The sequence below is a fragment of the Cytobacillus massiliigabonensis genome (genome assembly GCF_900199725.1).
Taxonomy (GTDB): Bacteria; Bacillota; Bacilli; order Bacillales; family Cytobacillaceae; genus Cytobacillus; species Cytobacillus massiliigabonensis.
This window is the reverse complement of record NZ_LT904904.1, coordinates 220,412-451,097: the sequence shown is the minus strand read 5'-3', so window position 1 is coordinate 451,097 and position 230,686 is coordinate 220,412. Positions and strand designations below refer to the sequence as shown.

217 protein-coding genes and 4 riboswitches (1 of these 221 only partly in view) are annotated in these 230,686 nt (G+C 39.5%); of the genes, 66 read left to right on the top strand and 151 right to left on the bottom strand.

Annotated features, from left to right (window positions below):
• On the bottom strand, positions 1 to 291 hold the beginning of the coding sequence (locus C1726_RS13485) for a YwmB family TATA-box binding protein (protein ID WP_235822776.1). Its footprint begins 453 nt before the window's first position; only the first 291 of its 744 coding nucleotides appear in the window; the start codon lies at positions 289 to 291; the stop codon falls past the left edge of the window.
• Between the two features lie 328 nt (positions 292 to 619).
• A complete protein-coding gene (locus C1726_RS13480) occupies positions 620 to 865 on the bottom strand; it encodes a DUF1146 family protein (protein ID WP_102273635.1) in 246 nt (81 codons plus the stop codon).
• Positions 866 to 1,258: 393 nt separating this feature from the next.
• On the opposite strand from C1726_RS13480, the gene C1726_RS13475 reads away from it, so the two are divergent.
• Together C1726_RS13475 and C1726_RS13470 are read left to right on the top strand one after the other, a co-directional pair.
• Positions 1,259 to 1,897 (top strand): TetR/AcrR family transcriptional regulator, encoded by a 639-nt coding sequence (locus C1726_RS13475; protein ID WP_180968185.1) that lies wholly within the window; start codon positions 1,259 to 1,261, stop codon positions 1,895 to 1,897.
• A 90-nt stretch (positions 1,898 to 1,987) separates the two neighbouring features.
• Positions 1,988 to 3,247: an MFS transporter gene (locus C1726_RS13470; protein WP_102273633.1), complete on the top strand. Its 1,260-nt coding sequence runs from the start codon at positions 1,988 to 1,990 to the stop codon at positions 3,245 to 3,247.
• Positions 3,248 to 3,377: 130 nt separating this feature from the next.
• Here the strand turns inward: C1726_RS13470 and nuoN are convergent, their stop codons facing one another.
• The 23 genes from nuoN to upp form a co-directional block, all read right to left on the bottom strand.
• The gene (gene nuoN / locus C1726_RS13465) at positions 3,378 to 4,895 is read right to left on the bottom strand and encodes an NADH-quinone oxidoreductase subunit NuoN (RefSeq protein ID WP_102273632.1); all 1,518 of its coding nucleotides are present in this window, start codon (positions 4,893 to 4,895) and stop codon (positions 3,378 to 3,380) included.
• A gap of 6 nt (positions 4,896 to 4,901) precedes the next feature.
• Positions 4,902 to 6,410, bottom strand: a complete 1,509-nt coding sequence (locus C1726_RS13460) for an NADH-quinone oxidoreductase subunit M (protein ID WP_102273631.1) — start codon at positions 6,408 to 6,410, stop codon at positions 4,902 to 4,904.
• Positions 6,407 to 8,269, bottom strand: coding sequence for an NADH-quinone oxidoreductase subunit L (nuoL, locus tag C1726_RS13455; protein WP_102273630.1), 1,863 nt, complete (start codon positions 8,267 to 8,269; stop codon positions 6,407 to 6,409). The genes C1726_RS13460 and nuoL overlap by 4 nt, the downstream gene beginning before the upstream one ends.
• Before the next feature lie 165 nt (positions 8,270 to 8,434).
• Positions 8,435 to 8,749 (bottom strand): NADH-quinone oxidoreductase subunit NuoK, encoded by a 315-nt coding sequence (nuoK, locus tag C1726_RS13450; RefSeq protein ID WP_102273629.1) that lies wholly within the window; start codon positions 8,747 to 8,749, stop codon positions 8,435 to 8,437.
• Positions 8,746 to 9,267, bottom strand: a complete 522-nt coding sequence (locus tag C1726_RS13445) for an NADH-quinone oxidoreductase subunit J (protein ID WP_102273628.1) — start codon at positions 9,265 to 9,267, stop codon at positions 8,746 to 8,748. Before C1726_RS13445 ends, nuoK begins: the two co-directional genes overlap by 4 nt.
• Positions 9,264 to 9,689: an NADH-quinone oxidoreductase subunit NuoI gene (gene nuoI / locus C1726_RS13440; RefSeq protein ID WP_053478559.1), complete on the bottom strand. Its 426-nt coding sequence runs from the start codon at positions 9,687 to 9,689 to the stop codon at positions 9,264 to 9,266. The genes C1726_RS13445 and nuoI overlap by 4 nt, the downstream gene beginning before the upstream one ends.
• 376 nt (positions 9,690 to 10,065) lie before the next feature.
• Positions 10,066 to 11,076, bottom strand: coding sequence for an NADH-quinone oxidoreductase subunit NuoH (gene nuoH, locus C1726_RS13435; protein WP_102273627.1), 1,011 nt, complete (start codon positions 11,074 to 11,076; stop codon positions 10,066 to 10,068).
• Positions 11,076 to 12,176 (bottom strand): NADH-quinone oxidoreductase subunit D, encoded by a 1,101-nt coding sequence (locus tag C1726_RS13430; RefSeq protein WP_102273626.1) that lies wholly within the window; start codon positions 12,174 to 12,176, stop codon positions 11,076 to 11,078. Before C1726_RS13430 ends, nuoH begins: the two co-directional genes overlap by 1 nt.
• Before the next feature lie 3 nt (positions 12,177 to 12,179).
• A complete protein-coding gene (locus C1726_RS13425; RefSeq protein ID WP_102273625.1) occupies positions 12,180 to 13,445 on the bottom strand; it encodes an NADH-quinone oxidoreductase subunit C in 1,266 nt (421 codons plus the stop codon).
• A gap of 3 nt (positions 13,446 to 13,448) precedes the next feature.
• Positions 13,449 to 13,961 (bottom strand): NuoB/complex I 20 kDa subunit family protein, encoded by a 513-nt coding sequence (locus C1726_RS13420; protein WP_053478556.1) that lies wholly within the window; start codon positions 13,959 to 13,961, stop codon positions 13,449 to 13,451.
• Positions 13,952 to 14,326, bottom strand: coding sequence for an NADH-quinone oxidoreductase subunit A (locus C1726_RS13415; protein WP_053478555.1), 375 nt, complete (start codon positions 14,324 to 14,326; stop codon positions 13,952 to 13,954). The genes C1726_RS13420 and C1726_RS13415 overlap by 10 nt, the downstream gene beginning before the upstream one ends.
• Positions 14,327 to 15,763: 1,437 nt before the next feature.
• A complete protein-coding gene (locus C1726_RS13405) occupies positions 15,764 to 16,171 on the bottom strand; it encodes a F0F1 ATP synthase subunit epsilon (protein WP_102273623.1) in 408 nt (135 codons plus the stop codon).
• A gap of 22 nt (positions 16,172 to 16,193) precedes the next feature.
• On the bottom strand, positions 16,194 to 17,615 hold the full coding sequence (atpD, locus tag C1726_RS13400) for a F0F1 ATP synthase subunit beta (RefSeq protein WP_102273622.1): 1,422 nt from the start codon (positions 17,613 to 17,615) through the stop codon (positions 16,194 to 16,196).
• A 102-nt stretch (positions 17,616 to 17,717) separates the two neighbouring features.
• Positions 17,718 to 18,575, bottom strand: a complete 858-nt coding sequence (gene atpG, locus C1726_RS13395; protein WP_102273621.1) for an ATP synthase F1 subunit gamma — start codon at positions 18,573 to 18,575, stop codon at positions 17,718 to 17,720.
• A gap of 40 nt (positions 18,576 to 18,615) precedes the next feature.
• Entirely contained in the window at positions 18,616 to 20,124 is a 1,509-nt protein-coding gene (gene atpA / locus C1726_RS13390) for a F0F1 ATP synthase subunit alpha (RefSeq protein WP_102273620.1), read from the bottom strand.
• Positions 20,125 to 20,148: 24 nt separating this feature from the next.
• Positions 20,149 to 20,685, bottom strand: coding sequence for a F0F1 ATP synthase subunit delta (locus C1726_RS13385; protein WP_102273619.1), 537 nt, complete (start codon positions 20,683 to 20,685; stop codon positions 20,149 to 20,151).
• Complete coding sequence (locus C1726_RS13380; protein ID WP_102273618.1) at positions 20,682 to 21,200, bottom strand: F0F1 ATP synthase subunit B; 519 nt, start codon at positions 21,198 to 21,200, stop codon at positions 20,682 to 20,684. The genes C1726_RS13385 and C1726_RS13380 overlap by 4 nt, the downstream gene beginning before the upstream one ends.
• A 149-nt stretch (positions 21,201 to 21,349) precedes the next feature.
• Positions 21,350 to 21,562 carry a F0F1 ATP synthase subunit C gene (gene atpE / locus C1726_RS13375; protein WP_053478547.1) on the bottom strand — a complete coding sequence of 71 codons (213 nt, stop codon included), beginning with the start codon at positions 21,560 to 21,562 and terminating at the stop codon, positions 21,350 to 21,352.
• A gap of 74 nt (positions 21,563 to 21,636) precedes the next feature.
• Complete coding sequence (atpB, locus tag C1726_RS13370; protein WP_102273617.1) at positions 21,637 to 22,350, bottom strand: F0F1 ATP synthase subunit A; 714 nt, start codon at positions 22,348 to 22,350, stop codon at positions 21,637 to 21,639.
• Positions 22,351 to 22,372: 22 nt separating this feature from the next.
• Positions 22,373 to 22,747 (bottom strand): ATP synthase subunit I, encoded by a 375-nt coding sequence (locus C1726_RS13365; RefSeq protein ID WP_102273616.1) that lies wholly within the window; start codon positions 22,745 to 22,747, stop codon positions 22,373 to 22,375.
• Between the two features lie 421 nt (positions 22,748 to 23,168).
• On the bottom strand, positions 23,169 to 25,418 hold the full coding sequence (locus C1726_RS13360; RefSeq protein ID WP_102273615.1) for a S8 family serine peptidase: 2,250 nt from the start codon (positions 25,416 to 25,418) through the stop codon (positions 23,169 to 23,171).
• A gap of 95 nt (positions 25,419 to 25,513) precedes the next feature.
• Positions 25,514 to 26,662, bottom strand: a complete 1,149-nt coding sequence (gene wecB / locus C1726_RS13355) for a non-hydrolyzing UDP-N-acetylglucosamine 2-epimerase (protein WP_102273614.1) — start codon at positions 26,660 to 26,662, stop codon at positions 25,514 to 25,516.
• Between the two features lie 151 nt (positions 26,663 to 26,813).
• Complete coding sequence (gene upp / locus C1726_RS13350; RefSeq protein ID WP_102273613.1) at positions 26,814 to 27,443, bottom strand: uracil phosphoribosyltransferase; 630 nt, start codon at positions 27,441 to 27,443, stop codon at positions 26,814 to 26,816.
• Positions 27,444 to 27,607: 164 nt separating this feature from the next.
• Here upp and C1726_RS13345 point away from each other — a divergent pair, with 164 nt between their 5' ends.
• Positions 27,608 to 29,254, top strand: coding sequence for a hypothetical protein (locus C1726_RS13345; protein WP_102273612.1), 1,647 nt, complete (start codon positions 27,608 to 27,610; stop codon positions 29,252 to 29,254).
• A 16-nt stretch (positions 29,255 to 29,270) separates the two neighbouring features.
• Here C1726_RS13345 and C1726_RS13340 read toward each other — a convergent pair whose 3' ends face one another.
• The 22 genes from C1726_RS13340 to C1726_RS13230 all read right to left on the bottom strand — a co-directional run bounded on the left by C1726_RS13340 (position 29,271) and on the right by C1726_RS13230 (position 51,823).
• A complete protein-coding gene (locus C1726_RS13340) occupies positions 29,271 to 30,512 on the bottom strand; it encodes a serine hydroxymethyltransferase (RefSeq protein ID WP_102273611.1) in 1,242 nt (413 codons plus the stop codon).
• A gap of 139 nt (positions 30,513 to 30,651) precedes the next feature.
• On the bottom strand, positions 30,652 to 31,227 hold the full coding sequence (locus C1726_RS13335) for a TIGR01440 family protein (RefSeq protein WP_102273610.1): 576 nt from the start codon (positions 31,225 to 31,227) through the stop codon (positions 30,652 to 30,654).
• 29 nt (positions 31,228 to 31,256) lie between these two features.
• Positions 31,257 to 31,697, bottom strand: a complete 441-nt coding sequence (gene rpiB, locus C1726_RS13330) for a ribose 5-phosphate isomerase B (protein WP_102273609.1) — start codon at positions 31,695 to 31,697, stop codon at positions 31,257 to 31,259.
• A 432-nt stretch (positions 31,698 to 32,129) separates the two neighbouring features.
• Positions 32,130 to 33,425 carry a methyl-accepting chemotaxis protein gene (locus C1726_RS13325; protein ID WP_102273608.1) on the bottom strand — a complete coding sequence of 432 codons (1,296 nt, stop codon included), beginning with the start codon at positions 33,423 to 33,425 and terminating at the stop codon, positions 32,130 to 32,132.
• Positions 33,426 to 33,439: 14 nt separating this feature from the next.
• The gene (locus tag C1726_RS13320; RefSeq protein WP_102273607.1) at positions 33,440 to 33,892 is read right to left on the bottom strand and encodes a low molecular weight protein arginine phosphatase; all 453 of its coding nucleotides are present in this window, start codon (positions 33,890 to 33,892) and stop codon (positions 33,440 to 33,442) included.
• A 473-nt stretch (positions 33,893 to 34,365) separates the two neighbouring features.
• Entirely contained in the window at positions 34,366 to 34,917 is a 552-nt protein-coding gene (locus tag C1726_RS13310) for a manganese efflux pump MntP (RefSeq protein ID WP_102273605.1), read from the bottom strand.
• A 134-nt stretch (positions 34,918 to 35,051) separates the two neighbouring features.
• Positions 35,052 to 36,095: an L-threonylcarbamoyladenylate synthase gene (locus C1726_RS13305; RefSeq protein WP_102273604.1), complete on the bottom strand. Its 1,044-nt coding sequence runs from the start codon at positions 36,093 to 36,095 to the stop codon at positions 35,052 to 35,054.
• Between the two features lie 177 nt (positions 36,096 to 36,272).
• Entirely contained in the window at positions 36,273 to 36,716 is a 444-nt protein-coding gene (locus tag C1726_RS13300) for a GNAT family N-acetyltransferase (RefSeq protein ID WP_102273603.1), read from the bottom strand.
• 230 nt (positions 36,717 to 36,946) lie between these two features.
• On the bottom strand, positions 36,947 to 37,765 hold the full coding sequence (gene spoIIR, locus C1726_RS13295) for a stage II sporulation protein R (protein ID WP_102273602.1): 819 nt from the start codon (positions 37,763 to 37,765) through the stop codon (positions 36,947 to 36,949).
• Positions 37,766 to 37,943: 178 nt separating this feature from the next.
• On the bottom strand, positions 37,944 to 38,801 hold the full coding sequence (gene prmC, locus C1726_RS13290; RefSeq protein WP_102275803.1) for a peptide chain release factor N(5)-glutamine methyltransferase: 858 nt from the start codon (positions 38,799 to 38,801) through the stop codon (positions 37,944 to 37,946).
• 7 nt (positions 38,802 to 38,808) lie between these two features.
• Entirely contained in the window at positions 38,809 to 39,882 is a 1,074-nt protein-coding gene (gene prfA / locus C1726_RS13285) for a peptide chain release factor 1 (RefSeq protein WP_057760152.1), read from the bottom strand.
• A gap of 325 nt (positions 39,883 to 40,207) precedes the next feature.
• Positions 40,208 to 41,551, bottom strand: coding sequence for a serine hydroxymethyltransferase (locus C1726_RS13280; RefSeq protein ID WP_102273601.1), 1,344 nt, complete (start codon positions 41,549 to 41,551; stop codon positions 40,208 to 40,210).
• Positions 41,552 to 41,788: 237 nt separating this feature from the next.
• The gene (locus C1726_RS13275; protein ID WP_102273600.1) at positions 41,789 to 42,451 is read right to left on the bottom strand and encodes a GntR family transcriptional regulator; all 663 of its coding nucleotides are present in this window, start codon (positions 42,449 to 42,451) and stop codon (positions 41,789 to 41,791) included.
• Between the two features lie 42 nt (positions 42,452 to 42,493).
• Positions 42,494 to 43,471, bottom strand: a complete 978-nt coding sequence (locus C1726_RS13270; RefSeq protein WP_102273599.1) for a DMT family transporter — start codon at positions 43,469 to 43,471, stop codon at positions 42,494 to 42,496.
• A 187-nt stretch (positions 43,472 to 43,658) separates the two neighbouring features.
• A complete protein-coding gene (locus C1726_RS13265; RefSeq protein ID WP_102273598.1) occupies positions 43,659 to 44,279 on the bottom strand; it encodes a thymidine kinase in 621 nt (206 codons plus the stop codon).
• A 137-nt stretch (positions 44,280 to 44,416) separates the two neighbouring features.
• Entirely contained in the window at positions 44,417 to 44,623 is a 207-nt protein-coding gene (gene rpmE / locus C1726_RS13260; protein ID WP_053478529.1) for a 50S ribosomal protein L31, read from the bottom strand.
• A gap of 181 nt (positions 44,624 to 44,804) precedes the next feature.
• Positions 44,805 to 46,082, bottom strand: coding sequence for a transcription termination factor Rho (gene rho, locus C1726_RS13255; protein ID WP_102273597.1), 1,278 nt, complete (start codon positions 46,080 to 46,082; stop codon positions 44,805 to 44,807).
• A 352-nt stretch (positions 46,083 to 46,434) separates the two neighbouring features.
• A complete protein-coding gene (gene glpX, locus C1726_RS13250; RefSeq protein ID WP_102273596.1) occupies positions 46,435 to 47,397 on the bottom strand; it encodes a class II fructose-bisphosphatase in 963 nt (320 codons plus the stop codon).
• A 173-nt stretch (positions 47,398 to 47,570) separates the two neighbouring features.
• The gene (locus C1726_RS13245; protein WP_102273595.1) at positions 47,571 to 48,857 is read right to left on the bottom strand and encodes a UDP-N-acetylglucosamine 1-carboxyvinyltransferase; all 1,287 of its coding nucleotides are present in this window, start codon (positions 48,855 to 48,857) and stop codon (positions 47,571 to 47,573) included.
• Positions 48,858 to 49,463: 606 nt separating this feature from the next.
• Positions 49,464 to 50,108, bottom strand: coding sequence for a fructose-6-phosphate aldolase (gene fsa, locus C1726_RS13240; protein WP_102273594.1), 645 nt, complete (start codon positions 50,106 to 50,108; stop codon positions 49,464 to 49,466).
• A gap of 258 nt (positions 50,109 to 50,366) precedes the next feature.
• Positions 50,367 to 51,224, bottom strand: coding sequence for a class II fructose-bisphosphate aldolase (locus tag C1726_RS13235; protein WP_102273593.1), 858 nt, complete (start codon positions 51,222 to 51,224; stop codon positions 50,367 to 50,369).
• Between the two features lie 224 nt (positions 51,225 to 51,448).
• Positions 51,449 to 51,823: a response regulator gene (locus C1726_RS13230; protein ID WP_102273592.1), complete on the bottom strand. Its 375-nt coding sequence runs from the start codon at positions 51,821 to 51,823 to the stop codon at positions 51,449 to 51,451.
• 213 nt (positions 51,824 to 52,036) lie between these two features.
• Here C1726_RS13230 and C1726_RS13225 point away from each other — a divergent pair, with 213 nt between their 5' ends.
• Positions 52,037 to 52,567, top strand: a complete 531-nt coding sequence (locus C1726_RS13225) for a DUF2529 domain-containing protein (protein ID WP_102273591.1) — start codon at positions 52,037 to 52,039, stop codon at positions 52,565 to 52,567.
• A 211-nt stretch (positions 52,568 to 52,778) separates the two neighbouring features.
• On the opposite strand, the gene C1726_RS13220 is transcribed toward C1726_RS13225, so the two are convergent.
• From C1726_RS13220 to C1726_RS13175, 10 genes are all read right to left on the bottom strand, one after another.
• Positions 52,779 to 54,383, bottom strand: a complete 1,605-nt coding sequence (locus C1726_RS13220) for a CTP synthase (protein ID WP_102273590.1) — start codon at positions 54,381 to 54,383, stop codon at positions 52,779 to 52,781.
• 684 nt (positions 54,384 to 55,067) lie between these two features.
• Positions 55,068 to 55,631 (bottom strand): DNA-directed RNA polymerase subunit delta, encoded by a 564-nt coding sequence (gene rpoE / locus C1726_RS13215; RefSeq protein WP_102273589.1) that lies wholly within the window; start codon positions 55,629 to 55,631, stop codon positions 55,068 to 55,070.
• Between the two features lie 150 nt (positions 55,632 to 55,781).
• Positions 55,782 to 55,979, bottom strand: coding sequence for a hypothetical protein (locus C1726_RS13210; protein WP_102273588.1), 198 nt, complete (start codon positions 55,977 to 55,979; stop codon positions 55,782 to 55,784).
• A gap of 410 nt (positions 55,980 to 56,389) precedes the next feature.
• A complete protein-coding gene (gene icmF, locus C1726_RS13205; RefSeq protein ID WP_102273587.1) occupies positions 56,390 to 59,656 on the bottom strand; it encodes a fused isobutyryl-CoA mutase/GTPase IcmF in 3,267 nt (1,088 codons plus the stop codon).
• 122 nt (positions 59,657 to 59,778) lie between these two features.
• Positions 59,779 to 60,417, bottom strand: coding sequence for a TetR/AcrR family transcriptional regulator (locus C1726_RS13200; RefSeq protein WP_102273586.1), 639 nt, complete (start codon positions 60,415 to 60,417; stop codon positions 59,779 to 59,781).
• Between the two features lie 131 nt (positions 60,418 to 60,548).
• Positions 60,549 to 61,688 (bottom strand): acyl-CoA dehydrogenase, encoded by a 1,140-nt coding sequence (locus C1726_RS13195; RefSeq protein WP_102273585.1) that lies wholly within the window; start codon positions 61,686 to 61,688, stop codon positions 60,549 to 60,551.
• A 33-nt stretch (positions 61,689 to 61,721) separates the two neighbouring features.
• Positions 61,722 to 62,852 (bottom strand): acyl-CoA dehydrogenase, encoded by a 1,131-nt coding sequence (locus tag C1726_RS13190; protein WP_102273584.1) that lies wholly within the window; start codon positions 62,850 to 62,852, stop codon positions 61,722 to 61,724.
• Positions 62,853 to 63,030: 178 nt separating this feature from the next.
• Positions 63,031 to 63,882, bottom strand: coding sequence for a 3-hydroxybutyryl-CoA dehydrogenase (locus tag C1726_RS13185; protein WP_102273583.1), 852 nt, complete (start codon positions 63,880 to 63,882; stop codon positions 63,031 to 63,033).
• 110 nt (positions 63,883 to 63,992) lie between these two features.
• Positions 63,993 to 65,180 (bottom strand): acetyl-CoA C-acetyltransferase, encoded by a 1,188-nt coding sequence (locus C1726_RS13180; protein ID WP_102273582.1) that lies wholly within the window; start codon positions 65,178 to 65,180, stop codon positions 63,993 to 63,995.
• Positions 65,181 to 65,583: 403 nt separating this feature from the next.
• Positions 65,584 to 67,695 carry a heterodisulfide reductase-related iron-sulfur binding cluster gene (locus C1726_RS13175; RefSeq protein ID WP_102273581.1) on the bottom strand — a complete coding sequence of 704 codons (2,112 nt, stop codon included), beginning with the start codon at positions 67,693 to 67,695 and terminating at the stop codon, positions 65,584 to 65,586.
• A 209-nt stretch (positions 67,696 to 67,904) separates the two neighbouring features.
• Here C1726_RS13175 and cls point away from each other — a divergent pair, with 209 nt between their 5' ends.
• A complete protein-coding gene (cls, locus tag C1726_RS13170) occupies positions 67,905 to 69,098 on the top strand; it encodes a cardiolipin synthase (protein WP_102273580.1) in 1,194 nt (397 codons plus the stop codon).
• A 67-nt stretch (positions 69,099 to 69,165) separates the two neighbouring features.
• On the opposite strand, the gene argS is transcribed toward cls, so the two are convergent.
• The 4 genes from argS to speE all read right to left on the bottom strand — a co-directional run bounded on the left by argS (position 69,166) and on the right by speE (position 73,707).
• The gene (gene argS, locus C1726_RS13165; RefSeq protein WP_102273579.1) at positions 69,166 to 70,836 is read right to left on the bottom strand and encodes an arginine--tRNA ligase; all 1,671 of its coding nucleotides are present in this window, start codon (positions 70,834 to 70,836) and stop codon (positions 69,166 to 69,168) included.
• Positions 70,833 to 71,264: a DUF1934 domain-containing protein gene (locus tag C1726_RS13160; RefSeq protein ID WP_322090993.1), complete on the bottom strand. Its 432-nt coding sequence runs from the start codon at positions 71,262 to 71,264 to the stop codon at positions 70,833 to 70,835. Before C1726_RS13160 ends, argS begins: the two co-directional genes overlap by 4 nt.
• A gap of 337 nt (positions 71,265 to 71,601) precedes the next feature.
• Positions 71,602 to 72,471, bottom strand: a complete 870-nt coding sequence (speB, locus tag C1726_RS13155; protein ID WP_102275802.1) for an agmatinase — start codon at positions 72,469 to 72,471, stop codon at positions 71,602 to 71,604.
• Positions 72,472 to 72,879: 408 nt separating this feature from the next.
• Entirely contained in the window at positions 72,880 to 73,707 is an 828-nt protein-coding gene (speE, locus tag C1726_RS13150) for a spermidine synthase (RefSeq protein WP_053478507.1), read from the bottom strand.
• A gap of 330 nt (positions 73,708 to 74,037) precedes the next feature.
• Here speE and C1726_RS13145 point away from each other — a divergent pair, with 330 nt between their 5' ends.
• Positions 74,038 to 76,101, top strand: coding sequence for a transglycosylase domain-containing protein (locus C1726_RS13145; RefSeq protein WP_102273577.1), 2,064 nt, complete (start codon positions 74,038 to 74,040; stop codon positions 76,099 to 76,101).
• A 246-nt stretch (positions 76,102 to 76,347) separates the two neighbouring features.
• On the opposite strand, the gene C1726_RS13140 is transcribed toward C1726_RS13145, so the two are convergent.
• Complete coding sequence (locus C1726_RS13140; protein ID WP_102273576.1) at positions 76,348 to 76,860, bottom strand: YwhD family protein; 513 nt, start codon at positions 76,858 to 76,860, stop codon at positions 76,348 to 76,350.
• 178 nt (positions 76,861 to 77,038) lie between these two features.
• A complete protein-coding gene (locus C1726_RS13135) occupies positions 77,039 to 77,695 on the bottom strand; it encodes a site-2 protease family protein (RefSeq protein ID WP_102273575.1) in 657 nt (218 codons plus the stop codon).
• Between the two features lie 186 nt (positions 77,696 to 77,881).
• Between C1726_RS13135 and C1726_RS13130 the strand changes: the two genes are divergently transcribed.
• Positions 77,882 to 78,067 (top strand): 2-hydroxymuconate tautomerase, encoded by a 186-nt coding sequence (locus tag C1726_RS13130; RefSeq protein ID WP_053478503.1) that lies wholly within the window; start codon positions 77,882 to 77,884, stop codon positions 78,065 to 78,067.
• Positions 78,068 to 78,076: 9 nt separating this feature from the next.
• Here the strand turns inward: C1726_RS13130 and C1726_RS13125 are convergent, their stop codons facing one another.
• The 3 genes from C1726_RS13125 to C1726_RS13115 form a co-directional block, all read right to left on the bottom strand.
• Positions 78,077 to 78,583, bottom strand: a complete 507-nt coding sequence (locus C1726_RS13125) for a YwgA family protein (protein ID WP_102273574.1) — start codon at positions 78,581 to 78,583, stop codon at positions 78,077 to 78,079.
• A 178-nt stretch (positions 78,584 to 78,761) separates the two neighbouring features.
• On the bottom strand, positions 78,762 to 80,063 hold the full coding sequence (locus C1726_RS13120) for an HD domain-containing protein (protein WP_102273573.1): 1,302 nt from the start codon (positions 80,061 to 80,063) through the stop codon (positions 78,762 to 78,764).
• A gap of 281 nt (positions 80,064 to 80,344) precedes the next feature.
• Positions 80,345 to 80,569 (bottom strand): DUF1450 domain-containing protein, encoded by a 225-nt coding sequence (locus C1726_RS13115; protein WP_053478500.1) that lies wholly within the window; start codon positions 80,567 to 80,569, stop codon positions 80,345 to 80,347.
• Between the two features lie 324 nt (positions 80,570 to 80,893).
• On the opposite strand from C1726_RS13115, the gene C1726_RS13110 reads away from it, so the two are divergent.
• Positions 80,894 to 81,634 (top strand): RsfA family transcriptional regulator, encoded by a 741-nt coding sequence (locus C1726_RS13110; RefSeq protein WP_102273572.1) that lies wholly within the window; start codon positions 80,894 to 80,896, stop codon positions 81,632 to 81,634.
• Between the two features lie 130 nt (positions 81,635 to 81,764).
• Here C1726_RS13110 and C1726_RS13105 read toward each other — a convergent pair whose 3' ends face one another.
• Together C1726_RS13105 and pta are read right to left on the bottom strand one after the other, a co-directional pair.
• Positions 81,765 to 82,598: a lipoate--protein ligase family protein gene (locus tag C1726_RS13105; RefSeq protein ID WP_102273571.1), complete on the bottom strand. Its 834-nt coding sequence runs from the start codon at positions 82,596 to 82,598 to the stop codon at positions 81,765 to 81,767.
• Positions 82,599 to 82,838: 240 nt separating this feature from the next.
• The gene (pta, locus tag C1726_RS13100) at positions 82,839 to 83,816 is read right to left on the bottom strand and encodes a phosphate acetyltransferase (protein WP_102273570.1); all 978 of its coding nucleotides are present in this window, start codon (positions 83,814 to 83,816) and stop codon (positions 82,839 to 82,841) included.
• Between the two features lie 494 nt (positions 83,817 to 84,310).
• Between pta and hemQ the strand changes: the two genes are divergently transcribed.
• Positions 84,311 to 85,057: a hydrogen peroxide-dependent heme synthase gene (hemQ, locus tag C1726_RS13095; protein ID WP_102273569.1), complete on the top strand. Its 747-nt coding sequence runs from the start codon at positions 84,311 to 84,313 to the stop codon at positions 85,055 to 85,057.
• Positions 85,058 to 85,288: 231 nt separating this feature from the next.
• Positions 85,289 to 85,768 carry a spore coat protein GerQ gene (gene gerQ, locus C1726_RS13090; RefSeq protein ID WP_235822775.1) on the top strand — a complete coding sequence of 160 codons (480 nt, stop codon included), beginning with the start codon at positions 85,289 to 85,291 and terminating at the stop codon, positions 85,766 to 85,768.
• 110 nt (positions 85,769 to 85,878) lie between these two features.
• On the opposite strand, the gene C1726_RS13085 is transcribed toward gerQ, so the two are convergent.
• The 19 genes from C1726_RS13085 to C1726_RS12990 form a co-directional block, all read right to left on the bottom strand.
• Entirely contained in the window at positions 85,879 to 86,250 is a 372-nt protein-coding gene (locus C1726_RS13085; protein WP_102273568.1) for a DUF423 domain-containing protein, read from the bottom strand.
• Positions 86,251 to 86,400: 150 nt separating this feature from the next.
• On the bottom strand, positions 86,401 to 86,682 hold the full coding sequence (locus tag C1726_RS13080) for a YwdI family protein (protein WP_235822774.1): 282 nt from the start codon (positions 86,680 to 86,682) through the stop codon (positions 86,401 to 86,403).
• Between the two features lie 83 nt (positions 86,683 to 86,765).
• Entirely contained in the window at positions 86,766 to 86,942 is a 177-nt protein-coding gene (locus C1726_RS13075) for a uracil-DNA glycosylase (protein ID WP_322090992.1), read from the bottom strand.
• 306 nt (positions 86,943 to 87,248) lie between these two features.
• On the bottom strand, positions 87,249 to 88,268 hold the full coding sequence (locus C1726_RS13070) for a MoeB/ThiF family adenylyltransferase (protein WP_102273565.1): 1,020 nt from the start codon (positions 88,266 to 88,268) through the stop codon (positions 87,249 to 87,251).
• Positions 88,269 to 88,527: 259 nt separating this feature from the next.
• Entirely contained in the window at positions 88,528 to 88,761 is a 234-nt protein-coding gene (gene moaD, locus C1726_RS13065) for a molybdopterin converting factor subunit 1 (protein ID WP_102273564.1), read from the bottom strand.
• Entirely contained in the window at positions 88,754 to 89,218 is a 465-nt protein-coding gene (locus C1726_RS13060; RefSeq protein ID WP_102273563.1) for a molybdenum cofactor biosynthesis protein MoaE, read from the bottom strand. Before C1726_RS13060 ends, moaD begins: the two co-directional genes overlap by 8 nt.
• 212 nt (positions 89,219 to 89,430) lie before the next feature.
• Positions 89,431 to 91,365: a molybdopterin biosynthesis protein gene (locus C1726_RS13055; RefSeq protein WP_102273562.1), complete on the bottom strand. Its 1,935-nt coding sequence runs from the start codon at positions 91,363 to 91,365 to the stop codon at positions 89,431 to 89,433.
• Positions 91,366 to 91,378: 13 nt separating this feature from the next.
• Positions 91,379 to 92,608 carry a molybdopterin molybdotransferase MoeA gene (locus tag C1726_RS13050; RefSeq protein ID WP_102273561.1) on the bottom strand — a complete coding sequence of 410 codons (1,230 nt, stop codon included), beginning with the start codon at positions 92,606 to 92,608 and terminating at the stop codon, positions 91,379 to 91,381.
• Entirely contained in the window at positions 92,605 to 93,225 is a 621-nt protein-coding gene (gene mobA, locus C1726_RS13045; RefSeq protein ID WP_102273560.1) for a molybdenum cofactor guanylyltransferase, read from the bottom strand. The genes C1726_RS13050 and mobA overlap by 4 nt, the downstream gene beginning before the upstream one ends.
• A 23-nt stretch (positions 93,226 to 93,248) precedes the next feature.
• A complete protein-coding gene (locus C1726_RS13040) occupies positions 93,249 to 94,052 on the bottom strand; it encodes a formate dehydrogenase accessory protein FdhE (protein ID WP_180968184.1) in 804 nt (267 codons plus the stop codon).
• A gap of 102 nt (positions 94,053 to 94,154) precedes the next feature.
• Positions 94,155 to 94,829, bottom strand: a complete 675-nt coding sequence (locus C1726_RS13035; RefSeq protein ID WP_102273558.1) for a formate dehydrogenase subunit gamma — start codon at positions 94,827 to 94,829, stop codon at positions 94,155 to 94,157.
• Positions 94,822 to 95,640 (bottom strand): 4Fe-4S dicluster domain-containing protein, encoded by an 819-nt coding sequence (locus tag C1726_RS13030; RefSeq protein WP_102273557.1) that lies wholly within the window; start codon positions 95,638 to 95,640, stop codon positions 94,822 to 94,824. The genes C1726_RS13035 and C1726_RS13030 overlap by 8 nt, the downstream gene beginning before the upstream one ends.
• On the bottom strand, positions 95,640 to 98,618 hold the full coding sequence (gene fdnG, locus C1726_RS13025; protein ID WP_142385087.1) for a formate dehydrogenase-N subunit alpha: 2,979 nt from the start codon (positions 98,616 to 98,618) through the stop codon (positions 95,640 to 95,642). The genes C1726_RS13030 and fdnG overlap by 1 nt, the downstream gene beginning before the upstream one ends.
• Positions 98,619 to 98,663: 45 nt before the next feature.
• Complete coding sequence (fdhD, locus tag C1726_RS13015) at positions 98,664 to 99,428, bottom strand: formate dehydrogenase accessory sulfurtransferase FdhD (protein ID WP_102275800.1); 765 nt, start codon at positions 99,426 to 99,428, stop codon at positions 98,664 to 98,666.
• Between the two features lie 336 nt (positions 99,429 to 99,764).
• On the bottom strand, positions 99,765 to 100,490 hold the full coding sequence (locus C1726_RS13010) for an ABC transporter permease (protein WP_102273554.1): 726 nt from the start codon (positions 100,488 to 100,490) through the stop codon (positions 99,765 to 99,767).
• Positions 100,490 to 101,200: an ABC transporter permease gene (locus C1726_RS13005; protein WP_102273553.1), complete on the bottom strand. Its 711-nt coding sequence runs from the start codon at positions 101,198 to 101,200 to the stop codon at positions 100,490 to 100,492. The genes C1726_RS13010 and C1726_RS13005 overlap by 1 nt, the downstream gene beginning before the upstream one ends.
• Complete coding sequence (locus C1726_RS13000) at positions 101,200 to 102,114, bottom strand: ABC transporter ATP-binding protein (protein WP_102273552.1); 915 nt, start codon at positions 102,112 to 102,114, stop codon at positions 101,200 to 101,202. The genes C1726_RS13005 and C1726_RS13000 overlap by 1 nt, the downstream gene beginning before the upstream one ends.
• A 232-nt stretch (positions 102,115 to 102,346) precedes the next feature.
• Complete coding sequence (locus C1726_RS12995) at positions 102,347 to 103,696, bottom strand: sensor histidine kinase (protein ID WP_102273551.1); 1,350 nt, start codon at positions 103,694 to 103,696, stop codon at positions 102,347 to 102,349.
• On the bottom strand, positions 103,693 to 104,364 hold the full coding sequence (locus C1726_RS12990) for a response regulator transcription factor (RefSeq protein ID WP_102273550.1): 672 nt from the start codon (positions 104,362 to 104,364) through the stop codon (positions 103,693 to 103,695). The genes C1726_RS12995 and C1726_RS12990 overlap by 4 nt, the downstream gene beginning before the upstream one ends.
• A gap of 147 nt (positions 104,365 to 104,511) precedes the next feature.
• Here C1726_RS12990 and pdxK point away from each other — a divergent pair, with 147 nt between their 5' ends.
• The 3 genes from pdxK to bshB2 all read left to right on the top strand — a co-directional run bounded on the left by pdxK (position 104,512) and on the right by bshB2 (position 106,710).
• A complete protein-coding gene (gene pdxK / locus C1726_RS12985; RefSeq protein ID WP_102273549.1) occupies positions 104,512 to 105,351 on the top strand; it encodes a pyridoxine/pyridoxal/pyridoxamine kinase in 840 nt (279 codons plus the stop codon).
• Between the two features lie 309 nt (positions 105,352 to 105,660).
• Positions 105,661 to 106,005 (top strand): YojF family protein, encoded by a 345-nt coding sequence (locus C1726_RS12980; protein WP_102273548.1) that lies wholly within the window; start codon positions 105,661 to 105,663, stop codon positions 106,003 to 106,005.
• A 39-nt stretch (positions 106,006 to 106,044) separates the two neighbouring features.
• Positions 106,045 to 106,710, top strand: coding sequence for a bacillithiol biosynthesis deacetylase BshB2 (gene bshB2 / locus C1726_RS12975; protein WP_102273547.1), 666 nt, complete (start codon positions 106,045 to 106,047; stop codon positions 106,708 to 106,710).
• A 174-nt stretch (positions 106,711 to 106,884) separates the two neighbouring features.
• On the opposite strand, the gene C1726_RS12970 is transcribed toward bshB2, so the two are convergent.
• Positions 106,885 to 107,349 carry an SRPBCC family protein gene (locus tag C1726_RS12970; protein WP_102273546.1) on the bottom strand — a complete coding sequence of 155 codons (465 nt, stop codon included), beginning with the start codon at positions 107,347 to 107,349 and terminating at the stop codon, positions 106,885 to 106,887.
• A gap of 84 nt (positions 107,350 to 107,433) precedes the next feature.
• Positions 107,434 to 108,156, bottom strand: coding sequence for a Crp/Fnr family transcriptional regulator (locus C1726_RS12965; protein WP_102273545.1), 723 nt, complete (start codon positions 108,154 to 108,156; stop codon positions 107,434 to 107,436).
• A gap of 318 nt (positions 108,157 to 108,474) precedes the next feature.
• Between C1726_RS12965 and C1726_RS12960 the strand changes: the two genes are divergently transcribed.
• From C1726_RS12960 to C1726_RS12920, 9 genes are all read left to right on the top strand, one after another.
• Positions 108,475 to 108,918: a c-type cytochrome gene (locus tag C1726_RS12960; RefSeq protein WP_102273544.1), complete on the top strand. Its 444-nt coding sequence runs from the start codon at positions 108,475 to 108,477 to the stop codon at positions 108,916 to 108,918.
• 53 nt (positions 108,919 to 108,971) lie between these two features.
• Positions 108,972 to 110,843, top strand: coding sequence for a Sec-dependent nitrous-oxide reductase (gene nosZ, locus C1726_RS12955; RefSeq protein WP_102273543.1), 1,872 nt, complete (start codon positions 108,972 to 108,974; stop codon positions 110,841 to 110,843).
• Positions 110,844 to 110,973: 130 nt separating this feature from the next.
• A complete protein-coding gene (locus C1726_RS12950; RefSeq protein ID WP_102273542.1) occupies positions 110,974 to 111,537 on the top strand; it encodes a hypothetical protein in 564 nt (187 codons plus the stop codon).
• Entirely contained in the window at positions 111,534 to 112,853 is a 1,320-nt protein-coding gene (nosD, locus tag C1726_RS12945) for a nitrous oxide reductase family maturation protein NosD (protein ID WP_102273541.1), read from the top strand. The genes C1726_RS12950 and nosD overlap by 4 nt, the downstream gene beginning before the upstream one ends.
• Positions 112,854 to 112,855: 2 nt before the next feature.
• Positions 112,856 to 113,653 carry an ABC transporter permease subunit gene (locus C1726_RS12940; RefSeq protein ID WP_102273540.1) on the top strand — a complete coding sequence of 266 codons (798 nt, stop codon included), beginning with the start codon at positions 112,856 to 112,858 and terminating at the stop codon, positions 113,651 to 113,653.
• Complete coding sequence (locus C1726_RS12935) at positions 113,650 to 114,321, top strand: ABC transporter ATP-binding protein (protein ID WP_102273539.1); 672 nt, start codon at positions 113,650 to 113,652, stop codon at positions 114,319 to 114,321. The genes C1726_RS12940 and C1726_RS12935 overlap by 4 nt, the downstream gene beginning before the upstream one ends.
• Entirely contained in the window at positions 114,318 to 114,680 is a 363-nt protein-coding gene (locus C1726_RS12930; RefSeq protein ID WP_102273538.1) for a FixH family protein, read from the top strand. The genes C1726_RS12935 and C1726_RS12930 overlap by 4 nt, the downstream gene beginning before the upstream one ends.
• Positions 114,681 to 114,684: 4 nt before the next feature.
• Positions 114,685 to 115,383, top strand: coding sequence for a hypothetical protein (locus tag C1726_RS12925; RefSeq protein ID WP_142385086.1), 699 nt, complete (start codon positions 114,685 to 114,687; stop codon positions 115,381 to 115,383).
• Between the two features lie 184 nt (positions 115,384 to 115,567).
• Entirely contained in the window at positions 115,568 to 116,206 is a 639-nt protein-coding gene (locus C1726_RS12920) for a MarC family protein (RefSeq protein WP_102273536.1), read from the top strand.
• A 168-nt stretch (positions 116,207 to 116,374) separates the two neighbouring features.
• Here C1726_RS12920 and C1726_RS12915 read toward each other — a convergent pair whose 3' ends face one another.
• Entirely contained in the window at positions 116,375 to 117,682 is a 1,308-nt protein-coding gene (locus tag C1726_RS12915) for a DUF5667 domain-containing protein (RefSeq protein ID WP_102273535.1), read from the bottom strand.
• 547 nt (positions 117,683 to 118,229) lie between these two features.
• Here C1726_RS12915 and C1726_RS12910 point away from each other — a divergent pair.
• The gene (locus C1726_RS12910; protein ID WP_102273534.1) at positions 118,230 to 118,805 is read left to right on the top strand and encodes a sigma-70 family RNA polymerase sigma factor; all 576 of its coding nucleotides are present in this window, start codon (positions 118,230 to 118,232) and stop codon (positions 118,803 to 118,805) included.
• A complete protein-coding gene (locus tag C1726_RS12905) occupies positions 118,795 to 119,832 on the top strand; it encodes a hypothetical protein (protein ID WP_180968183.1) in 1,038 nt (345 codons plus the stop codon). Before C1726_RS12910 ends, C1726_RS12905 begins: the two co-directional genes overlap by 11 nt.
• 338 nt (positions 119,833 to 120,170) lie before the next feature.
• Here the strand turns inward: C1726_RS12905 and C1726_RS12900 are convergent, their stop codons facing one another.
• The 6 genes from C1726_RS12900 to C1726_RS12875 form a co-directional block, all read right to left on the bottom strand.
• Complete coding sequence (locus C1726_RS12900; RefSeq protein ID WP_102273533.1) at positions 120,171 to 120,419, bottom strand: DUF3923 family protein; 249 nt, start codon at positions 120,417 to 120,419, stop codon at positions 120,171 to 120,173.
• 278 nt (positions 120,420 to 120,697) lie between these two features.
• Positions 120,698 to 121,771: a serine hydrolase domain-containing protein gene (locus C1726_RS12895; protein WP_235822773.1), complete on the bottom strand. Its 1,074-nt coding sequence runs from the start codon at positions 121,769 to 121,771 to the stop codon at positions 120,698 to 120,700.
• Between the two features lie 231 nt (positions 121,772 to 122,002).
• On the bottom strand, positions 122,003 to 123,079 hold the full coding sequence (locus C1726_RS12890) for a PQQ-dependent sugar dehydrogenase (RefSeq protein ID WP_102273531.1): 1,077 nt from the start codon (positions 123,077 to 123,079) through the stop codon (positions 122,003 to 122,005).
• The gene (locus C1726_RS12885) at positions 123,076 to 123,945 is read right to left on the bottom strand and encodes a Cof-type HAD-IIB family hydrolase (RefSeq protein ID WP_102273530.1); all 870 of its coding nucleotides are present in this window, start codon (positions 123,943 to 123,945) and stop codon (positions 123,076 to 123,078) included. The genes C1726_RS12890 and C1726_RS12885 overlap by 4 nt, the downstream gene beginning before the upstream one ends.
• A gap of 198 nt (positions 123,946 to 124,143) precedes the next feature.
• A complete protein-coding gene (locus C1726_RS12880; protein WP_102273529.1) occupies positions 124,144 to 124,800 on the bottom strand; it encodes a DNA alkylation repair protein in 657 nt (218 codons plus the stop codon).
• Between the two features lie 112 nt (positions 124,801 to 124,912).
• Positions 124,913 to 125,113 (bottom strand): hypothetical protein, encoded by a 201-nt coding sequence (locus tag C1726_RS12875; RefSeq protein ID WP_235822772.1) that lies wholly within the window; start codon positions 125,111 to 125,113, stop codon positions 124,913 to 124,915.
• Positions 125,114 to 125,238: 125 nt separating this feature from the next.
• On the opposite strand from C1726_RS12875, the gene C1726_RS12870 reads away from it, so the two are divergent.
• Positions 125,239 to 126,012: a MerR family transcriptional regulator gene (locus C1726_RS12870; RefSeq protein WP_102273527.1), complete on the top strand. Its 774-nt coding sequence runs from the start codon at positions 125,239 to 125,241 to the stop codon at positions 126,010 to 126,012.
• Entirely contained in the window at positions 125,993 to 127,756 is a 1,764-nt protein-coding gene (locus tag C1726_RS12865; RefSeq protein WP_102273526.1) for an ABC transporter ATP-binding protein, read from the top strand. Before C1726_RS12870 ends, C1726_RS12865 begins: the two co-directional genes overlap by 20 nt.
• 67 nt (positions 127,757 to 127,823) lie before the next feature.
• On the opposite strand, the gene C1726_RS12860 is transcribed toward C1726_RS12865, so the two are convergent.
• The 3 genes from C1726_RS12860 to C1726_RS12850 are packed head-to-tail and all read right to left on the bottom strand — an operon-like array spanning position 127,824 to position 130,451.
• Positions 127,824 to 128,819, bottom strand: a complete 996-nt coding sequence (locus C1726_RS12860; protein ID WP_102273525.1) for an ABC transporter ATP-binding protein — start codon at positions 128,817 to 128,819, stop codon at positions 127,824 to 127,826.
• A gap of 18 nt (positions 128,820 to 128,837) precedes the next feature.
• On the bottom strand, positions 128,838 to 129,644 hold the full coding sequence (locus C1726_RS12855; RefSeq protein WP_102273524.1) for an ABC transporter permease: 807 nt from the start codon (positions 129,642 to 129,644) through the stop codon (positions 128,838 to 128,840).
• 3 nt (positions 129,645 to 129,647) lie between these two features.
• On the bottom strand, positions 129,648 to 130,451 hold the full coding sequence (locus C1726_RS12850; protein ID WP_102273523.1) for an ABC transporter permease: 804 nt from the start codon (positions 130,449 to 130,451) through the stop codon (positions 129,648 to 129,650).
• 187 nt (positions 130,452 to 130,638) lie between these two features.
• Between C1726_RS12850 and C1726_RS12845 the strand changes: the two genes are divergently transcribed.
• On the top strand, positions 130,639 to 131,994 hold the full coding sequence (locus C1726_RS12845) for a YjiH family protein (RefSeq protein WP_102275798.1): 1,356 nt from the start codon (positions 130,639 to 130,641) through the stop codon (positions 131,992 to 131,994).
• A 221-nt stretch (positions 131,995 to 132,215) separates the two neighbouring features.
• Here C1726_RS12845 and C1726_RS12840 read toward each other — a convergent pair whose 3' ends face one another.
• The 3 genes from C1726_RS12840 to ybaK form a co-directional block, all read right to left on the bottom strand.
• A complete protein-coding gene (locus C1726_RS12840) occupies positions 132,216 to 132,653 on the bottom strand; it encodes a hypothetical protein (RefSeq protein WP_102273522.1) in 438 nt (145 codons plus the stop codon).
• Positions 132,654 to 132,773: 120 nt separating this feature from the next.
• Positions 132,774 to 133,889 carry a PRK06851 family protein gene (locus C1726_RS12835; RefSeq protein ID WP_102273521.1) on the bottom strand — a complete coding sequence of 372 codons (1,116 nt, stop codon included), beginning with the start codon at positions 133,887 to 133,889 and terminating at the stop codon, positions 132,774 to 132,776.
• Positions 133,890 to 134,046: 157 nt separating this feature from the next.
• Complete coding sequence (gene ybaK, locus C1726_RS12830; RefSeq protein ID WP_102273520.1) at positions 134,047 to 134,529, bottom strand: Cys-tRNA(Pro) deacylase; 483 nt, start codon at positions 134,527 to 134,529, stop codon at positions 134,047 to 134,049.
• A gap of 201 nt (positions 134,530 to 134,730) precedes the next feature.
• Between ybaK and C1726_RS12825 the strand changes: the two genes are divergently transcribed.
• Positions 134,731 to 136,152: a PAS domain S-box protein gene (locus tag C1726_RS12825; RefSeq protein ID WP_102273519.1), complete on the top strand. Its 1,422-nt coding sequence runs from the start codon at positions 134,731 to 134,733 to the stop codon at positions 136,150 to 136,152.
• Between the two features lie 130 nt (positions 136,153 to 136,282).
• Here C1726_RS12825 and C1726_RS12820 read toward each other — a convergent pair whose 3' ends face one another.
• On the bottom strand, positions 136,283 to 137,935 hold the full coding sequence (locus C1726_RS12820; protein ID WP_102273518.1) for a M20/M25/M40 family metallo-hydrolase: 1,653 nt from the start codon (positions 137,933 to 137,935) through the stop codon (positions 136,283 to 136,285).
• 181 nt (positions 137,936 to 138,116) lie between these two features.
• A riboswitch (Lysine riboswitch) is annotated at positions 138,117 to 138,298 on the top strand.
• A 110-nt stretch (positions 138,299 to 138,408) separates the two neighbouring features.
• Between C1726_RS12820 and C1726_RS12815 the strand changes: the two genes are divergently transcribed.
• The 3 genes from C1726_RS12815 to C1726_RS12805 are packed head-to-tail and all read left to right on the top strand — an operon-like array spanning position 138,409 to position 140,655.
• Positions 138,409 to 139,203 (top strand): transporter substrate-binding domain-containing protein, encoded by a 795-nt coding sequence (locus C1726_RS12815; RefSeq protein WP_102273517.1) that lies wholly within the window; start codon positions 138,409 to 138,411, stop codon positions 139,201 to 139,203.
• A 49-nt stretch (positions 139,204 to 139,252) separates the two neighbouring features.
• The gene (locus tag C1726_RS12810; RefSeq protein WP_102273516.1) at positions 139,253 to 139,936 is read left to right on the top strand and encodes an amino acid ABC transporter permease; all 684 of its coding nucleotides are present in this window, start codon (positions 139,253 to 139,255) and stop codon (positions 139,934 to 139,936) included.
• Positions 139,933 to 140,655 (top strand): amino acid ABC transporter ATP-binding protein, encoded by a 723-nt coding sequence (locus tag C1726_RS12805; RefSeq protein ID WP_102273515.1) that lies wholly within the window; start codon positions 139,933 to 139,935, stop codon positions 140,653 to 140,655. The genes C1726_RS12810 and C1726_RS12805 overlap by 4 nt, the downstream gene beginning before the upstream one ends.
• Positions 140,656 to 140,712: 57 nt before the next feature.
• Here the strand turns inward: C1726_RS12805 and C1726_RS12800 are convergent, their stop codons facing one another.
• Both C1726_RS12800 and C1726_RS12795 read right to left on the bottom strand, forming a co-directional pair.
• Positions 140,713 to 141,198: a PaaI family thioesterase gene (locus C1726_RS12800; protein WP_102273514.1), complete on the bottom strand. Its 486-nt coding sequence runs from the start codon at positions 141,196 to 141,198 to the stop codon at positions 140,713 to 140,715.
• Positions 141,199 to 141,231: 33 nt separating this feature from the next.
• Positions 141,232 to 142,524, bottom strand: coding sequence for a Na+/H+ antiporter NhaC family protein (locus tag C1726_RS12795; protein ID WP_142385116.1), 1,293 nt, complete (start codon positions 142,522 to 142,524; stop codon positions 141,232 to 141,234).
• A 103-nt stretch (positions 142,525 to 142,627) separates the two neighbouring features.
• Positions 142,628 to 142,740: riboswitch (SAM riboswitch) on the bottom strand.
• Between the two features lie 233 nt (positions 142,741 to 142,973).
• Between C1726_RS12795 and C1726_RS12790 the strand changes: the two genes are divergently transcribed.
• Complete coding sequence (locus tag C1726_RS12790; protein ID WP_180968182.1) at positions 142,974 to 143,705, top strand: DUF4230 domain-containing protein; 732 nt, start codon at positions 142,974 to 142,976, stop codon at positions 143,703 to 143,705.
• A 68-nt stretch (positions 143,706 to 143,773) separates the two neighbouring features.
• Here the strand turns inward: C1726_RS12790 and C1726_RS12785 are convergent, their stop codons facing one another.
• The gene (locus C1726_RS12785; RefSeq protein ID WP_102273511.1) at positions 143,774 to 145,426 is read right to left on the bottom strand and encodes an FAD-binding dehydrogenase; all 1,653 of its coding nucleotides are present in this window, start codon (positions 145,424 to 145,426) and stop codon (positions 143,774 to 143,776) included.
• Positions 145,427 to 145,615: 189 nt separating this feature from the next.
• On the opposite strand from C1726_RS12785, the gene C1726_RS12780 reads away from it, so the two are divergent.
• The 4 genes from C1726_RS12780 to C1726_RS12765 all read left to right on the top strand — a co-directional run bounded on the left by C1726_RS12780 (position 145,616) and on the right by C1726_RS12765 (position 150,462).
• Positions 145,616 to 146,782, top strand: a complete 1,167-nt coding sequence (locus C1726_RS12780; protein WP_102273510.1) for an MFS transporter — start codon at positions 145,616 to 145,618, stop codon at positions 146,780 to 146,782.
• Between the two features lie 1,131 nt (positions 146,783 to 147,913).
• Positions 147,914 to 148,636: an ABC transporter ATP-binding protein gene (locus tag C1726_RS12775; RefSeq protein ID WP_102273509.1), complete on the top strand. Its 723-nt coding sequence runs from the start codon at positions 147,914 to 147,916 to the stop codon at positions 148,634 to 148,636.
• Complete coding sequence (locus tag C1726_RS12770; RefSeq protein ID WP_102273508.1) at positions 148,633 to 149,739, top strand: ABC transporter permease; 1,107 nt, start codon at positions 148,633 to 148,635, stop codon at positions 149,737 to 149,739. Before C1726_RS12775 ends, C1726_RS12770 begins: the two co-directional genes overlap by 4 nt.
• A 78-nt stretch (positions 149,740 to 149,817) precedes the next feature.
• The gene (locus C1726_RS12765) at positions 149,818 to 150,462 is read left to right on the top strand and encodes a TetR/AcrR family transcriptional regulator (protein WP_102273507.1); all 645 of its coding nucleotides are present in this window, start codon (positions 149,818 to 149,820) and stop codon (positions 150,460 to 150,462) included.
• Positions 150,463 to 150,493: 31 nt separating this feature from the next.
• On the opposite strand, the gene C1726_RS12760 is transcribed toward C1726_RS12765, so the two are convergent.
• From C1726_RS12760 to C1726_RS12750, 3 genes are all read right to left on the bottom strand, one after another.
• A complete protein-coding gene (locus C1726_RS12760) occupies positions 150,494 to 151,303 on the bottom strand; it encodes an aminoglycoside N(3)-acetyltransferase (RefSeq protein ID WP_102273506.1) in 810 nt (269 codons plus the stop codon).
• A gap of 265 nt (positions 151,304 to 151,568) precedes the next feature.
• The gene (locus C1726_RS12755) at positions 151,569 to 151,757 is read right to left on the bottom strand and encodes a hypothetical protein (protein WP_057759937.1); all 189 of its coding nucleotides are present in this window, start codon (positions 151,755 to 151,757) and stop codon (positions 151,569 to 151,571) included.
• Positions 151,758 to 151,861: 104 nt separating this feature from the next.
• Positions 151,862 to 152,914, bottom strand: coding sequence for an NAD(P)/FAD-dependent oxidoreductase (locus C1726_RS12750; RefSeq protein WP_102273505.1), 1,053 nt, complete (start codon positions 152,912 to 152,914; stop codon positions 151,862 to 151,864).
• Positions 152,915 to 153,109: 195 nt separating this feature from the next.
• Between C1726_RS12750 and C1726_RS12745 the strand changes: the two genes are divergently transcribed.
• The 4 genes from C1726_RS12745 (at position 153,110) to C1726_RS12730 (ending at position 156,921) form a co-directional block, all read left to right on the top strand.
• Positions 153,110 to 153,955: an ABC transporter ATP-binding protein gene (locus C1726_RS12745; protein ID WP_102273504.1), complete on the top strand. Its 846-nt coding sequence runs from the start codon at positions 153,110 to 153,112 to the stop codon at positions 153,953 to 153,955.
• Positions 153,906 to 154,835, top strand: a complete 930-nt coding sequence (locus C1726_RS12740; protein WP_102273503.1) for an iron-hydroxamate ABC transporter substrate-binding protein — start codon at positions 153,906 to 153,908, stop codon at positions 154,833 to 154,835. Before C1726_RS12745 ends, C1726_RS12740 begins: the two co-directional genes overlap by 50 nt.
• A gap of 71 nt (positions 154,836 to 154,906) precedes the next feature.
• Positions 154,907 to 155,917, top strand: coding sequence for a FecCD family ABC transporter permease (locus tag C1726_RS12735; protein ID WP_102273502.1), 1,011 nt, complete (start codon positions 154,907 to 154,909; stop codon positions 155,915 to 155,917).
• Entirely contained in the window at positions 155,914 to 156,921 is a 1,008-nt protein-coding gene (locus tag C1726_RS12730) for a FecCD family ABC transporter permease (RefSeq protein WP_102273501.1), read from the top strand. The genes C1726_RS12735 and C1726_RS12730 overlap by 4 nt, the downstream gene beginning before the upstream one ends.
• A gap of 48 nt (positions 156,922 to 156,969) precedes the next feature.
• On the opposite strand, the gene C1726_RS12725 is transcribed toward C1726_RS12730, so the two are convergent.
• From C1726_RS12725 to C1726_RS12695, 7 genes are all read right to left on the bottom strand, one after another.
• Entirely contained in the window at positions 156,970 to 157,341 is a 372-nt protein-coding gene (locus C1726_RS12725; RefSeq protein WP_102275797.1) for a hypothetical protein, read from the bottom strand.
• Positions 157,342 to 157,431: 90 nt separating this feature from the next.
• Positions 157,432 to 157,532, bottom strand: a riboswitch (cyclic di-GMP riboswitch).
• A 137-nt stretch (positions 157,533 to 157,669) separates the two neighbouring features.
• Positions 157,670 to 158,938, bottom strand: coding sequence for an MFS transporter (locus tag C1726_RS12720; protein ID WP_102273500.1), 1,269 nt, complete (start codon positions 158,936 to 158,938; stop codon positions 157,670 to 157,672).
• A gap of 224 nt (positions 158,939 to 159,162) precedes the next feature.
• A complete protein-coding gene (locus C1726_RS12715) occupies positions 159,163 to 160,860 on the bottom strand; it encodes a methyl-accepting chemotaxis protein (protein ID WP_322090991.1) in 1,698 nt (565 codons plus the stop codon).
• Positions 160,861 to 161,039: 179 nt separating this feature from the next.
• On the bottom strand, positions 161,040 to 161,780 hold the full coding sequence (locus C1726_RS12710) for an amino acid ABC transporter ATP-binding protein (protein WP_102273498.1): 741 nt from the start codon (positions 161,778 to 161,780) through the stop codon (positions 161,040 to 161,042).
• A 17-nt stretch (positions 161,781 to 161,797) separates the two neighbouring features.
• The gene (locus C1726_RS12705) at positions 161,798 to 162,556 is read right to left on the bottom strand and encodes an amino acid ABC transporter permease (protein ID WP_102275796.1); all 759 of its coding nucleotides are present in this window, start codon (positions 162,554 to 162,556) and stop codon (positions 161,798 to 161,800) included.
• Between the two features lie 69 nt (positions 162,557 to 162,625).
• Complete coding sequence (locus C1726_RS12700) at positions 162,626 to 163,480, bottom strand: transporter substrate-binding domain-containing protein (protein WP_102273497.1); 855 nt, start codon at positions 163,478 to 163,480, stop codon at positions 162,626 to 162,628.
• A gap of 147 nt (positions 163,481 to 163,627) precedes the next feature.
• Positions 163,628 to 163,811: riboswitch (Lysine riboswitch) on the bottom strand.
• Between the two features lie 108 nt (positions 163,812 to 163,919).
• Positions 163,920 to 164,936 carry a DUF2804 domain-containing protein gene (locus tag C1726_RS12695; protein WP_102273496.1) on the bottom strand — a complete coding sequence of 339 codons (1,017 nt, stop codon included), beginning with the start codon at positions 164,934 to 164,936 and terminating at the stop codon, positions 163,920 to 163,922.
• A 146-nt stretch (positions 164,937 to 165,082) separates the two neighbouring features.
• On the opposite strand from C1726_RS12695, the gene C1726_RS12690 reads away from it, so the two are divergent.
• From C1726_RS12690 to C1726_RS12680, 3 genes are all read left to right on the top strand, one after another.
• Positions 165,083 to 165,931 (top strand): hypothetical protein, encoded by an 849-nt coding sequence (locus C1726_RS12690; protein ID WP_102273495.1) that lies wholly within the window; start codon positions 165,083 to 165,085, stop codon positions 165,929 to 165,931.
• A 68-nt stretch (positions 165,932 to 165,999) separates the two neighbouring features.
• Positions 166,000 to 166,767 carry a hypothetical protein gene (locus tag C1726_RS12685; protein WP_102273494.1) on the top strand — a complete coding sequence of 256 codons (768 nt, stop codon included), beginning with the start codon at positions 166,000 to 166,002 and terminating at the stop codon, positions 166,765 to 166,767.
• Positions 166,768 to 166,772: 5 nt separating this feature from the next.
• The gene (locus C1726_RS12680) at positions 166,773 to 167,222 is read left to right on the top strand and encodes a hypothetical protein (RefSeq protein ID WP_102273493.1); all 450 of its coding nucleotides are present in this window, start codon (positions 166,773 to 166,775) and stop codon (positions 167,220 to 167,222) included.
• Between the two features lie 37 nt (positions 167,223 to 167,259).
• On the opposite strand, the gene C1726_RS12675 is transcribed toward C1726_RS12680, so the two are convergent.
• Positions 167,260 to 169,347: a sensor histidine kinase gene (locus tag C1726_RS12675; protein WP_180968181.1), complete on the bottom strand. Its 2,088-nt coding sequence runs from the start codon at positions 169,345 to 169,347 to the stop codon at positions 167,260 to 167,262.
• 203 nt (positions 169,348 to 169,550) lie between these two features.
• Here C1726_RS12675 and C1726_RS12670 point away from each other — a divergent pair, with 203 nt between their 5' ends.
• The gene (locus C1726_RS12670) at positions 169,551 to 170,261 is read left to right on the top strand and encodes a response regulator transcription factor (protein WP_102273491.1); all 711 of its coding nucleotides are present in this window, start codon (positions 169,551 to 169,553) and stop codon (positions 170,259 to 170,261) included.
• A gap of 194 nt (positions 170,262 to 170,455) precedes the next feature.
• Positions 170,456 to 170,563: an anti-repressor SinI family protein gene (locus tag C1726_RS12665; RefSeq protein WP_407642027.1), complete on the top strand. Its 108-nt coding sequence runs from the start codon at positions 170,456 to 170,458 to the stop codon at positions 170,561 to 170,563.
• Between the two features lie 127 nt (positions 170,564 to 170,690).
• On the opposite strand, the gene C1726_RS12660 is transcribed toward C1726_RS12665, so the two are convergent.
• The 3 genes from C1726_RS12660 to C1726_RS12650 all read right to left on the bottom strand — a co-directional run bounded on the left by C1726_RS12660 (position 170,691) and on the right by C1726_RS12650 (position 174,731).
• Positions 170,691 to 172,331 (bottom strand): peptide ABC transporter substrate-binding protein, encoded by a 1,641-nt coding sequence (locus tag C1726_RS12660; RefSeq protein WP_102273489.1) that lies wholly within the window; start codon positions 172,329 to 172,331, stop codon positions 170,691 to 170,693.
• A gap of 183 nt (positions 172,332 to 172,514) precedes the next feature.
• Positions 172,515 to 173,186 carry a YdeI/OmpD-associated family protein gene (locus C1726_RS12655; RefSeq protein ID WP_180968180.1) on the bottom strand — a complete coding sequence of 224 codons (672 nt, stop codon included), beginning with the start codon at positions 173,184 to 173,186 and terminating at the stop codon, positions 172,515 to 172,517.
• A gap of 39 nt (positions 173,187 to 173,225) precedes the next feature.
• Positions 173,226 to 174,731, bottom strand: coding sequence for a methyl-accepting chemotaxis protein (locus C1726_RS12650; RefSeq protein ID WP_102273487.1), 1,506 nt, complete (start codon positions 174,729 to 174,731; stop codon positions 173,226 to 173,228).
• A 179-nt stretch (positions 174,732 to 174,910) separates the two neighbouring features.
• Between C1726_RS12650 and C1726_RS12645 the strand changes: the two genes are divergently transcribed.
• Positions 174,911 to 175,948 carry a ketopantoate reductase family protein gene (locus C1726_RS12645; RefSeq protein WP_102273486.1) on the top strand — a complete coding sequence of 346 codons (1,038 nt, stop codon included), beginning with the start codon at positions 174,911 to 174,913 and terminating at the stop codon, positions 175,946 to 175,948.
• Between the two features lie 122 nt (positions 175,949 to 176,070).
• Here C1726_RS12645 and C1726_RS12640 read toward each other — a convergent pair whose 3' ends face one another.
• The 6 genes from C1726_RS12640 to C1726_RS12615 all read right to left on the bottom strand — a co-directional run bounded on the left by C1726_RS12640 (position 176,071) and on the right by C1726_RS12615 (position 182,226).
• Entirely contained in the window at positions 176,071 to 176,580 is a 510-nt protein-coding gene (locus tag C1726_RS12640) for a type 1 glutamine amidotransferase domain-containing protein (RefSeq protein ID WP_102273485.1), read from the bottom strand.
• Positions 176,581 to 176,692: 112 nt separating this feature from the next.
• Entirely contained in the window at positions 176,693 to 177,586 is an 894-nt protein-coding gene (gene lsrF / locus C1726_RS12635; protein ID WP_102273484.1) for a 3-hydroxy-5-phosphonooxypentane-2,4-dione thiolase, read from the bottom strand.
• A gap of 65 nt (positions 177,587 to 177,651) precedes the next feature.
• On the bottom strand, positions 177,652 to 178,719 hold the full coding sequence (gene lsrB / locus C1726_RS12630; RefSeq protein ID WP_102273483.1) for an autoinducer 2 ABC transporter substrate-binding protein LsrB: 1,068 nt from the start codon (positions 178,717 to 178,719) through the stop codon (positions 177,652 to 177,654).
• Positions 178,712 to 179,719: an ABC transporter permease gene (locus C1726_RS12625; RefSeq protein ID WP_102273482.1), complete on the bottom strand. Its 1,008-nt coding sequence runs from the start codon at positions 179,717 to 179,719 to the stop codon at positions 178,712 to 178,714. Before C1726_RS12625 ends, lsrB begins: the two co-directional genes overlap by 8 nt.
• A gap of 7 nt (positions 179,720 to 179,726) precedes the next feature.
• Complete coding sequence (locus C1726_RS12620; RefSeq protein WP_102273481.1) at positions 179,727 to 180,728, bottom strand: ABC transporter permease; 1,002 nt, start codon at positions 180,726 to 180,728, stop codon at positions 179,727 to 179,729.
• Entirely contained in the window at positions 180,721 to 182,226 is a 1,506-nt protein-coding gene (locus C1726_RS12615; RefSeq protein WP_102273480.1) for a sugar ABC transporter ATP-binding protein, read from the bottom strand. The genes C1726_RS12620 and C1726_RS12615 overlap by 8 nt, the downstream gene beginning before the upstream one ends.
• 363 nt (positions 182,227 to 182,589) lie before the next feature.
• Between C1726_RS12615 and C1726_RS12610 the strand changes: the two genes are divergently transcribed.
• The 3 genes from C1726_RS12610 to C1726_RS12600 all read left to right on the top strand — a co-directional run bounded on the left by C1726_RS12610 (position 182,590) and on the right by C1726_RS12600 (position 185,596).
• Complete coding sequence (locus tag C1726_RS12610) at positions 182,590 to 183,507, top strand: sugar-binding transcriptional regulator (RefSeq protein WP_180968179.1); 918 nt, start codon at positions 182,590 to 182,592, stop codon at positions 183,505 to 183,507.
• A 146-nt stretch (positions 183,508 to 183,653) separates the two neighbouring features.
• Positions 183,654 to 185,222: an autoinducer-2 kinase gene (gene lsrK / locus C1726_RS12605; RefSeq protein ID WP_102273478.1), complete on the top strand. Its 1,569-nt coding sequence runs from the start codon at positions 183,654 to 183,656 to the stop codon at positions 185,220 to 185,222.
• A gap of 20 nt (positions 185,223 to 185,242) precedes the next feature.
• Entirely contained in the window at positions 185,243 to 185,596 is a 354-nt protein-coding gene (locus C1726_RS12600) for a cupin domain-containing protein (RefSeq protein ID WP_102273477.1), read from the top strand.
• Between the two features lie 134 nt (positions 185,597 to 185,730).
• On the opposite strand, the gene C1726_RS12595 is transcribed toward C1726_RS12600, so the two are convergent.
• The 6 genes from C1726_RS12595 to C1726_RS12570 all read right to left on the bottom strand — a co-directional run bounded on the left by C1726_RS12595 (position 185,731) and on the right by C1726_RS12570 (position 192,850).
• Positions 185,731 to 186,465, bottom strand: a complete 735-nt coding sequence (locus tag C1726_RS12595; RefSeq protein ID WP_102273476.1) for a sulfite exporter TauE/SafE family protein — start codon at positions 186,463 to 186,465, stop codon at positions 185,731 to 185,733.
• Positions 186,466 to 186,603: 138 nt separating this feature from the next.
• The gene (locus tag C1726_RS12590) at positions 186,604 to 188,316 is read right to left on the bottom strand and encodes a methyl-accepting chemotaxis protein (RefSeq protein ID WP_102273475.1); all 1,713 of its coding nucleotides are present in this window, start codon (positions 188,314 to 188,316) and stop codon (positions 186,604 to 186,606) included.
• A gap of 184 nt (positions 188,317 to 188,500) precedes the next feature.
• Complete coding sequence (locus tag C1726_RS12585) at positions 188,501 to 188,872, bottom strand: hypothetical protein (RefSeq protein WP_102273474.1); 372 nt, start codon at positions 188,870 to 188,872, stop codon at positions 188,501 to 188,503.
• 20 nt (positions 188,873 to 188,892) lie between these two features.
• On the bottom strand, positions 188,893 to 189,408 hold the full coding sequence (locus tag C1726_RS12580) for an acyl-CoA thioesterase (protein ID WP_102273473.1): 516 nt from the start codon (positions 189,406 to 189,408) through the stop codon (positions 188,893 to 188,895).
• A 220-nt stretch (positions 189,409 to 189,628) separates the two neighbouring features.
• Positions 189,629 to 190,525, bottom strand: coding sequence for a LysR family transcriptional regulator (locus C1726_RS12575; RefSeq protein WP_102273472.1), 897 nt, complete (start codon positions 190,523 to 190,525; stop codon positions 189,629 to 189,631).
• Between the two features lie 138 nt (positions 190,526 to 190,663).
• Positions 190,664 to 192,850: a carbohydrate-binding domain-containing protein gene (locus C1726_RS12570; protein WP_102273471.1), complete on the bottom strand. Its 2,187-nt coding sequence runs from the start codon at positions 192,848 to 192,850 to the stop codon at positions 190,664 to 190,666.
• A gap of 443 nt (positions 192,851 to 193,293) precedes the next feature.
• Here C1726_RS12570 and C1726_RS12565 point away from each other — a divergent pair, with 443 nt between their 5' ends.
• From C1726_RS12565 to C1726_RS12545, 5 genes are all read left to right on the top strand, one after another.
• Positions 193,294 to 193,980 carry a response regulator transcription factor gene (locus tag C1726_RS12565; protein WP_102273470.1) on the top strand — a complete coding sequence of 229 codons (687 nt, stop codon included), beginning with the start codon at positions 193,294 to 193,296 and terminating at the stop codon, positions 193,978 to 193,980.
• Entirely contained in the window at positions 193,973 to 195,262 is a 1,290-nt protein-coding gene (locus C1726_RS12560; protein WP_102273469.1) for a sensor histidine kinase, read from the top strand. Before C1726_RS12565 ends, C1726_RS12560 begins: the two co-directional genes overlap by 8 nt.
• Positions 195,263 to 195,560: 298 nt before the next feature.
• Positions 195,561 to 196,259: a polyphosphate polymerase domain-containing protein gene (locus C1726_RS12555; protein ID WP_102273468.1), complete on the top strand. Its 699-nt coding sequence runs from the start codon at positions 195,561 to 195,563 to the stop codon at positions 196,257 to 196,259.
• A 68-nt stretch (positions 196,260 to 196,327) separates the two neighbouring features.
• Positions 196,328 to 197,011 carry a DUF4956 domain-containing protein gene (locus C1726_RS12550; protein ID WP_102273467.1) on the top strand — a complete coding sequence of 228 codons (684 nt, stop codon included), beginning with the start codon at positions 196,328 to 196,330 and terminating at the stop codon, positions 197,009 to 197,011.
• Positions 197,012 to 197,069: 58 nt separating this feature from the next.
• Positions 197,070 to 198,401 (top strand): methyl-accepting chemotaxis protein, encoded by a 1,332-nt coding sequence (locus tag C1726_RS12545; protein ID WP_102273466.1) that lies wholly within the window; start codon positions 197,070 to 197,072, stop codon positions 198,399 to 198,401.
• Positions 198,402 to 198,501: 100 nt separating this feature from the next.
• Here the strand turns inward: C1726_RS12545 and C1726_RS12540 are convergent, their stop codons facing one another.
• The 8 genes from C1726_RS12540 to C1726_RS12505 all read right to left on the bottom strand — a co-directional run bounded on the left by C1726_RS12540 (position 198,502) and on the right by C1726_RS12505 (position 207,239).
• Positions 198,502 to 199,017, bottom strand: a complete 516-nt coding sequence (locus tag C1726_RS12540; protein ID WP_102273465.1) for a methylated-DNA--[protein]-cysteine S-methyltransferase — start codon at positions 199,015 to 199,017, stop codon at positions 198,502 to 198,504.
• Positions 199,010 to 199,918: a DNA-3-methyladenine glycosylase family protein gene (locus C1726_RS12535; RefSeq protein WP_407642026.1), complete on the bottom strand. Its 909-nt coding sequence runs from the start codon at positions 199,916 to 199,918 to the stop codon at positions 199,010 to 199,012. Before C1726_RS12535 ends, C1726_RS12540 begins: the two co-directional genes overlap by 8 nt.
• 12 nt (positions 199,919 to 199,930) lie before the next feature.
• Complete coding sequence (locus C1726_RS12530; protein ID WP_102273464.1) at positions 199,931 to 200,491, bottom strand: bifunctional transcriptional activator/DNA repair enzyme AdaA; 561 nt, start codon at positions 200,489 to 200,491, stop codon at positions 199,931 to 199,933.
• A 271-nt stretch (positions 200,492 to 200,762) separates the two neighbouring features.
• Complete coding sequence (locus C1726_RS12525; RefSeq protein ID WP_102273463.1) at positions 200,763 to 202,031, bottom strand: cytosine deaminase; 1,269 nt, start codon at positions 202,029 to 202,031, stop codon at positions 200,763 to 200,765.
• A complete protein-coding gene (codB, locus tag C1726_RS12520; protein WP_102273462.1) occupies positions 202,021 to 203,298 on the bottom strand; it encodes a cytosine permease in 1,278 nt (425 codons plus the stop codon). The genes C1726_RS12525 and codB overlap by 11 nt, the downstream gene beginning before the upstream one ends.
• Before the next feature lie 331 nt (positions 203,299 to 203,629).
• Positions 203,630 to 204,925, bottom strand: a complete 1,296-nt coding sequence (gene gltP, locus C1726_RS12515; RefSeq protein WP_102273461.1) for a glutamate/aspartate:proton symporter GltP — start codon at positions 204,923 to 204,925, stop codon at positions 203,630 to 203,632.
• Positions 204,926 to 205,068: 143 nt separating this feature from the next.
• Positions 205,069 to 205,959, bottom strand: coding sequence for a response regulator (locus tag C1726_RS12510; RefSeq protein ID WP_102275794.1), 891 nt, complete (start codon positions 205,957 to 205,959; stop codon positions 205,069 to 205,071).
• An 11-nt stretch (positions 205,960 to 205,970) separates the two neighbouring features.
• On the bottom strand, positions 205,971 to 207,239 hold the full coding sequence (locus tag C1726_RS12505) for an ATP-binding protein (protein ID WP_102273460.1): 1,269 nt from the start codon (positions 207,237 to 207,239) through the stop codon (positions 205,971 to 205,973).
• A 339-nt stretch (positions 207,240 to 207,578) separates the two neighbouring features.
• Here C1726_RS12505 and C1726_RS12500 point away from each other — a divergent pair, with 339 nt between their 5' ends.
• The 5 genes from C1726_RS12500 (at position 207,579) to gnd (ending at position 213,448) form a co-directional block, all read left to right on the top strand.
• Positions 207,579 to 208,067 (top strand): GyrI-like domain-containing protein, encoded by a 489-nt coding sequence (locus C1726_RS12500; protein ID WP_235822771.1) that lies wholly within the window; start codon positions 207,579 to 207,581, stop codon positions 208,065 to 208,067.
• A 233-nt stretch (positions 208,068 to 208,300) separates the two neighbouring features.
• The gene (locus tag C1726_RS12495; RefSeq protein ID WP_102273459.1) at positions 208,301 to 209,032 is read left to right on the top strand and encodes a GntR family transcriptional regulator; all 732 of its coding nucleotides are present in this window, start codon (positions 208,301 to 208,303) and stop codon (positions 209,030 to 209,032) included.
• A complete protein-coding gene (gene gntK, locus C1726_RS12490; protein ID WP_102273458.1) occupies positions 209,025 to 210,569 on the top strand; it encodes a gluconokinase in 1,545 nt (514 codons plus the stop codon). Before C1726_RS12495 ends, gntK begins: the two co-directional genes overlap by 8 nt.
• 15 nt (positions 210,570 to 210,584) lie before the next feature.
• Positions 210,585 to 211,931, top strand: coding sequence for a GntP family permease (locus C1726_RS12485; protein WP_102273457.1), 1,347 nt, complete (start codon positions 210,585 to 210,587; stop codon positions 211,929 to 211,931).
• Positions 211,932 to 212,038: 107 nt separating this feature from the next.
• Positions 212,039 to 213,448 (top strand): decarboxylating NADP(+)-dependent phosphogluconate dehydrogenase, encoded by a 1,410-nt coding sequence (gnd, locus tag C1726_RS12480; protein WP_102273456.1) that lies wholly within the window; start codon positions 212,039 to 212,041, stop codon positions 213,446 to 213,448.
• A 242-nt stretch (positions 213,449 to 213,690) separates the two neighbouring features.
• On the opposite strand, the gene phnX is transcribed toward gnd, so the two are convergent.
• Genes phnX through C1726_RS12455 form a run of 5 tightly spaced genes read right to left on the bottom strand, consistent with a single transcriptional unit; the run spans position 213,691 to position 219,006 of the window.
• The gene (phnX, locus tag C1726_RS12475; RefSeq protein WP_102273455.1) at positions 213,691 to 214,527 is read right to left on the bottom strand and encodes a phosphonoacetaldehyde hydrolase; all 837 of its coding nucleotides are present in this window, start codon (positions 214,525 to 214,527) and stop codon (positions 213,691 to 213,693) included.
• On the bottom strand, positions 214,520 to 215,617 hold the full coding sequence (gene phnW / locus C1726_RS12470; RefSeq protein WP_102273454.1) for a 2-aminoethylphosphonate--pyruvate transaminase: 1,098 nt from the start codon (positions 215,615 to 215,617) through the stop codon (positions 214,520 to 214,522). Before phnW ends, phnX begins: the two co-directional genes overlap by 8 nt.
• 20 nt (positions 215,618 to 215,637) lie before the next feature.
• On the bottom strand, positions 215,638 to 216,612 hold the full coding sequence (locus C1726_RS12465; protein ID WP_102273453.1) for an extracellular solute-binding protein: 975 nt from the start codon (positions 216,610 to 216,612) through the stop codon (positions 215,638 to 215,640).
• Positions 216,612 to 218,261 carry an ABC transporter permease subunit gene (locus C1726_RS12460; RefSeq protein ID WP_102273452.1) on the bottom strand — a complete coding sequence of 550 codons (1,650 nt, stop codon included), beginning with the start codon at positions 218,259 to 218,261 and terminating at the stop codon, positions 216,612 to 216,614. Before C1726_RS12460 ends, C1726_RS12465 begins: the two co-directional genes overlap by 1 nt.
• On the bottom strand, positions 218,254 to 219,006 hold the full coding sequence (locus tag C1726_RS12455) for an ABC transporter ATP-binding protein (protein WP_102273451.1): 753 nt from the start codon (positions 219,004 to 219,006) through the stop codon (positions 218,254 to 218,256). Before C1726_RS12455 ends, C1726_RS12460 begins: the two co-directional genes overlap by 8 nt.
• A gap of 236 nt (positions 219,007 to 219,242) precedes the next feature.
• On the opposite strand from C1726_RS12455, the gene C1726_RS12450 reads away from it, so the two are divergent.
• Entirely contained in the window at positions 219,243 to 220,004 is a 762-nt protein-coding gene (locus C1726_RS12450) for a DeoR/GlpR family DNA-binding transcription regulator (RefSeq protein ID WP_102273450.1), read from the top strand.
• An 87-nt stretch (positions 220,005 to 220,091) separates the two neighbouring features.
• Here the strand turns inward: C1726_RS12450 and C1726_RS12445 are convergent, their stop codons facing one another.
• A complete protein-coding gene (locus tag C1726_RS12445; RefSeq protein WP_102273449.1) occupies positions 220,092 to 220,367 on the bottom strand; it encodes a hypothetical protein in 276 nt (91 codons plus the stop codon).
• 253 nt (positions 220,368 to 220,620) lie between these two features.
• On the opposite strand from C1726_RS12445, the gene C1726_RS12440 reads away from it, so the two are divergent.
• The 3 genes from C1726_RS12440 (at position 220,621) to C1726_RS12430 (ending at position 222,190) form a co-directional block, all read left to right on the top strand.
• The gene (locus C1726_RS12440; RefSeq protein ID WP_102273448.1) at positions 220,621 to 221,034 is read left to right on the top strand and encodes a MarR family winged helix-turn-helix transcriptional regulator; all 414 of its coding nucleotides are present in this window, start codon (positions 220,621 to 220,623) and stop codon (positions 221,032 to 221,034) included.
• Positions 221,035 to 221,219: 185 nt separating this feature from the next.
• Positions 221,220 to 221,885 carry a hypothetical protein gene (locus C1726_RS12435; protein WP_102273447.1) on the top strand — a complete coding sequence of 222 codons (666 nt, stop codon included), beginning with the start codon at positions 221,220 to 221,222 and terminating at the stop codon, positions 221,883 to 221,885.
• Complete coding sequence (locus tag C1726_RS12430; RefSeq protein WP_102273446.1) at positions 221,882 to 222,190, top strand: hypothetical protein; 309 nt, start codon at positions 221,882 to 221,884, stop codon at positions 222,188 to 222,190. The genes C1726_RS12435 and C1726_RS12430 overlap by 4 nt, the downstream gene beginning before the upstream one ends.
• 58 nt (positions 222,191 to 222,248) lie before the next feature.
• Here the strand turns inward: C1726_RS12430 and C1726_RS12425 are convergent, their stop codons facing one another.
• Positions 222,249 to 222,965, bottom strand: coding sequence for a sulfite exporter TauE/SafE family protein (locus tag C1726_RS12425; RefSeq protein WP_102273445.1), 717 nt, complete (start codon positions 222,963 to 222,965; stop codon positions 222,249 to 222,251).
• Positions 222,966 to 223,246: 281 nt separating this feature from the next.
• Between C1726_RS12425 and C1726_RS12420 the strand changes: the two genes are divergently transcribed.
• Complete coding sequence (locus C1726_RS12420) at positions 223,247 to 224,590, top strand: sodium-dependent transporter (protein ID WP_102273444.1); 1,344 nt, start codon at positions 223,247 to 223,249, stop codon at positions 224,588 to 224,590.
• A gap of 105 nt (positions 224,591 to 224,695) precedes the next feature.
• Here C1726_RS12420 and C1726_RS12415 read toward each other — a convergent pair whose 3' ends face one another.
• The 4 genes from C1726_RS12415 to C1726_RS12400 all read right to left on the bottom strand — a co-directional run bounded on the left by C1726_RS12415 (position 224,696) and on the right by C1726_RS12400 (position 228,064).
• A complete protein-coding gene (locus tag C1726_RS12415) occupies positions 224,696 to 225,811 on the bottom strand; it encodes a sensor histidine kinase (protein ID WP_235822770.1) in 1,116 nt (371 codons plus the stop codon).
• On the bottom strand, positions 225,783 to 226,484 hold the full coding sequence (locus tag C1726_RS12410) for a response regulator transcription factor (protein ID WP_102273442.1): 702 nt from the start codon (positions 226,482 to 226,484) through the stop codon (positions 225,783 to 225,785). The genes C1726_RS12415 and C1726_RS12410 overlap by 29 nt, the downstream gene beginning before the upstream one ends.
• Before the next feature lie 30 nt (positions 226,485 to 226,514).
• The gene (locus C1726_RS12405) at positions 226,515 to 227,081 is read right to left on the bottom strand and encodes a VanZ family protein (RefSeq protein WP_102273441.1); all 567 of its coding nucleotides are present in this window, start codon (positions 227,079 to 227,081) and stop codon (positions 226,515 to 226,517) included.
• A gap of 140 nt (positions 227,082 to 227,221) precedes the next feature.
• Entirely contained in the window at positions 227,222 to 228,064 is an 843-nt protein-coding gene (locus C1726_RS12400; protein WP_102273440.1) for a hypothetical protein, read from the bottom strand.
• A 335-nt stretch (positions 228,065 to 228,399) separates the two neighbouring features.
• On the opposite strand from C1726_RS12400, the gene C1726_RS12395 reads away from it, so the two are divergent.
• Positions 228,400 to 228,843: a GNAT family N-acetyltransferase gene (locus C1726_RS12395; RefSeq protein ID WP_102273439.1), complete on the top strand. Its 444-nt coding sequence runs from the start codon at positions 228,400 to 228,402 to the stop codon at positions 228,841 to 228,843.
• Positions 228,844 to 229,036: 193 nt separating this feature from the next.
• Entirely contained in the window at positions 229,037 to 229,945 is a 909-nt protein-coding gene (locus tag C1726_RS12390) for a nuclease-related domain-containing protein (RefSeq protein ID WP_102275792.1), read from the top strand.
• Positions 229,946 to 230,686 lie beyond the last annotated feature (741 nt).

Below are 230,686 nucleotides of genomic sequence, written 5' to 3'. Positions count from 1 at the left end.
GGCAACAGCTTCAAAATGACCTTCTTTTGATTGTTCCGACCAATCCCAGTCAGGAAATTGCTGTTTTAGCTCTTCCGTATAATCTTTAATTTCCTTCACCTTATCGAGCATTTCCATTTTTTCTCTTGCATGTAAAGACCATTCATTGATTAAAATATTCTCGTCCTGTAAAACGGACGCTATTTTCAATAAGTCAGGCTCCCCAACTGCTACTGTCGTTTTATTCCCAAGATTTACTAACATAAAACCAATTAGAACGACTATTACTAAAATTTTATTTGTTTTTTTCAATTGTAACTCCTCCCCTTACTACCATTGTTGCCAAGGAGAAGAGGAGCATACGCAGGAAAAGTCGTCACTTTTTGACAAAAGCGATTAAGGGCATCTCGGAAGTAAATTTGCCATTTCACACCAGTCAAACACTCGTTATAAAACTGGTTTCGTTATTATATTCATCATTGAATAAATTGGGATTACTTCTTGATTATTCATCATGAAAAATTAAGCATAACAAATAGAATTGTACTTAATAACGATCTAAAAGAAAACATGTACGAAGACCTATATTTATGGGGCATAAGAGGAAATCGGCAAGTGAGCCGATTTCTTAATTGCTCTCTTAAAATACGATTTGCATAATAAGCGGAAGCTGCTGGGACCAAAGGAGATAATCAAGGAAGAAATTACTAACAGATGATCCTATAACAATCGATAACAATATGTATAAAACTCTTGCCTGAAATACGTGATTTGGCTTTAATATTTGGTCAATGCGCAATGCCTGTAACGCCCACCATGCAAGGGCTATAAACGCCAAGTGGGATATAATGCTGATTAATGCCTGCTGTCCAAATCCAGAAATCATGAAAACACTCCTTTCAAAATGAATATACCCGGTGCATTCCCAACTTCCATATTAGCATATTTTCCACATTCAGCATTGTCCCAAGTATTAGGCGTATTTCATACTTGAATCGTTACATAAATCCGGGATATTTCATCCATCAACTATCGACATTCCTTTTATTAAGAGAGTACTTTATCTCAAACCGAGCTTTATTATTTGGCCTACCGTAATAAGAGACCAGAATATGTCCTCTTACATTTATTTTTGATGGTCCATCCCCTATTTCATTTCCGCCTCTGTTCCATTTTAAATGACTGCCTGCAGAAGTTTTTCATTATTGAGAGGAATTTGACATATGTTTTTAAAAGTGATAACTTTATACATACCACTGGTATGTATAAAGGAGGCAACATGGCTCGTAATAAATATCCTGAAAAAACCATTGAACAAATCCTATCCATTTCCTATCGATTATTCTTAGAAAAGGGATATGAACAAACAACCATTCAAGATATTATTAATGAATTAGGCATGAGTAAAGGCGCTATTTATCATCACTTCAAATCAAAGGAAGAAATCTTACACGCTATTGGCGATAAGGGTTTCTATTATCGAAGCCCAATTGAGAAGTTCAAGAATATTGACCATTTAAATGGACTTCAAAAGCTAAAAAAGATTATCTGCACTGAATTTGAGAATCTTGAAAAACAACAATTTGATAAAATGGCCATATCTTTAACAGAAAACCCCAAATTCGTAAGTATCTTATTGAATGGCACACTAAAACATGGTGTACCGATCTTCCAGCAGCTAATCGAAGAAGGGAAAAAAGATGGCTCTATTTCTATTGAGGATAGCAAAAGTGCGAGTGAAGTTATTTTGCTTTTAAATAATATTTGGCTAAGTCCAATGATTGGTCAAGTAAGTGAAGAAGATTTAGAACGTAAAATTTTGTATTTAAAAAATCTTACTGAACTTATGGGTATTCCATTTATGGATGAAGAAGTTCTAGCTGCAATGAATAGCTATTTGAAGAATATTTTTAAATAATGAGCTGCCTGTCAAAAGGCAGTATATTATTTAACATATACATACCGCTGGTTGGTTTGTAAAATATATAGATTAAGAGGAGGAATTTAAATGAAGGTACGTACGTTATTTCAAAAGGATTTCACACTATTGATAGTTGGCCAGATTATTTCTTTATTCGGAAATTCTATTCTGCGTTTTTCACTTTCCCTGTATATTTTGGATGAGACAGGTTCTGCTGCAGCTTTTGGGGGGATGCTTGCTGTATCAATGATTCCTACAATTTTATTATCGCCATTTGGCGGTGTTCTAGCAGATCGGGTGAACCGCAAAAAGATTATGATTTGTTTAGATCTTCTCACATCACTAGTGTGTTTCTTGTTTCTTACACAATTGGGGACCAGCCAGATTGTCTTCTTAGTGGGAAGTGTAATGATTGTTCTCTCCATTATTCAGTCAATGTATCAACCAGCTGTTCAATCTAGTATTCCGTTATTAGTAGATAATAGGCATTTGCTGCAAGCAAATGGAATAGTTGTCCAAGTGAATGCACTTGCTAATTTCTCAGGACCGATATTAGGTGGAATATTGTATGGATTTATGGATTTAAAGGTAATTATTATAGTAAGCGCAATAGCATTCTTTATTTCAGCACTTTTAGAAGTATTTATGCGTATACCTTTTATTAAACTCGAATCGAATGGAAGAGTAATGAATACTGTAATTATGGATTTAAAGCAGGCTTTAACATTTATATGTAAAAGGAATCCAGTATTATTTAAGGTTTTAATAGCAGTTGCTTCAATTAATTTATTTTTCTCATCTATGATTATAGTTGGCTTGCCCTATATGATTAAAATTCAGCTTGGTCTGAGTTCGCAGCTATACGGCATTGCTGAAAGCTTCTTGGCGATCGGTTCCATTGGAGCAGGTCTATCAATTGGCTTTATAGGCAAAAAATACAGCATCCATCATTCATATGTTTTCATCCTGTTAGGAGGAGTAATGTTACTACCCATAGCGTTTGTATCAGGTTTACAAATAGAGCCGATCATTGCTTATTGTGTCATTTGTATAAGTACTTTTTTATGTGTGGCTTCAGTAGGCATATTCACCATTTTTGCTCAAACATTTATCCAAACAGAGACACCCCATGAAATGCTAGGAAAAGTAAGTGCGGTTGTTGCAACAATTGTGATGTGTTCTTATCCCATCGGCCAGTCCTTATATGGTATGTTATTTGATCGATTTTCAGATCAAGTATTTGCCATTGTATTAATTGCAATCTTTATCGAGATCCTCCTAGGTATTATGACAAAACGCTATCTAACTAAGCTAGAGGTGAAGCCTTTAACTGCAGTAAACGAATAAGAATTCTTTTGCTGGAGCTGAATAAAAGTGAGAAGAGGGTGAAATCTATTCGATTTCACCCTCCTCCTCTATTTCAAACCCCTTATATAACCCTTTGTTCAGATTCAGGAAATTACTTTGCTAGCTTATTCTACTGAAAAAAATCGCTGAACTGATTGAAATTCCCTTGTAAGAAATCAAGTGCGATGTTTGGCGCTACACCAAATAGAATGGTTGCGAACACACAGACACCAATGACAACACCCAGTCCTGCTGGAAGCTTGAATTTCACTTCCACGTTGGCTGCTGGTCTAAAGAACATCTGAACCATGACACCGAAGTAGTAGAAATACGAGACAACCGTTGTCGCAATCATAATCGATACAAGCACATAGTGTGCTGGTTCAACAACTAGGGCACCCATGAAAATGTTTAGTTTCCCGATAAAGCCAGCCGTTCCAGGAATCCCTGCTAATGATAGGATAAATACAGCCATTGCAATCGCCAGGATTGGCGCTTTTCGATATAAGCCGGCAAATTCCGTAATATCCTCAGAGCCTGTTTTCTGTGTGATCAGCTGGATGATCGCGAATGCTCCCAGGTTCATGAACAAGTATGCCCCTAAGTAGAACCACAGCGTATCAAATAAGAAGGCAGACATGGAAGCTACGACGACAAGCAAGTAACCTGCTTGCGCAATACTAGAATAGGCAAACAGACGCTTAATGTTCTTCTGCCTTAATGCAACTACGTTCCCAATGATCATCGTTGCTGCTGCAAGGAAGGCGATATAATCCTGAACCTTGATAAGCAGCGGCATGGAGCCTGGCCCTTCAGTTGGAATGTTGTAGAAAATCACCATTAAAATCCGGACAATCAGTATAAATCCTGCCGTTTTCGACACAACACTCAAGAAAGCCGTAACAGGTGTTGGTGCTCCTTGATAAACATCTGGCGCCCACATATGAAAAGGTGCCGTTGCCACTTTAAATGAAAGACCAACGAAAATCATAAAGAACGCAAGCCCTAAAAGGTAAATATGCTGTGAGTCCGATAATGTGACCACATGACGAGCCATATCCAGCAAATTTGTCGTTCCAGTTAGGCCGTACACATAACTCATTCCAAAGATTGTTATGGATGTGGAGATTCCGCCATTCACGACATATTTCATCGCAGACTCATTCGAGCCGCTGTTTTTCTTTCTAATGCCTGCAAGAATATAAGAAGAAATCGATAGAAGCTCAAGCCCGATAAATAATGTAATTAAATCACCGCTTGAGGACATCATCATCGCACCAAGCAAGGCAGCTAAGAATAAGTAATAGAATTCTCCTCTATATTCGTTTAACCCTTCCTTTGGCTCATAGCTGATCGCAATCAGGAAGACAAGCGCTGCTCCTATTAATAACAGCAGCTTGAACGCGATCGCAAAGGAGTCCAAACGGAATGTATCATAGAGAATCGACTCAGGACCGTTGCCCATTAAGGTAAGCAATGAAACAAGCGCTCCTAAAATGCCTGCTAAGCCCAGCCAGCCAAGCAGCTTCCGATTCACACTCTTTGCCATAAATAAATCCAATAATGAAAGTAAAGTGATTACACCGAGGATGATGAACTCAGGTGTCATGATGCTCCATTTAAATGATAGTAATGTTTCGAGATCCATCCTTCATCACCCTCCAATCCCAAGCATGATAGTTTCAAGTGCAGATGTGAGCGGTTCAGTTAACACACTTGGATATACGCCAATTAAGACAATCATCCCTATTAGAACTAAAGCAGGAACCCATTCGGCTTTCCTGAGATCTGTAATTCCGGCAAACTCCCGGTTAGCTTTGCCATAAGTAATTCCGAGAACCGCACGCAAAAGGTAGACAGCAGTTAGGATGATACCGAGTGCACCAACTGCAGCTAATACTGGCATTTCCTTAAACAATCCAAGGAAAGCCATGAATTCACTTACAAATCCTGACATACCAGGCATTCCTAACGAAGCCATTGCTCCCGCAAGCAGGAAGCCAGCCGTAATCGGCATTCCCTTCGCCAATCCGCCGATATTTGGAATATTTGATGTTTGCAGACGCTCGTAGAATACACCGACAAGGAAGAATAACAGTGCAGCAATTAGTCCATGTGAAACTACTTGGAAAATCGCCCCTTGAATTCCAGCCTCATTTAAAGCGCCCAAACCAATTAGGACAATCCCCATATGAGAAATGGAAGAATAAGCAAGTACCATTTTGAAATCTGTTTGCACAAGTGCAAGGAATGCCCCGTAAAGCAGGTTCACTACTCCTAGAACCGCGATTAATACCGCTAGATCTTGGAATTGTTCAGGGAAGATGCCCATTCCGAACCGGATAATCCCGTATGCACCAATTTTCAAAAGAATCCCAGCGTGAAGCATCACGACAGATGGAGATGCCTGAACGTGAACACGCACCATCCAGCTATGCAGCGGGAAGATTGGCAGCTTTACCCCAAATGCAATCAGCATGGCAATGAGCAAGCCCATTTTTCCACCGGCTGACAAAACAAGATGATCGGTGTCTGCAGCAAGAATCGAAGTTAGCGCTTCAATATTCGATGTCCCAGTACGTGCAAACAGCACCATAATAACAATGAGCAGTACAGCAGAGCCTAACCCATTATAAATTAAGAAGCTAAATGCAGCTTTCTCTTTCTCAAAATAGCCCCATTTCCCAATAAGGAAGAACGTCGGAATAAGCGTAATTTCGAAAAAGATAAAGAATAGAATTAAGTTTTCAGCAGCAAATACGCCAAGCATTCCAATCTCTAGAAGAAGGAATAGCATAAAGTAGCCTTTCCATTCTTTTTTAATATACATGGAAGCAATCGCTGCAAGTGTAGACAGGATGGCTGTTAACACAAGCATGATTAGCGAAAATCCATCGACACCTAATTCATATTTAATAGAAAACAGGCCTCTTAGCAGGTTAGGATCACCGAATTGAATCCAGTTGACCGCTTCATCTAAACGCTCAAGCGAACTTCCTGATCGATATTGAAAATATGCCATCAAGGACAGCACGAGAGCGGGAAGAGTGGCTAGGAAACCAACCGTTTTAATGACAGATTCCTTTGCTTTCGGAACAAATAATAAAGCGAATATACCGAGTAAAGGGGAGAAAACTAAGATGGATAAATAAGCAAAGTTCATTTCAAATACCCCCCTGTTACAGCAAATACAACGACTAGGATCGCTAAGCCGATAAATGCGACCGTTCCATATTTTTGGATCTGCCCATTCTGGAATCTAGAGCCTATGTGACCAAGTCCCGAAACCGCTCCTGCAACACCCTTAACGATTCCCTCAACGATGAATGTTTCAATGAAACGGAGAACAAGACTAAGTCCTTTTGTTATTTTCAAAATCGTTAACTCGTAAAATTCATCTATATAATACTTATTGTATAAAAGATTATATAGTGACGAAGCACCGAGCCAGTCACGTGATAGCGAACGCTTGCTGTAAATGAGCCAAGCGAGGAAAATTCCTAATAAAGAGACAACCGTTGCAACAATCATGATCCATGATGGACCTTCAATATGCCCGTGCCCAAGAGCAGGATTTCCTTCTGTCAGCCAATCTCCAAGAAAAGTCCCAAACCAAGGTGTATTGACATACCCTGCTACTACAGCAAGAATGGCAAGTACAATCATCGGCACGGTCATCACACTTGGCGACTCCTTCACATGCTTCATTTCACTGCGTGATTCACCAGTAAATACCATAAAGAAGAGACGGAACATATAGAATGCTGTGAAGAAAGCAGCAATTACTGCCAGCCAGAATAACACCGTATTTCCATGTGCCCAAGCTGCAATTAAAATTTCATCCTTACTAAAGAAGCCTGAAAATAAAGGGACACCGCTGATCGCTAATGTTCCAATCAAAAATAATGGACCTGTTACACGAAGCTTTTTCCATAAACCGCCCATTTTTTCAATATCCTGCGTATGCACCGCATGGATCACACTGCCTGCCGCAAGGAAAAGCAATGCTTTAAAGAAAGCGTGAGTCATAAGGTGGAACACACCAGCAACATAGCCTGCAGATCCAAGTGCAAGCATCATGTAGCCTAGCTGGCTGACTGTTGAATAGGCAAGCACTCTTTTTATATCCTTCTGAACAAGCCCTATGCTTGCTGCGAAGATTGCAGTGAATGCCCCAATGATCGCAACCGTCATCAGCGCTGTCTCGCTTGCCGTAAAGAGCGGGAACAGGGATGCCACTAAATATACCCCTGCTGCAACCATCGTTGCGGCGTGGATTAAAGCAGAAACCGGCGTCGGACCTTCCATCGCATCCGGCAGCCATGTATGAAGCGGGAATTGACCTGATTTTCCAACAGCTCCTACAAAAATTAGAATGGCTGTTAATGTAATCATTGTTGAAGAAACTGCTCCAGCCTCGACAGCTGCAAAAATTTCATCATACTCGAAGCTTCCAACTTGCCAGAATAATAGAATCATTCCTATTAAAAGGCCAACGTCCCCAATACGCGTCATGATAAACGCCTTCTTGGCTGCCTTTTTGGCTTCTTCCTTATAAAAATAGAAACCAATTAGCAAGAAGGAACCTAATCCAACAAGCTCCCAGAAAATATACGTTTGCAGAAGGTTTGGCGAAAGCACTAAGCCTAGCATCGCAAATGTAAATAAGCCTAAGTAAGCATAATACACATGGAATCGTTCATCACCGTGCATATATCCCTTTGAATACGTATGTACAAGGAAACTGACAAGCGAGACGATTACAAGCATTAATGCATTTAATTGATTGACTTCAAAACCCGCTGTTAACTGAACATCCCCTATCGTCAGCCAAACCGACTCTGCCTTATGTGTGGGTGATGTAAATCTTTCGAACAGCACCAATAAGGAGTAGACGAACGATGCAAGCGAGAGCAGGATTCCTATGTATGCACTTGCTTCCTTCAGTCGTTTGCCAAAAAAGATAAGGAACAAAAACGATAAAAGCGGGAAAAGCGGTATGATCCATGCATTCTCCATCAATATCACAATCCCCTTTTTGAACACGTTTATAGTTTTGTATAGTCAATAGAGCCAACGTGTTAGATGACTAGAGGCGGGAGGTCAGACGCGAGATTCGCACAAAATCAGCAAGTGAGCCGATTTCTCCTTCTTTCACATGCATCTTTTCCCTTTTTCTAGAAACCTCTAGTGTTTCAATGTGTTCACTTCATCAATATTAACTGTATTCCGATTACGGTATAACGCAATTAATATAGCTACTCCGACAGCAACTTCTGCAGCCGCAACAGCCATTACGAAAAGTGCGAAGATTTGTCCTGATATGGATGGCATCACACCGAATTTACTGAACGCTACTAAGTTAATGTTCGCTGCATTGAGCATTAGTTCAATCGAAATAAGAACAATGATGATGTTTTTCTTTGTTAAAGCACCATATAAACCGATACAGAATAGAATTAAACCCAGCGCCAGGTAGGCTGAAAGTGGAACTGAACTCATTCCTTCTTCGCCTCCTTCTCCTGATCATTCTTTGACAGCACAATCGCTCCAATAAGCGCAGCCAGCAATAAGACAGATGTTAATTCAAATGGAATAATATATTTTGAATAAAGCGCAATCCCAATCTGTTCAGTGTTATTCTCATGTAATGTTGCTGCTGCTTCACCAAAGTCAAGATTGTAAATTCCAATGTAAAAGGCGAATGCAAACCCAAGAATCCCTAAGAAGAGAAGCAGCTTTCGCAGGCGTCCCGTCTTCGGCACATTCGTATCATCGTGGCGGGTTAACATGATTCCAAATAGCATAATGATGGTAATCGCCCCAGAATAGATGAGTATTTGAACGGCAGCAAGAAACTCAGCTGACAGCAGAACAAAGATCCCCGCTATACTGACAAAAGTAAAAACGAGCGCAAGGATCATGTGCACGACCTTGGTAAGGTTTAATAGGAGCACGCCGCCAATTACTGCAACTAAAGCGAGTGAAATAAACGCTAAAAATTCACCAGAAAACGTCATGCTTTATTCACCTTCCGTATATTCTCGTCATTTTCATCCAGCCATTCGAGATTTTTAAATAGCTCATCACGGCTATACTCAGCGAGTTCAAAGTTATTAGACATAATGATTGCCTCTGTCGGACAAACCTCTGTACACAGATCGCAAAGAATACAAATTTCAAAGTTAATATCATACGTATCAATAATTTTTCCCTTTTTGTTCGGATCAGGGTGTTTTTTCCCCGTCAGCTGGATGCAATCAGTCGGGCAAATATTCGCACATTGATTACAAACGATGCATTTTTCCGGATAAAACTTTTGAATCCCCCGAAATCGATCTGGCAATGGGAGTGGCTCATTCGGATACTCATAGGTTGGTTTTTCTTTCGTTAAATTTTTCAGGGTATACTTTAAGCCTTTTGCTAATCCAAATCCAAGCATGTTTTCACCCCTTGCGGTTAAAGTAGACTTTTTTAAGATAAGATAATAGTAGTAACTTTGGTGTTAGAGAATTGTCTAGCGCAAGCGTCCTATCGCCTATCAAACTTCAGATCCCCTCCATGCGATAAGTCAACATCGAATCGCTCTCACTCTTCGTGTTTCCTATATCTCTGTCGCGACCCTTCCAGTTTGTACGTCGATGACCAAGGCGCTTCCGCTTTTCTACTGTCTAGCTCCAGCGCCTATCGCCTATCAAACTTCAGGTCCCCTCTCTACGATAAGTCAACATCGAATCGCTCTCACTCTTCGTGTTTCCTTTATCTCAGTCGCGGCCATTCCAGTTTGTACGTCGATGACCAAGGCGCTTCCGCTTTTCTTATAACAGTTTTAAAATCTCCTTGATGATGGCTGTCAGGAAAATATTCGCTAACGCGATTGGCAAAAGAATTTTCCAGGCAAATTCCATTAATTTATCTGCCCGAATACGCGGGAATGTGCTTCGGAACCAGATTAATAAGAAAACAACAAACATGAACTTAAGCGCAAACCAGACAGCACCTGGAATAAAGTCTAGGAATGAGAATAGCGGCAGCCATCCTCCTAAGAATAAAACCGTTGTTAAGGATGCCATCGCAAACATATACACATATTCTGCAAGCATGAAAAATGCCCAGCGGAATCCAGAATATTCGACATGGAACCCTGCCACAAGTTCGTTTTCAGATTCAGGAAGGTCAAATGGAACACGGTTTAACTCAGCCACTGAAGCAATGAGAAAGACGATAAATGCAACAGGCTGAAGCAGGATATACCATACATTTTCCTGAGCTGCTACAATATCATTCAAATTTAAACTTCCAGTTAAAAGGATAACTCCCAGCACTGACATAACAAGCGGAATTTCATAGGAAATCATCTGTGCAGCTGCACGCATTCCCCCAAGGAGGGCATATTTATTGTTGGATGCCCATCCTCCGGTAACCATCCCGATTGTTGTTAATCCTGAAATGGCAATATAGTAAAGCAGTCCAATATTTAAATCTGCAAATTGCAATTTATCTGTAAATGGAATCGCTGCGATGACTATAAAGGATGGAGCAAATGCGATTACTGGCGCTAAAATAAACAGTGGTTTATCAGCAAGCTTTGGAATCGTATCTTCTTTTAGCAGAAGCTTTAAAACGTCTGCAACGGTTTGCAATAATCCCCAGCGCCCGCCGACTTGGTTTGGACCTTGGCGGAGCTGCATAAATCCCATAACCTTCCGCTCTGCCAGGATCGCATAGGTTACGAATCCTAAAATGACTAAAAGCAAAACGGTTGCAAGTAAAAAGAAAATCCCAAAGTTTAAGATCCCCGGCTGGGAATGCAATAACTCTTCAACCATTAGCCATCCACCTCCCCTAGGATGATGTCAACCGCTCCTAGAATGGAAATTAAGTTTGCAATTGTTTCTCCCTCTAACAGCTTAGGGAGAATTTGTAGATTATAGAATGATGGTCTTCGAAACTTCAGACGATACGGTTCTTTTTTTCCATCACTTGCAATATAACAGCCGATTTCTCCCCGAGGAGACTCAATTCGTACAAATGCCTCTCCCTTAGGCGCCTTAATAATCTTTGGCACCTTCGCTAAAATTTCACCTTCAGCAGGGAACTGTTCACATGCCTGTTCTAGTATTTTCAATGATTCCTCAATTTCATCAAGCCGGCAGTGGTATCGCGCCCATGCATCCCCTGTTTCACGGGTAACCACATTAAAATCAAAGCGATCATAGATGGAATAAGGCTCATTTTTACGCAGATCCCATTTTACTCCTGTGCAGCGAAGATTGGCTCCGCTAAGTGAATAATTAAGCGCATCTTCCTTCGTGTATGTACCAATTCCTTTTACACGGTTCATAAAGATTTCGTTCCCTGTTACGAGCGTATGATAGCCCTTTAATTGTTCACGCATATAAGGGACGAACTCTCTTACTTTATCAATCCAGCCTTCTGGCGCGTCCCATTTCACTCCTCCTACACGCATGTAGTTAAATGTTAGACGAGCACCTGACAGCTCATTAAGCATATTGATAATCATTTCCCTTTCACGGAAAGCGTAGAGAAGCGGGCTCGTTGCCCCAAGGTCAAGCAAGTATGTACCAAACCAGACAAGGTGGCTTGCTACCCGGCCAAGCTCCATGGCAATGACACGTAAATATTCCGCTCTCTCAGGAATTTTAATATCCATCATTGTTTCAACTGCATGACAAATGACATAGTTATTCGTCATAGCAGAGACGTAGTCCATCCGGTCAGTATAAGGAATAATTTGTGTATATTGAAGATTTTCTGCCAGCTTTTCTGTTCCGCGATGAAGGTAGCCGATGACTGGCTTTGCTTCTACAATGGTTTCTCCATCAATTTTTAAGACGAGACGAAAAACACCGTGCGTACTTGGATGCTGAGGTCCTACGTTCAAAAGCATTTCTTCTGTTCGCAACATTGGTTACACCTCCACATCATACGGTTCATAGTCTTTCCTAAGTGGATGGCCAACCCATTCTTCACCAAGCATAATGCGGTGCAAGTTCGGATGATTCGTAAACTTGATGCCAAGTAAATCATATGCCTCACACTCTGGCCAATTCGCGCCTGCCCAAAGCGGCTCCAATGAATCAATTGTTGGTCCATCACGGTCAATCTTCACTTTTAATGCAACGGATTGACTATTTTTATATGAATATAAGTGAACATACACTTCCATATGTGTTTCAAAATCCGTTCCATGCAGCTCTGATAAATAATCAAAACCTAATTGCTCGTTATATTTTAAAAACTCTGCAATTTTATAATAGCTTTCCGGCTTTGCAACAAGTGTTGGCACATCTTTTGAAAGATTATTAATATAGTAATCTTCTATATAATCCTTTCCAAGATGCTCCTCTATGACTCTAATATATTTATCAAGATATGGCTGATTTGGTGATGGCATTGCTTCTTCCGCTGGTTCAGACTTTGCACTTCCACTGCCTGCCTTTGCTTTGGCAGCGGCGGCAGCGGCAGCTTTTGCCTTTGCTGCGGCAATCGCTTTTGCTTTTTCATCGTCTCCTGCAGCGCCTCCAGCTTTTGCTGATGCAGCAGCTTTTGCCTTAGCAGCTGCGGCGGCTTTCGCCTTAGCGGCGGCAATCGCTTTTGCCTTTTCGTCATCTCCACCGGATTCGCCTGATTGCTTTGCCAGTGCAGCGGCTTTTGCTTTCGCTGCAGCAGCAGCCTTTGCTTTCGCAGCGGCAGCAGCTTTTGCCTTCGCATCGTCCCCAGACTCACTTGATTGTTGTGCTTGAGCAGCAGATTTTGCTTTCGCGGCTGCGGCAGCCTTCGCCTTCGCGGCAGCAGCGGCTTTTTGCTTAGCGATGTCAAGGTCTTCAGCTGGTGTTTCTTCCTTCTCTTCACCTTGTTCCTTCGCCTTCATTTTTGCTAGTGCGGCAGCCTTTGCTTTCGCGGCAGCAGCGGCCTTTTGCTTGGCGATGTCAAGGTCTTCAGCTGGTGTTTCTTCCTTCTCTTCACCTTGCTCCTTCGCCTTCATTTTTGCTAATGCGGCTGCCTTTGCTTTCGCAGCAGCAGCAGCTTTTTGCTTGGCTATGTCAAGGTTCTCAGCTGGCGCCTCTTCCTTTTCTTCACCTTGTTCCTTCGCCTTCATTTTTGCTAGTGCAGCAGCCTTCGCTTTCGCAGCAGCCTCTTTTTTGAGCTGTTCTAAATCTTTTTCACCGCTCATAGGTTAGATCACCTTCTTCCCAGTCTTAGCCTCGTAACGGATCTTTTCTTTCAATTTATTGATTCCATAAATTAATGCCGCTGGATTTGGCGGACATCCAGGTATGTAAACATCAACAGGTACTATTTGATCGACGCCTTTAACAACTGAATAAGATTTCACATAAGGTCCGCCAGCTGTTGCACAGGAACCCATAGCAATTACCCACTTTGGTTCTGGCATTTGATCATATAACCTGCGAAGAATAGGTGCCATTTTCTTTGTAACTGTGCCTGATACGATCATTACATCTGATTGGCGGGGGGAATTGCGATAGAATGTACCGAAGCGTTCTAAATCATAGTGCGCATTACTTGCCTGCATCATTTCAATCGCACAGCAAGCAAGACCGAAAGTCATAGGCCATAACGAGTTGCTGCGAGACCATGCTTTAATTTGTTCAAGCGTTGACATAAATACCGTTCTTTGTATCTCCTGCATATCCTCTTCTGGGATGTTTTCGATTCTTAGATCCATTTCAGCACCTTCTTCTTCCAAGCATAAATAAGACCGATAACAAGCATAAATACAAAAATTAACATCTCAATTAATGCAAAGATTCCGAGTTTTTCGTATGCAACAGCCCAAGGATACAAAAACACTGTCTCTACATCAAAAATAACAAACATAAGGGCAAAAATATAATAGCGCACATTGAACTGTACCCTTGAATCACTGAATGGTTCAAGTCCGCTCTCGTACGTGGTGTACTTCGAATCATACGGTTTATAAGGCCGCAAAAGCTTCCCTAAAAACAGCGCCACCACAGGTAACAAAATCCCCAGACATAGGAATACAAACACGATCAAATAGTTATTTTGATATAAATTTAGCATTTCCATGTCTATCCCCTCCAATGTTGTAAAATTTTTAATTCTTCAATATTTGTAACCGTAACCATTATAGCACTCTTCCAAATATGTGTCGACAAGCCCTAGTATATTATTGGAAAATCCCTCACCTGCCAAATAAAGAGTTATTTGCGTTTGGGAGCTCGCTCACAAAAAGCGAATAACTCTTTATTTGGCAAGCTTCAGCGATAGCTGAAGCCGGAGGTGCGGCAGCACATCCGGGTGAGGGATTTTCCAGCTGCCACACCCGGACGTCCACACATATCCCCCTCCACCTGAGCATTTGCGCCATCTCCCTGAAACAACTCCCCGATTACTCCCCGAGATGGCGCAAATGCGAACTGACATCCTTATTACATTTACTAGTCTTATAACTCCAGCATTTCCACAGGGTGGGGCAACAGACCGAAAGGGAGTTCCCATCTACCACACCCGGATATCGGCACATATCCCCCTCCACCTGAGCATTTGCGCCATCTCCCTGAAACAACTCCCCGATTACTCCCCGAGATGGCGCAAATGCGAACTGACATCCTTATTACTTTACTAGTCTTATAACCCCAGCATTTCCACAGGTTAGGGCAACAGACCGAAAGGGAGTTCCCAGCTGCCACACCCGGATATCGGCACATATCCCCCTCCACCTGAGCATTTGCGCCATCTCCCTGAAACCACTCCCCCGATTACTCCCCGAGATGGCGCAAATGCGAACTGACATCTTTATTACATTTACTAGTCTTATAGCCCCAGCATTTTCGCAGGCTGGGGCAACAGACCGAAAGGGATTTTCCAGCTGCCACAACCGGATATCGGCACATATCCTCTTTTTCCAATTTCCACCCCAGTCCATCTCCCATTAAAGGTCAATTTCAACTTTCTGTCAGTGAGATATGTCAACAAATCGTCATTTATTTTTCTCGGACAGAACGTCTCTTAAAATAAATCTATTCATTTCCTTAAAAATAAGAAGTTATTTTGAAAATACATAGATTTATAGTTAAATTTGCATCAAAATTCCTTTGGTACTGCAGGATAATCATGCTCATCTTTTATTTATCAGCCACTTTTGTTAATTTATCGACCACTTTTCTATTTTACGGGCTACTTTTCCGCATTTATCGGCCACTTTCCTATTTTTATAGGCCACTCCGCTCCATTGAGAGATTCTTTAAAATTTTTTCAGGAAATACTATTAGCATTCTATTTAAAAGACTTCAGCCTAGTGTATTTTTGATCTGAACCTCAGATTTAATTACTCTCACCTTCCAGTTACTGTCTATTTTTATGTAATCTGGTCAAACTGGCCATTAATCCGGTCACTTTCCTCCATATTCCGGTCAAAAATCCAATATTCCGGTTACTTCATCCATATTCCTTAAAAATACAAAAAAACACCTCCCAGTTACAACTGGGAGGTGTGATTGATGATTAAAATTGTCTTTCAGAAACATTAATACGGTTTAGTGCACGCTGTAGTGCTAGTTCAGCACGCTTGAAGTCGATGTTTTCACGTTTCTGATCGTTCAGACGCTTTTCCGCACGCTCTTTTGCACGAAGTGCGCGATCAACATCAATTTCATCCGATTGTTCAGCAGATTGTGCCAAAATAGATACTTTGTCTGGACGAACTTCTACAAATCCGCCGCTTACTGCTACGATGTCTGTTTTGCCTTGCGTTTTTAAACGGACGGCTCCAATCTGTAACGGTGCAACCATTGGAATGTGACCTGGTAAAATTCCGAGCTCACCGCTCTCGGCCTTTGTACTTACCATTTCCACATCTGATTCATACACCGGGCCATCGGGAGTAACAACACTGACTTTGATCGTCTTCATTTTTTACCCTCCTGGTCCGAGATTAGACTTCTACACCCATACGTTTTGCATTCTCAATCACGTCTTCAATGCGGCCAACTAGACGGAATGCATCTTCTGGAAGGTGATCATATTTACCTTCAAGAATTTCTTTAAAGCCTTTAACTGTTTCTTTAACAGGTACGTATGAACCTGGCTGGCCAGTGAACTGTTCAGCCACGTGGAAGTTTTGTGATAAGAATACTTGGATACGACGCGCACGCTGTACAACAAGCTTATCTTCATCAGAAAGCTCGTCCATACCAAGGATTGCGATAATATCTTGTAATTCTTTATATTTTTGCAATGTTGACTGTACTTGACGAGCAACAGCATAATGCTCTTCCCCAACAATTTCAGGTGACAATGCACGAGAAGTAGAAGCAAGTGGATCCACCGCAGGGTAGATACCCATTTCAGAAAGCTTACGCTCAAGGTTTGTTGTTGCATCTAAGTGAGCGAAAGTTGTAGCCGGTGCCGGATCCGTATAGTCATCGGCTGGTACATAAATCGCTTGGATAGAAGTAACAGAACCTACGTTAGTAGATGTGATACGCTCTTGTAATTTACCCATTTCAGTAGCAAGAGTTGGCTGGTAACCAACGGCAGAAGGCATACGGCCAAGTAGCGCCGATACTTCAGAACCTGCTTGAGTGAAACGGAAGATATTATCCATGAAGAAAAGAACGTCCTGTCCTTGGTCATCACGGAAATATTCAGCCATTGTCAAACCAGTCAAAGCAACACGCATACGTGCACCTGGCGGCTCGTTCATCTGACCGAATACCATTGCTGTTTTCTTAATAACGCCTGAATCCGTCATTTCATGATAAAGGTCGTTACCTTCACGAGTACGCTCACCTACACCAGCAAATACCGAAATACCGCCGTGCTCTTGAGCGATGTTATTGATTAATTCCTGGATTAAAACGGTTTTACCTACACCAGCACCGCCGAATAGACCGATTTTTCCACCTTTAATATATGGAGCAAGCAAGTCTACTACTTTAATTCCAGTTTCAAGAATTTCTACTTCTGTTGAAAGCTGCTCAAAATTAGGTGCTTCTCTATGGATAGAGTCGCGACGAGCATCTCCAGTAATAGCAGGATCCAAGTCGATCGTTTCACCTAATACGTTAAATACACGGCCAAGTGTAACATCACCAACAGGTACAGAAATTGGTGCACCAGTATCAATTACTTCACTACCGCGAGTTAAACCGTCAGTAGATGACATTGCAATGGTACGAACTGTATCATCACCTAAATGAAGGGCAACTTCAAGGGTTAAGTTGATGTCAACTTCAGATTCATTACGCGCTTTATTTACGATTGTCAATGCGTTATAGATCTCAGGAAGTTGTCCGCTTTCGAACTTTACGTCAACAACTGGACCCATAACTTGAAGAACGCGTCCTTTGTTCATCTTTTTCCCTCCGTTCATTTCAACACACAAAAGAGCAAGGGACCAGCTTGGCCCTTCTCTTTTGGATTTATATTTTATTTTTAGTCTAGCTTAAGCATTTCATTATTCCAACGCGGCTGCTCCACCGACGATTTCGGTAATTTCTTGTGTGATTGCCGCTTGACGAGCGCGGTTGTAGATTAAGCTGTATGAGTCAATAAGCTCTTTCGCGTTGTCAGTTGCACTTTTCATTGCGCTCATCCTTGCAGCATGTTCACTAGCCTTGCTGTCTAAAAGTGCTCCAAAGATTAAACTCTCTGCATATTGAGGCAATAAGACATTTAAAATCTCTTCTGCAGATGGTTCAAATTCATAAGATGTCAGTTTGTTAGATGTCGCAATATCGGTTAGTGGAAGAACTTTCTTCTCTGTAACATCCTGTTGGATCGCACTGACAAAGTGATTGTAGTACATGTATAGCTCATCAAATACCCCATCAGCAAACATATTCACTGTTTTATTTACAGTGTCTTTAATATCAGCAAATGTCGGCTGATCAGCTATTCCAGTAATGTCGAGAATAACGTTCATATCACGTTTCAAGAAGAATTCACGGCCCATCTTCCCTAAAGCGATAATCACATACTCATCTTTTGATTTGTGGCGCTTTTGAATGGTTTGGAATGCTAAACGCAAAACGTTACTGTTAAATGCACCTGCAAGACCACGCTCACCAGTAATAACTAAATAAGCTGTCTTTTTAACAGGGCGAGAGCTTAACATCGGATGCGTTGCATCTTTACTTCCTAAGGCTATGGATGCTGTAACCTCTTGAATTTTATCCATGTAAGGAACGAATTTCTTCGCATTCGACTCCGCACGGTTAAAGTTAGAGGCAGATACCATTTCCATCGCTTTCGTAATTTGGCTCGTTTTCTTTGTGGATGTAATCTTATTTTTTATATCTCTTAATGATGCCACAGGTTCTCACCACCTTATTTCAAAGTTTGTCAGACCCCGATTATTCGGAAACTGCGAAAGATTTTTTGAATTCGTTGATCGCAGCAGCCATATCATCATCAGAAGGAAGTTCCTTCGTTGTAGCGATATGGTCTAACAAATCTTTGCGGTTGTGGTCTAACCAAGAAAGGTATTCGGATTCGAAACGACGAATATCCTGTACAGGAATATCATCAAGGAAGCCACGAGTCAATGCATATAGAATCGCAACTTGCTTTTCAACTTTTAATGGTTTATTTAGATCCTGTTTTAATACTTCTACTGTACGAGCACCACGGTTAAGTTTTGCTTGAGTAGCTTTATCAAGATCAGAACCGAATTGGGCAAATGATTCTAATTCACGGTAAGATGCAAGGTCAAGACGCAGCGTTCCTGCAACCTTTTTCATCGCTTTAATTTGTGCGGATCCACCTACACGTGAAACAGAAAGACCTGCGTTGATCGCTGGACGTACACCAGAGAAGAAAAGGTCAGACTGTAAGAAGATCTGTCCATCTGTAATAGAGATAACGTTTGTCGGAATATATGCCGAAACGTCACCTGCTTGTGTTTCAATAAATGGCAATGCTGTGATAGAACCAGCACCTTTAGCATCACTTAACTTAGCAGCACGCTCTAGCAGGCGGCTGTGTAAGTAGAATACATCCCCTGGATATGCTTCACGGCCTGGAGGACGGCGTAATAATAAGGAAAGCTCACGGTATGCAGCAGCTTGCTTTGTTAAGTCATCGTAAACCACTAATACATGCTTTCCATCTAACATAAATTCTTCTCCCATTGAAACCCCAGCATATGGTGCTAAGTATAACAATGGAGCTGGCTGTGATGCAGAAGCTGTTACAACGATGGTATAATCCATTGCACCGTTTTTGCGTAACGTTTCAACTAATCCACGAACCGTTGATTCTTTTTGTCCGATTGCCACATAGATACAAATCATATCTTGACCCTTTTGGTTCAAGATTGTATCGATAGCTACAGATGTTTTACCCGTTTGACGGTCACCGATGATTAACTCACGCTGTCCGCGTCCGATTGGCACAAGCGCGTCAATCGCTTTAATTCCTGTTTGAAGCGGCTCGTGTACAGATTTACGATCCATAACACCGAAAGCCGGGCTTTCAATTGGACGAGTTTTTGTTGTATTGATTGGACCCATGCCATCAACCGGCTGTCCTAGCGGGTTAACAACACGACCGATTAACTCATTCCCTACAGGAACCTCCATGATGCGTCCCGTACGGCGTACCTCATCCCCTTCACGAATTCCAGTGAAAGGTCCTAAAATGATAATCCCGACGTTATTTTCTTCCAGGTTTTGCGCCATACCCATAACGCCGTTTGAAAATTCAAGAAGCTCCCCAGCCATGACATTGTCGAGACCATGAGCAAGAGCAATACCGTCACCAACTTTGATAACTGTACCTACATCACTCACTTGAATTTCTGACTGATAATTTTCGATTTGCTTTTTTATCAGCGCACTGATTTCTTCAGCTTTGATGCTCATGAGTTTCACCCCTATCTACGAATCTTATCCTAATAATTGACGTTCAAGACGATCTAGCTTACCGCGCAAGCTGCCGTCGAAAATCCGGTTTCCGATTCGAAGCTTGATGCCGCCGAGTAAATTAGTATCTACGATATTGTCAATGCGAAGTGATTTCTTGCCAACCTTTGCTGCAAATGATGATGACAGCGCTTCACGTTCCGCGTCTGTTAACGGGCGGATTGAGTAGACCTTTGCCTCTGCAATGCCTCTTGCATCATTTGCCATATTTACAAAGTGATCCGCCACATCAGATATTTCATCTTCACGATGGCGTTCAATTAAAAGCATTAACGTATTTAAAACGAATGTATTTACAGATGCAAATGCATCCTTTAAAATCTCCTTCTTCTTTTCAATTGAAAGCTTAGGAGACTTAAGCACTGCATGTAATTCGGAAGTTTCATTCATTACTTGTTTCACTGCACGAAGCTCTTCTTCCATTTGGTCAAGAAGCTGATGTTCATTTGCAAGCTGGAAAAGAGCTAACGCATAGCGCTTTGCTACCATAGAGCCCGTCATTGCTCTTCTCCTGCCTCTTGAATGTATTCGTTAATAAGCTTCTCTTGGTCCTCTGCACTCAATTCCTTCTCAATAACTTTAGAAGCAATTAATACAGATAGTGAAGCCACTTGTTCGCGAATAGCTGCAACTGCCTGTTCTTTCTGCTGTTCAATCTCAACCTTAGCAGATTGCTTAATGCGCTCAGATTCTGCACGTGCAGCAGCAATGATTTCCTCACGCTGTACATCGCCTTGTTTCTTTGCGCTTTCAATTAAGCCTTGCGCATCGTTGCGTGCTTCTTTCAGAAGGTTTCTTTGCTCTTCTAAAAGTTTCTTCGCTTCTGTACGGCTTTGTTCAGCCGCTTCAATTTCATTTGCAATATGTTCTTCACGTTCTCTCATGATGCCCATTAATGGACCCCATGCGAACTTTTTAAGCAAAAGTAATAAAATAATAAACGCAATCAACTGATAAATCATATCTCCACTGTTAAAACCGGTTGATGCACCTAATACTAAACTGTTTGATAACACCCTCGATTCACTCCCTTCAAGAGCTATAAGAAATGCAATAACGATGTTTCATATATTTAAATCTAAGATTTTTCAAATTAAAGGCACAAAGGAATGGCGAAGGTCCTCATCGAATGATCTTCGCCATTTTCAAATTGTTTAACTAGGAGTTACTGTCCAACAACCATGAATGCGATAACTACCGCGATGATTGGTAGTACCTCTACTAGACCTACACCGATAAACATTGTTGTTTGTAGCATTCCACGAGCTTCAGGCTGACGAGCCATCCCTTCAACTGTTCTTGAAATGATAAGACCGTTACCGATACCAGCACCTAGTGCTGCTAAACCTACTGCGATTGCTGCTGCTAATAGACCCATTCTAAATTTCCTCCTTGAATTGTATAATTAAATTTTTTTATTTGTGTTTTGTTCAAAATTGAACAGGGTATATATTAATGGTCTCGGCTCACTTTGTGTGCCATATAAACCATAGATAACATACAGAAGATAAACGCTTGGATTCCACCGATAAAGATCGAGAATCCTTGCCAAGCAACCGTTGGAATGATTGCCGCAAATTTGCCGGCCCAGCTGCCAGCAGCTAGAGTGCCAACTAGTAATGAAAGGAGAATTTCTCCAGCATAAATATTTCCATAAAGACGAAGACCTAATGTGAGGGCATTGGCAAATTCCTCAACAATCTTAATTGGAGACATGATCCAGAATGGCTTAAGGAATTCACGTCCATACCCGCCTGCTCCTTTTGCCTTAATCCCAAAGAAATGCGTTAAGGCTAGTACCATTAGAGACAAGGTCAATGTAATTGCGGGATCAGCTGTTGGTGATTTCCACCAGAGTTCCCCGTTATAAGTGATTGAAAATGGCAGACCAAGCATATTGGAAACAAAAATATACATAATCAATGTTAAAGCAAGCAGATGGAATCGTCCGCCATCCTTCCAATCCATCGAACTGTTAATAATGCCTTTAACAAAATCCATTACCCATTCAAGTATATTTTGCATCCCTGTAGGTTTCATGGCTAATTTCCTAGTAGCGAGAACAGCTATAATAAACACAACTGCACTAGCAATCGTAATCATCATAATATTCCCCAAGTTAAAGGTTAAGCCCATAAACTCAACTAAAGGAGCTCCATGATGCATTAATATTCACCTCTCTTCCCCGCTATTTACGTAAATGAAAAGTTTGAAGAAAAAAATCTATCATAATGACAACATAAGAAGTCATTAATCCAAAAACAACACTGATCAGATGAACCTTCTCGGGATATTCCATTGCGACGAATACAGCAAGCACTGCCATTGCCATTCTGGAAACCATGCCGAGTGAGCGTATCTTCTCACCGTTAGCGACCGCATTGCCAAATTGCTCTGTTTTTCTTGCTAAAAGCCACAAGTTAAACAAACTACAGGAAGTACCCAATACTAATCCAAGAAAGATAGATTGGTAAGAAGTAAATCCCCAGCCAAGAACATAAATTGACAACAATAAAAATATGTATTTTCGTTGTCTCACATAGGTAGCTTTTAATTCTGGCATTATGATTTATTCTCCTGTAAAAAAAATGATGGACTGCTTTGTTTGGGTTGCGGTCTTTTGATGCATAAAAAACGCATTCTCCCTCGCTTTGAGGTGAATGGTAAGTGGGTTTTGAGGTGTTACTAATTACTATTAGCAACATGCAGACGTGGGAATAATGACTGCCCAAATATTATGAAAACCCTATCATATTATACCCTTTGTAAGCATACAATAGGGGCTTGTCAATGTCAATGCATTTAAATTGAAAAAAGTCATATATATCAAGGGAAAGAAAGTGTGTTCACATTATTTTCATAATAATTTGAATCTTACCTATTGAAAAAGGGGTGATGTTCTGCTACACCCCTTTTATCAAGCATTTCAAGGTTTTCCATCCATTAAAAAAGACATTCATTTTAACAGCAATTTTTAAAAAACTTCACTTAAGCAAGCGAAAAGCTGAGACTTCCATTTCACCATTTGGCAATATATACAAATAGGATTCAAGCGCATCCTCTCTCCCTGCTTTTTTTGCAAAGACCTTAATTTTATAAAGACCTGGCTCTGGGAGCTTATCACTTTTTATTTCCTGCAGCAGCTGTCCTTTTCCTACCCCTCTTTTCCAATCAAGAAAATCTATGAAACGCAGGCTATCCGCATCAAACATGGCAATGCCGAATTCTTCCGCTCCTCCTGGCAGATAGACCTCATATCGGTACGTATCCGGTTTGTCTCCCTTTCCAATCCCAAAACCCATTACTCTTGGATAATTCGGTTCCTCAAGAACATAGATATAAGGAATATTGATTTCTTGTGATCCAGCTTTTAATTTAATGGTTCCATCATACACTTTCTTTTTAAAAACTTTCGGGTCAACTGCCAGTTTCAGCTCTAGCCGTTTTTTTTCTCCCGGCTTTAAATAGAAGGAAAGAGGCAGCGTCCAGCTCAGACCATTTTCAGCATGCGGAATGGAAAATGAGTACGAAAGCTGGGAATCACCTACATTTTCTACCGTAATATATCCATTATGTTCGTGCATGCGATCAGCTAGTTGAAACTTGCCAAACTGTAATGAGGCAGGCATAACGAGCGAATTCGATTTTAACGCCTTTTCCATTTGAATCCTTCCTGCTCCCTGCTCATATGCCCGGTATGGCTTTCCTTTCTTGTTTAAGAGCGGTTTTGCTGTATTCATGAGCGCTGCCTTTATTTTATCTGGACCCCAATCAGGGTGGGCTTGCTTGATAAGTGCACTTGCTCCTGCTACATGCGGAGCTGCCATGCTCGTTCCTTGCAGAGGCAAATACCCCCCTGGTACCGTACTATTTATAGCGACTCCTGGCGCAACGATGTCAGGTTTGATCTCCCAAGTAGAAGTCACTGGACCACGAGAGCTGAAATCGGCAAGAACATCCTTTTCTTCTATTATATAGGTCCTTGCAAAAACTTTTTCTTTAGATAGCTTTTTCCTTAGCTGCTCCCCTTTTGTTTTTGACAAAGCAGTTACCGGAATTGGCAGTTCTCTTTCTAAATTCCCGAAAAAGTTCCCCTTTGTATTATTGTAAATAATGACTGCTTTTGCGCCTGCTTCGTATGCGTTTAGCCCCTTTTCTGTAAAGGTAAGCTCTCCTCTTTTCAATAGAACAATTTTTCCTTGAACATCCTTCAGTTCATCCTTTCTTCCTAATCCGGCAAAAACCATTTCATGCGATTGGCTGATATCCCAATCAACCGAACCTTGCAGCGGTTCAAGCCTTAGCTTCTGACCCAATACCTCCAAGAAAGGAATTTTTATGTTTGGCGTGGATGCGCCAACAGAGATTGCCTTTGATGCCGTTCCCGGCGAGCCGACCGTCCAATGATTCGGACCGGAATTTCCCGAGGAGGTAACTGCTGTAATTCCTTTATCTACCGCTTTATTTAGTGCCATGCTTATCGGCAGATCCGGACCGTTCACGTTATTGCCAAGTGATAGGTTTAATATATCGACTTTATCTTTAATCGCCTGATCGATGGCGGCGATGACTTGTTCTGTTGTCCCGCTGCCTCCGGGACCAAGCGCGCGATAAGCAATAATCGTTGCTTCCGGAGCTACCCCTTGAATTTTCCCATTTGCCGCGATAATGCCAGCCACATGAGTCCCGTGCAGCGTGCCTTCTCCATTTGCCGCATTCGTTTCCATCGGATCTGTATCCCCATCAACTAAATCATGCCCGCCTCCATAGTTGACTCTTAAATCTGGGTGAGTGTAGTCGATTCCTGTGTCAATGATCCCAACCTTTACGCCTTTCCCTGTTAATCGCTGATTTTTTTGATCAAAAAATCCGCGAACCTCCTCACCGCCAATCATTTTTATATTCTCTTCCGCATGAACCTTATACGTATTAACCGGGGAGATGATTGTAGTGTTCACTCTTTTTGAAAGCTGCTCAATTTCTGCCTGCCTTCCCTTTACTGAAAAGCCCTGTAGAGCGTATTTATAAATATGACGAAGCTGTAAACGGGGAATTGAATGAACGAGTTTCTTAATTTCTTCCTCACTTTTTTCTTCGGATAAAACAATAATTGCAACGTCCTCCATATCAGAAGGCTCCATTGGAATTTGCGGGTGATTTAATGTTGATGCAAATACAGATGACTGAGATAGAACTAGGAGGATAACTGTAATAGCAGAGATGATTTTGTTCATGGAAAGCACCCTTTTTTGTTATAGGGTTTTCATTTTAATGAGGGAATATGTACAAATAAGAAAGGCTAACCTAAAATTAGGTCAGCCCTTCTTTGTTAAAGTGGTATATACTCTTTTGGACGTTCAACGGTTTGCTCGAAATAGAAGCGAATAGCCTCGCAAATCCTTCTGGAAGCTTCTCCATCCCCGTATGGATTGACAGCCTTTGCCATTTTCCCGTATTCTGCCTGATCCGTTAGAAGCTGTGTTGCAAGTGTATAGATTTGCTCCTCTTCCACACCAGCAAGCTTCAATGTACCCGCGGCAATTCCTTCAGGTCTTTCAGTTGTATCACGAAGAACAAGAACTGGAACCCCAAGGGATGGCGCTTCCTCCTGCACACCGCCAGAGTCTGTCAAAATCAAGTAGGCTCTTTCAGCAAAATTATGGAAATCAATGACATCAAGCGGTTCAATTAAATGAATGCGATTATTATTTCCAAGAATTTCTCGAGCAATCTCTCTTACAGACGGGTTGAGGTGCATCGGATAGACAACCTGAATATCTTTTTGCTCCTCAACAAGTCTTTTAATTGCCCTGAACATGCCTCTCATTGGTTCTCCAAGGTTTTCACGGCGATGAGCAGTTAAAAGGACAAGGCGGTCATTCCCGATTTTATCAAGCACTTCGTGATGGTACTCATCCTTAACTGTTGTTTTTAATGCATCGATAGCCGTATTCCCTGTTATAAATATCTGCTCTTTTTTCTTATTTTCATTTAGCAAATTTTCCGCTGATTGGGTTGTAGGAGAGAAATGCAAATCAGCAATAACTCCGGTCAACTGACGGTTCATTTCCTCTGGAAATGGCGAGTATTTATTCCATGTGCGCAGACCAGCTTCGACGTGTCCAACCACAATCTGATTATAAAAAGCTGCAAGTCCAGCAATGAAGGTTGTAGTTGTATCCCCATGAACTAAAACAATATCCGGTTTTGTTTCCTTCATTATTTTATCAAGACCCTCTAAGCCGCGAGTAGTCACATCTACAAGCGTCTGCCGATCCTTCATAATATTTAAGTCATAATCCGGACTAATTCCAAAAATAGTTAATACTTGATCCAGCATTTCTCGATGCTGTGCAGTTACTGTAACGATTGATTCAAAATGGTTCGGGTATTTCTGCAATTCAAGGACAAGAGGAGCCATTTTAATTGCTTCCGGCCTTGTACCAAAAATTGTCATCACCTTAATCGGGCGATCCATTTTATACACCATCCTCTAATATTTTTGTTCTGATGTAAATAACGATCTTCTAAGTGGCATTATTCATGATCATTATAGCACTAGAAGGCGAGTAAGGTTATATCTCGGATCAGATTCCGGCACTAATTGACCAATTTCTACATTTTTTGTATTACTTCGTCCCGAATAAACGATCTCCTGCATCTCCAAGGCCAGGCACGATGTATCCATGGTCATTCAGCTTTTCATCAAGAGCAGCAATGTAAATATCTACATCAGGGTGCGCCTCTTTCAGCACTTCCACACCTTCTGGAGCAGCAACTAGACACATAAATTTAATATTTTTTCCCCCGCGCTTTTTCAAAGAGTTAATCGCTTCAACCGCAGAACCACCTGTTGCCAGCATTGGGTCAACAACGATGAAATCTCTTTCTTCAACATCGCTTGGAAGCTTTACGTAGTATTCGATTGGCTTTAATGTTTCAGGATCACGATAAAGTCCAATATGCCCAACCTTTGCTGCTGGGATAAGCTTTAATATCCCATCGACCATTCCGATTCCAGCACGAAGGATTGGGATAATACCCATTTTCTTTCCAGCCAAAATTTTTGACTTTGTCCGGCTTACAGGTGTATCAATTTCAGTATCCTCAAGCGGCATATCTCTTGTAATTTCAAATGCCATTAATGTAGCAACCTCATCAACAAGCTCGCGGAAGTCCTTCGTTCCTGTCGCTTTATCACGAATATATGTAAGTTTATGCTGAATAAGTGGGTGGTCAAATACGTATACCTTTGCCATGAATATTCTCTCCTTTTCAATCTGTAAAATGGTTCGTTCTAACACTTCGTCTAATTTTACAGAAAAAAAATAATCAGAGCAACTCCAAGCTTAAAATGTTTGAGAAACGTTAAAAGTTTTTTTCATATTCGTATTTTCGGGAGACTTCATTATAGTGAATTTGAATGAAAAAGACATTTTTTTGCGGAATTGGCAGTTTTTTCGAAGCCACTCCTAGGATATTTGCAAATCATGCTTTTTATTTGCAGCTCCTCCTAGGTTATTTGCAAATTACGCTTTTTATTTGCAGCTTCTCCTGGTTATTTGCAAATTACGCTTTTTATTTGCAGCTTCTCCTGGTTATTTGCAAATTACGCTTTTTATTTGCAGCTTCTCCTGGTTATTTGCAAATTACGCTTTTTATTTGCAGCTTCTCCTGGTTATTTGCAAATTACGCTTTTTATTTGCAGCTTCTCCTGGTTATTTGCAAATTACGCTTTTTATTTGCAGCTTCTCCTGGTTATTTGCAAATTACGCTTTTTATTTGCAGCTTCTCCTGGTTATTTGCAAATTACGCTTTTTATTTGCAGCTTCTCCTGGTTATTTGCAAATTACGCTTTTTATTTGCAGCTTCTCCTGGTTATTTGCAAATTACGCTTTTTATTTGCAGCTTCTCCTGGTTATTTGCAAATTACGCTTTTTATTTGCAGCTTCTCCTGGTTATTTGCAAATTACGCTTTTTATTTGCAGCTTCTCCTGGTTATTTGCAAATTACGCTTTTTATTTGCAGCTTCTCCTGGTTATTTGCAAATTACGCTTTTTATTTGCAGCTTCTCCTGGTTATTTGCAAATTACGCTTTTTATTTGCAGCTTCTCCTGGTTATTTGCAAATTACGCTTTTTATTTGCAGCTTCTCCTGGTTATTTGCAAATTACGCTTTTTATTTGCAGCTTCTCCTGGTTATTTGCAAATTACGCTTTTTATTTGCAGCTTCTCCTGGTTATTTGCAAATTACGCTTTTTATTTGCAGCTTCTCCTGGTTATTTGCAAATTACGCTTTTTATTTGCAGCTTCTCCTGGTTATTTGCAAATTACGCTTTTTATTTGCAGCTTCTCCTGGTTATTTGCAAATTACGCTTTTTATTTGCAGCTTCTCCTGGTTATTTGCAAATTACGCTTTTTATTTGCAGCTTCTCCTGGTTATTTGCAAATTACGCTTTTTATTTGCAGCTTCTCCTGGTTATTTGCAAATTACGCTTTTTATTTGCAGCTTCTCCTGGTTATTTGCAAATTACGCTTTTTATTTGCAGCTTCTCCTGGTTATTTGCAAATTACGCTTTTTATTTGCAGCTTCTCCTGGTTATTTGCAAATTACGCTTTTTATTTGCAGCTTCTCCTGGTTATTTGCAAATTACGCTTTTTATTTGCAGCTTCTCCTGGTTATTTGCAAATTACGCTTTTTATTTGCAGCTTCTCCTGGTTATTTGCAAATTACGCTTTTTATTTGCAGCTTCTCCTGGTTATTTGCAAATTACGCTTTTTATTTGCACCTCCTCCTAGGTTATTTGCAAATTACGCTTTTTATTTGCAGCTTCTCCTGGTTATTTGCAAATTACGCTTTTTATTTGCAGCTTCTCCTGGTTATTTGCAAATTATGCTTTTTATTTGCAGCTTCTCCTGGTTATTTGCAAATTACGCTTTTTATTTGCAGCTTCTCCTGGTTATTTGCAAATTACGCTTTTTATTTGCAGCTTCTCCTGGTTATTTGCAAATTACGCTTTTTAATCGAAACCCCAATTTTTTCCAATAAAAAAAACTGCCCTTCTTTTTGAAGAGCAGCTAATAAGATTACCTTTGCGGATATAAAGTAAAGTTGCTTGTTAATGCTTCTACACGCTTGCTTGCTTCTTCAAGCTTGCTTTCATCTTCATGATTTTTCAATGTAAAGGCAATGATTGAAGCGATTTCTTCCATTTCCTTTGCACCGAAGCCGCGAGAAGTAACTGCAGCTGTCCCGATACGAATGCCGCTTGTTACAAATGGGCTTTCCGGATCGAAAGGAATGGTATTTTTATTTACTGTGATGCCCACTTCATCTAGTACTTTTTCTGCGATTTTACCAGTTAAGCCAAGTGAGCGAAGATCAACAAGCAATAGATGATTATCCGTACCGCCTGAAACAAGGTCAAGTCCTTCCTTCTGAAGACCTTCTGCTAGATGCTTCGCATTGGCAATGATATCGCCTGCGTAGCCTTTGAAATCATCCTGAAGCGCTTCACCAAACGCGACTGCTTTTGCAGCAATGACATGCATTAATGGGCCGCCTTGAATACCAGGGAAAATCGACTTGTCTATTTTCTTCGCATATTCTTCTTTACAAAGAATCATCCCGCCGCGTGGACCGCGAAGTGTTTTATGTGTTGTTGTTGTGACGAAATCAGCATAAGGAACTGGATTCTGATGAAGACCAGCTGCAACGAGACCTGCAATATGAGCCATATCGACCATTAAATACGCGCCGACCTCATCAGCAATCTCACGGAAACGTTTGAAGTCAATTTCACGCGGGTATGCGCTCGCACCAGCAACAATTAATTTTGGTTTATGCTCACGTGCTTTTTCAAGAACAACATCATAATCAATCGTATGTGTCTTTTCATCGACACCATATTCAACAAAGTTATATTGAATGCCGCTAAAGTTAACAGGGCTTCCATGTGTTAAATGTCCGCCATGGGAAAGATTCATACCAAGAACAGTATCGCCTTGCTCTAAAATTGTAAAATAAACAGCCATATTCGCTTGTGCACCTGAATGCGGCTGTACATTTACATGCTCAGCACCAAAAATTTGCTTCGCACGATCGCGAGCCAGATTCTCTACGACATCCACGTGTTCACATCCGCCGTAATAGCGTCTGCCTGGATAGCCTTCAGCATATTTATTTGTCAGCACAGATCCTTGTGCTTCCATTACCGCTTCACTGACAAAATTTTCAGAGGCAATTAATTCAATCTTTGTTCTTTGACGTCCTAACTCATCTTGAATCGATTGAAAAACCTGTTCATCCTGTTGTGCTAAATGCTTCATTATAGAATCCTCCCTTTTCGACTAAACTATTTTCAATAGATATGTAACGTCCTATTTTGAAAATTCTATTATATCTTATCATGTTTTTGTGATGAAAAGAAGAATAAAAGAAAGCCATTGCGTTTAGCAAAGGCTTCTATTATCTGCATGACTCATTCGCTTGGCTTCGTTCATATACAGCGCGGGCGCCGCCAATTAGCTTTGGCCTTGTTTTTGCCAATGTCACATGGGCTTCCCCAATACATTTCTGTGAGGTTCTTATCGGGACAGCTACATGCTTTAAGTGCATACCGATAAATGTATCTCCAATATCCATGCCTGCATCAGCAGCAATATGTTCAACCATAACTGGATCCTCAAAATGTTCAAAAGCATAGGTAGCCATTGCACCGCCTGCCTTACGGACAGGGATCACACTTACTTCAGAAAGCTGTCTTTCTTCTGCTGTTTTTCGTTCAACGACTAACGCCCGATTCAGGTGTTCACAGCATTGGAAAGCAAGTGCAGCACCTGTTTGCTCGCGGAATTTTTTCAGCTGGTTAAAAATCATTTCTGCCACTTGCTCCGTACCTGCTGTGCCAATTTTCTTTCCAGCCACTTCACTAGTACTGCAGCCGACGACAAAAAGATGATTGTCTGTCAGCTGAACTTGATCAGCAAATTCACGAAGAATTGTATGCAGCTGTTCTTCCCACATCTGAATGGTTTCCGTCATAAAGGCTCACCCTTTCGGAAGCTTTGTTTCTATTTGTTTTCGTAGTCTTTAATTTTTCCAACACGGTTTTCATGGCGTCCGCCTTCATAATCCGTTGTTAGCCAAACCTTGGCAATTTCCCTGGCCAGTCCCGGTCCGATGACACGTTCCCCCATAGCAAGCATATTGCTGTCATTATGCTCACGCGTTGCTTTTGCACTGAATAAATCGTGAACAAGCGCGCAGCGGATGCCCTTTACTTTATTAGCCGCAATGCTCATGCCAATGCCTGTTCCACAAATCAAAATTCCTTTATCAAATTCTCCGTTTGCGACCTTCTCCGCAACAGGAAGTGCATAATCAGGGTAATCAACAGACGTACCGCATTCACAGCCAAAGTCTTCAAAATCAATGCCCTTTTCTTTCATTAAATCTTTTATTTCCTCGCGAATATTTACTCCGCCATGGTCTGATGCAATCGCTACTTTCATCTTTAATCCTCCTAAAAAAGGTCTGTTTTCACAAACATTGATGCTAAAAAATGAGTTGGTAGAGGTTGACTTCCGCTTCAGGATGCGCAGCGACCCGCGGGGTGGGCGGTGAGCCTCCTCGGCATTGCGTGCCTGTGGGGTCTCACCTGTCCCACACTTCCCGCAGGACGTTGAATAAGCTACAGTGAATAGTCATCACACGAAGGAAATGCGTAAGCATTTTCGAGGAGTCTCGCACCTTCCGCTCCAGTCAACCAATTTTTTCAAAAGTGTTTATCACACAACTTGGTCAAAACAACAATCATTTAGAAAATAACTACTTTTATAACCTGCCCTTATTTTGGCACAAAAAGCAAATATTATAAAGAGGGATTGACTTGTAAAGCTAATAGAACATAAAAAAAAGCCTTCATAAATGAAGGCTGCATTGGATTAAATCTGAAATCTCGTAATGGTATTTTTCAATTTTCCCGCCTGGCCTTTAAGTTCATTCGCCAGGCTTTCTACGTTGGCCATTACTTTTGTTTGCTGTTCTGTTGCCGTTGCCACCTCTTGGGCGCCTGCAGAGGTTTCTTCTGCAATGGCTGCCACTTCCTGTGATTGTGTGGAAGTGTGCTGAATACTTTCCATTTGACGGTCTACTAATATCGTTATCGTTGAAACTGACTCTGCCATTTCGTTCACGGTTTTTGTCATTTCTTCAATGACTTCATTTGTTTCTGTTCCTTTTTTCGCTTCACTGTTTGCCGTTTCGACCTGCTCTGAAATTTGGCGCACGACATTCTGGACTTCACCTTGTATGTTTTTAATTAATTCTGAAATGCCTTGGACAGCTGTGGCGCTCTCATCTGCAAGTTTGCGGACTTCCTCAGCAACAACCGCGAAGCCTTTTCCATGTTCACCTGCACGTGCTGCTTCAATTGAAGCATTTAATGCAAGCAAGTTCGTTTGCGCTGCGATGTCACCAACAAGCTGGATGATTTGTTCCACCTTTGCCGCATTCTCTTCTAAGCGTTTGACTGTTTGAAGAGATTGCTGGTTTTCCTCGGCAAGCTTTTCAATCCCTGAAATGAGATCATGAATAACCTTCTTAGAATTATAAAGATCCTGAACCATTTCCGCAGATACTAATTCAGAGGCCTTTGCCTTATCTTGAACTTCTTCGGCAATCCGAATCACATCTTCAACCGATTCAGCTGTTGATTGGATGGATATCGCTGAATTATCTGCACCTAAAGAAATTTCGTTGATTGTTCTAGAAATTGCATCTACTTGATCTGCTGCAAAAGAAGATTCCTTTGAAATGGCAATGACTTTATCATTTGTTTCACGGAAGTTCTCATCGATTTGATGGACCATTTCCCTCAAGTTTGAAAGCATATCATTGAACGCCATGCCAAGCGAACGAATTTCATCATCTGATTTAGCAAGTTCGACATCTTCTTGAATATTCCCTTGAGCTGCTTTTAAAGCCATTTTCTCTAACTTTTGTAACGGTTTTATAATAAAGCCAGCTGCGAAGAAAGCTAATATCCCTGACCAAATAATCCCAAGGCTAAGTGTGATAATTGTAAACCACACTTCCCCAAACGGAAGGGATTCCTGGATCAGCGGGTATAAAAAGTAAATAAAGAAAGCACTTGTTGTGTAAGTAATAATTGCTAGAGTAGTAATAAACAGTACAAGTTTTTTTCTTAAACCAAATTTGTATCTATGTTTCTCCTCCATTATTGTCCCCCTGCTTACCTGTTTTCTTTTTGTAGCCGTTGAATCATTTTTATAATCATGTCATTCATTTCATTATAGGTTTGTCTGTAATGTTCAATTGAACCGCCAAAAGGATCGGCAATATCCCCATTGCTATTTCCAGCTGCAAATTCCTTTAAGGTAAAGGTTTTTCCAGCAGTCTCTGGAAACATACTGATCACCGCTGCTTTGTGGCTTGCTGTCATTGTGATAATATAGCTCGTCCAATTCACAAGCTCATCATTTAGCATCGATGACTGATGGGAATCAAACAAAATCCCATTCTCAGCAAGGACTTTTCTTGTATTTTCCGATGCTGCACTCCCATCCATTGCATACACACCAGCTGATTTCACTTCAATCCCCGGGAGATTCCTGCTTTTCAAAATGGCCTCAGCCATCGGGCTCCGACACGTATTTCCTGTACAAACAAATAAAACGCGAGTCATAGCTGTGCCTCCTTTCCACCATTATAAGTCAAAACTCCCAGATTCAATAGTATTCTTCGACAAATTTTTTTAATACTTTACTAAAAATCTCTATTGAAACTGAATGTTGATTGTACTTTGTTTAAAATAACCGGAAAATTTCCGTTTATTTCGGGAAATAACGATATTTCCTTAAAAATAAGGGGAGTTTTTCCGGTTAAAGTAGCCAAATCTTTGGATTTTGTCTTATTTAGAGCAATTAAGCGGAATATCTCCGCTTATTTCTGCTTCTTACGCTACTTTTTCTACATTAGGCGGAATTTTTCCGCTTATGTATTCCCATATCTACGCAAAAAGCCCTACAAAAAAAGAAAGGGAGCAGATTTCCCTTTCTTTACAAAGAAACTTCGGCAGAATCTTAAATGTCTATCTTAGACACAAACTATACAATTTGCAGGCAGGAGCATCTCCATGCACGGCCCGCTGACACTTCTTTAGCCTAGAAGCAGTTTGATTCCGAAGGCGAGGAGGATGCTTCCACCGAGGGCTTCACTGTATGATCCCAGCCACCCTTGCACCTTCCTGCCAATCAGTAAGCCGAGCCATGTAAGAATTGTTGCTGTTATGCCGAAGCATGCGAGTACAATAACGGTTTGTGCCCCATAAATGCCGAGAGTCAGCCCAACAGAAAAGCTATCTAAGCTAACAGTAAAGCCAAATAGAATTAAACCCCATCCAACTGGAGTGATCAGACTATTGTCTTCTTTTTTAAATCCTGACCAGATCATTTGAATACCTAACAGAAGAAGCAATCCCCCACCTACATATGTAGCGAACTCTCCAAACTTTTCGGATAAGAACTTTCCAGCAATCATCCCTAAGAGAGGCATCCAAATATGGAAAAAGCCTATAATCATACCAATTTTAAAAATTTGTCTAAGGCGAAGTTTAAACATCCCCATCCCCAGACCAACAGAAAAGGCATCCATCGCTAAAGCAAATGCCATTAAGCTCAGTGTGAATACTACACCAAACATTTCTCCCATTCTTCCTCCCCCTTGGACTTGCTATTTCAGCATATGCACGTCCTAAGGATTTTAGAAGAATAAACACATTAAACGAAAGGATAATCCCATAAAGTTATCCACAAATAAAAAACCGTTCCTTCAAAAGGAACGGCTCAGCTGTTAATTACCCGGTGCCCAGCTGCCTTCATGAGGCGGTTCATGATTGCATGTCCCACACCCTCTTGCGGAAACATCTCACCAAATAGGACATCGGCATTGGTATTATTAAATTTCCTTAACGCATCATACAGAGAACTTGCTACATAATCTAAGTTATCCCGTTTTCCACAGGCTATCACATAGTCAGCCTGATAGTAATCGAGATTCTCTTCAGTTGTTAAAATACCCACAGATAATCCTTCTGCCTTCTTTTTATTCACAAGTTCCTGAATAAACTCCTTTGTCCCATTCACAAGAGTAAGCGGCGCATCCGGAGCATAATGGCGGTATTTCATTCCTGGAGACTTCGGAGCCTCGCTCTTATCCACAAGTGCTGGATCAATGCTTACCTCACCAATCACCGCTTCAAGCTGCTCTTTTGTTACACCGCCTGGCCTTAAGATAACAGGAATGAATTCTGTGCAATCAACTACAGTTGATTCAACCCCCACACCGGTCGGTCCACCGTCGACTACCCCTGCTACTTTTCCATTCAAATCCTCCCACACATGTTCAGCTGTTGTTGGACTTGGTCTTCCAGAACGATTAGCACTTGGTGCAGCAATGGGAAGCCCTGATGCACTAATAATCGCTAATGCCACTGGATGATTTGGCATTCGGACCGCAACTGTGGATAACCCAGCAGTTGCTTTATCGGAAAGTGCTCCCTCTTTCTTTTTAAAAATAAGGGTTAACGGTCCTGGCCAAAACGCCTTCATTAATTGTGCGGCCTTCTCAGGTACTTCCTCTACAAATGCATTCAGCTGCTCTTTTTCAGCAATGTGGATAATTAGCGGATTATCACTTGGTCTCCCTTTTGCTTCAAAAATTTTTGCGACTGCGTCATCATTTTCTGCATTTCCACCTAATCCGTATACTGTTTCAGTTGGAAAGGCAACGACTTCATTGTTTATTAAAAGATCGGCAGCCTGTGAGATTTGTGGATAACTGCATTGATCATCCACATATTTATCCACCGACCATCTTTTTGTATTCATTCTGCTCCACCTTCATTAATCACGAAAATTAAAATGGATGAATCCTTTATTTCCCGTGATTTTTCTGTTATTTACTTTTGAAAGTATAAAAGAAGATAGAGGATAACTCAAGTATTATCCACAAATTGTGGATAGAATAAGCGTTTTTGTGAATAACTTTGGAAAGATACCCACAATTTAGATGGATAATTTTAAAAAGAAGGAGTTGTCCACAGTTAAAATGTGTTTTACATGCTCTGACTGAAAAAGCTCATCAGGTAAGTTTTCTATTATTTCCTCAGTAAATCCAATCAAGCGAAATATTTCAAGTGAGCTCTTTTTATTGGAAGCTAAATACAATGTATTTAACTGTCTGTCCCTTGCTAAAATTAAAATTTGCTCAAAAAGAAGAGATAAATCTTTTTCCGTTCGATCCGGACGCATGGCAAGCGAACGAAGCAGACCAACTTTTCCAAGCGGTTCAATCCCTAGTGTTGCCTTAATATCCCCTATTTGATTTTCCATTAGCAGAAAATAGTCTATTGATGCTTGCACGCCATCCTTGCTTAATCCTGCCTCTTCTAAAAATAATTCCACTCTCGTACTATCCTCTTCTCTTGCACAGCGAATGATAGTTTCCACTTAGACCCACCCCATTTTTCATATTCTATTTCTATGAATATGGAAAAATAGAGAAAGTAGAACTGCTATTTAACTAAAAATATTCATGAGCATTTGCTCACAGCCAAGCATGTAAATGTCGGTCTGCCTCATTTCACTGCGCTTGTTATTACTCCGTACATAAAGGCTTGTTCAATGAATCAGACCGGCCATTTTTTTACACAGAAAAGCCTTGCACTTTCTGAAGGCTTTCAGCTAAACAGATTGTCCCAAAGCTCTTTTATAAAAAACTTTACTTCTACTGGCTTCTCGTCCTCTTCTACATATACTGGGGGTTCTTGCTCTTCACTTTCTTCTTTTACTGGGTCTGGCTGTTCCTTCTTCTCTTCCTCTTTTGTTTTTTCTAGTGCTTCTGGTTCTATATGATTCGCTGCCTTACCCTCTGTTTCAGCGCTCATCTTTTCTTCCTCTTCTGTTATTTCTAGTGCTTCTGTTTCTATATTGCTCGCTGCCTCTACCTCAGTTTCAGCGCTAACCTTTTCTTGCTCTTCAAATCCTTCGCTTACTGCAACGCCATTTGAAAAGTCCAGGAAGCATAGCGGCGGGAATAATACACACCACCAGTTAGCTCCATCTCCTTCTCCAAGGGTGATTAAAATCGCTTCATATTCCCCAGCGGGATAAAGAAATTGTCCATATAATTTTGTAGGGAAATCTACCTTTCCGAATTCCGCTTTTACAGATTGCGATGATTGTTCCTTTTCTACTACATTTTCTGCTATCTTTTGAATCTCTGGCAATCGTGAGCGAATTAAATCACGAGCCTCTTCAATTGACGTTAATTCAGCTACCCATTTTGTAATTTCTGCATTGACCGCATCCCTGACAAGTCTCTTAATTGCCTGATCGGATTCACTATCACTATTTGCTAGAATCCGAAGCCTAATTGCCTCATTAGGTATAACAAGCGGCTCATCCGCTATCACCTCGTTTTTTGGCATATACAAACTCAATATTGTTCCTAAACATAAAATAATAATATATAAATTCACTATGATTTTTGTTTTCAATTTTGCCACCGCCCCTTCACTAACCCAGTGTGGACAAAATGACAGAATCTTAAACTAGTAAAATAAAAAAAATGAGTGCCTGATACCGCAAAAGAGCAAACCAGCTATAATTGCTCTTTTGGGAAGGACACTCATTTATTTTTAAGAAAACCTGGTTGTCTATTTTCACAAACGATCCCTAGCCCCGAATTGTTGCAAAAACGATTCGGTCTTTCCCGTTAATGTCATGAACAATCTCTATATCTGCCTGTGGAAAAGTTTGCTGGAGTAATTCGGCAACCGCCTTGCTTTGCCCTGCCCCGACTTCAAATCCGACTAGCGCCTTATCCTTTAATACTTCAGGCAGTTCTTCGATTAGCCTTTTGTAAATATCAAGACCATCCATACCCGCAAACAATGCGCGATGGGGTTCATGCTCTAAAACGACCTCAGACATCCACTCCATATCCCCAACAGGAATATAGGGGGGATTCGAAATAACAGCATCAAATTTTTCTCCCATGGCAATTAACGGCTTAAGCAGATCCCCTTCAACAAATTGAATATCCGCTTCAAGCGATTTTGCATTCTTTGCTGCTAAAACTAATGTAGGTCGATAAATATCTGTTGCCGTTACAAGCAAATCCGTATTTTCAAGCTTCAGTGTAATGGCAATCGCACCGCTGCCTGTCCCAATATCAGCTACTTCAAGCGGCTTCCGTCCGCCAAATAGATTATTCAGACGCTCCAAAGCACCGTAAACCAATTCTTCTGTTTCCGGCCGCGGAATTAGAACATCCTCATTAACGAGAAAAGTGCGCCCATAGAATTCTTCATACCCTATAATATATTGAATCGGCTTCCCTTCTGCATGAAGAAGAACAGCCTGTTTAAAATCTTCAAAAATATTTGTATCTAATTCATCGCGAAGACTTGCCAGAAAGCTTGCACGGCTCATTCGCATATAATGCTGCAACAATAATTCTCCCGCATTTTCGTCCCGATTCTTTTCTTTTAAAAAAGAAGAAGCCCAATGGAGGGCTTCATATACTTTCATAGGTGCATTACTCATTAGAAGCACTTTCAAGCTTCGCAGATTGTTCTTCAAGAATTAATGCATCGATGACTTCATCTAGCTTTCCTGAAAGAATTTGATCCAGCTTTTGAATCGTTAATCCAATGCGGTGATCGGTCACACGGTTTTGCGGGAAGTTATACGTACGAATTCGTTCAGAACGATCTCCTGTACCAACAGCTGATTTACGCACTTGGTCATATTCCGCCTGTGCTTCCTGCTGGAATTTATCATATACACGGGCACGCAATACTTTCATTGCCTTTTCTTTATTTTTAATTTGAGATTTTTCATCCTGACAGGAAACAACGGTTCCAGTCGGCAAGTGTGTTAGACGGACAGCTGACATGGTTGTATTAACACTTTGTCCGCCTGGTCCGCTTGAAGCAAATGTATCAACACGAATGTCCTTATCATGTATTTCAATTTCCACTTCTTCCGCTTCAGGAAGAACCGCAACAGTTGCTGTTGACGTATGAATACGGCCGCCAGACTCTGTTTCAGGCACACGCTGTACTCGGTGCGCACCATTTTCAAACTTCAATTTCGAATAAGCGCCATTTCCGTTAATCATGAAAATGATCTCTTTATAACCGCCAACACCTGTCGTGTTCGCATCAATTACTTCTGTTTTCCAGCCTTGCATCTCTGCAAAACGGCTGTACATACGGTATAAATCGCCTGCGAATAGAGCAGCCTCATCTCCGCCAGCAGCTCCGCGGATTTCCATAATAACGTTTTTATCATCATTCGGGTCTTTCGGAATGAGAAGAATCTTTAGACGCGCTTCAAGGTCCTCCACCTTCTCTTCAAGCTCACTCAGCTCTTCCTTTACCATTTCACGCATATCAGCATCTAATTTTTCCTCAAGCATTGCTTTCGCATCTTGCTGCTGTTCGCGCACCTCTTTATATTCACGATATACCTCAACAGTCTCTTGTATATCGGATTGCTCTTTCGAATACTCACGCAGCTTTTTTGGATCATTTACAATATCCGGATCACTCAAAAGCTCATTTAATCTTTCGTAGCGGTCCTCCACTGATTGAAGACGATCAAACACAGCATTTCACCTCAATTTTTTCATTCATCCTCGGATGCTATTTCCGGGCAGTCTATATAAAGTAGTTTATTTTTGTTCATTTATACACAAATCCATAACATTCTAATTATAGTATAGGTGAAAGATGCAGTCAAAAACAAATTAAGAAAGGTTTAGTCTCTTATTAAAGGGTTATCTAGCAACTTTTTCATTTTATCGAGCAACTATTCCCGTTAATCGAACATTTTTTCAAATTTATCTAGCAATTCCCCTTATTTATCATGCATTTCACCTTCTAGAAAAGAAAAAAACCTTCCGATTACTCAGAAGGTCTCACTAAAAGAGTTTAATCAAAACAGTAATGAATCTTTTGGAATCCAGACCGCATTTCAATCACACGTTTTCGAATATCCTCAACTGTATCTCTTCCTTCTAAGACACGAACGATGTAGTCGGCGATGATGTCCATTTCAGCTTCCTTCATTCCCAAACGAGTAATTTCAATTGTTCCAATTCGTAAACCGCTTGGATAATCCCAGTCTTCAGGCTTGTCACTAGGAATCAAATTTTTATTCGTAATAATATTGGCTTTCGCAAGTTTGTGTGCCACATCTAAACCGCCGCCAAAACGTTTCACATCAAGAATCACCTGGTGTGTTTCTGTAAAGCCTTTATGAGAGCCGAGTACAGTAATGCCGCGATCATACAAAGCTTTTGCTAACGCTTTTGCGTTCGCAACTATTTGTGCCATATACTCGCTGCCAAAAGCTAAAAATTCAGCAGCAGATGCGGCTAAGGCAGCTACACGGTTTACCTGATGTGTTGCGGCAAGCGCAGGGAAAATCGTATCACAAACAGGCTGTGTTAATTCAGGATCATTCCAGACAATGATCCCGCTTTGTGGACCGCTAAATGTTTTTCCTGCGGAACCAGTCATAATGCAAGCACCCTCATTTAGCGGATCTTGGAACTGTCCACCGCCAATAAGGCCAAGCTGGTGGGCACCATCAAAGAAAATCTTTCCGTCCCACTCTCGCACAATTTCGGACATTTCCTTTAGCGGAAACGGAAATAAAGTCATCGAAGCACCGAGTGTTACTAACTTTGGTTTTACTTTTCTAGCAATCTTTGCAAACTCATCAATATTAACGACTAAGTCGATTGGATCCATTGGAACATCGTAAATATTCAAACCTCGAATCCCTGCCGGACCATCATACCGGTTACTGGAGTGACCGCCAAATGGCTGTGCAATGGTTAAAATATTATCCCCCGGCTTCGTTAAGGCTGCATATACAGTCATATTTCCAATCATACTTGCGACTAAGCGGTGATCTGCATACTTGCTTTTAAAGACTTTTTTCAGAAGCTCCACACAGAGGGATTCAATTTCATCAATATATTTTGTACCAGCAAACCATCTTTGTGTAGGACCGATATGCCCTTCTGCAGCTCGTGTGCCTACCTCAGATGCAAGCAATTGCCGAACCGTCGGACTTGTAGGTGCTTCGGGTGCCAATAAATTGAGACATTCCTCACCTCTCCAAATCGCATTCCGATCGACAGCATTAATGATCTCCTTCTGGATCAAACGAGGGGAAGAGCTTTTTTCAATTATTTCTCTTGCCCAGTCTAACACTTTAGAATCATGAATTTCATAGTTTTCAGCCGCTTTTGTCACAGAATTCATTCTAACATTCCTCCTCAGTTGTTTTCTTTAAAACAATAGCTATTCTTTTGCTTAACCTGTAAAGAACCTATGATTCTAGCAAGTTAGGAGGATGATCTAGGAATGAAAGGATCTAGAAATAGGCTCTTTCTAAAAACCAATATATCGCATTTTGGATTAATGGTCAATATACTAGTCAGATTATTCTGTGTTTAAATATAAAAAAGAGCATAACCTTCGTTATGCTCTCCCTACTCATTATTTTTTATGTTCCGTATCACCAACAAGAATTCGTCCTAAGCTTAGCCAATTTTCCTCTACTAAAGAACTTGCTAAGGTGGGATCCTTTTTTTGGCATGCTGAAATAATCGCTTTATGTTCTTCAAGTGATTGTGCTGCATCAACTGAGCTGAATTTTGAAAACTCAAGCCTTCTAACCTTTGATATGATTCGATCCAATGCCCGTTCAATTTCATCATTTTTTGAAGCCTTTAGCAGAACGGCATGAAATTGATCATCTGCTGCCACTGCTTGAATCACATCTTTTTTATCTAAAGCTTTCTGTAATTCTGTGTTTCTTTCTTCCATTAATTGAATGTCTTCATCAGAAATGATGGGAACTGCAAGCCGAGCCGCTAAACTTTGTAGTGCAGCAACAACGGTAAATGCGTTCTTCGCCTCCTCTAAATGAATTTCTGTAATCCGTGTTTGGGAGCCTGGAAGCGACTCAACAAGCCCTTCATCTTCGAGTCTTTTAAGCGCCTCTCTAACGGGAGTCCGGCTGACGCCAAATTCAGCTGCCAAATCCTTATCTTTAATGCGCTGACCCGGTTGCAGCTCCAAAGTAATAATCGCCTTTTTTAATGAATCATAGACTTGATCTCTTAACGCCGGTCGTTCAATCGTTTTTATTGTTTTCATGAAACCAATATATCAATCAGAGCTATATAAAGTCAATTCCAATTAAACTGACTTATATTTTGCGATTGGAAGCTTAATCGGAATCTCTCTTTGTGAAACATAGCTATGCGAAACCATGCCAATAATGACAAGAAGCATGCCAATCCATGATAAATAGGAAGGCAGCGGTGCAGATAGTATCAGCCATTCACCTGATACAGCAAACAATACTTCAAACGACTGAGTGGCTTCAACTGCAGCCAATTTAGGCATATTTCCCTTCACTAAATCAGTTGCTTTGAAAAAGAGGACAGTTGCAATCACACCTGAACAAACCGCGACGAAAAGCGATTGAATCGCTTGGTCCATGCTAGGCAGACCGACCGTTACAGCGCCATAAGCAGAAAGAAGAAGCCAAAAGGGCAAACTTGCTATCGTCATCCCTAATACACGCTGATAGGCATCTAATCGATTTTCACACACCTCCATCATTTTCCGATTCCCCAGCGGATAAGCAAAGGATGCGATGACTACCGGCAGTACGCCCCAAATAATCGCTTTTGCCGAAAGATGACCGGCGTGCTCTATTTGCATGACTCCCACACCTACTAAGATGAGGATAGACATCATCAAGCCAGCAACTGGTATTTTGCTTCGAACCCGGAGTGGACCACTTTCCGTTTGCCTTGTTTCGAAAAATAAAGGTGCAAGCAATGACCCCGATACAATGGTTATTTGCCAGGTCCCAGCAACAAGCCAGCCAGGTCCATAAGCGGCTGCAAAGCTTAATGGTGCATAGAATAACCCAAAGCCAATAAAGCTCCATACGAGCCAAATGCCCGGCTTTCTTTTCATCTCCAAGAAAAGAGGCTTTAAATTTCTTCTGAACATCACAATAATGAGAAGAAATGGAACCATAAATAGATAACGGAGTGAAGCACTCCAAATCCAGCTGCCACCTGAAAGCTCCATCGATCGATTAAATATAAATGTAAATGCAAAAAAGAAAGCAGCAAAAATACCTAAAATGATCGGACGCAATTCATTTCACCTCTAAAGTTATAAAATTTCGTCAATTTTTCATATAACTAATATATCGCATTTTGGTTTTTTAGCAATATTTTTTTAGGAAACTACTCGAACTCTTCAACAGCTTTTCAGCCATACCTTCTTTTTCCCAAAAAAAAACTGCCTGAAATCATTCAGACAGCAATAAATAATATATGATTTATGAAATTGAATTTGTTGTTTCTTTCCCATAACTAATACTAGGAGATTTCGGAACTTCATGATGGTGACGGCAGCGAGGCTCGTACGCTTCTGAAGCACCAACTAAAATGACAGGATCATCATAGGATGCTGGTTTGCCATTGATCAAGCGTTGAGTACGGCTCGCTGGTGATCCGCACACCGCACATACTGCCTGCAGCTTTGTAACCAATTCTGCAATAGCCATCAATGCTGGCATCTGTCCGAATGGCTCTCCACGGAAATCTTGATCAAGTCCAGCTGCAATGACTCGGTGGCCGCTATTAGCAAGGTGCTGAATCACCTTCACAACCTCTGAATCAAAAAACTGGACTTCATCAATAGCAATTACATCAATTTCTGAATTAATATGTTGAAAAATATCAGTTGAATGGGAAATAGGGATTGCAGTAAAAGCAGTCCCATTATGAGAAACAACTTCTTCATCACTGTAGCGATTGTCGATTTGCGGCTTAAATACAACAATTTTTTGTTTAGCAAATTGGGCTCTGCGCACGCGGCGGATGAGTTCTTCTGATTTTCCAGAGAACATACTTCCACAAATGACCTCTACCCACCCATGATGCTTCATCACATACATGAACGGCCTCTCCTCCTTACACTGTTGCAATATATATTATCTCTAAGTACCTTCAAATGACACATTTATGGAGAAATTTAAGTATGAAAGGCAATAAAAAACAGGCAAGAAAGAAAACTTGCCTGTTTTGGTTGTTATTATTGTTGCTTAATGCCGTATTTTTTATTGAAACGATCAACACGTCCGCCAGCTTCAGCGAATTTTTGACGTCCTGTATAGAATGGGTGGCATTCTGAACAAGTTTCAACACGGATCTCTTTTTGAACAGAACCTGTTTCGAACTCGTTACCGCAAGCACATTTCACCATTGCTTTATTGTAATTTGGATGAATTCCTGCTTTCATTCTTTTCATCTCCTTCCGCCCTGAATCATACTGAAACAGAGTATATAGTACGGGCATTCATGATGATGCCGTATAATCTAAAAACACACTGGAATTATTATAACAAGGCCAAACCTATTTTGCAATATTTGATTTCTCGATTCCTAAGAAAGGGAAATAATTGGTTTAAAATAAGCGTATGTTATTTATTTATTCCGTTTTTCTTTGCCTTCATTTCCTCAGAGAGATTGGCGAAAAATTCTTCGTTCGATTTTGTCTGTCTTAGTTTGCGCAAGAACTTCTCAGCAAAATCAGGAGAATCTGACATTGATTTTCTAATTGCCCAAAGCTTGTCCAGATGATCCTTCTGGATGAGAAGCTCCTCTTTACGTGTTCCTGAACGGCGAATATCAATAGCTGGGAAAATTCTTCGTTCAGCAAGCGAACGATCTAGGTGAAGCTCCATATTTCCTGTCCCTTTGAATTCCTCATAGATAACATCGTCCATGCGTGAACCTGTATCGACAAGAGCAGTAGCTAGAATCGTTAAGCTTCCGCCTTCTTCAATATTACGTGCCGCACCAAAGAACCGCTTTGGACGGTGGAAGGCTGCTGGGTCAATCCCCCCTGATAATGTTCTTCCGCTCGGCGGAATGACAAGGTTATAGGCTCTTGCTAACCTTGTAATACTATCCATCAAAATGACAACGTCGCGCTTATGTTCAACAAGACGCATCGCACGTTCAAGCACAAGCTCAGCCACTTTTATATGATTTTCAGGAACCTCGTCAAATGTCGAACTAACAACATCTCCTGCAACAGAACGCTCAATATCTGTTACTTCCTCTGGACGCTCATCAATTAATAAAACGATTAACTCCACTTCTGGATGATTCGTCGTAATACTATTGGCAATCTCCTTTAAGAGCATCGTTTTACCTGCCTTTGGCGGAGCAACAATCAATCCGCGCTGACCAAATCCTACAGGTGCAAGGACATCCATAATTCGAGTGGACAGATGCTTAGGCGTGGTTTCCAGCTTCATCTGCAAATCCGGATATAAAGGCGTTAATCCAGGGAAATGGACACGTTCCTTTGCCGTTTCTGGGTCATCTCCGTTAACAGCTTCCACTTGAAGCAGGCCAAAATATCTTTCATTTTCTTTTGGAGGGCGCACTTTTCCAGAAACCTTATCTCCATTTCTTAAATCAAAGCGGCGGATCTGAGAGGCAGATATATAGATGTCCTCAGAGCTTGGAGAATAATTGATTGGACGCAAAAATCCAAAGCCTTCTGACTGAATGATTTCAAGGACACCTTCCATAAAGAAGTAGCCTTCCTTTTCAGCACGTGCCTTTAAAATGGCAAATATTAATTCTTTTTTTGTTAATTTACTGTAATAAGATACTTTATATTCACGAGCAAGCTCATAAAGCTCTTTTAGCTTCATATTTTCTAAACTTGAAATGTTTAATCCCATATAGACACCACACTTTTGAATTTTCAATCTCTTTTTCGATATACGTACAAATAAACCATAAATATGGAAAAGAAAAAGGGATTTTGAGGTAATGAATTCTACTAAAAGTAAATAAAGAATCGAGGATAGATCCGGAAAAGGAGCTATTTTTCTATCATTAACTAAGTTGAATGGTCATTTTTTGAGGATTCCTCTACTACTTGAAAAACAATTTCTATTTTACCCCTTAATAAGAGGTTTCACAACTATATTTTGAATGAAGAAGTAAGGAAGGAGTAATGAAATGATAGGCCTGGCTCTTCACCAGACCTTTTTCATTTGATGTTTTCTATTTAATATTCTCTTACATAGATTAACGAATCACAAGATTTGGTTTCTTCTTAAGGCTATGACGACCTTCGATAAAACGTACCGTTCCTGATTTTGCACGCATGACGATTGAATGAGTGGATCCGTAAGAGCCTTTAAATTGAACACCGCGTAAAAGCTCGCCATCGGTTACACCAGTAGCAGCGAAAATGGCATCATCGCCTTTTACTAAATCTTCCATAAGAAGAACTTTATTAATATCTAGCCCCATTTTCTGACAGCGCTCAATTTCAGCATCATTTTGCGGAATAAGCTTTCCTTGGATTTCTCCACCTAGACATTTCAAAGCCACTGCTGCCAGAACACCTTCAGGAGCTCCGCCAGAACCAAACAAGATGTCTACTCCTGTATGATCAAAAGCTGTATTAATCGCACCAGCCACATCGCCATCATTAATCAGCTTAATTCTTGCACCTGCTTCACGAAGCTGGCTAACAATATAGTCATGTCTTGGGCGGTTTAATACAGTAGCAACCACATCTGAAATATCTTTATTCTTTGCTTTTGCAACAGCTTTTAGATTATCAATTACTGAGGCATTAATATCAATTTGGCCTACTGCTTCTGGACCTACTGCAATTTTGTCCATATACATATCAGGTGCATGAAGCAAATTACCATGATCAGCAATAGCCAAAACGGCTAAAGCATTCCATCCGCCAGATGCAACAATATTTGTTCCTTCAAGGGGATCGACAGCTACGTCTACACGTGGACCATAGCCAGTACCAAGCTTTTCTCCAATATAAAGCATTGGTGCTTCATCCATTTCCCCTTCCCCAATAACAACCGTTCCTTTCATCGGAACCGTGTCAAACACATCGCGCATAGCAGAAGTTGCGGCATCATCCGCCTCATCCTTTTTCCCTCTTCCCATCCAACGGGCAGACGCTAGGGCAGCACCCTCTGTTACACGGACAAGTTCCATTGTTAAACTGCGTTCCATCTATATTTCCCCCTCAACCTCTTAGCTGTATTCTAATTGTTTCTCTAATGTCCAGCTCCGGCTCCTAGCCCCTCGAGGTCATAAGCCGCTCTAACGTGAAGGTTAAAGAACAACCTTCTCGTCAGACCGTCTTATGCTTGTCGGGGCTAAACAGTCGCCTCCGCTTTTCTGTATTAAGCGTTTTTGATTTGCTCTTGCTCTTCTTGTGTTAAATTTTCACGCCAAATAGTTGCTCCCAGGCCATTTAATTTTTCAACTAAATGGCTGTAACCACGGTCGATATGCTCGACCCCAGTTACTTCTGTAACACCTTCAGCCATTAAGCCTGCAATCACCAAGGCAGCACCAGCACGCAGATCACTAGCCTTCACTTTCGCCCCTTGGAGCTTTACCGGACCGTGAATAATTGCTGAGCGGCCTTCAACCTTAATGTTTGCATTCATTCTTCTTAATTCATCTATATGCTTAAAACGGGCACTATAAATCGTATCGGTTACCATGCTTGTCCCAACTGCATTCGTTAACAGCGTTGTAATTGGCTGCTGAAGATCTGTTGGAAAGCCAGGATAGACAAGTGTTTTAATATCTACCGCCTTCATTTGATCTGCCGGTCCGACAAAGACTTGATCATCCCCTGCTTCAATTTTGACACCCATTTCACGAAGCTTGGCAATCAATGACTCAAGATGCTGAGGAATCACATTATCAATTAAAACCCCTTCGCCTACTGCGGCTCCAAGAATCATGTACGTTCCTGCCTCAATACGGTCAGGAATAATGGTATGCTGACAGCCGTGGAGCTGGTCAACTCCATCAATCCGAATAACATCCGTACCAGCGCCCTTTATTTTAGCGCCCATATTCGTTAACAATGTGGCCACATCAATAATTTCAGGCTCCTTAGCCGCATTTTCAATGATCGTTCTGCCTTTTGCTCTAACAGCAGCCAGCATAATATTGATTGTTGCACCAACACTAACAACATCCAGGTAAATTCTTGCGCCAATCAGCTCTTCCGCACGCAAGTATATTGCCCCCTGCTCGTTTGTCACCTTTGCACCAAGCGCTTCAAAACCTTTAATATGCTGATCGATTGGTCTTGGACCTAGATGGCATCCGCCCGGAAGGCCAATGACTGCCTTTTTAAACCGGCCAAGCATAGCACCCATTAAATAATAAGAGGCACGCAGTTTTTTTACTTTTCCATTCGGCAAAGGCATGGAGATCATAGAAGATGGATCGACAGTCATATCACCATCATTAAAGCTGACAGTCCCCCCAAGTTCCTCAAGCAGTCCCTTTAAAATTTGAACATCCGAAATATCTGGCAGCCCTTCAATCGTGACGGGCGAATCAGCCAGTATCGTAGCCGGTATTAAAGCCACTGCACTATTTTTCGCCCCGCTAATCCGAACCGTTCCTTTTAAAGGATAACCGCCTGCAATCATAAGCTTTTCCATTGTTAACTCCCTTCTAAGCCGTATGTGTAAGCAAACACTGTGCATGTTTATAGTAAATGTAAATAGGCTTATCCTAATTATGCACTAGATCAATAGTAATCAGTCTACCTAAAATAAGCATATGGATAATACTACCAATTAATTTTCGTCTATTCCGACAGTATTCACATCATCTAGTTTACACGAAAAAATAAATCTCATGTATCGATATGCAAAAAAGTTAAAATTAAGCCTAAAGACCCAGCTAGAAAAGCGCAAGCAACTTGGTCATCACCTTACAAACTGGAAGGGCCGGTTCTTTCGATAAAGGAAACACGGTGAGCTAGCGAACCGATGTTGACTTATCGTAGAGAGGGGACCTGAAGTTTGATAGGCGATAGGACGCTTTCGCTAGACAATCCGAAATGCGGAGGCGGCTTGCCCAGGGGCGAAAAGCATAAGACGAATCGTCAAGAAGGCTGCTTCTTTGCCTTCTTGATGAGTTGACTTATGACCTCGAGCCCCTAGCCGCTGGAGCTAGACAATTCTCTAACTCCAAAGTTATAAATTCTGATACATAGGAAAAATACTTTTTGTCCCTTTTCTAAAGAGAAGCTGTTGTTCCTTTTATGAACGGGCATTCCAATCTGCAAGAAATGCTTCAATCCCCTTATCTGTTAATGGATGGTTAAATAATTGCATAATTACTTTATAAGGAACGGTTGCAATATGAGCTCCTCTTAATGCAGCATCCGTCACATGCTGTGGATGTCTAATAGATGCAGCAATGATTTCTGTCGGGATATCGTGAATAGCAAAAATTTCTGCGATTGTAGAAATGAGGTCAAGTCCATTATGGCCGATATCATCAAGTCTTCCAAGGAAAGGTGAAACATAGGTCGCACCTGCTCTTGCTGCAAGCAATGCTTGGTTCGCACTAAAGATGAGTGTTACGTTTGTTTTGATGCCTTCTTTTGAAAAAGCATGAACAGCTTTTAATCCGTCTGGAGTCATAGGAACTTTTATTGTAATATTAGGGGCAATCGCTGCTAATTCCTTCCCTTCCTTGATCATTCCTTCTGCATCAAGTGCGATGACCTCAGCGCTTACTGAACCCGGAACAAGTGCTGTAATTTCACGCAGACGATCCTCAAAAGAAACATTTTTTTCCTTTGCTACGAGAGATGGATTGGTTGTTACACCTGCAACCACACCTAAAGAGAACGCTTCTTTAATTTCTTCCATATTTGCTGTATCAATAAAAAATTTCATTAGTAATTCCTCCTATTATTATTATTTTTCAAAAAGGCTATTTTCGTAAACATTGTATTTAAATACAATGTAGTTGGTAGAGGTTGATTTGCGCTTCAGGTCGCTCGCTTTCCGCGGGGTGGGCGGTGAGACTCCTCGTCGCTCACGCTCCTGCGGAGTCTCGTGCCTTTCGCTTAAAAAAGAACCTTCAAAAATGATGACAAATGAATGGAAACCGCCTGCTGAATAAGAGGCGGTTTCCACTTCAAATAGATGTTATTAAGCTTTGCCAGAAGAACCGAATTCACGCATTTTTCCAATGACTGTTTCCTTAATTGTATCACGTGCTGGTCCTAAATATTTGCGTGGATCATACATATTTGGATTTGCTGCAAGAACTTCACGAACCGTTTTCGCAGAAGCGATTTGGTTCTCTGTATTTACATTGATTTTTGCTGTACCTAGAGAAATCGCTTTTTGAATATCTTTTGTTGGGATTCCTGTTCCGCCATGAAGAACAAGAGGCACACCTGTCAGATTTCCGATTTCCTCCATCTCAGCAAAGCCTAAATTTGGCTCTCCTTTGTACGGACCATGCACAGATCCTAATGCAGGCGCTAAGCAATCAATTTTTGTACGCTTAACAAGCTCGTCACACTCTTTTGCATCCGCATAAATGACGCCATCAGCTACGACATCATCTTCCTGTCCGCCAACCGTACCTAATTCTGCTTCAACAGATACGCCTTTGGCATGTGCATATTCAACTACCTTTGAAGTAATTGCGATATTTTCTTCAAAAGGATCGTGTGAAGCATCGATCATGACAGAAGTGAAGCCTGCATCAATCGCTTCTTTACATTTATCAAAGCTTGATCCATGATCTAAGTGAATCGCAACTGGAACGGTAATTTTATAATCATCAAGTAAGCCTTCTACCATTTTTACAACCGTTTTAAATCCACCCATGTAACGGGCTGCACCTTCAGAGACACCAAGAATAACAGGGGATTTTTCTTCCTCTGCTGCTAGAAGAATCGCTTGAGTAAACTCAAGATTGTTTAAGTTAAATTGACCTACTGCATAGCCCTCGGCTTTTCCTTTATTAAGCATGTCAGTCATTGAAACTAAAGGCATCTTTTTTCCTCCTTATAAATAAACGGTAAATTTTGCGCGGATTCTTATTAAAGTCTTTCCTTCATATGAATCGAATATGTACAAAAGTCCGCGCTCTAAGTAAAGCGTATCCTTTGGAATTCATTTGTATCATACCAAAACAGAAAAAGAATTGCTATTAATCGGCTGATTTTTGTTTTTACTATTTTAGTAAAGAGAAAAGAAGCCACATTTAAATGGGCTTCTTATAAAGTATTTGGTAAAGGCAAATATTCCTTAACAGCTGAACGAATATCATCAATATCGAAAGGCTTAGCAAAATGGGTAAGGGCACCTAGGTCCTTCGCTTCCTGAATCATATCTAATTCTCCGTATGCTGTCATAATAATTACACGAATTCCCTTATCGATGACCCTCATTCGCTTTAATATTTCAATACCGTCCATTCCTGGTATTTTCATATCTAGCAAAACTAAATCAGGTGAATGCTTTGAGACAATTTCGAGTGCCTGAATGCCATTTGCTGCCTGGTATGTATCATACCCTTCCTTCTGTAAAACCTCATTCAGTAAAATCCGAATTCCAAATTGATCATCAACAATTAAGATTTTCCCCTTCATTAAGCCACCTCTTCCCTTCGTAAAAACGATTGTTCTTTCTTCAATTCTATGATGTCCTGCTGGCTATTCCTTTACTCCCCTTCTTATAATTCTACTCTAAACTTGCCAATTCCTGCCTGTTTAATTATTTCTCGGTCATAATTTTACCTTTTTATCTACATTCCCTTATAATAGACATGATTTATAATGAAACATTTTATAAGGAGAGAGAAAATGCTAAAAATGTTTTCTACCCAGCTTTCTGGGTTGTTTAAGAGAATACAGGATAAAGAAGAATTGGCAATGGAGGACAGTGCTCGATTGCTTGCTCAAGCTGTAGTCGGAAGCGGAAATCTATACATATTTGCAGCAAATGAAATGAACGCTGTTGCTTATGAAGCAACAAAAAGCCAGGAGCCGCTAAGAAAAGGAGTCATTTGGAATCCTGATGATCACTTTAATGACATTTCAGAAGCCGACAGATTTTTACTTGTTTCCAGATATTCAACAGATGCTGAAGCAGTCAAAGTAGGCGAATATTTAGCAGAAAAGCAGATTCCTTTTGTTGCGATCTCCACCGTTGTATCTGAAGAAGATGATAGCTTAGTTAATCTGGCTGATGTCCATATTGATTTATCACTGACAAAAGGGCTGCTGCCTGATGAGGAAGGAAACCGCTTTGGCTTTCCAGCATCAATGGCTGCTTTATTTGTTTATTATGGAATCCGATTCACCATTGAAGAAATACTTGCAGAATATGAGTAATTCATAAGCAAGACTCTGGTCAATCTATAAGCTATAGGCCTCATTTCTGAATTTACGGACCACTTTTGGAGAATAACGGGCCACTTTCATTGATTTACGAGCCACTTTTGAAATTTACAGACCACTTTCATTGTTTTACAGGCCACTTTTGAAATTTACGGACCAAACTCGCCTATAGTGAAACCCCCGCCAAGTTAGCGGGGGTTTTCTCTTACTTCTCACTAAATTGTAATGCTGCACCGACAAATTCACGGAATAATGGCTGTGGACGATTTGGTCGTGAAATAAATTCCGGATGGAATTGAGATGCTACGAACCATGGATGGTCTTTGATTTCAATAATTTCAACTAGGCGTCCGTCAGGGCTTGTCCCAGAGAATACAAAACCTGCCTCTTCCATTTCTTGACGATAATGATTATTGAACTCATAGCGATGACGATGGCGTTCATACACAACTTCGTCTTGATACGCATCGTAAGCCTTCGTTTCTTCAATTAATTTACAAGCTTGTAATCCAAGTCGTAATGTTCCGCCAAGATCCTCTACATCCTTTTGTTCTGGCAGAAGGTCAATAATCGGATGTTTTGTTGTTGGATCAATTTCCGCTGAATGTGCACCTTTAAGATTCAGTACATTTCTTGCAAATTCAATGGATGCCAGCTGCATGCCTAAGCAAATACCAAGGAATGGCTTTTTCTGTTCACGTGCATATTGAATGGCAAGGATTTTCCCTTCGATTCCTCGATCACCGAATCCGCCAGGCACAAGTACGCCATCTGCATTCTTTAATAAATCTGCAACATTGCTTTCATTAACCTCTTCTGCATTAATCCAATCCACTTCAATATCTGAATCATGTGCGTACCCAGCATGCTTCAATGCTTCAACGACAGAAATATATGCATCTTGCAATTCAACATATTTACCGACAAGTGCAATTTTTGTTGTCTTCGATAAATGAGTTACTTTTTCAACTAATTGCTTCCATTCTGTCATGTCCGCTTCTCCGCAATTTAGCTTCAAATGATCACAGACAATCTTATCAAGATTTTGATCCTGCAGAGCTAATGGAATAGAATATAATGTGTCCGCATCACGGCATTCGATTACCGCATCTTTATCAATATCACAGAATAAAGCAAGCTTATCCTTCATATCTTGAGAAATCGGCATTTCTGTACGAACAACAATGACATTTGGCTGGATGCCCAAGCTTCTTAGCTCTTTTACACTATGCTGCGTTGGCTTTGTTTTCATTTCTCCTGCAGCCTTAATATACGGCACCAATGTACAGTGCACATACATCACATTGTCACGGCCTACATCGCTTTTGATTTGACGGATAGCTTCTAGGAATGGAAGAGATTCAATATCTCCTACTGTACCGCCAATTTCAGTGATGACAACATCTGAATTTGTTTCATGGCCTGCACGGAATACCCGGTCTTTAATTTCGTTGGTAATATGCGGAATAACCTGAACCGTACCGCCATTATAATCTCCGCGGCGCTCCTTCCGCAGCACAGTTGAATAGATCTTCCCTGTAGTTACACTGCTGTATTTTGTTACATTGATGTCCACAAAGCGTTCATAGTGCCCTAAATCCAAATCCGTTTCCGCTCCATCACCCGTTACGAAAACCTCTCCATGCTGGTATGGACTCATTGTCCCTGGGTCTACATTTATATAGGGATCAAATTTTTGGATCGTTACGGTCAATCCTCTATTTTTCAATAATCTTCCTAGAGATGCTGCTACAATACCCTTTCCTAGTGACGACACAACGCCGCCTGTCACAAAAATATACTTCGTCATCATAATTCCCCCTTAAGTATCAGTTTGTACATATTCGCCTTTATTTAAAGACATAATTAAAGAAATCATCATACCGGATCCACGGCTTGATGTTTCTGGTTTCACAAACATTGCTGCTATTTATTGCATCATAGTTGGCAGAGAGGCTGTTTTCCGCTCCAGTCAATTTTCGCTGCCAAAGCTGATTCAAAACTAAGCAAATAACAACAATATTCTTGAAAAAAGTTTTGATTTAGAGGGTCTAGCGATGCAAAAATCAAATGCGCAAGCTCCTTGCTCACCCCCGACAAGCACAAGACGAGCCTTACAGAAAGGAGCTCTTTTCCTTTCTGTAAGGATTGCTAGAAAAGTGGAGGCGACTGCCCAGGGACGACTGCATAAGACAAGACCTGTAAGAAGGTGTATTTTACCTTCTGAAAGGGATTGGCTTATGACACGAGTCCCTAGGAGCCGCAACTAGACAAGCTTGTGACCTCGAGGGGGTAGGCGCTGGAGCTAGACGTAGCTACCCCATTATAAAATTTGCACACATCATTCGATTATATAATTTCTTATACAGAAAAAATAAAAAGCGCTCCGCTTACTTAATAAAAAGTAAGGGAGCGCTGTACGTGTATAATGAATCGTTCCTTTTTAAAAGGAGCCCAAAAATGATTCTACAAGCCTGCTAGGAAAAAGTCAAGATTATAAATCTTCTTCGTCCTCTTCATCAAGATCAAGCTCGTCATCCTCTAGTTCCTCATCTTCATCATCAAGATCGAATTCTTCATCTTTATCAAGAAGATCATCCTCTAAATCCTCTTCATCTTCGATTAAATCGTCATCATCATCTTCATCAAGTAAATCTTCTTCTAAATCATCAATATCATCATAATCAATATCTTCTTCATCTAAATCATCATAATCGTCAAGGTCTAAATCTTCATCATCCGAAGCCTTTTTCGCCTTCTTCTTCTTCGGCTTAATATCTGTTACCACTTCTTCTTCCACTTGATCGATTGGATACCAAACACGGAGACCCCATGTGTTATCTCCCAAGCCCAAGAAACGGCCATCAATATTTAAATCTGTATAGAATTGCGCAATTTTTGCTCTAACTTGTTCGTCTGAAAGATCAAGAAGATTTGTTATTTCATCCATAATTACTTTGAAAGGCAAAGCTTCTTTTCTTCCCTTTAATAACTCATATGCGATTTCAATTAAAGACATTTCCTGCAATTGTTCTTTCGAGTATTCTTGTAAACTCAATATTTGCACGTCCTTTCTCTATGTAACCCTTCAGCGCTTTCTTTAAAGGGGAAATAAACCAAAAAAATATTACTAAACATATTGATTCTGCTTCATTCGCATGGTCTAAAATGCATATTCTTCATTATAAACAAAATTTTTCTGTTTATGCTAGCTATATCTGTCGTTTTTCTTCTCTTTTTCTTCTTCGTCACATTGATTTGGTTTTTTTGAGAGCTGTTTGTAGGCTAAAATAAAGAAATAAATGGATATTAATAAAAACGGGATTGCCCCTAATTGCCTCTGATATAGATAGACTGTTCCAATACAAACCCCTAATAGTCCAATAAAAACAAAAATCCGTTTCACTTATTTCACACCCTGCTCTATCAAATCTGTGAAGTACACGTTTTACTATATTCGATTATATCGGATTCACAAAGGAAAGTATAAGCAAGGAAAGAAATTTTTTGAAAACCATACATACCTGTGACTGCTTGCCTGACTGACTTATGACCTCGAGGTCGACAAAAACGCGACGTCCTGTCGCATGGTCGACACTAGTACGTCCTGTACGTCGCCCCTAGGAGCCGCAGCTAGACAAACTGAAATGCGGAGGCGACTGTTCAGGGGCGACAAGCATAAGACAGGCTGGATGGAAGGTTGTTCTTTAACCTTCTAGCCAGACTGACTTATGACTCGAGCCCCTAGGAGCCGCAGCTAGACAAAAGGAAATCGGCTGCAGCACCGATTTCCTCCTCCTAATCTCCCATTTAAAATTACATATTCCTTCTATACTGGCCCCCAACTTCATAAAGCGCCCTTGTTATTTGACCAAGACTTGCTACTTGGACTGTCTCCATCAGTTCGGCAAAAATATTTCCGCCGCTGACCGCTGTCTCCTTCAAGTGTTTCAGAGCAATATCTGTTTTCCCTTTGTTTCTTTCCTGGAAGCTGCGCAAATTCTGGATTTGTGTTTCTTTTTCTTCCTTCGTGGCTCTTGCCAGCTCCATATTGTTCATCTCTTCCTCTGAAGGAGGATTTGGATTTAAATATGTGTTAACGCCAATAATTGGCAGCTCACCAGTATGCTTTCGCATTTCATAATACATCGACTCATCTTGGATTTTTCCTCGCTGGTATTGTGTTTCCATTGCACCGAGCACACCGCCGCGATCATTGATTCGTTCGAATTCTTGAAGCACCTGCTCCTCAACTAAATCTGTTAATTCATCAATAATAAATGCGCCTTGCAGCGGGTTTTCATTTTTTGTTAACCCATGCTCTTTCGTAATAATCATTTGTATCGCCATTGCCCTGCGGACAGATTCCTCTGTTGGCGTTGTAATTGCCTCATCGTACGCATTCGTATGCAAGGAATTACAGTTATCATGAAGAGCCATTAATGCCTGCAATGTAGTTCGAATATCATTGAAATCAATTTCCTGCGCATGAAGCGAACGACCTGATGTCTGAATATGATACTTTAGCTTTTGGCTTCGTTCATTCGCTCCATACTTATCTCTCATTACCGTAGCCCAAATGCGGCGCGCCACACGACCAAGCACTGTATATTCAGGATCCAGACCATTTGAGAAGAAGAACGATAAGTTTGGTGCAAAATCATTAATATCCATGCCTCTGCTTAAATAATACTCCACATACGTAAAGCCGTTAGCAAGTGTGAAGGCAAGCTGTGAAATTGGATTTGCTCCAGCTTCAGCAATATGGTATCCGGAGATGGATACCGAATAATAATTGCGAACCTTTTGATCGATGAAGTATTGCTGAATATCCCCCATCATCCGGAGAGCAAATTCTGTCGAGAAAATACATGTATTCTGGCCCTGGTCTTCTTTTAAAATATCCGCTTGAACGGTTCCCCTAACGGTTTGCAAAGTAAGTGCCCTTACTTCTGCAAATTCCGCTTCCGTTAATATCCGGCCAAGTTCTTGTTCCTTCGCCTCGATTTGCTGTTCAATCGCCGTATTCATAAACATCGCAAGAATAATTGGCGCCGGACCATTAATGGTCATCGATACAGATGTAGATGGATGACAAAGGTCAAAGCCTGCATAAAGCTTTTTCATATCATCTAACGTACAAATACTAACTCCGCTTTCCCCTACTTTTCCATAAATATCTGGACGGTAATCTGGATCTTCTCCATAAAGAGTAACCGAGTCGAATGCCGTGCTTAGACGCTTTGCTGAATCGTCCTTTGATAAATAATGGAAACGGCGATTTGTTCTTTCCGGTGTTCCTTCTCCAGCAAACTGTCTCTTCGGATCTTCTCCTTCACGCTTGAACGGGAAAACGCCTGCTGTATATGGGAAGGATCCTGGAACGTTTTCTCTGTACACCCAGCGGATGATTTCTCCATAATCCTTGTATTTCGGCAATGCGACCTTTGGAATTAACAGACCTGACAGGCTTTTTGTCTTTAAAATCGTCAAAATTTCTTTATCACGTATTTTCGTGACAAATTGTTCGCCCGTGTACTTTTTCGTTAAGTCTTCCCAGCCGTCAAGAATCTTCTTTGTTTCTGATGTGAGCTTTGCTTCAGTATCGGCTTTCACCTGTTCTAATGATGCAAGAACTTCCTCGTTTGCACCCTGCTCTTTCACTGCAAGAATGGCCCCTTCAAGCTGGAACAGCTTGCGGGCAAGGTCCGCCTGTTCATTTGCTTTCTTATGATAGCCGCGAACAGTCTCAGATACTTCTCTTAAATAATAGCGCTGCTCATTTGGAATAATGACGTTTTGTTTTTCGACTAGCGCATTTTTAGAAAAAGAGGTTTGCCAATCTGTTCCAGACTTTTCATTAATCTTTTCAATTAAGGCTGCGAAAACAGCATTTGTTCCCGGATCATTGAATTGACTGGCAATGGTTCCGTATACCGGCATTTCATCCATTTCTTTTTCAAACAGCATATGGCTTCTTTGGTACTGCTTCTGAACTTGGCGTCTTGCATCCTCTGAGCCTTTTCGTTCAAATTTGTTAATGACAATTAAATCGGCGTAATCGATCATATCAATTTTTTCAAGCTGTGATGGGGCACCAAATTCACTCGTCATCACATACATTGAAACGTCGCAAATTTCAGTTATTTCAGCATCCCCTTGCCCTATTCCGCTCGTTTCAACAACGATGAGATCAAAGCCTGCCGCTTTGACGACAGAAATGGCATCCTTAATGGCGAGTGATAGCTCGCTTTTCGATTGTCTTGTTGCTAAGCTTCGCATATATACGCGAGAATTAAAGATGGCATTCATGCGGATGCGGTCACCAAGAAGAGCCCCGCCTGTTTTCTGTTTCGTCGGGTCGACTGATAGGATTGCGACCTTCTTTTCTGGAATTTCATTAATAAAACGGCGAATTAATTCATCAGTTAATGAGCTTTTTCCCGCTCCTCCGGTACCTGTAATTCCTAAAACCGGAACAGATTTTTCTAATGTTTTTACCTTTTCCATTACAGAATCTAGTGCGGCAGCTGCTTCTTTTTCCATGCTGACATGGTGCTCTGCAAGTGTAATGAGCTTCGCAATCGCATTCACTTGCCCGTCTTGTAATTTTTCGATTTGCTCTGTTGCTTCTGTGTTGAACGTCGGGAAGTCACATTCCTCAAGCATCACATTGATCATGCCTTGAAGCCCATTTTGCCGCCCGTCTTCAGGAGAAAAGATTCTCGCGATTCCGTATTCATGCAGTTCCTTCATTTCTTTCGGAATAATAACGCCGCCCCCGCCGCCATAAATTCGGATGTGCGGCGCGCCTTTTTCCTTTAAAAGATCGTACATATATTTAAAGTATTCAACATGTCCTCCTTGATAGGAAGATATCGCAATCCCTTGAACATCCTCTTGAATGGCTGCATTGACCACTTCTTCAACCGAACGGTTATGGCCAAGATGAATGACCTCTGCGCCGCTTGCCTGAATAATTCTTCTCATAATATTAATGGAGGCATCATGACCATCAAAAAGACTGGAAGCTGTAACAAAACGAATATGATTCTTTGGCTTATAAACTTCTGGATTACTCATTCTTCTCCCCCTCAATTCGATTGATTCCATATCTAGCATGTTTCATGGTTTATCGAGCAACTTTGTTCAGTTATCTCGCACTGTTTATCTAGCAATTCTGAAAATTTTTCAGCCATTTCCCTCTATTTCTGCTTAACCTTTTCATTGATGATTCCTTGAAAAAGCAAATCAGTTTGCAGCTTAATGTAATCATCGATTGTATAGATTTTTTTCAAAGACCAGCGGCGGAATGCCCACATTTGCCCTTGAACAAAGATGTTGTGAGCAATCATTTTGACCTGCTCCTCCGTTAAGTCTAATTCCCCATTTTCTACACAGCCATTTATGACCTGCTCAAACATATCAACCATTTCAAGTTCCTTCTTGAGAACATAAGGCAAGGCATCCTTTGATAGGGATTTTACCTCCTGATACATGACGAGAACCTCATCCTGCATCTCATCAACCACCTTGAAATATCCCGCAATGCCAATCCTTAAGCTTTCAAGTGTTCCCCGGTTTGTATCGAGATCTTCCTGCAGGCGTTCGCTCACCTGATCATAAATGCTGTCACACACAAGATATAAGACATCTTCCTTCGTCCGGATGTATTCATATAAAGTGCCAATGCTAAATCCGGAAGCCTTGGCAATTTCCCTTGTTGTTGTACGGTGGAACCCTTTTTGAATAAAAAGGGTTACCGCACCTTTAATCATTTGATCCCGCCTCTTTTTAACGAGCCGTTCGTCTTTCACAGACGCTTGTACTTCACGTTTTTTCACTTTACCTACCGCCTTTATCAATCCCCAATTTCAAGTATGCCTTTAGGGCAAGTTTTCAGCAGGTGTGGCAGACTTAGACGATCTAGATCTTCGAGGAAACCCCGCTTTAAAACTCTTTTTGCATGCAAGCCTTATTTCGTCAGCATGCGAGAAATAACGAGACGCTGAATTTCTTGTGTCCCTTCATAAATCTGTGTGATTTTTGCATCACGCATAAAGCGCTCAACTGGATAATCCTTTGTATAGCCGTAGCCGCCGAAAATTTGCACAGCATCTGTCGTTACCTTCATTGCCGTATCTCCTGCAAGCAATTTAGACATCGCTGATTCCTTTCCATACGGCAAGCCTTCAGATTCAAGCCATGCTGCTTGATAGGTTAATAACCTTGAAGCTTCCACACTTGTAGCCATGTCTGCCAGCTTAAAGCCAATGCCTTGCTGGGCTGCAATCGGCTTTCCGAATTGTACGCGTTCTTTCGCGTATTCAATCGATGCATCTAAAGCTCCTTGTGCAATACCAACTGCCTGTGCAGCAATCCCATTACGGCCGCCATCAAGTGTCATCATCGCGATTTTAAAGCCTTCCCCCACTTCACCTAGCACATTTTCAACGGGTACTTTGCAGTTGTCAAAAATGATTTCTGTTGTTGGTGAAGAACGAATGCCTAGCTTTTTCTCCTTTTTGCCAACTGAGAAGCCTTCGAAGCCTGCTTCAACAATGAATGCCGTTGTTCCTTTATGCTTTGAAGACGGATCTGTAAGCGCAAATACGACGTAAATATCAGCAATTCCGCCATTTGTAATAAAAATTTTCGATCCATTTAAAATATAGTGGTCCCCTTCAAGACGAGCAGTCGTTTTCATTCCGCCTGCATCTGAACCGCTTCCAGGCTCTGTTAGGCCGTAACCGCCAATTTTCTCTCCTTGAGCCATCGGTCTTAAGTATGTTTGCTTTTGCTCTTCACTGCCAAACTTATAAATAGGCCAACCTGCAAGTGAAGTATGTGCAGACAATGTCACACCTGTTGAAGCACATACTCTTGAAAGCTCTTCAACAGCAATACAGTATGCTAAATAATCGCTTCCTATGCCGCCGTACTCTTCTGGCCATGGAATGCCTGTTAAACCAAGCTCAGCCATTTTATCAAAAATCTCACGGTCAAAACGCTCTTCCTCATCACGCTCAGCTGCGGTCGGAGCTACTTCATTTTTCGCAAAGTCACGTACCATTTTTCGGATCATTTCATGTTCTTCAGTTAATTGAAAGTTCATATCATCTATCCTCCATTATTGATGGGATTTGTTTTATAGCTGTTTACTAATGACAATACGCTGAATTTCGCTTGTTCCTTCATAAATTTCAGTAATTTTTGCATCACGGAAATAACGTTCAACTGGATAGTCCTCCGTGTACCCATAGCCGCCAAATACTTGGATTGCATCTGTTGTTACTTCCACCGCTGTTCTTGAAGCAAAAAGCTTGGCCATCGATGCTTCCTTCCCGCATTTGATCCCTCTTTGGCGCAGGTCGGCTGCACGATAGATTAATAGCTTGGCAGCTTCCACTGCAGTCGCCATATCTGCTAGTTTGAAACCGATGCCTTGCTGAGCGGCAATCGGCTTGCCGAATTGAACACGTTCCTTTGCATACCCGGTTGCAGCCTCAAGCGCAGCCTCTGCAATTCCTAATGCCTGGGCTGCAATTCCGATGCGGCCGACATCAAGGTTGGCCATCGCAATTTTAAACCCTTGCCCTTCTTCACCAAGAAGATTTTCTGCCGGAACACGCATATCTTCAAAGCTCAGCTGTACCGTTCTTGATCCATGCAGCCCCATTTTATGTTCATCTTTCCCGATTACAAGACCTGGCGTATCTTTTTCAACGATGAATGCTGAAATACCCTTGCTGCCTAGCTCAGGATTGGTTGAAGCAAACACGATATAAATATCCGCTTCCCCGCCATTTGTAATAAATACTTTGGAACCATTGATGATATAGTGGTCGCCATCTTTACGCGCTTTCGATTTTAGGCTTCCTGCGTCCGAGCCTGCACTCGGCTCAGTTAAGCAGAACGCGCCTAAATATTCGCCGGTTGCCAGCTTTGGCACATACTTTTGCTTTTGCTCTTCCGTCCCAAAATATACGATTGGGTTCGTTCCAACAGATGTATGAACAGATAAAATTACACCTACAGTCGCACTCACTTTTGAAAGCTCGTTAATAGCAATAATATAAGAGGTAAAATCCATTTCAGATCCGCCGTATTGCTCAGGAATCGGTATCCCCATCAACCCTAGCTCACCCATTTTGCGCAGAATCTCACGCGGGAACTCTCCCTGCTCCATTTTTTCAACGAATGGCGCAATTTCTGTTTGTGCGAAGTCACGCACCATTTTTCTCATCATTTCCTGCTCTTCAGTAAATCTTAGGTTCATTTAAATCCCCTCCGGACCTCATTCTTCGGTGTTATATATTAGACTTTTTTCTGATCGCACCTATTTATCTGCGAAAACAGATAACTTATCTGCGAAATTTAAGATATATCTACGAAAATCATTCATTTATCTGCGAAATATCTGATATATCGATTATTCGACAAAAGACAACATTCTCTTATGCGTATTCGTAAAAGCCTCTGCCTGTTTTCTTTCCAAGCCAGCCTGCCTTGACATACTTTCTTAATAATGGGCATGGACGGTATTTGTCATCGCCGAAGCCTTCATGAAGCGTTTCCATAATATACAGGCACGTATCGAGTCCGATGAAATCAGCCAGAGTTAATGGCCCCATTGGATGATTCATGCCAAGCTTCATTACCTCATCAATCGCTTCCTTTGTTGCAACCCCTTCGTATAGAGTAAAAATAGCCTCATTGATCATTGGCATTAATACTCGATTAGAGATAAATCCCGGGAAGTCATTTACTTCAACTGGAACCTTCTTTAACGTCTTTGTGATATCTTCGATTGTTTGGTAGACTTCATCAGCTGTTGCCAATCCACGGATAATTTCAACAAGCTTCATCACCGGCACCGGATTCATAAAGTGCATGCCAATCACCTTTTCAGGGCGTTTTGTAGCTGCTGCAATTTCTGTAATTGGCAAGGAGGAAGTATTGCTTGCTAAGATCGCATGAGCTGGTGCAATTTCATCGAGCTGACCGAAAATCTTTGTTTTAATTTCCATGTTCTCAACTGCAGCCTCGATGATTAAGTCAACGTCCTTTGCATCTGTTAAGGCAGTCGATGGCGTAAGATTGTTCAAAACCTCTTCCATTTGCTGGGCTGTCATCCGCTCTTTCTCTACTTGGCGATTGAGGTTCTTTTTAATAACACCAAGCCCGCGGTCCACAAACTCCTGTTTCAAATCATTTAATAAAACATTGTATCCTGCTTGGGCACATACTTGTGCAATCCCTGATCCCATTTGTCCAGCACCGATTACCATAATTTTTTGTACGTTCATTTTCTCTGCTCCCCCAATTTGCTCGTTGAATAATGTATTTCAAATTTAGTCAATTTACGTAGATTTCAGATAATAAAAACGAAAATTTTTTCAATAGGTTAGATAGCCACCTATTGTTTAGGCACTTCAATCATAATCGCATCGCCTTGGCCGCCGCCGCTGCAGATAGCCGCAATGCCAACCCCGCCGCCGCGTCTTTTCAATTCATGCATTAATGTTAGAATGATTCGCGCCCCGCTCGCACCAATTGGATGACCAAGGGCAACGGCACCGCCATTGACATTGACCTTGCTTTCATCTAAGTTTGCAATTTTTCCGCTCGTTAACGCTACTGCCGCAAAGGCCTCATTAATTTCAAATAAATCAATGTCTTCAACAGATTTCCCTGTTTTCCGAAGCAGTTCATTAATCACCAGACCTGGTGTTTTCGGGAAGTCCTTTGCTTCTACCGCAATAGCCGCATGCCCCAGAATAATCGCTTCCGGCTTTCTTCCTTCCCGCTCTGCTCGTTCTTCACTCATCAATACGAGTGCTGCAGCCCCATCATTCACTCCCGGTGCATTCCCTGCTGTGATCGTTCCACCTTGACCGAAGGCTGATCGAAGCTTCGCTAATTTTTCAAGAGATGTGTCCTTTCGAGGCGACTCATCCTCAGCCACAATAATTGGCTCACCTTTTCGCTGTGGAACCTCAACAGGAACGATCTCTTCTGCCAGCTTTCCAGACTCCATCGCTGCGATTGTCCGTTCGTGGCTTCTTAATGCCCAGCGATCCTGCTCTTCCCTGCTAATTTCAAGCTCTTCTGCTACCTCATTGCCATACGTACCCATATGGACACCCGTAAAGCTGCAGCTCAAGCCATCATGTGTCATCAGGTCTTTTACCTGCGCATCGCCCATTCGCAATCCCCAGCGGGCATTCGGCAAGAAATACGGCGCATTGCTCATTGACTCCATTCCGCCTGCAACAATAACCTCTTCATCCCCAAGGCGAATAATTTGGTCACCGAGTGTCACACTGCGCATACCCGAGGCACAAACTTTATTTACTGTTTCCGTCTTCACTTCCCATGGCAATCCAGCCTTTCGTGCTGCCTGCCGCGATGGAATTTGACCCTGACCCCCTTGGAGAACAGTACCCAGAATCACCTCACCTACTTCTTCAGGCTTCACACCGGCACGATTTAAAGCCTCCTTTACTGCAATGCCTCCAAGATCAGATGCTGAAAAGCTGCTTAATCCGCCTGCAAATTTGCCGAAAGGCGTTCTTGCCCCGCCTACTATTACGGTCTTCCCCATTCGAATCTCTCCTTTTTTCAATTAAACTTAAATATTCAAAATCCACTCATAAATAAAATGTGTAAATGTCGGTCAGCATACTTCTCTTCGCTGGTTATTCCTTACGTCATAAAGGCTTGTTCAGTACGCTGACCGACTATTTACTTTTGTGCTTAAAATTGGAAGAAAAATAAAGTCTAAGTAGATATTCTTGATGAAGTTTCAATTAGTGGACTAGGTAAACGACTGAACGCTCGCTCGAAAAGGATATAAAAAAATTTACATATTCCATTTCAATAATTGTAAGCGCTTTATCCTATTATTCTATTTTACTTTAAAAATAGCAGAAATTGAAACACTTTACCCAAAATTCATAAAATTATATTATGAATTATGCTGTGTTTCAATTTCTACTGATTATAAATTACGATACAAGTGTCTGCTGTTCGCCAATGACGGATTTCTCTAGAATTTCAGCTACGTCGTACGTACCTACTTTTTCTTCTACTTCCTTCGCCTTTGTCCCATCGGAAAGCATCGTTAAGCAATATGGACAGCCAGAGCTGATGATGCCCGGGTTCACTGCCAATGCTTGCTCTGTCCTGGAGACGTTAATGCGGTGGCCTGTTTCTTCTTCCATCCACATTAAACCGCCGCCTGCTCCACAGCACATCGCTGTTTCACGGCTTCTCTCCATTTCTACGAGCTTCACGCCTGGGATCGCTTTTAAGATCTCACGAGGCGGATCATACACTTCGTTATAGCGTCCTAAGTAACAAGAGTCATGGAAGGTAATTGTTTCGTTTACTGCATACTGCGGCTTCAATCTGCCTTCTTTAACAAGATCATAAAGAATTTCTGTATGGTGGTACACTTCGGCTTCTAATCCGAAATCAGGATATTCATTTTTGAAAATGTTGTAAGCATGCGGATCGATTGTCACGATCTTCTTCACTTCGTTTTTCTCAAACTCTTCAATATTTTTCGTTGCAAGCTCTTGGAAGAGAAATTCATTTCCGAGACGTCTTGGGGTATCGCCAGAGTTCTTTTCTTTATTTCCTAAAATCGCAAACTTAACGCCTGCTTCGTTCATTAATTTTGCAAAAGAAAGGGCAATTTTTTGGCTGCGGTTATCAAATGAGCCCATCGCGCCAACCCAGAAGAGATACTCGAATTCTTCTCCAGATTTTTTCAATTCCTTCACTGTTGGTACATATACATCCTCGCGCGCTTCTCTCCAGTTTTCCTTTTCCTTGCGGTTAAGGCCCCAAGGGTTGCCCTGGCGTTCAATATTCGTCATCGCACGCTGTGCATCTGCATCCATTTTTCCTTCTGTTAAAACAAGATAACGGCGAAGGTCAATAATTTTATCCACATGTTCATTCATGACTGGACATTGATCTTCACAGTTTCGGCACGTTGTACATGCCCAGATTTCTTCCTCCGTAATTACATCGCCAATTAAGCTTGGGCTGTAGGCAAGTCCTGCTGCTGCCTCTTGCGCCCCTTTACCAGATGCGGCTAAAGCAAGCTGGTTGCCTGTTGTGTTCGAAAACGCAAATGTCGGCACCCATGGCTGCTTAGATGTAACTGCCGCGCCATGATTTGTTAAATGATCACGAAGCTTTAAAATTAGATCCATTGGTGATAGCATCTTGCCTGTGCCGGTTGCTGGACACATATTTGTACAGCGTCCGCATTCCACACATGCATAGAAGTCAATCATTTGCAGCTGATTGAAATCTTCAACTTTCCCAACACCGAACGATTCCTGTGATTCATCTTCGAAATCAATTTTCGTTAATTTCCCTGGATTCTCTAAACGGTTAAAATACACATTTGCTGGTCCAGCAATTAAGTGTGCATGCTTGCCCTGTGGAACGTATACAAGGAATGCAAGCAGGAATAGCAAGTGAATCCACCAAGCGATATAGAAAACGACGACAGATGCTGTTTCCCCCATCCAGGAGAATGCTCCGGCAATTAAAGATGCTACTGGCTCTGTCCAAGCGCCTTCATGTCCGTGCCAGATCATACTCATACCATTTCCGAGCAATACGGAAAGCATTAACCCGCCAATAAATATAAGAACAAGACCTGACTTAAAGCCTCTTTTCAAGCGGACAAGCTTTTCAATGTATCGGCGATAGAATGCCCAGACAACCGCTACTAGAATCGTTAACGTGACAATTTCCTGGAAAAAAGTAAAGCCTGGATATAGTGGGCCTAGCGGCAAATGTGCTCCTGGCTTGATCCCTTTAATAATAAAATCAATTGCGCCGAATTGAACAAGAATAAAGCCGTAGAAGAACATAACGTGGATTGCTCCGCTTTTCTTATCCTTCATAAGCTTTTTCTGTCCAAAGACATTCACCCAGATTTTTCCGAGCCGCTCTTTCACATTATTATCGAATTCAACCTTTTTACCGAGCTTGATATACGCTATTCTTGTCTTAATCACATAGACGAACAAGCTAATAGCGTAAGCGGTTACAAGGAGAAATGCGATTAAGTTAATCCATAATAACCCATTCATTATATAAAGCGCTCCTTTCTTGGATTCCTAATATACGTATTAGTCTAAAATTTTTAATACAATTTAATTTTCAGATATTATTACTTGTATCTATTATATAATGAATGAGCATTCAGTCAACCAGTTTTTTCTTTTTCAGCAAAATTAATTATAGAATACATCTGCATGGAGATAATAATTGGAAACTAATTTCTGGGGAGCACATAGCAATGACGATCTTTCTGACGATAGCTGTTTTCATACTAATTATTGCTCTTTGGATTTCACTTGATTTTACCCTCGGGAGAAAAAAACAATTGCAAGGCTTAAAGCGAATAGACTCCCCTTTTCGGGTAAGCAATATCGATATTTTCACTCAGGGGCCAGAGCTATTTGCCGACTACTTTTCCGAGCTAAAAAAGGCAGCACATCATATCCACATCCTCTTTTATATTGTAAAGGACGACAATATTAGTAAAGAATTCCTAAGCATATTAAAGAAAAAGGCGGATGAAGGAATAGAAGTCCGCTTGCTTCTCGATCGAATGGGGAGCTTTCCGATTAAGAAAAATACAATTGAATCCCTAAAGAATCATGGGATTCATTTTTCCTTTGCCCATACACCTAAACTTCCCTACCTGTTCTATACATTCCAAGCTAGAAATCACCGGAAAATCACAGTTATTGATGGGGAAATTGGATATATTGGCGGATTCAATATTGGCAAGGAGTATATAAATTTAGATCCTAAATTAAGCCCATGGCGCGACTATCATTTAAAAATGGCTGGTGAAGGTGTCGCAGATCTGCAGAAGGAATTTTTGACTGACTGGCATAAAGAGACCGGGACCAATCTATTAGCAAATAACGCTTATTTTCCTCCACTGCATACTGGAAAGATTCAGCATCAAATTATTCCGTCAAAAGGTGCCTTTTTGGAAGACACCTTTTCCTCTTTAATTAATAGAGCAAAAACTAAAATATTTATTGGTACGCCCTATTTTATACCTAGTGAAAAATTATTAACTGACTTAATCGCTGCACAGGAAAGGGGAATTGCATTAACCATCCTTGTTCCAAAAGTTTCCGATCATATCCTTGTAAAAGAGGCATCCTATTCATCTTTAAGGAAACTTCTTGAAAATGGCGCTACTGTATATGAATTTCAAACTGGCTTTTATCATGCCAAAACAATGATTATTGATGATGAGGTTTGCGATATTGGCACAGCAAACTTCGATAGGCGCAGCCTTTTTATCAACTATGAAATTAACTGTTATATTTATGATCAGCCTTTCATAAAAAAAGTACAGGATGTCATTAAAAAGGATATTCAGGCTTCCAGGCAATTATCCTTAACCGAATTAAATCGCAGGCGAAATTTAAAAGAATATGCTGCCAGGCTCGCTGCACCGCTTTTGTAAGCTCCTTTAAAATTAATTGGTTCAAAAACATAAAAAGCTGACTCTATAGCAGAGTCAGCTTTTTCGATTACATTTTTTCCGGAGCAGATACACCGATTAAGGCAAGAGCATTTTTCAAGGATGTTTGAACAGCTTTGATTAATGCCAAGCGCGCTTTCGTCCGTTCAGGATGATCCGCATCTAATACTTTTTCAGCATTATAGAAGCTGTGGAAAGTAGATGCTAATTCAAAAATATAGTTTGTGATTCTGTGCGGCAAACGCTTCACAGCTGCTTCTCCAACAGCCTGAGGGAATTCGCCTAATTTTTTCAGGACATCCATTTCCTTCTCTGAAGAAACTAGTGAAAAGTCAGCATCACTGCCGACAGTCATACCTTGTTCCTCCCCTTGGCGTAAAATGCTTGAAATACGCGCATGTGCATATTGCGCATAATATACAGGGTTTTCATTTGATTGAGAAACTGCCAGGTCTAAATCGAAGTCCATATGTGTGTCTGCACTTCTCATAGCAAAGAAATAACGGGTGGCATCAAGTCCTACCTCTTCAACAAGATCACGCATTGTTACAGCTTTTCCTGTCCGTTTGCTCATCTTCATTTTTTCGCCGTTTTTGTATAAATGAACAAGCTGGATGATTTCAACCTCTAATGCCTCACGACGATAGCCAAGCGCCTCGATAGCTGCTTTCATCCGAGGGATATAGCCATGATGGTCTGCACCCCAAATATTAATCAGCTGTTCAAACCCACGCTCAAGCTTATCCCGATGGTAAGCAATATCTGGTGTTAAATATGTGTAAGAGCCGTCATTTTTAATGAGAACACGGTCTTTATCATCACCAAAAGTTGTTGAACGGAACCATGTCGCTCCATCTTCTTCGTAAATATGGCCATTGTCTTTTAATGCTGTTAACGCCGCATCAATTTTGCCGTTATTATAAAGAGACGTTTCAGAGTACCATACATCAAATGGGACACGGAATTCTTCAAGATCTGTCTTTAGCTTCGCCATTTCTACCTTTAAGCCGTATGCACGGAAAAAGTCAAAGCGCTCTTTTTCGTCTACATGGACATACTTGTCACCAAATTCCTCAGCAAGCTTTTTGCCGATGCCAATAATATCTTCGCCATGGTAGCCATCTGCAGGCATTTCTTTCTCCATGCCGAGTGCTTGGAAATAGCGGGCTTCTACAGACCATGCGAGATTATTAATCTGGTTGCCCGCATCATTAATATAATATTCACGCGAAACGTCATAGCCAGCCTTCGCTAAAATGTTGCATAAAGAGTCTCCAACTGCCGCTCCGCGGGCATGTCCAAGATGCAAGTCACCTGTCGGGTTCGCTGACACAAACTCCACTTGAACCTTTTGCTTGCCGCCGATATCTGTTTCTCCGTATCGATCCCCTGCTTCTAGAATCGCCGGGATTAAATTTGTTAAGTAGCTGTTATCCATGTGAAAATTTATAAATCCCGGTCCTGCAATTTCAATTTTTTTAATGGACGCTTTAGAAGAATCAAAATTCTCGATTAAGCTTTCAGCTATTTGTCTAGGCGCCTTTTTTGCAACACGTGCCAGCTGCATCGCCATATTCGTAGAATAATCCCCATGTGATTTATCCTTTGGCACTTCTAGAATGACAGCTGGAATTTGGTCTTCAGCTGCTAAATTCGCTTTAAGAACAGCATCTTTGATTTCTTGTTTTAATTTACTCTGCATTTGCTCAACACTATTCATTTTTCTTCCTCCTTTTGAAATGTTATGACTAAATGATATGTACCTGAATGTGCACCTTGTATGCTCATTTCATATAAAAGATCAATCGATCCAATATCTGTCTGTTCATCAAAATGATGGACAAACCTTTTTGTTAAAGTAGCTGTTTCAAATACTCCATATGGCGTATCATAGCGGCCACTAAGCTTTTTATTCATTTGAAAAGGAAGTCTCATTTTTACTGCACCACTGCGTAAAATTAGACCCTCCTGATCGGAAAGTTTAATAATGGTCTTTACGGTGCCTTCTTCCATTTCCTCATTATATTGCAGAAAACGGGCATTTTCCTTTTTGTAGTATTGTCCAAAAGCTGTAAGTTCAAAAGTATCCTTACTGCCCCCATCGCGTATATCCGTTTTCACCTTTATTTTTACAGGCACTTGTTCCACTTGTTGGCCACACATCCTTTTCATTTCATTATAGTAGAAAACGATAACTGGTGCTAGTTGACAGTCATAACTGAACGGAAAAAAACGGAGACAGCGGGTCTCCGTTTTTGTTTTAACATTGTTGCTAAATAACACATAGTTGGCAAAAGTTGATTTCTACTCCAGGATGCTCGCTTTCCGCGGGGTGGGCGGTGAGCCTCCTCGTCGCTAAAGCTCCTGCGGAGTCTCACCTGTCCACTCCACCCGCAGGAGTCTCGCACCTTCCGCTCCAAACAACCAATTTTTCCATTTGCACAACTAGTTTTATACATCAATCTTTTAGAAAAGTGCTTTATTATTAAACCCAGCCAAGGATCATTTCGCGAATGAGTTTGCTTGCTGTATTTGCCGTTTGTTCAGACGGGTCATAGATTGGCGCGACTTCTACAAGATCTGCACCTACTACATTAATTTCTGAACGGGCAATTTCGTGGATAGAGGCAAGCAGCTCTTTAGAAGTAATCCCTCCTGCATCAACCGTACCCGTACCTGGTGCATGCGCAGGATCGAGGACATCAATGTCGATTGTGACATAAACAGGACGTCCGGCTAATTTTGGCAGCACTTCTTTTAGAGGCTCAAGCACTTCAAATTTTGAAATATGCATGCCCACTTCTTTTGCCCATTGGAATTCTTCCTTCATTCCAGAACGAATGCCAAATGAATAAACATTCTGTGGCCCAATTAATTCAGCTACTTTGCGAATAGGTGTTGAGTGGGATAGCGGCTCCCCTTCATAATTCTCACGCAAATCCGTGTGTGCATCCATATGGATGATGGCAAGATCGGGATATTTTTTATACATCGCTTTCATTACCGGCCAAGAAACTAAATGCTCTCCGCCCATTCCTAATGGAAATTTATTTTCTGCTAAAACCTTATCAACAAATTCCTCAATTAAGTCAAGACTTCTTTGCGGATTTCCAAACGGAAGCGGAATATCGCCTGCATCAAAGTATTTTACTTCTTCTAATTCACGATCCAAATAGGCACTGTACTCTTCAAGGCCGATGGATACTTCACGTATACGAGCCGGGCCAAAACGGGAGCCTGGACGATAGCTAACCGTCCAATCCATTGGCATTCCATATAAAACGGCTTCACTTTCTTCATAATTTGGATGGCTTTTTATAAATACATTGCCTGAGTATGCTTCATCAAAACGCATGCCTGTCATCCCTCGTTTATATGTATTTGGAGCATGAAGCTCCTTTGGTCTTTTTTGCAAAAAGGCTGGATTTATTTGCAAAAGGTACGCTTTAATTTGCGGTATTTCTATTATTTTTGCGGGATCCAGCTTTATTTGCGAAATTCCCTTTATTTTTGCAAATTCCTAACTTTATTTGCGAAATTTGCCTTTATTTTTGCAAATTCCTAACTTTATTTGCGAAATTTGCCTTTATTTTTGCAAAATCTCAATTTTATTTGCGAAATTAACATTATTTTTGCAAAACCTCATTTTATTTGCAATATTACCTTTATTTTTGCAAATTCCTAACTTTATTTGCGAAATTAACATTATATTTGCAAAACCTCATTTTATTTGCAATATAGCCTTTATTTCTGAAAATCTAGGTTACTTCACTAAATCCTGCACAAATTTTGGCAAGACAAATGCTGCTTTATGAAGTTCCTTCGTATAATATTTTGTTTCAATTTCATGGAAGCGTTCTTCACTAACCGCTAATGGATCATATTTTTTTGAACCAATGGTAAATGCCCACATGCCGCTTGGATAAGTAGGAATGTTTGCAACATATAGGTTTGTAATTGGGAAGATTTCCTTTACATCCTTTTGAACATTGCGGATTAAGTCTGCCTTAAACCAAGGGTTGTCCGATTGAGCAACGAAAATGCCATCTTCCTTTAGCGCTTTAGAAATCCCTGCGTAAAATCCTTTTGTAAACAGGTTAACAGCAGGACCTACTGGCTCAGTTGAATCAACCATAATGACATCGTATTCATTTTCACTTTCAGCAATATGCATGAAGCCGTCTCCAACTTGAACGTCCACGCGCGGATCATCCAGCATGCCAGCAATTTCCGGTAAAAACTTCTTCGAATACTCGATTACTTTTCCATCGATATCAACAAGTGTTGCTTTCTTCACACTCGGATGCTTAAGCACCTCACGAATGACACCGCCGTCGCCTCCGCCTACTACAAGGACGTTTTCTGGATTAGGGTGTGTAAATAATGGCACATGCGCCACCATTTCGTGATAGACAAATTCATCTTTCACAGAGGTCATAACCATGCCATCAAGCAAAAGCATATTTCCCCATTCTTCTGTTTCAACCATTTCAAGCATTTGAAAATCTGTTTGCTCTGTATGTAAAGTCTGCTTAATTTTCATTGTAATTCCGAAATTTTCTGTTTGTTTCTCAGTAAACCATAATCCCATTTTAGAATCATCCCTTCTATTTAAAAAATGACATGTATTTAAATAAGAATTTTCTTGCGCAGGCGGGCTATCGTCTTTCAAACTTCAAGCATCTTAGTTTGTACGGCATTAACCAAGTCGCCTCCGCTTTTCTTATAATTCCCTAACACCATAATTACAAACATGAGAAAAAGTATAGATGAATCTAGCGAAAATGCAAGAAAAAGTTACATGTGTTTGATAAAAATGTTTAAAATCCCGCCATTTTTTCAATACTAGATAAATAGAAGTGATTTTCCAGCAATTTTGCTGAAATTCTTTAGGTTCGTCTAGAAAGGGGGAAGCACCGAAATGGAGATTATGACAAATCAGCGATTTAGAAAAGCAGGGAAATATTTTCGTGCCTTCTTTATTATCAGCTTAATTGGACTCGCATTAGCCGTGCTTATTGGTGCTGGTATTTTGCTCTATGCAAAAATACTAGGTCCCCCGCCGCTGGCCGTTCCACAATCAACACTATTTTATTCAGATGATGGGACAGTAATCGGAGAGAGCCATAATGGGCAAAAGCGATATTGGGTAGAACTTGACCAAATCAGCCCCCATTTAATCGACGCTACCATTTCGATAGAAGATCGAAAATTTTATTCCCATCATGGGTTTGATTATAAGCGGATCGTTGGTGCTTTAATTGCAGATATCAAAGCAATGGCAAAGGTTCAGGGTGCAAGTACCATTAGCCAGCAATATGCCCGGAATCTATTCCTGGCACACGAAAAAACATGGAAGCGAAAAATACTAGAAGCCTTTTATACGATACGGCTGGAAATGAATTATACGAAGAAGGAAATTTTAGAAGGCTATTTAAATACGATATATTACGGGCATGGCGCTTATGGAGCGGAAGCTGCCAGCCAATTCTATTTTGGAAAAAAAGCTGGCGAGCTGACTCTTGGCGAAGCTGCTATGCTTGCTGGCATTCCAAAGGGCGCTGGCATCTACTCCCCATTCAACTCAATGGAAAATGCCAAGAGCCGCCAGAAGCTGATTTTACAAACTATGGTCGAAAACAAACTCATTCACAAAAATGTGGTTAAGGATGCCCTAAATGAACAGCTCACTTTCGTTGGAAAGCACCTCCATACAAAAACAAAAACGGCACCCTATTTTCAGGATACCGTACGTCATATATTAAAAACGGAGCTAAATTTGGACGATCGGGTCATTGAGCTTGGCGGGTTAAAAGTTTACACAACCATCGATTTAAAACAACAAGAAATTGCTGAACAAACAGTAGAGAAATTGATCTCTAAAGAATCAGAGATCCAAACAGGACTAGTTGCGATGGATCCTAAAAACGGCTATGTCAAAGCAATGGTTGGCGGAAGAAGTTATGAGGAAAGCCCATTTAACCGGGCTGTACAGGCGGTTCGCCAGCCTGGATCTACCATAAAACCGCTCCTATACTATGCGGCTCTTGAGAAGGGTTTTACTCCTTCAACGGTTATGCGCAGTGAGCAGACAACCTTCCGTTTTGATGATGGAAGGTCTGAATACTCGCCGAAAAACTTTAATAGCCAGTATGCAGATGGTGATATTACAATGGCTCAGGCACTTGCTTTATCTGATAATATCTTTGCTGTGAAAACACATTTATTTTTAGGCGAAAATACACTTGTCGACACAGCGAAAAAATTCGGTCTCACGACAAAAATGGCTAACGTTCCATCATTAGCTTTAGGAACATCCGGAGTAAGGGTCATTGAAATGGCGAGTGCCTATAGCATCCTGGCAAACGGCGGGAAAATGGTTTCACCTGTTATGATCACAAAGGTTGAAGATCATCAAGGGAAAGTCATTTATCAGCATGATAAACAGGCAATTCCGATTTTAAAGCCTGAGTTAGCTTATGTTACGACACAAATGATGACAGGTATTTTTGACCCAAAACTGAATGGCTATACGAGTGTTACAGGGAGTACAGTCATTAATAATTTAACACGTACGTATGCGGGAAAATCAGGAACGACAGATACGGATAGCTGGATGATTGGATATTCTCCACAGCTCGTCTCTGCTGTTTGGACTGGGTATGATAAAGGTAAGGCCATTACACGTTCAGCAGACAAATCATACGCAAAGAATATTTGGGCGCGCTTTATGGAGGATACTCATAAAGGAAAACCAGCAAAGGGCTTTAAGCAGCCGAAAGGGACAGTTGGTGTATACGTGAATCCTTCAAATGGAAAGCTTGCCACCGACAATTGTCCAATCAAGCGATTTACGTATTTTGTCAGCGGCACCGAACCAACCGAATACTGTACAGACCATTTGCCATACACAGAGGAAAAACCAGCCAAAAAGGAAAAAGAGCCAAAAAAACCTTGGTACAAGAAACTGTTTGATTGGTCATAGGTTCTGGACAATCGTTATCTTTTCGGAGTGAGTGCACACCTGTGAAGAAACGATAAAAGATTAACAATTCCATCATATAGTTGAAAAAACTCGGAGGAGTCCCCCCGAGTTTTTTCGTGTCCTAGTATTTATATAGTGTCTTCACACTGTTTATAAGTTTACTTATTTTATTGGATTTGAGCAAGTAGTTAAAAATTTTAGTCAGTAAACTGTCACAATTCCGACAAAATCCATGCACCTTTTCAATTAATTTGCTTGCAAGTCGTCTTTGAGCTGCTGTATGGAACGTTCCCACATTCCAAGATTATGATTCTGCAGAAACTGAGCAAGAACTCCTTTTGATTTCGGATCCATATGATCAACAATAATATGCTTCTTAATGGACTTATCCATCCGGTTTACATGCTCTGGCAAGGACTTATATCCTCTGCGAATTTCCCTGTCTACAGTCATCTCACAAGCTGTCACACCTGCATAGTATGGGCCTTCTTCCTTGCGGTCTATGGTCACCCAAACAAGCCAATAAGGTTTTCCATTCGGAACCTCTTCCTTGCTTTTTAAAAATTTTATTCCCTTTTCCACAGGGCTGCGGGCATGCATCGCTCCAACTTCTATTGAAGCCTCTCCAGCATCCACATCAATAATGACAGGAGACACATTGTCTAGGCTTAACGAGCCTGAACCAAACCCTCCATGCCCCTCTGTCGGATCATTCTTTATAATATTAAACCCAATGTCTTTCTTCTTTTTCTCTTCCAAAGGGATTCCTCCTTACTAGAAAAGCGGCAGCGCCTTGCCCAGTGGTGACAAGCATAAAACGAGCTCTTGAGAAGGCTGTTCTTTAACCTTCTTGACAGCTTGGCTTATGACCTCGTGCCCCCGGGTGCTAGAGCTAGACACCTTCAGCATTTCTAAATATTTTATATCTAATATAACTTTACAAAAATAATCGATAAAAGAAATCGCCTAATCCGTCAGATAGAATCGGCAAAACCGTGCTAAAAATTGGCTGTATCGTGTATTGATCAAGCGGTGTGATTACAAGTATAAGAAAAATGACAGAGCCGTATGCTTCAAATTGAGTAAGCTTCGGACGCAAATGCGCAGGTGCCAAGTCCTCGACGATTCGATACCCATCCAATGGCGGAAACGGCAGCAAATTAAAAACAAACAAAACTAAGTTAAGATGGATAAATATATTCAAAAACTCCGGTACAAACGCTGGCAGACTTGCAGCAGCACCCATTCCAAGCATTGCATACCAAACAATAAATCCGAGAATCGCCATGAACAGATTGCTTATCGGTCCGGCAATCGAAACCATGATTCCCGCTAATCTTGGATTCTTAAAGAAAAAACGATTAACTGGGACTGGTCTTGCCCACCCAAAGCCTGCAATAAAGATTAAGATGGTCCCGAATGGGTCTAGATGATGTATTGGATTTAACGTTAATCTTCCCTGCTTTTGTGCGGTTGAATCGCCAAATTTATACGCTACAAACGCATGGGCAAACTCATGGACCGTGAAAGCGATCATTAACGTAATCGCAACATATGGAATTTCCCTAAGTGAAAAGGCCAGAAATTGTTCCAAGCACACCAAACCCCTCTTTCGAACTGTAGATCCTATCTAGGGAGTGTATTTCCCCTTATACATTATTTAAAAGTATACACGACTTTGCTATGAAAGTGAAAGTTAGACAATTTCCCCAGTACTTGCACATTTTTCCGAAATATGAAAAGCTACAATTGATATAAAAATAACAAGGAGATGTTATTTATGCCATATGTAACGGTAAAAATGCTTGAAGGACGCACAGAGGAGCAAAAGAAAGCACTTGTGGAAAAAGTAACAGCAGCAGTAAACGAAACTACAGGAGCACCAAAGGAAAATATCGTTGTCTTTATTGAAGAAATGACAAAGAATCATTATGCTGTTGGCGGGGAACGCCTTAGTGATAAGTAAAGCCGAGCATTAGTGCCCGGCTTTTTCTCTTAAATTGGCAATATACTGATAAGCAGTTTCTACCTCTTCATCGGTGTAGCGCTGCTTGCTTTTTAACGTAAAGATTTTTTCCTTCACTTCTTCTTTCGGAAGATTGTCAAAATATAGCACCGTCGAAACAAGCTCAAGAAATCTGGCATTTTGACAGTTCATATCTGTTAAACATTCTTGAAGATTTGGCATAGACACTTCATTCAGGCTTAAAAACTCCCTGCCATTTTCCGTTAGCGTATATCGGTACTGATAATATCCGCCCTTTTTTTCCTTCACTTCATCTAAAAAACCCATATTGCAAAGCTCTTCCACACGTAATGTTAATTCCTCAGAATAAGGGCCATAAAAATGAAATTGAAATCGCTCCTGAAAAGGGAAAGCCAGCTTTTTAGCGATATACACCATCTTCTGCAGCTTTTTTCGTCCGATAATTTCCTCCGAAGCGGCAATCGCATGAATGATTTTGGCATGATCTTTTAACAAGCTCTTCATCTCCTACTCCGTTTAGTCCCATATCTTAACTTGAAATAATCATAAATTTATAATCATAACCTAGGATGCAAATGTCGGCCGGCATAACAACTCTTGCGCTAGTTATTCCACACGTCTAAAGGCATGTTCAGTACACCGGTCGGCCATTTACTTTTACATATAAAAATCTCTATTCCATTTCCAATAGCTTACGAATTTGCTTCTTAATCAGCGGCTCGGACGAATCATCCTGCAGGATATCCGCTGGATAATACAATTTATGATCGGTCCGTCTTTTCCCGGAGATCGCGTCTACAATCTCTGATTCTCTTGAAAGCTCTCGAATCTCTTTGTTTTTCATTAATAATTGGATTGGTAGCCGCTCTTCCTCTTCACCTGGGCGATAGAAGTCATACGGCAAGTCTGATGATGAATCGACCACAAGATAATAATCAGGATCAATTCCCGCTTTTTCAAATAAGACAGACAGCTCTGCAAGCTTCTTATATTCCCTCGCAGGCTCAAATTCCGCGTACTTATATAAATTACGGTTCATAAAGCGGCAGCATAAATCTCGGAGGATTGGATCTTCCTCCTCCTGCCACATTTGAAAGTAATAAAGAATAATGGCTTCATCAAGCTTAATATAATCCTCTAGTGTTATTTCCCCATTAAACATAGAATAAAAATGAATCGGCTGTGATTTAAAGAAATATCCATGTTCATGCAAATATTTAGCCCGATGCAAAATTTTCGTCAAAATGACTTCCGCACTCCGGGTAACTGGATGAAAATAAACCTGCCAATACATTTGATATCGGCTCATTATGTAATCCTCAACGGCATGCATTCCGCTTTGCTTAATGACCACTTGATCCTCTTTCGGCTGCATGACACGCAGAATGCGTTCCATGTCGAAATGACCATAGCTAACCCCAGTAAAGTAGGCATCTCTTTGAAGATAATCCATCCTGTCCGCATCAATCTGACTGGAGATAAGGCTGACTACAAGCTTATTTTTTGACGTTTTCGCAATAACCTCAGCTACTTTTATAGGAAAATCCTTTCCTACCCTCGATAGCACTTGGTTCACTTCTGTTTCTCCGAGAATGATAGCTCTCGTAAAATATTCATGATCCAAATCAAAGACTTTCTCAAAGGAATGCGAGAAAGGACCATGTCCTAAATCATGAAGCAATGCAGCACATAAAGAGAGGAGGCGGTCATCTTCATTCCATTCCGGCCTTCCATTAAACACATCATCAGCAATCCGTCTGACAATCTCGTAAACACCGAGCGAATGATTAAAACGGCTATGTTCGGCTCCATGGAAGGTTAAATAGGTTGTTCCAAGCTGCTTAATTCTTCTTAGCCGCTGGAATTCCTTTGTGCCAATTAAATCCCAGATGACCCGGTCCCTCACATGAACATACCGATGAACAGGATCCTTAAACACCTTTTCTTCACGCAGCTTCTCCATGGAATATGCCATCTTTTACCTCCGATTTTCCAACTTCCTTCTATTATATCTTGATTTCAAACGCAATTCACTACACATTTTCTGATATTTCAGCTATATTCGACAAACATTAAAAGTGAAAGCCCCTTGATCATCGCCGTACAAACGCAGAAGGGCTCAGCAATCTAGCTGTTTCCGCTAGACAGCTCCCAAATTTCAAAAAATGTTATACTGTCCTATTTTCCGACACTGGCTAGACACAAAATTTGCTTGAAAACAAAAAATCACCTTAGGACACTCTTCAAAGGTGATTTTTACTTTTTCAGCTTTTTATTTATTTTTTCCTTTAATTCTTCTTCCGTTAGACCTGCTAGCGGACGATTATTTACAAACGCGAATGTTTTCTTCCTGCCTGGCCCACAATAGGATTGACATCCTATTTCTATTTTTGCCTCTGGATCTATTTCTTTTAAAAGAGGAATTAATGTTTTTAAGTTTACGCCTAGACAATCATCGCAAACACGAAATTCGTTTGCCATCTATATTACAACCCTTTCTGCGGTCTAGCATATTATCTATAAGTTTTGCCGATGCTAGTTATTCTTATTCACTTGGCTCAAGCTGTATTTTACAGCTTTACCTTTTTCTTTGCAAGCCGTTTTACCCCGCTAGCAATATGGAAATTTATATATTTTTTGAACGCTGTTTCAAGCAAATTACAAGTTCTATTTTATCATACCTATCTATTGTTTTTATAAAAATCTACTATCCTTTTAATCCAATTTGTATAAATTCACCCAAAGTTGTCCATCCTTAAACTAAGGTTTTAAAAAAATTGCAAAATTAAATTGGGAGTTGAGGAAATGAAAGTTCGTCAAGATGCATGGACAGATGAAAATGATTTATTGCTAGCCGAAACAGTATTAAGGCATGTAAGAGAGGGCAGTACGCAATTGAACGCCTTTGAGGAAGTTGGCGATAAGCTTGATCGCACTTCTGCAGCCTGTGGATTTCGCTGGAATGCTGTTGTTAGACATCAATATGAGAAAGCGCTCCAGCTTGCAAAGAAGCAGAGGAAGCAAAGACAGCGAATTCTTGGAAAAGATCAAGGCGGAAAGAAAAAGCTTCTATATTCACCGCCAGTACCAGAATTAACTGAGATTGAAACTACTACTATTCCATTGCCAGAGCCAGTTTCAGCAAATGAGGACTACATTGAAGAGTATGCTGAAGAAATAATTGAAGTGAAGTCTGCACCAGTCTATAATGAAGTCCAAAATTATCCTGTCAGTTCAGAGATCAATCTCGATCGTGTTATTTCATACTTACAATCTTTAAAACACTCGAGTATTCAATTGGATATTTTAAGAAATGAGAATGAAAGATTAAAGCGGGAAAATGCCCAGATTAAGAGCCGAAATGATGAGCTTGAAGGGAAAATTGGCCAGTTAGAACAAAATACCGTAACCATTCAAGAAGATTACGAGACCTTAATGAAAATTATGAATCGCGCTCGCAAACTTGTACTCTTTGATGAAGAGGAAAGACCTGCAACCAAATTTAAAATGGACCGAAACGGAAATTTAGAAAAGGTCGCTGAGTAAGACCATGTATCTAGACAGAGAGAGGTCTTTCACTTGTCATGTGGAAGGCTTAGACAGTAATAGGAGAAGGTAGGCAGCATGCCTCGATTAAGAAAAGCCGGACCTCTTCCCGAGGTACGGCTTTTCGTTATTAGTTCTCACCGAGTATTTTTACATTCCGCTGGACGACACGATCATAATAAGCTTCATATAATTTATGTTCCTCTTCAGTCAGCCCGCCTGAGAATAAATGATTGCACCTGTTTTTCAGACTAGTTAAAAACCGGAACATAACATCCTGCACTGTTAGATTTATATTCAATAACTCTGACAAGGATGCCATGACGGATGGTTTAATCACAGGATATTGAAATTTAGTTTCTGAATTCTTTCTTGCTATTTGATAAAATTGTTCAATTAACTCAGCCCTGCCGCTGCCGCTTCCGTCTACACAAAGATAAATTTGGACAGCTACCCCGCCGCGGAGCCGTCTTTGAGAAATGCCAGCAAATTTTTTACCGCCAATGCTAAGATCATAGCTCCCTGGACAATAAGAACCAACGATCTCTTTTGCTTCAATGTCTGCTTTAAAATCTGAAAACATTTCTTTAATAAGCATCCACATCGCATCATAGCCGCGGTTAATATCAATGCCTTTTTCTCCTTCTGGAAAGATGAGTGAAATATTTAACACGCCTTCATCCAGCACTACTGCCAACCCGCCAGAGTTTCTGACAATAACCTGATAGCCTTCGCTATTTAGAAAATCAATGCCTTCTTCCAAAAAAGGAAGCCTTGTATCTTGGATGCCTAATACAATAGTCTTTTCATGCACCCAGCTTCGAGCCGTCGCTGGAACCATACCGCCTCCAACTGATGCACATAACGTATCATCTATTCCAAATGAGTGCAGTGCAGGCAAATGTTTGCCCAAAACCGATTCATCAATAACTCTCCATTGCTCTTGCTGTAATATATCTTTCATCTATTGTACTCCTCTATCTGAAGGAGGCGATCTGCCTGCCTTAATTTAATCAATGATTGGACGGCTTCAGTATTTTATTCGCCGTCCGCTTACCTTTATTGGACAAAATTTTATTTTATTCGCCGTCCACCGACTTTTATTGGACAAAATTCCATTTTATTCGCCAAATGTAGCCGTATATTCGCCAAACCCATTATATCAAAAAGAGCTAGACATAAGTGACTAGCTCTTCCCAATTTTTTATTGATTTAATGCCTGTGCGGCTGTAATTAAGGCTAGCTTGTATACATCCTCTTCATCACATCCGCGGGACAAATCATTTACCGGGCGGTTTAATCCTTGTAAAATCGGTCCAACTGCTTCAAAGCCGCCAAGGCGCTGGGCAATTTTATAGCCGATGTTTCCAGCTTCCAAGCTAGGGAAAATAAACACATTGGCATCCCCTTGGAGCGGAGAATCCGGCGCTTTCTTTTTTGCAACAGAAGGCACAAATGCCGCATCAAATTGGAACTCTCCATCCAAGACCAGCTGCGGATCGCGTAATTTCGCCTCCTGAACAGCAGCGGTGACCTTCTCTGTTTCTGGCGACTTTGCAGAGCCTTTCGTTGAAAAGCTTAGCATAGCTACACGAGGTTCGATATCAAACATTTTGGCTGTTTTTGCACTTTCAATCGCAATTTCAGCCAAGTCCCGGCTATCGGGTGAAATATTGATTGCACAGTCTGCGAAAATATACTTTTCTTCTTCACGAACCATAATAAAAACACCAGAGGTTTTGCCAACGCCATCCTTAGTTTTAATAATTTGAAGAGCCGGGCGTACTGTATCTGCTGTTGAATGTGCAGCACCGCTCACTAACCCGTCTGCTTCATTCGTATACACGAGCATCGTTCCAAAATAGTTTTCATCTAATAAAATCTTCCGTGCATCTTCTTCAGTCGCTTTCCCTTTTCTTCGTTCTATAAAGGAAGCCACAAGCTCATCCATTTTTTCATAGCTGCTCGGATCATAAATCTCCACAGCTTCTAATGAAATATCCAGTTCCTTCGCCTTTGCTTCAATCGACTCAACATTCCCGATTAAAATTGGCATAATCATTTTTTCAGCTGCTAATCTGCCTGCCGCCGCCAATATCCGCTCATCCATTCCTTCTGGAAAAACAATCTTTAAACCCTTTCCACTCACTTTCTCTTTCAAAACTGAAAATAAATCACTCATAAAAGCTCCTCCTACTATTCAATTATATACAGTTATCTATGATTCCCCATTTAATCAATATAGCTTCCTCTTTTAGAATACGTTACTAAAGTAAAATATCAAGTTTGTTTTATCACATATAAAAAGTCTTTTTCTCAAAAGATAAGAAAGTATAACTTTGGAGTTAGAGAATTGTCTAGCTTCGGCGGCTACCCCCTCGAGGTCATAAGCAAATCTGGCTAGAAGGTTAAAGAACAACCTCCCACCCAGCTCGTCTTATGCTTGTCGGGGGTGACACCAAGGCGCTTGCGCTTTTCTTATGTATTTTCCAATTGTTACTCATTTATAAACATTAACGCCCCTTAATATTTGCTTCTTGTAACAAAATATCCACAAATCTGTCATATTAATCGATAACTATTATTTTAACGAGTTTTATTCCATTATCATTTGGGGAAACTATGATATAGTTATGGTGTGATTATTCGCACATATACATATTAGGAGTGATAGTAATGAGTGAAGCAGCAAAAACGCTTGAAGGCTGGTATAGTTTACATGACTTCCGTGCAATCGATTGGACATCATGGAAGATGTTGTCAAGTGATGAGCGCCAAGCAGCTATCCATGAGTTTTTATCCCTTTTAGATAAGTGGAACACTACTCAAAGCGAGAAAAAGGGAAGCCATGCATTATATACAGTTGTTGGCCAGAAGGCTGACTTTATGCTAATGATTCTAAGACCGACACTTGAGGAAATAAATGAAATTGAAAATGAATTCAATAAAACGAAACTAGCAGAGTACACAGTTCCTACATTCTCTTATGTTTCCGTTGTTGAATTAAGCAACTACCTGCCTTCAGATCAGGATCCATACCAAAGTCCAGAAATATTGGCACGTTTATATCCTATTCTGCCTAAGTCCAAACACGTTTGCTTCTATCCAATGGATAAGCGCCGTCAAGGAAATGATAACTGGTATATGCTTCCAATGGAGGATCGCCGAAATATGATGCGCAGCCATGGAATGATCGGCCGCCAATACGCAGGAAAAGTAAAACAGATTATTACTGGTTCTGTAGGCTTCGACGATTATGAATGGGGAGTAACTTTATTCTCTGATGATGCCCTTCAATTTAAGAAGCTTGTATATGAAATGCGTTTTGATGAAGTAAGTGCAAGATATGGAGAATTCGGTTCATTCTTCGTAGGAAATCTTCTTGAAGAAGATCGTATTGCACAGCTTTTACACATAAATTAATTATTAGCTTGCCTTCTTTGCATCATGCAAAGGAGGCTTTCTTTTGGCTTTTTTACTCCAAGTATACTAAAACAATTTTCTTGATTAGAAAAAAAGCATAAAAAAACATGCCTATACATACTAATGAATTAGTGAGTATTTAATATCCATATCGTTTTCCATTAGTCTATTAAACCCCTATTCTCCTGAGCTTTATATGAAGCTTCACTTTGATTTCTAGGAGGGAAAAGTGTGAGTCAAAACTTTAATCAGTACACAGCCAACCCATACTACGGGTATCAGCAGCAGCCATATACAGGAGGAACTGCAAATTCTCCTGCATATAGAGTGCAGCCAATTACCTTTCCGCAAATGCAAACTGTACCATTTCCGACAACAGGAGGCGGCAGTGCCCCCTCACAAGCTCCACAAGTTCCAGGCATGCTTCCGATTGAGCAATCCTATATCGAAAACATTCTGCGTTTAAACAAAGGAAAACTTGCTACGGTTTATGCCACATTTGAAAATAATCAGGAGTGGAATGCCAAAAAATTCGAAGGCATAATCGAAGCTGCAGGCAGGGATCACGTAATCTTAAGCGACCCGCAAACAGGCATGCGATTCTTAATTCCAATGGTTTACTTAGACTATGTCACATTCGAAGAAGAAATCGAGTATGATTATCCATCATTCGGTGGTGCACCAAGCCTTTCACAATATAGTCCGAGATAAGAAAAACGCATAAGCTACTTGCGCTAGGCCATTCTCAAACTCGAAAACACAATTCTGCCTTATTATGTAAAAAAGAGCTTTGACGAAAAACGTCAAAGCTCTTTCTATTCCTATAAATGCTTTACTGCTGCGATGATTAACAATACCCATGCAACTAAGAAGCAAACACCGCCAATTGGTGTGATCGCACCAAGAACTCCAATTTTCGTTACCGTCAGTATGTATAAGCTTCCAGAGAAAAAGATAATCCCGATTAGCATCATCCACCCTGACCAGGATAATAAAGCACTTGCTGGCAATTTCCCTAGAAGGACACCTATTACTAATAATCCTGTCGCATGGAACATTTGATAGGTGACACCTGTTTTCCAGATTTCTAAATACTTCGGTTCTACCATTTTTTCAAGGCCGTGCGCACCGAACGCTCCTAGAGCAACTGATAAAAAAGCATTAATTGCACCAAGAATAATAAATAATTTCATTTAAATTCCTCTTTTCTTTATGTCTTTTTTAACTAACATTGTTGGTGCAGCCAATTGCCTTTGATATACCCGTTCATTACGTTATTCATTCGAATCAAACCCATTCATGTGTATATCAAAGGCTTATTTTTAACAGCAAGCAGCCATTTTTCAGAAATCGAACAATGAATCTCCATTTGCATCATCTTCCATTTCTAGACGTTTAGGCTGCTGAATACTAACTGGCTGTGCATGATGAGCTGGTTGTTGAGAAACAAATGTATTTTTTTGAGCAGCTGGCTGAACCTGTTCGTCTAGTATGAGCTCACATAGTGATTTAATCGAATAGATTCTTTCTCTTATTCTAGCCTCATTCGTATTTCCTTTAGCTTCATGCAATTCCTCTTCAATTTTCCTTAGCAATTGCTGGACGGAAATGTTCAATATTTTCACCTCTATTTATCGGTACATAATTGGATCCTATTGACTCACGAGCTTTCGCTTATAACCTAATTTGAAAACTTAAAGACGAACTATCATTTATCAGCTTTTTTTTCAAATCGTAAGCAAGGCTCACCTGATGCACGGAGTACTTCTACTGATGGGAGCTTTGCTGTTTTAAATTGAAACGCTTTGCAGCCCTTTGGAAACCTTTGATCCCACGTAACATAGAAATATTTACATTTGAAACAATCAATTCTGGTTTTCTCCATTTTTCCCATTCCTCATTTTAATTAAGTTTCATTATACATGAACTAGCTGATTTTTTCGATCCATCCTTCTTATTCCTCTGCTACGGCTCGTATAATGACAAATGCTGTCTGTTTCACGTGAAACATCTCATTTCCTGGGGAATATTGTCGTACAGAAAACTTTTACTTATATGTAAATACCGGTCTGCCTAATTTCACTGCGCTTGTTATTACTCCGTACATAAAGGCTTGTTCAATTAATCAGAACGACAATTTATTTTTTTACGTAGAAAAAGCCCTGACCAATATATAGTCAGAGCTTTACTATTACCCGAGCAGTCGCTGATAAATTGTTTTTGCTTGTGTTAAATCTTTAGTCCCATGTATAAGTGCACGTCCATCATTGAAAATAACAAGACGCTGTTCATCTATCTCAATAGATAATAAATAAGGGTTCCCCTTCACCCTATATCCAAGTTCTTTTAATTGCTGGGATAATTCATTTAACTGGATATTCTTTTGTTTTGGCGGGCGTATCTGTACCGTGTCTCTTCCGCAAAGAACAGTTGACTTAGTCATATTCTCACTATCTAAATATGGATAGGTTCTATTTTCCCCACATGATAAACAGCCTGCATCCTTCGCTTTCGAAACCTTCATGCTCGTATATTGATTTCTCCATAGATCAAAGCTAACAAATGTCGTACGAACAGCTTGCCAGTCCTCAACAAGGATTTTCAATGCTTCAGCTGATTGGTGTGAAATAACCATCTGAACAGCAGGACCAATGATCCCGCCTGTATCACATGTCATTCCCTGAATGGGGATCTTTTTCAGAATACAATTTAAGCAGGGCGTCTTTCCTGGAAGAATGGTTAAACTCATGCCAAAACTGCCGACACACGCTCCATAAATCCAAGGGATCTGATATTTCTGTGAGACATCATTGATCGCCATTCTCGTTTCAAAATTATCTGTTGCATCAATGATTAGGTCCACACCTTGAACAAGCTCCTCCAGCTTCTCAGGTGTTGCATCCGTAATAAATGCCACTATCTCTACATCAGAATTAATCTTCTTCAGCCGTTTTGCAGCAGCTGCTGCTTTAGGCAGCTTTTCTTCTACATCTCGCTCAGTATACAGCTGCTGACGCTGAAGATTGCTAGCCTCTACATAGTCCCTATCAACGATAGTCAGCTTGCCTACTCCAGCCCTTGTTAATATTTCTGCATTGCCTGAGCCCAACGCACCTGCACCTATCATCAATACATGCTTTGAACAAATTTTCTCTTGTCCCGCTTTCCCAATAGGTGAAAACAGTGTTTGCCTAGAGTACCTTTCATCCATGTGCCCTACTCCTTTCAGTAAGAAATGCGGAAGCGCCTAGGTCACCCCCGACAAGCACAAGACGAGCCTCACGGAAAGGTGTTCTTTACCTTTCTGGGAGGCTTGGCTTGTGACCTCGAGGTCGACAAAAACGCGACGTCCTGTCGCACTGTCGACACTAGTACGTCCTGTACGTCGGGGTAGGCGCTGGAGCTAGACAATTCTCTAACTTAGAGATGGTTTCTTACTATTTATAAAAATGACATCTTTTTCTCCCTTATCAGCCACCGCTAACTGGAGGAATAAAGGCTATTTCATTTCCTTCATGAATGATATCCTCATCCGAAGCAAATTCCTCGTCAATAGCTGTCATTACATTTTCAAGGCTGACTGTTTGATATTTTTCCAAAACCATCTGTTTCAAATCTGCTATCGTTTTTCCTTTTGCATCCATCATGATTGACTCTTCACCGACAGTATCACGTAAATGAGCAAAAAACAAAATTTTATTCATTTAAGTCACTCTCCTCCGGTTTTCCTTTTGGATAGGCAACTGTTTCTAGCTGATTTCCAATCCATTCTTGCCCGTCTTCCCAGTGCTCCTTTTTCCAAATTGGCACAATTTCCTTAATCCTCTCAATCGCATATCGATTCGCTTCATATGCATCTGCACGATGGGGAGTTGAAACGGCAATGACTACGGCTACATCTGTTATGTCCAGCTTCCCTACTCGATGGGTAATCGCCACCTCTGATCCGTGCCAGCGCTCTTTAATCTCATTTCCTATTTGTTCGAGCTTTTTCACAGCCATCGATTCGTATGCTTCGTATATTAAATACAATGTTTTCTTCCCATGCGTCAATTCGCGAACCGTTCCTATAAAGGTAGTAATCGCACCTGCTTCACGCTGTACAACTTTATCAATTACTTCCTGTACGTTAATTGGTTCCTTCGAAATGGCATAATTCATTTAATCAACTCCTTTTTGTTAAAGGCTTTTTTTCGTAAATACAAACCTCAGTTGGTAAAGGTTGATTTCCGTTCCAGGCACTCGCTTTCCGCGGGGTAGGCGGTGAGCCTCCTCGTCGCTTTCGCTCCTGCGGGGTCTCACCTGTCCTACTCTTCCCGCAGGAGTCTCGTGCCTTCCGCTACAATCAACAAATAAATAATCAACATCCAGTATTAACACAGACTTTTGCTAAAGTAGATTGGATTAGGATTCCTTTCTAGAAGATACCCGCCAATTCCTTCTACTTTTTCGATAAACTCTTCCGACTGTATCGCATCGATTAAATCCTTGCCCTTTTGGCTTTCGAAGAATTCCTTTGTCATAAGTAAATCATAGTGTTCATCCGCAACAGGGAGAAAATCAAGCCCCATTGCATTTGCGGCTGGATAGATTCCTAGCCCTACTGCATGCTGATTTCCTTTTACCTCTGCCGCCACACTTAAATGGGAGAACATTTCCCTATCATAGCCTATAATGGCTTCCGACCCAATCCCTTCTTCTCTTAAAAGCATGTCAAAAAGAATTCTTGTGCCTGCCCCTTTTTGGCGGTTAACGAAATGTGCCTGTTTTTGAACAATATCTTTTATAGATTGTATATCAAGTGGATTGCCCTTCGGCAATAGCCAGCCTTGTTTTCGTTTTAAAAATGGATAAAGAACAACCTCTTTATCAGCCAAAAATCTTTCAATATAGGATTGATTATATTCCATTGTTTCTGGATCAAGAAGATGGATGCCGGCCACATGTGCCTCTCCCTTCTTAATTGCCATTATTCCTGCCAAACTTCCGACATGAGATGACATAATCCTTGAATCTCTTTTTACTTTTTTCAGATGTGATGAAAGGAGGTCAATCGTTAAATCATGACTTCCAATACAAACGATTGATTGCTGAATTTCTTCTAACGGCTTATACAATTCAACTTCTGCGTATTCGCCTTGTTCATACCCTAGGCTAGTAGGAGGTATTACTAGAATACCATCTGCCCGGACTAACGACATAGTTACTCCAGCGGCCCTAGGAAGCGGATTCGCGATATATTCTCCATCTACAAATCCAATATTCATTCGGATAAAATCCTCTGCCCCCATTGTCCCAACGATACGGCGTCCAACTTTCACCTTAAGCTTTGGCCTTACTGGCTCAGGTATTTGCAATACTTCATAAATTAATGGTCTGACAAACCATTCAAGCGCTAAGTAGGCAGAAACAGGATACCCAGGAACCCCAATGATTATAGTATCTTCGATTTTCCCTATGATTACAGGCTTGCCTGGTCTTGTTGCCACTCCATGAGTAAAAACCGCTCCAAGCTCTTGAATCATATGGACGGTGTAATCTTTTGATCCTGCCGAAGAGCCTGCATTAATAACAACCATATCAGAATGTTTGACAGCCTCCAAAAGAGCCGCCCGCAATTCCTCCGGTTCATCTTTCACGATCGGGTGCAGGCATGGTTCTCCGCCCCACTCATGTATATAATTGGCAAATACAGTGCCATTAAATTCAATTAATTGGCCAGCAGAGACAGAGTCAACCGCGGAAACTAACTCGTTCCCTGTTGGAATAATGGTGACGATCGGCTTTTTCACTACTGGAACGGTCACCGTTCTTGATGCAAGTAGAGCTCCGATATCAACAGGCCGTATACGATGACCTTGAGGAAACAGCATCTCCTCCTGTACAATATCCTCTCCAATAGGCCGAATATGCTGCCAAGGTACGGCAGGTTCAATAATCTCAATTGTATCTTCCGCAAGCTCATTTACTTGTTCAATCATAATCACTGCATCAAAAGGAGAAGGAACTTCATTTCCTGTATCAACATATACAAAATCTTCATTTCGTTTTAACTGAATCGGCTGCTGCTCATGTGCTGAGAAGGTTTCCTCTGCAATTACAGCAATCCCGTCCATCGCAGACGCATGGTAATGGGGCATGGAACTGTTTGCAAAAACAGGCTCAGCTAATACTCTTCCTAGCGAACTTGAGCTGTCCAGCCATTCGATCTCTTGCTTTGATTCAAAATGGGCAAGCATTTGTTGAACTGCCTCATGCCGTGGCTTGTCCTCTAAATATACCTTCCTCTTGAAATGGAATGTTGACATCTAATTCCACCCCCTACCTAAAAATTCTTACTGGAACGAGTTCTCCCTTTTGAACACCTTCACGCCTTGCTGTGATCTCGATCATTCCATCACTTTGAACGAGAGTAGAGATAAGACCGGATTTTCCAATAATCGGATCGGCGTACCAAACATCATTCTCCTCAACCAATCGTACTCTCACATAATCTGTCCGTCCTGGTGATGAGGGAATATTCTTCGTTACTTTTGCAAAAGTCAGCTGTTTTTCTCGCTTTCTTGCTCCATGCAGCTGTTCTAAGATTGCCTTTCCGAATAGGTGGAAAATAATAACAGCTGATGCTGGATGACCTGGGAGACCAATGACAGGCTTTTTATCAGCTAAAGATAAAATTGTCGGCTTTCCAGGCTTAATGGATATCCCATGCACGAACACACCTGGTTTACCAAGTGATTGAATCACGTCTGCTGAATAATCCTTCGTGCCGACTGAGCTGCCGCCAGATACAATTAAACAATCTGTTTCTGCCAATAGTTCTTTGGCCCTTCGTTCAAACTCTTCGCGGCTATCTTTGACAATTCCCCCATACCGGAAGGCGTATCCCCACTCGGTCACAAGAGCACCAATTGTTATCCCGTTCATATCTCGTATTTCGCCTGGGGCTAGGCTTTCTGTTTCGATTGGAACAATTTCATCACCTGAGGAAAGATAGCCGACTACCGGTTTTCTTATCACCGAAACCGCTGTTATTCCTTGAGAGGCAAGTGCGCCTAACTCCTGTGAACGAAGCTTTGTCCCCTTTTCTAAAAGAATGGTCTCTTTTCTAATATCCTCTCCGACAGAAATGACATTCTCTCCTGGGGCTATCTGCTTGAATACATTGATTAATCCAGCCAAATCTTCACAATGCTCAATCATCACCACCGCATCACTGCCATCAGGGAGCATGCCTCCAGTAGGCACATACATCGCTTCTCCAGCTTGCAGCGCTCTTGGAGGAACTTGACCCATTTGAACTTCTCCTGCAAGAGTAAGAAAGCCTGGCAGACTTTCGGATGAACCAAATGTATCCTTTGCTTTAACAGCAAATCCATCTACGGTCGAACGGCGAAAATCAGGAACATTTTCGCAGGCATAGATATCTTCAGCTAAAACGAAATGAAGCGCTTCAAAAAGCGGAATGGTTACAGACTCTTCTAGCGGTTTCACATATTTACTAATCAAATCAAACGTTTCTTCTACAGAATTCACTTGGAAAAATTTCATGATAACTCTCTGCTTTCTTTTTGATGTCCAGCTGCCATTTTTAGGGCTTCCTCAAATTCATCCGGATGATTCATATTAAAGAAATGATGGGTTTGATAAGGAAAATGCAGCTTTTGGAGATCTTCTTCTAAGACAATTTTTGTATTTATCTTTTGAAAAAATTGCCTGATACGCAGCTCCTGTTTCTGTAAAGAATGGCTAATTTCCTCGTGAACATCTTTTCGATAAGCTGCAAACAATGGATGAAGCTGATCTGAAATATTTGGAACAGCTGCATCAAAATCCTCTAGGAAACCTAGTAAAATTCCTCCTAGTTCTGAGGAAACAAATGGCATATCACATGCCACTACAAGGTTTTTATCCGTTTTAGATGCTTTTAATCCTGCATGAATGCCTGCAAGCGGACCCATTCCCTTCCACTCGTCCTCAACCATTGGAAGATTAAGAAATTGATAATCTTCCAATGTATTTGTCACAATCATCAGATCCGACACAGTCTTTTCAAGCTCTGCTGCAATATGTTCAATGACCGTTTTTTCACCTATTTTTAATAGAGCTTTATTCTTCCCCATCCTGCTTGACTTGCCGCCAGCCATAATAATTCCTGTCGTCCTCATTTCTTCTCACCTGCTCCTGAAAATTAGTGAGTCCCTTTACCTGAATCCTCTAAACCGCCAAAGCCCTTTTCTTGAGCAATATAATCGAGATGAATGCTTTTTACATCTAATAGGGTTGGAGATTCCTTTTTAAACATCTTTCTGCTATCAATGACTTTAGTATACCCTTTACATTTATGACATGCATGAATTTCCGCACTTTCGTCGCCTTCTACTTTAAGGATTACCAGCTCGTCCTCTGATCCGCAGTGCGCACAGCTAATTTTCTTTTCCTCCCATGCATGTAGACATCTTGGACATGTCAGCTCCTTCTTGCCTTTCTTGTTAAGTAAGGCAAAGCGTGCAGGTTCACCACAGGATGGACAGCTAGAAGCATGGTTCATCTCCTTTAACTGCGGTTCCAATCGCACGGTTGCCTCTTGTAAAAAAGGACGTGCTGCTTGTTCAGCAAGGAAAATAGGAAGCCATACTGGAAGATTATTTTCATCTGCATAGTTATTAAAGTAGAAATGGTTCACAACGATTGCTTCTTCAAACCATGTTTGTAAGACATCTATCGTTAATAGTCCTCTTATTTTATCTGCTAAATGAATCATACCCTCATTATTTTGACCAAGGAGGTGCAGCAGCTCTTCAATAAATAATTGATATTGGCTGAAGTCAATAGAAAGGTCTGCTTGAGGAAGGATTGGTGAACCGTTCTCCGCTGCATCCCCTATGCAATTTACTGATAAATTGGAGATTTCTCTTCTCCATTTTTCACTTAATGTCTGAATCTCCTGCTGCAGTTTTTCATAGTTTTCATCAAGAACATTCATTTTTGCCATCGAAAACACCACTTTCATTTAAGAGAGTAAAGGCTACCCTTTATCCAGGGTAGCTCCTCTCTATTATTATTCGGTTATCAATTATCCCAAGGATATGAATGGTTACGCATGTTTTTTCTTTTTCGGTTGTGCCGCTTGAAGCTCATCATACCAGCGGCCATGGTGATCCTTCGCATATTCCTCGGATACATCCCCTTTGATAATCCCCCTCATTGAAGGTTTTGCTGTAACAAGAGACATATAAATATGACCAACAGCAACAGCTGCAGCCAGACCTAAACCAATGCTATGCATTGGATATGCCCACATAATGATTCCATACGAAAAGTATTGCGGGAACCACATGATTAGTCCTGAACAGATCAGCATAATTGTTGTAATAATCATTAACCAGGAATTAATTTTTTCACCTGCATTAAAGAAATCTTGCTTCGGCACCTTTGCTTTCATTCCGAAAAACTCTTTAATAAATTGGGGGAAGAATTGCAGGTCATGCTTCTTCCAAGAGAAAATATTTTTCGCCCAATTACTAAAACCTTTCCAATCAAAAATAATCATAATTGGCAGTGGAAGCATAAAGGCAACTGCCGCAATTCTATGCACGAGTCTAGCACCTGCAGGTCCGCCAAAAACAGGATATAGCCAGTCAAAGAACTCGGTATACATTGGCAAGGCTGAAATATATAGAACAAAAAAGGCTGCTGCATTTACCCAGTGTGAAATTCTGAAGCCCAAATTAAAACGTTTAACCGTTTTTTGATTTCCACTTTTATTCATGGCTCTGGTCTCCTTCACTGGAATGGTTCTTCTTGTTTAAATTGGTTGCGATGAATGAACCAATAACGGCCATTGTTGTCGCACCAAGCATCATTTTTCCAATTGGCTGTGCATAATCCTTCCAAACTATTTGCGAAAGAGCCACTTTAGGGTTTTCTGGTAAACCGTATGTTGTCGGTTTATCAGCAAGGATATACACCGTATTTGTTCCGCTAATGCCTTGTGGATTGTATATGTTTGCATTCGGGTAACGCTCTTTAATCTGCGCTAAACGATCCTCAGCTGAGGAAAGAAGTTCATCCTTATCCCCATAAACAATCGCTCCTGTATGACAAGCAGTTGCACACGCAGGCTGGAGCCCTTCCTCTAAACGGTCCGTACATTGTGTACATTTTTGTGCCTTCCTGAACTCTTTTCCATTTTTATCTACATATGTTGCTAGATTGATTGCATCAAACCCACATGCCTGTACACAGTAGCCACAGCCAACACATGTATCATAATCAACAACAACTGATCCAAACTCTGTATGGCTAATCGCATTTTCTGGACAAGCCTTCTCACATGCAGCCTCCGTACAATGCAAGCAGGAGGAATGGCGGAAAAGCCAGTCAAGCCCGCCATCACTTCTTTCTTGTTCATTAAAAGTTAAGACATTCCATGTATTTGCCGTAATCTTTTCATGAGATTGATAGCTTCCATGGAAATCCTCCATTTCAGATGGGAGATCATTCCAGTTCTTACATGACACCATGCATGCACGGCAGCCATCACATTTTGTTACATCCACTAATTTAATTGTTTCAGCCATTATTTTGCCCTCCTAACATCGCAAAGGAATGCTTTGTATTCTGGTATTGTTGAGTTTGCATCTCCAATATGCGGTGTTAAGCGGTTTGCTGAGCCGCCTGTGACAATGCCTTTATATCCAAAATGCCATGGCATACCGATATGGTGAACCGTTTTATCCTTTAATTTGTATGGTTTAAAACGCTTCGTCACCATTGCATAAGCATTAATTTCACCACGTGCGGATGAAACAATGATTTTATCCTTATTTTTAATGCCTTTTTCTTTTGCCAATTCCTCACTGATCTCTACGAACATATGAGGAACAAGCTCTGCCAGCCATTCCTGGCTTCGCGTCATCGCTCCAGATTGCCAATGCTCGGATAGACGATAGGTAGTTGCAACAATTGGATACTTTGATACATCCCCTTGTGCATTCATTTCTTCTTCACCAAATTGCACGGCTGGATTCAGCTGAACACTTGAGAATGAATTTGACATCGGATTTTCATATGGCTCGTAATGTTCAGGAAGCGGTCCTTCGTTAATAGAAGCAAATAATGCTCCTTTTCCTCCTGCCATCATAAGGAACGGATCAACAAAAGTTGGATCATCTGGTCCCTTCGTTACAACGAAATCTGGAACGTCATTTCCCTTCCATTTTCCTTCAGCAGCATTCCATTCGATGCCAACTCTTGTCTTGCTCCATGCCTTTCCATTCAGGTCCGCACTTGCACGGTTATAAAGGATACGGCGATTGGCTGGCCATGCATATGACCAATTCAGGAAATTGCCCATTCCTTCATCTGTGCTGTCCCGGCGTTTAGCCAGGTTTTCATTTTCAGGGTAGAAACCGCAATAGATCCAGTTACCACTGCATGTAGATCCATCATCCTTTAAATCACCAAATATTTTTACTTGTTTTTTCGTTTTCATGTCATAGCCATTTATTTCTCTGCAAACGAGATCAATATCAGGGTGGTCACTTTCACCGTAGTCCCATGTCATTGCCTTCATTGGCATATCTGCTGGATTTGAGCTATTTTTATACATATCCTTTAAACGACGCGCGAGCATATGCACAATCTCTAAATCCGCCTTCGATTCACCCTTTGGCTTAATGGCTTGCCAGCGATATTGCATCCAGCGTCCTGAATTCGTAACCGAGCCTTCTTTTTCAAAAGAACCGCTTGCAGGAAGGAATATAACTTCCGTCTGAATCGACGCTGGGTCTGCTCCTGCTTCTTTTTGCCAGAAAGAAGAAGTTTCTGTTTCGAAAAGGTCTACTGCAACCATCCACTTTAGATTGCTGAGAGACTCGATTTCTTTCCCTGCATTTGGTCCGCCAACGGCAGGATTTGATCCAAATAACAATAAACCTTCAAGCTCTTTCCGATGCATCGCATCAAACAATCGCATAAATGAATAATTTTTGCCTGCTGCAAGCTTAGGCAAGTAGTGATAGCCAAATTCATTTGCCTTTGTTGCGTTGTCCCCATAGAAGGATTTCATCATGCTTGTGTAGAACTTCGGCTTGTTTACCCAATAGCCGTCTTTAGGGGTGATCCGGTCAAGGAACCCTTGATAAGTAAAATCTGTTTCTGCAGTTGTAGGAACTTGCATGTATCCTGGCACATTATCATATAAAAGACCGAAATCGGTTGAACCTTGAACATTAGATTCTCCGCGCAATGCATTCACACCGCCTCCAGAAATTCCAATGTTTCCAAGAAGCAGCTGAAGAATCGCATAAGAGCGAATGTTTTGCGTACCTACCGTATGCTGTGTTCCACCCATTGCATATAGGATTGTACCCGCTTTTCCTACTTCACCAGTTGAAGCGTATGTTTTGCATATTTCTTCGTACGTTTCCTTCGAAGTGCCTGTTACACCAATAACGGTGTCAATATCATAACGGGAAAAATGCTTCTTCATCAGCTGGAACACACACTTCGGATCTTTTAGAGTTGGATCTTTAAGCGTTTTTCCATCCTTATCCGTTTTGAAAGCCCACTTCGTTTTATCGTAGCTTCTCTTTCCTTTATCATAGCCGCTAAACATTCCATCATTAAATGAATACGTGTCTTCCACAATATAAGAAGCATTTGTATAAGAAGCGACATATTCTTTATGGAATAATTCGTTCTGCAGCACATAGTTAATCATCCCTCCGATAAAGGCAATGTCCGTTCCTGAACGAAGCTGGCCGTACACATTTGCCATTTGCGAGGTTCTTGTAAAACGCGGGTCAACAGAGATAAGCTTCCCGCCTTTTTCTAGTGCTTTTAATATCCATCTAAAGCTAATTGGATGATTTTCAGCGGGATTCGCACCGATAATCATTAATACATCGGCATGCTGAAGATCATTCCAGTGGTTTGTCATTGCTCCACGACCAAATGTAGGTGCCAGACCGGCAACCGTTGAACTATGTCATATTCGGGCCTGGTGTTCAATATAGGTGAGTCCGAGTCCAGCGCGGAACAATTTCTGCAGCAAATGGCACTCTTCGTTATCTAATGCTGCACCGCCAAGATAGGCAATAGAGTCTGTTCTATTGACTGTCAGTCCATTTTCCTTATGGATAAATGTACGGTCACGTGTTTCTTTAATATTTTTTGCTACCTTTTCAAGCGCAAAGTCCCAATCTACTTCTTTCCACTTATCACTTCCAGGTGCACGGTACATCGGTTTGGTTATCCGTTTTTCACTTGTATACACCTGTCTTACAGTTGTTCCCTTGCTGCATAAGCTTCCTTCATTGATTGGATGATCCGGATCCCCCTCCGTATACACCACATCATCGCCTTTAGAATAAACTAAAATACCGCAGCCAACCGCGCAATAAGGACAAATGGTTGGTGTAGGCTTAAGTTCTGCAATCTTGAACTCTCTTGTTTTTGCTCTCGCTCCTTTATCGTCGAAGCCAAGCTCAACAACCGCGAGAGTTGCTGCCACAGCCCCGGTCAATTTCAGAAACTGCCTTCTTGTAAATTCCATCTATATTCCCCTCTTTTCCATAAATAGAACATATATAAAACCCAATTAGTTTGGATGAACCCCCGCATTTTTTTCTTCCAGATCGTTAATGACCCTTCCGAATGACGTATATAAGATAGCCATTCTTCCCCTTAAATAGCCAACTACCTCAATATTTAGAAATTTCGCTAACTGAATAGCCTGCTTTGTCGCAGCTGTTCTTGATCCAATAACAGAAAAGCCAAACTTTGCTGCTTTCGAAAGCATTTCATAAGAAACCCTCCCAGTTGTCAGCAATATCAACTCTTCCGGACTGCACTTTTTCCTGATCGCATGTCCAATAATTTTATCAACCGCATTATGCCTGCCGATATCCTCACGAATCACTATTTCTCCATTTGCATGAACAATACAGGCACCATGCATGCCCCCTGTTTCCGTATACAATGGAGAGTTTTTAGCAAATTCACTGCGCTTCTTCAAAATGTAGCTTAATAGATACGTATTGTTGGATTGCACCTTATTAAATGTCTTCACATCTGTCATGGAAAAAAAGGTTACTCCTCTTCCACAGCCAGCCGTGTAGTGCTTCTTCTTCGAAAACATTATTTCAGGATTAAACCCTTCCCTTAAAATGACTGAAAGTGTTCCAGAGCCTTCTTCACAAGCAATAGACTGAATATCCTCTGCTTCTTCTATCATTCCTTCAGAAAATAAATAGCCGTAAACCCAGTCCTCCAAATCTTGATTTGTCAGCTGGAAAACGGCTACCTCATACCCATTTATTATGAGAGTAATCGGATACTCCTCAGGACATCCCTTTTTATTCATCGTTTCCACCCCTTTTGCTAAAGGAAGCGTAAGCCATATCATGTGTATACGGAATGATCTCCCTTTTTATTATAAGAAGAACCGTTTTAACTCTTCTGCGACAATTATCACGAAAACTTGCAATAAAATATGAGATTAATGTGAAAATTTATTCTTACAGTATTTATAGTAAAAGGAACAAGCTATAACGGCAGTAACATTTATCACGTTTAGATAGTGGCAATTTAAAGAAAGATCATTTGTTCAATAAATTGTTGAAAATTTTTGTGAAAAATTAGTGAAAATTACTATACTACTTTCCCAAATACAAAAAAATCCTTCCAAAATTGGAAGGAGCTAAATTTCTTTTCTTTGAAAATATATAAATCCCGATAGGAAAAACAAGATAAAACTTCCCAATATGACAAGCAGCAATGTCTCCATCGTTACATTCATTGCTCCAAATCCATCCTGTCCTGTTGGAACCATTGCTAAAAATGGCTGTGCCCACGGATAAAATGGACCATATTTTTCTGAGTTTACCACTAACATATTTGGCAGTGTAAATATAACATTAATAGCTAATGGAGCAGCAAAACTTGACCATGCAACAGATACAAAGATTTGCAGAGCAGCAAGCGGAAGGCAGGCAATCAATCCTCCTAACGAGCTTATTGCTATCGTCTTCCAAGGAATCGCTTCTTCGAACCCTTTTAATTGTCCAACAAGCAATACTCCTGATGCAAATAGAAGCTGTGTGATAGCAAGCAGGCCAATGACGATCAGGAATTTAGCGATAAAAACATTGCCTCGGGAGACAGGCATCGCAAGCAGCTGCTTCCAGCCTCCTCCAATATGCTCATACCGGCAAATAAAGGCTGAAAAAACACCAGTTAGCAATGGCAAAAATAAGAGAGCATGTATAAATGCCATATAAGTGACCGCCATCTCCCATTTATGTGGGATATCCTCCACGGATTCACCAAGGCCAACTAAAAAGGATAGAGCAGGACTAATAAAAATTAACAGCCATATGGCTGATTTTCTCAGTTTTAAAAACTCAGACCTCAATACCTTTCCCATTACTTCACATCCTTTCTTGCAAAATCAAGCAAACCAATCAAGTAAACGGCCAATCCGCAAGCAAGTCCAAAAATGACGGAATACAAAGGATCATCCCAGCCATTATTTAATGATGGCCATTTCCAAGGCATCCAATCAGGGAACCGAAAGGACATCAAAGATAGAATCGTACCAACAATTCCGATAACCAAAGGGATGGCTTGATTTTTCATTGTGACGGAAAGCCAGATTTGCAGGGCGATAAAAGGCATAGCCGCAAGATAAGGATAGTAAGACATTTTAAGCAAAGAAAGCAACGGGAGGTCTGTTCCAAATTTAAGAAAGATACCGAGTACAATAATCCCTGCTAACAAAAACGTGCTTGATACAAAAAGCAAAAGGGCTGTTAAGACAAACTTCCCGGTGAAAACCTGCAGCTTTGAAACAGGCAATGCAAGAAGCTGCTTCCATGCATTTGTTTGATGCTCAATGTTAGAAATCATCGACGCAATAAGCGTCAGCCCAAGCATAAGGGCAGGAATGGCTAAATAGTTTGCCTCGCCTATCAGTCCCGCCCATAAATCCTTTTCATGAACCTTTGTTAAATAGTCATACCGAAGCCCAAAGTTAACAGCTTCGAGTGCTACAACACCGAAAGGGCCAAGAAATATCAAAAACCAAATCATCTTTCTTTTTATCTTGATAAAGTCCGAAGCTAGAATGCTCAGCATTACAGACTCCCCTCCCCGCCAGTAAGCTCCAGGAAAATATCTTCAAGCGATTTTTTCTCTTCCTGGACTCTGTACACAGAGAAGTCGTCATGAACAAGGTCACTAATCACAGCAGAAATTTCTTCATCCGATGTATGAGGAAGATATATTTGATTGTTATCCATTTCTGCCTGCCTCCCTTTTGAGAGAAGCTTTCTCCATGCAAGCTCTGTTTGATCTACTTTAATAGCAATTTTACTTTGTGCTCTTTGTCTAAGCGTTTCAATAGAGTCTTGAAAAATCATTTTTCCTTTTGAAATGATCCCAACCTGGGTTGCCATCTGTTCCATTTCTGATAATAAATGGCTTGATACGAGAATCGTCATGCCATGTTCTTTTGGCATACTTTTAATGAGTTCTCTTATTTCAAGGATACCTGAAGGATCAAGTCCATTTGTTGGTTCATCCAAGATAAGCAGCTCAGGATTCCCTAAAAGTGCAGCTGCAATCCCTAATCTTTGCTTCATTCCTAATGAAAATCCTTTAACTGGTCTCTTCGCCTCATTCGATAATCTTACAATCGAAAGCACTTCATTAATTCTTGATTTAGGCACATCGAGCAGAATACGAATAGCCTCCAAATTCTCGTACGCATTTAAATGTCCGTAATAGGATGGATACTCTACTAAAGAACCTACTCTTCTTAAAACATTGAGTTTTTCGTTTTTCATATCCTTTCCAAATATATGAATAGACCCTTTTGTCGGTTTGGCTAATCCAAGAAGCATCCGAATCGTAGTTGTTTTCCCTGCTCCATTGGGACCAAGGAACCCGTAGATTTCTCCTTTTTTTATTTTGAGATCAATATTCTCTACCGCATATCTCTTCGAAAATTTCTTCGTTAATTGATTTGTTTCAATAATAAATTCACTCATCTCCATCACCTCGGTATCCATCATAACCAGCCTTGGTTAAAACGAAGGGCAACGAAGTTTAAAATTCGTTTAAAAACCTCATGTTTTTTCCATTTTTAATATTTATCAGCCAATTTCAGTCCTTTATCAGCCAATTCTACTAATTTATCAGCCAATTTCGTGTGTTTATCAGCCAATTCTGACCTCTTATCAACCAATAAAAAAAAGCCAACATATAGCCAGCTCTTTTCTATCATTTACACATTATTCGAATCATTGTTCCCTGCTCGCCTGTTTCCGTTTCCCACTTAAGCTTCATGTCCTTTAACATCAGAGAAACGATGGAAAGCCCAATTCCTGCACCTTTTTCAATCGATTCCCCTCTCATTCCTGGACCATGGTCTTCAATAATGATCTGCTGAAGATGAGCATCGATCTGCACACCAATATACGCACCTTTACGTGCATGCCGATAAATATTTTGGTAAAAATTATCTAACACACGTTCCATCCTTTGCGGATCAACCTCCCAATAAAAGGTCTCTTCCGGAAACTCCACATGCATTTGAAAACCTGCTCCTTCAAAAACTGGGTACCACGACGCAAAAGATGTCTTTACTAAGCGGACCATATCTGTCCTCTCTGGATAATACGGATACTTTCCTGTTGTTAATAATGTATAAGAAAGGAGGTTTTCAATTAGCTGCCCTAGATAGCCAATTTTATTGTCGATTAAATCGAGTGATTCTTTGCCTTTATTACTCAATTCTTCTTTCTTCAAGCTGAAGGCATGCCCTCTAATCGTTGTTAACGGTGTTCTTAAATCATGTGATAAATTTGCAATTAGCTGTCTTCTAAGCATTTCTTCTTCCTTCTCACGGATTCGGCTGATTTCAAGCTGATGAATCATTTCATTAAAGGAAACTTCGAGCTGCCCAATTTCATCCCTTTTATCAACACTGATTGAATCCGGAATGCCGCTATCTGTTGGATTGGACATAGCCTGCTGAAGCCGTAAAAGGCGCTTTCTAATTTTGTAAAAGAAAATCCATGAGATAAATATAAAGATTGCTAATACAGCTACTACAGCAAGCATAATTGCATAGCTGTACCGTTCCTGCAAACTTTGTCCAGTAGATAGCATAGCTGAACGCGGGACTTGAAGAACCATAAATCCCTCATCCTTTTTCGTGCCAATTAAAGCCACGACTGTAAACGGATCAACCTCTAATCCGCGATTTTTTTTCATATAATCAATCGTAAAGGCTTGTGACCATGTTGCTGGAACAGAAATGTTTTCAGGCAGCCTTTCTCTCGTCTGCCCCGTTTCATCTACCCAAAATATCGATGCCTCAGTATACTCATTTTTTATTTCCCTTAGCCTTTCGTTTATTTGTATATCAGAAGCACCAGCCAGGCTTCGTGCCTCTTCATGCCACATCGTTTCTAAATCCGTGCCATTTTGATATTTATTCGGCTCCTCATTAGTAAAATAGGCATTCATAAATAACATGGAAATAAATAAAAAGGAAATCGGCACGATCATGATAGCGAAAAGGATAATTAATAGATACTGATTTAATAGTGAGTTTTTCAGTTTCATTGCTTCACCCTATAGCCAATTCCTCTGATTGTTTCTATTATTTCAGGTGCACTTGGGTTTGTTTCTATTTTTTCACGAAGATAGCGAATATGAACCATCAAGGTTTTGTCGCCTTCCATGTACTGCTCCCCCCATACGGATTCATAGATCTGCTCCTTTGTTAGAATCTGGTTTGGGTGCTTAATAAAATGCATAAAAATCTGATACTGCTTGCCAGTTAAAATAATTTCCTCTCCATTCCGCTGATCAATAATCGTATTTTCGGAAAGATTCACACATAAATGACCTAGCTTTATCTCATTTGAAACCGATAGACCAGATCTTCTTAACAATACCTCAATTCTTGCAGCGAGCTCATCTGGATGAAAGGGCTTTGTTACATAATCATCAGCGAATTGTAAGCCTTGCAGCTTATCATCTACAGCTGTACGTGCCGAGAGCATTAGTATCGGGACATATGGTGCCTCTTTTTTAATCCGCTGTCCGACAGTAAAGCCGTCAAGTCCAGGAAGCATCACATCTAATATGACAAGATCACTATTGATAACTGCTTTTTCAGCTCCTTCGCCTGTTTTCAGCCATTGGACGTTAAATCCTCTCTGCACTAGATCCTCCTGCACCCAGCTGCCAATTTCTAAATCATCTTCTATGTATAGTATTCTTCTCATTTTTATCACCTACGTTTATAATAGAGAATAGCAATTGGGAATAAAAGCCTTTTGAATTAAAGTTTCTCGTAAAAGTGATTATTGTTATAATAGAAAAAACAATGCCATCTTATTTAATGAAGCAATACTTCAAGGAGGAATTTGCAAATGACGATGAAAAAAGTCTTAACTATTGCTGGATCTGACACAAGCGGAGGCGCAGGTATCCAGGCTGACTTAAAAACATTCCAGGAACTAGGTGTTTATGGAATGACGGCTCTTACAACCATTGTAACAATGGATCCAAAAAACAACTGGAATCATAATGTCTTTCCAATTGCCCTTGATACATTAGAAACACAAATAGAAACCGTCTTATCCACAGGAATCGATGCAATGAAAACAGGCATGCTTGGTTCGGTTGAAATTATCGAACTTGCTGCTAAAGTGATAGACGAAAATAAATTAGATCGGGTAGTTATTGATCCTGTATTAGTTTGTAAAGGAGAAGATGAGGTGCTTCACCCGGAAACAGCGGAAGCATTACGAACGATTCTTGTTCCCCGTGCAACGGTTGTCACCCCTAACCTCTTTGAAGCATGGCAATTGGCTCAAACGGGACCGATCAAAACCGTTGATGATATGAAAGAAGCAGCTGTAAAAATTCATGAGCTTGGTGCAAAGTATGTCCTTATTAAAGGCGGGAGCAAGCTGCAGCATGAAAAAGCTGTGGATCTTTTATATGATGGAAAAGAATTTAAACTGTTTGAAAGCGATCGAATTGATACTACTTACACTCATGGCGCAGGCTGCACGTATTCATCAGCCATTACTGCAGAATTAGCAAAAGGGAAAACAGTGGTAGAAGCAGTGGAAATTGCAAAGGATTTCATTACAGCTGCTATAAGCCATGGATTTAAATTAAATGAGTATGTTGGACCAACGATGCATGGGGCATATCGCCGCTTTGGTGCAGGCCGCTTGGAAGAAGAACAGCTTAATTCATAAACAGAGCCCAGCGGCTCTGTTTTCTTTTAACGTACAAGAAAGCACTCTAAAGTTAGAGAATTGTCTAGCTCCATCGCCTATCGCCTATCAAACTTCAGGTCCCCTCCCTGCGATAAGTCAACATCGAATCGCTATCGCTCTTCGTGTTTCCTTTATCTCAGTCGCGGCCCTTCCAGTTTGTACGGCGATAACCAAGGCGATTGCGCTTTTCTAGTAAGCATGAATTTCGCTTTTCCATTCCTTTTTTAGTAAAATAAAAATTGAAATTGAGATAGAAATGGGAATAACGTACGAAGAAGGTGGATTAGGATGGAACCGGTAATTATTGATCACGTACAAAAAGAATTGGATCGCTTTGCCCAAAAGGAAGTGTATATCCATTTAGAAACAACGAACGGGGCATATGCTTCTCATTTCGATGAGTCCTTTTTCTCTTCAGGTGCATATATACGAAATGCACTTTTACAATATGAGCATGGGAAAATAACAGGAAACGGACCTTTTCGTGTTGGTCTGAAAATGAGCTTTGGCTGGGTGTACGCGGAAGGAATTACCCATTTTGAAGTGGATGATAAAGGAAGGCTGCTATTAGCCGGACATGACTTTAGCGGCAAACTGGCAGTCTCTTTGCAATTAAGCGAACAGCCCTTTTAGGGTTTATCGGAACATAAAGTGAAAGAAAGGAGAATAGACATGGAAAAAGAAAGACATGTATTAGTCGTCTTCCCTCATCCAGATGACGAAGCATTTGGTGTTTCAGGAACCATTGCATCCTATACAAAGAGTGGGATCCCTGTAACATATGCTTGCCTGACACTTGGAGAAATGGGCAGAAACATGGGAAATCCTCCGTTTGCTACGAGGGAAACCTTGCCGGAAATTAGAAAAAAAGAGCTGCAGGACGCTGCAAATGTCCTTGGCATCAACGATTTACGCATGCTCGGCTATCGGGATAAAACAGTAGAGTTTGAAGATGAAGCTGTATTAGCAGCCCATATGGGATCAATTATTGAGGAAGTAAAGCCTTCTTTAATTATTACGTTTTATCCAGGCTATGCCGTACATCCTGACCATGATGCAACCGGTGCAGCAGTCATTAAAGCTGTAAAAGCTATGCCTGAAAACAACCGTCCGAAGGTTCATTGTGTTGCCTTTTCTAATAATTGCGAAGAGGAGATCGGGCAAGCAGACATTGTTAACAATGTAAGTGATGTTGCTGATTTAAAGCTTGCTGCCATTAAAGCGCATGTTTCACAAACACAGCTGATGGCGGCAGAAATGGAAGAAAAGCTAAAAAATCAAGATCCGGCAGTTATGGCACGGATTCATAATGAGCGTTTTTGGACCTATAAGTTCTAATAAAAAAGGCAGTTTTTCACTTTGAATTTGTGAAACACTGCCTTTTCTTATGGGATTTTTGCACAACTTGCAATTTATTTTGCAAAGTCAGCCTGATTTTTGCAAAAAAGAATTATTTTTGCAACTTCTAGATCCTTTTTTGCAAATAATGAATTATTTTTGCAATAGCCAGCATTATTCTTGTAAATCGCTAGTCTCTTTATTTTCCGACTCTAGCATATTTTTTAAATTCTCAAGCTGGTAGCCGTCTTCTTGCTTGACCATCTTGACAATCATCGGCCTTGTTAATTTCATCCGTAAACCGCTTGTTTTTATTAATGCCTCAAGCTCGACTTGTGTTCCTTCCTCAATTTCATGGAAAACATATTTATACTCAACGATTAATCCATTCGAATTGCTTCTTGACGTAAAAGTACGGTTCTCCTCATATTGAATATATTCAACATCAGCAAAGATTTCCTTTCCTCTAACCAACCGCGTTTCCTTAAACTTAGTCCCTTTTCCAATCTCTCCTTCTGTTAACTTTTCCATTTTTGCAACAATGGGCATGACCTCATGGACATTTTCCATGCCTGCCATATATTGAAATACTTCTTTCACTGGTTTATGAATGATCACACTAGAACGAAAGTCAGCCATAATTACACCTCTATTAAGTACATGCTTTTTTCTTTATTATAACAAAAAACAGAATTCTTTCTCATAGAATCCTGTTTTAGAGATTTATAATTTTTGATGAAAAAGGGAACAGAATTTACACCAATCAGTGATGACAATAGTTTTCCCTTTAATTTCGATTATTCCATCTTTTTTAAGCTTTGAAAATACTCTGCTGACACTTTCTCTAGATGTGCCTACTAAGGTGGAAAACTCTTGAACAGTAATTGGGAGCTCAATATACATTTTATTGCAGCGATTCGCTCCAAATTTATCAGCTAGCCGCTCGAGCGTTCGAATCGTTTTCATATAAACGTCCAGAAGGGCAATATCTCTTAAGATCGATGTCATATCTCGAAGCTGTTCACTCATATATCGGATAATCTGGACAGACATTTCTGGGGATAAGATTAATTCTTGCTCTAAATCTTCAGTATTTAGGAAGTACACTTCCCCTTCCTGAATCATTGTTGCTGTTGCCGGGTAGCACATGCCTTCTGCATTAAACAAGCAAGCTTCTGCAAAAATTTCCCCCTTTTTCTTAATACAAGTAATGATCTCATTCCCATGTTCATCCTGCTTCGTTAACTTCACAATACCTGAGTACACAAAGAAAACACCCTGAGCCTCTTCATACTCAGAAATAATTTGCTCACCTTTCTTATACGCCTTTTTTACAATCCGTTTATCAATTAACTGAACCGATTGCTTTGGGAGGTTTTTAAACACTTCAATTTGACCTAAGAACTCTTCAATATCTGGCTGCTGAGCTGCATTTGGGTTGTTCATGTTCATTTCCCACCTTATCAAGTATTTCATATTTATATTTATTCTATCTGAGCTTATGGATGTTGAATGTGACATTTTTCACATGATCACCCCACATCCACTTTCTCATAAAAGAGCTCCAATACTGGATTTGTATTAGTAAATGTATGATTTAATGGCGTTTTTTGATCCTTTTGGTTTTCAATCGTCACAAATTCTTCACTCCCCAGTCACAGAACCTCCACAGCAGAACAATTTAAATGTGAATTTAATCACATATCACCTCTCCCCCCAACGATAGGATAATAATGTAAAAACATACAAAAAGGAGGGAACAACTTGAAAAAGCCTTTTATTATTTTTGTCATTAGCGCTCTAATCGGCTTAGGGCTTGGTTATTTAGTATTTGATGTAATAGCACCTGGTCAATCACAAACAGATGTTGCTTTAAATGATGAGAAAGACTCAAAGCCTTCTGATACTCCTAAAGAAGAAGACACTAGCAAAACGGATGATACAACAGCTGTTTCTGGTGATAACATTCTCCAGACTAAAGGATGTCTAGGCTGTCACGCAGTAAATGGGTTAAACCTCGAGGGTGGTGCAACTGGTCCAGATTTATCTCAAGCATTTAATAATGTTGAGGGGAAACATGGCAAGCCGCTTGCTGAATTTTTAAAAGAGCCTACTTCAGCTGTTATGTCTAGCGTTATTGGCGGGAACCCATTAACAGATGAAGAAATTAGCCAAATTGTGGACGCTCTTAAAAAGGCTGCGGAATAATATTTTATCCTCTTAAAGAACTAAAAAAATACATAAAGGCGGTGCAATGATTAATGAAAAATTGGATTCCTGCTACAACAGGTCTAGTTGCTGGTGTATTGGCAGCAACAGTATTTTTTGCAGATTTTTCATCTGGGCCATCTGGATCTGCAACTAATGAAAACGCAAATAAAACGAACGCAGAAAAGGTTTACGTCCCATATGGAGAACACGATGATTATTATATGCTTTCTTCTGGGGGACACTCCGGTCAACTATTTGTATATGGAGTACCTTCAATGAGGAAACTCCGGACTGTACCAGTTTTCACACCAGATCCAGCTACAGGGTATGGATTCGACGATGCCACTAAGAAAATGTTAGGCGGTTATACATGGGGTGACTTCCACCACCCAGCAATATCTGAGACAGATGCTGAATATGATGGAAAGTTTGTATTTGCTAATGATGTTGCCAATAACCGAATAGCTGCTGTCGATTTAAAAACATTTCATACCGCAGATATTATGAGCCTGCCTAATATGGGTGGCCCTCATGCAGGTACATTCGTCACACAAAATACTGAATATATTGTTATGCCGACTCGTTTTTCTAGACCACTTGGCGGTGATTATGCATCACTAGACCAATTTGAAGAGAAATATAAAGGAATCGTTTCAATGGTTAAATTTGATCAGGATAAAAAGAAGTTTGATTTAGGGTATCAAATTATGCTTCCGCCTTGGTCCTACGATCTATCCGATGCAGGCAAAAAGGTTTCCGGCGATTGGATTGTCATGACAACATATAATACTGAATTTGCAACAACTAACCTAGAAATTAATGCTTCACAAAACGACCGTGACTACATTGTATTGCTTAATTGGAAGGAACTTGAGAAAAAGGTTGCTGATGGCCAATTCGAGGAAATTAACGGTGCAAAAGTGATTGACCCAACAAAAGTTAAAGGATCGATTTATGCAATTCCAGTAGCTAAGTCCCCGCATGGAGTGGACTTTACACCTGATGGAACAAGATTCATTGCTTCTGGTAAACTTGCTCCGCTAATGACTGTTTTCTCCTTTGAAAAAGCTATGGAAGCAGTTAAAAATGAGGATTTTACGGATGAGAAATTCGGTATTCCTGTTCTTCCATATGATAAGGTGATGGAACGTGAGGTTGACCCTCCAGGAGCATTAGGTCCACTTCATACCCAATATGACGACAAAGGAAATGCCTATAATACGATGTTTATTTCTTCAGAAGTGATTAAATGGAAAGTTGACACTGGTGAGGTTATAGATCGAACTCCTATCCACTATTCACCAGGACACTCTTCTGCTGCTGAAGGGGATACGGCTTCTCCAGATGGGAACTGGCTTGTATCATTAAATAAAATTGCAAAGGATGCTTTCCTATCAGTAGGACCTTCACATCCCGAATCTATGGAATTAATCGATATTTCCAAAGATAAAATGGAACTGGTTTATACAAATCCAGTAGATCCTGAACCGCATTATGCACAGATTATTAAAGCCGACAAAATTAAAACCATACCAATTTATGAAAAAGATGAAAAACGCCCTAATTCTGTATGGAGCCAGGAAGAAACAAGGATTGAAAGAAAAGGCAATGAAGTCCATGTATACGGGATTGCCATGCGTTCAAAATTCATATTCGATGCAAAATCAAAACGCCCGGATGAACTCACTGTAAAACAAGGTGATAAAGTCTTTATTCATTTGACAAACATTGACCTTGACCAGGATATAACCCATGGGTTTGGCATTATGGACTATAACTTGAATTATGAGGTTCAGCCAGGACAAACAAATACATTGGAATTTACAGCTGACAAAGCAGGCACTTTCCCTATTTACTGTACAAACTTCTGTTCAGCACTGCATCAAGAAATGAGCGGATATTTATTAGTTGAACCTAAATAGAACATTGTAACTATCAAACTATAATTTACTTTTTGGAGGGTATTGGTACATAACAAACAATACCCTCCTAAATTTGACACCATTAAGAATCTATAAAAAATGGAAGTTAAAAATATAGGAGTTGAAAGGCATGTCTAAGAAGCTCTCAATTGGTTCGATGCTTAGTTTAATCATGGCGGCAGCCCTTTTAGTTACCTCCATGTTTTTCCCTTGGTGGGGAATGAAATTTTATGCACCACAATATCCTGAAGGTCTCGATATTATCGTTTACCCTTACACATTAGCTGGGGACATCGATATTGTTAATGGGTTAAATCACTATATTGGCATGACGGAATTTAGCAATGAAAGTTTCCCTGAACTCCCATATATGAAATACCTTGTTATTGGTCTAGCTGTCATTATTTTATTGATAGGATTACTTCGAAGAAAGAACCTTCTTTATGTCGGGATTGGTTTATTCGCTATCGGAGGTATCCTTGGTATTTACGATATGAAAAGATGGCTGAAGAAATTTGGCACTGAGCTTGATCCAAAAGCACCCATTGAATTAGACCCTTTTGTACCGCCAATTATCGGGGAAAATACCATCGCTAATTTTGTGACTAACAGTTATTTCACAACAGGTGCGTTTATACTTGGGGCTGCTTTTATTTGTACCCTTATTCCATTGTGGCTGGAGCGAAAGAAATGAGGTATTTCGTTTTATTGTTTGTTGGAATAGGAATCTGGACATTTGCCTATTCCCCTGTCTCTGCCGCTGCTCCCTTGCAGCAACTGATTGATGATACTCCGATCAATGGCATATTAACACTCGAAGAGGAAAAGTATGATGGAAATATTAAAATCAATAAGCCAATAACAATAATTGGAAAGGGAAACACAGTCATACGCGGAGATGGAGAAGGCAATGTTGTAACAATTGATGCTTCAAACGTTACACTGAAAAATTTGACGATTGAGCACGGAAGTTTAAGCAGAAGCTCAGATGAAGAGTTTTCTGGTATTCGTGCAAGGGGAGATTATCATCAATTCGTTAACATTGTTATTCACGATGTTTACCATGGATTGTTCCTGAATAAAGCAAATCACGCAAAAGTAAAAAATGTTTCAGTGACTGGACAAGGAACTGGAAAGCTTGGCAGCCAAGGAAATGGAATTCAGCTTATTCGTTCTTCCGATATTACCATTGAAGATTCATTCATCACTCAATCGAGAGATGGCATCTTTTTCGAATTTGCAGATCGAGTAGAAGTGAAAGATACCTTTGTAAGCAGGACCCGTTACGGTCTTCATTATATGTACTCAAATAACAACAAGTTTATAAATAATCGCTTCATTAAAAATACGGGCGGTGCAGCTATTATGCACTCGCAAGGAATAATTTTGGAAGGCAATCAATTTTCCTTCAATCAAGGGTCCCGTTCGTTTGGTCTAATCATTCAAACAAGTGAAGATAATATCATTAAAAATAATGAATTTTACCTAAACCAGCGTGGAATATACTTGGAACAATCGAATCAAAATCAAATCATTGGGAATAAATTTTTCCATAATGATATTGGCATTGAATTGTGGTCTTCCTCATCTAATCAGACATTTACAGGTAACCACTTTAAACAAAACGTGGCTCATGTACTAGCTGTTGGCGGAGAGGCTACAAATCATTGGTATCATAACGATCGCGGAAATTACTGGGGAAACGAACGATCAGGTTTTGATTTAGATCAAAACGGTATTGGTGATTCACCCATTGAGTATAAATCTTCTTTATATAAGTTAGTTGACGAAAATGAGCTTGCTTATCTATTTTTGAAAAGCCCATCCATTGGTATCTATGAAAAAATTAATGAAGTAATGAATACCCAGGATGTAATGGTCAAAGATCAATTCCCATTAATAGAAAAACAAAAACGTCAATCACCTAGTTGGCTGCTGCCAATACTATTTTCCATTCCAATACTTTTGATTGGTATGTATCAATTTTATAAATTTAGAAGGAGCCGTTGACAATGAATTACATTTGGAAGGAGTGGCATGAACAATCGCGTGGAAAAGGTTTATGGCTGGGGCTTGCAATGGTAATGCTTACCTCCATATTTTTATTAGTAGAGGCTCGTTCTTATCCAGATGAATTGGGATTTGATGCCTTTCTCCTTTCCCTTCATGGTATGAATGTTTATCTCATTCCGATTTTTGGTCTCTTTCTGTCATCTTTTTCAATTTTTCAGGAAAGAGAGTTAAAAACATCGATGATTCTTTTAACAAAGAAAGAATCCTATCGGACGCTATTATTTAAAAAGAGTCTAGCCATTCATTTTGTTATTGTGGTTGTTTTTGTCGTTTGGTATTTTGTTCTAGCCATTTTTATGAAATGGTTCCTGCAATTCCACCTGGCTAGCTTTCTATTTTTTTTAGGAACTGTGATTATTCTATTGCTCATTTTCAACCAGATTGGATTATTCCTCGGAAGTGTTTGTAATACAAAAATGCAGCTGATTGGAGCCGTGATTTTCACTTGGTTCTTCTTTATTTTTCTTATTGATCTTGTATTTTTGCAGTATGTCTCATCTGTTTCCTATGAAAATGTAAAGCTGTTTTCCTGGTTATATTTTTTAGATCCAATCCATACGCTTCAACTCTTTTTAGAGACATCGTTAGGACTGTTTTCCTTAAATAATATGTCCCGTTTAATGGAGAAGATGATTTGGATGGAACCATGGAAGTTTCTTCTAATCGATATTGGCTTATGGATGGTCATTTTCTTCGAGATGTCCATTCTGCTGAGGCGCAAGGGGGAGAAATCATGATTGAAATAACCGGGCTTTATCAATCCTATAAAGATAAAGATGTATTAAAAAATATAAATTTAATCATTGAAAAAAATGAACATTGCGCATTAGTTGGACGAAATGGTGCTGGCAAATCAACATTAATCCATTCTATGCTTGGTCTGCTTCCAGTAAAAAAAGGAACCATTCAATTAGGCGGATATTCGCACAAAAGAGGGGAATGGAAAAAAATAGTTTCCTATTTACCTGAAAAATTCCATCTTTATCCGCATCTGACAGGGGAAGAAAATATGCGATTCTTTGCTTCTCTTTGTTCAAAACAAATTGATGCAGAGAAAATGGAGGAAAAGCTGAAGCTTGTTTCTTTATGGGACGACCGCCATCATCAAATTAAAGGCTATTCAAAAGGGATGCTGCAGCGTCTTGGTCTAGGAGTGATGCTTTATTACGATACTGATATTTTAATCCTAGATGAGCCGACAAGCGGACTAGATCCAATTGGCCGTAAAGAAGTACTGGATATCCTTAAATCCTTATCAGGAAAAACCATATTAATGTCCTCACACCATATGGATGAAATAAAACAGACTTGTACAAATGTTGCCTTTCTAAATGAAGGAACAATTATTAAATATACTGTCGATGACTTTATGAAAAACCATTTGCAGGAGGTTGGAAAAAAATGAGGAAGCTTTTTTCTATAATGACACTATTACTTATCCTTCTAACAGGCTGCAGTTCTGGCTCTAATTATGAAATCTCTATAGAAACACCCCCAACGTATAATGGGGAAAGTGAATCACCCATTATTTTCAAAGTATCCGAAGATGGAAAACCAGTAGAGGGATTGGAAGTCGTTGCCTATCTCGAAATGGCGAAGATGGACCATGGTGAAATCCATGTAGAATTTCAAGATAAAGGAAGCGGTCTATACGAATCGAGTGTAGAGTTACCAATGGCAGGGGAATGGATTGCCAATATCGAAGTGGAAAAAGATGGAGAATCCTTTGAAGAGGCAATTATATTTGATGTTGATGAGGAATGAGAGCATGTGTAAAAAAAGATTGTTCACTATCTTGCTAATTATAAATGTGTGCAGCTTTCTAGCTGGCTGCCAGATAAATACTTCCTCAAATCCGAGCGAAGAGAAAAAAAGTGAAACCGAAAACGAAGATGTGAGTTTGGAAAAGCTAACAAATGAAGACAAAGTTGTTACAATTAATGGAATTGCCCACACATATGCTGACCTTAAATTTTTTGAGTTAATGAGTAAAGTTGAGATTGAATTGAATCGGCTTCAAGACCAGCAAAGCCTTACAGGTAAGAAATTAGAAGACAAACTTAAATACTGGGATGAACAAATCAAATATCATGATAATTATAATGTCAATCTATCCAAAATGATTGAACAGTACTCCATGTCTCTTCTTGCAGAGGAAAAAGATCTAAAAGTAGACGAACAAAATTTACAAAAAAAGATCGATGACTTTACACAAAAGGTAGATCAAGCAGAATTAGCTAAGAAGCTAATAGAATCTATCTCATCAGACGAATATAATACTCAATTAAATACTTACTTTCAACAAAGAATTTTAACAGAGGAAATTTATAATATACTGAAAGAAGATGTTAAAAAGGAGAATCCAGATGCGGCAGAACAAGAAATATCCTATTTAACTGATAAGAAGTACGAAGAGCTCTACATGTCACAAATAGAATCATTAAATTTAACTATTGAATCACCCTAGATAGATCAGACATTGAATGTGGCAAAGTTGAGTTACTCGCACACAAGCAGTGGAAATATAAAAAACGAGTGTTAGCCTTATCCAAAGTGATAGGGCTTTTTGTTTTCTCTTACTCTTCGTGTTTAGCTTTTTTACAAATATTGATATACTAGCACAATATGTTATTAAAAATTTGGAGGTTTTTATGCACGAGTATTTTGCATTTGCCTTACTTGGGTTTACTTCATTCTTTACTCTTATAAATCCTCTTGGTGTTATGCCTATTTATCTCTCGATGACATCTGATTTAGATAAAGAGATGAAGAAACGCACAGCAAGAAAGGCAACGATTGTTTCTTTTCTTATTCTTGTTTTGTTTGCAGTAACAGGACAGCTTATTTTCAAGTTTTTTGGGATTACAATCAACAGCCTTAAGGTCGTTGGCGGTGTCATTTTCTTTCTTATGGGGCAGGATATGCTTCAAGCAAGGCTTGTTCGGGCTAAAATCAGTGAAAAAGAGGTTAATAGCTACACAAATGATATATCCATCACACCTCTTGCCATCCCTATGATTTGCGGACCCGGGGCGATTACGAACGCAATTCTCATGATGGATACGGCAGAAAGCTTCGTATTTCAAGGACTCTTAATTATTATCATTTCCATTGTCTGTTTTGTAACCTATCTCATTTTAGTAAACTCAACGCGTATTTATAATCTTTTAGGAGAAACCGGAAACAATATTTTAATGCGATTAATGGGGCTGATCGTTATGGTTATTGCTGTTGAATTTATTGTAAACGGACTCACTCCAATTATTCGAACGATCCTGAAAATAGAATAATATCTAAAGACAAAACTAATTCTATTTTTAAATATAAGGACCCTTCTATCAGATGAAATGAGGGTGGTAACCTTATTTTTATTCAAAAGTATGTAAAGCCGGCGAAAATTTACTCGTCGTAAGATTTCACCGGCTTTATCTTCTTAGATATGGGTTTGTCCCAACCTCTTATGAATGGGATTTTTCGTTTCCTTTCCCATGGTCTTTCTTATTTTCATTGCCTCTATTTTGGCCGTTATGTTTCTTTTCATTTGCTTGTTGTTTATCATCTTGCTTTTCTTGAACTTTTTGCTTTTTAGCAGCACCTGTTGCCTTACTTTCAGTACGTTTTTCTGCAGCCTTAGCCTTTGCTTCTTCTTTCTTAGCTAATCCTGGAGCAACAACAGCAGTTTCTTTAGTTTCTTCTGTAACTTCAGTCTCAGCTTGTTCATCTTTTACTGGTTCTTCTACCGCTGTTTCCTCTGCTGCTTCTTCTACTACTGTTTCTTCAGTTTCTGCTTCTTCAACTGCTGTTTCCTTTGTTGCTTCTTCTACTGAGGTTTCTTCTGTTGCCGCAGCTTCATTATCTGCTGCTTCCTCAACTGCTTTATCATCAACAGTAGTTTCAACTGCGAATTTTTCTGCTTTTGCTTCAAGCTTTGCAAGTTTTTTGTCTAATTTCGCAAAAGACTTTTGAATATTTTTCATTAATGCTAATTGAGCTTTCGGGTTTTTAACATGTGACAATGCCGCAGCTAATGCATCAATGTTTTGAGCAAGTTTGACTTCTACTTCATCTTCTGTCTTTTCATCTTCTGCCGCAACTTCTTTGCCTTCCGTTGTTTCTGCTGGTGCTTCCGTGTCTTCAGCTGCCTGATCTTCAGTTACTTCAGTTTCATCCGCAGCTTCCTCCGTCACTTCTGTATCTTCACCAGCAATTTCTTCTGATTCTGCTAGACTGTCAGTAGCTTCCTTTTGAGTAGCAATTGCCTCTTCTAAAAGTGATGTTGCCTCATCAGTTTTGCCCTCTGCAAGCAAAGCATTTGCTTCCGCAATACGCTCAGCAGCAAAATCAGCTAAAAGACGAGCTTCCTTATAATCATCAACTGTGACAGCAAGTCTTACTTTTTCCATCATCGTTTTTACAAAGTAGAAGAAATCTCCAGGAACCAAATCCGGTACCTCTTCTTGCTTTTGATCCGTTTCTTCTGTTGTTTCTGTGCCATCTTCTTCAGTAACAGGATTTTCTTCAGTTGACTCTTCCTCTGTTGCAACTTCCTCATCCACAGCCACTTCTTCTGCAGTAGCTTCTTCATCAGCTGGATTTTCTTCTATCGCTGCTGCTTCATCGTTTACATCAGCATTAACTGCTTCTTCTGTATCTGTTGTGACTGGATTAACTGCATTCTCATTTGCATATGCAGCGCCAGTTCCTAAAGTAGAAAGAAGAAGTGCTGATGCTGCTGCACCGCTTAGTAGTGATTTTTTAATTTTCATAGATGTTTCCCTCCTGATCTGATTTTCAATATACCCTTCGACAAAAGCAGACAGGTTTGTGGCGGTAAATCTGAAAAAAATTTATATAATTTCTCGAAATTTGAAATGTAAATTATTTTACAGCAAGACAAAACCTGCGTACAAAGTATTCAGCAATTCAAAAATATAGAGAAGTTTTCCATAGCTTCGCTAAATACACATTGTTCCATATGCACTAGCTCTTTATAGTTGATCTTGTATACCTCGCTCACTTAATTCACCACGTTTTCCAAAAATCAAAGTTCTCCGGCGGAGCCATTCATTGCCACTTTTTTTGTTTAAACCACCTTATACGCGGCGAAGTCATACTTCATAAGAGATATAATCTTACAAAAAAGATCTTTTTTTAGTTTTGAAAACGAACCTAATTTATCTATGATTGGTCGAGTTTTCCGGACCGATTGCCTCTTGCACTCAACCGTTTGCAAAAAATAAGAAAATAACCGAACCTTTTTCTAATAGAGAGACAATATAGTGTGTAAGCTGCTTACTCAGGAGGGCCCTCTGAATGCAAAGTGAATATATGTACCAATTACTCACAAAAATGAAAGCTGGGGATCAACAGGCATTTCATACGATATATAATGCAACCTATCAGGATGTCTACCGGACAGTCTGCTTTATGGTGGATCATCCGCAGGATCGAGAAGATGTCATGAATGAGATCTATATGCAAATGTGGACCTCACTTTCTAACTACGATACGAACCGTCCTTTCCACTTTTGGCTACACGGATTGGTAATCCGTCAAGTGCAAAGATTTCGGGTCAAGAGCTGGCGGAGATTCCGAATTTTTGAACGCATCCGTGGCTTCTCACAGGAAGAGTCTCATTGGGATCAACCTGCAGTGTTGACAGATGGGACAAACCAATTGATATCGCAAGCACTCCAAAAACTGACCGACAAACAGCGAGCGGTAATTATCCTCCGCTTTTATCACGACTATACTCTTGAGGAAATCGCGACATTGCTCGATATTCCGCTGGGTACGGTCAAGTCCAGATATCATGCGGCACTTCAGTCGCTTCGAAAAAATAAAAGGATTCTCCCCCCGGAAAGGATGGAAAAGATCAATGACTATTGAACGCAAAATCCGTGAACATCTGCACAAACAGGCAGAAACTATGGAGTGCCCTACGGCCATTTCCAAACGAGTAGAACATTCATATTCTCAATATTTGCAACGAAAAAGGAGAGAAAAAACCATGAAAAAACGATTAATTGGCGGCATAGCTGCTGCTGCAATTTTGATACCAACCGCTGCATTTGCGGCCCCTCCCCTGATTGAAATGCTTACAAGAACACCAATGACCGCTGAACAAGTCAAGGTGGATGAGGTCGGCGAAGCAACACTTGAAAAGCTGTATAGCGCATTTCCTGAAACAAAATCGTTTGAGATTATTGATGCAAGCTACGTTCAAGGTGTCCAAACAAGCATCATCCTGCAGGAAAAAGGCGGAACCAGCAAAAAGCTTACCCTTCATACAAACAGTATTACGGGTGAGATTGAACACGTGAATCAAGAGAATTGGGAGCCTAAAGAGAAGCCACTCATTACTTTAACTGATCAGGAAATCAAGGCGAAGGCAGATACTCTCATTGAAAAAATGTATGGCAACATCGAAGAGTACGAGTTTACTATGGAGCAAATGGAGAACCCGGATCAAAAAACATTTATGTTGAATTACATTAAAAAGGGATCAAAAACACCATTCTACCAGGTATTTGTTCAGGACAATACAATCAGTGTTTCTCTTATCGGAGGTGAGACAACAACTTCAAACATTCAAGTAGAAGGTTTCTTCTCATTAAATGGGAAGCCTGATTATACTGCTGATGCCTTTATAAATGATGAAAAACTCTTTTCTTTACTAAAAATGAACCCGACAGAATTAAAACAAGAATTAGCAAAAGGGAAATCTGTTGTGGAGATTGCAGCATCTAAAAATGTCTCTAAACAACAAGTGATTGACGTGATTGCAAAAACACAGGCTGAAAGTCAAATTCAAGCTGAGCAAGATGGAGAGATTCCTAAAAATAATCAACCAACGGAACAATTATTAAAAGCGATTGAACCGAAAGTATTACAAGTTATCGAACACAAAACTTAAACACCATGGTAGACTTAACAAGTCAATGTGAATGTGGCTGGCAAAACATCGCTTGAGAAGCTGTATAGTGGTAATCCCGAAACTTTCATTTTAAATATAGATATGGGGCAACGGTAATAACCAGATAAGTTTGCCCTATATCCCTTTGATGTTCTAATTATAACAATGAGTGGAGGATCCTTCTTGGGGCAGCATCAAGGAATGAGGATTTTCAATAATAAGGAAATTACAATAAAGCAAAGCCCAAGTTCTCAGAATAAAACTGAGAACTTGGGCTTTGTTCTTTCTTCAAAAAAGCGTCTGATCGTTTGCAAATTTCTTATATACATCATTCCCTTTTATACTTGCTGAATTTTAGTTTTATTATTACTGTTAATGACCAAGTTAACAATTAGCCATACAACTTGAATGATTACCGGGAATATAAACGCGATTAATAAAACGATAAATGAAGCTAATTTTGCCTCAAGCGTTTGAATAGCACCTGCGCCATCAACCTCCCTTAGCCAAACGAAGGCTGTACCTGCTACAAAAATGGCAGCCCAAAAAGTGTTAGCAATCCACCAAAATAGCCATAGCTTTTTCATATTCTCACTCCATATCTTTCTTCATAATTATTGAAAGTAAACCAATATTGAAATTTTTATTTTATATACATTCGTCCGCTGCTTCCTTTATATTCCTATCTTACTGTGCGAATGAAATCCTGTTAATGGACCTGAGCTATATTTTAAGCTAGGGCTTGAGATGTATAAAACTCAGCTGTTTCCTTCATTGTCATTTCACAATATGGCCTTACACAAAGAAAGAGTGCAATTCTTGCTGCAGAATTGCACCCTTTCTTTGTGTAAGAAGTTCATTTCTTTCATTTCATTTTTCTCAATTGGTTTATTACTTTTATTAACATAAACCTAACTCCTTTTCTTTCATAGGAAAAGTCATTAAACGTACCAATTATATAAGTTTCTAGCTTTGGGTGATAAAACATATATGCTCCTGTAGCACCTGCATGTCCCCAAGCATTAAATATTTTTGGCATGAGCAGTGGAACTGTTTTAAATTGCATAATGCCATAACCATACTCAATTCCTACACCATACTTCGCTTTATCGTTCATCATCTTTTCAAGTGTTTCCTTTTTCACTAATTGATAGGATACTAACGCTTTCATAAATTTCAGCATATCTTCTCCTGTAGATACTACACCACCGCCAGCATAGTCTAGACCCGCATATCCTTTGTGATTTGTTATGCTGGTTTTATTAACATAAAAGTCTGCTACATGCTGGGTATCTTGGTCTAATGGATGAGAATAGTGCAGTACAGATGAATTCATCATACCTAGGGGCTGAAAAATATATTGTTTCATCACTTCATGAAAAGGGATACTTGTTATTTTTTCTATAATTAATCCTAATAGATGATAGTTTGTATCGGTGTATTTAAAACCGTTTCCGGGAGGAAAATGAGGTTTTTGATGTGTTTTTGCCCAAATGATTGCTTCTTGTGGGGTTATATTAAAGTCTGGATCATCTAGAACTTTTTGCAGTAATGGGCGGAAATTATCATACAAACCAGACGTTTGATTTAGGAGATGTTTAATTAAAATGTCATTCGTATAATCCTTTCCTTTATAAACATGAAGGTCTTTGACTAATTCTCGATCTAAATATTTGATAATACCGTCTTCGAATGATAATTGACCATTTTCATATAAAATACTAATCAATACTGACGTGAATATTTTTCCTACGCTTGCCATATAAGCTGGCTGTTTTGGATTCATTGCCCCTTCTGCAATATTTAAATGGATGCCTTTCTTTTCTGAATGAATTAGTAAAAATGCACTCTTTAAATTTTTGTCTTTTTGTACTTGTTTTATGAATGACTTTTCAATTGAACGGATACCTTTTTCACTTTGTTTTGTTTGCACAGACATCCCCCATTATTTGATATTCATTAACCTTCCACGTTGCTGAAGTTCAAAAACTCATTGTCTTCAATATAATTATGATTATTCTGCAATTTATTTTTTCAGTACTATTGCTCAGATCTTCAATCTTCAACAATCCGTCCCGATTATGGAACAAGAAAAAATCCTGTATATCCACACAGGATTTTTAATCAGCCTTTATTTTCTACATCTGCTTGGAAAAGAACATGCCTTTTCTTAAAGTTCAGCTAGCGGGATTTGATAAAGCTTGTCATCCTTCTCCAGAGGAGTGCCGCGTCCATCCGTATTATTGCTGACAAAATAAAGGAATTCGTCCTTTATATACACATCTCGAATTCGGCCGAGACCGGTAATTACTTCTCGCATCTTCTTCGATTTTAAATCAAATTCTAACACGACATTGCCCCTCAGAGCAGCAACGTATAGCTTCCCTTCATAAAATGCCATGCCAGAAGGTGCCCATGTGGAGCTGTCACCTGAAGTAAACAAAGGGGTCTCCATCCCCTCTTTGCCCTCTTTTCCTACAATTATCGGCCAGCCGTAATTATGACCTTGCTGAATGAGATTCACTTCATCATTTGCTGAGGGCCCATGCTCACTTTCGTATAGCGTCCCGTCTAGTGCCCATGTCAGTCCTTGTGGGTTTCGATGTCCATAGCTATACACGTATGACTCTTTTATAGGATTATCGTCAGGAATCGTCCCATCAAGATTCATTCTCAAAATTTTCCCGCCTAGAGATTGGATGTCCTGTGCAATCTCTGGTTCATAGGATGCATCACCAGTTGTGGCATAAAGTTTGTTATCTGGTCCTATCTCAAGTCTTCCCCCGTGATGAAACTGACCGCTTGGTATTCGGTCCATTAGAAGCTTTGTTTCCTTCCAAGTTCCATTGTCTAGCTTTAAAAGGATGATTCGGTTATACTGACTTGAGCCGTCCGTATATGTATAATAGGCAAATGCTTCTTTTGTTTTGGAAAAATCAGGTGACAATACAAAACCTAACAGTCCTGCCTCTGCAGCGGTTGCCAATGGCTTCTCAAGAACTGCCTTCTGACGTTCCGTTCTGCCATCTTCTATTCTCACAATATGCCCCGGTCTTTCGGACAGATAGAAGATGCCTTCACTTTGATCAATCGACCAAGGAATTTGCAGCTCATCTGCAATCACTTCCGGTTCCTTATAAGGAAGGCTGGCTTCTCGATCCTCTTCCAATCCCCTCTCTTCTGTTTTTGAACAGCCCGCTCCAACCATAGCACATAAAATGATCAAGCCAGATAATACACGCTTCATTCCTTTTCTCCTTCTAAAACATCCCAGATTGCTTTAGCAACTCCGCTTTCCTCATTTGTAAGTGTAACTTTATCACACTGTGTCTTAATGTTCTCATCTGCATTCCCCATTGCAACGGATAAGCCAGCCAGCTTGAACATGGAAAGATCATTGTAATTATCCCCAATCGCCATCGTGTCTTTCATTTCAATCCCATTTGCTTGCGCAAACTTTTTAAGTGCAATTCCTTTTTGGGCGTTTATGCTTGTCAGCTCTAGATTTTCCTCTCCAGATGAAGAGACCGCTAAGCCTTCTGTCTTTAATAACTCCTTCTTTGCACTAGATAAAATGTCTTGTTCAAAAGAAAAGGCTAATAATTTATAGATTTGATGTTCATCATTATTAAAAAGCAGATCATAGCTCTCCACTTTATGTACAAGCCCTTTAGTAATTCTCTTCTCCGCCACTTTCACTACTTCATTCATATCCGCCTCTGGGTTTGCACTCATATAGATGTCAACCATAATCGAAACAGCCTTATCCTCGTCCAATGTATATGTTCCGTTATTTGTATATACCTCATAATAAAGTTTATTCCTGTCAAGAATATCAGCAATCTTTCTAGCTGTGGGTTTATTTAATGAATTGGTCGCAATAATGTCTTTATGTACAGATCGTACCTCCGCTCCATTTGCACATATCATCGGACAAGTTAAGCCGGCTTCATCTAAGACAAAGCTAGCTTCTGTATACGATCTTCCTGTTGCAATAACCACCTCTACTCCTTTGGATTGAGCCCTACGAATGGCTTCAAGGTTTTCAGGTGTAATCTGCTGAGCAGCTGTTAAAAGTGTTCCATCCATGTCAATCGCAATGCATTTAATCATGTTTTCACCTTTTTCTTTTTAATATATTTCACTTAAAACATGAGGCTATTTTGCAAACACTACTGATTAACTACTTAGTGGTGGTAGAGGTGGATTTCCGCTCCGGGATGCTCGCTCCAATCACCAGCCTTTTTGGTCAACATCCTTCATTCACATAGTCTATTCAAAAACAACAAACTTTTAGAAAAGAATCAAAATCTAAATATATTTACTTCCTTCCCTGACACTTAAATTTGGCAGGGCTGTTGATTCTATAAATGTTCTTACTGATGCGGGATTTGTTTTTGAGTATTCGCGAAGTGCCCAGCCAATCGCTTTTTGGATAAAGAACTCCTTGCTCTCCTTATTTTGAACGATATAGCGGTATAATAGCTCTTCATCTGTATGAGCTTTATATTTAAGCTGAAAGAGGATAGACGAGCGGCGCAGCCATAAATGATCACCATAGGCCCAATCTTCTATCCTTTCAGCAATGACATCCGGATGCTCGGAAGCAATGGCTCCAACAGGTTTGGGTGCAAGGACATCCACCGTATCCCACCAAGATTTAGTGGTAATTAGTTCTTCCAATAAAGGGAGATGGTGTTTCTCCAGCTTCTTTATTGAATGAACGATATAATCGAGTGCAGCATACTGATACTCTCTTTCTTTCATTTGCCATAGGGACCGGACAAAACCTTCCTGAAAATCTTCCTTTAAGATCCCGCTTTCTTTAAAAAATTGTTTCACTAACCATCTTCTTTCTGGTGTTTTTATCCCGAGAAACGGAAAATGATTTTTCATATAATTTTGCATGGGAATCGCCTTTTCCTCATCCCTATTTTGCTCAAATATATAAACTAATACGTGCAGCATCGCTACTTGCCCCTTTTTCCTCATATTCATTCATTGTAGCTACAAATGATATAAATCATTCACTCATAATAAGAAAAAGGCATCACCGCTCTTAGCAGTCACGCCCTATCAATTAAAACGGTCCATTAACATGGTCATTTTTTATATTATTATACATATGGGATTCGATATAGGCTCTCTCCGATTCTGAAATATGCTTCGCATTTTCTTCAGGATCAAAATTCTTTATTCCGTGCTTTTTATTCCACCAGTCTACAAGAAAACCGATACCAAGCAAAGAAACACATAGAATGACTAAAAACCACATTATCATCACTCCCTCTCCCTTATTATAACACTTTTCTGAAAATAATGATGAACAAAATGTAAATTTCTGCTTGCTTCTCCCGTTACGTTAGGTTTTATGATAAAAGTATAAAGAGGATTGGAGGCATAATCATGGCTGAAAAATATTCCATTGGTGAGTTTGCAAAAAAAACTGGAACAACCATCCGAGCTCTTCGTTATTATGATGAAATTCATTTGCTTAAGCCAACTTTAGTCTCTCCTTCCGGGAGAAGATATTATTCGAATAATGACATCATTCAATTGCAAAAAATTGTAGCACTGAAATTTTTAGGCTATTCCTTAGAAAAAATAAATGAGTTCCTTCATTTAAAAGATTGGGATTTAAAGGACTCACTTGCATTTCAAAAACAGGAAATGCAACAGAAAAAGAAGCATATTGAACGTGTCATCCGTGCATTAGACCAGGCACTTCATATAATGGAAGACCAAGGGACGGTTAACTCCTCCATTTTTATATCATTAATTAATAATATTCAGATGGAAGATGAGCATAAAGAATGGCTGAAGGGACTGATTCCTGAAAGTACGGTTGAAGGATTGTACGAAATATCAGAGGAAAAACAACAGGAGCTAAATACAAGGACAGCTATTCTTTTCACTAAAATGAAAGAAGCGGTTGGAAAAAATCCCGAAAGTGACGATGTACAAGAGTTGATTCAGCAATATATGGACATTACGGAAGATGTATTAGGAGGATCGTTAGAGCTGATTCAGGATTTAATTAATAGCCAGGTCGAAATTGAAGATGACCCTAAATTATTCCCCTCTCCATTTACTTTTGAAGAAGAAGAATGGGTTGGGAAAGCAATGGAAGTTTATTTAAAAAGGAAAGGTGTGCTATTTGATGGAGACAAAACCAGCTAATAAAGAGATAACCTCTACCAATTGGAAGGCGTTCTGGCAATTATTAAAAGATGCAAACCCGCCAAAGTGGATTTTTATTCTCGCTATTTTATTAAGCTTAATCGAGACCGGAGCAGGTTTAATTGTCCCGCTTTTTACAAAGTCACTTGTTGATCAGCTGGCAGCATCTGCTCTTGAAGCCTCATTAATTATTCTGCTGGCAGCTGCTTTTATTATCCAAACCGTTTCTTCCGGGTTTTCCTTCTACTTTATGACTTATATCGGGGAAGCGATTGTTTCATCCATAAGAAAACGGCTATGGGAGCAAGTGTTATCTCTTCCTATTCCGTTTTTCGACCAGCATCAATCTGGTGAAACGATGAGCAGGGTGACACAGGACACCAACATTGTTAAAAATTTAATCACGCAGCATTTAATCACTTTTTTAACTGGGCTTATATCTATTATCGGTTCCATCATCATTCTCCTTTTAATTGATTGGAAAATGACGCTTATCATGATTATCTCCGTACCTATTTCAGTCATTATCATCATGCCGCTTGGACAAAAAATGTATAAAATCTCCAAGTCTACTCAAGATGAAATGGCCGACTTCTCAGGAAACCTTGGGCGTGTTTTGGCGGATATTCGCCTGGTGAAGGCTTACCATGCTGAGAATACGGAAAAAGTGAAAGGGAATCAAGGCATCCAGCATCTTTTTCAGTATGGTCTCAGAGAGGCAAGAATTCAAGCAGTCATTTCACCATTTATGACGTTTATTATGATGCTAGTTCTCGTCATTTTAATCGGTTATGGCGGCGTTCAAGTAGCATCTGGCGCCCTCTCAGCAGGCTCCCTTGTTGCAATTATTATCTATATGTTTCAAATCGTTGTTCCCTTCACACAAATGGCCTCCTTTTTTACCGCTTTTCAAAAGGCCGTTGGGGCAACAGAACGAATCCAAGAGATTCTTGGCGTTGAGAAAGAAGCATCATTACAAACTCGCACTGTTGAAAATTCAGCGCAGGACCTTACCTTTCATAATCTTTCATTTGCCTATAAGGAAAATCCTATTATTAAAAATATGAGCTTAACTATTCCATCTGGAAAAACAACAGCTTTTGTCGGACCGAGCGGGAGCGGAAAAACCACTTTATTTGCACTGCTTGAGCGATTTTACAAGCCAGAATCTGGGGAAATCCTCCTTGGCGATACAAACATTACTGCCTTTAATCTCTACTCTTGGAGAAGCCAGATTGGTTATGTTTCGCAGGAAAGTCCTCTCATGTCAGGAACGATAAAAGAAAATATCTGTTATGGAATCGAACATCAAGTATCGGATGAAGAAATCCAGCATGCAGCCGAGCTTGCCAACGCAGCAGAATTTATCGAACGGCTGCCGAAAGGATTTGAAACAGAAGTTGGGGAGAGAGGAATGAAGCTTTCTGGAGGTCAGAGGCAAAGAATTGCCATCGCGAGGGCTTTAATTCGAAACCCAAAAATCCTCCTTCTAGATGAGGCTACCTCCAATCTTGATAGCGCCTCAGAACATCTCGTCCAACAGGCCCTGCAGAAGTTAATGGATGGAAGGACTACACTTGTCATCGCCCATCGTTTATCGACAATTGTTGACGCAGACCAAATTGCAGTAATTGAGGACGGATGTATTACAGGTACAGGTTCACATCATGAATTGCTTGAAACACATGCATTGTATAGGAAGCTGGCAGAGCAGCAGCTTAAAGGGGAGATTTTGGAAGTATAAGAGCACATCGATGGAAATCAAACTCACAGCTTTTTACAAAAGGCTTAAGGAAAAGCTCATCTTTCCCTTAAGCCTTTAACGGCTGATATCCATCCTGATAGATACGGCTAATAATGGATTCAATCGCAGGCTCTTCCACCGTTAAATCTTTTACACTATGAGTCTTTGTAATTTGGGCAATTAATTCGGAAGCAGATACTTCATCACGATTAAATTTAATCCAATAGCGGTTTCCTTCCGCTTTACATACCTCCCCACCCATTAGCTGTAAGCTACGGGAAGGCTCCTCTAGATCAACAATAAGTGTACGGATTTTGCCGAACCTCTCCTTAATCATCGATATTTCCCCGTCATACACCTTCATGCCGTGGTCAATTAGAATCATCCGTTCACAAAGCTTTTCAATGTCCTCCATATCATGGGTCGTTAAGATCACCGTAATTTTCCGCTCTTGATTAATCTCTTTAATGAACGTCCGCATTTTCTCTTTTGCAACCACATCAAGACCAATCGTCGGTTCATCAAGAAACAAAATAGGTGGATCATGCAGCAATGAGGCAGCGATATCAGCCCTCATCCTTTGTCCAAGAGATAATTGTCTTACAGGTGTATTCAAAAATTCATCCAATCCAAGAATTTCTGTAAATGTGTTCATATTTTTCTTATAACGCTGATTGGAAACTTGATAGATTTCTTTCAATAGATCAAAAGATTCAATCGTTGGCAAATCCCACCATAGCTGTGATCGCTGTCCGAAAACAACGCCAATGCTTTTCGCATTTTCCTGCCTATTTTCATATGGAACAAGCCCATTAACTAGAACATTTCCCGAGCTTGGGACGAGAATTCCAGTGAGCATTTTAATAGTTGTTGACTTTCCGGCCCCATTTGGACCGATATAGCCGACAATCTCACCTTCATTAATAGAAAAGCTAATATCTTTAACAGCCTCTTTTTTTATATATTCGCGCTTAATTAGACTTTTTAAAGCCCCCATCATCCCTGTTTCTCTTTTTGCAATCATGAAGTCCTTTCTTACGTTCTCTACTTTAATAATCGGCATCCTTACTTCCTCCTACCCTTATGAGCCTGTGCTCTTATACCGGCTTAATCCTAGCATCCAAACACAATAGGCAATAATAAAGAATACAATGCCTACTAGTGGAGAAAAATAGCCGATACTTGCAGGGAAAAATGGCGTTCCTTTTTCTAAAATAACTGCAGCAGGAAAATAGTTTACAAATCCAAATGGGACAACAAACGCGGCAATCCATTGCACAATTTTCGGATAAATAACTAGCGGATAGTTCGTTAGATTTCTTGCCGGATACATGACAACCCAGTAGAATTGCTGAGATTTCGTTGTCCAAAAGGAAATCGCCGAAATCAATACGAGCATCCCCCCTTGGATGAGTATGCCCCCGATAATGGAAGCGAGCAAAAACAGCACTTTTCCGCTGGACCACTCAATTTGCAATTCAAGACTAACCCAAATAAAAATTAGCAGACTAAAAATAAACTGTCCGAATGAGGCCATATCAAACTTCATCGCCATGAAATGAAAAAAGGGATTAATCGGCCTGACTAAAAAGCGGTCGAATGTACCGTTTAAAATATATGTATCCAGACTGCGAAAGTGTAAAAATAGGATGACACAAAAACCCCAAGAGAGGATAGCAATCGCGTATAGGAAAAGCATTTCAAAAAAGTTCCATGAACCTAGCACTTGAAACTGATAGAGCATCACCCACATTGTCACTGCCGTGCCCGTATAAGCTGTAATCAAACCGATTATCCTCATGATAAAAGCAAACCTGTACTGTAACTGGGCACGTATTCCTGCCGAAACTAACTTAAAGTAGAGATTTACATATTTTAAGGCAGCCATTCGTTAACCTCCCTGTACAACAACTTTATGTGAGGCTCTATTCCAAACAAGTCTTAATAGGAAATAGCAAATAAACACCCAGAAAATCTGCAAGCCAAGAGAGAGCAAGATTTCTCCTCCAGTAATTTCCCCAATAAAAATAGCATTTGGTATGTAATAGATTCCTTGAAAAGGCAGATAGGCCGCGATTTTTGCCAGCCACTCAGGGAAAAACCATAGAGGAATGACTGAGCCTGAGAGCAGGGACATCGCAAAGTAAAAAATATCCTCAATCCCTCCAGTTTCCACTAAAAAGAAGGAGAGCAGACCGAAGGACATTTCGATGCAATACCGGATTAAAAAGCCGATAAACGAAGCGGCAATAAAGCCAGCCCAAGTAAATATATTCCCAGGGAGCGTAAAATCCATAAAAATAAATAAAATCGCATAAATAGGCAAGAGAGCTGTAACGATATAAAAGGCGACACTGCCAAAATCAGCAAATAAATATCTTAGTGGAATATTGAAAGGTCTCATTAATTCAAGAGCAATGTCTCCTGTTCTAACCTTCTCTTGTATTTCCCATAGAGGTGTACCTGCCCCATTCACTCCAGTCAAAAATTGGCTGACAACAATATAAGTCAGCATAGCTTGAAAGCTAATGCCGCCTGCTTCTTCCCTTCCCGCATAAAGGGCAGTCCAAATCGAACCCCACATGAGAAGGAAAATAAGATTAGAGCCTAACCTTGACCAAACATCAAACCGGTACACGGCTGAACGAAGAAAAGCCTTTTTCGTAAAGATCCAGTAAACATGAAATCTGGACACCTCCCCATCTCCTCTATCTGATTTTTAAATATTTTAACACAATTCAGTCTGATTAACACAATAGACATTTTTTATAAATAAAAGGAGGGAAACTGTGGAAGCTAAATAAAAAAGGTTGGCATTTCTATGAATATGAATTAAAATGAGTTTTGTCTTATAAATATAACTAACAAAGGTGATCGTTTTGATTGACACAACTAGAAAGAAAGTCACTCCTTTAGATGTATTAAAATTTCTTATTCCTTCCCTTATCGGGATTAGCTTATTTATTGTTCCGTTAAAATATAACGATGAGATTACCATTCCGATTGCAATTCTTTCAGGGTGGATTCAAGATGTACTTGCTGACTATCTGCCAGCAATTATGACTGTCATCATTATTTTGACGCTGTTAGGTACAGTTATCGCAAAACTCTTCAAACCGGCATTTATCATTAATCGTCCTTTTTTCAATATTTTATTTAATGTACCAACTGTCTGGTTTGGAGCAAGAATACTCGGGACTCTTTTTGTGATTGCCGCATTTTTTAAAATTGGCCCTGAGTTTATTTGGTCAGAAAACACGGGTGGCTTACTGCTAAATGATTTGCTTCCTGTCCTTTTCTCTGTATTTTTATTTGCCGGCTTGTTTCTTCCTTTATTATTAGACTTCGGTCTTCTAGAATTTTTCGGTTCCATGCTGACAAAGGTGATGCGCCCAATTTTTAAGCTTCCAGGAAGATCATCTATCGATTGTATTGCTTCATGGCTAGGTGATGGAACAATTGGTGTCTTGCTTACGAGCAAGCAATATGAAGAAGGATATTACACGAAGAGGGAAGCGGCGATTATTGGTACGACGTTCTCAGTCGTTTCAATTACATTTGCCCTTGTGGTAATTTCTCAAGTTAATTTAGGTCATTTATTTGGTCCTTTTTACTTGACTGTGACTTTAGCAGGATTAGTGGCTGCCATTATTTGTCCAAGAATTCCACCCCTATCAAGAAAGCCAGATACGTACATCGGAGACCAAAAATCAGAATTGGACGAATCCATTCCAAAAGGGTACACAGCATTTAGCTGGGGGGTTGTCCAAGCTGTTGATAAAGCAAAAGGGAACCAAAGCATTAAAAGATTCTTTGAGCAAGGATCAAAAAACATTCTGGATATGTGGATGGGTGTAGCCCCCATTGTTATGGCACTCGGTACGATTGCCCTGATTCTAGCAGAGTATACACCGATATTTAAATTTCTTGGCATCCCGTTTATTCCGCTGCTTGAAATTATGCAGGTTCCAGAAGCAAAGGCTGCGTCTGAGACATTGATTGTCGGATTTGCTGATATGTTTCTCCCATCAGTCATTGGTGCATCCATTGAGAGTGAAATGACCCGCTTTATTGTTGCGGCTGTATCTGTTACACAGCTTATTTATATGTCAGAGGTTGGCGGACTTTTACTCGGTTCAAAAATACCCGTTTCATTAAAGGATCTGTTTATTATCTTTTTGGAAAGAACAATTATTACATTGCCAGTCATTGTATTGGCTGCACATCTTATCTTTTAAGAACAAATGCGCAAGCGCCTTGATCAGCCTCAGGCATAGCACAAGTCGTGCCTCACGGAAAGGTGTCCTTTACCTTTCTGGAAGGTTTGGCTTGTGACCTCGAGGGGGTAGGCGCTGGAGCTGGATGCAGACAACATGTCACAAAGTTATCCGCAACATTCATTTTTTTATTTCCTAGAATATGACAAAAAGACGGACTCTTTAGAAGTCCGTCTTTTTGTTTAATAGCATTGGAAAGAACGGATTCTGTTAAGATCTGTTCCATAAAATACCCAGCGGAAACCTCTCCAGCGCCAGCCAGCTACTGAAGTTCTTCCTACAAATGTTGGGAAAAACCAAAAGCTCCGCCCGTTTTCAAGCCAGATGAAAGTAAAACGGCGTAGACAGCCTCTAATAGCTCCTGGATCTACTGCAAATGTACCAAAAGATGCTTGCTGCTGCATTTGTGGTGTAAAGGATGGCGGGGGTGATGATGGCGGTCCATCCTGCTGCCCCCCTCCGCCTTGCTGTTGACCAGGCTGACCCTGCCCTGGCGGAAATCCTGGCGGAAATCCAGGTGGGAATCCCGGCAGTCCGCCTCCACCACCAGGAAATATTCTGTCATCCATTATTGGACCTACATTATAAGGAAATGAATAAGGATAGTTTCGATAATCCATTGATTTTTTTCTCCTCTCTTCATGCATTCCATTTAATGTATGCCAGTAGCCTATTTTTGTGTTTGACTGTTTCTATTTAATTTTAGATATAATTTATTGGTTAATTCCAAAGTTACAAATTCAGTCCATTTGTTCACGAACTGTGACTGGCGCCATGTTGGAGATCTCTGTTCGGATGTTGTTTTTTATCCTGTCCACGACTGAGAAATCCATTGCATCTATATAAATCGCTTCTAATTTATCACGGTATTCCTTTGCCTGTGCCAGGAAGAAAATAGCCTCTTTCATTTTTGCTTTATACTGTGTGCTTATCTCGTTAATTTGTTCTGCAAATATCTCATCCGTTCCTGGTGTGACAAATTCTTCATACGTATCGATTATTTCATCCCCGGCCAAACTTGGAAAATATTCATGTGGACTTGTGCTATCAAATATCGCTAAACCAAGCTCACGAATAATTAACATATCTAAGCTATGAGGATCGAAACCACAATGGTAAATTTCAATATCTAATCCTCTATATACAGCCTCAGAAGCAAGTTTTTTCAGCATAGTTGATTTTCCTGTTCCCGCTCGGCCTTTTATAAAATACCGCTTTGGCAGATCTTCTGTTAGATTGGGGACAAAATCCACCGCACCCTTCGGTGTTGCTGCTCCTAAAAATCGATGCCTCACATCTGATTGCTTATTTAAATGGATATTTCCATAAAAATTAGCGATCAACTTATTTGTAAGCTGATCCGCCTTACCAAAATCCATATGATCAAAATAAATATTTTCCCAGCTATCATGTATTTTTAATGCTTCTCCAAATGTACTGTATGCAGCTTCAAACGATTTGCTTACCTCCTTGCTAATTTGAATAATCGTTTCCTTCTGATTAGCAAGTGCCTTTGAATCCCATGCCTCCCCAAGATTCACATATTCCTCTATCGCTCCAGGCGCCTTAGGCTCTATGATATGCGGGGCTGTTCCATCAACGATGCCCACTTTTAGTTCCGGGATCAAAACTCCATCAATGGAGTCATTATCTGAAGAACAATGAAGATATTCTATATCATAGCCCTTATCGGACCATTCTGTTCCAATTGCTTTCATTAGAGAGGATTTCCCTGTCCCAGGACCGCCCTTTAGTATAAAAATGCGATTGAGCCCTTGCAGATTCGAATCATACAAGCTATAAAAACCACGGGCTGTATTTCCGCCGGCAAAGTAATTTTTTATCTTTCCAGCCACTTTTACACGTCCTTTCCCGTTCTTTAGCTAATTTGTTTTCACCTTTACAATATGCAAGATGAGTATCATGGGTGAATGCCCAGTTAAAATAGAATTTGCATGCATTCAAAAAAAAGAATGCCTGCAATTCTTGCAGGCACCCTCTAAAGGAAATTTTCTATTCCATTTTACAAATATCCGCTTCTTTTCCTTGAATGACTTGAATTAAGTCATAAGGATTCATTTCCATTTGTAAGCCTATTTTCCCTCCGCTAACAATGATCCTTTCCAGTTTTAACGCCTGTACAGCAATAAATGCTGGATATTGCTTTTTCATGCCAACTGGTGAGCATCCTCCGCGAATATAGCCTGTTAGCTTCTGGATATCCTTAACAGGGATCATTTCCATCTTTTTTTCTCCTGCAGCTTTTGCTGCCTTTTTCAAATCAAGCTCGTCCCCTACTGGAATGATGTAAACATATACTTGTTTACTGCCTCCACAAGCTACAAGTGTCTTATAAACTGATTTAGGATCCCGATTAATTTTTTCTGCAACTGACAGCCCATCGATTTTCCCATCCTGATTATCATAGGTAATTAATTCATAGGATACTTTTCTCGAATCAAGAATACGCATGGCATTTGTCTTCCCTTGCGCCATGTTGCTCCCCCCTTTATGAAAGGAATAGTTAATTTAGAAAATACTCGCAAAAATTAATATGTATACTTTGAAAATTTTGACTTATATTTAAGAAAAAGTGCTATCATAGAAGTTGACATATTTATAATAGTAGCTTATCTGTCATATCCTTGTCTAATTAACTTTGATTGCCATAAAACAACAAATGAGGGGTACATATGAATGCTGGGAAAGATTACTTTAGATCATCCGCAATTATTTATCCAGGCTTTTGAGAATTCTGCAATTGGAATGGCATTAATAGCAGCAAATAGCGGAGAACTATTAAAGGTAAATCAAGCTCTTTGCTGCATCCTTGGCTATGAAGAACAGGAGATGCTGAAATTAAAAATATTTGATATCACTCATCCAGACGATTCAGCACACGATTTACATATTGTACATTTATTATTAGATGGGAAAGAGCATTCCTACCATTCAGAAAGACGTTACATACATAAGGAAGGGTATGAAATATGGGCATTAATGAGCGTCTCTTTAGTAAGAGACGAGCAGCAAAACCCCATTTTTTATATTAGTCAAATCCAGGACATTTCTAACAGAAAGCGAACAGAGGAAAAGCTCCGAGAAGGGGAAGATAGATACCACCGGATTGTAGAAGAATCCCCTGATGGTGTGATTATTTTGCGGGAAGAGCGTTGTCTCTTCATTAATCAAACGGGTGTTGAAATGCTTCGTTTAAAAGGAAAGAGTGACATTGTTGGAAGACCTATTTATGACTTTGTTCATCCAGATGATCACCAGCGCTTAAAACAGCGTGATATGCATAAGGATTTAATTGGACCCATTGAAAAACGCTTTATTCGTATGGATGGAATAGTAATTGATGTGGAACTGAAAACAATCCCAACCATCTACCAAGACATGTCAGCGGTTCATGTCATTATGAGAGATATTAGTGAACGAAAGCAAACCCAGGATTTAATTATTAATTCCGAAAAGCTGACAATCGCCGGGCAATTGGCTGCGGGCATCGCGCATGAAGTTAGAAACCCCTTAACTGCCATTAAAGGTTTTTTCCAAATGATGGAGAGGGATCTTAAAGGCAATAAAATGTATTTTGATGTGATCAGTTCAGAGATCAGCCGAATTGAAACCATTCTTAATGAACTATTAGTACTTGCAAGACCACAAAAAATTAAATATGAGCTTCAGAATATTGAGGTCATTATCAATCATGTCATTACACTATTAAGAACACAATCCAATTTAAATAGCATCGAATTAATCAAAAGCATCGAACCTAACTTGCCTCCCATCAAATGTAATGAAAATCAATTAAAACAAGTGTTTATCAACTTTCTAAAAAATGCAATTGAAGCGATGGAACAAGGCGGAAGAATAACGATTGATATCCGTAAACATTATTCAGATACGATAATGATTCAGATTATTGATCAAGGCAGCGGTATACCTGAACACCTATTAAGCAAAATTGGAGAGCCTTTTTTTACAACAAAAGAACAAGGAACAGGTCTTGGCTTAATGATTTGTAAAAATATTATTGAGGAGCATAAAGGAAATCTAAAGATTGAGAGCTCTTCCAATGGAACGAAAGTAGAAATATTTTTGCCATTATTATAAACTTGCTTGCAAAGGACTGGCTGCCTGCGAAATATCTCCAAATATATAACAAAAGCTATTAACAAAACATCTGCAAACAGCTTAAGCGCAGCAAGAGTGCTGCGCTTTTTTATCTTCTGCAATGAATAAACTATCCCTTCAAAAGCCCCTGAATAACAAAATTTGTAATATTAGGGACGATATCCAATGAATAAGCCATTTCCATTCGCTCTAGTTTTTTATGGGCATCCACACCATAGGGTCCAATATTTATGACTGGTACATTTAATTTTCTAATATCATTGTATTCAACAAAATGCTTTGTTCCCCATCCAGGATTATTATCGGAAACAGCACGTATTCCTTCTTCATCATCGCTTAAAGCAACAAAGCTCATGTCCGAAATGTAGGGGAAGAAGTTTCTAGTCACAATCGGATGCGGATATTCAGGCTGTACTTGTTCAACTGCCTGCTCTAACGCTTGAATCAGCGCCTGCTCTTTATCTGTTTTTCCTGTTAACTCAATTCTTGGTGAATACAAGGAGGAGTAGAAAAGAATAATTGCTGGACTTTTATCGGCCATCCACTTCCACGCTTCCTCTACTACTCTCGCTGCAAACATACGTGTATCCAAATCAGGATCCTGCATAAGTGATTCTTTAAAAGCAGCCATATGGCTCACATACGCATGCCCATTTTCCTCAATAAGCATTTGTTCCATTTCTTCATAGGTATAGACTCTTGAACGCCAAGGGATGTTTCTATAAGGTTCTCTGCTTTGCTCACAATACTTTTTATATCGTTCATCAAATGTGGCTAATGCATGATCAAAAGCAATAGAAGCTTGCTCTTTCAGCTTAATTAATACATCCTTTGGTGTCCATGAATGAATAAAAAAATTGTAATAAACATAGGCAGATAATGCCGTTTGAACAGTATATGATGGTTTTAAATCCGTCTGCTTTAACGAAACCGGCGGAACGGTCGTTTCTCCATTTGCTTCATTGCAGAGGTCTGGATTATAATCAATCTGCTTGGTCAGCTCTGCTGTAATGAAATTTGGATCCAACCCCTCAAAACAAGAACCAACATGTGTTTCTGCTCCCGTTATGAAAAATGAAGGCAAGAGCTTGCCTACGGTACCTTTATAGATATAACGGTTCGTATCTCCTTCATACCTTGGCGACACGAAATCAGCATTGATTGCCGCCACATAATCAAATCCATGTTCTTCTTTCCATGCTTGGAATATTTTCAATGCGGATAACACACCGTGAGAGCCATCTTCTTCATCACATTCTGCTAGAAAAACAATATTTCCATCCAGCTCTTCAGGATGCTGAGAGTAATATTTTAGCAGATAAAGATTGCTCGCTACTCCGCTCTTCATATCAAGGATGCCGCGCCCAAACAGCCATTCACCCGATTCCAAATGATCTCTGGCAGAACTCGGCAAATCTTCTGATTTCAACGCTTCCATTAATTCATCCGGAGAACAGGCAAAGTCCTTCAATTGGTTAAAATCATCAATTCCAACTGTATCCATATGCCCCATCAATATGATTGTACGATTGCTCTTTCCCTTTGTTCCCTTAACAAATGCTAACACATTGTATCTTTCATTCGTATCGTTTATTGTTCGATCCATCCTCACGTGTGACGGATGTTCAGCGAAATATGGAAATGACGAAATCAAAGTAAACAAGGAATGGGCAATGACTTTTTCTCCATCCGTATTCACAATGCTTTCAATATTGACGAGCTGTTTCGTCAGTGCTAGTACATCTTCACGGCATTGAAGCATCCTTTGCATCCCCTTTTTCAAAGTCTTTCGTAAAAATGTATATCAAGTGAGAAATATTCGTCAAGACCTAAATATGAATTTAAAAAAATATTAAAATAGTATTGCAAAATAAAAAACACCCATCTATAATGGATATTAATTCAAAAGACTGCATATTAAATCCTCATCTTTCAAAGCTTTGAGATGGGGTAGAGGTCGCGATTTATATTAGTAGCCTGTTGGAGATTCAGTGAAATCTTTGAAGACAGGAGAAAGGATAAGTCGCCGAAGCGTCTGAAATCACTGTTTTCAGAAAGCTGGGGCTGTTCTCGAATAGGGACAGAACTGCCGCAATCCAAAAGATTACGGAGAGCTATCTTTACTCAAGGCTTATTGATGAGGGTGCTGAAAACACCGTCATATTCAAAATATAACGGTGTTTTTTTATTTTCAAAAAGCAGTTTACTACGTTATTTACAGGAGGAGAATTGACAATGAGGAAATTACTGATTTTATGTCTGGCATTCTTGCTTATGATTTTAGCTGCCTGCGGAACCAAAGAAAGTTCAAGCACGGAAAAGACTTCTAGTAGCTCAAATGAACAAAATGCAAATAAAGAAACCTTTTCATTTGCCATGAGCGGTGTTTACCCTCCATTAAATTTTAAAAAGGATGGAAAATTAACTGGCTTTGATGTCGAAATTGGAATAGAAATTGCGAATCGGCTAGGAATGGAACCGAAACCAGTGACCAATCCATGGGAAACGATCATTCAAGGATTAAAAGCAGATAAATACGATGCAATCATCGGAAGCATGACTGCTACGCCAGAAAGGGACAAGCAAGTTGACTTTACAAATCCATACTACCTATCTGGCGCACAAATTTTTATTGCAGAAGGCAATAATGAGATCCGTTCAAAGGAAGATTTAGCTGGAAAAACAATCGGTGTCATTCAAGCATCAACTTGGAAAGACATGGCGGAGGAATTATCCAATCAAGTAAAAGGGTATCCAGGTGATGTAAACGCCCTTCAGGACTTAGTAGCTGGCCGTGTGGATGCTGTCATAACCGATAAGATTGTCGGTCTAAATGCCAAAAATGAAAAAGGGCTAAAAATTAAAGCAGTCGGTGAATTACTGAACGAAGACCGGGTAAGTGTAGCTGTTCAAGAAGGAAATACTGAGCTTGCTGAAAAAATAAATAAAGCGGTTCAATCGATGATCGATGATGGCACATACGAGGAAATCAGCATGAAATGGTTTAATGAAAACATCATGAGCAAGTAGGAGTGCCCAAAGATGCACTCCTCTTTATGAAAGAAGGAGGGAGCCAATAATGACACTTTTTACAAACATAATGGATATCATAAGCGATCACGGCATTGCTTTTTTGAAAGCTTCATGGATGACGATCTCAATCACAGCCATCTCCCTGCTCTTCGCAATGATTATCGGGCTTATTTTTTCATCCTTTAAAATTTCATCTAATAAAATGTTGAATAGGATTGCTGATCTATATATCGGCGTCATTCGCGGAACGCCATTAATCGTACAAATCATGTTTTTGTATTATGGAATTGCAAACTTCGTTACATTAAGCAGCTTTACGGCAGGTGCACTCGCATTAGGCATTCATACAGGCGCTTACATTGCTGAAATTATTAGAGGAGCTGTTCAATCGATAGACCGTGGACAATTGGAGGCTGCCAGATCACTAGGTATGCCTAAGTCATTAGCCATGCGAAGAATTATTTTCCCACAGGCTTTCAAAAGGGCTGTTCCTCCCTTAGGCAATCAATTTATTATCAGCTTGAAGGATTCTTCCCTTGTTGCCTACATTTCTGTAACTGACCTGTATAACACAGCATTGACCGTTCAAGGGGAAAACTTCATGCCTTTTGAAACCTACTTTGTTGTCGGTCTTTATTACTTAGTCATCGTATTAATCTTTACCTTCCTTACGAATAAAGTCGAAAAGAAATTGGATGTAAGCAAACCGAAGGAGGCTGTTCCTGCATGATCGAGATTAAACAATTATCAAAGTCCTTTGGTTCATTACAAGTATTAAAGAATATTAATTTAACTATTAAACCGCAAGAGGTTGTTGTTCTAATAGGTTCAAGCGGTTCAGGAAAAAGCACGCTTCTTCGCTGCTTAAACTTCCTTGAAACAGCAAATAGCGGAGAAATTATTATCGATTCTGAATCCATTAATCCCGCTATAACAAACTTAAATAAAGTACGGGAAAAAGTAGGCATGGTGTTTCAGCATTTCAATCTCTTCCCTCATAAAACGGTTCTTGAAAATATTATTGAAGCGCCAATCTATGTAAAGCGGGAGAAAAAAGAACAGGCGATACGAAAAGCACAAAAGCTGCTTCAAAAAGTGGGGCTGGCGGATAAGGCAAACTTTTATCCTGAACAATTATCTGGCGGACAAAAGCAGCGGGTAGCTATCGCAAGAGCTTTAGCGATGGAGCCACAGGTCATGCTATTTGATGAACCAACCTCTGCTCTTGACCCTGAGCTTGTAGGAGAAGTACTCCAGGTTATGAAAGAACTTGCCGGGGAAGGAATGACGATGGTAATCGTTACACATGAAATGGGGTTTGCAAAAGAAGTTGCCGATCGAATCATTATGCTGGCAGATGGATATATAATAGAAGAAAATCATCCGAACGAGCTATTTTCAAATCCACAGCATGAGCGAACGCAAAGGTTTTTAAGCCAAGTTCTGTAAATGCTTTCCTATTGAAACAAGGTGCTAGTTTCACGAACCAGCACCTTGTTTTATTATTTATGATTGTTTCTTAAATGTACTTGGCATGACTACAGCAACGACTTCTCCACGAGCACATACATCATCATTGGCAAATACCTCAACATCGACCTTCCATTTCTTTGGATGGATTTCTGTCACTGTCCCTACCGCATTTAATGGCACACCATCTGGAGTTGGCTTTACAAAGTCAACCTTCAAGGATGCTGTTACAAAGCGAGGCGGTTCAGCACCATCCCCTGCTTCATGGCCGTTTTTGCGATGGAGCGCTAATGATGCAGAACCTGTTCCGTGGCAATCAATAAGAGAAGCAATTAATCCTCCATAGACAAAGCCAGGAATGGCTGTATGTTCCTTTTCTGGTGTATAGACAGTCAATGTTTGTTCCCCTTGCCAGCCTGTACGGAAATGATGCCCAGCCTCATTCAGACGGCCACATCCATAGCACCAAGCAAAGTCATCCGGATAAATATCTTGAACAGCATTTACAACTTTTTTCTCCATTACACTACCCCCTTTTCAGAATAGTATAACATATCAAACCCTTTTTTCTTTTTTAAAATTTGGATAGCCAATGAGAATCGCTACTACACCACATATTCCTATTAGAATCGGATAATAGGAGAAGGGCAGTATGCTTACCGGTGAAATACTAGCAACCCCTGCAGCAACCAGGATTTGTGCTCCATATGGAATTAGCCCCTGTACACAGCAAGAGAATATATCTAAAAGACTGGCCGATTTACGCGGGTCAATTTCATATTGATCGGCAATATTTTTTGCAAGCGGTCCTGCGATCAAAATGGAGATGGTATTATTCGCAGTTGATAAATCAGTTAGTCCGACAAGCCCCGCAATGCCAAACTCTGCCCCTTTTTTGGATTTGATATTTCGAGTGACGATATGAAGCAAGAAGTCGATTCCGCCGTTATGCTTAATCACCTCTACCATACCTGCTATCAGAATAGCCAAGAAGGAAATCTCATACATTCCAGCCATTCCTTCTCCAATCTTTTGAACGAGCGGCATGATTTGATAGCTTCCATCTGCCAATCCTACCATTCCAGCAAGCCCGATCCCTAAAGCGAGTACAAGAAAAACATTCATTCCGATTAAAGCAAAAATGATGACTAAAACATATGGAAGGATTTTCACCAGATGATAGGAATGCTGCGCAATCTCTGCATTCTCTCCCATTGTCACAATGCCTAAGATCACACATGTAACAATGGCTGCCGGCAAAACGATCCAAAAGTTTACTTTAAATTTGTCCTTCATTTGCGTATTTTGCGAACGAACCGCAGTAATGGTTGTATCTGATATAAAGGAAAGATTATCACCAAACATGGCTCCGCCAATCACCGCTGCCATGGAAAGTGCCAATGAAATATCTGTTTGCTCACTTATACCGACGCCGATTGGAGCCAGTGCAACAATCGTCCCCATCGATGTTCCCATCGAGAGCGAAATAAAGCAGGCAATGATAAATAACCCAACCATTAGTAGATTTTGCGGAATGACTGATAGTGCAAAGTTTACTGTTGAATCAACTGCACCCATTCCCTTTGCCACTTCTGAAAACGCTCCTGCAAGGAGGAAAATAATCACCATAAGCATCACATTTAAGTTTCCTGCTCCTTTGCAGAAAATATCTACTTTATTACTGAACGTTTCCTTTCGATTCATCACTAATGCAACCGCACCAGATATCGCAATAGCAACGATGACTGGAAACTTATAAAAATCTCCCGTCACAATCCCTGTTCCAATAAATAATATTAAAAAGACCACAAAAGGCAGAAGCGCCCACGGGTTCCCCTTTTTACCCATTTCCATGAAACACACCTCCGAAAAAATTTCCTTCCTAGACAACAAAAAGACCTCTTCTTACCACAGCAAGAAGAGGCCTTATAAACGAATTTATAAAACACTCCTCTTATCTCTCAAGCACATTTGCTTGCTGGATTTGGCACAGCAACTCTAGTTTCCTACAGTTCCGCTGCCGAGATATCATCGGGCCAGTCCCTCCATCTCTCTGGATAAGAAGATATAAACGATCTATTTGAATAAGTAACAGATTACAGGATTTCTTGTATTCATGCAACGGTAAATTTTTGGATATTTCTTGTGATCCATGTTGATAAAGGTTCTGCTGCTGCCACTTATTTCATTTCCCACACATTTGCAAGGAAATAAATTATAATTAAGTAGAAACTTTTCATAGAGAATTAATGTATATAATATATAGCCCGTTTCAATATTCGACAAGGAGGATCCATATGGCACATATAAAAGAAAAGAACGCAGCCAAGGAGGAAATCCTTGCTGGAAGCAGAGAGGCTGCTGCATCCATAGCGATGGGAACGAGAAAAAGATCTTCTATCCCGCTTCCCTCCTTTGGCAAGTCTTTTAAGTTACGAGTTTTGTTGATTGCTATTATCGTTTTTTTAATAGGAGGCTTAGGTGCGTTTACCTATTTTAAATTATTTTCCGGCAGCACTTACCAAAGCGAAACGGTTAATATTGTTGAAGGTGTTCAAGAATTGGCAACCTTAGCTACAGCCCAGGCTGTTGTCACAACAGTGATTAAAGAAGAAGATAATAAACTATTTAATAAAGAAATCAGTGTGAATTTTCCCGGTACAAAAAGAACAGTCCTTCTCATTGTTCCTGCAACAGTACTTGCTGGAGTCGATCTTCAATCTGTTACGGAAGATAACATTGTAATGGATGAGGAAAACAAAGAAATTAAGCTAACTCTGCCGCATGCTGCATTGATCCAAGATCCATCTATCAACATGGACAAAGTACAAACTTACTCTGAGGAAGGTCTGTTTAGAAGTAAAGTGAAATGGGACGAGGGGTATGACCTTGCAGCAAAAGCACAGACTGAGATTATAAAAGAAGCTGAAAATATCGGATTATTAACGAAAGCAGAAGACAGTGCAGTAAAGGTATTAAGTCAATTCTTTCAACAGCTTGGCTATAAAGTCCAAGTTGAATTTAAATAACATAAGAAAATGGGTGGTGCGTTGAGCACGACCCATTTTTTATACTTCTACTAAACTTATTTTTCCTTTCACACGATTGATGCAATGGCGCGTCCTGCTACCCGCCCTGAGAAAAGACACCCGCCGACAAATGTCCCTTCTAATGCACGATAGCCATGAATTCCGCCTCCGCCAAAGCCAGAAACCTCTCCTGCTGCATATAGCCCTGGAATGGCTTCCCCTGCTGCATTCAATACTTGACCCGAGAGATTAGTTTGGAGCCCCCCTAGGGTTTTGCGGCTAACAATATTTAACCGAACAGCAATAAGAGGACCATTTTTAGGATCAAGTATTTTATGTGGAGCGGCTACACGAATTAATTTATCCCCTATATATTGGCGGGCCCCTCGAAGAGCTGTAATTTGCAGATCCTTCGTAAACTTATTGTCAATTTCTCGATCCCTAGCCTTAATTTGCCGTTCAATTTCTGTATATTCCAGCAAATTTTCGCTAGTTAGTTTATTCATCCCATCAACAAGTTCGGATAGATTTCCTGCAATAACAAAGTCTTCTCCTTTATCCATAAATGCCTGAACAGGACCAGGAGCCCCAGGCAAAACTCTAGACAATACCTTTTTAATACTTTTCCCCGTTAAATCTGGATTTTGCTCTGAACCGGAAAGTGCAAATTCACGTTCAATAATTTTCTGGGTCAAAATAAACCAAGAATAGCTATATCCTGTCTTTTGGATCGCTTCTAAAGTTCCTAATGTATCAAACCCTGGAAAATTTGGGGCTGGAAAACGCCTCCCTCTTGCATCCAGCCAAATGGACGATGGCCCTGGGAGAATCCGAATTCCATGCTTACTCCAAATAGGATCCCAATTCTTTATCCCTTCGGTGTAATGCCACATGCGATCACGGTTAACAATTCTTCCTCCTGCTTCTTCCGTTATCGACAGCATCCTGCCATCTACATGTGCTGGTACACCTGACAGCATATGCTTTGGTGCCTCCCCAAGTCTGCTGGGCCAATTTTTGCGGATGAGATCATGGTTCCCGCCAATACCGCCGCTTGTAATCAGCACTGCCTCAGCACGGTATTCAAACTCGCCGATAATCTCTCTTGAGCTTGCTTCCCCGCGGGCTGCTGAACTAGGCTTAAGAACAGATCCGCTCACCCCAACTACAGAAGGACCACTATTTAAAAGATGGTCGACCCGATGGCGCGAGCGAAACTCAACCAGCCCTTTCTCCATATGTTCTCTCACACGCCGTTCAAATGGCTCAACAAGACCAGGACCCGTCCCCCATACAATATGGAATCGGGGTACAGAGTTCCCATGCCCTTCTGCCAGATAACCTCCCCTTTCGGCCCATCCGACAACCGGAAAGAAACGTACCCCCATATCATATAGCCATGCACGCTTTTCCCCTGCTGCAAAATCTACATAAGCCTCTGCCCATTTTCTTCCCCAATAATCCTCATCATCCTCTCGGTCAAACCCAGCAGTTCCTAGCCAATCCTGCCATGCCAGCTCCTTTGAATCTTTTATGCCTAATCTCCGCTGCTCTGGTGAATCAACAAGAAACAATCCGCCAAAAGACCACCAGGCTTGCCCCCCAAATGAGGATTCCGGTTCTTGGTCTACTAGCAGCACCTTTTTACCTGCATCTGCCATCTCAGCTGTCGCTGCCAAACCAGCAAGACCAGCTCCTACTACGATTGCATTATATTCCATTCGTAACAGCCCCTTTTTATAATCCGGACATTTTTTATCTATTAATATATTAACTGATTTTTCTAATAATTAAATCAACTATTTGATTCTTTTGTTAAAAAGTTTGCTGCGTTTTTATTTAGCCTAATGCTAATGGTATAATTTTCATGACGATTGGAAAAAAGTTATTTTACTGGAGTGAACTTAATTTTGGAAACGAAAAAAGCTTTGCCGATTCTTTTTGCTATCATGTTTCTTGTCATGGTTGGCTTTGGCATTATCATTCCTGTCATGCCATTTTATGCGGAAGAAATTGGTGCTACACCAACTGAATTAGGATTATTAATGGCTGTTTATTCCCTTATGCAGCTTCTCTTTGCACCAATGTGGGGCCGAGTTTCTGATCGTATCGGCAGAAAACCTGTCATCATGATTGGGATATTCGGGCTCTCTCTGTCTTTCTTTTTAATGGCTGTTTCGACACAGCTTTGGATGCTTTTTGTCGCACGGATTTTTGGAGGGATCTTGTCTTCTGCTAATATGCCAACTGTTATGGCCTATGTGGCAGATATTACTTCAGAAGAAGACCGCGGAAAAGGGATGGGGATCATTGGGGCTGCAACAGGACTGGGATTTATTTTCGGTCCAGCTATTGGCGGAATCTTCTCTGAGGCAAGCTTACATATTCCTTTCTATATCGCAGGCGCCTCCTCTTTACTCACATTTTTCTTTGTTATGGTTATTTTAAAAGAATCATTAACACCTGAACATAGAAAGAGTAGAACAAACAAGAAAACATCCATATTTAAAGCTTTCAATGGCTCTATTTCAATTCTGTTTATCCTGCAATTGTTTGTTTCTCTATCCTTATCAGGCCTCGAAGCCACTTTCGCATACTTCGCTTCTGAAAAGGCGGGTTTAGGTGCTGTTAAGCTTGGCTATATTTTTATGATTATGGGGTTTGCTTCTGCTATTGTACAGGGTGGATTGGTCGGAAAGCTGACAAAAAAGTTTGGCGAAGGATTTGTCATTCAGCTTGGGATTATTATTTCAGCAATCGGCTTTGCTCTCATTCTATTCATTAATAGCTTTACAACCGCAGCCTTATTTTTAACGATATTCGGGATTGGCAATGGCTTCATCCGTCCAAGTGTCTCCTCCCTGTTAACAAAACGATCGAAAACGGGACATGGGAGCACAACCGGACTTTTATCCTCTTTCGATTCTCTCGGCAGAATTGCAGGTCCTCCATTAGGCGGTTGGCTCTTTTCCGTTGCAATCGGGATGCCTTATTATTCTGGCATCGTCCTGTCGATCGTTGCCTTGCTTTTATATCAAGTATATCGAGTCAAGGCAAGACATGTAGAGGCAAGCTAACACCTTGTCGTAACTAGTCTTGCTGCTTGTCTTTATTTTTGGTCGTCATGAAGGGCACATGACGGCCAATTTTTATTTTTCCTCCTGATTTTGGATGCAATGATCGCATCATGGCTACCGATTTTGCTTTACCCTCCTGATTTCGGGCGCTATGGCCGCCTTATGGCTACCGATTTTGCTTTCTAATTCTGATTTTGGGCGCCTTGACAGACTCATGGCTACCGATTTTGCTTTACCCTCCTGATTTCGGGCGCCATGACCCCCTCATAGCTACCAATTTTACTTTATCTTCCTGATTTCGGGCGCTATGACCGCCTTATGGCTACCGATTTTGCTTTCTAATTCTGATTTTGGGCGCCTTGACCACCTCATGGCTACCAATTTTGCTTTATCTTCCTGATTTCGGGCGCTATGACCGATTCATGGCTACCGATTTTGCTTTATAATTCTGATTTTGGGCGCCTTGACCCCCTCATGGCTACCAATTTTGCTTTACCCTCCTGATTTCGGGCGCTATGACCACCTCATGGCTACCAATTTTGCTTTCTAATTCTGATCTTGGGCGCCTTGACCACCTCATGCCTACCAATTTTGCTTTCTCTTCCTGATTTCGGGCACCTTGACCACCTCATGGCTACCAATTTTGCTTTACCCTCCTGATTTCGGGCGCTATGACCGCCTTATGGCTACCGATTTTGCTTTCTAATTCTGATTTTGGGCGCCTTGTCCACCTCATGGCTACCAATTTTGCTTTACCCTCCTGATTTCGGGCGCTATGACCCCCTCATGACTACCGATTTTGCTTTACCCTCCTGATTTCGGGCGCCTTGACCACCTCATGGCTACCAATTTTGCTTTACCCTCCTGATTTCGGGCGCTATGATCCCCTCATGACTACCGATTTTGCTTTACCCTCCTGATTTCGGGCGCCTTGAACGACTCATGGCTACCAATTTTGCTTTCTCCTCCTGATTTCGGGTGCCATGAACAGCTTATGACTACCTGTTTCGATGCAATATCCTAATTTCAGGCTTCATGAACAAATAATCTTCCAAATTTTTATTGACCTAAAGGCAGTTTCAATTATAATAAAAGTGAGTAATCACTCACTTTATATAAGGAGGCATACAAATGGCTTCAACCATTGTTATTAAAGATGTCAGCAAAAGCTTTGGCAAAAAGGCTGTATTAAACAATATTAATTTAACGGTAGATTCCGGACAAATATACGGTCTTATCGGACCTTCCGGCTCGGGAAAAACAACCTTAGTAAAGTTGATTGTTGGAATGGACCGCCCGTCACAAGGACATATCCATGTATTAGATACTCCTATTCCAAACTTAAACCTGCTGCAAAAAATTGGCTATATGGCACAAGCCGATGCCTTATACACGGATTTAACGGGAGAAGAAAACCTTGCCTTCTTTGCTTCCCTGTTTAAATTAAATAAAAAAGACCAAAAAGAGAGAATAGCCTATGCTGCAGAGTTAGTGAATCTTACCCCCCATCTAAAAAAGAAAGTTCAAGACTATTCTGGCGGGATGAAACGGCGATTATCCCTCGCTGTTGCTTTAATTCAAGACCCGCAAGTTCTCATTTTAGATGAACCTACTGTAGGAATTGACCCTGAGTTAAGACAATCCATATGGGCAGAAATCCATCGATTGAAAGAAACCGGAAAAACGATTTTGGTAACTACACATGTAATGGATGAAGCTGAAAAGTGCGACCGTCTGGCAATGGTAAGGGATGGAGAAATTCTCACAAGCGGGACGCCCGCAGAGTTGAAGGAGCATTACAGAATTACTAGTCTAGAGGAAGTATTCTTAAAAGCTGGGGGGAAAAAGGAATGAGAGTATTAGCGTTAGTGAAGCGAATTTTCCAGCAAATGATACGTGACAAAAGAGCACTTGCTCTAATGATGGTCGCCCCCTTACTGATTCTTACTCTGCTCGATTATTTACTTTCAAGCAATGAGGTCACTCCTAGACTTGGTGTCAATCAGGTGGATGAAGCGCTTATCGAACAATTAGAAAATATGGATGTAACTGTTCTGCAGTATGACCAACTAGATAGCATAAAGAAAAGCATGACTGAGGATAATTTGGATGGTATTGTTCAAATGAAAGATGAGGACATTCAATTAACATTAAAAAATTCGAATCCCTCCACTGCAAAAGCTTTGCAGATGAAAGTACAACAAGCCATTGCAGCTGAAAACGCCAAGGAACAGGCAAATAAACTATCCCTTTTTATACAAGAGTTTCAGGATAAAGTCCCTGGAGATTTAAATAAGCTCGAACAGGCAAAGCCACCAGAGATTGATACAGCTTATATATACGGCAATAAGGATACAACCTTTTTTGACCAGTTAAGTCCCATATTAGTCGGCTACTTTGTCTTCTTTTTCGTCTTCCTTATTTCTGGGATTGCCTTGCTGCGTGAGCGGACATCTGGTACTCTTGATCGCTTGCTGGCAACACCCATTCAAAGAAGAGACATAGTTTTTGGCTATTTATTAGGATATGGTCTATTTGCTATCATCCAAACGATTATTGTCGTCTTTTATGCGGTTAAAGTTTTAGACATAACGCTCGTCGGGTCCTTATGGAATGTGATCTTAATTAATTTGGCCATCGCTTTAGTTGCGCTGTCATTAGGCATCCTTTTATCAGCATTCGCAAATTCAGAATTCCAAATGATGCAGTTCATACCCATTGCGATCATTCCACAAATCTTTTTTGCTGGGATCTTCCCTGTTGAAGGAATGGCAGACTGGCTTCAAGTCATTGCAAAAGCAATGCCGATGTACTATGCCGGCAATGCATTGGTAGATGTCATGTACAAGGGATTAGGATTAAGTGACATCACGTTCGATTTGCTTGTACTAATAGGTTTTGCAATTGCATTCATTATTCTAAATATCTTTACACTGAAAAAGTATCGAAAAATCTAAACGGTTTATACACTTTTCCATTTCCGCTAAAATGATTTAAAATAAGTATATGGAGAATGGAATTTAAAGGAGTAAACCATGTCTGAAGAAGAATTGATGATTCAACAGCTATTTAATGAGGAAAAATTAACTGACAAGCAAAAAAAAATAATCGTTGCCGCCATTGAATCTTTTTCAGAAAAAGGGTATTCAGCTACATCGACGAGTGAAATTGCCAAAAAGGCAGGGGTAGCAGAAGGAACGATTTTCCGGCACTATAAAACAAAAAAAGATTTGCTGCTGTCGATCGTTGCCCCCCTTATGACAAAGCTGATTGGTCCGTTTGTAGTAAATGATTTTAATAAAGTGCTTGACCGAAAATATGATCGTGTGGAAGACTTTCTGAAGGCAACGATTGAAAATCGGAGAGAGGTTTTAATAAAACTGCTGCCAGTTGTTAAAATCCTCCTTCAAGAAATCCCTTTCCAGCCAGAATTAAGAGAACAATTTTTTGAACAAATAGCTAAAAAAATATTTGATCGTGTCTCCCTTATCATTAAGGGTTATCAGGAAAAGGGAGAATTGATTGAGATGCCTCCTGAATCTGTAGCAAGATTAGCTATTACAAGCATACTAGGCTACCTATTTTCCCGCTATGTCTTATTCCCTCAACTAGAATGGGATGATGAACTTGAAACAGAGCGCACCGTCCAATTTATCATGCATGGTTTAGGGAAAAAATAAAAAGTCCAATCAGTGAATTGGACTTTTTTCTTCATTTACTTTCCTTCTTTATCAGCCATTCCCGCGCAAAGTCAATGATCGGACGCTGTTTTATCAGTTTGCATTTAGCTGAGCCAATCTCAGCATTTTTCACAGCATGTGTCTTCTCAAAATCCTCGCCAAGAGCTGCAAAACAGTCAGAATCATACACAATCTCTTCATAGGCTCTCCAAACACGCTCATTATTTTCAAAAAGTGCGGTTCCCTTTTTAGCCTTTTCCCTATCTGGGATGGCGTGTTCGGCAAAATGCAAGGAGGTATTGCTGTCGTGCCCTACACCTAATAATAAGATATGTCCATCCAATTCATATATTTTTGCTAAAGGAGATTTTGGACCAAACCCTTCTACTAATGGCTGCTCAGATAAAATATAATCGGCTTCCTTTCCCCATGCTGCAAAGGAATAGGTTGGGTGTGAACTTCTTTTTACCCCCGGAAACGTTCTAAAGGCCTCAACGATTTTCCCCATTCCCCTTGTAGGGGTTATTTGCGGATCGTATGCTGGCATATGTTCGCGGATGATCGGCCACCACTCCTTTGGTACAGGAGGCATTTGCCATTCAGATGGATCAGAGACATCTGCTGTTTGAGTGGGCATCACAATCGTTCCCTCAGAACCTACCGTATCCATTAGCGCTTGAACAACCGCAATGGCTCCTCCACAAACCCAGCCAAAAGCGCTTAATGAAGAATGGACAATAATCACCATTCCTTTTCCCACTCCAAGACCTTTAAAATTTTCATGCAGACTGGCTCTTGTATGCGGCTGCTTCAATTGATTAATTACGTCCGCTTCCTTCATTCCCATCCCCCTAAGCATCTCGTTTAGAAAAATTGACTCCATGGTTTCTTCTCCCTTTAAATTGCTTGCACTTTATGTCTAATTATACCATCCTCACTAATATATTCGCCGTACCATGGCTTTTATTGGACAAAAAAGTGATATATTCGCCGTCCACCTCGATATATTGGACAAAAACGAAATATATTCGCCATCACACTGATCATATTCGCCAAACCCAACAAAAAAATCTGACACCATCTTAGTGTCAGATTTCCATTTCTATTTAAATTGGTTTGTTTGGCTGATAGGTTGGCTGCTGATTTTTGGCTTGGTTTTGTATACTTTTAGCTACTGCTGCCTGCACATTTTCATCCAGAGAAAATTCCGTATCTGTTTGATTAAATTGCCCTGCCTGGTTTTGTGCTGCAATCACTTTTTCATGCTCTTGTGCTTCATTTTGGCGCTTTTTCAATTTATATCTCTCCTTTTTATCAAAAGTACATATGTAGATTTCCCTAATGTAAGTACTTTATTCAAAGAGTATAAATTCATGAAAAGCAAACAAAATAATACAAATTAACTCATCAGCTGCTTGACTAATTCTTTATTTCGCTTCTTGAAAACATCATTATGCGAAGAAACCATTCCGAACCCTTGAGCATCAGGCTGGAGAAATTGCTTTGCTTTATTCACAGCGTTCACTGCATCCTGGAAGGCGCCTGCAATTAAATGTACTTTTCCTTCATATGCTAAAATATCTCCAGCAGCGTAAAGTCCTGGAACGGTCGATTCGCTGGTTGCATTCCCTGAAATATAGTACTGATCTGCCAAGTCAATATTTAATTCACTGTTATCAAGTAAGGCGGCATCCCGTTCAAACCCGTGATTAATAATGACGTCATCTATAGGCAGATAAAAGACCTCACCCGTTTCCATATTCGTAAGCTCGACACGTTCAATGACCTCATGTTTGGCATCAGCGATCAGCTTTGTAATCTCCGTATGGAAGAAACAGGTAGCAGAGCTGCTCAATAACTGGGAAACTTGAGCTTCATGTCCTTTTAAAGCATCTTTTCTATAGGTTACATACACTTTCTTCGCAATTGTCACTAACTCATTTGCCCAATCAACCGCAGAATTGCCTCCACCCGAAATAATGACTGTCTTATCCTTAAAACGTTTTAAAGATTTAATTGTGTAATTTAAGTTTGATACTTCAAACCTTTCTGCGCCTTCGATTTCAAGCTTAAGCGGCTTCAATATCCCGCCGCCTACAGCAACAATGACTGTTTTCGAAAAATGCCTATGACCTGATGCAGCATGCAGGATGAAGCATCCTTCTTCTTCATCGCGAGTGATGGAGTGTACTTTTTCATTTAATACAACGGTTGGATTAAATGTTAACCCTTGCTCGACAAGCTGTTCAATTAGCTTTGCACCTGGAATTGGCGTGATCCCTCCAACATCCCATATCATCTTCTCTGGATATACATGAATCTTTCCGCCTAATTGCGGCTGAAATTCAATCAGCTTTGTTTTCATTTCTCTCAATCCACTATAAAAAGTTGAATAAAGGCCTGCAGGTCCTCCTCCAATTACCGTTACATCATATATTTCCCGATTTTCCATCTCCGCTCACCCCAAACCGTAAATGTTATTGATTATCATTCTCACTAAACTATATCCCCTTTTCATTATTTTCGCAATAAAAAAATAACGATTGACAAAAGAAAAAAATAGAATTATAGTTTTTGTCAGAAACGATATTGATAATCATTATCATTTATTTTCAGTCATATACTTTCCTAGAACGGGGGTTACATAATGGTTCGCCTATATACAAACAAATTAAATATTGGCTATGGGGAACAAAAAATTGTAAAAAATCTTAGTCTAACAATCCCAGACAAACAAATTACAACAATTATCGGATCAAACGGCTGTGGAAAGTCCACACTTCTAAAGGCCATTACTAGAATTATTCCACATCAATCAGGGGCTGTTATCTTGGACGGAGAAAATATTGCTAAGGAACACACAAAGATCCTTGCGAGAAAAATGGCAATACTCCCCCAATCTCCTGAAAGTGCAAGCGGGTTAACAGTTGGGGAACTCGTTTCCTATGGCCGCTTTCCCTATCAAAAGGGTTTTGGGCGCTTAACAAAAAAAGATTATGAAGTAATCGATTGGGCATTGGAGGTCACAGGAACAACTGATTTTAAATTCCGTCCTGTGGATGCCCTCTCAGGCGGGCAAAGACAAAGAGTTTGGATTGCAATGGCCCTTGCGCAAGAAACAGATATTATTTTCCTTGATGAGCCTACCACTTATTTAGACATGGCACATCAGCTTGAGGTACTAGAATTATTGCAAAAACTAAATAAAGAACAGGAACGTACGATTGTCATGGTTTTACATGATTTAAATCAGGCTGCCCGATTTGCTGATTATATTATTGCCTTAAAAAACGGGGAGATTGTAAAAGCTGGAAAGTGTGAGGAAGTGATTCATCATGAGGTGCTTAAACAAGTATTCAATATTGATGCTGAAATTGGAAGAGATCCTCGAACAAATAAACCGATGTGCATTACATACAACTTAGTAAAAGGAGCTAAGGAAAATGAAGAAACTGCTACTGCCATTTTTGCTATTGCTGGTGCTGCTAATTAGTGCCTGCAGCAGCCAATCAGCCGGAAAAGAAGAAAATAAAGAAGCACCTAAAGATGAAAAAAAATCAGAAACAATTACATATCAATCTGAAACTGGACCTATTGAAGTTCCTGCAGACCCGCAAAGAGTTATTCTGCTCTCTGGATACACAGGGAATGTCATAAGTTTAGGTGTAAATATTGTTGGAGTGGATGTTTGGTCCAAGAATAATCCAACGTTTGCAAAAGAACTAAAAGATGTAGAAGAGGTTTCAGATGAAAGCTTAGAAAAGATTATTGAATTAGATCCTGATTTAATTATCGCTGGTTCTACTAGTAAAAACATCGATAAGTTAGGTGAAATTGCGCCTACTGTCACTTACACATGGGGAAAAGTAGATTATCTCACTCAGCATATTGAACTAGGCAAGCTCCTAAACAAAGAGAAGGAAGCAAAGAAATGGGTAGATGACTTTAAAGTTCAAGCAGAAGCAGCTGGCGAAGAGATTCGAGCTAAAATTGGTGAAGACGCAACCGTTACTGTCATCGAAGGCTATGATAAGCAGCTTTACGTCTTTGGGGATAATTGGGCACGCGGCACCGAAATCTTATATCAATCTATGAAGTTAAAAATGCCTGAGAAAGTGAAGGAAATGGCATTAAAAGAAGGCTATTATACATTATCAGCTGAAGTACTGCCAGAGTACGCTGGAGACTACATTGTTTTCAGTAAATATGCAGATGCCGATTCATCATTTCAGGAAACTGAAACATACAAAAATATTCCTGCTGTTAAGAACAATCGTGTTTTTGAAATGGAGGGAAATGGAGCTTCCTTTACCGACCCTGTTACACTGGAAAAACAGCTTGCCTTCTTTAAGGAATCATTTTTAGGCAACTAAATGTTCATGGGGAGTTCTTTTTGAAAGAATTCCTCTTCCCTTAATCTATGAATAGAAAAGATGAGGACACAATGATAAAAGAAACTCAACGGACGACACCTTTTGTAATTAAATTTGCTGCTGGAATTATTCTATTTGCAGGTATGTTTATAATGGCCTGTGTCTTTGGAGCAGCAGATATTTCTGTGAAAGATGCATGGTTGGCACTAACTTCTGATGCAGCAGGCGACAAAATTTCTATTATTCGTGAAATCCGCTTGCCTCGTGAGATTGCAGCTGTATTTGTAGGTGCCGCACTCGCTGTTTCTGGTGCCATTATGCAAGGGATAACAAGAAATCCACTAGCTGATCCAGGTTTACTTGGATTAACTGCAGGGGCAAATGCGGCACTTGCTATTTCAATTGCCTTCATCCCTGCAACCAATTACTTCGGGATAATGATTGCCTGTTTTATTGGGGCTGCTGTTGGAGCTCTTATGGTTTTTGGGATTGGGGCAATGAAAAGAGGCGGCTTCTCCCCTTTGCGGATCGTATTAGCAGGGGCTGCTGTATCTGCCTTTTTATATGCAGTCTCAGAAGGAGTTGGAATATACTTCAAAATATCAAAGAATGTATCGATGTGGACAGCCGGTGGTTTAATTGGGACCTCCTGGGTACAGCTCCAAGTAATTATTCCGTTCATTTTAGCAGGAATGATTGTTTCTCTCTTCTTTTCAAGGCAGCTGACGATTCTTAGTCTAAATGAAGAAGTAGCTGTTGGATTAGGGCAAAAGACATTGCAAGTAAAGATTGTCCTATTTATTGTTATTATCCTGCTCGCCGGTGCGGCTGTCGCACTTGTCGGGAATATGGTCTTCATTGGATTGATGGTTCCTCATATTGTTCGTGCAATTGTTGGGACGGATTATCGGTTTATCATACCTATGTCAGCGATTATCGGAGCTTCTTTTATGCTGCTGGCAGATACACTTGGCCGTACCATCCATTCACCATATGAAACACCGATTGTTGCGATTATTGCTATGATTGGTTTACCTTTCTTCCTGTTCATTGTACATAAAGGAGGAAAAGCATTCTCATGATTCAGCCAAACTTAATCAAAAGACAGCGAATTCTATTATTTGTATTACTTGCACTAATTTTACTTACTATCTTTATTGGCATGGGGCTAGGGTATTCTTCCATCTCCTATAACCGATTCATGCCCATTTTATTTGGTCAGGGTACATTTAAAGAAGAGTTTATCTTATTCTCTATTCGATTGCCTCGAATAATCATTACTTTGTTAGCTGGAATGGCCCTTGCTTTATCAGGAGCAATTTTGCAAGGAATTACACGGAATGACCTTGCTGATCCTGGCATTATCGGGATTAATTCAGGAGCCGGTGTAGCAATTGCTGTATTCTTCCTGTTTTCCCCAATAAGTGCTGGTTCCTTTATTTATCTGCTTCCAGCCGTTGCTTTTATAGGTGCTTTAATTACAGCATGTTTAATCTATCTCTTTTCGTACAATAAAAAGGCCGGACTCCAGCCTGTTCGATTAGTATTAATTGGGGTTGGATTTTCAATGGCTCTATCTGGGGCCATGATCGTTCTTATTTCTTCGGCTGAACGGGAAAAAGTTGATTTCATTGCCAAATGGCTAGCCGGTAATATTTGGGGCTCAGACTGGCCATTTATTATGGCAATCCTTCCTTGGCTAGTCATACTTATTCCGTTTACCTTGTATAAGGCAAATCGATTGAATCTTCTTGGATTAAACGAACCAGCAGCCATTGGAGTTGGTGTATCTATTGAAAAGGAGCGTATCGTTCTCCTTCTGACAGCAGTAGCATTAGCCGCTTCAGCAGTTTCAGTGACCGGTGGGATTACATTTATCGGTCTGATGGCTCCACATATAGCAAAAGCTTTAGTTGGTCCGCGAAATCAATTATTTATCCCAGTTGCCATACTGATTGGCGGGTGGCTGCTTTTATTCGCAGACACCGTTGGGCGTAACTTAGTTGAACCAGACGGGATTTCAGCAGGGATTATGGTTTCATTGATTGGCGCTCCGTATTTTATGTACTTATTATTAAAAAAATAAAAGAACCCCCTTGAAAATAGGACATTTTCAGGGGGTTCACATCTATTCTTAACTAATCTTTTCTATTACGCCCATACCTTCTAATAGTACTTTCGCGTCCTTATTTAAATATTCAACAACATCTCTTCTTAGTAACAATTTTGCTTTATCTTTTACAATTAACTTCATAGACCGAATATCAAATTTCGTTGCATATGAATTTAAGGCAATGACCGTAGCCATGTCCTTCCTGGAAATGGGTTCATACCCTGCATCTAGCCGATCTGTAAGCATTTTGAGCAGCTCTCTAGCATTGCTTTTCAATAACACCTTATGCTTGCTTAAAACTTCTATATTCTCCTCAATCAATTTCCTAGTCGTTACAAAATCTAATTGTTCTACATTTTTATTGACTTCCTGTATTAATTCCTCGACCTTCAAAAATATCACCTCTAAAAAAAAGTAGGGCAAAAGAAAAAAGCTATTCCCCATTCGTGAATAGCCAAAAATTTCAAATAACCCATTCAAAAATTTGGTAACCGGCTGTCATAGTTAATTGGTTAGCACTAAACCACTACCTTAGACCCATAGCTTTGCGTCCTATCCTTTCGAATAGTTTGCCTTTAAACTCATTTATGTAGGACTTTTTATTTAGGACTTTTTAACCTCTAATTCTTATGATAATTCATTCTAATTCATAATTCAACAAGATTCGGCAAAATTCTACATAGGAAAAAGGATCTATCTAATCTATTTCCCTATATCTTGTTTAAATGGAACCCTTTGCTTCTTGGCGCTCCTCCTTAATCAAAAGCCCGCCAGCCAAGCCTAGCAAGGAGAAAATGACTGGGATAATAAAAGCATAGAGATAGCCTACATGGATTGGTGCAGCATGAAAATGATCGAGTACCTTTCCAAAAATACTCGGCAAAAGTACAGCACTTAAAAACCCGCCAGTATTCGCAAATCCAGAAGCTAACCCGACCTCTTTCCGATCAAATGATTGGCGGACAACAGCAAATGTTAACGTATTTGCCCCATTGCAATACCCAATGATAAAGAAAAGGATAATAAGCATGAAAAAGGGCGGCTCTCCCCCAAACGATAGAAGCACGGTCCAGCATAAGAATGAAACGAGATGAATAACTGTGTAGGGCTTTTTGATTGAATCTAAACGCCCTGCAATCCAGCTCGTGATCGGAGCACCGATAATTGCTCCAATTAATCCGATCATAATAAGCTGACTTGCATCTGAACGGGTCATGTCATATACATTCATTCCATATGGAACAGCCCATGACCCGATGAATCCAACATATGTGCCGACAACACCAAAGTGACATAAGAAGGTTGCCCAAGCTTGGCGGCTTGAAAGAATACGAAGCAGCAATGATAATGTCTTTTCCTTTACCTGTTCCTCTTTAGGCGGGTTTATCTTCTGTTCCTCATGGCCGTTAAAAAGCTGCTTTGGTTTTATCACAAGGATGAAGTAAAGCAAGATGCCTAGTACACATAGAATAATCCCTACTAATAAAAACGGAATCTTCCAGCCCCATAAAGAAATCGACCAGGAAAAAGGCACCGTTGCCAGCAGAAACCCAAAACTCCCCGCCATCCCAGCTATTCCAATCAATCCAACAAATTCATTTCCTTTAAACCATATGCTTAAAATTAAAACCAAGTTAACCCAAATGGCAGCATCTCCGAGCCCCACTAATAACCTGGCAAAGAGAAGGAAAAATTCATTTGGAGCTAAACTATATAATACTGTCCCTAAGCCATTAAGAATGGTTCCAATAATAAGGAAAAAATTAGGACCGTATCGATCAGACAATAGCCCAATTGGTATTTGCAGACTTGCGTATGCAAGAAATTGAATGCTTGTCAGTAATCCAATCGTTGAAGCTGTAAGATTGAAATCCTTCATTAATTGATCTGTAATTAATCCTGGGGCCGTTCTTTGGCTAACAATTAGAAAATAAGTAAATAAAACAGTGCCAAAGACTGCCCATCTGTATTTGCTATTTTGTTTTTCCATTGGTCACTGCTCCTGTTAATACTTAATAAAACTCATTATACGCTAGTTTTCATATATATTTATTAGGATTTTTAATGAAGGCGTTTTCAATTTGAATTTCTTTTTCATAACAAAAAGAAGAAGAATTTCACCAGACTTTGGTGTCTTCTTCTCCTCTTTAGGCAGAAGTGATTCTTATCCTTTAACTATAAAAGATAGCTAATCACAACTTTATCTTATTTCTACTAGATTTTAAATCTTCCAATTAAAATCTGTAAATCTTCAGCTAAATTTGATAATGATTGGGCAGATATGGATATTTCCTTCATAGAAGCAAGCTGTTCTTCCGCTGATGCCGCCACATTTTTAGAATGGTCAGAAGTTCCTGATGATATTTCTGTAATACTAGTTACCGTCGCAGACACTTCTTCAATACTTGCGGAGACCTGTTCTGCAGTGGCTGCCAAATCATGAATTTTAGCTGCAAGATTATCCATAAAATGAAGAATCTCGTTAAAGCTCCCCTCCGTTTGTTCAACGATCTCAAGCCCTGCCTTAACATCCCTCGTTACTTGCTCAATAGATTTGTTGGAATGCACCATGTCCTGTTGAATTTCAACAATTAAGTTTGAAATTTGGGCAGACGATTGCTGCGACTGCTCTGCTAATTTTCGAACCTCATCAGCAACGACAGCAAATCCCTTTCCATGCTCTCCCGCTCTGGCTGCTTCAATCGCTGCATTTAATGCTAACAAATTCGTCTGATCTGAGATGTCTGAAATAACCTTCGTTATATCTCCAATTTCCTTTGACCGCTGATCTAACGATTGAAAGACTTCCCCGCTTTCATTCACTGAATGGCTGATTGCATTAATTTGCTGAACAGTCCTGTCCACATATACACCGCCATCCTTCGCCTTTTGTGAAGCCTGAGAACTAGCTTCAGAAATAAATGAAGCCGTTTCTGCAATAGATTGTACCCCTTTTGAAACCTCCTCTAAAGCTACTGCACTTTCCTGTACACTTACCGTAGAATGTTCTGCTCCTTGCGCTACAAGCTGTATGGTGTCGGTAATGATTTCCGTTGCCTGGCTTGTCTGTTCGGCACTAGCTGTTAACTCATCCGAGGAAGCAGCAACTTGTTCGGAAGCAACATTCACTTCATTTATCATTTGTTTAAGGTTTTCTGCCATTCTATTGAAACTAATAGAAAGATCATTTAATTCATCTCCCGTATAATCCTTGATATGAGAGGTGAAATCCCCATCCTTTGCTAATTCAAGAGCTGACGTAATATTTGCTAGTCTTTTTTTCATTCTTTTTGTAAACCAGTAGGTAGCAAGAGCAGAAACAACGATGACTACACAAAGAATAGTAATAAATTTCACTAAGAAACTAGATAAAATGCTTTCAATAATACTTTGAGAGGCACCCACGTAAAAAATACCTATGATCTCCCCGCTCGTATTTTTAATTGGCATGTAGGCTGACTGATAAATATGTCCTGCAGCATTCGCTTCCCCATAGTAATGTTCCCCGTTTTTTAGTACAACATCTGAGACCTTTTGTGATACTTGTGTTCCAATCGCACGCTTCCCATCTTTCATGACATTAGTCGAAACACGTGTATCCCCTTGAAAGATTGTCACTGTATCTTCAGTATCGCCGCCGATTTCATCGACTATATCATCATTTTCATTTATTAGAGTCGTCCCCTTGTAGAGCTGCCCATCCTTAATTGTCCATTCTCCCGGATATTTAACATCAATATATTTATATGCTAAAGTTAAATCCGCTTTTGCCTTTTCTATTGCAAATTGCTTAACTCCCTGTGTTATTTCATGATTAACAACGATGCCTATAATTGTTGATAATGAAAGAATAATGGCCAGAAACATTAAATTTATCTTCATGCCTAGTTTTAATTTTTTCAATTTGATCACCTATTTTTATTGGGTTTGGGTTTGAGATTATACTAAATTTACAGTGCTCCCTCCATATTTACATGATTTAATTCATTTTCGAAATAAATAAAGAGAAGGAAATTCATTTACAGCTAATGAATGTCCTTCTCTTTATATCGACTTTATTTGACATAGTTTGACATGGTTTGTTAAAAAATTCAGATTTGTTTTAATGTACGTTTTAAAAACTCTCTCGTACGCTCCCCAGTTGGATGATTAAAAATCTGTTCTGGGCTTCCTTCTTCTGCTATAACCCCTTTGTCCATAAAAACGACTCGATCAGATACTTCCTTGGCAAATTCCATTTCATGCGTAACGATTAGCATCGTTAAGCCTGACTCAGCAAGCTCTTTCATCACCTTAAGCACTTCTCCTACCATCTCAGGATCAAGTGCAGAGGTTGGTTCATCGAACAGCAGCACATCGGGTTCCATCGAAAGGGCTCTAGCGATAGCGACCCGCTGTTTTTGCCCGCCAGACAGCTGTCTTGGCTTCGCATTCACAAATCTGTCCATCCCAACCACTTTTAAGTATTTCAGCGCTACCTTTTCTGCTTCTTCCTTTGAGCGCTTTAATACCTTCATTTGGCCGACAACACAATTGCCTAATACATTATGATTATTAAATAAGTTAAATTGCTGGAATACCATGCCTAATCTTCTTCGGTAGGCATGTATATCATGCTTATCATCGAGAATATTTTCTCCATTATAAATAATTTTGCCGCCGCTCGGTTTTTCTAAGAGATTGACACAGCGAAGAAGAGTGGATTTTCCCGAACCTGAAGAACCAATAATACAGACAACTTCTCCTTTATTCACTGAGAAATGAATGTCTTTTAATACTTCATGGTCTCCAAAGGACTTGCTCAAACGTTGAATATCAATGACTGTTTCCATATTGTCCTCCTTCTCCATCATTGCCCAATGCCTTTATTTTCTCCTGCTTCTATCTGAACTTGATTGCCTACGACCGTATAATTATCCGGACCATCTAGCTTTCTTTCAAAGTAGCGAAGAATTAAAGTAACTGCATATGTCAAAATAAAATAAATGATACATACAATAAAGAATGCTTCAAAATATCTAAAGTTATTGCCTGCCACTGTCTTTGTCTGGAAAAATAACTCGGTAACGGAAATGACACTTAATACCGCCGTATCTTTAATATTAATAATAAATTGATTGCCTGTTGCCGGTAAAATATTGCGAATAACCTGCGGCATCACAACATGTGTCATTGTTTGAAAGTGATTCATGCCAATGGCTTGGGCTGCTTCATACTGTCCTGCATCAACTGAAATAATTCCTCCGCGGACAATTTCAGCCATATATGCCCCAGTATTGATTGCTACAATAACGATCCCTGCAATAATCGGATTCATTTGCCAGCCAAATGCTGCAGCAGAACCATAGAAGATAACCATCGCTTGTACAATCATCGGTGTGCCACGGAAAAACTCTATATACGCGGATAGAATGATATTAATGAATTTTAAGAGGCTTTTCTTCGCCCCTCTTTCAGGGATTGGAATGGTGCGGATAATCCCTGCCAATAACCCGATTAATGCCCCAAAAAGTGTTCCGATCAATGCAATTAAGAGGGTTACGCCAGCTCCGCGCAGAAACATCGGCCAGTTTGTTTCAATAATTTTAATAATCCATTCAAAACTCAAATCCATTCGTATCCTCTCCTTAAACTTGGAAACCGACTACATTGCTGATGCAGCCGGCTTCACAAACCATTATTCTGCTGCTGGCTGATTTTTAATGGCAGCATCCATAATACCGATGCGATCTTCTTCAGAAATTCCAGCTAATATTTCATTAATTTTTGCTGTCAGTTCACTGTCTTTTGCAACACCGACCGCGATTGCCGTATCATCCTCAGACGTCTCAAATCCTTCTGTGAATTCAACCATCGCAAAGTTATCATTTGCAGCTGATGCACTAACACCTTCTGGACGCTCAGAAACATATCCGTCAATTACGCCTGATTCCAGCGCTACGCGCATCGCTGGGAAGTTATCCATTGCTGGCTTTTTTTCCACTCCATCAATTTGATCAATGACTGAATAGTGGAATGTATTTAACTGTGCCGTTATCTTTGCACCTTTAAAATCTTGGATCGAAGTTGCACCTTCATACTTTCCGCCTTTTTTTACAACCATAATTAAATCTGATTTGTAATAGTTATCAGAGAAATCAATTGTCTCTTTACGTTCTGCTGTCGGTGACATCCCTGCAATGATTGCATCAATTTTCCCTGAAGTTAGTGATGGTACAAGTCCATCCCATTCTGTTTTCACAATCACTAGCTCTTTGCCTAAGCCTTCAGCAATTTTCTTTGCAATTTCTACATCGTATCCGCCTGCATATTCTGCATTGCCATCAATTTTGACCCCGCCATTTGAATCATCCATTTGCGTCCAGTTGAATGGTGCATAGCCAGCTTCCAATCCTACTTTAAAGGTATCTTTTTCTGATGATGATCCTGAGCCTTCTGTCTTCTTATCTGAACCACCGCTTGTTCCACAGCCTGCTAATAGAATAATGGCTGAAAGAGCTATCGCTAAAAATACTGATAATTTTTTTCTCATGCTATTTTCCCCCTATTTATTTGATTTAATAGTCTAATATATGCTTGACCTCTTGCCTTTAGGCATTTTACTAAAAACAAAAAGCGACCTGAGATGAACTCAGGTCGCAACGTTTATAGTTTGCCCCAAAATCCCTCTTCTTTCCCTAAATGAGATAGCACAACTCAACAAACCGGGTAAGTTCGTTGAGACAGTCCTGCAGCTCTTAACTGCAGACCCAGCAAGCAATACTGAGAAATATTACAAGCTTCGGCGATATTTCCTTCTCTCTAGCATCCTAGCTTCTCAAGCTCCACTAAAGACTATTAAATACCGCGCCTCTACCTCATCAGCAAAGATGAGGTCTTATTAAATTATATTTATTATCCTACAGTAGTGAGTTAATTCTGTCAACTCAAGATAATTGGAACATGATTCCAAAGAACTAGATTTGCTGAACTCACCAGCTTGCCTCATGATCCTCTGCCCACCCTACAAAGGATTCAATCATTATCGTTTCCCCTTCATTCGTTCGAATATACCCGTTAAATGTGCCAATCATTTGGTGAACGGCGGAACGAATAATCCAGGCATTCGTTGCTGCTTTTCGCTCAAACAATGGCTGAAAAGTTAGAAGAACTTGATCAGTCCTATCTGTTCTCAATGTCCAAGGCTTCATATAGTTGCTGCTATCATAATCCCAAATGATATCTTCATTTATTTTGCTAAGCCTGCTGTCGACGACAATCCCATTTTCAGTCTGTCCAGTTCCATCGGTCCATTGACCGCCAAAATTGAGTCCAACCGATCTGCCATTGACAACCCCCGCAGCTTGCGCCCAATTCCATGTCGAATGATAGGGCCAGATTCCTCTGCCAAAATCCAGGCAGCCAAAGGCATTATTGCTTTTAAATATGTATTCCTTCCCATTCCAATGGACTGTTCCAGCCGCGGGAAGTGCTGTTTGTTTTGAAGTAAACTGAAATCGTGTTTCACTCCACGGCACAACGACATTAATCGATTCATGTCCTTCTGGGCGTTCAACTTGTACATCAGCAACTAACGGCTTATCCTTCCCGCTAAAATGCGGACAATGGACATGTATACTTGTGGAATCTCCCTTTTCTTCAAATGAAATAGCCATTTGCTTTCCTTCAAATTTCACAGAGGCATTCACCTCTACTGGCATCCTGCAGCCAAATCCAAAAGGAACGAGGGTTGTCTGCTCCTGAAAGCTAAGATTCTGTAAATCTAGCACATACACAAATACAACAGCAGCATAATCCAAATGAGAAATGGTAACTGAAAACAAGAACTCTGGGCTTGTTACACACCAATAATTCCACTTCTTCTTTCGCAAGAAACTTCCAGACAAATTGCAGTTAAACAGCGGATGCCTTGCCCATCCGATGCTGTTTTTGGTCAATCTGCCTTTCTCATCACACATATCTGCTCGTTCTGTTATTTCTCTTGCCATCCTCTTAACCCCCATCTCTATGTATACCTCATTCTGGAACTCTACTATCTCTTGCAGACTTAAAATGAATTCAGTTTTCGAAGCTGAATATTATTCTGGCATTCGTACATATTAATATATATTCTCGTTTTATCGGAGTGATCAGTGTGTATAATTCATATTGGTTTCTAGCTCTCATCTTTTTAAGTATTTCCATTTTTATTTTTAATCTTTTTAAAAAAAGAAATACAGGAACTCTCTTCCTTTTATTAGCTATGATTGGCATCGGCTTTATTATCGAAACGGTCATTTTTAGTTTTTTAGGAAGCTATGAATATTATCCTAAATTCGTCAAAGATCATCCCTTTTATGACAGTAACTTAGGTGCCTTTGCCTCAAATGCATTTGCTTTGCCAGTTATTGCAACCTTAATTGCTACGTTTCATTTAAACTGGATTTGGATTTTCCTTTTTGCCGGTATTTTTGTCGGCATTGAGTGGCTTTTTCTAGAACTGCAAATCTATTCGCATAATTGGTGGCGGTTAGCATTTACAGGGCTTGGGTTGCCATTCTACTTTGCAACTGCAAAGATTATTTATCAATGGATTTTAAATCTTTCAAGCAGATTTAAACATAACTTGATTCTTTATTTAGCCATTGTTTCTATTTCATGCAGCGCCCATCTTCTGCCAATTATTTTTTTCTCAAATCGTATATACAATCCTGGATGGTTTGAATATCTGGAACGAGATACCATTGCTTTTGCAGATATATTCTTTTTAATCGATTCTTTATATTACTGCCTAATTATTCATATCAGCAGGAAAACGAAGTGGATAAAATATGCTTTAACAAGTATCCTGATGTTTACAGTCAATCAGCTGCTAATAGCTGCAGGCATCCTTCAAAGTCTTGTTTGGTGGGATCAGTTATATTATATTGGTTTGTCATTATTGCTGGTTCTGCTTACAAGTGTCATTAATAAAAGATTATCCATGACATCATACCCTGAATAAAATGTAAATAATTGTAAAACATTATGTATACCCAGTGTAAAGCTACTTCCGTAAGAGGTGCTCTAATAATGATGAATGAACACGGCCCTTCACTTGCAAGAATGAGTGTATTTGGAATCACGCATCTTCAAAAGCAAAGTCCCCTTCTGATCGCATGGTGGTCTGCTGTTTTTCCTGGTTTTGGGCATTATTTCCTTAACCACTACATAAGAGCAACCTTTTTATCACTTTCTGAGGTTTTTACTAATACGTTTGCTCATATTAACGATGCAATGATTTACTCCTTTTGCGGGAATTTTGAACTTGCACAATCGGTTGTTCAGCCTAAATGGGCATTTGGCTATCTGATTATTTATATGATAAGCATTTGGGATAGTTACCGCCTGGCTATTTACCAAAATAAAGTATATGATTTAACTTGCTTAAAAAATGATCAAATCTCGCGTATTGGCATTTTCCCTTTGGAAATTCAATTTTTAGATAGGAAAAACCCAATCGTTGGCGCTCTTTACTCTTTTCTATTTCCAGGATTAGGGCAGCTATATGTTCACCGGTTTGGGTTAGCCTTTTATGCAATGATTTGGTGGTGGATTTATCTATACTTTTCAAGGCTTCATGAATCTCTTTTACAATTACTTCTTGGGAATCTCCACGCTTCAAACTTAATTCTGCAGCAGCATTGGTTATTATTTATGCCCTCTGTTATGGGCGGAGCCATCTATCACGGCTATGTTACAACAATTGAACATAATAAACTTTATCGTATTTCACAACGTCAGTATCTTACAAAACGTTACGGAAAAGATAGTTTTCTTATCTTCCATAAGCAGGTGTAATTCAAATGATCATTATCGGGATGTTTGAACAATCAATTGAATTAGAGCAAGTATTAACTATTTTGGAGAACAGCTCTATCTCAAAGAATCAGATCCTTGTCATATTTATGGATGATATGCCTTCGCCCATTCAAATTCCAGGAAGAACTCAAAATATCCACTCAAATGCTTTTGAAATTGGCATGGCAAGTGCTACAGGCTGTGCAGTTATTGGTGCCAGTGTTGGATTTAAGCTGTATTTAGGACCCATTATTTGCGGTCTTCTTGGTGCAATTATTGGATTCGCCATTGGGTATGCCTTATATTTTTTTCCAAATAAAAACAAACCCCGCTCGAAGAAAGTGAAAAAATCAGCTGAAGTTGCTGTCATTATTCAATGTACAAAAAGTCAGCTTTCCTGCATTGAGGATACCTTGTGGAAATACAAAGCAATTTCAGTCGGGAAATCGGATTGAACTGCCTGTTCTGGGGAAATTCCATGTCCCACCTGATTTAATTGGGACGACACTCCTGTCCCTCTATCCCATTAAACCTTATTGGAAGCAAAAAGTAGAAGCAGCTGCCTTCCCCTTTTATGCTCTTTACCCCAATAGTTCCGTTATGATATTCGACTATTTCCTTTGCTATCGCTAATCCTAACCCTGATCCGCTATGTGATTTCCCTTGATTTCCATTCTTATAAAAACGATTAAATACCAACCCAAGCTCTTCCTCTTCAATTCCTAATCCGTTGTCCTTAACTTTGATCATCATTTTCTCATCCGGTTCATTCGTTAGCTCTAAAACTATCTTCCCATTCTCATGAACGAACCTTTGTGCATTATTTAATAGATTGACAATCACCTGTTCAATCCGGACCTCATCTATAAGGACGAATCGATTTTCCTCTTGATCGGAAAGTGAACTTTTGTATTCAAAATTAATTCCCTGCTTCTCCAAATCCCATTTATACTTTTGGTATAATTTATTGCAGTACTCCTGAATATCTACATTTTTCATATCAAATTTTATTTGTTTATTTTCCATATCAGTCATATCATGCAGGTCATGCAGCATCCGAGATAAATACAAGCTCTGTTCATAGACTAACTGTATATAGTTTTTGTCACTTTGAATGACCCCATCCAGCATCCCCTTTGTATATGCGCGGATATTTGTTAAGGGACTTGAAATTTCATGAGAAATATTATGAATCCATTTGCTTCTCGATTGATGAGCCTCATTTAGCTTTTGATTTGCGGCTTGAAGCTCTATATTCGCATGCTGCAGCTCCATCGTCCGGTCATGCACTTGCTGCTCCAATGACGCATTAAGGATGGCTAAATCCTGAGACAGTTTTTCCGTTCGCAGAAAAGACATAGAATATTGCTTGGATAAGATAATTGATTGAGTAAATAAAAAGAATAGCAGACCAACAGAGGTTAGTTCAGTTGTTTTTATGACATTGTTAAAATACAAAATATCATTGATCACTGTTCCAAATAACATTAGAATAGCGATCGTATTTAATAGAGAGCTCTCCCGTTTTCTTAAAATGGCAGTGACATAAACGGATATTAAATAAAGAAAAATAAGAATGATGAGCACCTGAAAATGAATCATTGTTCTTGTAAATACAACTGCTGGGGTCAATATAACGAATAAACTGTATACAGACATAGCAGCAATGATTGCATTTCTAAGCTTTTGATTCATGTCTTTAGCAAATTGCGTATATGTAAACAGGGAGACAAACAAGACACCAAGTGATGCTCCTAAATATTCTAGCTTTACTGCGAGTTCCCAAGATAAAAATGGAAGGATATAAGAAGCAAGTCCCTCCTCGAGAAGCGTAGCGCGGATCGCAATAAAAAGGCATACATTTCCAAAAAAGAATAAGGAGTGCTCTTTTTTTCGGAATAAAAATAAAACAAGGTGATATAATCCCATAGTAACCAAACTCATGACAATAACCGTACGGTAGATAATCTTTTTATCCCTAAATTGAAGAACCATCTCTGGCTCTCCAATTAAAATCGAATCAAATATTCCTGCTTTACGCTGGGAATAATTTGATGTTTGTATAATGAGTTCGACGCGATTGGACTGAACTTCAAATGGAACTACCTTTGGCGTATTTACTGGTTCCATCGAATCCCTGCTTTTTCCCACTACTCCATTTTTAGATGCTTCAATCCCGTCAATCCATAATGTATAGGCTGACGATATGTTAGGAACGTACAGCGCTTTTGTCGTACCTGTCTCTTCCTTTGGTAAATTAAGATACAATCGATACGTTGCATACCCCGTCATCGGCAATGCTTCTCCATCGAGAATATAATTACTCCATGTATTGGGGACCTCAACTATTAAGGGTGATTGGCGAACAGTGTCTCTTCTGAAATCGCCAGGTGTATATAATTCATGCCAATAAAATTCCCAATCTCCATCCACTTGTAATAATTCTCCATCCGGAAAACGGCTGATAGAATAGATTCCCTCCCGCGCTGTCCCATTGGAACTCGCCATTGCATTAGCACTATTTAGAAATAACCCAATAAGGACTAGTACAAAGAGTAATTTGCAATTTTTTGCGTTCATCATTTACACCCTTTAATTCAATATGTACACCTTTCTCCTAATCATACTATGTATTTGCACTCACTTAGAATTCTTTTCTGAAAATTACAATAGAATTATAATATAAAGAGCAACGGGGACACGATAACGATAGAAAACATTCTCTCCTATATGATATATTGAGATTAAATTGGAACTTTTTTCAATAAAGGGGGTCTTATAGTGTGCATTCAATTAAACTTCTAATTATTGAGGATGAATATGCGATTATTAATATTCTGCGGCTTTACCTTGAAAAAGAAGGCTATACAGTTTATTCATCATTGAATGCCACGGACGGGTTACGATTAATGGAAGATATAACACCAGATATCGTTTTATTAGATATTCATTTGCCTGATAAAAACGGGTTTGAATTAGCTCAAAGATACCGTGAAATGTCTGATGGAATCCTTATTTTCCTTACAGGAGAAAGAACAAAGGGCACCATTATTCATGGCTTTGAAATCGGCTGTGATGACTACATAACAAAACCGTTTGATCCTCCAGAATTAATTGCTAGAATTAAAGCTAATTTAAGAAGAAGCAGGATTACTTCTTCAAATGTATTGCATGCAGGTGATTTATCCATAAACTTTTCTGATAAAAGCGTGCATAAGAACGGAGAAAAGATTGAGCTTTTTACGAAAGAACGGATGTTACTTTTCTTTTTAGCCGAATATGCCAATCAAGTATTTAGCGCCGAGCAACTATATGATTCCATATGGGGGATTAATTCGGATGCGGATTTAAAGACGGTTCTTGTACATTTAAGCACGCTGCGGAAAAAAATCGAAGATGATCCAAGAAAGCCAAAATATATCCAAACCGTTCGGGGATTTGGATACAAATTTTCAATTTCTCATCCTATAAAGACAAAAAGCCGCCAATTTTAGGGGAGCAAGTTTCGCTAATATTGGCGGCTTTTATTTTCTGTTGTATATTACAAATTATCATGCATAATCTTAATTTTGTGACATTTATCATATTTTAACTTAATTTTAACCTTTTCAGGATAAAGTAAGAATAGATTATTGACCTTTTAACTCTTCAATATGATATCTATGAGCAGGAATAAGGAGTGAAATACTTGTTAGATCAAGAATGGGTGAAACTGATACTAGAAGCTAAACGCCTAGGATTATCCGTAGAAGAGGTAAGAGACTTCCTGTTAAGAAACCTTAAAGCAACCTCATAGCCAAATACAACAGCCTATTTCCACCAGCCGATATGGAGTTGAGTGGATTATTTTTTTCGGGAAAGAGGGACAGGTTCATTGTCCCTCCTGATTTCTTTAGGGACGGAGATCCTGTCCCTTTGTCCCATTATTCAAAGTATGCCCATTTGTACTGAACATTACCTAATCCAGAGACATATACGCCCTTTAGATTATCCTTTTTTACGTATACACTAGTTTTAAAGTAAAATGGAATAACAGGCATTTCATCCATAATAATCGCTTCTGCTTGCTTGAATATTTCTTTTCGTTTACTTGGATCAGATTCTAGAGCAGACTGATCTAGCAAGGAAGCATATTCTTCATTCATCCAGCCGGTATGGTTATTCCCAGCATCGGTTTTGAATATTTCCAAGAAATTGATTGGATCATTAAAGTCCCCTGTCCACCCCATTCGAGCAACCTCGAAATCGCCATTGATAATTCCTTCATAGTAAACAGCCCACTCTTTATTACTAAGCTCCACATTTATTCCTAAGTTTGTTTTCCACATATCCTGAACGGCTTGCGCTATTTTTGCTTGAGCTGGATCCGTATTATAAGAAAGAGTAATGACTGGCAAGTCCTCAACACCAGCATATCCTTCTTCTCTTAATCCCTCTTCTAGAAGTGTTTTCGCTTGTTCAATATCCCCATCCTTGAAATATCCCTTCTCATTTTCCGGAATCATTGAATTTGGAACAATCGCAGTTGCAGGGATTTCTGCACTTTGTGTAATATTATCAACAATAGACTGACGATCAATTGCATAAGCCAGCGCTTTTCTAACTTTCACGTTATTAAAAGGCTTTTTCTTTATGTTAAATTCATACCAATACGTACCAGCTGTTGGTGCAGCCTCTAGAGTGCCCTCTTGCTGTAAGGCAGGAATCGCTTCTAGCGGCAAACTGCCTGTCGGAGCACCTGCCCAATGTAATTCATCAGAATTAAACATGTTTAGCTCTGTATTTGAATCATTTAACATCACCATTTCAATTTTCTCTAATTTGACGCTTTCCTTATCCCAATAATATTCATTTCTTTCAAGAATAACTTGATTTTGATGATCCCATTTCACCATTTTAAAAGGACCATTTGATGTATAATTCTCACTTGCCTCCTTAGCCCAATCTGGATGATCCCCAGCAATTTTACTATTAACTGGAAAGTAAGTATAAAAGGCTGTAAGCTCTAAAAAGAAGGGTGTCGGATTTTCCAGTGTCACTTCCAAAGTCTTTTCATCAATCGCTTTTACTCCGACCTCATCAAGAGATACTTCACCTTTATTAGCTGCCTCTGCATTTTTTATATAAAATAATTGATAAGCATATTGTGATAGATTCTCTGGATTTAACACCCATTTCCAAGCATATTCAAAATCTTGCATTGTTAGCGGGTCTCCGTTTGACCATTTTGCACCATCTCTTAGCGTAAATGTATATGTCAGAAGATCATCAGATACAGCAATTTCTTCTGCCATGGCATTTTCAGGCACCCCCTTTTGGTTAATACGGGTCAGCCCCTCAAACGTTTGCAAAAGGATGTTTGATGACCAAACATCTGTAGCCAAACTAGGATTGAGAGAGGATGGCTCTGTAAAGTTATTTACCTTCAGCACTTGCTCTTTACTTATTGTTTCTGTTCCCTCTTCGCTCTCTCCAGCCTGGGAATCACTTTCTTTTGAACTGCAAGCACCAAGGATAAACGCCAAAAATAATACCATGCATACCATCCACTTTTGATTTTTCATATGACCCTCCCTATTTTTTGAAAAGTTAAAATATTTAATAATTAACATTATACACATTTTGGAATCTATGTATATATATTTCAGTTTTTGCAATAGAAAAAGCCGCAAACAATAACGGAAAAATTGCTCTCCGCTAATGTTTGCAGCCTTTTGTGTATTTTTCATAAGCTATTAAAGTGCAGATTACTTTTTATTTGCCCGATATAAATCTCTGCTCTTAAAACCTTTTTCTAAAATCTCCTTCATTTCCTCACGGCGTTTTGCTTTCGTTGCATCTTGTTTCGCACTATATACAAAGCGGGCCCAGTCTTTACGATATCCTGGAGTGAGGGATTGATAGAAGGCAAGTAAATCAGGACGATCTTGTAAATCCTTTTCTATTTCAGGGATCATATCTATATAATCGTCCACACATTGACTTGCTTTTGTTGATACAATGTTTTTACCCTTGGAATCTTCTTTTAAACCGACAACCGTAAAGACATCATCCAATCCGACCATGCGGGCAAATTTAATGTTGCTTGTTCCTACATAGCCATCATCATCTGCCCCTAACCCTGCCAGCAAATCATCACGATGGATAAAGGTCGGGTATACTTTATTCCCCTTTTTCGGATAAGCCAAGAAGATGTAGCCATTTTTATTTAAGTAATTGTTATTAATGACGTCGTTTACAACACTCTGCAAAGATTCCATATCCAGCACAAATGCAAAGATTAGATCATATGTATCAGTGAGCTTTTTGTCATAATCTGTCAACTCTGCTAAGTAGTCCGCACCTTCCGGTAAGTTCAAAACAGCTGCCTTTTTATACTTTTGCAGGTTTAGTTTTTCTACAATTGTTTTTGCCACCATAATCCACCTTTCTCGGATAAGGGGACAAGTTTACTGTTCTTACTGATTGCTTGAAAAACCTTTGTCCCCGTTTACCATATCTTTTAATTGTAAGCTAACATGAGTTAATTCGGCTACTGCTTCATTTATTGAAGTAATTAGATGATGTTCATCTTCTAGTGTTGCCACTATTTCTTGAGTAGAAGCCGAATTTTCTTCTGAAATATTAGCGATATTTTCAATTTGTTCTTGAATATGTGTAAAGTTATCTGTCGCTAATTTAATTTCTTCCATTCCCTTAGAAAGTTCTGCATTTGTCTCTTGGAACGAATCTTTTATCTCAGTAAAGAAGGAAGAAACCTCATTCAATAAATGCTGCCCTTCCACAACTGCATGTTCCCCTTCAATAGACTTTACTTGTGCTTCCTTGGACTTATGGAAGAGTGTATTTGTCACATCAGAAATCGATACAGTAATATTTGCACTTTGCTCAGCAAGTTTGCGCACCTCATCCGCTACTACCGCAAAGCCCTTCCCATGTTCCCCTGCACGAGCAGATTCAATAGCAGCATTGAGTGCTAATAAATTGGTCTGATCTGCAATCTGTTTAATGCCTTCTAATAATGAGTTCACTGTTTCAAGGCTTGTTTGAAGTTCTGTCACTGTTAAAGCAGTCGTGCTAATAGCAGAATTGACTGTTTCCATATGATCTGTGACTTGATTGATCTTATTCCAGCCATCCTGGACTTTCACATTCATCTCTTCCGACTTTTCCACAATCCCTTGGGAAATGGAAATGGTATGATTGACCCTTTGGAGCGAATTTCCCATCCATTCATTTACATGACTGATATTGTTCGCTTCCTCTTGGATCCCTGAAGCCATTTCCTGAACAGAGTCAAGGATATGATGACTCGAATCATAAATCGTTGTTATGTTTGTATTAAAATGATTGATATTGCCTTCTAAAGTTGTTGTACCTTCTTCTATGGAAGAAAATGTAACTTTTAGTTTTTCTAATAAATTTTTTGCTTCAAGTTCCTTTTTATAAGATTCCTCAATCAGGTCTCTTCCCCATTTTGTAATATAAAAGAACGCGCACATAATTCCATTGACAATGAAAAATACTGTAATAAATGCTTTTAACCCCTGTTCACTTCCCAATAGCCCCGATGGATTGAAAAAGTACATTGAAATATAGGCTGCGTTTACGAGTAAACTAAATACAAGAATTAATTCCTTTTTCAAATAAAGAGTGACCATCGCAATCGTTAATAAAATTAAATAATGCTTATTTAATGCAAAACCATCTAAGTTGAATAGAGCCATCACAACTACGTTCGGCAGCAGAGCAAAAAAGAGCCCCTTCAAATATTCAGGTATAGGCAGAAAGTAATTTACAGCCGATAAAATCAAAACAAGAGCCCCTGCAATCATGATCCCAACACTATCAGCAGCGCCTCTTTCAAAAATAATTGGGACGACGATAAGAAAAACTAGCGCTGTTAACAGCACTAAATTTACTTTATGCACCCTTTGTGTATTATAAGTATCTTGTTGTTTCATTAAGATCTCCCTCTCACTTTTAAGGAAAAATATAGTAGTAATAACCTTATATTAATACAAATTTCCTATATTAGGAATATTTGTTTGAATAATAATTTCTATTTCGATATAATTTTTAATATAAAAGTACTATTATTACAAATAATCAATCATGTTTTTATAGGAAAGGATACTTAATTATGAGAATAGCAATCATGGGGGCTGGATCTTTAGGTACAATCATTGGTGCATTTCTTTCTAAAGGGAAGGAACATGTGGAGTTAATCGATGTGAACGAAGAGCATGTAAAGGCACTAAACGAAACTGGTGCTGCTATCATTGGAACGATTAAAGAAAATGTTCCAGTAAAGGCGATAACACCTAAAGAAATGACCGGAGCATATGACCTTGTTTTATTATTAACAAAACAAGTTTTTAATAAAGAAGTATTGGCTAACTTAAAACCCTTTTTAACAGAAGACAGCATAGTCCTCTCACTGCAAAACGGCGTGCCAGAAGAATCTCTAGTGTCTTCATTAGGAAACAGCCTTGTGATTGGCGGGTCAGTTGAATTTGGTGCGACTTGGGTAAAACCTGGTGTCTCCGAATTAACAACGGCAATGGAATCTTTTAAAAACAATGCCTTTCAAATCGGGGAATTAGATGGAACAATAACGGATCGGATTCACACAATTAAAGAGGTATTAGATCTAGTTGGCGGCACTGTCGTTTCTACTAATCTAGTAGGAACTAAATGGTCAAAGTTACTCGTTAATGTGGCAATGAGCGGCATGTCAGCTGCCCTGGGCTGTACATATGGCGATATTCTAAAAAACGAGACCGCCGTAACAAGCGCCGTAATGCTTGCTGATGAAACATTGCAGGCAGGAAGTGCATCAGGTGTGGAATTCACAGAGCTAGCTGGCATTCACGTTGGTGTTTTTAAAGTAAATGAGGATAAAAGCAACCTATCAAATGTGATCGGTTTAGCTAAGAAAATATTTGAGCCGCAAGCCCTTCTAAAAGCAAGCATGCTGCAAGATCTTGAAAAGCAAAGAAAGACTGAAATAGATTTCATCAATGGCGTTGTATCAGCTAAAGGAAAAGAGTCTGGGGTACGCACTCCATTCAATGACTTAGTTGTACGCTTAGTCAAACAAGCGGAGGATGGAAAAACCATTCCAAACTTTGATGAAAATATTGTGTTCTTTAAAGAATTAATTGAAAAAGAAGTTTAAAATATAATTTTTCCAGTTGAAAAGAGCATCTAACGATCACTAATAGTTAAATGCTCTTTTCATTGTCCATCTAAGCTTTCCCTGCTGATCTAAACAGGTGTATTTCTTTTAGGTATCTCTAGCTACATTAATTTATTTAATATTTCTCGAATAAAGGCAGGTTCATCCTTTGGTGTTCTAGAAGTGATGATATTTCCACTTACAACTACTTCTTCATCAAGATAGGCAGCCCCGCTATTGATAACATCGTCACGGATGCCAATATAGCTTGTGCTTTCCTTCCCTTTAAGGATATCAGCACTAATCATCACTTGTGGACCATGGCAGATTCCAGCAATTACTTTTGATCTTTCATTTAAACGTTTTACAAGTTGAACTACTTCCGGATGTATTCTCAATTCTTCAGGTGCACTTCCACCGGGGATGACTATAGCATCTAACTCATCTGCATTTACCTCTGAAGCAGCCATTTCAGTTACATACGTTACTGTATTTTTTTTACCCGTGCATTCAACTCCCCGTTCATTCCCGATAATAATCGTCTCATGACCTGCCTTTTTCAATTCATCATATGGGTTTTTCATTTCTGAGTCTTCAAAATCTGGCGCTAGTAAAAATGCGACTTTTGCCATTTAAATCCCTCCATTAAGTTATATTGCTATAAAGCAGACTAAAACAGGAAAGCTTCTACCTTATCCCAGTAGAAGCTTTATGACAATCAATAGTACAGTGCTATTACAAAGCTTAAACTTCATTCTTCACATTTTTTGCATCTAAGAAAAATTCATATGCTTCTATATCTGTGTAACCTTCATGTACTACCTTTGTAACGGCTTGAATCATTTCCTCAGGGAATTCGGATTGGAAAATATTCCTTCCCATGTCAACCCCTGCTGCACCTCCTTGAACAGATCTGTATGCTAGAGTTAACGCATCCTTTTCATGAATTTTCTTACCGCCAGCTACTACTAACGGTACCGGACAAGCCGAAGCGACTTTTTCGAAGTCATCACAATAGTATGTTTTGACGATGGAAGCCCCAAATTCCGCTAGCATTCTTGTTGCTAATAGGAAGAATTGAGTTGTACGCTCCATTTCCTTCCCTACCGCTACGACACCCATTGTAGGAATCGAGTATCTTGTTCCAAGATTCACCGCCTTATTCAATTGTTCAATCGTTTCTTTTTGCCCAGCCGCACCTATGAATGTTTGGATCGCTATTGCACTTGCATTCATTCGGATAGCATCCTCGATATCAACAACCATTGATTCACGGCTTAAATCATCTTGTAATATACTTGAACCAGATGAAGCTCTAAGGGCAATCGATTTATTAAAACTTGGCGGCACGCTGCTTCTAATCGCACCTCTAGTTCCCATTAAGCAATCTGCATATTTTGCTAGTTTAGGAATTAGAATATCTAAACGTTCTAGCCCAGATGTAGGTCCCATGAAATAGCCATGATCAAATGCAAGCATAACTGTCCTTCCACTTTTCGGGTTGAAAATTCTTGATAGTCTGTCTTTCATTCCCCAATCTAAATTTGCAGCACCCTTCACATGGAAATTCCCATTGTTTGCAAAAGGAATACTCTCTGCAAAATTTTTCGCTGCTTTGTTTCCAATAATATCTGCCATATTAATCTTCCTTCCCTAGTTAGTAATCTAGTAAATTTCTTATTTATAAAACAGAATAGTGTTCATCAAAAATCGTACTCTTGCGTATTTGCTTTCGTGAATACAATTCGTTCAGGCAATACAATAATTCCAGAGTCTTCTGCTTCATAGTCATAACCCTGAACAGAGTTTGGCTCGACCTTTACTTCACCAAGCTCAGGTACATCAAGAGCATCACCAACTTTAAGTTCATTGCCTAATGCTAAATGGTAAGCAATATACACAGCTAGAGCCCCTTGATCTTTTACATCCCATAAACCGTGATTTTCAATTATGTCATTTTCAATATATTGTCTCATTGAGTTTGGTGATGCAAAACCTGTAATAATGACCTCGTTTTTATCTAACCCTTTATTTTGTGCAGCTTGCGCCATTGCTGGAAGAGCAGTGGAGTCAGGACAAATAATGACATCAATGTCTTGATACGTATCAAGGATACTCTCTCCTACTTGTAAAGACTTTTGCTCATTCCCTTCACCAAATTGAGTTGTAACTACTTCCCATTTTGGATATTTTTCTTTCATATACTTATTTGCATATTCAACCCATGAATTTTGGTCAGGAACCGTTGGACTTGAGTAGAACCAAGCTACCTTTTGTGCATCGTCAGGATTATCAAGCTGTCCTGCAGCCATATCAACGAGCATGGAACCTAGAATATCAGGGGTACCTTGGTTGATATATACAGATCGATATTTCGGATCCACATCTGAATCCCAAGTCACAACCTTTATCCCAGCATCTAACGCTTTTTGTAATGCCTGATTAAGACCATCCGAAGATACAGACGAAATGGCGATTGCATCTGCACCACTATTGACAGCACTATTAATGATTTGTACTTGATTGGCAACTGTTCCTTCAGGCGCCCCATCATATTTAACATTAAACCCAATTTTTTCGGCCATTTCTTGGGCACCATCATTCCCAGACTCAAAGAATGCATTTCCAGTCATTTTGGGGATAAATACTACTTCAACATCACTAGGATCTTTATCTGCCTTTTTTCCAGCTTCCTCACTATTACAAGCTGCCAAAACAAGAGTTGAAAGTGCCACACCGGTTAATATTTTGAAAAACTTTGATTTACGCATTTAGTTTGCCCCCTCTATCCTTTTTAATAGTAACTAACCGTTTCATATTGGACTTGAAATCTGGAACTCCTAAGAATGCAACTGAAATAATCAATAGTAACCCTGTTGCTAATCCGATATATTGCGTTTGTATGCCCCCCATTTGTAAGCCAAGCTTCAAAAAACCGATGATGATGCTTGCAAGAGCAGTACCGACAACACCCCCTTTACCGCCTGTTATTAATGTTCCTCCTAATACAACAGCCGTGAGAATGGGCATTAAATATTCTGCACCAAAATCCGCACGCGCACTGCCTAGATACGAGGTTAGAATCACCCCAGCAACACCTGCACTTAGCCCCGATAATACATACGTGCTTGTAATAATTTTCCTCGTGTCAATCCCCGAGTACTCTGCAGAATTTTGGTTAATCCCAGTTAAATAAATGTATCTTCCATATCTCGTACGATGGAGCAGAAGATATGCAAATATCAACAATACTAAGAAAATGACAACTGAATGCGGAATTCCAAAGATCTTTCCATTTGCTAGATTAATAAACCCTTGAGAAAAGCCTGAAATTCCTTCATACGTACTAGCACCGGACAGCCCAACCAACACGAGGGCAACACCACTATATAGAAGCATGCCGCCAAGAGTAATAACCATCGCCTGCACTCTTGCATAAGCAATGAGTACACCATTCAACAACCCGCATAAGCCACCAACTGCTACCGCCAAAAGGACAGCAATCCAAATATTTAACCCTGCCACTTGTGATAAAATCCCCACAACAACAGAGGTTAATCCAATAATTGCACCGCCAGATATATCAATTCCGCCTGTAATAATGACAAATGTAACGAAAAAGGCAATAATAGCAATTCCGATAAAATCATTAAAACTATTTAAAAGAACATGTATGTTCCAAAATCTAGGGTTCAGTAAACCAAAAATGATCATTTCAGTGACCAAGATAAGGAGGAGAATGAGATTCCATTTGGGTATTTTTCTCAGCATCCCTTTTCTACGCCCCTTCCTGATAGTTTAGGATTCTAGCATTTAACCGTTCTTTATTTGCCTTTTTGTTTGCCCGACGCACAATCAGGACATCTGCTACTACGATGATTATTAGGAGTAAGCCTGAAATTGCTGAATTCCAAAATGCAGGAACCTTTAAAAATACAAGAGCCGAATTAATAGAGCTCATAATAATCGCTCCAACCGATGCACCAATGACAGAACCTATTCCTCCACTTAAAGAAACTCCCCCCAGAACAGCCGCTGCAATGACTGTCATCTCGATCCCTATCCCAGCAGTTGTAGAAATAAATCCAACTTGACTCGCAAAGATCAATCCTGCAACAGAGGCACAAATCCCCGAAATAACAAAAGCAAAAACCTTGTATTTCTTCACAGGTATTCCGATTAATACCGCACCATCCTGGTTATCACCAATGGCAGCGAAATACCGGCCCTTTCTGCTATTCACCAAGAACAAGTGAATGAGAATAACAGCAGCAATCACAATAATTCCGATTGTATTAACACCTAAAATACTACTCTGAGATATTTGTTTAAACGTTTTCGGGAGATTCTCTACCCATTTCCCATTTGTGAAAATGACTTGAACAACTCTAGCAATCTCAAGCATTCCTAAAGTCATAATAAAGGAAGAGATTCTTAACTTTGTAACCCCTAAGCCATTTATTAGCCCAATAACACCGCCAATTACAATTGCTATGAGAACAGCTAGAAATACACTCCCACCATCCCGTAAAAACATTCCGCTCACAGCAGCACTCAAGCCTAAAATCCCTCCAACCGAAATATCAATCTCACCCGTTAGCAGGACGAATGTTATTCCAACTGCAAGCACAATATACAGCAAGCTATTTTTTACAGCATTCTCAATATTGGATATAGTTACAAAGTCTGGATTGACCATTCCTACAATTAGAAATAGCAGCAGCAAGAATAGAACCGTCCTAATTTCCCGATGCTTTGTTATGCTAATGAGCCTAGACATAATTTTCACTTCCTTTATAGGTGCCAAAGGCTGCTCTCATTACATTTGTTGCATTAATCTCTTCGGAATCGAGACATACATTGCACGTTCCTCGATAAATCACGTAGATTCGATCACTTATTCGCTCAATCTCTTCTAAGTCAGAGGAAATAAGTACGATCGAATAACCTTGCCCCTTTAATTGAGTAATAATGTTATAAATATCACTTCTAGCCGCAGCATCAATCCCTCTAGTAGGTTCATCCATAATAATTAGCTTCGGATTCGTTGATAAGATTCTTGAAATGACAACCTTTTGCTGATTCCCCCCAGACAATGATCGAATTTCATCCTCATGGCTGCTAATTTTAATACTTAGCTTGCTAACATACTCATCTGTAATTTCTTCTTCAAATTGTTTATTTATAAAATACTTGTGCTTCTTAATGACTTGAGCTGTCACATTACTGCTGATCGAGCTGATCGAAAAAATCCCATTCAAAAAGCGATCCTCGGGGATATAGGCTAAACCGGTTTCAATTGTTTCCTTCACACGTAAGTGAGTAATATCTTTCCCGTTTAATATAACCTTTCCGCTCTTTACTTGAGTAACCCCATATATCGCCTCAGCGATTTCTGTTCTTCCAGCTCCTACAAGACCCGCTAACCCGACAACCTCTCCTTTAAACACCTCAAAACTAATATTCTTGAAGCCATCTCCACATAAATCTTGCACCTGTAATATCTTTTCTTCTTTCAATCGATCGATGGAATGCTTCTCATACGAATGACTGCCATCTTTTTCACTATCCATCGGCAGCAACCCTTGAATCAGCATTTCCTTTGTAAACTCATTAATCTTTCCTTTTAACGTAATTTTTCCATCTCTTAAAATCACTGCATGTGATGAGATTTGGAACACTTCATCTAACCTATGTGTGATATAGAAGATTCCAACTCCAGCAGTCTTTAACTGTTCAATCAACTTGAATAAGGATTCCGTTTCTGCGAATGTTAAGGAAGATGTAGGTTCATCTAAAATTAATACCTTCGAATCTCTTAAGAGTCCTTTAATGATTTCGACCTGCTGCTGCTCAGCGATTGATAACGAAATAGCGTATCGATTCAAATCAATCGTCCAGCCTAGTTGTTCAATTAGTTTTTTCGCTGATTCTCTGACTACCTGCTTCTTCTTATGAAAACCAATTGTTAAATTTTGTTCAATCGTCATATTAGGGAATAGTAGAGGTTCTTGAGGGACTAGATAAACGCCTTTTTCATGAGCGATGGATGGATTATAATTCGTTACCTTTTCTCCATTAATTTCGATGCTGCCTTCATCTGGCTTATAAACGCCGGTAAGAATTTTCATTAGTGTACTTTTCCCAGCTCCATTGCCGCCAATAATTGAGATTACTTCGGACTGATTAATTTCCAGCGATACACCTTTTAACACCTTGTTTTGGTTAAATGACTTTTCAATATGATCTAACTTTACTAACTGTTTCATTTCCCCCATAAAATACCCTCCATACTTGAACTTTTATCTATGTATGCAGAATTTTTGTAACCGCTTTCTCTTTGATACAAAATTATAATTTAAAACATTTTATTAATCAAGCATCATTTTATTTTTATTTTGATAATTTAAATTATTCGAAAAATAATAACATCCTCTTCATAAAATATATGAATCACAAATACATTTATTGTTATAAATATTATTATTTTAGAGGGTTTACTTAGTTTCACCCAGCAATAAAAATTAAAAAATTACAGATATTGACGAACAAATTATTAGTTGTTATATTAACTTTAATATCCAACAAATGTTTTACTATAAATATTTTGTAAAACAAATTTAATACAAAGAGTGATTATGATGATGTATGAAAATGATTTAATCGTGAAAATTGCGTGGCAATATTATATTGAAGGGAAAACTCAAAATGAAATCTCTGAGTCTTTGAATCTTTCAAGAATGAAGGTTATTAAATACCTTGAAAAGGCAAAAACCAATAATGTCATTCAATTTAAAATCAACTTAGAAAAACTTGATAATATTGAGCTTCAAAATAAAATAAAAGAAAAATACAGCTTAAAGGACATTTACATTGTCCCAACCTCCCATGATACAAATGCAGACAGTCTTCCCATCGCGGCTGCTCAATACATTGAAGATCGCATTACAAGCGACACAATGATTAGCATTGGTTACGGAGAAGCCGTATCGAAAACCTTGGGTCACTTACGAATTTCGACTAAATATAATGTTACCTTCGTATCCTTATCAGGCGGTGTGAAATTCTACATGCCAACAGCTATCGATACAAGATCAGACTATTACACGAATCCAAATTACAATCACTATATTGTACCTTCTCCATTACTTGTATCATCGAAAGAAATTGCCAGTCATCTATTAGAGGAAAAGCAGGTAAAAAAAATACTGGATATGATTCCGTATTCCAATATTACTGTTATAGGAATTGGCGCCTTAAATGATCGCGCAACCTTAATTAAAGAAGGGTACATGGACACGAATGATTTTGAAATCTTAAAATCAAAAGGAGCTGTGGGAGATCTATTAAGCCAGTTTTATGATATTAATGGGAATATTTTGGATTTAGATTTTCATAATATGCTAATTAGTACTGATATAGATGTACTAAAATCACTTCATAATGTTGTCGCCGTTGCAGGTGGTTTAGCTAAAAAGGATGCCATCATCGGCGCTTTAAAAGGGGGGTACATTGATGTATTAATTACAGATGAATTAGTCGCTCAGAGTTTGATTTAAGAAGCTTTTCGTTTTTTGAGGGGATAAAACACCGGACATGTGCATTACTTACGCCCCTAGTTTTGCATACTGATCATTTCACATGTTCGCTACTGTGTTAATTTTCCCCCTATGCTTTTTTCAAAAAAACATACGAAAGGTAGAGAATGATGGATAAATACCTAATGGCTATTGATGCCGGGACCGGCAGTGTAAGAGTAATCTTATTTAATACTTTGGGGCAGGAATTAGGTGCAGCGCAATCTGAATGGACACACAAAGAGGACCCGAGATATCCTGGTTCTATGGATTTCGACATTGTTCAAAACATTAGCATCATTACAAGTCTAATTAAAGAAATAATTGCAACATGCAACATCGATCCAAAAGAGATCATAGCCATATCTACCACAAGCATGAGAGAAGCAATCGTATTATACGATGAAAATGGAAACGAATTATGGGCATGCGCGAATGTAGATTCACGTTCCAACAATGAAGTTAATAATTTATATAACATGAGTGATACATTAGAAGCGAATCTTTATAAAATTTCAGGTCAAACCTTTTCTTTAGGAGCGATTCCAAGAATCCTCTGGGTAAAAAATAACCTCCCTGAAACGTATCTTAAAATTAAGTATGTCTCCATGCTGAATGACTGGATTACATACCGCTTATCAGGTGTAATCTCAGTAGAGCCTTCAAACGGGTGTACCACCGGTCTTTTCGATCTAACGAAAAGAGTTTGGGACCCTAGCATCGCAAGCCAAGTAAATCTTAGAAATGATATTTTTCCAGTAGTCCATGAAAGCGGAACAGTAATCGGAAACGTGACCAAAGAAATGTCAGCGCTTACAGGGTTGAGTACAAGTACATTAGTTGTAGCTGGAGGCGGTGATGCCCAACTTGGCTGCATCGGTGCCGGAGTGATCAGCGAGGGAGATGCCGCCGTATTTGGCGGGAGCTTCTGGCAATATGAATACACAACCAATCATGTACAAATCGATGAAGAATGCAGGGTTAGAATCAACTGCCACGCAGTTCCGAATACATGGCAATATGAAGCCATCTCTTTCTTCCCCGGCTTAGTTATGAGGTGGTTTCGAGATAGTTTCTGTGACCTTGAACAATACATCCAAAGTCAAACTGGTGAAAGCATTTATTCCCAAATGGAAAAACGTGCACGTAACATCCCAGTTGGCAGCTATGGCATGCTTTGTACATTCTCCGACATCATGAACTATAAATCTTGGAAACATGCAGCTCCAAGCTTTATCAACTTCAAACTAGACCCCGATAAATTTAACAAAGCAAGTTTCTACAGAGCAATTATGGAAAATGCAGCCTTTGTTACAAAAGGAAATATCGATTTGGTCAACAGCATTACAAATACATCTCCTGAATCCATTGTGTTTGCTGGCGGAGCATCAAAAAGTGAGCTCTGGTGCCAAATCGTTTGCGATGTTCTAAACATTCCACTAAAAATCCCAGTCATAAGAGAATCAACTGCTTTAGGCGCCGCAATCTGTGCAGGAGTGGGTGCTAAAGTCTACCAAAATTTCAATGATGCTATCTCAAAAGTAATTACTTTCGAAAAGACTTATCATCCGGATCCCGAAAACAATGAAGTATATGAAGAGCTATTTTTGAAGTGGAAGGAAGTCTACAAAAAGCAACTTGAATTAGCAGACAAAAAGCTAACAGACAATATGTGGATTGCCCCTGGATTAAAATAAATAGATACGGAGTGAAGCTCATGACAATTGTGAACGAAAAAGAAAGAGAATATCGATTTGGAGACAACGGTCCAAAATATCTATTACGTGGACCGCGGATGAACTTCGGGGTTGTCGTCTTAAAACCCGGACAGGATTTTCCAGCCCATTATCACAATATTATGGAGGAAAATTTCTTCATTCTTGAAGGAGAACTTGAAATCCATATCGAAAATGAAATATTTCATTGTAAAAAAGGCGACCTTATCCACGTAGAACCAAAGAAAGTCCACTATCTCATAAATAAAGGCACGACAGACTTTAAAGCAGCATTTATGCTTTCCCCCTTTCAGGAGAAAGACAAGGTAGAAGTAGATTATCGCCCATATAATTGATTTTTATAGGATCAAGTTTATTTTCGGTTTAAAAAATTGGGAAACAGATACCAAAGGTTTTACTGATAAAATTCATTAAACATATAGAGCATCTTCTATTAGCAAGATGCTCTTTCTCATTTTTCCTCTCTCATCTAAATAACATTATTTACAACGATCTGAATGATAAGAGCAATGGTGACTATCCGCAAGATAGGTTTAACATAGCGCGGTTTAAGCTTTTTGGCTATGCGTACACCAATCTGCGCACCAGCTACAGACCCAATAAGAAGCGCGAGTGTTAATGACCAAATAATTTTATCTGTTGCAATATAAGTGACTGCCGCCCCAAAACAGCTTGAAAAGGTAGCAAGACGGACCAAGCCAACCGCGCGGATATAAGAAATTTGTAAATACCCAAATAAATAGAGCATCAATGTTCCTTGACCAGGACCGAAGAGACCATCGTACATACCAATTCCATAAAGACCTGGAATACTTACCTTATTCATTTTCAATTGGGCATCTCCAGTAAAGTCCTTTTTTCCAATAAACGAAGTAATAAAAGCAAATAGAAGCAAGCTAATCGCCACGATATACATATTTTCTTCTGAAATTCTTGATGCAATAAACCCGCCGCTTATTCCTCCGCCAACACTTACAGGAATGATCCATAATGAATCTTTAAGAGAAATATCTCCTTTTTTATATAGATGGAAAAAGCTCGAAAAGGAGCTAATCGTATTCGACACTTTGTTAGCACCGATGGCAGAGTGGACAGGCATCCCCATAAGCAGCATGGCTGGCAGACTGATTAGACCGCCGCCACCTGCCAGTGTACCAATGGTTGTTGCACAGATACCAATAAAGAAAATGATCACATACTCCATACTTACGCCCCCCTCATCTAAAGTATATTCTCATATGATACATAAATAAATTTAATAGTTATTATAGAAATTGATAAGATAAACTTATTGAGAATAAAAAATAGGCAAAACATTTCGTTTTGCCTACCCTTCAATCATTTAGATTTTAAACTGCACAACAATATTCTGCAGTTCCTCAGCCATCTTAGCTAATGCTGCAGAGGAAGCAGTAATTTCCTGAATCGATGCCAATTGTTCTTCCGTTGCAGCTGAAACAGCTTGTGTTTGTGCAGCAGAAGCTTCAGCCACTTCATTCACAATTTTCATTGAATCATTTACATTTTCTGTTCCAGAAACTAATTGATTTAACGCCTTTTCCACACCTTGAGTTTGAAGTACGATCTCTTGAATCATTTCTTCAATTTGATTAAACACACTTCCTGCTTCTTCAACAACATAAAGCCCAGCATCTACTTCTGTAGCTGTTACTTTCATTGAATCCAGCGTATTTTTATTTTCACTTTGAATAATGGAAATCAATTGATTAATCTGTTCTGCAGAGCTTGCTGACTGTTCAGCTAATTTCTTCACTTCTTCAGCCACCACGGAAAATCCGCGCCCATGTTCTCCTGCTCGAGCTGCTTCGATTGCCGCATTTAAAGCTAATAAATTTGTTTGTGCAGCGATATCTGTAATCACCGCATTGAATTTACCAATCTCCTGTGAACGCTCATTTAGAGCACTGACAGCTGCAGATAAACCATTTACGTTCTGATTAATTGTATTCATTTGAGTCTTAACCTTTTCAATTGACTGCTTCCCTTCTCTGGATTTCTCAGTCGTTTGGTTAACAGTTGCTGAAACCACGCTTGTATTTTCAGCAATTTGTTCAGTATGGTTCGTGATTTCCTTAATAGCATTATAGCTATCTTCTACACTTCTCACCTGATGCTCAGATCCGCCAGCAAGATTTTCAATCGTTGTCGCAATATGTTCGCTCGCTGAATTGCTTTGTTCACTGCTAGCACTTAATTCCTCAGAGGAAGCAGCAAGCTGCTGGGCTGTTTCACTGACCGTTCGAATTATGTCATTTAAGCCGCCAATCATCTTGTTAAAGGATTCAGTTAGTACTCCTAACTCATCTTTTGATTCATACGTCCCTTTTACTGTGAAATCTCCCTGTTCAGCCTTTCCAAATAAATCCTTTATCTCTTGCAGCGGTTTAGCTATCATTCGTGAAATTAGAAATCCAACAGATACAGAGAACAGGATTGATAGAATAATAATGATTACTAATAGAATTCTGATCTTATTTGCAGCTTCTGCATTCTCCTTCTCAAGCTTGTTTGCAGCCTTTTCATTAACCATAAAAAGCTCTTCCAATAAAGAGTTAAAATCAATCCTTACCTCGCGATACTCTCTATTATAAATGGCATAAGCCTCACTATTTTTATTCTCCTTCGCTAAATCAAGTACACCCTGCCTTGTATCACGGAGTTCCTTAAGTTTTAGTTTGAATTCTTTATAAATCTTTTCTTCCTCTGGAATAAAACTTATTTTTTCATAGTTTTTTAGGATATCATTCGTTTCCAAACCGCTTTTCGCAATACTATCTATCAGTTCAATATTCCGATCATGATCGGTTGTAACCAACAATTCCAAAGTAAAGGCATCCACTTTACGGTTATTCGTCATTACTTGCCCTATCCATTTAGTTGGAAGTAACCGGTTATTAAACATTTCTGACGTTCTGTCAGCCATCTGGTTCATGTAATAAAGACCAATAAAGCCTACCCCGGTTAAGAATAGTGAACTAACAATAATTAAAACAAGTATTTTTTGTGAAATTTTCAAGTTGCGAAATACACTCATGCCATGCTCCTCTTCCCATTATAATCTACATATTTATACATAATTTATCGGGTCATATTAATCGAAATGCAGTGGTAATATATTCTATTAGATCCCTTTTTCGTTATCCACAAAAAAACCTGTCTCCCTTTACAATGAAAGAAGAGACAGGTTTCCTTTGATACATATGAGTTAATAAATATTCTTATCGAATGATCGTCGGTCCAACTAATGATTTTGGGTCGGTGCCCATTGCCAGCTTACAAATATTTGCGTAGCTAATTTGCTTATAGTTTGCCAGCAGCTGCTTCAAGTCGTGAAATTTACTGTCTGTTTTTAACTCTTTTATTTCTCTTTGGTAGACAGATAGTACATACTCATCCTGCGATGCTGGATGGAAGCTGCTCGGATCTTCCTCTGTAATGAGGCAGCCCATATATTGAAAACCAAACTGTAATTGATGTGTTAAACGAATGGAATTCATAAATTTTTGAAAAAGTGCCGGCTGTGTCGATTTTAAAGTTTCGATCGCCCCTTTTGCACTTTGCAGTTCATTAATGCTTGATGCGATCAGCATGTAAATCTCCCCTTTAACTATTAATCCCAAGGCTTTTGTAAAGAAAGTTTAGAGATCAGTTCAATGTTTTGCTTTCTTTTCAATTTGCTTATTTTCGCCCGTTCTTTTCCTGTTTCAAAGAGATACTTTTCTTCCTCTGATTCAGGAATGACTTTCGCCACTTCTACCGGCTTTTTATTTTCATCCAAGGCAACGAAGGTAAGAAAAGCAGTAGCTGCTAATCTGCGAATACCTGTATCTAGATCCTCAGCGATCACTTTGCAGAAAATCTCCATTGAGCTTTTTCCAGTATGAGTAACAAATGACTCAATACAAACAGAATCACTCTGCCGAATCGGTTCAATAAAGTTCACAGAATCTGTTGATGCTGTTACACATTCTTTTATCCGGGAGTGTCTTCGGGCGGAAAGGGTTGCGCATGCATCCATCTTCTTCATAAGAACGCCGCCGAATAATGTATGATAATTATTTAAATCATTAATAAGTACCTGATCTGTTTGAACAACACGAGTATCTTTAATTTTTTTTGGCTCCATACATCCATCTCCTTATCTATCCTTGCATATTTGAAGAAATGAGCCTTTGTGCAATCATTTTTATCACAGAGACCATTATAGTACCCGTGTTCGATCGAAGTACAATGCCAATCATACATATCTTTCATAAGAAAATGTTATGAAAGCGCATGCAATTAACCAGCCAAAAAAGGCCTCCCCCTATATGGGAGAAGACCTTATTCTAATGATACTTTCGCCATCACATATTATTCTGGATGTGGGACAATTTATCTCTTGCAAAACTAATAAATTCCTTGTTCATTTGAGATAAATATTCATCCCTTTTCCAAATGATCGCAAGACTCCATTCAATCTCAGGATTCGTTACCGCAATGGTCTGAACGTCTGCAGTCAGTTCCTTGCTTGTACTTTCTGGCAGAAGTGTAATGCCCAAATTAGAGGCAACCAACTCTTCAATAAAATCCAATTGCGAGGTTTCTGATATTATTCTCGGCTGGAAATTTGCCTCTTTGCACGCCTCAAGGATCAGATTTCTCAGTTCAAAGTCTTGATTAAACATAATAAATGCTTCGTCTTTTAATTCATGCAAGGCTACTTCCTGTTTACCAACTAAATGATGGGATGAAGGAACAATAAGTGTAAGCTTCTCATTAACAAATGTATAATCATCTAATCTATTATTTTTCTCGGACAAAACAACAACACCAAAGTCTAGTTTGCCGCTCATAATCTTCTCTTCAATCCGTTTAGATCCATCCTCTTCTAGCTGAAATGTAACCTCAGGATATTCTTGATGAAAGCTCGCAATGAGCTTGGAGAAGAAGAAAGAGTTCACAATCGTAGGCAGCCCTATACGAATATGACCCTTTTTCAATTTAATCATACTAGCAAGTTCCGTTTCCAAAAGCTGAAGCTGTTTTTCGATCACCTGTGCATGTTTATATAGAACATTTCCAGCATCCGTTAACATCAGCCTTTTCCGGGAACGAATGAAAAGAGGAGCACCAACCTCAGCCTCTAGCGATTTAACAATTCTGCTTAATGCAGGTTGAGTGATGTACAAGTTTTCCGCTGCGTTCGTAAAGCTGCCCGTACGTGTAACCTCCATAAAATACTGCAGATGTTTGATGTCCATTGATGGTTCCGCCTTTCATTCATTCATGTTAAACAAGAGTTTCAATTTTACTATTTTACCATATTGGTATGGGACACGGGGACAGGTTCTTTGTCCCAGTTAATTGAATGTGGACGAGGGAACTGTCCCTCTGTCCCATTATTGTCTTTCACCAGGTCCAGGGAATTCCACTCCTAGCTCCTTAAGCTGTTTCTGGACCTCTTCCCGAGTAATTGTTCCAGCTCTTTCTTGTTCCATAATGACCTGTACTTTTTCTCTTGTTTCTTCATCTAGATCACCAAACATTCCACTCGGATCTCCGATTTCAGGTCGATTTTGACCCCCAGGAGCACCACCCGGTCCCCCTTGTCCACCTGGACCAGCGCTTCTGCCTGTTGTAATTCCTGATTCATTTAACCATGTGACAGATTCCGAAATTGTAAACTCTACCACTTCTGCACCGCCTTGATAGTTTCCAGTTTTGTAAAGACCATCTGACTCACTGCCAGATGATGACCCTCCTGCGTATAAAACATAAGATGCATTCTTTGATAATTCTGGCGAACTGATAAAGACAGATTGATAATCTTTTTTCGGTGCGAAGGTTGTAATTGTATTCCCCTCACTATCCTCTAGATGAACGATCGTTCCTGCTTTCTGTGTTTCAGGGTAGGTCATCAAAAAGGAATTTTGTGCAGATTGTTCAGATGTTGCTTGAACCATTCCAGAACTTCCAGCAGCAATTAGAAAGCCTCCGCTCATATCAAAGCTTCCATCATAATCGAGCGGACCATTGCCATCAGATGTTGGACCGTTTACAATAACTGTTCCATCTGTCATTTCTATCGATCCATTCGAATCTAATCCATCCCCATCTGCATCGACAGTCATATAACCGCCATTTATATGAAGCATATTTTCTTCCGTACTTGATTGGGTATCACTCGCTTCAGCATCAGTTTTCTTTTCATTACTTGGCTGTACCTCCTTAGCTTCAGTGCTAGCCTGTCCATTATTTTCAGGACTGAATGGCATACGGAATCCAGAGCCATCATTTCCTCCGCCTACATTGATGCCATCATCACTAGATACGACATGAATTTCACCTTCTGAAATGGTTATTTCTTCACTCTCCAATCCTTCATAGCTTTTTGCTACGTTGGTTTTTCCGCCTTTTATATGAAGTGAAGTATCTGCGTGAACCCCATCATCTCCTGTAGCAATCGTTAGCTCACCTCCTGCAATCATTACCGTCTTGTTGCTGTGGACTGCATCATCAGAAGAATCGATGTTAAAAGTCCCTCCGCCTACAGCCAATTCTGCTGTAGCTTTTAGCCCTTTCGCACTTATTGTTTCTGTGTCCTCTGTGTTCTCTTGATTCGTTTTTCCATTCGAATTCAAATTTGGATCTGTCTCTGGATTTACAGGATTTCCCCATGGCTCAGGTGCGTTTTCGCGATTATCTATCGCTTCTGGACTCCCGCCTCCAGCGGTAATTGTGTAAGAACCGTCAGCAATCCATAAAGACGAAACAGCATGTACTCCGTCACTGCCTGCTTTGATGTCATAGGTTCCCCCTTCTAATGCGATGTTCCCATTGGATGAATCCTTGTCATTTGTTGACTTGATGCCATCTCCTCCTGCTTCAATGGTGAGTTCTCCATCTTTGATTGCGACTAGATCCCTGCCCATTAGTCCGTCATCTACTGAATGAATTTGAATAATTCCGCCAGTTATTTTTAAATCATCCTTACTGGCGATCCCGTTATTATAATTAGCCTGAACAATTAGCTTACCAGATCCATTTATTGTTAAATCGTCCTTGCTAAAAATTGCAGCATTTGGTTCATCTGAGGTTGGATCGCTCAAAAGATATTCTTTTCCATCTGAAATACGATTCACTGTATTTTCCTGAAGGGAAATAATCGTTTTTTCTGCATTAATAATATTTATAGCCGCATTTTCTGTATTATTTATTTCCACTCCATTTAAAACGAGCCGAACTGAATTTTTATCTTCGGAATCAATCGCGATTTGACCATTATCCCATTTTCCGCTTAAAACATAGACACCGCCAGTTTTTATCGTTAATGTTTTACCTTCTAGAAGAACTGCTGCAGATTGATCGAATTCCGCTTCTGTTCCATTTAGTTCAATATAAGTAGGATTTTCATTTTTCCAATCCGTGTAATCATCTTCTTTTTTATAAGTCACTCCGCTAGCAATTTTATCCACAACTTCCTTACTGCCGCCATTGTCAGCTGCAGTATCTGAATGATTGCTGCAAGCAAACAATACACTTGTGGATAACAGTGCAGCAGCTACTTTTAAGTATCCCTTTTTCATAGTCGTCCCCTATTCTTTATCAATATTCAGCCTTCTGATCACATTATTAAGGACAAACCTTAATCCAACCTTAAACATCCAATTTTCTTAAAGACTGTTCACCAAAAGATTATTGTTCAAAATACAATGTAGTTGGCAGAGGTTGATTTGCGCTCCAGGTTGCTCGCTTTCCGCGGGGGGGGGGGACGCCGAGCCTCCTCGGAGCAACCGCTCCTGCGGGGTCTCACCTGTCCCAAACTTCCCGCAGGACTTTGAATACGCTTCCTGAATAAATACCGCACGAGGAAATGCGGATGCATTTTCGAGGATCTCGCACCTTCCCCTCCAATCAACTAGAAATTTTCAGCAAGAACCTTTTTAAAAAATAAAAGTATTTTGCAATTGATTAGATTCAGCCTATAATCTAAGCATTAATAGAAAGCAAAAAAGAAAAGGGGAACATCATGAAGTTATTAATTATTGAAGATGATAAATACCTTTCTGAAACGATACGTGAAACAATTGGGGATGTATTTGAGACGGAGCAAGCGTTTGATGGCGAAGAAGGACTATTTCTTGCTGAGCAAAATATCTTCGATTGTATCATTTTGGATATTATGCTGCCCGGTATGAATGGCTATGAAGTTCTAAAACAGCTGAGAAAAAACAATATTGCCACACCAGTCATTATGCTGACAGCTAAGGATGGGATTGACGATAAAATTCAGGGCTTTAAAGTTGGGGCGGATGACTATATCGTAAAGCCTTTCCATCGTGAAGAGCTATTGCTGCGTTTAGAGGCAATCATACGAAGAGCTGGAGGAAAGCTTGAAGAAAATACGATTTCATTTAAAGAATTAAAACTGCATTTAAAAAATAAAACGGCCTCAATCAAAGAGGAAATGGTGAATCTTAACGGGAAGCAATTCGACTTGCTGGAGTATTTAATCAATAATAAAAATACAATCGTAACGAAAGAACAGATCTTTGACCGAATTTGGGGATTTGAATCAGATACGTCTACAACTGTTGTTGAGGTGTACGCAAGCAAATTAAGGAAGAATTTGAAAAGGTTTGGCTATGATCAATACATTAAGACCTTCCGGGGCCTTGGCTATATGCTCTCTGAGAATGGTGAAGGCAATGTTTAAAAAAACGATTTTTCGTAAGCAGCAATTGAAATTTATGATTTTTAACCTTATTGCTTTTACGGTTATCTTTACAATTTTTGGTGTTATTATTATTGGACAGGTGCAGCAGACATTATATTCTAAATCGGATAAGGAGCTATTATCATTTAAAGAAATGATGATTGATCATCCTTCAAGATTACCAGTGCCAAATGAAAAGATGGATCGGCTCCCTCCGTATGCAGAACGGCAAAAAGAACACCCAAACCCCCGCATTATTGTACTTAAATGGAGTAAAGAGGGAATAATTATCAATCAAAATGAAATTGGATCTTCATTTTATGAAAGTTTTTTACAAGACTATACATTGGATAAAACAAATATAGACATCATTACAAATACTGCCATTCATAATCTATACCATTTTAGGTATCTTCTATTTGAAACGACGGATGCTAATGGTGATAGAACCTATATACAGCTAATGATTAATACAGATGCAGAGCAAACAATTATTGATAACTTCGAAAGACTTATTATCATTTGCTCCATTATTTTCATCATTCTATCCATCACAGCCAGCTATATTTTATCAAGAAAAATGATGGGACCTATTATTCACTCCTGGAACAAGCAGGCAGAGTTCGTTGAAAATGCCTCACATGAACTTAGAACGCCATTAACAATTATTCAGAACAAGTTAGAACTGCTGCTGACCGAGCCTCAGGAAAAGATTATCAATAAATTTGAAAACATTGCACTTAGCTTATCAGAAACAAGGCGGTTATCGAAGCTTACCTCTGATTTGCTCACCTTAGCACGGGCTGACTCAGCTGAAACGCAGCTTGCAAAACAGATGATAGATGCTGACCACTTTATTCAAGGGGTTTGCGCTCCGTATATGGAAATAGCAGAGTCACAGGACAAGCATTTTTGGCTGAATTTAAACTGTAAAGTAACTATAGAAGCTGATGAAGTCCGTCTCCACCAGTTACTGGTCATTCTGCTTGATAATGCATTAAAATACACAGGCGATGATGACAGTATTGGCGTTAAAACGTATGTGGAGGACCATAAAGTTATTTTAGAAGTCAGTGATACAGGGATTGGCATTAAGGAAGAGAACATGAAATATATCTTTGACCGCTTTTATAGAGAGGACAAAGCCCGATCACGGGAAACAGGAGGGATTGGATTAGGTCTCTCCATTGCGCAGTGGATTGTTGCTCAACACAACGGGGCAATTGCTGTATTTCAAAATAAACATAAAGGAACAACCTTTAAGGTAAAGTTGCCAAAGTAGGAGATCACAGACTGTGATCTTCTTTTTTTACAGAATAAAAAAGAATAACTTTTGAACTTGAAAATTGTCTTGCTCCAGCGCCTATCACCTATCAAACTTCAGGTCTCCTCCGCAACGATTGCGTCAACATCGGTTCGCTTGCGCAAACCGTGTTTCCCTTATCTCAGTCGAATCCCTTCTGCGTTTGTACGGTGATGAGCAAGACGCTTCCGCTTTTCTATGTCTTTAAGGTTTGTTTAAGGTTTGTCCGTAATAATGTGAATCACAGTGCTAATCGTACAGGAGGAAGATGATAAACATGAAGGCGATGACCTTAAATGGGGTACAGGGGCGTAATGAATTAAAGCATGAAATAACAAAAATAGACTGCTACCTTCTAAGAAATAGACTAAAGCATTACATGGAAACCGATCCCCATGCAAAAAACGACGGAAAATATCTCATTCGAAGCGTTTACTTCGATAACTTCGACAATAAAGTGCTAACTCAAAAAAAGGAAGGGCATTATGAACGCGATAAATTTCGGGTTAGGCTCTATGACTATAATCCAGATTATCTAACGCTCGAAAAAAAGAGCAAACGCAATAATCTAACATACAAACAAAAATGCCGAATTCATGCAGGCGAATATGAACGCATCAGACATGGGGACATTCTGTGGATGGAGAATGATGCGAGGTCCCTCATACAAGAGCTGTTCATACAAATGAACCTTATGCAATTAAAACCGGTGACGGTTGTTGATTACGAGAGAGAAGTATTTATTTATCGCTATGGTAATGTACGGGTAACCTTCGATAGCTCGATTAAAACGAGCTTTCGCAACAATGATGTTCTAAATCCTCATATTTCCATGGTTGAAACCAATCCCGGCATCGTCATCCTCGAAGTAAAATTTGATGAGTACCTTCCTAACGTTATCAAAAAATTACTTCAAATCGGTGACAGACGAAAAGGAACCTATTCAAAATACCAAATTAGCAGAATGTATGGATAATAGCGGGACAAAGGGACAGATTCACTGTCTCCTATAGCAAAAAACTGAAATAGTTGGAGGAATACGTAATGGATAGTGTAAATTTTAGCGACATTTTTAAATCTAGCTTTTTAGAAAAAACAAGCAGCTTTTCAATCATTGATTCACTTGTAGGGTTATTAGTAGCATTTGCAGTTGGATTATTCATTTATTGGGTTTATAAAAAGACCTTCACAGGTGTCATATATTCACATACCTTTAATATCTCATTAATCGTGATGTCGATGGCGACCGCATTAATTATCATGGGGATCTCATCTAATATCTTACTATCGCTTGGTATGGTCGGGGCTTTGTCGATTGTCCGTTTCAGAACTCCTATTAAAGATCCTATGGACATTGTTTATATTTTCTGGGCGATTGTGTCAGGTATTTTATGTGGCGCAGGCTTTATTCCACTTGTCATTATCGGCGCAATTCTAATTGGAGTGGTATTACTTTTCTTTATCAATCGGATTAAAATTGAAAACCCATATTTATTAGTCGTTAGATATAGTGACAGTTCGATTGAAAATCCTTTAGAACATGTTATATCCGAGAATGCTATGAAGCATTCGATCAAATCCAAGTCAATTATGCCCGGAGATGATCATGAAATCACTTATGAAATCCGGATAAAAGAACATAACATGAGCTTCATTAATCATATTTCGGACATGAAAGGTGTAAAATCAGCTATCATGTTAAGCTATGATGGCAATTTTACCGCGTAGGGACACAGGGACAGGTTCACTGTCCCTTTTTATTTAAGCTGGGACAAGGAGAATACACATGAAAAAGATATCTACTAAAATAATTATATTATCATTGATTAACTCCATGATTGTAGCTGCCATCAACGTTGGCGGGGCACTTTTTATGAACGGAAACCAAGAAAAAGCACCCGTTGCAGCGAATAGTAATGGTTCCGCTATACAAGAAGGGATACACTTTTTAATTCCGGTCCCTATCTTAATAGGGCTTGCTATATCTTTAATTATTGGAATCATTCTATCTTACTTTTTAGGAAAAACGATTTCAAAACCAATATTGCAAATGACCGAAATTGCAGAGAGAACTGCAAGATTTGATTTACGTGAGGATAATCGTTTTTTTGAAAGCATGCACAAGCATAAGGATGAAATTGGAAAGATGGCTAATGCACTCTGGGAGATAAGAAAGGGGCTAAGGGATTTTGCTATTCAGTTGCAGGTTTTTTCATCAGCCATTGCCTCACATTCTACTCATCTCACAAAGAACACAGAAGAAAATGTACATGCCATCACACAAGTAGTCGCCACGATTGATGGCATCGCAGCCGGAAATACGGAGCAAGCTCAAACCATTAATAATATTAATGCCACCTTATTAGAAGTTGTCCATCTCATCGACCAAATGACTAATGAAGCATCAACTGGCGCAAAGCATGCTGCGTCTTCCCTAAACGCTGTCCTAGAAGGGCAAAAAACAGTAGACTTGCAGACAATTAAAATGGATCAAAATATTGAGGTATCTACTGATGCAAATCAATCGATCAATGAACTGAGTCAAATGATTGATCAAGTAAAGGGGATTGTTCATATGATCACTTCAATCGCAGAACAAACAAATCTTTTAGCATTAAATGCATCGATAGAGGCTAGCAGAGCAGGCGATGCAGGGAAAAGCTTTGCTGTTGTAGCAGGTCAAATCAGAAATTTAGCCGAAGAGTCTTCAAAGGCAGCTAAAGAAATTTCGGCTCTAATCTCTAAAACAACTGAAAAATCAAACACATCTGTCGAAAAAATTAGCAAGGCTGGTTTGCTTATTAATGAGCAAAAGGATGCACTAAAAATAACGGAAGATGCATTTGGAAAAATTAAAACTACTTATGATAATATTGTTGGAAGCTTTACACATACCGCTTTCGCCATTGAAACGATCAATCAAAAAGCGAAACAAATATCCAGTCAGCTTCAAGGGATGGCTAAAACTGCTGAAAATTTCGCTGCAAGCACAGAGGAAATCTCTGCCTCAGGACAAGAACAGCTTGCATCAACAGAGGTCGTATCACAATCCTCGAAGGACATGAATATATTAGCTGACAGATTAAATACAGAATTAAACCGATTTAAGGTCTCCTAGCAGGAGGTTCCTTGTCCCAGCAGACTTCTTGGGGACAAGAGACATGTCCCTTTGTCCCATACCTCCGGGACACGGGGACATGTTCACTGTCCCATAATTATTATTTCTTAAAGGACTTTTCATGCTGAAGCAGCCATTCTTTTCTCCATAACCCGCCTGCATAGCCAGTCAATTTTCCGTTTGAGCCGATAATGCGATGACAAGGGATAACAATGCTTAATTTATTCTTTCCATTCGCACTTCCAACTGCTCTGATCGCTTTTTCATTCCCGATAGCAACCGCGATATCTTTATATGAGCCTGTCTTCCCATAGGATATGGTCGTTAATGCATTCCACACATCTTTTTGAAATACTGTCCCTTCAAATATGTATGGAAAGGTAAATTCATGGCGCTCCCCTTTAAAATATTCGTCAAGCTGTTCATAGCAATCCAGCAATGAGTTTGGTGTATCGTCATTCTTAACATTCACTGGCGTTTCTTCATCAGTGAATAAAATGGAACAGATGGCTTCATCTGTTCCAGCTATTTCGAGAACACCAACCGGAGATTTGTAATCTAATTTATATGTGGGGCATGAGGATAGGTTCCTCCGACCCGTTTGCTGATTATTCATATAACGACCTCCATAGATAAAAAGTTGCGTAGGCTTCCCAGCCTTCCCAATTTGCTGCTATATGATTAATTTCCTCTATTGTCGGCTTTTGCGCAAGCCCAAGCTGCTTCTTTAGTGCATTATGCAGACCGACATCCGCAATTGGAAAGGCACAAGTGTAATGCAAGCATTTCATCAAGACATAGTCTGCTGTCCAGGCTCCTACACCCCTAATTGCCATTAATGATTGTTTTGCTTGCTGATAATCTAGTTTCTGAAGCATGTTTTCTTTTATTATTTCTCCATTTAACATTGCCTTGGCAACGCCTATGATATATTCAGCCTTCCTGGCAGTAATTTGAAGACTTTTCAAATCATCAATATCTATACCTGCAATTTTTTCAAACGATGGAAACAGCCAAAATTGTTTTCTTTCGAAGGAAAGACACTCTCCGAATTGTTCCACAAATCGTTTCTTTAAAGTATAAGCAAAGGTTAAATTAATTTGCTGCCCGATGATCGCCCAAACAAGAGCTTCAAATAAATCAGGCATGCATACCATCCGAAGCCCATCATATTTATGGACAAGCCGATTCAAAATATCACATCTATCTGCAGCTTCATAAAATGATGGCAAATCTTGTCCCATATCAAACCATTCCCATACATATGCAGCCGTCGCTTTTCGAACATTCTCAGATGGTCTATTTACTGGAAATTCCACCTGTATTGAATGTGGGGTATACCCTATTTTTAATAGTATGAATTCTTTCTCCACTTCAATGAGCTTATATAAGAAACCATCCATCATTTGATGCAGGATCTCTTGGTCTGACCTGTTTAAAAACATTAAACATTCCTCAAAGCTGAATTCACGCGGCGGGTAAATTTCAAGATAAGATTCATAATCCATCCAATTCAAGATTCCATCCCCTTACCTATTAAGGCTTCTATATTCACTGGGAGAATAATTTTTTAACCGACGAAAGACTCGATAGAAATTAGATGGGCTTTGGAATCCGACTTCATAGCAAATCTCTAGATTTGTTCGATCCGTGCTCGTTAGAAGGTATGCTGCCTTATCCACACGTATTTTTTCCAAATAGGTTCTTGGAGTTTCAGATGTTTCCTGTTTAAAAATTCGTTCAAGATAATAGGGACTTATCCCGGCATGATCAGCAATATCCTGTAATACAAGCTGCTGTCTATAATAATTCACTAAAAAGGAAATGATTGTTCGAACTAAACCTATATGCGGGGAATGCTCCACCTCTGGCTGGCATCTTTTACATGCTCGAAAACCAGCCTGTTCAACCTCATTGATATCAAAATAAAAGACTACATTCATTTTCTTCGGCTTTCTAGATCTGCATGAAGGGCGGCAATAGATCTTGGTTGTTTTCACCGCCGTATAAAATAATCCGTCATATTTACGATCACAGGCCATAATTTTCTCCCACATTTCATCAAATGAAAGACAGATTGCAGTCACCATAGATCCCCTTTCCCTTTCCAGGCAAAATGAAAATTCTTCAATTACTTCTATTTTATCAATGCAGCAGCATATATTGCATCCTCATTCTTGCTGTTATGGTCTAAAACAAATAAATAACCCCCAATCTGGTATTCTTACCACTACCAAATTGGGGGTTATTTAAATAACTACAACTTCAATAAGATACGTTTATCTTGTTCTATTGGGTCTGCCATTTGGGACAGTAAACGTATCCCTCTGTCCCACCAATCGGAACAATAGACCTTTCCCATTATCTATTAAAATTGACGCTTTCTCTTGCTTGGTTGAATGTTATAGTCGTTTCACTTGGTTTTGTTTCTGCGATTATTTTGCCGTTTCTGAAGGAGTATCTAACTGATGCTTGCTTGCGAATCGCTTCATATTCGTTTTCTGCAGACAGCACAATAAAGTTTGCTGGCTTTCCTTCTTCTATTCCGTAGACTTCCTCAATTTGCAATGTTTTCGCACTATTGCTTGTGATCAAATCAATCGAATTTACAATTTGTTCATAGCCCATTAATTGTGAAGCATGGATACCCATATGCAATACTTGGAGCATATTGCCTGTTCCTAGCGGATACCATGGATCAAAAATATCATCATGGCCGAAGCAAATATTTAATCCTGCTTCTTGAAGTTCTTTTACTCTAGTCAGCCCTCTTCTTTTCGGATACGTATCAAATCTCCCTTGAAGATGAATATTGACAAGCGGATTCGATACAAAGTTAATAGATGAAAGCTTTAATAGTCTGAAAAGCTTATATGTGTATGCATCATTATATGAACCCATAGCTGTTGTGTGGCTTGCCGTTGTACGCGCACCTATTCCACGCTCATACGCCTCTTTAGCTACAACTTCAATAAAGCGCGATTGTTCATCATCGATTTCATCACAATGAATATCAACTAATCGATCGTATTTTTCTGCCAGATCAAATGCTATTTTTAATGACTCCACTCCATATTCACGAGTAAATTCAAAATGAGGGATTCCCCCAACCACATCTGCCCCCATCTTTAATGACTCTTCCAGCAGTTCCACTCCGTTTGGATAAGAGAGAATGCCCTCTTGCGGAAAAGCAACTAGTTGAATATCTACATATGGAGCCATCTCTTCTTTCACTTCAAGCATAGCCTTCAATGCTGTAAGCTTTGGATCTGTTACATCTACATGTGTGCGGACATGCTGAATCCCTTGTGCGATTTGCCATTTCAATGCAGTTTTCGATCTTTTCTTAACATCTTCAAATGTTAAAGTTTCTTTTCTTTGTGACCATCTTTGGATTCCCTCAAACAACGTACCGCTTTGATTCCACTCCGGCTCCCCTGCGGTTAAAGTTGTATCTAAATGGATATGCGGTTCAATGAAAGGAGGAAGGACAAGCGCTCCCTCTACATTAAGGATTTCATGACCAGAAACCTCTTCCAAGGTTTGCGTTACCTTGCTGATCTTTCCATCTTGAACAACAATATTCCACAATCCATCTTTTCCTCTAAGCTTTGCTTGTTTAATAATCATTTATTTCCCCGCCTTTTCTAATATCCAAATGATTAACTGCATCTTCACGCTGTGGAATAGATTTCATTAGAACAGCGTAAAGAATTGCGGTTCCTACTAGGCCATTAATCGGCGGAATGCCTGGAATAAAGTTCGCTGCCGCCACTCCGCCTACCCATGCAATAATCGCAAGCCAATTCACCGCTTTAAATTTCATTTCATTAAACGGCTTATACTTTCCACGCTTTAATAAGAAATAGTCAACTAATACGATCGCTCCAATCGAAGGCAATGTAGATCCTAGTATAGTTAAGAATCCAACAAAGTGATTGTATAGCCACATCGCTGTGATTGTTCCAACTGTCCCGTTGAATACAACGATCTTCCTTTTAGAGATTTTTGTGATATTGGCAAACCCTAAACTTGAAGCATATAAAGCATTTTCATTTGTCGTCCAAATATTTAAACCGAGTACAATAATAGCCGGTATAATTAATCCTTGTAAAAACATCACATCGGATATATCCGATTTATTATAGACAATGGCTCCTACTGCACCAAACAAGAACATGAGTGAATTTCCGAGAAAGAATGCAATAACTGTTGAAACTACCCCAGAGCGTGCAGTCTTTGCAAACCGGGCAAAATCGGGAGTAAGTGTCCCCCCGCTAATAAATGAGCCGATGCAAATGGTGATAGCTGTTGCCAGTCCCATTGCTTCAAGCGGCTGATAATCCAAAAGACCTTGAATCCCGCCAGCCGTTTCAGTTGCCTCCAAAACAGAATAGCTTCCTAAAATGGCGATCGAAGGCACTGCAACAACTCCTAGTATAGCTAATGCTTTTATTCCGTATATCGCTGTAATCGTCATTAAAATTCCAGAAACGATGATTAAAAAGTACACATTGAGACCTGTTGCCTTTTGAACCGGCACAGCAAACATTGCCACCCCTACTCCAAACCAGCCAACTTGTGTAACACCCAGCAAAAGAGAGGATAAATAAGAACCTTTTTCACCAAAAGCATATTTAGTGAGCAAATGAGTTGATAATCCAGTTTTTGCCGCAATGTGCGCTAATGCACCTGTATAGATTCCAAGAATTAAATTACCTGCTAGTACAATCCAGATAAAATTAATAAATGATAGACCGTTCCCTAATGTTCCGCCTGACCACATACTTGCAGAGAAGAATGTGAATCCAAGCATAACAGCGAGGATCTTCCAAAATCCCGTTCGATGTTCCTTTGGTACAGGCTGTAGTGAAAACTCTAAATCTATCTTTTCCATGCATATTCCTCCAATTTTGTGTTGAAATTGGTCCTCGAATAAGCTCGGACAAAACAAAAAAGGGGTTTATCGCCATATCTGACAATAAACCCCTTTCGTTCACAATAAACACAGGCTGCACGATATGCGCATCCCATGAATAATTGTTAAACTTCCGCTGTCCTTGTCAGCCTCTCTGGACTGAATTAAAGGTACCAATATTTAATTGACTTTATTATTACAGGAAACTATTTTATTGTCAATGACAATATTTCCTATGTTAATAGTAATAAATAGAATCTTGTAATCCTTAAAAACGAAGGGACAAGGTTCCTGTCCCTCTGTCCCATAGTTATGCCTGAACTGTTTCCTCTGGCTGATTAATAGATGAGTAATACTCAACCTTTTTCTTAGAATCAAATCGGCCTTCCCATTTAGACATGACAACTGTAGCAAGTGCGTTTCCGATCACGTTTACGACTGTACGTGCCATATCAAGAAGTCTGTCAATTCCCGCAATAAATGCAAGTCCTTCTAAAGGAATGCCTACTGTTCCCAGCGTTGCCAGTAATACAACAAATGATACTCCCGGTACACCAGCGATTCCTTTTGATGTCACCATTAATACTAATACTAGAGTAATTTGCTGTGTAATACTTAAATCAATATTATACATTTGCGCAATAAACAATGCTGCTAGCGCTTGATATAGTGTGGAACCATCTAGATTAAAGGAATAGCCCGTAGGAACAACAAAAGATACTATATCTTTTGGACAGCCAAACTTCTCCATCTTCTGAATTACTTTAGGCAATACAGTTTCCGAACTAGAAGTTGAATAGGCTAATAGCAGTTCGTCCTTCAAAACTTTGATAAGATGGAAAATGTTGATGCCAACCAGTTTCGCAATACCGCCAAGCACGACAACAATAAAGAAGGCCATCGTTACATAAACAAGAATCATTAATTTCCCTAATGGGAGCAAGGATTCTAATCCAAATTTTGAAACCGTTACACCAATTAAGGCAAATACGCCAAATGGGGCAAACTTCATAATCATGTTTGTCACCCAGAACATTGCCTCTGCCATCCCCTCGAAGAAAGCAAGAACCGGTTTCCCTTTTTCACCAATGGCTGCAATTCCTAAACCGAATAACACGGAAAAGAAAATAATCGGCAGCATATCGCCTTCAGACATCGATTTAATCACATTACTTGGAACGATGTCGACAAGGATATCCAAAACTCCGTGGCTTTCACTCTGCACTTCTTCTGTCGTTTCAACATATTGGTCAATGTCCCCCTTTGAAAGAGACGACATGTCTATTCCTTGACCAGGCTGGAAAATATTCGCTGCTAATACACCAACAATAATGGCAATCGTTGTTACAACCTCAAAATATATTAGTGTTTTCCCGCCAAGCTTCCCTAGCTGTTTGATATCCCCTGTTCCAGCAACACCTAGAATTAAAGTAGAAATAATGATTGGCACAACAATCATCTTGATCATATTAAGGAAGATCGTACCAATAGGCTGTAAATAAGTTTCTACAGCAGGATTCCCGTAGAAAATGGCTCCAATAATAATCCCCAGTACGAGACCGGTAAGTATTTGATATGCCAAAGAAAATTTAAACTTTTTCTTCATCAAGAAGTCACCCCTTTTATACGAATGAAAACGCTTTCTCTAGCTGAGATAGCTTATTAAAATAATTGTATGGGGGACTTACTCAATCCTACAGAATCCGACAATTATATTTTTTAATAATTTTAAAATGAGCCATTATTTAACTAACTTTGGCTGTATTTTTCCAGTGTTTCTAAATAAAGTACTTGAAGAAACTTTTTGCTATTAATTTTGATCCTTACTAGCTCCTCTTTTCCTTCTTGAATCAATATCATTTGCTTTCTTATTTCCTGAAAGTCAAAGTACCTGGGAGCATAATATTCAAACTCATGATTCGTATAATCAATAGCCCCTAATGAAGCCAGGTTATTTGTTGCCGTAAGAAGTGTTCTGCGAATTCGCTGTTCCATTGCTTTACTTTCCTTACTTATATCTGAATCAGCAAATCCCTGTTTTTTAGCTAAAGCCTCATAGATATCTTTTAAAGGCGGCAGCTGTGCAACTTTATTTTCCTGACTCATCAAAAATTCAATGATCGCGATAATATCATCACTTCCTGCCTCCCCAATGATTCCCATATCATTTAAAATCGTTAAGACAATCTCCTTTACACTTTGCTGCCTTTTCATTTGATTCGCTAATCCGATATTGGCTAAAGACTCCTGAATTGTTATCAATGAACCTTTTAGCCGGAATTGTTCCGCTGTTTTCTTTAAGATGCTCTGCACTTCCATACGGTTAATTGGCTTATGAATAAAAAACTCGATTCCTTTTTCATATGCCTCGCCAACCATTTCTTTGTTTTCAATTTGAGAAATCATAATAAATTGTCCCCGAAATCCCTTCATTCTTAAAAGCTCAATCGTCTCAATTCCATCTAGCTCCGGCATTAATAAGTCAATTAAGACAACATCCGGATTGATCGTAAGGATGGTCTGAATTCCAGCGGCACCGCTTTCTGCTTCACCTATGACAACTCCTAAATCCCCATCGATAATTATATTTTTCAGCATCGTTCTGCTTGCTGGATCATCATCTACAATGAAATAACGCAGGGTCATTCAACTCACTTTCGTATATTTATAATTGGAATGCGGATTTGAAAAACCGTTCCCTTATTAGAAGTCTCCACTTGAATTTTCCCTTCTAGCTTTTGAACTATTTCGCTGACATGGGATAGTCCAATCCCTGTTGCAGCAACACCATCATCATCAAATTTTGTTGTATAGCCAGGTTCAAAAATAATAGATACATCCTCTTCCGCAATTCCTTTGCCTGAATCTTTAATATCAAAACAAATATGTGGCGATTCTTCCCAAATATCAAAATGAATTTCCCCATTTTCAGCAATGGACTCGACAGCATTAGCAGTCAGGTTATTTAATAAAGCAAGAAGCGGAATAAGCTGATTCGTTTCAAAATCAACGGATAAATTTACATAAAAGGTGATCTTTTTCTTTAACAATTCACCATACTTTTCATTTGCTATTACAACAAGGTTCAGAACATCAGCGAGAAAAAGAGTGTCACTTTTTTTTCTTCCCGTTACTTTTGTTAGCCCGGCTAAAATCCTTTGCGAATCCTTCTTCACTTCATGAATTTCTTGGGCAATGCGAAGAGCCTGAACACTTAATGGGTGCAGCTCATTTTTTTTCAATTTCCGATATAAATCAAAGCTCTCAGCAGTTATTTGCTCGATATGGTTCATTGATTTCTGCAAGTAGAGCACTTCGCCATATAGTTCAGAACCGACTCCGAGCATCTCTTGCATCCTTTTCTTTTGCTCCGAAACCGTAATGGAGCTATATAAACCTACCGCAAAATAGCTGCGGAACAATGCCACCCCAAATAATAATACCCAGTCCCTGAAATCATTCGTTTGATGCAGCAGCCCGTGTCGCATGATGTATTCTAAAACATTTCCGATCAATTCAAAAAGGGAAGCCCAAGCTCCCAAAATAAGCGGAAATGTTTTATACCGTTCGATTTTAATCGTATGTAAACCAAGTGCAAATACAAAATAAAATAATAGGGCAGGCAAATGACTAATTAAGCTTGCAGAAATAGTTATGTCACTAATGAAATAATCTTCAATCAAGCGGAATCCTACAACTGTTATCCCTGTAATAACCCCTGTGCGTATAAGTGAAACCGGTGGCCAAATGAGAATAAGCAGAAAAAAGGTAATGCTTCCAAGACCAAAGCGAAAAGCTTCTCCATCGAAGGGAACTACCTTCACTTCACTTAGAACTGCCGTCAGCAAAGCGGTAATAACTAATATGAATCCATCCGTTTGATTAAAATGCTTGCTTAAATGATGTTTTGAAAAAGACATTGAAATCTCCTGATTGCACTTTTTTAAATTATTATAGCATCTCTATTTTCTCTTAAATATTCCTTATTAACAAACCTTGATTCTTACCTTAGTGAATCCCTCATAGATACATTTGAATGAAGGAAATTATGAAATTTACAGAAAAGGATTAACTTGTAATCCTTTTTCTTTTTTTAGGAGGAAAAAACAAAAGGACAGAGAAGTTAATCTTACAGCAGCAGCCTTAATACTCTCGCCTCTTAGACGCCACAATCGCTTCCATTTTATAGGTTTGAAATCACACATATGTACAGCTAGTTAGAATTAATCATATTAAAGGAAAAAGGAGAGTTTTTTCATATGACGGAACCAAATGTAATGAGGAAAGATGCCTTTCAAGTAATTGGTTTTCAGTTTGAAGCCAATCTGCGGGAAATAGAAGAAGGAGAGCTAGGTAAGAAAACACTTGCTAGATTACAAGAATATGCCGACCGCATTGTGAATAAAAGCGGCAGTCACGTCTATTTAATTCAGCGATATCCAGCAAAAGAGGACTTTAATGCCTTAGAGGATAAATTCACACAAATCATTGGCTATGAAGTATCTAATGCAAGTGAAGTCCCTAAAGGAGCCATTCTCCACACCATTCCGGAGAATTCCTATGTTACTTATACTCATCAAGGACCTGAGGCAGAATTGTATAAAACATATGATTACTTATACGGGAAATGGCTTGGGGAAAACGGCTATGCACCACTAAAATATGATATGGAACGATGGGATGAACGATACAAGCCGTATGAATCTGACAATGAAATTGATATTTTTATTGCAGTTCAGAAAAAGTAAGGAGAAAGATTTGTGAATGCAGGAACTTAAACCATTATAGGTAAACATACATGATAAAAAGCTCTATCCAAAAATGGAAAGGGCTTTTTATTATGTATTCTCCCCATTTTATAAAACAACGAATTTTCCAAAATATACATAGATGCTCATTAAATAAAAGCGCTTGCACATTTAAGCATCACAGTTATATACTTGTATACAAGTATACTTCATTAATTGAAGAAGGTGATTTTATGACAGAACCGAAAGAATCTCTCTATCCAGAAAAATGGCTTTCTAAAGCTTCAGCTGGTGATCGTGTAGCATGTGAGCTTCGAATGCAAATTATTTCTGGTCTCATTGAAAGCGGTACCATTCTATCTGAAAATAAATTAGCTGCTGATTTTTCTGTAAGCCGCTCCCCAATACGTGAAGCATTAAAAATACTTGCTTCGGAAAATATAATCCGATTAGAAAGAATGGGCGCCGTCGTTATTGGCTTAACTGAAAAAGAAATTGAAGAAATATACGATGTACGTTTACTTATAGAAACATTTGTGTTTGAACGGCTTGTCAAAATGGACACTGAAGAGTTAGTAAATGAACTGAGCAAAATCCTTGAAATGATGAAAGTTGCTATCAAATTTAAAGATGCGGATGAATTTTCTTATCAAGATGTTTTATTTCATGAAACAATTATTCGTGCCATTAATCATTCATATATTCTCATGATCTGGAACAATCTAAAACCAGTTATGGAATCTTTAATCCTCTTATCCATGCGTGTTCGCTTTAAAGAGAAATACGAAGACTTCACACGGATTGTGGAGAATCATGAGCTTTATATTGAAGCAATAAAAACGAAGGATCGAACGCTTATGGTTAAGTCTTTACACCAAAACTTTGACGATGTCCAAGGAAAGGTTGAGGATTTATGGATGTCCCAACAAATGCTATCTAAAGGAGTCGAGCTAGAAAATGAGTAGCTATATGTTAGGTATAGACATCGGCACGACAAGTACGAAAGCTGTTTTATTTACTGAAAAGGGAGAGGTCATCCAACAAGAGAATATTGGGTATCCTCTTTACACACCAGATATGTCTACAGCTGAACAAGACCCTAAAGAGATTTTCCAGGCTGTTCTGAAAGCAATTTCGAATATAACAAAGAATCATCCGCAAAAAACGCTATCATTTATTTCATTCAGCAGTGCCATGCATAGCGTGATTGCGATGGATGAAAACGACCAGCCGCTAACCCCATGTATCACTTGGGCAGATAATCGCAGTGAAGCGTGGGCCCATAAAATAAAGGATGAGCTGAATGGACATGAAATATACAAACGTACAGGCACACCCATTCACCCCATGTCACCATTAACAAAGATTGCTTGGCTTGTGAATGAGCATCCTGAAATCGCTGGCAAAGCTAAAAAGTATATTGGAATTAAAGAATATATCTTTAAACAATTCTTTAATCAATATGTTGTCGATTACTCCCTAGCTTCAGCGATGGGCATGATGAATCTCAATACTCTAGATTGGGATGAGGAAGCTATCGCAGTTGCTGGTGTAACACGTGCCCAACTATCTGTGCTTGTACCAACAACTAAAATATTTCAGAACTGTCATCCTGATTTAGCAAAACAGATTGGGATTAATCCACAAACCCCATTTATTATCGGGGCAAGCGATGGTGTACTTTCTAATCTCGGTGTAAATGCTATAAGGCAAGGTGAAATTGCGGTAACAATTGGGACAAGCGGTGCCATCCGAACAATTATTGACGAGCCGCAAACAGATGAGAAGGGCAGAATATTTTGCTATTGCCTCACCGAAAAGCATTGGGTAATTGGCGGACCGGTGAATAATGGCGGGATGATCCTTCGCTGGATAAGAGATGAATTTGCCTCTTCAGAAATTGAAACAGCAAAAAGACTTGGAATTGATCCTTATGAGGTATTAACGAAAATTGCTCAGAGAGTAAGACCAGGTGCTGATGGATTATTATTCCACCCTTATCTTGCTGGTGAACGCGCACCACTTTGGAATCCGAATGTGCGAGGCTCGTTTTTCGGTCTAACACTTTCACATAAGAAAGAACATATGATACGCGCAGCATTAGAGGGTGTTATTTACAATTTATATACTGTCTTTTTAGCTTTAATGGAATGTATGAAAAGTCCTGTCACACGAATTCAAGCAACTGGCGGCTTTGCCAGGTCTGAGGTATGGAGGCAGATGATGTCCGATATCTTTGAATCTGAGGTAGTCGTTCCTGAAAGCTACGAAAGTTCTTGTTTAGGTGCTTGTATTTTGGGGCTTTATGCGACAGGTAAAATCCAGTCATTTGAAGTAGCTTCTGAGATGATTGGCAGCACTTTTAAACATACACCCAACGAGGAAGCTGTTAAAGAATACCGGCAATTATTGCCGATTTTTATCAACCTTTCTCGGGTATTAGCAAACGAATATACACAGATTTCCAGCTACCAGCGCGGTTTAATAGACACAAACAAATAATTAGGAGGGGTATATATGCCATTATTCATTGTAGCCATTGGGATCATTGCATTACTAATATTAATAATGGGACTTAAATTAAACACCTTTATATCATTAATAATCGTTTCATTTGGCGTTGCTTTAGCTCTTGGGATGCCGCTTGAGGGAATTGTTAAAACGATTGAAGCAGGACTTGGAGGAACGCTTGGCCATTTAGCGCTAATCTTTGGACTTGGAGCAATGTTAGGGAAGTTAATCGCTGATTCAGGCGGAGCCCAAAGAATTGCGATGACCCTCGTCAACAAATTTGGAGAAAAAAATATTCAGTGGGCTGTCGTTGTTGCCTCATTCATTATTGGGGTAGCATTATTTTTCGAAGTAGGACTAGTTCTATTAATTCCAATCGTTTTCGCCATTTCAAGAGAACTAAAAGTATCGATTCTATATCTCGGTATTCCAATGACTGCCGCTTTGTCTGTCACCCACGGTTTCTTGCCGCCACATCCGGGACCAACCGTTATTGCTGGTGAATATGGAGCAAACATTGGCGAAGTTTTGCTATACGGTTTTATTATTGCGATTCCAACCGTTATTATCGCTGGACCTATTTTTACAAAGCTGGCTAAAAAGATGGTTCCTGAATCATTTACAAAAACAGGTAATATCGCTTCGTTAGGAGAGCAAAAATCCTTTAAATTGGAGGATACTCCTGGATTTGGCATCAGTGTTTTTACTGCGATCCTTCCTGTTATCCTTATGTCGATTGCAACCATCATTACGCTTCTTCAAAAGACAATGGGATTTGAAGACAATAGCTTCCTAGCTGCAATCCGGTTTATTGGTGAAGCAGGTACTGCTATGCTGATTTCCTTATTAGTTGCCGTTTATACAATGGGACTCGCAAGAAAAATCCCGATAAAAACGGTTATGGAATCATGTACAACAGCTATTACACAAATTGGGATGATGCTCTTAATTATTGGGGGAGGCGGCGCCTTCAAGCAAGTATTAATTGATGGCGGTGTAGGCGATTATGTGGCTGAATTATTCAATGATACTTCCCTATCACCTATTTTACTAGCTTGGATCATCGCAGCCATCTTGCGAATTTCTTTAGGATCTGCAACAGTTGCTGCTTTAACAACTGCTGGTTTAGTTATTCCAATGCTAGGACAATCTGATGCGAACCTTGCTTTAGTTGTACTTGCAACGGGAGCGGGCAGTTTAATTGCTTCGCACGTAAACGATGCTGGCTTCTGGATGTTTAAAGAATATTTTGGATTAAGCATGAAGGAAACATTTGCCACATGGACGTTGCTTGAAACAATTATTTCTGTAGCTGGATTAGGGTTCATTCTACTGCTAAGTTTATTCGTATAATTTTTTTCTAAGGGCAACATAAATTTATCCTTTCTAGGCAGTAAAACCTCTCGATTGAATAAGAGTTTTACTGCCTATTAATCTAAAGAACAAAGGAGCTCAGAAGAATGTTCAATACAATCGGTATGATTGGTTTAGGCGTAATGGGCAGTAATCTCGCTTTAAACATGGCAAGTAAAGGAGAACAAGTAGCTGTTTATAACTACACGAGGGATTTGACCGATCAGCTTGTTCAAAAAAGTGAAGGACAGCCGATCCATCCATACTACGAAATCCAAGAATTTGTCCGGTCATTGGAAACGCCAAGAAAAATCTTTCTTATGGTTACAGCAGGCAAACCGATTGATTCAGTGATTCAATCATTAATGCCAGTGCTTGAAGCAGGCGATATCATTATGGACGGCGGGAACTCTCATTACGAGGATACGGTACGAAGATATGACGAGCTGAAGTCTAAAGGAATTGACTATTTAGGAATTGGAATTTCTGGCGGCGAAGTCGGTGCTTTAAAGGGGCCATCTATCATGCCAGGCGGAGATAAAGAAGCCTATGAGAAAGTTGCTCCTATTCTTACAAAAATAGCCGCACAAGTAGATAACAGCCCATGCTGTGTTTATATGGGGCCAAAGGGATCTGGCCACTTTGTAAAAATGGTACATAACGGGATCGAATATGCCGATATGCAATTAATTGCAGAAGCCTACACTTTTTTAAAGGACAGGCTCCATTTGAGCGTTCACGAAATTGCAGACATTTTCGACACATGGAATCAAGGAGAACTTAATAGCTATTTAATCCAAATCACTGCAGACATTTTAAGAAAAGAGGATGAATTAACGGGACGCCCCCTCATCCATGTCATTCTTGATAAAGCAGGACAAAAGGGAACTGGAAAATGGACAAGCGTTCAAGCAATTAATAATGGAATCCCTTCATCCATTATTACGGAATCGTTATTTGCAAGATATCTATCTTCTTTAAAAGAAGAACGAGTAAAAGCAGAAAGCATCCTATCCGGACCTGACATGGATCAGCAGCCCTTAGACAAAGATATGTGGATTGAGTATGTCAGACAAGCATTATACATGGGTAAGGTTTGTGCCTATACACAAGGATTCACACAGTATAAAATGACTTCTGAACTGTACGGCTGGGATTTGCCATTGAAGGATATTGCCCTTATTTTCCGTGGCGGCTGTATCATTCGAGCAGATTTTTTAAACGTGATTAGTAAAATATATCAAGAACAGCCGAATTTATCCAATATGCTAATCGCCCCATATTTTGCTGAAAAAGTGAAAGGGTATCAAACAGGATTGAGAAAAGTAGTCTCTGAAGGCATTAACTCCGGCATCTCGTTCCCTTGCTTAAATGCCTCACTTACCTACTATGACAGCTACCGCACTGGCAGATCAAATGCTAGCCTATTACAGGCACAACGCGACTACTTCGGCGCCCACACATATGAAAGAAATGACAGAGAGGGCATTTTCCATACAGAATGGCAGGTAAAATAGGGATCCTGTCAGCACTCAGAGTTACTTCTGACTCAATTCAGACTATCTCTGCTGTTCCTGTCAGAACCCGGGGACATGGGGACAGGTTCACTGTCCCTGTAAAGCAAGACAGACATTTGCTTTATCAAAAATAGTCCGCCCGAATTGGGATTGGACTATTTTTATTTAGGCATTTACTAATTTTCTCACACAAAGTATTAAAAAGTCCCCAATACCAAAAGTAAATTTATGTATATACTATGCTAAATCTTCTCATGCCTTTCAACTCTTGTATGCGGACTTTTCCCTTCTGCAATAAGGTGGTTAATCCTCTCGACTAACTGCGGCAGTTCGCTCATTGATTTCAATGTAAAATCAGCCCCATTTTGGATAAAGGTTTGTTCGGTTCTAGCGATAGCTGCTTCTTGATCCTTCTTTGATAAAGCATTAAACTCATCTAAGCTTAATCCTAATTCAGAGCTGCCTATGATGACACCAACAGACCAAACCCCCGCATTAACCCCTTCTTTAATATCTGAAACCGTATCACCCACTTTGATAACCTTCCACGCAGCAGAAAGTTTCAATGCCTCCATATTACGATAAATCATATAAGGATACGGTCTTCCAAGATAATTTGTTCCATCAGGAGTAATATAGAAATCAGGGCTATAGCCTTTACTCGCTGCATGGGGAGCAACAACATCCATCATTGATTGGGTATACCCTGTTGTCGAACCTACTTTCAGTCCCATCTCCTTCAACTTTTGTACGGTCTCTGCCACCCCAGGAATGGGATCCGTATATTCTTTTAAGGAGGACATTAATGCAGGCTCAAATTCGGCATATAAATCCTCTACATCTTGCTCTTGGAATGTTCTCCCAAACTCAGCTTCCCATAATCCGGAGACCCTTGGCATCATTAGCATTTCACGAATATGATCAATCTTTAGCATGCCCATTGGCGCTCTTGCCTCTTCCATCGTTACATCAATGCCCTTTTTCTTAAAGATGTCAATAAATACATTTACAGGAGCAAAGCAGCCAAAATCAATAGCTGTTCCAGCCCAATCCAAGATAATACCTTCAACCTTATGCATGTTGGCACACCTCCATATAGTCTTCAATAATATTGCATAATCCCTGTATATCCTCTTCATAAATTTCTCCAATATTGCCAATACGGAATGTATCCACATCAGTTAGCTTTCCTGGATAAAGGATAAAGCCTCGTTCTTTCACATACAAATAGAAATCTTCAAAGCGGAATTGTTCACTTGGGAAAAGAAAGGTTGTAATGATCGGTGACTGTTTTTCTGCTGTAATATACGCATGAATACCCAGCCTTTCTAGTCTATCCCGCAAAATTTGGTTATTATTTTGATAGCGTTTCTGTCTGGCTGAGATACTGCCTTCTGCAAGCAATTCATCAATAGCTTTCGAAAAGGCAGCTACAACATGTGTTGGGGATGTAAATCGCCATTTTCCATCCTTGTCCATTTCCTTCCATTGATCAAATAGATCTAATGATAAGCTACGTGCGTTTCCTTCACAAGCTGCAAGTTTATCCCGTTTGGCAATAACAAAGCCAAATCCAGGAACCCCTTGAATACATTTATTCGCACTGCTAATTAGATAATCAATTCCTAGTTCAAGAATATTTATATCCACCCCGCCAAAACTGCTCATTGCATCGATGATTAACGTTTTGCCATACTCCTTTGAGAATCTTGATATCATCTCAATCGGATTTAAAATGCCTGTCGTTGTTTCACAATGAACCATAACCAAATGGGTAATCGCTTGATCTTCTTCTAGAATTTCTTTTATTTCATCTTCATTCGGGAACTCATTATAGGCCGTACGGTATTCACGGTAATTAAGCCCGATATAGTGAGCCATTTTTACAATCCGCTCTCCATAAGCACCGTTCGTCACTATGAGAACCTTATTATCATCTGATATGGCTGTTGTCATGACCGCTTCTACCGCAAATGTGCCGCTTCCCTGCATGAGCACAACCGTGTAATCTTGCTGCGATACACCAGCTAATTCAAGCAGCTGTGTACGAATCTTTTGCGTAATCCCTTTATAATCATCATCCCAAGTGCAGCGGTCATAAAGCATTTCCTCTTTCACTGTACGAGAAGCTGTTAATGGACCTGGTGTCAAAAGCTTATAACTATGCATGTTTCTTCACTCTCCAATTATTATTTTGCTGAAGTAAAAAATGCTTGGTGATGTTCCAATAGCTCCACTGTTAAGGATTGGTCGAATGTCATCGAATGTGCCGGCTTGTTCACCTCATCAACTGTCTCCCCTTTGTAAAGCTCAACCGGATAGGACGACAATAATTCCTTCCTTGCGTCGCTAATAATTACCTCTGCCATCTTCATAGCTAAATCTGTTGTTTCACTCTCTTTGTCGATAACCGCAATCGATTCAGTAAGAGAAAAGTTGCCTTCCACTGGATCAACATAATCAATCGGTGCACCTGATTCCTTCGCTTGGACCGCTTGATGACGAAGCCCAAATCCTGCTGCCACTTCTCCAGCCTGGACTTTTTTAATAGGACCCGAGCCAGAGCTTTCTAAGTGTGCACCAACATTAGCGATCAAATCATGAAGAATCGTTTTTCCTTCTTGTTCCCCGTACTCACTTATAATCGCTTGAATTAACAGCCAGCCTGTTGAAGAATCAGCGATATTCGGAATAGACACTAATCCTTTAAATTCTGGTTTTGTTAAGTCCTTAATAGATGCTGGCGCTTCCAGCCCTTTTTCCTTCAGTACTTCCGTATTGACAAAAATGGCACCTGTATTGGATAAAATCGGCGTATAAAAGGATGGATATTCCACTAATGCCTTCGGGTCAAAAGCTAAATCCTTAAACATCGCATGCTCCTCTTGTGAGCTTTCAAGAAAATAAGAACTCATTGTTACTAAATCAGCTTCGATTTCCTTCCCCTCTGCTATTAACTTCCCTCCTAATTCAGACGTTCCTAATGATTGAAAGACATACTCTCCCTCATACCCAGCCTTATTTAAGGCATTTTCCATTGCCGCAACAGCTTCTTCGTCCCCATTCGTATAAATAACGACTTCCTCTTCTTTTTGACTGTTACAGCCTGCTAATGCAATCACAAAACCTAAAACGAATAGAATTAGAATCAATTTCTTCATCATTATGCTGCCTCACTTTTTCTATATATTTTTTTACCATTTACTGCTTGCCTTTTCTGCAAATAATCACAAAGGAGTTTGATCAATAGATTAGTAAAAAAGATGAGTAATGATAAAACAAATATTTCATTAAATTTTGCAAAATGCTGCAGTTCTTTTATTTTGCTCGCAACTAATGAAGTTTGAGCGGTAACTAGAAAGATAATTCCGCTGATCGTTACCATTGAGTTAATAAAATAATAACTAAACATTTCAATGACAGTAGATACGGAGTTTGGCAGAATAACCCGATAAATGGTCTTAATCCAGCTGTCTCCAAGTAACTCTCCTGTCGTTTCCCAAGATCGATTCATTTTTGATAAGGAGTTTTTGGCCATTAAATAGGGAGTAGTAAAATAGTGAACGATATTACATAGGATGATGATAATAAATGTTCCTTTTAAACTACTGCCATTAAAAAGCAGCAAATACGATAAACCAAGCACCATACCTGGAACAGTATTTGTAATCATTGATAGGACATCGATAGCTGCTCTTCCTTTTAATTGCGTGCGTACATTTAGAATCGCAGAACTATAGGCAATAACAGTGCCAATAAAGGCTGTAAAAACAGCAACTACTAATGAATTTTTGTAAACAGCAACTAAATCACTCGATTGAAAAACATTCGAAATGTGTTTAAAGGTAAACGATAGATTATAAGGAAAACTATTTAGAAATGGCGCGATAAACATAACGGCAAAAATAGAGAGGATCCCTACTAAAATGATCGATGAAATAATTGCTAGGAAAGTATCCCGATATTTATTTTGCATCCACTCTATATCGGTAATCTTTTCGTATTGAAAGTTAAATTTTTCAAGGAAATATAACAGAAAAACGCCTAGCACTGCTGGGAATAACATAAGGACAGCAATGACAGCCCCATGATTAAAGTCAGGAATGGACCCCAGCATCACTTGATACAGTTGAGTGGAAACAACAGAATACGTTCCCCCAACCGATGCGGGTATTCCAAAGTCTGTAAAGCTCAAAATAAAGGAAAGAACAAAGGCCCCGCCTAATGTTCCGATTAATGGGCGAACAATCGTATTTGAAAAACTTCTTAACGTCCTATCACCCATTAGCTTGGAAACGATGATAAATTTCTTATCAACATATTTAAAGGAATTATTGATAAGAAGAAATGCTGCTGGCAATGTATAGATCACATAGCCGATTAATAAACCATTAAAGCCGTATATTTCAAAAAATCCCTGACCGATTAATTTTGTTATTAACCCTTGGTTTCCAAAAGAATACATAATAGCAAATCCATATGTAATAGTAGGCAAGAGCATCGGGAGAATAATTACCGTTCCTATTACTCTCTTTAATGGCCGATAGATTCTCGTACAGTTAATCGAATAAGCAAATATAAATGCTAGAATAGTCGTTATCACAGCTGTAGCGCTAGAAACTTTGAAGCTATTTCCAATTGATTCCATCATCTCTTTGTTCGACAGAACCGAAAGATAATTTGAAAGGTCAAGCCCGCTGCTCGTTTCAAACGATCGAATCAATAAAGCGGTCAAAGGCAATAATAGAAATACAGCAAATACTAATGCTATTAGTAAATAAACGACCCGCATTTCTGATCTTACATTAGGCATACTTCTCACCAAATAAATTGAATATATTTTGCCGTTTTATTTGCAGCTGTTTTAAGATAAATTCCTTTACAAAATCATTACTTGGCTGATTAATTATCTCCTTGGAAGTACCAAACTGCGAAATATTTCCCCGATTAATGATTAATACTTTATCAGACAGTGTTAATGCTTCTTCCGGGTCATGTGTAACAATAATTGTTGTAAGCTTATACTCTTTTGCAATGGATTGAATACGCTGCTTAATTGATTCCTTTATTACCCCGTCCAATGCACTCAACGGCTCATCTAACAGCAAAATTTCCGGCTTTGTTACTAGTGTTCTAGCTAGTGCAACTCTTTGTTTTTGCCCGCCTGATAACTCCCCCATTTTCTTTGCTAAATGCGGCTTCAGCTCCAAAAAATCGATATATTCCTGAAGCTCCTTTTCAGAAACCATGCCCTTCTTATTTCTTAATCCATACACAATATTTTCATAGGCATTTAAATGAGGAAAAAGTGCATAGTCTTGGAAAACAATATTAAATCCCCGATCCTTCATTGGTACATTGCTTATATCCCGCCCATTAAAAATGATTTTTCCTTCATCCATTTTTGTTAATCCGAGAATAATATTTAATAATGTTGTTTTTCCACTTCCGCTTGGACCTAGCAGGGAAACAATCTCTCCAGTATTTATTTCAAGATTTATATTTTCTAAAACGACCTTTTGATCGAATTGTTTGCTTATATTTTGCAATTTCAGCAAACGGCTCACCTCCCTGAATACAACCTAAGTATAAAAATGATATGTAAATTTGAATAAAGACTTTTGTATAGTTTATGTAAATTTTGCCTATATCTTTACTAACTTAACACTATATTATTACTAACTCTTACTAATTTCCTTGTTGTTATTTATGTAAATCTATTGAGTACACCGAGATTTATCAGTAAACTGGAATTACTGAAGCTGCATCTAATTAAATTTAAATGGGTGAAAATATGTTTCCACTTGAAAGGCAAAAAAAAATTATTGAAATATTAACGATAAAAAAAGTCCTCAAAATATCTGAACTAACGGATAAACTAAACGTTTCCGTTGATACGCTTCGCAGAGATTTAAATCTACTTACAAAACAAGGGAAAATTGAAAAGATTTACGGCGGGGTTAAGATCGTAGAATCAAAATTTGGCGAATCTGCGATCGATGAACGAATGATCAGTCACTTAGAGGAAAAGGAGCGCATTGCGAAAACATGCAGTGAATGGATCAATGATGGAGATTGTATATTTATTGATAGCGGCTCAACCACTTATCAAATTGCAAAATACATTAAAAACAAGAAAAACTTAACTGTAGTCACAAATTCCATTCCTGTAATAACCGAGCTGATGAATACAGATGTTGAACTAATCATCATAGGCGGAAAGATTAGGAAAAATGAGCAATCAGTTGTTACCTTTGATTATTTATTTAATTTTAATGAATTAAATATATTGAAAGCATTTATTTGTACAAGCGGTATTACACTTGAAAGAGGTATTTCCGACTATAATGTGGAAGAAGCCCTTACCCGGAAAAAAATCATTGAACGCTCCAAAGAAATATATGTTGCTGCCGATAGTACTAAGTTCGGAAAAGATGTCACCATTGCAATTGCTCCTATTGAGCAAATTAATTACATTATTACGGATGAAAACGTTAATAAAGATTTGATTAATGAATTTAATAAAACAAACACCGAATTAATTATTTCAGAATAAAATAGATAATATGTAAATAACAAAAGCTGAAGGATACAATTTTCAATTGAATCTTGTATCCTTCAGCTTTTATAGAGGCTGCTATTTTCAATACAACACGAAAATAGCTCCTAGAATAACAATCCATAACATCGGGACTAAGTTTACAATAATAGCCACTCGTCTTCTGCGTACATGAAGAATCCATGCGATAATACTGCAGATAAGGACCGCAACAGGATACAAACCTATTCCTAATACAAAACTGACATTCCCCAGTCCAAAACCACTATCAAAGCTCATAAACGACATTCCCCAGATCAAAAGCCATGGCAGTGTACAAAGTAAATAAAGAATTTGACTAAGAATCAGATATATTTTCATTAAAGTTCCTTTCCCCTTACCGCACTTCTTCACTAAGTGCACATACCAAATTTACATAAGGTTTATTTAAATCCGTTATTCATTAATTTAAAAATAATTTCATTAAAAAGTACATTACTTTATTGAAAAAAGTGATAGGTAAATGAATATCTACAGTTTGTACTCCTAAGTAGATCTATTGGCATTGGCAAAAATTAATTATATACTTGCTATATATTTTAATAAGTAAAATACTATAGTAGGCTGTGATCCAATGGCAAAAAATGAAGAGTTATATAATGTGGAAATCATAATGAAAGAAATGCTTGATATACAACAAAAGTCTAAAATGTTTGTCAACCTGCTATCAGAAGGAGAGTCACTCACTCAGAATCAGCTTATCCTTCTGCTTCAGCTAAAAATCAATAATGGCATGAAAGCAACTGAAATTGCTGATTTCTTTAATGTAACTCCTGGAGCTGTTACATCGATGTGTGATAAACTGGAAAAATTAAATGTAGTTCAGCGTATAAGAGAAAGCGATGACCGCAGAGTCGTAAAAATGGTCTTGACGAAGATGGGGGAAGAAAAAGTTCATGCCATCTTTTTGAAATTCTCATCAGAAAAACTAACAGATATGGCAAAAGTATTAAAAGAAGTTAATACATTAATGAGTGCCATTTTTTAAGGATTTCACCTATAATGAAATCCTTTTTTTGTTGTTTAATTATGACATCCTATACCCTAATACAATCAGATAGAACGGTTCGACGATTTTTTCCCTTCTTGACAAAGCATCAAAGATTATATTTTAATTAATATATATTTTAATAATTAAAATATATATTAATTAAAATACGGTGGTGTTTAGGAATGCTAAATGAACGGACTCAAAAGAATCACAGCATCACACTGACAAGAGGGAATATCAAGGAATTAGCTAAAGACTATGAACAATTAAAAATTCGTGGTTCTGTTGCTTTACATCAAGAAATCCATCTCAAAGAGATCTCTTCTCATGGCTTTAGTACCTTTCATTCTCATGTTGCAGCAAATCTGTTAAAAAGCTCTGGATCATGTGCCATAAAGGGCAATTGCGAGGTAAAAGAGATCATAAATGCCGGAAATTTAAAAATGAAGAATGTACGTGCAGCGAAGCTCCACAGCTCAGGAAGGCTTACCATCGAAGAAACGCTACATTCAGAACACCTTGATTCCATTGGAATCATTACCGCAAAAGAAATTCAGGCAAAACATTTTCACTTAAAATTATCAGGTGAGAGCATAATTAACCGGCTCATTGCGGATGCAGTGTGTATAGAAAAGGATAGAAAGTCCATTTCGTTAAAGAAAAAACTAGTCTGTCAATTTATTAAAGGAAAACAATTGCAGCTTGCCTATACAGATGCTGAAATCGTTGAGGGGGATGTTGTGGTTGTGGGCAGCCAGTGCAATATTCAAACACTTACCTATACAGTAAGCTGTACCATCTCTCCGAATGCTAAAGTCCAACAGATTATACGGAGTGAAAATCCATGAACATAAAAAAAAGGGTCCTTTCCTTCTTAATGTCGTTAACAATCCCTGTCCTTTCTGTCCTTTACCTAGGAATGATGTTGAGTGCACTAATCTCCATATTCGCCGGGATTTTACGAACAATTGGTTTCGAACAAATTAAAATGAGTATTTGGCATGGCATTGATCTTCCTATCGCTTTAAGCATTCCAGTATCACTTATTGTTTCGTTTTTACTATACAGAGGTTCACTTTATGTAAAGCGCTCGATTAAATTTTGCTTTCATACTCTTTTCTCCCCTGCCCATCCGCCCATGAAGTTTAAATAATTTCATTACTATATAAGAAAAAGGCAGCACCTATAAAAATAGGAACTGCCTTTAACAATTACAGCAAACTTTCAATAAACAAATAAATACCAGTAAACAATAAAATAATATACGTGAAGATACGGAAGATTTGCTGGTTAATTCTTTTAAATAAGAGCTGACCCACATACAAACCGATAAATACTAGTGGAAGTGCAGCAACGCTTGATACCCAGACTGTTTTATTCGTTCCAGCAAAAATAACCTGGATAACTAAACTAATCAAATAAATAAACAAATAAAATGCCAGCGTAGTCCCTCGCAGCTTTTCCTTATGCGTATCTGTTCCTGAAAAATATAACAGCAATGGCGGTCCAGGCATGCCTATACTCGTTGTAAGGGCACCTGAAAGTCCGCCGACAGCTAAGTCTCTCTTCTTTCCCTGTTTCATGCGAAACTTAAGGATAAGCAAAATAGTTAATGCCAAAATAATAAGGCTTATGACCAACTTTAATTTATTTATATCTATTAACATGAAGATGATGATTCCTATCGGCAGGCCAATTCCACTTCCGATCACAAACCTTTTCAGGATTCCAAAATCAATATCCTTTCTAACCTTCCTAATTAAAGCAATAGAAATCACTAGCGATAGAAGTAAGTTCATTTGTATCGCTTCGGCTGGTTCAAAGAGTAATAAAAGAAAGGGAGTAGCTAATATAGAAAAACCAAAACCTGTACTTGTTTGAAGGATGGAAGCTGTTAGGATAATGACGACAAATAAAAATAAGTTCATATAGCACCCGCTTTTTTACTTTATTTCCCATAAACACATTAAAGTTCTCCTTACCTTTAATGATATACCTTTTCCTGAAACGAGAGAAGGGTTCATAAGAAGAGATCTCCATCCCCATTGAATAATTGGACCTACACAGACAATGATCTCTTATGTAAAAGTTTTAAGTTAGAAGGCTAACTTTCGAAATATCTATGATAAAATGGAACTTTCTATCGCCGTTCTGCCAGACAGACCGTGATTATTTTGTATTCCGTAAATTTAGAAAAGGGTGATGTGAAGTGGAGGTAAAAAAAGACCAGTGGACATCCAAGATTGGATTTATTTTGGCATCTGCCGGGGCGGCTATTGGTCTTGGCGCCATATGGAAGTTTCCGTATGTAACAGGAATGAGCGGCGGGGGTGCTTTCTTTCTCATATTCGTCGCATTCACTTTGATAATCGGCTTACCTCTGCTTATTGCCGAATTTATTATTGGCAGAGGGTCAGGCAAAGAGGCAATCAGCGCCTATAAAAACCTGGCACCTAACAGCCTTTGGGTATGGGTTGGACGACTTGGAGTCCTCGGCTGCTTTTTGCTCCTATCCTTTTACAGTGTCGTTGGCGGATGGGTTCTTGTATATAGCGGTTTATCTATTCTTGGTCATATTATTGCTGATGGGGCAAACTATCCTGATTTATTTAATTTAATCATTGGAACCCCATGGATTACGATCGTTGGCTTGTTTATTTTCTCATTCATTAACATTCTCGTTATTTCGCTTGGTGTCTCAAACGGAATTGAAAAAGCGAATAAATATATGATGCCGCTATTATTTATCTTTTTTATCATTTTAGTTGTACGTGCCTTAACCCTTGACGGAGCAATGGAAGGAGTGAGGTTCTTTCTCTCGCCCGACTTCTCGAAGATAACCGGTGAATCCATTCTATATGCGTTAGGACAATCATTTTTCTCACTAGCAGTTGGATTTTCCTGCATGGTTACCTACAGCTCTTATCTAAAAAAAGATGTAAGCTTAACGTCTTCTGCCAGCGCAGTTGTCGGTATGAATATTTTCGTTTCGTTATTAGCTGGACTTGCGATTTTTCCAGTCGTCTTTGCTTTCGGATATGAACCCGCAGAAGGTCCTGGTTTGCTGTTTATCGTATTGCCATCCGTTTTTTCTCAGCTGCCATTAGGCGAAGTATTCTTGTGCCTGTTCCTATTCTTATTCTTGTTTGCTACATTGACCTCATCCTTTAGTTTGTATGAAATTATTGTAGCTGCTTTTACAGCAAATGGTAAAAGGTCAAGAATCAAGGTAACATGGGTCTCTGGGCTCATTATCTTCCTGGCAGCCATTCCAGCAGCTTTATCTTCTAGCATTCTAGGCGATTTAATGATTTTTAGAAAAAACATTTTTGATGCGACAGATTTTCTTGTCAGTAATATTATGCTTCCATTCGGCAGCCTGCTGATTTCATTTTTCATCATCTATAGAGCTGATCCATCACTCATTAAAAATGAATTTGAATTAAATAGTACAGCAGCACCAAGGCTATATCCCGCTTGGCGCTTCTTGATGACCTGTGTGGTTCCCATTACAATCATCGTTGTATTTCTGAATACGCTTGGGATTATTTAGTTTTACAGTACAGCGGGACATGGAGACAGGCTCCTTGTCCCAAAATGATGAATCAAATCGAATAAGGCTATATAACAACCTAGAATGTAATTTCTCCAGAACTTTTCACTTTGCCTCACTTATCATTTTCCACAACTTAACAACAAATGATGTTTTTCCTAACGAACTCTTCACTTCAATAAGTCCATCATGTAATTCTACAATACTTTTTACAATGGCTAGTCCTAAACCCGATCCCCCTGTATGTTCCGATCGAGATTTTTCTACTCTGTAAAACCTTTCAAAAATATGCGGGATATCAACATCTGGAATGACCTGACCATAATTAGCTATTTCAATCTCAATCATTTCATCTGAATCAATCCATTTTATATCAATGTATTTCCCTTCCTTCCCATACCGAATCGCATTTTGCAAAAGGTTTTCAAAAGCTCTTGCTAGTTTATTCCCATCTCCCATGACTACCGGATTCATTGCGGAAGCTAAGAATAGTCTCATTTCCATACCTGCATTTTGAACTTGATATTGATGCTGAATGATCAGCTGATTTAACATTTCTTCTATATTAATAGGCACTTCATTCATAAGAGCTTCCCTGTTTTGAACGAAAGTATATTCAAATAAATCATTGATTAGATGATGCAGACTTTCTGCCTTGTTATGAACAATTTGGATGTAATGACGCAGTTCAACCTCATCTTTATATTGATCTTCATTGATCAGGTTCAAATAACCGACAATGGAAGTAAGCGGTGACCGCAGATCATGAGCCACATTCGTAACCAAATCATTTTTTACTTGTGCAGATTTTTTTTGATCTTCTACCGCTTTTTCTCCTTGGAAAACAATATTGTTAATTTTTTTACCTAATTCACCTATTCTCTGTTCGTCCTCAATGGTTACTTTTTGGCCGAAATGACCTTCTGAAATATACTCGACTTCTTCGATCATTTTATTAAGTAAGTACTCGTGATATCTTTTTCTTTCATATAGGAAAAATGGAAATAAATAACTAATAAAAATCACACTAAAGATGAGTACTATAGGCGCTAAACCGAAAGAGCCAACAAGTTCAATTAAATCTGACACCCGTGATGACTCCGTTTCTAAATACCTGATTGTCGGAATGAATGCCACAGCTGTTACACTAGTCAAAAGGGATGAGAGAAGAATATATAAGGGAAACTTCCATTTAGGAATAAACAGGATGACTTTTTTCAATTTTATACCCCACTCCCCAGATGGTTTGAATGACTGCTTCTCCTGGTATCACTGCTTCTATTTTATCGCGGATATTTTTAATATGGACCATAACGGTTTTATTCGAACCGATACTTTCCTCCTTCCAAACTCTTTCAAAAATCTCCTCCGAACTGAATACTCTTCCTTGATTTTTAGCTAAAAAATATAAAATGTCGAATTCAATGGACGTTAATTTGATTTCTTTCCCGCCTGCAGTCACCTGATGACTTTGCTTATCAATTTCTAGTGTATGAATTTGAATAGCTCCTGTATTTTTGGCAGGATTATAATTTACCCTCCGAAATAATGCCTTTACTCTAGCGGTCAATTCCAACGGATTAAAAGGCTTAATCATATAATCATCGGCACCTGTCATTAAACCCATAATTTTATCCATGTCCTGTACTTTGGCACTTAGCATGAGGATGGGCACCTGATTATCGGTCCGAATCTGTTTACATAATTCCAGCCCGTCCATATTAGGCATCATAACGTCTAATACAATTAAATCCACTCGATTCAATGAGAGTACCTTTAATGCTTCGATTCCATCCTGTGCTTGAAGGATTTGATACCCCTCATTGCTTAGGTAAACTTCAACAAGCTTTGCAATGTCTTTATCATCATCGACAATTAAAATCGTATTACTCAAAGTTTTGCCTCCTTAAGCACATGTACGTTCTTACATTCCTTTTTCTAAGCTTATCTTATGAAGAATGCGAATAACTATCTGGACATGTGACAGTTTTTTTATTAGTAAAAACCCTACCACAGCACCTAATGTATTGGCAATTAAGTCGTTAATGTCTGTACTTCTCCCATTCCCAAGTGTGACTCTTATTAACAGCTGAATGATCTCGAAAGTTAAACTGACTAAGAACCCTATATAAGCTGCTTTTTTAATAGAATGATACTTCTTATTCAGTAATGGCAAATACATGCCAAAAGGCAGCATCATGATTACATTTAAAAGAAAAGTCGTGATATCAATTGTTAATATTGGGATAAAATTTATTGATTTGTACCAAGGAGTCAGGTTTGCGTATTTCCCAATGTTCACTTCGATTGGGAAAAATACTAAATGAATCATGCATAAGAAGTAAATGGCAAACGATGTTAATAGGACAGCTTGCCCTAAACTGAACTTATGTCTTAAAAGCGCTGCATAAGTTATATATAGTAAAAAAATAATCAATGCTGGAACAAGAATATATGCTGAATCAATTGTAAACATGATCGATTCTTCCATCTGTTTTCCTCCTACAGTTAAATTAATAGTTTTAGTATATTGAGTAAATCTAAAGTTTTTTTAAAGAAAATAGAAATGATTTCTTAAAAATGAGAAAAACGTATACTCAAATCGAATATACGCTTCTAAGCATTTTATCTTTATTCGTTCACGTTCATTAATTGATCATTGATCATAATCGCTTTAATCTTTGATTTTTCTAAAAAGACGCGGTTTCCATCTTGATCTAAACTGTATTGCCATTTAAAGCCAATGTCAGTAGTGCTTGTTGAGCTCGATTTTAATTCAATGATTGTATTATCCTTTGCTATTGCCTTAACAATCGGGGCATGTTCTGGCAGAAAGTCCGTTTTTCCGTCTACACGTTTCCCCTCAAGGCCAATTCCGATCGCTGAAACATATACCGTTTTTAACGCTACTTCCTCGTTTTGCTGTTTCATTGTTAAATCAATATCCATTCGATTGGAATGATCTTGTACTTTAAACGTATGTTTAAATGGTCCTTCTTCAACTATCTCATCCGTTTCCCCATTAATAATTGCATCTGCCCTTAGAGTCACCTTTTCACCAGCTAGGCTGCTTGTTGAATCTACATCAAACATTGCAATAAGCTTCTTGCCGTCCTCTGTTACTTGCTGATCGACCATGTAACTTGCCCCATTTTTCAGGTCTAATTCTAGAGTGGCGATGGCTGCATCTTTAGGGAATAAAGATCCATCTTCTTTCTCAAAGGAGGCAATGATAATCGCACTTTTTCCTCCACTCATACTTTCTTCTACTTTCATTTTAATCCCCGATACAATGGTTACTTGATCTGTTATTTGACTACCCATCTCTTTCACACTAAAAAACATCTTAAAATAATCCGTATTCTGGGCGGCAGCAACAGTAGTAGAAGTACCTATAACAAGTACTGCTGCCGCAGCTAACATGCCTCTTTTCATATTCTTGAGCGGCTTTTTTCCTGCTTTGTCTTTATTCATCTCTCATTTCCTTCCTTTCTTTGCTCCAACTGAACTGCATTAGATCATTTGAAATTATTAGCTTACTACCTATCCCTCCCCTGCTTTGTAAAATTCATTTAGGTCTAAGCATCTATTTGCTTAAGCCTATGTCCATAGTATATTTTTCGATTTTAAAGATTTTTTAAAGGAAGAGCTAAGGTTCTCTTAATAATTGTCATGATTTTCACTGCTTAGATAACTTGAACATAAGAGAAGAATAAGACTCCTTTCAATTTGTTGAAGAAAGCTAGAGAACTAAATATAATTTAATTAGTCTAATAATTATCTGAATTTTAAGGAAGGAGGAATTTAGTGTGTTGCATTTAAAAACAATAACGAAAAACAATTGGCTCAAGGCCATTTCGCTGCGTGTCCGGGACGACCAAGTAAAGTTTGTTGCTTCAAATGCAGTATCCCTTTCTCAATTGAACTTTCTAGAAAATTTCCATGCAAAAGGAATCTACCATGGAGAGGAAATGATTGGTTTTGCGTTATATGGAATTGATGAAGATGATCATGAGTATTGGATTTATCGCATGATGATTGATCATAAATATCAAGGGCAGGGATATGGGAAGGAAGCGGTCAGACTAGTTATAGATGATATAAGGAATTTGAAAGAGGAGCGTCATAAAACGATCACACTGTCCTATGAACCAACTAATGTACATGCAAAACGTGTTTACGAGAAGGTTGGTTTCCAAGAAGTAGCTGGGCTGATTATTAGTGATGAACAAGTCTCCCGTTATACGTTTTAGCTCCCAAAAGCTGACGAAGTGGATATAGGCTAGTCAGCTTTACTTTTATAGTTAAACCTCTAAGAAGATAGGAAGTTTGCCATTACTGGTTAGTTTAAACGAGCAATTGTTAACTGAATAATCATATTCTCTTAAGGAAATCTAGATGTTCTTTTATATAATTAAAGAAATATTAAGAGGGGAGAATGATCTCATGCTGCTTAAGGCTCGAGAAGAATCAAATGAATTATTGATATGCCGAAGTTTAAACAAACGAATGAACTTAACTGAAAAGGAAAGGCGTCACTATTTAAACCTTGAAAAAGGCTATGAAGGGGAGATTCAATTTGATAAGCTAAGCGAGAATCTTCACGAAGAAAGATACATCATCAATGATTTACTGCTTGAGGTGAACAACTCCTATTTTCAAATTGATACATTAATTATTTCACAAGGTGCTATTCACCTCTTGGATATCAAAAATTTCAAGGGTGATTACTACTTAGAATTGGACAAACTCTATGCTGTCACAACCGGGCGTGAATATAAGAACCCTGTAGACCAGCTAAAAAGAAGTGCTGCACTTTTCCGCCAATTACTCCAAAACCTCAAACAAAATTACCTCGTTGAAACTTCCGTTATCTTCGTGAACCCTGAATTCACTTTATATCAAGCCCCAATGGACCAACCATTTATTTTTCCAACCCAGGTAAATCGTTTTCTAAGAGATTTAGATAAAACTCCCTCAAGGTTGAATGATGGACATAGAAAGCTCGCTCAAAAATTAATTTCCTTACACCAAACAGTACATCCATTTATGAAATTGCCAAAATATGATTATGATTTTCTTCAAAAAGGGATCTATTGCAGGTGCTGTCATTCTCTCATGATTTATAGAAAAAATTATCACTTTGAATGCGAAAAGTGTGGGGAACATGAAGAAATTGAATCAGCCATTTTAAGAAATGTGGAGGAGTTTAAGCTGCTATTTCCTGATCGAAAGGTAACTACTCAAAGCATTTATGAGTGGTGCAAGGTTGGTTTAAACAAGAAGACAATCAACAGGATTTTAAGGAAACACTACACTACATTCGGAAAAACAAGTGATACTTTTTATGAATAAGGCGGTCTTCGGACTTGATTGGAGCCTTTTCTTTTGGTCTTGTCCGAATTCGGGTGGACTTCGGACTCGGTTGGAGACTTTTCTCTTAATCTTGTCCGAACTCAAGCGAAATTCGGACTCGTTTGAAGCCTTTGCTCTTTATCTTGTCCGAACTCGAGCGGACTTCGGACTCGTTTGGAGCCTTTGCTCTTTATCTTGTCCGAACCTGGGTGGACTTCGGACTCGTTTGGAGCCTTTTCTCTTAATCTTGTCCGAACTCGAGCGGACTTCGGACTCGTTTGGACCTTTTTCTCTTAGTCTTGTCCGAACTTGGGGGAACTTCGGACTCGCTTGGAGCCTTTTCTCTTAATCTTGTCCGAACTCAAGCGAAATTCGGACTCGTTTGGAGCCTTTTTCTCTTAATCTTGTCCGAACTCGAGCGGACTTCGGACTCGGTTGGATCTTTTTAACATAATCTTGTCCGAACTCGGGGGAACTTCGGACTCGGTTGGAGCCTTTCCTCTTAATCTTGTCCGAACTCAAGCGGACTTCGGACTCGTTTGGAGCCTTTGCTCTTAATCTTGTCCGAACTCGAGCGGACTTCGGACTCGGTTGGAGCCCTTTCCTCTTAATCTTGTCCGAACTCAAGCGGACTTCGGACTCGTTTGGAGCCTTTCCTCTTAGTCTTGTCCGAACTCAAGCGGACTTCGGACTCGTTTGGAGCCTTTTCTCTTAATCTTGTCCGAACTCGAGAGGACTTCG

Excerpts from the sequence above, each read along its gene's own strand:
- C1726_RS12655 (WP_180968180.1), bottom strand. The coding sequence starts at position 173,186 with ATGGTGGCAAAAACAATTGTAGAAAAACTAAACCTGCAAAAGTATAAA.
- C1726_RS13265 (WP_102273598.1), bottom strand. The coding sequence starts at position 44,279 with ATGTATGTGATGAAGCATCATGGGTGGGTAGAGGTCATTTGTGGAAGT.
- nosZ (WP_102273543.1), top strand. The coding sequence starts at position 108,972 with ATGAAAAATTGGATTCCTGCTACAACAGGTCTAGTTGCTGGTGTATTG.
- fdhD (WP_102275800.1), bottom strand. The coding sequence starts at position 99,428 with ATGAATAAAAAGGGATGTCCTGAGGAGTATCCGATTACTCTCATAATA.
- C1726_RS12810 (WP_102273516.1), top strand. The coding sequence starts at position 139,253 with ATGACACTTTTTACAAACATAATGGATATCATAAGCGATCACGGCATT.
- C1726_RS12750 (WP_102273505.1), bottom strand. The coding sequence starts at position 152,914 with ATGGAAAATCGGGAAATATATGATGTAACGGTAATTGGAGGAGGACCT.
- C1726_RS13115 (WP_053478500.1), bottom strand. The coding sequence starts at position 80,569 with ATGGCAAACGAATTTCGTGTTTGCGATGATTGTCTAGGCGTAAACTTA.
- C1726_RS13185 (WP_102273583.1), bottom strand. The coding sequence starts at position 63,882 with ATGAACGTACAAAAAATTATGGTAATCGGTGCTGGACAAATGGGATCA.
- C1726_RS13195 (WP_102273585.1), bottom strand. The coding sequence starts at position 61,688 with ATGAACTTTCAATTAACTGAAGAACATGAAATGATCCGAAAAATGGTA.
- C1726_RS13230 (WP_102273592.1), bottom strand. The coding sequence starts at position 51,823 with ATGAAGGGGAAAATCTTAATTGTTGATGATCAATTTGGAATTCGGATT.
- gntK (WP_102273458.1), top strand. The coding sequence starts at position 209,025 with ATGAGTAGCTATATGTTAGGTATAGACATCGGCACGACAAGTACGAAA.
- C1726_RS12500 (WP_235822771.1), top strand. The coding sequence starts at position 207,579 with ATGACGGAACCAAATGTAATGAGGAAAGATGCCTTTCAAGTAATTGGT.
- C1726_RS12895 (WP_235822773.1), bottom strand. The coding sequence starts at position 121,771 with ATGTCTGTGCAAACAAAACAAAGTGAAAAAGGTATCCGTTCAATTGAA.
- C1726_RS13310 (WP_102273605.1), bottom strand. The coding sequence starts at position 34,917 with ATGGGAGAAATGTTTGGTGTAGTATTCACACTGAGCTTAATGGCATTT.
- C1726_RS12915 (WP_102273535.1), bottom strand. The coding sequence starts at position 117,682 with ATGAAAATTAAAAAATCACTACTAAGCGGTGCAGCAGCATCAGCACTT.
- C1726_RS12885 (WP_102273530.1), bottom strand. The coding sequence starts at position 123,945 with ATGATTAAATGCATTGCGATTGACATGGATGGAACACTTTTAACAGCT.
- C1726_RS13430 (WP_102273626.1), bottom strand. The coding sequence starts at position 12,176 with ATGTTGCGAACAGAAGAAATGCTTTTGAACGTAGGACCTCAGCATCCA.
- C1726_RS13070 (WP_102273565.1), bottom strand. The coding sequence starts at position 88,268 with ATGGATGAAAGGTACTCTAGGCAAACACTGTTTTCACCTATTGGGAAA.
- pdxK (WP_102273549.1), top strand. The coding sequence starts at position 104,512 with ATGACGATGAAAAAAGTCTTAACTATTGCTGGATCTGACACAAGCGGA.
- C1726_RS13365 (WP_102273616.1), bottom strand. The coding sequence starts at position 22,747 with ATGCCAGAATTAAAAGCTACCTATGTGAGACAACGAAAATACATATTT.
- C1726_RS12765 (WP_102273507.1), top strand. The coding sequence starts at position 149,818 with ATGTCTGAAGAAGAATTGATGATTCAACAGCTATTTAATGAGGAAAAA.
- C1726_RS12775 (WP_102273509.1), top strand. The coding sequence starts at position 147,914 with ATGGCTTCAACCATTGTTATTAAAGATGTCAGCAAAAGCTTTGGCAAA.
- C1726_RS12805 (WP_102273515.1), top strand. The coding sequence starts at position 139,933 with ATGATCGAGATTAAACAATTATCAAAGTCCTTTGGTTCATTACAAGTA.
- pta (WP_102273570.1), bottom strand. The coding sequence starts at position 83,816 with ATGAGTGATTTATTTTCAGTTTTGAAAGAGAAAGTGAGTGGAAAGGGT.
- C1726_RS13325 (WP_102273608.1), bottom strand. The coding sequence starts at position 33,425 with ATGGAGGAGAAACATAGATACAAATTTGGTTTAAGAAAAAAACTTGTA.
- C1726_RS12425 (WP_102273445.1), bottom strand. The coding sequence starts at position 222,965 with ATGAACTTATTTTTATTTGTCGTCATTATCCTAACAGCTTCCATCCTT.
- glpX (WP_102273596.1), bottom strand. The coding sequence starts at position 47,397 with ATGGAACGCAGTTTAACAATGGAACTTGTCCGTGTAACAGAGGGTGCT.
- C1726_RS13335 (WP_102273610.1), bottom strand. The coding sequence starts at position 31,227 with ATGACGGAAACCATTCAGATGTGGGAAGAACAGCTGCATACAATTCTT.
- fsa (WP_102273594.1), bottom strand. The coding sequence starts at position 50,108 with ATGAAATTTTTTATTGATACAGCAAATATGGAAGAAATTAAAGAAGCG.
- nuoK (WP_102273629.1), bottom strand. The coding sequence starts at position 8,749 with ATGAGTTCAGTTCCACTTTCAGCCTACCTGGCGCTGGGTTTAATTCTA.
- C1726_RS12580 (WP_102273473.1), bottom strand. The coding sequence starts at position 189,408 with ATGGAGCCAAAAAAAATTAAAGATACTCGTGTTGTTCAAACAGATCAG.
- C1726_RS12680 (WP_102273493.1), top strand. The coding sequence starts at position 166,773 with ATGATCATTATCGGGATGTTTGAACAATCAATTGAATTAGAGCAAGTA.
- C1726_RS13280 (WP_102273601.1), bottom strand. The coding sequence starts at position 41,551 with ATGAATTCTGTGACAAAAGCGGCTGAAAACTATGAAATTCATGATTCT.
- C1726_RS13145 (WP_102273577.1), top strand. The coding sequence starts at position 74,038 with ATGGAGATTATGACAAATCAGCGATTTAGAAAAGCAGGGAAATATTTT.
- C1726_RS13405 (WP_102273623.1), bottom strand. The coding sequence starts at position 16,171 with ATGAAGACGATCAAAGTCAGTGTTGTTACTCCCGATGGCCCGGTGTAT.
- nosD (WP_102273541.1), top strand. The coding sequence starts at position 111,534 with ATGAGGTATTTCGTTTTATTGTTTGTTGGAATAGGAATCTGGACATTT.
- C1726_RS13420 (WP_053478556.1), bottom strand. The coding sequence starts at position 13,961 with ATGGATCTAAGAATCGAAAACATCCCAGAAGAGGATATGCAGGAGATA.
- C1726_RS12840 (WP_102273522.1), bottom strand. The coding sequence starts at position 132,653 with ATGGATTATCGAAACTATCCTTATTCATTTCCTTATAATGTAGGTCCA.
- C1726_RS13415 (WP_053478555.1), bottom strand. The coding sequence starts at position 14,326 with ATGGAAATGCTAAATTTATATCAAAATAACTATTTGATCGTGTTTGTA.
- C1726_RS12965 (WP_102273545.1), bottom strand. The coding sequence starts at position 108,156 with ATGAACAACCCAAATGCAGCTCAGCAGCCAGATATTGAAGAGTTCTTA.
- C1726_RS13175 (WP_102273581.1), bottom strand. The coding sequence starts at position 67,695 with ATGAATGGGTTATTATGGATTAACTTAATCGCATTTCTCCTTGTAACC.
- gltP (WP_102273461.1), bottom strand. The coding sequence starts at position 204,925 with ATGAAGAAAAAGTTTAAATTTTCTTTGGCATATCAAATACTTACCGGT.
- speE (WP_053478507.1), bottom strand. The coding sequence starts at position 73,707 with ATGGGATTATGGTTTACTGAGAAACAAACAGAAAATTTCGGAATTACA.
- C1726_RS12530 (WP_102273464.1), bottom strand. The coding sequence starts at position 200,491 with ATGGTGACTGCAATCTGTCTTTCATTTGATGAAATGTGGGAGAAAATT.
- C1726_RS12615 (WP_102273480.1), bottom strand. The coding sequence starts at position 182,226 with ATGGGGGAAATGAAACAGTTAGTAAAGTTAGATCATATTGAAAAGTCA.
- C1726_RS12445 (WP_102273449.1), bottom strand. The coding sequence starts at position 220,367 with ATGAAAATATATCTGATTCTTAGTCAAATTCTTTATTTACTTTGTACA.
- C1726_RS12825 (WP_102273519.1), top strand. The coding sequence starts at position 134,731 with ATGCTGGGAAAGATTACTTTAGATCATCCGCAATTATTTATCCAGGCT.
- mobA (WP_102273560.1), bottom strand. The coding sequence starts at position 93,225 with ATGAGGACGACAGGAATTATTATGGCTGGCGGCAAGTCAAGCAGGATG.
- C1726_RS12860 (WP_102273525.1), bottom strand. The coding sequence starts at position 128,819 with ATGCCGATTATTAAAGTAGAGAACGTAAGAAAGGACTTCATGATTGCA.
- prmC (WP_102275803.1), bottom strand. The coding sequence starts at position 38,801 with ATGAAAGTATATGAAGCCCTCCATTGGGCTTCTTCTTTTTTAAAAGAA.
- C1726_RS12970 (WP_102273546.1), bottom strand. The coding sequence starts at position 107,349 with ATGGCTGACTTTCGTTCTAGTGTGATCATTCATAAACCAGTGAAAGAA.
- C1726_RS12710 (WP_102273498.1), bottom strand. The coding sequence starts at position 161,780 with ATGGAAACAGTCATTGATATTCAACGTTTGAGCAAGTCCTTTGGAGAC.
- C1726_RS12745 (WP_102273504.1), top strand. The coding sequence starts at position 153,110 with ATGGTTCGCCTATATACAAACAAATTAAATATTGGCTATGGGGAACAA.
- C1726_RS12925 (WP_142385086.1), top strand. The coding sequence starts at position 114,685 with ATGTGTAAAAAAAGATTGTTCACTATCTTGCTAATTATAAATGTGTGC.
- rpiB (WP_102273609.1), bottom strand. The coding sequence starts at position 31,697 with ATGAAAGTAGCGATTGCATCAGACCATGGCGGAGTAAATATTCGCGAG.
- C1726_RS12820 (WP_102273518.1), bottom strand. The coding sequence starts at position 137,935 with ATGCTTCAATGCCGTGAAGATGTACTAGCACTGACGAAACAGCTCGTC.
- C1726_RS12650 (WP_102273487.1), bottom strand. The coding sequence starts at position 174,731 with ATGAAACAACAAGATACTTATAATACACAAAGGGTGCATAAAGTAAAT.
- C1726_RS12855 (WP_102273524.1), bottom strand. The coding sequence starts at position 129,644 with ATGGCTGCCTTAAAATATGTAAATCTCTACTTTAAGTTAGTTTCGGCA.
- C1726_RS12930 (WP_102273538.1), top strand. The coding sequence starts at position 114,318 with ATGAGGAAGCTTTTTTCTATAATGACACTATTACTTATCCTTCTAACA.
- C1726_RS13190 (WP_102273584.1), bottom strand. The coding sequence starts at position 62,852 with ATGAACCTAAGATTTACTGAAGAGCAGGAAATGATGAGAAAAATGGTG.
- codB (WP_102273462.1), bottom strand. The coding sequence starts at position 203,298 with ATGGAAAAGATAGATTTAGAGTTTTCACTACAGCCTGTACCAAAGGAA.
- moaD (WP_102273564.1), bottom strand. The coding sequence starts at position 88,761 with ATGAATAAAATTTTGTTTTTTGCTCATTTACGTGATACTGTCGGTGAA.
- C1726_RS12980 (WP_102273548.1), top strand. The coding sequence starts at position 105,661 with ATGGAACCGGTAATTATTGATCACGTACAAAAAGAATTGGATCGCTTT.
- C1726_RS13385 (WP_102273619.1), bottom strand. The coding sequence starts at position 20,685 with ATGACGGGCTCTATGGTAGCAAAGCGCTATGCGTTAGCTCTTTTCCAG.
- C1726_RS13275 (WP_102273600.1), bottom strand. The coding sequence starts at position 42,451 with ATGAAAACAATAAAAACGATTGAACGACCGGCGTTAAGAGATCAAGTC.
- C1726_RS13060 (WP_102273563.1), bottom strand. The coding sequence starts at position 89,218 with ATGAATTATGCCATTTCGAAGGAACCAATTAACGTACAGGAAGTAATT.
- rpmE (WP_053478529.1), bottom strand. The coding sequence starts at position 44,623 with ATGAAAGCAGGAATTCATCCAAATTACAATAAAGCAATGGTGAAATGT.
- C1726_RS12400 (WP_102273440.1), bottom strand. The coding sequence starts at position 228,064 with ATGAATAAAGACAAAGCAGGAAAAAAGCCGCTCAAGAATATGAAAAGA.
- C1726_RS12995 (WP_102273551.1), bottom strand. The coding sequence starts at position 103,696 with ATGAAACTGAAAAACTCACTATTAAATCAGTATCTATTAATTATCCTT.
- C1726_RS12735 (WP_102273502.1), top strand. The coding sequence starts at position 154,907 with ATGATAAAAGAAACTCAACGGACGACACCTTTTGTAATTAAATTTGCT.
- C1726_RS12900 (WP_102273533.1), bottom strand. The coding sequence starts at position 120,419 with ATGAAAAAGCTATGGCTATTTTGGTGGATTGCTAACACTTTTTGGGCT.
- C1726_RS12545 (WP_102273466.1), top strand. The coding sequence starts at position 197,070 with ATGAAAAAGATATCTACTAAAATAATTATATTATCATTGATTAACTCC.
- C1726_RS12560 (WP_102273469.1), top strand. The coding sequence starts at position 193,973 with ATGTTTAAAAAAACGATTTTTCGTAAGCAGCAATTGAAATTTATGATT.
- hemQ (WP_102273569.1), top strand. The coding sequence starts at position 84,311 with ATGAGTGAAGCAGCAAAAACGCTTGAAGGCTGGTATAGTTTACATGAC.
- C1726_RS12700 (WP_102273497.1), bottom strand. The coding sequence starts at position 163,480 with ATGAGAAAAAAATTATCAGTATTTTTAGCGATAGCTCTTTCAGCCATT.
- C1726_RS13040 (WP_180968184.1), bottom strand. The coding sequence starts at position 94,052 with ATGGCAAAAATGAATGTTCTTGATGAAAACTATGAAAAACTGCAGCAG.
- argS (WP_102273579.1), bottom strand. The coding sequence starts at position 70,836 with ATGAATAGTGTTGAGCAAATGCAGAGTAAATTAAAACAAGAAATCAAA.
- C1726_RS13075 (WP_322090992.1), bottom strand. The coding sequence starts at position 86,942 with ATGGAGAAAACCAGAATTGATTGTTTCAAATGTAAATATTTCTATGTT.
- lsrK (WP_102273478.1), top strand. The coding sequence starts at position 183,654 with ATGATGGATAAATACCTAATGGCTATTGATGCCGGGACCGGCAGTGTA.
- C1726_RS13460 (WP_102273631.1), bottom strand. The coding sequence starts at position 6,410 with ATGAACTTTGCTTATTTATCCATCTTAGTTTTCTCCCCTTTACTCGGT.
- C1726_RS12600 (WP_102273477.1), top strand. The coding sequence starts at position 185,243 with ATGACAATTGTGAACGAAAAAGAAAGAGAATATCGATTTGGAGACAAC.
- C1726_RS12640 (WP_102273485.1), bottom strand. The coding sequence starts at position 176,580 with ATGGCAAAAGTCGCATTTTTACTAGCGCCAGATTTTGAAGACTCAGAA.
- C1726_RS12460 (WP_102273452.1), bottom strand. The coding sequence starts at position 218,261 with ATGCCTAATGTAAGATCAGAAATGCGGGTCGTTTATTTACTAATAGCA.
- C1726_RS12740 (WP_102273503.1), top strand. The coding sequence starts at position 153,906 with ATGAAGAAACTGCTACTGCCATTTTTGCTATTGCTGGTGCTGCTAATT.
- C1726_RS13225 (WP_102273591.1), top strand. The coding sequence starts at position 52,037 with ATGCTAAAAATGTTTTCTACCCAGCTTTCTGGGTTGTTTAAGAGAATA.
- C1726_RS13320 (WP_102273607.1), bottom strand. The coding sequence starts at position 33,892 with ATGACTCGCGTTTTATTTGTTTGTACAGGAAATACGTGTCGGAGCCCG.
- nuoI (WP_053478559.1), bottom strand. The coding sequence starts at position 9,689 with ATGCTTGGATTTGGATTAGCAAAAGGCTTAAAGTATACCCTGAAAAAT.
- speB (WP_102275802.1), bottom strand. The coding sequence starts at position 72,471 with ATGCGTTTTGATGAAGCATACTCAGGCAATGTATTTATAAAAAGCCAT.
- gnd (WP_102273456.1), top strand. The coding sequence starts at position 212,039 with ATGTTCAATACAATCGGTATGATTGGTTTAGGCGTAATGGGCAGTAAT.
- C1726_RS13005 (WP_102273553.1), bottom strand. The coding sequence starts at position 101,200 with ATGCTGAGCATTCTAGCTTCGGACTTTATCAAGATAAAAAGAAAGATG.
- C1726_RS13120 (WP_102273573.1), bottom strand. The coding sequence starts at position 80,063 with ATGGCATATTCCATGGAGAAGCTGCGTGAAGAAAAGGTGTTTAAGGAT.
- C1726_RS13340 (WP_102273611.1), bottom strand. The coding sequence starts at position 30,512 with ATGAAGCATTTAGCACAACAGGATGAACAGGTTTTTCAATCGATTCAA.
- C1726_RS12675 (WP_180968181.1), bottom strand. The coding sequence starts at position 169,347 with ATGAACGCAAAAAATTGCAAATTACTCTTTGTACTAGTCCTTATTGGG.
- C1726_RS12440 (WP_102273448.1), top strand. The coding sequence starts at position 220,621 with ATGGCAAAAAATGAAGAGTTATATAATGTGGAAATCATAATGAAAGAA.
- atpA (WP_102273620.1), bottom strand. The coding sequence starts at position 20,124 with ATGAGCATCAAAGCTGAAGAAATCAGTGCGCTGATAAAAAAGCAAATC.
- C1726_RS13085 (WP_102273568.1), bottom strand. The coding sequence starts at position 86,250 with ATGAAATTATTTATTATTCTTGGTGCAATTAATGCTTTTTTATCAGTT.
- C1726_RS12890 (WP_102273531.1), bottom strand. The coding sequence starts at position 123,079 with ATGAAGCGTGTATTATCTGGCTTGATCATTTTATGTGCTATGGTTGGA.
- C1726_RS12525 (WP_102273463.1), bottom strand. The coding sequence starts at position 202,031 with ATGATTATTAAACAAGCAAAGCTTAGAGGAAAAGATGGATTGTGGAAT.
- C1726_RS12540 (WP_102273465.1), bottom strand. The coding sequence starts at position 199,017 with ATGAATAATCAGCAAACGGGTCGGAGGAACCTATCCTCATGCCCCACA.
- atpE (WP_053478547.1), bottom strand. The coding sequence starts at position 21,562 with ATGGGTCTATTAGCAGCAGCAATCGCAGTAGGTTTAGCAGCACTAGGT.
- C1726_RS13130 (WP_053478503.1), top strand. The coding sequence starts at position 77,882 with ATGCCATATGTAACGGTAAAAATGCTTGAAGGACGCACAGAGGAGCAA.
- C1726_RS12550 (WP_102273467.1), top strand. The coding sequence starts at position 196,328 with ATGGATAGTGTAAATTTTAGCGACATTTTTAAATCTAGCTTTTTAGAA.
- C1726_RS13000 (WP_102273552.1), bottom strand. The coding sequence starts at position 102,114 with ATGAGTGAATTTATTATTGAAACAAATCAATTAACGAAGAAATTTTCG.
- cls (WP_102273580.1), top strand. The coding sequence starts at position 67,905 with ATGACGATCTTTCTGACGATAGCTGTTTTCATACTAATTATTGCTCTT.
- icmF (WP_102273587.1), bottom strand. The coding sequence starts at position 59,656 with ATGAGTAATCCAGAAGTTTATAAGCCAAAGAATCATATTCGTTTTGTT.
- C1726_RS12905 (WP_180968183.1), top strand. The coding sequence starts at position 118,795 with ATGACTATTGAACGCAAAATCCGTGAACATCTGCACAAACAGGCAGAA.
- C1726_RS12390 (WP_102275792.1), top strand. The coding sequence starts at position 229,037 with ATGCTGCTTAAGGCTCGAGAAGAATCAAATGAATTATTGATATGCCGA.
- nuoN (WP_102273632.1), bottom strand. The coding sequence starts at position 4,895 with ATGGATCTCGAAACATTACTATCATTTAAATGGAGCATCATGACACCT.
- C1726_RS12910 (WP_102273534.1), top strand. The coding sequence starts at position 118,230 with ATGCAAAGTGAATATATGTACCAATTACTCACAAAAATGAAAGCTGGG.
- C1726_RS12430 (WP_102273446.1), top strand. The coding sequence starts at position 221,882 with ATGAACATAAAAAAAAGGGTCCTTTCCTTCTTAATGTCGTTAACAATC.
- C1726_RS12555 (WP_102273468.1), top strand. The coding sequence starts at position 195,561 with ATGAAGGCGATGACCTTAAATGGGGTACAGGGGCGTAATGAATTAAAG.
- C1726_RS12590 (WP_102273475.1), bottom strand. The coding sequence starts at position 188,316 with ATGAGTGTATTTCGCAACTTGAAAATTTCACAAAAAATACTTGTTTTA.
- atpD (WP_102273622.1), bottom strand. The coding sequence starts at position 17,615 with ATGAACAAAGGACGCGTTCTTCAAGTTATGGGTCCAGTTGTTGACGTA.
- C1726_RS12880 (WP_102273529.1), bottom strand. The coding sequence starts at position 124,800 with ATGCTGCACGTATTAGTTTATATATTTGAGCAAAATAGGGATGAGGAA.
- C1726_RS12610 (WP_180968179.1), top strand. The coding sequence starts at position 182,590 with ATGATGTATGAAAATGATTTAATCGTGAAAATTGCGTGGCAATATTAT.
- C1726_RS12450 (WP_102273450.1), top strand. The coding sequence starts at position 219,243 with ATGTTTCCACTTGAAAGGCAAAAAAAAATTATTGAAATATTAACGATA.
- C1726_RS12405 (WP_102273441.1), bottom strand. The coding sequence starts at position 227,081 with ATGGAAGAATCGATCATGTTTACAATTGATTCAGCATATATTCTTGTT.
- C1726_RS13010 (WP_102273554.1), bottom strand. The coding sequence starts at position 100,490 with ATGGGAAAGGTATTGAGGTCTGAGTTTTTAAAACTGAGAAAATCAGCC.
- C1726_RS13445 (WP_102273628.1), bottom strand. The coding sequence starts at position 9,267 with ATGACGTTTTCTGGTGAATTTTTAGCGTTTATTTCACTCGCTTTAGTT.
- rho (WP_102273597.1), bottom strand. The coding sequence starts at position 46,082 with ATGGGATTAAACATTTCAAGTTTAGAAAATATGAAGCTAAAAGAGCTT.
- C1726_RS12565 (WP_102273470.1), top strand. The coding sequence starts at position 193,294 with ATGAAGTTATTAATTATTGAAGATGATAAATACCTTTCTGAAACGATA.
- C1726_RS12800 (WP_102273514.1), bottom strand. The coding sequence starts at position 141,198 with ATGGAGAAAAAAGTTGTAAATGCTGTTCAAGATATTTATCCGGATGAC.
- C1726_RS12645 (WP_102273486.1), top strand. The coding sequence starts at position 174,911 with ATGAGAATAGCAATCATGGGGGCTGGATCTTTAGGTACAATCATTGGT.
- C1726_RS12575 (WP_102273472.1), bottom strand. The coding sequence starts at position 190,525 with ATGGACATCAAACATCTGCAGTATTTTATGGAGGTTACACGTACGGGC.
- C1726_RS12485 (WP_102273457.1), top strand. The coding sequence starts at position 210,585 with ATGCCATTATTCATTGTAGCCATTGGGATCATTGCATTACTAATATTA.
- C1726_RS12660 (WP_102273489.1), bottom strand. The coding sequence starts at position 172,331 with ATGAAAAATCAAAAGTGGATGGTATGCATGGTATTATTTTTGGCGTTT.
- C1726_RS12865 (WP_102273526.1), top strand. The coding sequence starts at position 125,993 with ATGGAGACAAAACCAGCTAATAAAGAGATAACCTCTACCAATTGGAAG.
- C1726_RS12950 (WP_102273542.1), top strand. The coding sequence starts at position 110,974 with ATGTCTAAGAAGCTCTCAATTGGTTCGATGCTTAGTTTAATCATGGCG.
- C1726_RS12625 (WP_102273482.1), bottom strand. The coding sequence starts at position 179,719 with ATGCTGAGAAAAATACCCAAATGGAATCTCATTCTCCTCCTTATCTTG.
- C1726_RS12570 (WP_102273471.1), bottom strand. The coding sequence starts at position 192,850 with ATGAAAAAGGGATACTTAAAAGTAGCTGCTGCACTGTTATCCACAAGT.
- lsrB (WP_102273483.1), bottom strand. The coding sequence starts at position 178,719 with ATGCGTAAATCAAAGTTTTTCAAAATATTAACCGGTGTGGCACTTTCA.
- C1726_RS13245 (WP_102273595.1), bottom strand. The coding sequence starts at position 48,857 with ATGGAAAAGCTTATGATTGCAGGCGGTTATCCTTTAAAAGGAACGGTT.
- C1726_RS12795 (WP_142385116.1), bottom strand. The coding sequence starts at position 142,524 with ATGGGTAAAAAGGGGAACCCGTGGGCGCTTCTGCCTTTTGTGGTCTTT.
- C1726_RS13480 (WP_102273635.1), bottom strand. The coding sequence starts at position 865 with ATGATTTCTGGATTTGGACAGCAGGCATTAATCAGCATTATATCCCAC.
- C1726_RS13105 (WP_102273571.1), bottom strand. The coding sequence starts at position 82,598 with ATGAAAGATATATTACAGCAAGAGCAATGGAGAGTTATTGATGAATCG.
- C1726_RS12935 (WP_102273539.1), top strand. The coding sequence starts at position 113,650 with ATGATTGAAATAACCGGGCTTTATCAATCCTATAAAGATAAAGATGTA.
- C1726_RS12720 (WP_102273500.1), bottom strand. The coding sequence starts at position 158,938 with ATGGAAAAACAAAATAGCAAATACAGATGGGCAGTCTTTGGCACTGTT.
- C1726_RS13055 (WP_102273562.1), bottom strand. The coding sequence starts at position 91,365 with ATGTCAACATTCCATTTCAAGAGGAAGGTATATTTAGAGGACAAGCCA.
- C1726_RS12730 (WP_102273501.1), top strand. The coding sequence starts at position 155,914 with ATGATTCAGCCAAACTTAATCAAAAGACAGCGAATTCTATTATTTGTA.
- C1726_RS12495 (WP_102273459.1), top strand. The coding sequence starts at position 208,301 with ATGACAGAACCGAAAGAATCTCTCTATCCAGAAAAATGGCTTTCTAAA.
- C1726_RS13035 (WP_102273558.1), bottom strand. The coding sequence starts at position 94,829 with ATGAATAAAAGTGGAAATCAAAAAACGGTTAAACGTTTTAATTTGGGC.
- C1726_RS12620 (WP_102273481.1), bottom strand. The coding sequence starts at position 180,728 with ATGTCTAGGCTCATTAGCATAACAAAGCATCGGGAAATTAGGACGGTT.
- C1726_RS12695 (WP_102273496.1), bottom strand. The coding sequence starts at position 164,936 with ATGGCAAGAGAAATAACAGAACGAGCAGATATGTGTGATGAGAAAGGC.
- C1726_RS12595 (WP_102273476.1), bottom strand. The coding sequence starts at position 186,465 with ATGGAGTATGTGATCATTTTCTTTATTGGTATCTGTGCAACAACCATT.
- C1726_RS13235 (WP_102273593.1), bottom strand. The coding sequence starts at position 51,224 with ATGCCTTTAGTTTCAATGACTGACATGCTTAATAAAGGAAAAGCCGAG.
- upp (WP_102273613.1), bottom strand. The coding sequence starts at position 27,443 with ATGGCAAAGGTATACGTATTTGACCACCCACTTATTCAGCATAAACTT.
- atpB (WP_102273617.1), bottom strand. The coding sequence starts at position 22,350 with ATGCATCATGGAGCTCCTTTAGTTGAGTTTATGGGCTTAACCTTTAAC.
- C1726_RS12465 (WP_102273453.1), bottom strand. The coding sequence starts at position 216,612 with ATGATGAAGAAATTGATTCTAATTCTATTCGTTTTAGGTTTTGTGATT.
- bshB2 (WP_102273547.1), top strand. The coding sequence starts at position 106,045 with ATGGAAAAAGAAAGACATGTATTAGTCGTCTTCCCTCATCCAGATGAC.
- C1726_RS12785 (WP_102273511.1), bottom strand. The coding sequence starts at position 145,426 with ATGGAATATAATGCAATCGTAGTAGGAGCTGGTCTTGCTGGTTTGGCA.
- C1726_RS12790 (WP_180968182.1), top strand. The coding sequence starts at position 142,974 with ATGGCACATATAAAAGAAAAGAACGCAGCCAAGGAGGAAATCCTTGCT.
- C1726_RS12435 (WP_102273447.1), top strand. The coding sequence starts at position 221,220 with ATGCTAAATGAACGGACTCAAAAGAATCACAGCATCACACTGACAAGA.
- C1726_RS13110 (WP_102273572.1), top strand. The coding sequence starts at position 80,894 with ATGAAAGTTCGTCAAGATGCATGGACAGATGAAAATGATTTATTGCTA.
- phnW (WP_102273454.1), bottom strand. The coding sequence starts at position 215,617 with ATGCATAGTTATAAGCTTTTGACACCAGGTCCATTAACAGCTTCTCGT.
- C1726_RS13305 (WP_102273604.1), bottom strand. The coding sequence starts at position 36,095 with ATGAATACAAAAAGATGGTCGGTGGATAAATATGTGGATGATCAATGC.
- C1726_RS13360 (WP_102273615.1), bottom strand. The coding sequence starts at position 25,418 with ATGAACAAAATCATCTCTGCTATTACAGTTATCCTCCTAGTTCTATCT.
- C1726_RS12815 (WP_102273517.1), top strand. The coding sequence starts at position 138,409 with ATGAGGAAATTACTGATTTTATGTCTGGCATTCTTGCTTATGATTTTA.
- C1726_RS13425 (WP_102273625.1), bottom strand. The coding sequence starts at position 13,445 with ATGAGCGGTGAAAAAGATTTAGAACAGCTCAAAAAAGAGGCTGCTGCG.
- C1726_RS13030 (WP_102273557.1), bottom strand. The coding sequence starts at position 95,640 with ATGGCTGAAACAATTAAATTAGTGGATGTAACAAAATGTGATGGCTGC.
- ybaK (WP_102273520.1), bottom strand. The coding sequence starts at position 134,529 with ATGGCGCAAGGGAAGACAAATGCCATGCGTATTCTTGATTCGAGAAAA.
- C1726_RS12505 (WP_102273460.1), bottom strand. The coding sequence starts at position 207,239 with ATGTCTTTTTCAAAACATCATTTAAGCAAGCATTTTAATCAAACGGAT.
- C1726_RS13220 (WP_102273590.1), bottom strand. The coding sequence starts at position 54,383 with ATGACGAAGTATATTTTTGTGACAGGCGGCGTTGTGTCGTCACTAGGA.
- C1726_RS13475 (WP_180968185.1), top strand. The coding sequence starts at position 1,259 with ATGGCTCGTAATAAATATCCTGAAAAAACCATTGAACAAATCCTATCC.
- lsrF (WP_102273484.1), bottom strand. The coding sequence starts at position 177,586 with ATGGCAGATATTATTGGAAACAAAGCAGCGAAAAATTTTGCAGAGAGT.
- C1726_RS13470 (WP_102273633.1), top strand. The coding sequence starts at position 1,988 with ATGAAGGTACGTACGTTATTTCAAAAGGATTTCACACTATTGATAGTT.
- C1726_RS13345 (WP_102273612.1), top strand. The coding sequence starts at position 27,608 with ATGAAAAAGACATTTTTTTGCGGAATTGGCAGTTTTTTCGAAGCCACT.
- C1726_RS12760 (WP_102273506.1), bottom strand. The coding sequence starts at position 151,303 with ATGAAGGAAGCGGACGTAATTAATCAATTGAAGCAGCCGCATACAAGA.
- nuoH (WP_102273627.1), bottom strand. The coding sequence starts at position 11,076 with ATGGTTGAAGAGTTATTGCATTCCCAGCCGGGGATCTTAAACTTTGGG.
- C1726_RS12940 (WP_102273540.1), top strand. The coding sequence starts at position 112,856 with ATGAATTACATTTGGAAGGAGTGGCATGAACAATCGCGTGGAAAAGGT.
- C1726_RS12585 (WP_102273474.1), bottom strand. The coding sequence starts at position 188,872 with ATGCTGATCGCATCAAGCATTAATGAACTGCAAAGTGCAAAAGGGGCG.
- C1726_RS13180 (WP_102273582.1), bottom strand. The coding sequence starts at position 65,180 with ATGGGGAAGACCGTAATAGTAGGCGGGGCAAGAACGCCTTTCGGCAAA.
- C1726_RS12870 (WP_102273527.1), top strand. The coding sequence starts at position 125,239 with ATGGCTGAAAAATATTCCATTGGTGAGTTTGCAAAAAAAACTGGAACA.
- C1726_RS12920 (WP_102273536.1), top strand. The coding sequence starts at position 115,568 with ATGCACGAGTATTTTGCATTTGCCTTACTTGGGTTTACTTCATTCTTT.
- wecB (WP_102273614.1), bottom strand. The coding sequence starts at position 26,662 with ATGGATCGCCCGATTAAGGTGATGACAATTTTTGGTACAAGGCCGGAA.
- C1726_RS12685 (WP_102273494.1), top strand. The coding sequence starts at position 166,000 with ATGATGAATGAACACGGCCCTTCACTTGCAAGAATGAGTGTATTTGGA.
- C1726_RS12990 (WP_102273550.1), bottom strand. The coding sequence starts at position 104,364 with ATGAGAAGAATACTATACATAGAAGATGATTTAGAAATTGGCAGCTGG.
- C1726_RS12770 (WP_102273508.1), top strand. The coding sequence starts at position 148,633 with ATGAGAGTATTAGCGTTAGTGAAGCGAATTTTCCAGCAAATGATACGT.
- phnX (WP_102273455.1), bottom strand. The coding sequence starts at position 214,527 with ATGCATAAGGTTGAAGGTATTATCTTGGATTGGGCTGGAACAGCTATT.
- C1726_RS13050 (WP_102273561.1), bottom strand. The coding sequence starts at position 92,608 with ATGAAATTTTTCCAAGTGAATTCTGTAGAAGAAACGTTTGATTTGATT.
- C1726_RS12875 (WP_235822772.1), bottom strand. The coding sequence starts at position 125,113 with ATGATAATGTGGTTTTTAGTCATTCTATGTGTTTCTTTGCTTGGTATC.